220 protein-coding genes, 1 tRNA gene, 1 other RNA gene and 1 pseudogene (1 of these 223 only partly in view) are annotated in these 225,714 nt (G+C 62.6%); 112 read left to right on the forward strand and 111 right to left on the reverse strand.

Annotated features, from left to right (window positions below; all coding sequences use genetic code 11):
• The 3 genes from K3174_RS07630 to K3174_RS07640 form a co-directional block, all read right to left on the reverse strand.
• Positions 1-1,202: TonB-dependent receptor (locus K3174_RS07630; RefSeq protein WP_221557668.1), on the reverse strand; the 1,202-nt coding region annotated here is incomplete at its 3' end.
• Between the two features lie 162 nt (positions 1,203-1,364).
• Positions 1,365-2,498 carry a FecR family protein gene (locus K3174_RS07635; RefSeq protein ID WP_221557670.1) on the reverse strand — a complete coding sequence of 378 codons (1,134 nt, stop codon included), beginning with the start codon at positions 2,496-2,498 and terminating at the stop codon, positions 1,365-1,367.
• Positions 2,488-3,012, reverse strand: a complete 525-nt coding sequence (locus tag K3174_RS07640; RefSeq protein ID WP_221557678.1) for an RNA polymerase sigma factor — start codon at positions 3,010-3,012, stop codon at positions 2,488-2,490. Before K3174_RS07640 ends, K3174_RS07635 begins: the two co-directional genes overlap by 11 nt.
• 104 nt (positions 3,013-3,116) lie before the next feature.
• On the opposite strand from K3174_RS07640, the gene K3174_RS07645 reads away from it, so the two are divergent.
• A complete protein-coding gene (locus K3174_RS07645; protein ID WP_221557679.1) occupies positions 3,117-3,347 on the forward strand; it encodes a hypothetical protein in 231 nt (76 codons plus the stop codon).
• A 24-nt stretch (positions 3,348-3,371) separates the two neighbouring features.
• On the opposite strand, the gene K3174_RS07650 is transcribed toward K3174_RS07645, so the two are convergent.
• Together K3174_RS07650 and K3174_RS17005 are read right to left on the reverse strand one after the other, a co-directional pair.
• The gene (locus K3174_RS07650) at positions 3,372-3,611 is read right to left on the reverse strand and encodes a Rossmann-fold NAD(P)-binding domain-containing protein (RefSeq protein ID WP_221557680.1); all 240 of its coding nucleotides are present in this window, start codon (positions 3,609-3,611) and stop codon (positions 3,372-3,374) included.
• On the reverse strand, positions 3,586-3,711 hold the full coding sequence (locus K3174_RS17005) for a hypothetical protein (protein WP_282099697.1): 126 nt from the start codon (positions 3,709-3,711) through the stop codon (positions 3,586-3,588). Before K3174_RS17005 ends, K3174_RS07650 begins: the two co-directional genes overlap by 26 nt.
• Positions 3,712-3,795: 84 nt before the next feature.
• Between K3174_RS17005 and K3174_RS07655 the strand changes: the two genes are divergently transcribed.
• Positions 3,796-4,943, forward strand: a protein-coding gene (locus tag K3174_RS07655; RefSeq protein WP_425594428.1) for an IS3 family transposase whose coding sequence is annotated in 2 segments (ribosomal slippage) — positions 3,796-4,051 and positions 4,051-4,943 — 1,149 coding nt in all. Because the reading frame shifts where the segments join, the coding sequence is not laid out codon by codon here.
• Positions 4,944-5,160: 217 nt separating this feature from the next.
• Positions 5,161-5,571: pseudogene (tnpA, locus tag K3174_RS07660) on the forward strand (IS200/IS605 family transposase); the annotation flags it as partial.
• 82 nt (positions 5,572-5,653) lie between these two features.
• Here tnpA and K3174_RS07665 read toward each other — a convergent pair.
• From K3174_RS07665 to K3174_RS07680, 4 genes are read right to left on the reverse strand one after another with little or no spacing between them, the layout of a single operon-like run.
• On the reverse strand, positions 5,654-6,052 hold the full coding sequence (locus K3174_RS07665) for a nuclear transport factor 2 family protein (RefSeq protein WP_221557682.1): 399 nt from the start codon (positions 6,050-6,052) through the stop codon (positions 5,654-5,656).
• The gene (locus K3174_RS07670; RefSeq protein WP_221557683.1) at positions 6,052-6,480 is read right to left on the reverse strand and encodes a nuclear transport factor 2 family protein; all 429 of its coding nucleotides are present in this window, start codon (positions 6,478-6,480) and stop codon (positions 6,052-6,054) included. The genes K3174_RS07665 and K3174_RS07670 overlap by 1 nt, the downstream gene beginning before the upstream one ends.
• Positions 6,477-7,226 (reverse strand): aspartate/glutamate racemase family protein, encoded by a 750-nt coding sequence (locus tag K3174_RS07675; RefSeq protein ID WP_221557684.1) that lies wholly within the window; start codon positions 7,224-7,226, stop codon positions 6,477-6,479. Before K3174_RS07675 ends, K3174_RS07670 begins: the two co-directional genes overlap by 4 nt.
• The gene (locus tag K3174_RS07680) at positions 7,226-9,742 is read right to left on the reverse strand and encodes a TonB-dependent receptor (RefSeq protein ID WP_221557685.1); all 2,517 of its coding nucleotides are present in this window, start codon (positions 9,740-9,742) and stop codon (positions 7,226-7,228) included. Before K3174_RS07680 ends, K3174_RS07675 begins: the two co-directional genes overlap by 1 nt.
• A 114-nt stretch (positions 9,743-9,856) precedes the next feature.
• Here K3174_RS07680 and K3174_RS07685 point away from each other — a divergent pair, with 114 nt between their 5' ends.
• From K3174_RS07685 to K3174_RS07710, 6 genes are all read left to right on the forward strand, one after another.
• A complete protein-coding gene (locus K3174_RS07685) occupies positions 9,857-10,537 on the forward strand; it encodes a GntR family transcriptional regulator (protein WP_221557686.1) in 681 nt (226 codons plus the stop codon).
• On the forward strand, positions 10,534-11,478 hold the full coding sequence (locus tag K3174_RS07690; RefSeq protein ID WP_247712006.1) for a hydroxymethylglutaryl-CoA lyase: 945 nt from the start codon (positions 10,534-10,536) through the stop codon (positions 11,476-11,478). Before K3174_RS07685 ends, K3174_RS07690 begins: the two co-directional genes overlap by 4 nt.
• The gene (locus K3174_RS07695; protein ID WP_221557687.1) at positions 11,478-13,526 is read left to right on the forward strand and encodes a hydantoinase/oxoprolinase family protein; all 2,049 of its coding nucleotides are present in this window, start codon (positions 11,478-11,480) and stop codon (positions 13,524-13,526) included. The genes K3174_RS07690 and K3174_RS07695 overlap by 1 nt, the downstream gene beginning before the upstream one ends.
• Before the next feature lie 126 nt (positions 13,527-13,652).
• Complete coding sequence (locus K3174_RS07700) at positions 13,653-15,548, forward strand: hydantoinase B/oxoprolinase family protein (protein WP_221557688.1); 1,896 nt, start codon at positions 13,653-13,655, stop codon at positions 15,546-15,548.
• Positions 15,512-16,741 carry a CaiB/BaiF CoA transferase family protein gene (locus K3174_RS07705; protein WP_221557689.1) on the forward strand — a complete coding sequence of 410 codons (1,230 nt, stop codon included), beginning with the start codon at positions 15,512-15,514 and terminating at the stop codon, positions 16,739-16,741. Before K3174_RS07700 ends, K3174_RS07705 begins: the two co-directional genes overlap by 37 nt.
• Positions 16,741-17,418, forward strand: coding sequence for an isochorismatase family protein (locus K3174_RS07710; protein ID WP_221557690.1), 678 nt, complete (start codon positions 16,741-16,743; stop codon positions 17,416-17,418). The genes K3174_RS07705 and K3174_RS07710 overlap by 1 nt, the downstream gene beginning before the upstream one ends.
• A 166-nt stretch (positions 17,419-17,584) precedes the next feature.
• Here the strand turns inward: K3174_RS07710 and K3174_RS07715 are convergent, their stop codons facing one another.
• Positions 17,585-19,192 (reverse strand): phytoene desaturase family protein, encoded by a 1,608-nt coding sequence (locus tag K3174_RS07715; protein WP_221557691.1) that lies wholly within the window; start codon positions 19,190-19,192, stop codon positions 17,585-17,587.
• A gap of 19 nt (positions 19,193-19,211) precedes the next feature.
• A complete protein-coding gene (queF, locus tag K3174_RS07720; RefSeq protein ID WP_221557692.1) occupies positions 19,212-19,670 on the reverse strand; it encodes a preQ(1) synthase in 459 nt (152 codons plus the stop codon).
• 115 nt (positions 19,671-19,785) lie between these two features.
• Between queF and K3174_RS07725 the strand changes: the two genes are divergently transcribed.
• From K3174_RS07725 to K3174_RS07765, 9 genes are all read left to right on the forward strand, one after another.
• Positions 19,786-20,904: a hypothetical protein gene (locus K3174_RS07725; protein ID WP_221557693.1), complete on the forward strand. Its 1,119-nt coding sequence runs from the start codon at positions 19,786-19,788 to the stop codon at positions 20,902-20,904.
• Positions 20,905-20,914: 10 nt separating this feature from the next.
• The gene (locus tag K3174_RS07730) at positions 20,915-21,748 is read left to right on the forward strand and encodes a sulfurtransferase (protein ID WP_221557694.1); all 834 of its coding nucleotides are present in this window, start codon (positions 20,915-20,917) and stop codon (positions 21,746-21,748) included.
• A 2-nt stretch (positions 21,749-21,750) separates the two neighbouring features.
• Positions 21,751-22,962 carry a cystathionine beta-lyase gene (gene metC, locus K3174_RS07735; RefSeq protein ID WP_221557695.1) on the forward strand — a complete coding sequence of 404 codons (1,212 nt, stop codon included), beginning with the start codon at positions 21,751-21,753 and terminating at the stop codon, positions 22,960-22,962.
• 2 nt (positions 22,963-22,964) lie between these two features.
• Positions 22,965-24,032, forward strand: coding sequence for a mechanosensitive ion channel family protein (locus tag K3174_RS07740; RefSeq protein ID WP_221557696.1), 1,068 nt, complete (start codon positions 22,965-22,967; stop codon positions 24,030-24,032).
• 96 nt (positions 24,033-24,128) lie between these two features.
• Positions 24,129-24,887 (forward strand): uroporphyrinogen-III C-methyltransferase, encoded by a 759-nt coding sequence (gene cobA / locus K3174_RS07745; protein ID WP_221557697.1) that lies wholly within the window; start codon positions 24,129-24,131, stop codon positions 24,885-24,887.
• A complete protein-coding gene (locus K3174_RS07750) occupies positions 24,884-25,180 on the forward strand; it encodes a DUF2849 domain-containing protein (RefSeq protein ID WP_221557698.1) in 297 nt (98 codons plus the stop codon). The genes cobA and K3174_RS07750 overlap by 4 nt, the downstream gene beginning before the upstream one ends.
• Positions 25,180-26,814, forward strand: a complete 1,635-nt coding sequence (locus K3174_RS07755; RefSeq protein WP_221557699.1) for a nitrite/sulfite reductase — start codon at positions 25,180-25,182, stop codon at positions 26,812-26,814. Before K3174_RS07750 ends, K3174_RS07755 begins: the two co-directional genes overlap by 1 nt.
• Positions 26,807-27,232: a DUF934 domain-containing protein gene (locus tag K3174_RS07760; protein ID WP_221557700.1), complete on the forward strand. Its 426-nt coding sequence runs from the start codon at positions 26,807-26,809 to the stop codon at positions 27,230-27,232. Before K3174_RS07755 ends, K3174_RS07760 begins: the two co-directional genes overlap by 8 nt.
• The gene (locus tag K3174_RS07765) at positions 27,229-27,984 is read left to right on the forward strand and encodes a phosphoadenylyl-sulfate reductase (RefSeq protein WP_221557701.1); all 756 of its coding nucleotides are present in this window, start codon (positions 27,229-27,231) and stop codon (positions 27,982-27,984) included. Before K3174_RS07760 ends, K3174_RS07765 begins: the two co-directional genes overlap by 4 nt.
• 54 nt (positions 27,985-28,038) lie before the next feature.
• Here K3174_RS07765 and K3174_RS07770 read toward each other — a convergent pair whose 3' ends face one another.
• The 6 genes from K3174_RS07770 to K3174_RS07795 all read right to left on the reverse strand — a co-directional run bounded on the left by K3174_RS07770 (position 28,039) and on the right by K3174_RS07795 (position 33,165).
• On the reverse strand, positions 28,039-28,464 hold the full coding sequence (locus K3174_RS07770; RefSeq protein WP_221557702.1) for a hypothetical protein: 426 nt from the start codon (positions 28,462-28,464) through the stop codon (positions 28,039-28,041).
• A 100-nt stretch (positions 28,465-28,564) separates the two neighbouring features.
• Positions 28,565-28,640, reverse strand: a tRNA-Thr gene (locus K3174_RS07775).
• A 46-nt stretch (positions 28,641-28,686) separates the two neighbouring features.
• The gene (locus K3174_RS07780; RefSeq protein ID WP_221557703.1) at positions 28,687-29,598 is read right to left on the reverse strand and encodes an NAD-dependent epimerase/dehydratase family protein; all 912 of its coding nucleotides are present in this window, start codon (positions 29,596-29,598) and stop codon (positions 28,687-28,689) included.
• Entirely contained in the window at positions 29,595-30,713 is a 1,119-nt protein-coding gene (gene proB, locus K3174_RS07785) for a glutamate 5-kinase (RefSeq protein WP_221557957.1), read from the reverse strand. Before proB ends, K3174_RS07780 begins: the two co-directional genes overlap by 4 nt.
• Positions 30,714-30,777: 64 nt before the next feature.
• On the reverse strand, positions 30,778-31,839 hold the full coding sequence (gene obgE, locus K3174_RS07790; protein WP_221557704.1) for a GTPase ObgE: 1,062 nt from the start codon (positions 31,837-31,839) through the stop codon (positions 30,778-30,780).
• Between the two features lie 57 nt (positions 31,840-31,896).
• Entirely contained in the window at positions 31,897-33,165 is a 1,269-nt protein-coding gene (locus tag K3174_RS07795) for an acetyl-CoA C-acetyltransferase (RefSeq protein ID WP_221557705.1), read from the reverse strand.
• 116 nt (positions 33,166-33,281) lie between these two features.
• On the opposite strand from K3174_RS07795, the gene K3174_RS07800 reads away from it, so the two are divergent.
• On the forward strand, positions 33,282-34,043 hold the full coding sequence (locus K3174_RS07800; RefSeq protein ID WP_221557706.1) for a crotonase/enoyl-CoA hydratase family protein: 762 nt from the start codon (positions 33,282-33,284) through the stop codon (positions 34,041-34,043).
• A gap of 43 nt (positions 34,044-34,086) precedes the next feature.
• Positions 34,087-35,250 (forward strand): acyl-CoA dehydrogenase family protein, encoded by a 1,164-nt coding sequence (locus K3174_RS07805; protein WP_221557707.1) that lies wholly within the window; start codon positions 34,087-34,089, stop codon positions 35,248-35,250.
• A gap of 222 nt (positions 35,251-35,472) precedes the next feature.
• Here K3174_RS07805 and K3174_RS07810 read toward each other — a convergent pair whose 3' ends face one another.
• A complete protein-coding gene (locus K3174_RS07810) occupies positions 35,473-36,369 on the reverse strand; it encodes a LysR family transcriptional regulator (RefSeq protein ID WP_221557708.1) in 897 nt (298 codons plus the stop codon).
• A 95-nt stretch (positions 36,370-36,464) separates the two neighbouring features.
• Between K3174_RS07810 and K3174_RS07815 the strand changes: the two genes are divergently transcribed.
• Entirely contained in the window at positions 36,465-37,463 is a 999-nt protein-coding gene (locus tag K3174_RS07815; RefSeq protein ID WP_221557709.1) for an alpha/beta hydrolase family protein, read from the forward strand.
• 147 nt (positions 37,464-37,610) lie between these two features.
• Here the strand turns inward: K3174_RS07815 and K3174_RS07820 are convergent, their stop codons facing one another.
• From K3174_RS07820 to tsaD, 10 genes are all read right to left on the reverse strand, one after another.
• The gene (locus K3174_RS07820; protein WP_221557710.1) at positions 37,611-38,621 is read right to left on the reverse strand and encodes a fumarylacetoacetate hydrolase family protein; all 1,011 of its coding nucleotides are present in this window, start codon (positions 38,619-38,621) and stop codon (positions 37,611-37,613) included.
• Positions 38,622-38,626: 5 nt separating this feature from the next.
• Positions 38,627-39,268: a maleylacetoacetate isomerase gene (maiA, locus tag K3174_RS07825; protein ID WP_221557958.1), complete on the reverse strand. Its 642-nt coding sequence runs from the start codon at positions 39,266-39,268 to the stop codon at positions 38,627-38,629.
• Between the two features lie 199 nt (positions 39,269-39,467).
• The gene (locus K3174_RS07830) at positions 39,468-40,652 is read right to left on the reverse strand and encodes an acyl-CoA dehydrogenase (protein WP_221557711.1); all 1,185 of its coding nucleotides are present in this window, start codon (positions 40,650-40,652) and stop codon (positions 39,468-39,470) included.
• Positions 40,653-40,821: 169 nt separating this feature from the next.
• Positions 40,822-41,184 (reverse strand): response regulator, encoded by a 363-nt coding sequence (locus tag K3174_RS07835; protein WP_221557712.1) that lies wholly within the window; start codon positions 41,182-41,184, stop codon positions 40,822-40,824.
• Positions 41,185-41,247: 63 nt separating this feature from the next.
• Complete coding sequence (locus tag K3174_RS07840; RefSeq protein ID WP_221557713.1) at positions 41,248-41,727, reverse strand: hypothetical protein; 480 nt, start codon at positions 41,725-41,727, stop codon at positions 41,248-41,250.
• A gap of 110 nt (positions 41,728-41,837) precedes the next feature.
• Complete coding sequence (locus K3174_RS07845) at positions 41,838-42,581, reverse strand: OmpA family protein (protein ID WP_221557714.1); 744 nt, start codon at positions 42,579-42,581, stop codon at positions 41,838-41,840.
• A gap of 41 nt (positions 42,582-42,622) precedes the next feature.
• Positions 42,623-44,317: a vWA domain-containing protein gene (locus K3174_RS07850; protein ID WP_221557715.1), complete on the reverse strand. Its 1,695-nt coding sequence runs from the start codon at positions 44,315-44,317 to the stop codon at positions 42,623-42,625.
• 87 nt (positions 44,318-44,404) lie between these two features.
• Positions 44,405-45,907 (reverse strand): lipopolysaccharide biosynthesis protein, encoded by a 1,503-nt coding sequence (locus K3174_RS07855; protein ID WP_221557716.1) that lies wholly within the window; start codon positions 45,905-45,907, stop codon positions 44,405-44,407.
• Entirely contained in the window at positions 45,904-46,896 is a 993-nt protein-coding gene (locus K3174_RS07860; protein ID WP_221557717.1) for an NAD(P)H-dependent glycerol-3-phosphate dehydrogenase, read from the reverse strand. Before K3174_RS07860 ends, K3174_RS07855 begins: the two co-directional genes overlap by 4 nt.
• Positions 46,893-47,921: a tRNA (adenosine(37)-N6)-threonylcarbamoyltransferase complex transferase subunit TsaD gene (tsaD, locus tag K3174_RS07865; protein ID WP_221557718.1), complete on the reverse strand. Its 1,029-nt coding sequence runs from the start codon at positions 47,919-47,921 to the stop codon at positions 46,893-46,895. The genes K3174_RS07860 and tsaD overlap by 4 nt, the downstream gene beginning before the upstream one ends.
• A 54-nt stretch (positions 47,922-47,975) precedes the next feature.
• Here tsaD and hemC point away from each other — a divergent pair, with 54 nt between their 5' ends.
• Genes hemC through K3174_RS07880 form a run of 3 tightly spaced genes read left to right on the forward strand, consistent with a single transcriptional unit; the run spans position 47,976 to position 50,518 of the window.
• Positions 47,976-48,896, forward strand: a complete 921-nt coding sequence (hemC, locus tag K3174_RS07870; RefSeq protein WP_247712008.1) for a hydroxymethylbilane synthase — start codon at positions 47,976-47,978, stop codon at positions 48,894-48,896.
• A complete protein-coding gene (locus K3174_RS07875; RefSeq protein WP_247712009.1) occupies positions 48,893-49,579 on the forward strand; it encodes a uroporphyrinogen-III synthase in 687 nt (228 codons plus the stop codon). Before hemC ends, K3174_RS07875 begins: the two co-directional genes overlap by 4 nt.
• Before the next feature lie 51 nt (positions 49,580-49,630).
• Positions 49,631-50,518 (forward strand): hypothetical protein, encoded by an 888-nt coding sequence (locus K3174_RS07880; protein ID WP_221557720.1) that lies wholly within the window; start codon positions 49,631-49,633, stop codon positions 50,516-50,518.
• Here the strand turns inward: K3174_RS07880 and K3174_RS07885 are convergent.
• Positions 50,515-51,729 (reverse strand): FAD-dependent monooxygenase, encoded by a 1,215-nt coding sequence (locus K3174_RS07885; protein ID WP_221557721.1) that lies wholly within the window; start codon positions 51,727-51,729, stop codon positions 50,515-50,517. The genes K3174_RS07880 and K3174_RS07885 overlap by 4 nt on opposite strands.
• 25 nt (positions 51,730-51,754) lie before the next feature.
• Between K3174_RS07885 and K3174_RS07890 the strand changes: the two genes are divergently transcribed.
• Positions 51,755-53,848, forward strand: coding sequence for a protein-disulfide reductase DsbD family protein (locus K3174_RS07890; RefSeq protein WP_345719605.1), 2,094 nt, complete (start codon positions 51,755-51,757; stop codon positions 53,846-53,848).
• Here K3174_RS07890 and K3174_RS07895 read toward each other — a convergent pair.
• From K3174_RS07895 to uvrB, 3 genes are all read right to left on the reverse strand, one after another.
• A complete protein-coding gene (locus tag K3174_RS07895) occupies positions 53,796-54,374 on the reverse strand; it encodes a hypothetical protein (protein WP_221557722.1) in 579 nt (192 codons plus the stop codon). The genes K3174_RS07890 and K3174_RS07895 overlap by 53 nt on opposite strands.
• Positions 54,375-54,428: 54 nt before the next feature.
• On the reverse strand, positions 54,429-55,892 hold the full coding sequence (locus tag K3174_RS07900; RefSeq protein WP_425594429.1) for a S10 family peptidase: 1,464 nt from the start codon (positions 55,890-55,892) through the stop codon (positions 54,429-54,431).
• Positions 55,893-56,011: 119 nt separating this feature from the next.
• Complete coding sequence (uvrB, locus tag K3174_RS07905) at positions 56,012-58,207, reverse strand: excinuclease ABC subunit UvrB (RefSeq protein WP_221557723.1); 2,196 nt, start codon at positions 58,205-58,207, stop codon at positions 56,012-56,014.
• Between the two features lie 97 nt (positions 58,208-58,304).
• On the opposite strand from uvrB, the gene K3174_RS07910 reads away from it, so the two are divergent.
• From K3174_RS07910 to K3174_RS07940, 7 genes are all read left to right on the forward strand, one after another.
• Positions 58,305-58,850, forward strand: coding sequence for a DUF3617 domain-containing protein (locus K3174_RS07910; protein WP_221557724.1), 546 nt, complete (start codon positions 58,305-58,307; stop codon positions 58,848-58,850).
• A gap of 37 nt (positions 58,851-58,887) precedes the next feature.
• A complete protein-coding gene (locus tag K3174_RS07915; RefSeq protein WP_345719606.1) occupies positions 58,888-59,673 on the forward strand; it encodes a lipase family alpha/beta hydrolase in 786 nt (261 codons plus the stop codon).
• 82 nt (positions 59,674-59,755) lie between these two features.
• Positions 59,756-61,183: a circularly permuted type 2 ATP-grasp protein gene (locus K3174_RS07920; protein ID WP_221557725.1), complete on the forward strand. Its 1,428-nt coding sequence runs from the start codon at positions 59,756-59,758 to the stop codon at positions 61,181-61,183.
• Positions 61,184-61,199: 16 nt separating this feature from the next.
• Entirely contained in the window at positions 61,200-62,144 is a 945-nt protein-coding gene (locus K3174_RS07925) for an alpha-E domain-containing protein (protein WP_221557726.1), read from the forward strand.
• Positions 62,144-62,959, forward strand: a complete 816-nt coding sequence (locus tag K3174_RS07930) for a transglutaminase family protein (RefSeq protein WP_221557727.1) — start codon at positions 62,144-62,146, stop codon at positions 62,957-62,959. The genes K3174_RS07925 and K3174_RS07930 overlap by 1 nt, the downstream gene beginning before the upstream one ends.
• A gap of 23 nt (positions 62,960-62,982) precedes the next feature.
• Positions 62,983-63,717 (forward strand): proteasome-type protease, encoded by a 735-nt coding sequence (locus K3174_RS07935; RefSeq protein WP_221557728.1) that lies wholly within the window; start codon positions 62,983-62,985, stop codon positions 63,715-63,717.
• 143 nt (positions 63,718-63,860) lie between these two features.
• The gene (locus K3174_RS07940) at positions 63,861-64,502 is read left to right on the forward strand and encodes a response regulator transcription factor (protein WP_221557729.1); all 642 of its coding nucleotides are present in this window, start codon (positions 63,861-63,863) and stop codon (positions 64,500-64,502) included.
• On the opposite strand, the gene K3174_RS07945 is transcribed toward K3174_RS07940, so the two are convergent.
• Both K3174_RS07945 and K3174_RS07950 read right to left on the reverse strand, forming a co-directional pair.
• Positions 64,499-65,167: an extensin family protein gene (locus tag K3174_RS07945; RefSeq protein ID WP_221557730.1), complete on the reverse strand. Its 669-nt coding sequence runs from the start codon at positions 65,165-65,167 to the stop codon at positions 64,499-64,501. The genes K3174_RS07940 and K3174_RS07945 overlap by 4 nt on opposite strands.
• Positions 65,168-65,243: 76 nt before the next feature.
• Positions 65,244-65,615 carry a VOC family protein gene (locus K3174_RS07950; RefSeq protein WP_221557731.1) on the reverse strand — a complete coding sequence of 124 codons (372 nt, stop codon included), beginning with the start codon at positions 65,613-65,615 and terminating at the stop codon, positions 65,244-65,246.
• Between the two features lie 257 nt (positions 65,616-65,872).
• Here K3174_RS07950 and K3174_RS07955 point away from each other — a divergent pair, with 257 nt between their 5' ends.
• The 3 genes from K3174_RS07955 to K3174_RS07965 are packed head-to-tail and all read left to right on the forward strand — an operon-like array spanning position 65,873 to position 69,425.
• Positions 65,873-67,030 (forward strand): PepSY-associated TM helix domain-containing protein, encoded by a 1,158-nt coding sequence (locus K3174_RS07955; RefSeq protein ID WP_221557732.1) that lies wholly within the window; start codon positions 65,873-65,875, stop codon positions 67,028-67,030.
• A complete protein-coding gene (locus tag K3174_RS07960) occupies positions 67,027-67,215 on the forward strand; it encodes a hypothetical protein (protein ID WP_221557985.1) in 189 nt (62 codons plus the stop codon). Before K3174_RS07955 ends, K3174_RS07960 begins: the two co-directional genes overlap by 4 nt.
• Before the next feature lie 23 nt (positions 67,216-67,238).
• Entirely contained in the window at positions 67,239-69,425 is a 2,187-nt protein-coding gene (locus K3174_RS07965; RefSeq protein ID WP_221557733.1) for a TonB-dependent receptor, read from the forward strand.
• Between the two features lie 26 nt (positions 69,426-69,451).
• Here the strand turns inward: K3174_RS07965 and ggt are convergent, their stop codons facing one another.
• Positions 69,452-71,236 (reverse strand): gamma-glutamyltransferase, encoded by a 1,785-nt coding sequence (gene ggt / locus K3174_RS07970; RefSeq protein ID WP_221557734.1) that lies wholly within the window; start codon positions 71,234-71,236, stop codon positions 69,452-69,454.
• 40 nt (positions 71,237-71,276) lie between these two features.
• On the reverse strand, positions 71,277-72,755 hold the full coding sequence (gene putP / locus K3174_RS07975; RefSeq protein WP_221557735.1) for a sodium/proline symporter PutP: 1,479 nt from the start codon (positions 72,753-72,755) through the stop codon (positions 71,277-71,279).
• Positions 72,756-72,973: 218 nt separating this feature from the next.
• On the opposite strand from putP, the gene K3174_RS07980 reads away from it, so the two are divergent.
• Positions 72,974-73,816 carry an outer membrane protein gene (locus K3174_RS07980; protein WP_221557736.1) on the forward strand — a complete coding sequence of 281 codons (843 nt, stop codon included), beginning with the start codon at positions 72,974-72,976 and terminating at the stop codon, positions 73,814-73,816.
• Positions 73,817-73,948: 132 nt separating this feature from the next.
• On the opposite strand, the gene typA is transcribed toward K3174_RS07980, so the two are convergent.
• Positions 73,949-75,769, reverse strand: coding sequence for a translational GTPase TypA (typA, locus tag K3174_RS07985; protein ID WP_221557737.1), 1,821 nt, complete (start codon positions 75,767-75,769; stop codon positions 73,949-73,951).
• A gap of 260 nt (positions 75,770-76,029) precedes the next feature.
• On the opposite strand from typA, the gene K3174_RS07990 reads away from it, so the two are divergent.
• Positions 76,030-78,789, forward strand: coding sequence for a TonB-dependent receptor (locus K3174_RS07990; RefSeq protein ID WP_221557738.1), 2,760 nt, complete (start codon positions 76,030-76,032; stop codon positions 78,787-78,789).
• A 209-nt stretch (positions 78,790-78,998) separates the two neighbouring features.
• Here the strand turns inward: K3174_RS07990 and K3174_RS07995 are convergent, their stop codons facing one another.
• The gene (locus tag K3174_RS07995; RefSeq protein WP_221557739.1) at positions 78,999-81,506 is read right to left on the reverse strand and encodes an ABC transporter permease; all 2,508 of its coding nucleotides are present in this window, start codon (positions 81,504-81,506) and stop codon (positions 78,999-79,001) included.
• Positions 81,503-82,192: an ABC transporter ATP-binding protein gene (locus tag K3174_RS08000; RefSeq protein WP_221557740.1), complete on the reverse strand. Its 690-nt coding sequence runs from the start codon at positions 82,190-82,192 to the stop codon at positions 81,503-81,505. Before K3174_RS08000 ends, K3174_RS07995 begins: the two co-directional genes overlap by 4 nt.
• Positions 82,193-82,239: 47 nt before the next feature.
• Between K3174_RS08000 and K3174_RS08005 the strand changes: the two genes are divergently transcribed.
• Complete coding sequence (locus K3174_RS08005) at positions 82,240-82,941, forward strand: arylesterase (RefSeq protein WP_221557741.1); 702 nt, start codon at positions 82,240-82,242, stop codon at positions 82,939-82,941.
• On the opposite strand, the gene recF is transcribed toward K3174_RS08005, so the two are convergent.
• Positions 82,938-84,017: a DNA replication/repair protein RecF gene (recF, locus tag K3174_RS08010; protein WP_221557742.1), complete on the reverse strand. Its 1,080-nt coding sequence runs from the start codon at positions 84,015-84,017 to the stop codon at positions 82,938-82,940. The two genes, K3174_RS08005 and recF, sit on opposite strands and share 4 nt — an antisense overlap.
• Before the next feature lie 230 nt (positions 84,018-84,247).
• Here recF and K3174_RS08015 point away from each other — a divergent pair, with 230 nt between their 5' ends.
• Both K3174_RS08015 and K3174_RS08020 read left to right on the forward strand, forming a co-directional pair.
• Entirely contained in the window at positions 84,248-84,367 is a 120-nt protein-coding gene (locus tag K3174_RS08015) for a recombination protein F (RefSeq protein ID WP_221557743.1), read from the forward strand.
• A 144-nt stretch (positions 84,368-84,511) separates the two neighbouring features.
• Positions 84,512-84,733, forward strand: a complete 222-nt coding sequence (locus tag K3174_RS08020; RefSeq protein WP_221557744.1) for a PspC domain-containing protein — start codon at positions 84,512-84,514, stop codon at positions 84,731-84,733.
• Positions 84,734-84,845: 112 nt separating this feature from the next.
• Here the strand turns inward: K3174_RS08020 and K3174_RS08025 are convergent, their stop codons facing one another.
• From K3174_RS08025 to K3174_RS08045, 5 genes are read right to left on the reverse strand one after another with little or no spacing between them, the layout of a single operon-like run.
• Positions 84,846-85,640 carry an SDR family oxidoreductase gene (locus K3174_RS08025; protein WP_221557745.1) on the reverse strand — a complete coding sequence of 265 codons (795 nt, stop codon included), beginning with the start codon at positions 85,638-85,640 and terminating at the stop codon, positions 84,846-84,848.
• Positions 85,641-85,643: 3 nt separating this feature from the next.
• Positions 85,644-86,189: an NUDIX hydrolase gene (locus K3174_RS08030; RefSeq protein WP_221557746.1), complete on the reverse strand. Its 546-nt coding sequence runs from the start codon at positions 86,187-86,189 to the stop codon at positions 85,644-85,646.
• A 2-nt stretch (positions 86,190-86,191) separates the two neighbouring features.
• Positions 86,192-86,866, reverse strand: coding sequence for a TPM domain-containing protein (locus tag K3174_RS08035; RefSeq protein WP_221557747.1), 675 nt, complete (start codon positions 86,864-86,866; stop codon positions 86,192-86,194).
• Positions 86,866-87,687 carry a TPM domain-containing protein gene (locus K3174_RS08040; protein ID WP_221557748.1) on the reverse strand — a complete coding sequence of 274 codons (822 nt, stop codon included), beginning with the start codon at positions 87,685-87,687 and terminating at the stop codon, positions 86,866-86,868. Before K3174_RS08040 ends, K3174_RS08035 begins: the two co-directional genes overlap by 1 nt.
• Positions 87,688-87,699: 12 nt before the next feature.
• Entirely contained in the window at positions 87,700-88,323 is a 624-nt protein-coding gene (locus K3174_RS08045) for a LemA family protein (protein WP_221557749.1), read from the reverse strand.
• Between the two features lie 135 nt (positions 88,324-88,458).
• On the opposite strand from K3174_RS08045, the gene mscL reads away from it, so the two are divergent.
• The 3 genes from mscL to K3174_RS08060 all read left to right on the forward strand — a co-directional run bounded on the left by mscL (position 88,459) and on the right by K3174_RS08060 (position 89,868).
• A complete protein-coding gene (gene mscL, locus K3174_RS08050) occupies positions 88,459-88,887 on the forward strand; it encodes a large conductance mechanosensitive channel protein MscL (RefSeq protein WP_221557750.1) in 429 nt (142 codons plus the stop codon).
• 26 nt (positions 88,888-88,913) lie between these two features.
• Positions 88,914-89,259, forward strand: a transfer-messenger RNA (tmRNA) gene (gene ssrA / locus K3174_RS08055).
• A gap of 129 nt (positions 89,260-89,388) precedes the next feature.
• A complete protein-coding gene (locus K3174_RS08060) occupies positions 89,389-89,868 on the forward strand; it encodes a DM13 domain-containing protein (protein ID WP_221557752.1) in 480 nt (159 codons plus the stop codon).
• Between the two features lie 3 nt (positions 89,869-89,871).
• Here K3174_RS08060 and K3174_RS17010 read toward each other — a convergent pair whose 3' ends face one another.
• The 5 genes from K3174_RS17010 to K3174_RS08085 all read right to left on the reverse strand — a co-directional run bounded on the left by K3174_RS17010 (position 89,872) and on the right by K3174_RS08085 (position 94,233).
• Entirely contained in the window at positions 89,872-90,351 is a 480-nt protein-coding gene (locus tag K3174_RS17010; RefSeq protein ID WP_221557753.1) for a GNAT family N-acetyltransferase, read from the reverse strand.
• 13 nt (positions 90,352-90,364) lie between these two features.
• Positions 90,365-90,616: a hypothetical protein gene (locus K3174_RS08070; RefSeq protein WP_221557754.1), complete on the reverse strand. Its 252-nt coding sequence runs from the start codon at positions 90,614-90,616 to the stop codon at positions 90,365-90,367.
• Positions 90,617-90,761: 145 nt separating this feature from the next.
• Positions 90,762-92,015 carry an N-succinylarginine dihydrolase gene (locus tag K3174_RS08075; protein ID WP_221557755.1) on the reverse strand — a complete coding sequence of 418 codons (1,254 nt, stop codon included), beginning with the start codon at positions 92,013-92,015 and terminating at the stop codon, positions 90,762-90,764.
• Positions 92,012-93,028, reverse strand: coding sequence for an arginine N-succinyltransferase (locus tag K3174_RS08080; protein ID WP_221557756.1), 1,017 nt, complete (start codon positions 93,026-93,028; stop codon positions 92,012-92,014). Before K3174_RS08080 ends, K3174_RS08075 begins: the two co-directional genes overlap by 4 nt.
• Positions 93,025-94,233 (reverse strand): hydrolase, encoded by a 1,209-nt coding sequence (locus K3174_RS08085; RefSeq protein WP_221557757.1) that lies wholly within the window; start codon positions 94,231-94,233, stop codon positions 93,025-93,027. Before K3174_RS08085 ends, K3174_RS08080 begins: the two co-directional genes overlap by 4 nt.
• A gap of 132 nt (positions 94,234-94,365) precedes the next feature.
• Between K3174_RS08085 and K3174_RS08090 the strand changes: the two genes are divergently transcribed.
• Entirely contained in the window at positions 94,366-96,459 is a 2,094-nt protein-coding gene (locus K3174_RS08090; RefSeq protein WP_221557758.1) for a malate synthase G, read from the forward strand.
• 6 nt (positions 96,460-96,465) lie between these two features.
• Here the strand turns inward: K3174_RS08090 and K3174_RS08095 are convergent, their stop codons facing one another.
• From K3174_RS08095 to K3174_RS08115, 5 genes are all read right to left on the reverse strand, one after another.
• On the reverse strand, positions 96,466-98,220 hold the full coding sequence (locus tag K3174_RS08095) for a GGDEF domain-containing protein (protein ID WP_221557759.1): 1,755 nt from the start codon (positions 98,218-98,220) through the stop codon (positions 96,466-96,468).
• A 99-nt stretch (positions 98,221-98,319) separates the two neighbouring features.
• A complete protein-coding gene (gene rsmA / locus K3174_RS08100; protein WP_345719607.1) occupies positions 98,320-99,144 on the reverse strand; it encodes a 16S rRNA (adenine(1518)-N(6)/adenine(1519)-N(6))-dimethyltransferase RsmA in 825 nt (274 codons plus the stop codon).
• Positions 99,145-99,233: 89 nt separating this feature from the next.
• Entirely contained in the window at positions 99,234-100,241 is a 1,008-nt protein-coding gene (gene pdxA, locus K3174_RS08105) for a 4-hydroxythreonine-4-phosphate dehydrogenase PdxA (RefSeq protein WP_221557964.1), read from the reverse strand.
• A gap of 5 nt (positions 100,242-100,246) precedes the next feature.
• Complete coding sequence (locus K3174_RS08110) at positions 100,247-101,593, reverse strand: peptidylprolyl isomerase (protein WP_221557760.1); 1,347 nt, start codon at positions 101,591-101,593, stop codon at positions 100,247-100,249.
• 131 nt (positions 101,594-101,724) lie between these two features.
• Positions 101,725-104,109 carry an LPS-assembly protein LptD gene (locus K3174_RS08115; RefSeq protein ID WP_221557761.1) on the reverse strand — a complete coding sequence of 795 codons (2,385 nt, stop codon included), beginning with the start codon at positions 104,107-104,109 and terminating at the stop codon, positions 101,725-101,727.
• A gap of 100 nt (positions 104,110-104,209) precedes the next feature.
• Between K3174_RS08115 and K3174_RS08120 the strand changes: the two genes are divergently transcribed.
• The 4 genes from K3174_RS08120 to ndk all read left to right on the forward strand — a co-directional run bounded on the left by K3174_RS08120 (position 104,210) and on the right by ndk (position 107,248).
• Complete coding sequence (locus K3174_RS08120) at positions 104,210-105,670, forward strand: leucyl aminopeptidase (protein ID WP_221557762.1); 1,461 nt, start codon at positions 104,210-104,212, stop codon at positions 105,668-105,670.
• A gap of 61 nt (positions 105,671-105,731) precedes the next feature.
• On the forward strand, positions 105,732-106,181 hold the full coding sequence (locus K3174_RS08125; RefSeq protein ID WP_221557763.1) for a DNA polymerase III subunit chi: 450 nt from the start codon (positions 105,732-105,734) through the stop codon (positions 106,179-106,181).
• Positions 106,182-106,215: 34 nt separating this feature from the next.
• Positions 106,216-106,743 carry a hypothetical protein gene (locus K3174_RS08130; RefSeq protein WP_221557764.1) on the forward strand — a complete coding sequence of 176 codons (528 nt, stop codon included), beginning with the start codon at positions 106,216-106,218 and terminating at the stop codon, positions 106,741-106,743.
• Between the two features lie 82 nt (positions 106,744-106,825).
• The gene (gene ndk / locus K3174_RS08135) at positions 106,826-107,248 is read left to right on the forward strand and encodes a nucleoside-diphosphate kinase (protein ID WP_221557765.1); all 423 of its coding nucleotides are present in this window, start codon (positions 106,826-106,828) and stop codon (positions 107,246-107,248) included.
• Between the two features lie 171 nt (positions 107,249-107,419).
• Here the strand turns inward: ndk and K3174_RS08140 are convergent, their stop codons facing one another.
• The 3 genes from K3174_RS08140 to purM are packed head-to-tail and all read right to left on the reverse strand — an operon-like array spanning position 107,420 to position 110,689.
• Positions 107,420-108,568: a sulfotransferase gene (locus K3174_RS08140; RefSeq protein ID WP_221557766.1), complete on the reverse strand. Its 1,149-nt coding sequence runs from the start codon at positions 108,566-108,568 to the stop codon at positions 107,420-107,422.
• A 53-nt stretch (positions 108,569-108,621) separates the two neighbouring features.
• Entirely contained in the window at positions 108,622-109,587 is a 966-nt protein-coding gene (gene purN, locus K3174_RS08145; protein ID WP_221557767.1) for a phosphoribosylglycinamide formyltransferase, read from the reverse strand.
• A complete protein-coding gene (purM, locus tag K3174_RS08150) occupies positions 109,580-110,689 on the reverse strand; it encodes a phosphoribosylformylglycinamidine cyclo-ligase (protein ID WP_221557768.1) in 1,110 nt (369 codons plus the stop codon). Before purM ends, purN begins: the two co-directional genes overlap by 8 nt.
• 69 nt (positions 110,690-110,758) lie before the next feature.
• Between purM and K3174_RS08155 the strand changes: the two genes are divergently transcribed.
• Genes K3174_RS08155 through K3174_RS08170 form a run of 4 tightly spaced genes read left to right on the forward strand, consistent with a single transcriptional unit; the run spans position 110,759 to position 113,730 of the window.
• Positions 110,759-112,027 (forward strand): heavy-metal-associated domain-containing protein, encoded by a 1,269-nt coding sequence (locus tag K3174_RS08155; protein ID WP_221557769.1) that lies wholly within the window; start codon positions 110,759-110,761, stop codon positions 112,025-112,027.
• Positions 112,028-112,036: 9 nt separating this feature from the next.
• Positions 112,037-112,651, forward strand: coding sequence for a P-loop NTPase family protein (locus K3174_RS08160; RefSeq protein ID WP_345719608.1), 615 nt, complete (start codon positions 112,037-112,039; stop codon positions 112,649-112,651).
• A 27-nt stretch (positions 112,652-112,678) separates the two neighbouring features.
• Positions 112,679-113,380: a serine O-acetyltransferase EpsC gene (gene epsC, locus K3174_RS08165; RefSeq protein ID WP_221557770.1), complete on the forward strand. Its 702-nt coding sequence runs from the start codon at positions 112,679-112,681 to the stop codon at positions 113,378-113,380.
• Entirely contained in the window at positions 113,380-113,730 is a 351-nt protein-coding gene (locus K3174_RS08170; RefSeq protein ID WP_221557771.1) for a DUF2794 domain-containing protein, read from the forward strand. The genes epsC and K3174_RS08170 overlap by 1 nt, the downstream gene beginning before the upstream one ends.
• A 63-nt stretch (positions 113,731-113,793) precedes the next feature.
• Here K3174_RS08170 and K3174_RS08175 read toward each other — a convergent pair whose 3' ends face one another.
• Both K3174_RS08175 and K3174_RS08180 read right to left on the reverse strand, forming a co-directional pair.
• Positions 113,794-114,723 carry an SDR family NAD(P)-dependent oxidoreductase gene (locus tag K3174_RS08175; protein ID WP_221557772.1) on the reverse strand — a complete coding sequence of 310 codons (930 nt, stop codon included), beginning with the start codon at positions 114,721-114,723 and terminating at the stop codon, positions 113,794-113,796.
• Between the two features lie 116 nt (positions 114,724-114,839).
• Entirely contained in the window at positions 114,840-115,511 is a 672-nt protein-coding gene (locus tag K3174_RS08180) for an HAD-IA family hydrolase (RefSeq protein ID WP_221557773.1), read from the reverse strand.
• A gap of 63 nt (positions 115,512-115,574) precedes the next feature.
• Between K3174_RS08180 and glmU the strand changes: the two genes are divergently transcribed.
• Entirely contained in the window at positions 115,575-116,939 is a 1,365-nt protein-coding gene (glmU, locus tag K3174_RS08185; RefSeq protein WP_221557774.1) for a bifunctional UDP-N-acetylglucosamine diphosphorylase/glucosamine-1-phosphate N-acetyltransferase GlmU, read from the forward strand.
• Positions 116,940-116,970: 31 nt separating this feature from the next.
• Positions 116,971-117,246: an HNH endonuclease gene (locus K3174_RS08190; protein WP_221557775.1), complete on the forward strand. Its 276-nt coding sequence runs from the start codon at positions 116,971-116,973 to the stop codon at positions 117,244-117,246.
• A gap of 11 nt (positions 117,247-117,257) precedes the next feature.
• On the opposite strand, the gene K3174_RS08195 is transcribed toward K3174_RS08190, so the two are convergent.
• The 11 genes from K3174_RS08195 to K3174_RS08245 all read right to left on the reverse strand — a co-directional run bounded on the left by K3174_RS08195 (position 117,258) and on the right by K3174_RS08245 (position 128,605).
• Positions 117,258-117,497 carry a hypothetical protein gene (locus K3174_RS08195; RefSeq protein ID WP_221557776.1) on the reverse strand — a complete coding sequence of 80 codons (240 nt, stop codon included), beginning with the start codon at positions 117,495-117,497 and terminating at the stop codon, positions 117,258-117,260.
• Between the two features lie 109 nt (positions 117,498-117,606).
• Entirely contained in the window at positions 117,607-119,721 is a 2,115-nt protein-coding gene (locus tag K3174_RS08200; RefSeq protein WP_345719609.1) for a prolyl oligopeptidase family serine peptidase, read from the reverse strand.
• A gap of 69 nt (positions 119,722-119,790) precedes the next feature.
• A complete protein-coding gene (locus tag K3174_RS08205) occupies positions 119,791-121,293 on the reverse strand; it encodes a hypothetical protein (protein ID WP_221557777.1) in 1,503 nt (500 codons plus the stop codon).
• 155 nt (positions 121,294-121,448) lie between these two features.
• Entirely contained in the window at positions 121,449-121,706 is a 258-nt protein-coding gene (locus K3174_RS08210; RefSeq protein WP_221557778.1) for an ATP synthase F1 subunit epsilon, read from the reverse strand.
• 4 nt (positions 121,707-121,710) lie between these two features.
• A complete protein-coding gene (gene atpD / locus K3174_RS08215; RefSeq protein ID WP_221557779.1) occupies positions 121,711-123,168 on the reverse strand; it encodes a F0F1 ATP synthase subunit beta in 1,458 nt (485 codons plus the stop codon).
• A gap of 32 nt (positions 123,169-123,200) precedes the next feature.
• Positions 123,201-123,536, reverse strand: a complete 336-nt coding sequence (locus K3174_RS08220; RefSeq protein ID WP_221557780.1) for a hypothetical protein — start codon at positions 123,534-123,536, stop codon at positions 123,201-123,203.
• An 11-nt stretch (positions 123,537-123,547) separates the two neighbouring features.
• Positions 123,548-124,420 carry a F0F1 ATP synthase subunit gamma gene (locus K3174_RS08225; RefSeq protein ID WP_221557781.1) on the reverse strand — a complete coding sequence of 291 codons (873 nt, stop codon included), beginning with the start codon at positions 124,418-124,420 and terminating at the stop codon, positions 123,548-123,550.
• Between the two features lie 7 nt (positions 124,421-124,427).
• On the reverse strand, positions 124,428-124,721 hold the full coding sequence (locus K3174_RS08230; protein ID WP_221557782.1) for a putative quinol monooxygenase: 294 nt from the start codon (positions 124,719-124,721) through the stop codon (positions 124,428-124,430).
• A gap of 7 nt (positions 124,722-124,728) precedes the next feature.
• Positions 124,729-126,258 (reverse strand): F0F1 ATP synthase subunit alpha, encoded by a 1,530-nt coding sequence (gene atpA / locus K3174_RS08235; protein WP_221557783.1) that lies wholly within the window; start codon positions 126,256-126,258, stop codon positions 124,729-124,731.
• A gap of 12 nt (positions 126,259-126,270) precedes the next feature.
• Positions 126,271-126,825 (reverse strand): F0F1 ATP synthase subunit delta, encoded by a 555-nt coding sequence (locus K3174_RS08240; protein ID WP_221557784.1) that lies wholly within the window; start codon positions 126,823-126,825, stop codon positions 126,271-126,273.
• A gap of 238 nt (positions 126,826-127,063) precedes the next feature.
• Entirely contained in the window at positions 127,064-128,605 is a 1,542-nt protein-coding gene (locus tag K3174_RS08245; RefSeq protein WP_221557785.1) for a S1C family serine protease, read from the reverse strand.
• Positions 128,606-128,696: 91 nt separating this feature from the next.
• Between K3174_RS08245 and K3174_RS08250 the strand changes: the two genes are divergently transcribed.
• From K3174_RS08250 to K3174_RS08260, 3 genes are read left to right on the forward strand one after another with little or no spacing between them, the layout of a single operon-like run.
• Positions 128,697-129,731, forward strand: a complete 1,035-nt coding sequence (locus K3174_RS08250; protein WP_221557786.1) for a bifunctional transcriptional activator/DNA repair enzyme AdaA — start codon at positions 128,697-128,699, stop codon at positions 129,729-129,731.
• Positions 129,732-130,475, forward strand: a complete 744-nt coding sequence (locus tag K3174_RS08255) for an isocitrate lyase/PEP mutase family protein (protein WP_221557787.1) — start codon at positions 129,732-129,734, stop codon at positions 130,473-130,475.
• Positions 130,476-130,522: 47 nt separating this feature from the next.
• Positions 130,523-131,284: a siderophore-interacting protein gene (locus K3174_RS08260; RefSeq protein WP_221557788.1), complete on the forward strand. Its 762-nt coding sequence runs from the start codon at positions 130,523-130,525 to the stop codon at positions 131,282-131,284.
• Between the two features lie 72 nt (positions 131,285-131,356).
• On the opposite strand, the gene K3174_RS08265 is transcribed toward K3174_RS08260, so the two are convergent.
• The 3 genes from K3174_RS08265 to K3174_RS08275 all read right to left on the reverse strand — a co-directional run bounded on the left by K3174_RS08265 (position 131,357) and on the right by K3174_RS08275 (position 134,708).
• Positions 131,357-132,253 (reverse strand): OmpA family protein, encoded by an 897-nt coding sequence (locus tag K3174_RS08265; RefSeq protein ID WP_221557789.1) that lies wholly within the window; start codon positions 132,251-132,253, stop codon positions 131,357-131,359.
• 258 nt (positions 132,254-132,511) lie between these two features.
• Positions 132,512-134,077 carry a cryptochrome/photolyase family protein gene (locus K3174_RS08270; RefSeq protein ID WP_221557790.1) on the reverse strand — a complete coding sequence of 522 codons (1,566 nt, stop codon included), beginning with the start codon at positions 134,075-134,077 and terminating at the stop codon, positions 132,512-132,514.
• A 34-nt stretch (positions 134,078-134,111) separates the two neighbouring features.
• Positions 134,112-134,708 carry an FMN-dependent NADH-azoreductase gene (locus tag K3174_RS08275; protein ID WP_221557791.1) on the reverse strand — a complete coding sequence of 199 codons (597 nt, stop codon included), beginning with the start codon at positions 134,706-134,708 and terminating at the stop codon, positions 134,112-134,114.
• Between the two features lie 41 nt (positions 134,709-134,749).
• On the opposite strand from K3174_RS08275, the gene K3174_RS08280 reads away from it, so the two are divergent.
• Positions 134,750-135,175, forward strand: a complete 426-nt coding sequence (locus K3174_RS08280) for a winged helix-turn-helix transcriptional regulator (protein WP_345719610.1) — start codon at positions 134,750-134,752, stop codon at positions 135,173-135,175.
• Here K3174_RS08280 and K3174_RS08285 read toward each other — a convergent pair.
• The gene (locus tag K3174_RS08285) at positions 135,172-137,337 is read right to left on the reverse strand and encodes a primosomal protein N' (RefSeq protein WP_221557792.1); all 2,166 of its coding nucleotides are present in this window, start codon (positions 137,335-137,337) and stop codon (positions 135,172-135,174) included. The genes K3174_RS08280 and K3174_RS08285 overlap by 4 nt on opposite strands.
• A 64-nt stretch (positions 137,338-137,401) precedes the next feature.
• Between K3174_RS08285 and K3174_RS08290 the strand changes: the two genes are divergently transcribed.
• Complete coding sequence (locus tag K3174_RS08290) at positions 137,402-138,097, forward strand: DUF4197 domain-containing protein (protein ID WP_221557793.1); 696 nt, start codon at positions 137,402-137,404, stop codon at positions 138,095-138,097.
• Here the strand turns inward: K3174_RS08290 and K3174_RS08295 are convergent.
• Positions 138,094-138,744, reverse strand: coding sequence for a DUF2490 domain-containing protein (locus K3174_RS08295; protein WP_221557794.1), 651 nt, complete (start codon positions 138,742-138,744; stop codon positions 138,094-138,096). The genes K3174_RS08290 and K3174_RS08295 overlap by 4 nt on opposite strands.
• 58 nt (positions 138,745-138,802) lie before the next feature.
• On the opposite strand from K3174_RS08295, the gene fsa reads away from it, so the two are divergent.
• The 10 genes from fsa (at position 138,803) to K3174_RS08345 (ending at position 148,907) form a co-directional block, all read left to right on the forward strand.
• Positions 138,803-139,465, forward strand: coding sequence for a fructose-6-phosphate aldolase (gene fsa / locus K3174_RS08300; protein ID WP_221557795.1), 663 nt, complete (start codon positions 138,803-138,805; stop codon positions 139,463-139,465).
• 1 nt (position 139,466) lies between these two features.
• Complete coding sequence (gene cobT / locus K3174_RS08305; protein WP_221557796.1) at positions 139,467-141,290, forward strand: cobaltochelatase subunit CobT; 1,824 nt, start codon at positions 139,467-139,469, stop codon at positions 141,288-141,290.
• Positions 141,291-141,734 carry a DUF2267 domain-containing protein gene (locus K3174_RS08310; protein WP_221557797.1) on the forward strand — a complete coding sequence of 148 codons (444 nt, stop codon included), beginning with the start codon at positions 141,291-141,293 and terminating at the stop codon, positions 141,732-141,734.
• On the forward strand, positions 141,731-142,405 hold the full coding sequence (locus K3174_RS08315; protein WP_221557798.1) for a nitroreductase: 675 nt from the start codon (positions 141,731-141,733) through the stop codon (positions 142,403-142,405). Before K3174_RS08310 ends, K3174_RS08315 begins: the two co-directional genes overlap by 4 nt.
• A gap of 150 nt (positions 142,406-142,555) precedes the next feature.
• The gene (gene cysS / locus K3174_RS08320; protein WP_221557799.1) at positions 142,556-143,992 is read left to right on the forward strand and encodes a cysteine--tRNA ligase; all 1,437 of its coding nucleotides are present in this window, start codon (positions 142,556-142,558) and stop codon (positions 143,990-143,992) included.
• Positions 143,989-144,306 (forward strand): DUF559 domain-containing protein, encoded by a 318-nt coding sequence (locus K3174_RS08325; RefSeq protein WP_221557800.1) that lies wholly within the window; start codon positions 143,989-143,991, stop codon positions 144,304-144,306. The genes cysS and K3174_RS08325 overlap by 4 nt, the downstream gene beginning before the upstream one ends.
• Positions 144,306-144,770 (forward strand): RES family NAD+ phosphorylase, encoded by a 465-nt coding sequence (locus K3174_RS08330; protein WP_221557801.1) that lies wholly within the window; start codon positions 144,306-144,308, stop codon positions 144,768-144,770. The genes K3174_RS08325 and K3174_RS08330 overlap by 1 nt, the downstream gene beginning before the upstream one ends.
• A complete protein-coding gene (locus K3174_RS08335; RefSeq protein WP_221557802.1) occupies positions 144,767-145,705 on the forward strand; it encodes a D-2-hydroxyacid dehydrogenase in 939 nt (312 codons plus the stop codon). The genes K3174_RS08330 and K3174_RS08335 overlap by 4 nt, the downstream gene beginning before the upstream one ends.
• 70 nt (positions 145,706-145,775) lie before the next feature.
• Positions 145,776-147,431, forward strand: coding sequence for an acetolactate synthase large subunit (locus K3174_RS08340; RefSeq protein ID WP_221557968.1), 1,656 nt, complete (start codon positions 145,776-145,778; stop codon positions 147,429-147,431).
• Positions 147,432-147,473: 42 nt separating this feature from the next.
• Positions 147,474-148,907, forward strand: a complete 1,434-nt coding sequence (locus K3174_RS08345) for an aldehyde dehydrogenase family protein (RefSeq protein ID WP_221557803.1) — start codon at positions 147,474-147,476, stop codon at positions 148,905-148,907.
• 24 nt (positions 148,908-148,931) lie between these two features.
• On the opposite strand, the gene K3174_RS08350 is transcribed toward K3174_RS08345, so the two are convergent.
• Both K3174_RS08350 and K3174_RS08355 read right to left on the reverse strand, forming a co-directional pair.
• Positions 148,932-149,294 carry a hypothetical protein gene (locus K3174_RS08350; protein ID WP_247712012.1) on the reverse strand — a complete coding sequence of 121 codons (363 nt, stop codon included), beginning with the start codon at positions 149,292-149,294 and terminating at the stop codon, positions 148,932-148,934.
• Positions 149,284-149,499, reverse strand: coding sequence for a hypothetical protein (locus K3174_RS08355; RefSeq protein ID WP_221557804.1), 216 nt, complete (start codon positions 149,497-149,499; stop codon positions 149,284-149,286). Before K3174_RS08355 ends, K3174_RS08350 begins: the two co-directional genes overlap by 11 nt.
• Before the next feature lie 172 nt (positions 149,500-149,671).
• Here K3174_RS08355 and K3174_RS08360 point away from each other — a divergent pair, with 172 nt between their 5' ends.
• The 3 genes from K3174_RS08360 to K3174_RS08370 are packed head-to-tail and all read left to right on the forward strand — an operon-like array spanning position 149,672 to position 151,491.
• The gene (locus K3174_RS08360) at positions 149,672-150,313 is read left to right on the forward strand and encodes a S24 family peptidase (protein ID WP_221557805.1); all 642 of its coding nucleotides are present in this window, start codon (positions 149,672-149,674) and stop codon (positions 150,311-150,313) included.
• Positions 150,310-150,786, forward strand: a complete 477-nt coding sequence (locus K3174_RS08365) for a hypothetical protein (protein WP_221557806.1) — start codon at positions 150,310-150,312, stop codon at positions 150,784-150,786. The genes K3174_RS08360 and K3174_RS08365 overlap by 4 nt, the downstream gene beginning before the upstream one ends.
• Positions 150,787-150,822: 36 nt before the next feature.
• Positions 150,823-151,491 (forward strand): MBL fold metallo-hydrolase, encoded by a 669-nt coding sequence (locus K3174_RS08370; protein ID WP_282099700.1) that lies wholly within the window; start codon positions 150,823-150,825, stop codon positions 151,489-151,491.
• A 109-nt stretch (positions 151,492-151,600) separates the two neighbouring features.
• Here K3174_RS08370 and K3174_RS08375 read toward each other — a convergent pair whose 3' ends face one another.
• The gene (locus tag K3174_RS08375; RefSeq protein ID WP_221557807.1) at positions 151,601-151,999 is read right to left on the reverse strand and encodes an MAPEG family protein; all 399 of its coding nucleotides are present in this window, start codon (positions 151,997-151,999) and stop codon (positions 151,601-151,603) included.
• A 240-nt stretch (positions 152,000-152,239) separates the two neighbouring features.
• On the opposite strand from K3174_RS08375, the gene rpmF reads away from it, so the two are divergent.
• The 5 genes from rpmF to K3174_RS08400 all read left to right on the forward strand — a co-directional run bounded on the left by rpmF (position 152,240) and on the right by K3174_RS08400 (position 155,252).
• Positions 152,240-152,419 carry a 50S ribosomal protein L32 gene (gene rpmF, locus K3174_RS08380; RefSeq protein WP_067464131.1) on the forward strand — a complete coding sequence of 60 codons (180 nt, stop codon included), beginning with the start codon at positions 152,240-152,242 and terminating at the stop codon, positions 152,417-152,419.
• Positions 152,420-152,446: 27 nt separating this feature from the next.
• Positions 152,447-153,484: a phosphate acyltransferase PlsX gene (plsX, locus tag K3174_RS08385; protein ID WP_221557808.1), complete on the forward strand. Its 1,038-nt coding sequence runs from the start codon at positions 152,447-152,449 to the stop codon at positions 153,482-153,484.
• Complete coding sequence (locus tag K3174_RS08390) at positions 153,481-154,446, forward strand: beta-ketoacyl-ACP synthase III (protein ID WP_345719612.1); 966 nt, start codon at positions 153,481-153,483, stop codon at positions 154,444-154,446. The genes plsX and K3174_RS08390 overlap by 4 nt, the downstream gene beginning before the upstream one ends.
• A gap of 127 nt (positions 154,447-154,573) precedes the next feature.
• Positions 154,574-154,873, forward strand: a complete 300-nt coding sequence (locus K3174_RS08395) for an integration host factor subunit alpha (RefSeq protein WP_221557809.1) — start codon at positions 154,574-154,576, stop codon at positions 154,871-154,873.
• Positions 154,874-154,883: 10 nt separating this feature from the next.
• Positions 154,884-155,252, forward strand: coding sequence for a MerR family transcriptional regulator (locus K3174_RS08400; protein WP_221557810.1), 369 nt, complete (start codon positions 154,884-154,886; stop codon positions 155,250-155,252).
• Between the two features lie 68 nt (positions 155,253-155,320).
• Here the strand turns inward: K3174_RS08400 and K3174_RS08405 are convergent, their stop codons facing one another.
• The 6 genes from K3174_RS08405 to K3174_RS08430 form a co-directional block, all read right to left on the reverse strand.
• A complete protein-coding gene (locus K3174_RS08405) occupies positions 155,321-155,926 on the reverse strand; it encodes a cation diffusion facilitator family transporter (protein ID WP_221557811.1) in 606 nt (201 codons plus the stop codon).
• Positions 155,927-156,145: 219 nt separating this feature from the next.
• A complete protein-coding gene (locus tag K3174_RS08410) occupies positions 156,146-157,519 on the reverse strand; it encodes a M24 family metallopeptidase (RefSeq protein WP_221557812.1) in 1,374 nt (457 codons plus the stop codon).
• A 31-nt stretch (positions 157,520-157,550) separates the two neighbouring features.
• Entirely contained in the window at positions 157,551-160,973 is a 3,423-nt protein-coding gene (locus tag K3174_RS08415) for a chromosome segregation SMC family protein (RefSeq protein WP_221557813.1), read from the reverse strand.
• Positions 160,974-161,001: 28 nt separating this feature from the next.
• Positions 161,002-161,742 carry a thioredoxin domain-containing protein gene (locus tag K3174_RS08420; RefSeq protein WP_221557814.1) on the reverse strand — a complete coding sequence of 247 codons (741 nt, stop codon included), beginning with the start codon at positions 161,740-161,742 and terminating at the stop codon, positions 161,002-161,004.
• Positions 161,743-161,851: 109 nt separating this feature from the next.
• Complete coding sequence (locus K3174_RS08425) at positions 161,852-162,559, reverse strand: thioredoxin domain-containing protein (RefSeq protein WP_221557815.1); 708 nt, start codon at positions 162,557-162,559, stop codon at positions 161,852-161,854.
• A complete protein-coding gene (locus tag K3174_RS08430; RefSeq protein ID WP_221557816.1) occupies positions 162,556-163,101 on the reverse strand; it encodes a DUF721 domain-containing protein in 546 nt (181 codons plus the stop codon). Before K3174_RS08430 ends, K3174_RS08425 begins: the two co-directional genes overlap by 4 nt.
• A 14-nt stretch (positions 163,102-163,115) precedes the next feature.
• On the opposite strand from K3174_RS08430, the gene K3174_RS08435 reads away from it, so the two are divergent.
• Positions 163,116-164,138, forward strand: coding sequence for an A/G-specific adenine glycosylase (locus K3174_RS08435; protein ID WP_221557817.1), 1,023 nt, complete (start codon positions 163,116-163,118; stop codon positions 164,136-164,138).
• Here the strand turns inward: K3174_RS08435 and K3174_RS08440 are convergent.
• The gene (locus tag K3174_RS08440) at positions 164,135-164,356 is read right to left on the reverse strand and encodes a hypothetical protein (RefSeq protein WP_221557818.1); all 222 of its coding nucleotides are present in this window, start codon (positions 164,354-164,356) and stop codon (positions 164,135-164,137) included. The genes K3174_RS08435 and K3174_RS08440 overlap by 4 nt on opposite strands.
• Positions 164,357-164,464: 108 nt before the next feature.
• Between K3174_RS08440 and K3174_RS08445 the strand changes: the two genes are divergently transcribed.
• The 5 genes from K3174_RS08445 (at position 164,465) to K3174_RS08465 (ending at position 169,131) form a co-directional block, all read left to right on the forward strand.
• Positions 164,465-165,775 carry a serine hydrolase domain-containing protein gene (locus K3174_RS08445; RefSeq protein WP_221557819.1) on the forward strand — a complete coding sequence of 437 codons (1,311 nt, stop codon included), beginning with the start codon at positions 164,465-164,467 and terminating at the stop codon, positions 165,773-165,775.
• Between the two features lie 78 nt (positions 165,776-165,853).
• Positions 165,854-166,636 (forward strand): NAD(+) diphosphatase, encoded by a 783-nt coding sequence (nudC, locus tag K3174_RS08450; RefSeq protein ID WP_247712039.1) that lies wholly within the window; start codon positions 165,854-165,856, stop codon positions 166,634-166,636.
• Positions 166,633-167,316, forward strand: a complete 684-nt coding sequence (locus tag K3174_RS08455; RefSeq protein WP_221557821.1) for a DsbA family oxidoreductase — start codon at positions 166,633-166,635, stop codon at positions 167,314-167,316. Before nudC ends, K3174_RS08455 begins: the two co-directional genes overlap by 4 nt.
• On the forward strand, positions 167,313-168,101 hold the full coding sequence (locus K3174_RS08460; RefSeq protein ID WP_221557822.1) for an SDR family NAD(P)-dependent oxidoreductase: 789 nt from the start codon (positions 167,313-167,315) through the stop codon (positions 168,099-168,101). The genes K3174_RS08455 and K3174_RS08460 overlap by 4 nt, the downstream gene beginning before the upstream one ends.
• A 106-nt stretch (positions 168,102-168,207) precedes the next feature.
• Positions 168,208-169,131 carry a hypothetical protein gene (locus K3174_RS08465; RefSeq protein ID WP_221557823.1) on the forward strand — a complete coding sequence of 308 codons (924 nt, stop codon included), beginning with the start codon at positions 168,208-168,210 and terminating at the stop codon, positions 169,129-169,131.
• A 54-nt stretch (positions 169,132-169,185) separates the two neighbouring features.
• On the opposite strand, the gene K3174_RS08470 is transcribed toward K3174_RS08465, so the two are convergent.
• The 3 genes from K3174_RS08470 to mgtE form a co-directional block, all read right to left on the reverse strand.
• Positions 169,186-170,970 (reverse strand): methyl-accepting chemotaxis protein, encoded by a 1,785-nt coding sequence (locus K3174_RS08470; RefSeq protein ID WP_221557824.1) that lies wholly within the window; start codon positions 170,968-170,970, stop codon positions 169,186-169,188.
• Between the two features lie 170 nt (positions 170,971-171,140).
• Complete coding sequence (locus K3174_RS08475; RefSeq protein ID WP_221557825.1) at positions 171,141-171,530, reverse strand: DUF1489 family protein; 390 nt, start codon at positions 171,528-171,530, stop codon at positions 171,141-171,143.
• A gap of 238 nt (positions 171,531-171,768) precedes the next feature.
• Positions 171,769-173,217 carry a magnesium transporter gene (gene mgtE / locus K3174_RS08480; protein ID WP_221557826.1) on the reverse strand — a complete coding sequence of 483 codons (1,449 nt, stop codon included), beginning with the start codon at positions 173,215-173,217 and terminating at the stop codon, positions 171,769-171,771.
• Positions 173,218-173,318: 101 nt separating this feature from the next.
• On the opposite strand from mgtE, the gene K3174_RS08485 reads away from it, so the two are divergent.
• The 7 genes from K3174_RS08485 (at position 173,319) to K3174_RS08520 (ending at position 179,575) form a co-directional block, all read left to right on the forward strand.
• Positions 173,319-173,780, forward strand: coding sequence for a peptidylprolyl isomerase (locus tag K3174_RS08485; RefSeq protein WP_221557827.1), 462 nt, complete (start codon positions 173,319-173,321; stop codon positions 173,778-173,780).
• Between the two features lie 489 nt (positions 173,781-174,269).
• Positions 174,270-174,569, forward strand: a complete 300-nt coding sequence (locus K3174_RS08495) for a hypothetical protein (RefSeq protein WP_221557828.1) — start codon at positions 174,270-174,272, stop codon at positions 174,567-174,569.
• 31 nt (positions 174,570-174,600) lie between these two features.
• Positions 174,601-175,944 carry a tRNA (N6-isopentenyl adenosine(37)-C2)-methylthiotransferase MiaB gene (miaB, locus tag K3174_RS08500; RefSeq protein ID WP_221557829.1) on the forward strand — a complete coding sequence of 448 codons (1,344 nt, stop codon included), beginning with the start codon at positions 174,601-174,603 and terminating at the stop codon, positions 175,942-175,944.
• A 128-nt stretch (positions 175,945-176,072) separates the two neighbouring features.
• Positions 176,073-177,104: a PhoH family protein gene (locus K3174_RS08505; RefSeq protein ID WP_221557830.1), complete on the forward strand. Its 1,032-nt coding sequence runs from the start codon at positions 176,073-176,075 to the stop codon at positions 177,102-177,104.
• Between the two features lie 93 nt (positions 177,105-177,197).
• A complete protein-coding gene (ybeY, locus tag K3174_RS08510) occupies positions 177,198-177,683 on the forward strand; it encodes an rRNA maturation RNase YbeY (protein ID WP_221557831.1) in 486 nt (161 codons plus the stop codon).
• Between the two features lie 72 nt (positions 177,684-177,755).
• Positions 177,756-178,622, forward strand: coding sequence for a hemolysin family protein (locus tag K3174_RS08515; protein WP_247712014.1), 867 nt, complete (start codon positions 177,756-177,758; stop codon positions 178,620-178,622).
• A 68-nt stretch (positions 178,623-178,690) separates the two neighbouring features.
• On the forward strand, positions 178,691-179,575 hold the full coding sequence (locus K3174_RS08520; RefSeq protein WP_221557833.1) for a LysR substrate-binding domain-containing protein: 885 nt from the start codon (positions 178,691-178,693) through the stop codon (positions 179,573-179,575).
• On the opposite strand, the gene K3174_RS08525 is transcribed toward K3174_RS08520, so the two are convergent.
• The 7 genes from K3174_RS08525 to K3174_RS08555 all read right to left on the reverse strand — a co-directional run bounded on the left by K3174_RS08525 (position 179,572) and on the right by K3174_RS08555 (position 183,818).
• Complete coding sequence (locus K3174_RS08525; protein ID WP_221557834.1) at positions 179,572-180,477, reverse strand: lysophospholipid acyltransferase family protein; 906 nt, start codon at positions 180,475-180,477, stop codon at positions 179,572-179,574. The two genes, K3174_RS08520 and K3174_RS08525, sit on opposite strands and share 4 nt — an antisense overlap.
• A complete protein-coding gene (locus K3174_RS08530) occupies positions 180,449-180,871 on the reverse strand; it encodes a Fur family transcriptional regulator (protein ID WP_221557835.1) in 423 nt (140 codons plus the stop codon). The genes K3174_RS08525 and K3174_RS08530 overlap by 29 nt, the downstream gene beginning before the upstream one ends.
• Before the next feature lie 74 nt (positions 180,872-180,945).
• Positions 180,946-181,386, reverse strand: a complete 441-nt coding sequence (locus K3174_RS08535; RefSeq protein ID WP_221557836.1) for a Ros/MucR family transcriptional regulator — start codon at positions 181,384-181,386, stop codon at positions 180,946-180,948.
• Between the two features lie 117 nt (positions 181,387-181,503).
• Complete coding sequence (locus tag K3174_RS08540) at positions 181,504-181,956, reverse strand: GNAT family N-acetyltransferase (RefSeq protein WP_247712015.1); 453 nt, start codon at positions 181,954-181,956, stop codon at positions 181,504-181,506.
• A complete protein-coding gene (tsaB, locus tag K3174_RS08545) occupies positions 181,953-182,564 on the reverse strand; it encodes a tRNA (adenosine(37)-N6)-threonylcarbamoyltransferase complex dimerization subunit type 1 TsaB (protein ID WP_221557837.1) in 612 nt (203 codons plus the stop codon). The genes K3174_RS08540 and tsaB overlap by 4 nt, the downstream gene beginning before the upstream one ends.
• Before the next feature lie 36 nt (positions 182,565-182,600).
• Positions 182,601-183,209: a malonic semialdehyde reductase gene (locus K3174_RS08550; RefSeq protein ID WP_221557838.1), complete on the reverse strand. Its 609-nt coding sequence runs from the start codon at positions 183,207-183,209 to the stop codon at positions 182,601-182,603.
• A gap of 27 nt (positions 183,210-183,236) precedes the next feature.
• A complete protein-coding gene (locus K3174_RS08555) occupies positions 183,237-183,818 on the reverse strand; it encodes a NifU family protein (RefSeq protein ID WP_221557839.1) in 582 nt (193 codons plus the stop codon).
• A 100-nt stretch (positions 183,819-183,918) separates the two neighbouring features.
• On the opposite strand from K3174_RS08555, the gene K3174_RS08560 reads away from it, so the two are divergent.
• The 10 genes from K3174_RS08560 (at position 183,919) to trxB (ending at position 197,409) form a co-directional block, all read left to right on the forward strand.
• Complete coding sequence (locus K3174_RS08560) at positions 183,919-186,858, forward strand: M16 family metallopeptidase (RefSeq protein WP_221557840.1); 2,940 nt, start codon at positions 183,919-183,921, stop codon at positions 186,856-186,858.
• A gap of 122 nt (positions 186,859-186,980) precedes the next feature.
• Complete coding sequence (locus K3174_RS08565; RefSeq protein ID WP_221557841.1) at positions 186,981-188,354, forward strand: class II 3-deoxy-7-phosphoheptulonate synthase; 1,374 nt, start codon at positions 186,981-186,983, stop codon at positions 188,352-188,354.
• 174 nt (positions 188,355-188,528) lie between these two features.
• A complete protein-coding gene (gene egtB / locus K3174_RS08570) occupies positions 188,529-189,782 on the forward strand; it encodes an ergothioneine biosynthesis protein EgtB (protein ID WP_221557842.1) in 1,254 nt (417 codons plus the stop codon).
• The gene (gene egtD / locus K3174_RS08575) at positions 189,782-190,780 is read left to right on the forward strand and encodes an L-histidine N(alpha)-methyltransferase (protein WP_221557843.1); all 999 of its coding nucleotides are present in this window, start codon (positions 189,782-189,784) and stop codon (positions 190,778-190,780) included. Before egtB ends, egtD begins: the two co-directional genes overlap by 1 nt.
• Before the next feature lie 51 nt (positions 190,781-190,831).
• Entirely contained in the window at positions 190,832-191,491 is a 660-nt protein-coding gene (locus K3174_RS08580; RefSeq protein ID WP_221557844.1) for a retropepsin-like aspartic protease family protein, read from the forward strand.
• Positions 191,492-191,537: 46 nt separating this feature from the next.
• Positions 191,538-192,281 carry a trehalose-phosphatase gene (otsB, locus tag K3174_RS08585; protein ID WP_221557845.1) on the forward strand — a complete coding sequence of 248 codons (744 nt, stop codon included), beginning with the start codon at positions 191,538-191,540 and terminating at the stop codon, positions 192,279-192,281.
• Entirely contained in the window at positions 192,278-194,065 is a 1,788-nt protein-coding gene (locus tag K3174_RS08590; protein WP_221557846.1) for a glycoside hydrolase family 15 protein, read from the forward strand. Before otsB ends, K3174_RS08590 begins: the two co-directional genes overlap by 4 nt.
• On the forward strand, positions 194,062-195,456 hold the full coding sequence (locus K3174_RS08595) for an alpha,alpha-trehalose-phosphate synthase (UDP-forming) (RefSeq protein ID WP_247712041.1): 1,395 nt from the start codon (positions 194,062-194,064) through the stop codon (positions 195,454-195,456). The genes K3174_RS08590 and K3174_RS08595 overlap by 4 nt, the downstream gene beginning before the upstream one ends.
• Positions 195,457-195,581: 125 nt before the next feature.
• Entirely contained in the window at positions 195,582-196,361 is a 780-nt protein-coding gene (locus K3174_RS08600; protein WP_221557848.1) for a tyrosine-protein phosphatase, read from the forward strand.
• A gap of 61 nt (positions 196,362-196,422) precedes the next feature.
• A complete protein-coding gene (gene trxB, locus K3174_RS08605) occupies positions 196,423-197,409 on the forward strand; it encodes a thioredoxin-disulfide reductase (protein WP_221557849.1) in 987 nt (328 codons plus the stop codon).
• A gap of 59 nt (positions 197,410-197,468) precedes the next feature.
• On the opposite strand, the gene K3174_RS08610 is transcribed toward trxB, so the two are convergent.
• The 5 genes from K3174_RS08610 to K3174_RS08630 all read right to left on the reverse strand — a co-directional run bounded on the left by K3174_RS08610 (position 197,469) and on the right by K3174_RS08630 (position 201,337).
• Positions 197,469-197,909 (reverse strand): MAPEG family protein, encoded by a 441-nt coding sequence (locus tag K3174_RS08610; RefSeq protein WP_221557850.1) that lies wholly within the window; start codon positions 197,907-197,909, stop codon positions 197,469-197,471.
• A gap of 14 nt (positions 197,910-197,923) precedes the next feature.
• Positions 197,924-198,373 carry an MAPEG family protein gene (locus tag K3174_RS08615; RefSeq protein ID WP_221557851.1) on the reverse strand — a complete coding sequence of 150 codons (450 nt, stop codon included), beginning with the start codon at positions 198,371-198,373 and terminating at the stop codon, positions 197,924-197,926.
• 68 nt (positions 198,374-198,441) lie between these two features.
• The gene (locus K3174_RS08620) at positions 198,442-199,092 is read right to left on the reverse strand and encodes a class I SAM-dependent methyltransferase (protein WP_247712016.1); all 651 of its coding nucleotides are present in this window, start codon (positions 199,090-199,092) and stop codon (positions 198,442-198,444) included.
• A complete protein-coding gene (locus K3174_RS08625) occupies positions 199,089-200,306 on the reverse strand; it encodes a BtaA family protein (RefSeq protein ID WP_221557852.1) in 1,218 nt (405 codons plus the stop codon). The genes K3174_RS08620 and K3174_RS08625 overlap by 4 nt, the downstream gene beginning before the upstream one ends.
• Positions 200,307-200,386: 80 nt before the next feature.
• Entirely contained in the window at positions 200,387-201,337 is a 951-nt protein-coding gene (locus K3174_RS08630) for a threonine ammonia-lyase (protein ID WP_221557853.1), read from the reverse strand.
• Between the two features lie 233 nt (positions 201,338-201,570).
• Here K3174_RS08630 and K3174_RS08635 point away from each other — a divergent pair, with 233 nt between their 5' ends.
• From K3174_RS08635 to K3174_RS08650, 4 genes are read left to right on the forward strand one after another with little or no spacing between them, the layout of a single operon-like run.
• Positions 201,571-202,797 (forward strand): saccharopine dehydrogenase family protein, encoded by a 1,227-nt coding sequence (locus tag K3174_RS08635; protein WP_221557854.1) that lies wholly within the window; start codon positions 201,571-201,573, stop codon positions 202,795-202,797.
• Positions 202,798-202,827: 30 nt separating this feature from the next.
• Positions 202,828-203,238: a GxxExxY protein gene (locus tag K3174_RS08640; RefSeq protein WP_221557855.1), complete on the forward strand. Its 411-nt coding sequence runs from the start codon at positions 202,828-202,830 to the stop codon at positions 203,236-203,238.
• Positions 203,239-203,261: 23 nt separating this feature from the next.
• Positions 203,262-204,233, forward strand: coding sequence for a peptidyl-alpha-hydroxyglycine alpha-amidating lyase family protein (locus K3174_RS08645; RefSeq protein ID WP_221557856.1), 972 nt, complete (start codon positions 203,262-203,264; stop codon positions 204,231-204,233).
• On the forward strand, positions 204,233-205,411 hold the full coding sequence (locus K3174_RS08650; RefSeq protein WP_221557857.1) for a carboxynorspermidine decarboxylase: 1,179 nt from the start codon (positions 204,233-204,235) through the stop codon (positions 205,409-205,411). Before K3174_RS08645 ends, K3174_RS08650 begins: the two co-directional genes overlap by 1 nt.
• On the opposite strand, the gene K3174_RS08655 is transcribed toward K3174_RS08650, so the two are convergent.
• The gene (locus K3174_RS08655; protein ID WP_221557858.1) at positions 205,381-207,105 is read right to left on the reverse strand and encodes a GGDEF domain-containing protein; all 1,725 of its coding nucleotides are present in this window, start codon (positions 207,103-207,105) and stop codon (positions 205,381-205,383) included. The two genes, K3174_RS08650 and K3174_RS08655, sit on opposite strands and share 31 nt — an antisense overlap.
• 261 nt (positions 207,106-207,366) lie before the next feature.
• Here K3174_RS08655 and K3174_RS08660 point away from each other — a divergent pair, with 261 nt between their 5' ends.
• On the forward strand, positions 207,367-208,569 hold the full coding sequence (locus tag K3174_RS08660; protein ID WP_221557859.1) for a type III PLP-dependent enzyme: 1,203 nt from the start codon (positions 207,367-207,369) through the stop codon (positions 208,567-208,569).
• Positions 208,570-209,001: 432 nt separating this feature from the next.
• Here the strand turns inward: K3174_RS08660 and K3174_RS08665 are convergent, their stop codons facing one another.
• From K3174_RS08665 to K3174_RS08690, 6 genes are all read right to left on the reverse strand, one after another.
• Positions 209,002-209,694: a nitroreductase gene (locus K3174_RS08665; RefSeq protein ID WP_221557860.1), complete on the reverse strand. Its 693-nt coding sequence runs from the start codon at positions 209,692-209,694 to the stop codon at positions 209,002-209,004.
• A 183-nt stretch (positions 209,695-209,877) separates the two neighbouring features.
• A complete protein-coding gene (locus K3174_RS08670; RefSeq protein WP_221557861.1) occupies positions 209,878-211,074 on the reverse strand; it encodes a cell wall hydrolase in 1,197 nt (398 codons plus the stop codon).
• 52 nt (positions 211,075-211,126) lie between these two features.
• Entirely contained in the window at positions 211,127-211,405 is a 279-nt protein-coding gene (locus K3174_RS08675) for a YdeI/OmpD-associated family protein (RefSeq protein ID WP_221557862.1), read from the reverse strand.
• An 11-nt stretch (positions 211,406-211,416) separates the two neighbouring features.
• Complete coding sequence (hemA, locus tag K3174_RS08680) at positions 211,417-212,637, reverse strand: 5-aminolevulinate synthase (protein WP_221557863.1); 1,221 nt, start codon at positions 212,635-212,637, stop codon at positions 211,417-211,419.
• Between the two features lie 104 nt (positions 212,638-212,741).
• The gene (murI, locus tag K3174_RS08685) at positions 212,742-213,536 is read right to left on the reverse strand and encodes a glutamate racemase (protein WP_221557864.1); all 795 of its coding nucleotides are present in this window, start codon (positions 213,534-213,536) and stop codon (positions 212,742-212,744) included.
• 33 nt (positions 213,537-213,569) lie between these two features.
• Complete coding sequence (locus tag K3174_RS08690; protein ID WP_221557865.1) at positions 213,570-214,319, reverse strand: LuxR C-terminal-related transcriptional regulator; 750 nt, start codon at positions 214,317-214,319, stop codon at positions 213,570-213,572.
• 127 nt (positions 214,320-214,446) lie between these two features.
• On the opposite strand from K3174_RS08690, the gene plsY reads away from it, so the two are divergent.
• The 5 genes from plsY to K3174_RS08715 all read left to right on the forward strand — a co-directional run bounded on the left by plsY (position 214,447) and on the right by K3174_RS08715 (position 221,215).
• Entirely contained in the window at positions 214,447-215,034 is a 588-nt protein-coding gene (gene plsY, locus K3174_RS08695) for a glycerol-3-phosphate 1-O-acyltransferase PlsY (RefSeq protein ID WP_247712017.1), read from the forward strand.
• Entirely contained in the window at positions 215,031-216,140 is a 1,110-nt protein-coding gene (dprA, locus tag K3174_RS08700) for a DNA-processing protein DprA (protein WP_221557866.1), read from the forward strand. Before plsY ends, dprA begins: the two co-directional genes overlap by 4 nt.
• A gap of 405 nt (positions 216,141-216,545) precedes the next feature.
• Positions 216,546-217,070 carry a hypothetical protein gene (locus tag K3174_RS08705; RefSeq protein ID WP_221557867.1) on the forward strand — a complete coding sequence of 175 codons (525 nt, stop codon included), beginning with the start codon at positions 216,546-216,548 and terminating at the stop codon, positions 217,068-217,070.
• Positions 217,071-217,142: 72 nt separating this feature from the next.
• Entirely contained in the window at positions 217,143-219,707 is a 2,565-nt protein-coding gene (topA, locus tag K3174_RS08710; protein ID WP_221557868.1) for a type I DNA topoisomerase, read from the forward strand.
• A gap of 98 nt (positions 219,708-219,805) precedes the next feature.
• On the forward strand, positions 219,806-221,215 hold the full coding sequence (locus K3174_RS08715) for an MFS transporter (protein ID WP_221557869.1): 1,410 nt from the start codon (positions 219,806-219,808) through the stop codon (positions 221,213-221,215).
• On the opposite strand, the gene era is transcribed toward K3174_RS08715, so the two are convergent.
• From era to lepB, 3 genes are all read right to left on the reverse strand, one after another.
• A complete protein-coding gene (era, locus tag K3174_RS08720; protein WP_221557870.1) occupies positions 221,208-222,104 on the reverse strand; it encodes a GTPase Era in 897 nt (298 codons plus the stop codon). The genes K3174_RS08715 and era overlap by 8 nt on opposite strands.
• Before the next feature lie 97 nt (positions 222,105-222,201).
• Positions 222,202-222,873 carry a ribonuclease III gene (gene rnc / locus K3174_RS08725; protein WP_221557871.1) on the reverse strand — a complete coding sequence of 224 codons (672 nt, stop codon included), beginning with the start codon at positions 222,871-222,873 and terminating at the stop codon, positions 222,202-222,204.
• Entirely contained in the window at positions 222,870-223,766 is an 897-nt protein-coding gene (gene lepB, locus K3174_RS08730; RefSeq protein ID WP_221557872.1) for a signal peptidase I, read from the reverse strand. The genes rnc and lepB overlap by 4 nt, the downstream gene beginning before the upstream one ends.
• A gap of 69 nt (positions 223,767-223,835) precedes the next feature.
• Between lepB and pgi the strand changes: the two genes are divergently transcribed.
• Positions 223,836-225,389 (forward strand): glucose-6-phosphate isomerase, encoded by a 1,554-nt coding sequence (gene pgi / locus K3174_RS08735; RefSeq protein WP_221557873.1) that lies wholly within the window; start codon positions 223,836-223,838, stop codon positions 225,387-225,389.
• A protein-coding gene (locus K3174_RS08740; protein WP_221557874.1) for an SGNH/GDSL hydrolase family protein crosses the window boundary here: on the forward strand, positions 225,386-225,714 show its 5' portion. Its footprint extends 544 nt past the window's final position; the window shows 329 of its 873 coding nt (coding positions 1-329); it begins with the start codon at positions 225,386-225,388; the stop codon falls past the right edge of the window. The genes pgi and K3174_RS08740 overlap by 4 nt, the downstream gene beginning before the upstream one ends.

A 225,714-nucleotide genomic window follows, 5' to 3' on the forward strand; every position in this document is an offset into this window, starting at 1 on the left:
AATATCACCAACCGGACGAGGCCCACACTCCGAAAAATTACGCCCCGAAGTGTGCCAAATGTTTTGACGACGGACAGATTCAGGAACACCCGTCCGCGTGTGTTCAGGTCGACACAGCCATTGTTGGGTGCGTCACGAAAGTCCCCGTAAATCGCCCGATACTCCGCATCGAAGAATATCTCCTCATCGCGGAACGCGCCGCTCTGGGAGCGGCTGATGCGCTTAGTGCACTGATTGATGAACTTGCGGTCGCTGAACAGCACCTCGTCCTGGTGCTCGTAATCCACGCCGACGCCGATATACCCGTTGTCGAAGTTTTTGCCCCACGTTCCCGAGATCGAATAATCTGCGGTGTTGAGACCCGCCGGGCTTTGGCCGGTTGCGTTGAGCTCAAGCCCCTCGAATTCCTTCTTCAGGATCACGTTGACAACGCCGCCAATCGCGTCCGAACCATAGATCGTCGATGCGCCATCGACGAGGATCTCGTAGCGATCGACGAGGCCAGCAGGGATCGAATTGATGGAGGGGGAGGTCGGCGCGCCCTCGACACCCGACGGTGCCATGCGGCGACCATTCAACAGCACCAGCGTGCGCGATGCACCGAAACCGCGAATGTCGATGGTCGAAGAGCCCGGTCCATTCTCAAGCCGCGAACTCTGGAGCGTGGTGTCGATCTGAAAGCCCGCTGCGGATTCGGACTGCTGGAGAATACGGGTGCTGTCGAACAGGCCTTGTTTAAGAGCGTCTTCGGTCCGGATTACTTCAATCGGCGAGATCGAGGTGAACACGTTTCCTTCGCGCTTGATGCGCGAACCTGTGACGACAATATCGTCATCCTCCGATGATGATAGGCGACCGCCCGAGATCGATAGCCGCTCATCTTCCTCGGCCGACAGAAGATATGCGCCTGAGTTGGAAACGCGATAGACAATGCCGGTGCCTGCAAGAAGTCGTGAGAGCGCTTCCTCCGCAGTCGCCGGACCACGGATCGCCCCGGTCGCTTTCCCCCGCACCAGATCGGGCGTGAAGAGAATCTGGATATTGCTCTGGCGGGAAAACTCGATGAGGGCGGAATTGAGATCGCCGGCTTCGATGTTGAACTCGATTTCGGTCGGCTCCTGCTGCTGCGCCAAGGCAACATTGCCCATCACAAGCCCGCTGGTTGCAACTCCGACCATCACAGCTCGACGCATTCGAGCCATTGCCCCCATCTTCACCATCATTCGCCCTCTCCCAATCCGTTTTTCCGGTTCGTGAACCATTGAAGACGGAGGCATGACGGTTTTGCGAACCAAGAAAATGCAGAAAATCCTCAACCCACTGATAAAAAGCCAATTAAATGTTCAATCTAGGCTTTGAGGCGGCTATTCCTGATCGCCGTCCAGCGTTTGTCGGCGCGGACGCAAGATGATCCGGCCGACGCTTTCGTCTGATTGCTCTAGATCGAAATATTCGCTCAATGCCTGGGCAAAATCGGTGCCGTTTCCAGCTTCAAAGGAGCCTGAAATTCTTCGTTGGGCAATGCCGGAACCTTCCAGCACAATGTCCCGCTCCAGATAGCGGTTCATATCCGCAACCGCTTCGTCCATGCGAACGTTGTCGAACACCAGCATACCCCGTTTCCAGCTCGTCAGCCGGGCAGCATCAACCGGCAGAACCTTTGCCTGACGGTCGCGCAGATAGGAGAACTGTTGACCCGGCGACAGATCGGCGAGCTTTGATATGCGGTTCGATGGGCTGACGAGGTCCACCCGTACCTTCCCCTCGACCAAGGTTACAGACAGCCCTTCAGGCTCGAGGCTCACATCAAAAGTGGTGCCAAGGGCTACGACCTGCTTGTCGCCAGCGCGAACGACGAACGGCCGGTCAGGATCATGCGCGACGTCGAACAGGGCGCGTCCTCTGACCAATTCGATCATGCGTTTGCCTTCGCTGTAACTGACAACCACACGGCTGGCCGTGTCGAGCGTTACCAGAGACCCATCGGCCAGCCGCACGTCGGAAACTTCGCCCGTGCGCGTACTGTAAACGTCGCGTGACGGCTGTGCGACCTCAACGGGTGCTGGGGTGTTGACGGGAACTTCGGCTTCGGGTTCTGAAGAATTCTCCGCGATTGTAATGCTTTTTGTCGATTGCGGCTCTGCGATGTTCAGGAAATTGCTGGTCACGAGCAGCAAAACAGCAATCGAGGCAGCGATGGCAGCGCCCAAGCCTGCTCTTGCGTACCACTTGTTGTCGTTTGCAGCGCCCGCGACCCGCTCGCGCGTCGCGGCACGAAGCTCGGCAATTTCCGGCAGTTGCGAATTCTCGCGGAAGGCTGCGACAATGTCTTGCGAGCGATGCACCGGTTCGATCCGATCATCGTCATTCAGCAGCCATTGCCTATATTCCCGAAGTGCCGCAGGATCGCCACCTTCGAGCGCTTCTACGAACCGCGCTGTCGAGGTGGTAATGACCGACGCCTTACCACTTTGGCTCTTGTAATTGCTATCTGCCATCTGAATACCCCAATCTGCTCGACAGGTAGTTGAGCGCTTTGGCCATATGTTTCTCGACCGACCGGGTTGAGATCTTCAGCTTGTCTGCGATCTCGACCGAGCGCATCTCCTCCAGTGCCCGCATCACGAAAATATCCTGCGTCCTTGTCGGCAGCTCTTTAAGCGCCATGAGCATGATCTGTAGCTGCTCCTGACCCAAAATGACGCGCTCAGGCGTGATTTCCGAACCTAAGACTGCCAAAAAATCATCCATCGGGACATGTTTGCCCTCAGAACGGCTCTGCTTTCTTCGGAGGTGGTCGTTGAGAACGGAATGCGCCGTTCGGAAGACATAGCCTTCGATATTCTCGATTGAAGCTGTGTCTCCACGCTTTACGAGTTTCATGAAAACCTCTTGCACGAGATCATCTACATCGACGTGCTTTGGCAGCCGTTTAGCGAAGAAGCTCGCCAACGGTCCTGAAAACTGCTCTTCCAGCGTAGGCAGCTTGTCCCATGCGCCGGTCTCTACCAAATGCTCGTTGCCCTTGTTCTTGGCCCGACGGCAGTATCTCACAAAGTCGAAATACCGGCAACGTTGAGGGGGTGTACGATTACGCCAGTCTATCGTTCGCAACTATGAACGAGTTCAACATGACGAACCCCGATAAGCCCTGCAATCTTGTGTGCGATGGTATCAACATGGTTGTCTGGCAAACCTGCCATATCCAGCCTGATGGCGAGCCCGCCTTTGTCGCGTCGACATTGAAAGTTCTGGGTGACGAAGCCTCTTTGCGCCACCAGCCCCAGCACGCGCATCGGCAATTGCGGGCATTCGTCGCAGCTGACAATCAGGACATTTGTCGCTGACATGACTGGAGCTTTGAGCACGGATCACGCAGCGCGTTTACGCTTCAGCGCCGCATCGATCACGTTGACGGCCATTTGTTCGGCGACAATTTCTGTTCTTTCACCGACCTGCGACGCCTGATCAAGCAGAGCTTCCAGGCGCGAACCAATCGCACTCACTCGGCGATCAACTTCCTCATTTGACCAACCCAGATATTCCCCAGCAACGTTGATAATGCCTCCGGCATTGACAAGATAGTCAGGCGCGTACGCTCGTGCCGACATCCTCGGCTGTCATGTATTCGCCATCGAGCCCCTCGACGATTCGTCCAAAGGCCTCAAACAGCGCTTGCCGATCAAACGGCCGATCGGGTGCCTTGATCACGGCTGCTCTGCCACCTGAATTTTGGACCGTTTCGAGCTAGAGTTTTCCGCCGTAGATATTCCCGGCTGGACGAGGAGTTACGGTATGAAGGCATCGAAGTTTTTGGACGCGCAGAAGGCATTCGTCATCAAGCAGGGCGAAGAAGGGACGCCGGTAGTGGAGATCTGCCGCAAAGCAGGCATCAGCCAGGCGACTTACTTCAACTGGAAGAAGAAATACGCGGGGCTGATGCCATCGGAGATGCGACGGCTGCGTGATCTGGAAGATGAGAACGGCCGGTTGAAGCGGATCGTTGCTGATCTTACGCTGGACCGTGAGATGCTGCAGGATGTCATCAAACGAAAGCTCTGAGGCCGGATCGCAAGCGCGAGATTATCGACGCGGTACGGCAGGACTGGCAGGTGACGATCCGCAGGGCATGTGCGGCTTTGCAGTTTGATCGTTCGACCTATCACTACCAGTCCTGCCGTACCGATCCGGCCTTCCTGAAGAAGCGCATCAAGGAGATCTGCGAGACGCATGTCCGCTACGGCTACCGGCGGGTGTATTACATCCTGCGCCGCGATGGGTGGGTTGTGAACATGAAGAAGGTCTACAGACTTTACAGGGAGTTGGGCCTGCAGCTGCGGAACAAGACGCCCAAGCGGCGGGTGAAAGCGAAGCTGCGTGAGGATCGCGCGCCGGCGATCAGGCCAAACGATGTCTGGGCGATGGACTTTGTGCACGACCAACTGGCGACAGGTCGCAAGCTGCGCATCCTGACGGTGGTGGATACGTTCTCCCGACTATCGCCGGTGATCGATCCCCGGTTCAGCTATCGTGGCGAAGACGTGGTTGCCACGCTGGAGCAGGCCTGCAGGAGGATCGGCTATCCCAAGACAATCAGGGTCGATAATGGGAGTGAATTTATCTCTCGGGACATGGATCTATTGGCTTACCAGCGCGGTGTGATCCTCGACTTCTCCCGACCTGGAAAGCCCACGGACAACGCGTTCATCGAGGCGTTCAACAGCAAGCTGCGCAGCGAATGCCTGAACGCTAATTGGTTCCTGAACCTGCAAGATGCTTGCGAAAAGTTGGAGGCCTGGTGTAGACACTACAACGAAGAGCGACCGCACAGCGCAATCGGGAATATCCCCCCGATCATGCTGGCAAACCCAGCCGGTGAGATCAGCCCACCGGACCTGGGAAAGGCGGAAAACTCGAGACCCGAGTGGTCCAAGGTTGGGTAGCAGTGCAGCTGTCCCTGGCGCGATATGCACGAACGGTATGGCAAGTGGAACTCGGTCTATGTCTGCTTACGTTTAGGCTCCTCTTTTGAGGAGTAACCCCTTCCGACTTCAGTCGGATATTGGCTTCAGCGATAGACTCGCGTGCAAGCCTGTAACCTCGGGAAATACGGAAGCCGCCGAAGGCGTGAAGCTTCCGTATTTCCCGAGGTTACAGGCTATGCGCTACAAGAGCGGTTGTCACACGACATTCCATCATCGCTACCATCTCGTCTGGGCGCCGAAGTACCGGTTCAAGGTGCTGCATGGTGAAGTCCGGCTGCGCGTGCGAGAGATCATCCGGCAGGTCTGCGATGAGATGGGCGTCACCATCGTCAATGGCGCGCTGTCCCGCGATCACGTGCATATGTTCGTCGAAATCCCGCCGCACGTCTCTGTCAGCGACTTCGTGCGCCGCGCCAAGGGGCGATCAGCGCGAAAAATCCAGCAGGAATTCGAGCACATCCGCAAACGCTACTGGGGTCAACGCTTCTGGCAACGTGGCTACTTCTCAACCACATCCGGCAACATCACCGATGACATCATCATGCGTTACCTGGACCGCCATACCCACAAGCACGGCTTCAGCCCCCTCCGCGTGATCCTACCGGCCTTCGCCGGTCAGTTATTCAGGGAATCTGTCTGCCTTTCGTACGGTCGACCACTGTCTCGCTTCAGACCAGCGGGTTCGCGCCGCTCATATAGACATAGACCTCCTGAAACTTGCCGTCGCAGACGCGCCAGAAATTAGTGTTGAGCAGGCGCGTGACCTCGCCATCATGATCGGTCAGGACGGCTTCGAAGCTGGCGGCGATGCGGCCGTTCTTCTCGTCGACCGTGCAGTTGAAGTCTTTGTGCACGATCTCGGCATAGCCGGCGAAGAAATCCTCGAACATGCGGCGGATTTCCGCTTTGCCCGAATGGCGGGTGAAGGCGGTCTGCACGCAGAACAGCGCTTCGTCGTGGAAACAGGCGAGGGTGGCGTCCATGTTCTTGGCATCGACGTTGGCGAAGTATTTCTGCGTCGCGAGATCAATGAGCTGGGATCGCGAAAGGCCGGGTTCGTATTGCATCAGGCGTCCCCTTCCTTGAGCAGATTGTCGCCGCTCATATAGACATAGACCCGGTGGAACTTGTCGCCCTTCAGGTAGAACCGGTTGCAGTTCTCGTAGCGCAGTTCCTCGCCGCCATGTGGGGTGATCAGAACGGTGAACTGGCTGCATATGGCATTGGTGTCCGGGTCGGCAGTGTGGACGAAATTGCCGTGCCAGATGTCGGAGAAGTCGGCGAACAGCTTCTCGAACATCTTGCGGATCGCACCGATCCCGTCATGCACTGTCATCGAAGTCTGTTCGGTGAGGATCGCGTCATCGGTGAAACAATCGAGCACCTGATCGAGCCGCTTGTTGTCGACCCCGTCGAAATAGCGCTTGGTGACGATATCGATGTAATAGGGGTAGGGCAGGGCCTCTTGCCCCGATCCGCCTTCGCTCCAGCTCATGCGAAATTCCTCCTGATATCGGCGTCCTTGCCCACTTCGGGGCTGGGGAAGGCCGTCTTCGAATGAGTCAGGCCGAGCCCGATAAGCAGTTCGAGCTGCTTGTAGGCGACCTGTCCGGGATTGAGGACGGGGATGGGCAACTCGCTCGCCAGATAGGCGGCGGACTGGTGCATGGTGGTCGATCCTAGCACGATAACGTCGGCACCGTCCTCCTCGATCGCCCTCGTCGCCTCGGCCTTCAGCTTGCCGAAGATCACCTCCTCCTTGCCCGCAAGCAGTGCGGTGACGTCGGGTCGCGTGTCGATCGAGCGCAGCGAAGCGACCCGGTCCCAGAAGCCATATTCGGTCAGTGTCTTCTCGTAGAGCGGGAACCATTCGGGCCACATGGTGAGGACGGTAAACTTCTTGCCCAGCATCATAGCGGTGCAGAAGCTCGCCTCGCCGGGACCGACCACAGGGATCGAGAGGCGCGAGCGCAGGGCGCGTAGTCCGCTGTCGGACACGGTGTCGATCAGCACCCCGGCATAGCCTTGGTCTTCGGCGTCTATGCCAGCCTGGAACACGGTCCAGTCCATCAGCAGCATGTCGTGGTAGCTGTCGCCGAGCGCTGCGCCCCAGCCGACCGCGGCGAATTCGGGCTTGAAGCGGGGGGCGACAAACGTGTCCGGCAACTGCTCGGCCCGCGCGGCCACCCCGGCCTCGTCCATCGGGATCGGGACGATCACCTTTATGCGCTTGTCGGTCATCAGAACTTGTATCCCACTTCGACCCCGATTAGTCGCCGTGCGCCGGGCGAGATGAAAGAGCCGCCGAATTCGATCGCGGGGATCACCTCGGCGAGATACTTCTCGTCGAACACGTTCTCTGCGAACACGAAGGCGCTAAGGTTGCCGAATTCCAATCCGGCCCGCGCGTTGAGCACACCATAAGTATCGCGTTGCGCCACGTCGAAACGCCCGTTGCCGACGAAGCCGGGGAGAGCTAGCGCCGAGATAGGCAGCAGGCCTGAGAACAGCGTCGGTCGTTCCTGGTCCTGGACCGTGTGGAACCAGGTTGGGCCCGTCAGTCGGTAATCCCAGCGCATGATGAAATTGATGTCGCTGGCGATCGGCGTATCGATCTCGGTCCCGAGATTGAGCGTCCAGTCGGCGGTATAGGGTGACTTGTTTCCTACCGTATAGGGACGCGACGCATTAGCCTTGATCTCGCTGTCGGTGACGTTGAAGGCACCATAGAACTTCCATCCGTCGACCACTTCGGCGCTGAGGTTGAGTTCCACACCCTTCACCTCAACTTCGTCAATGTTCGAGACTACGCGCAACAAGCCGAAGGGACCGACGAAGAACTCGAAGAACTGCATGTCGTCGATCTCGGTATAATAGCCCGCCAGATCGAATGTCAGTGCGCCATCTAGCAAAGTTCCCTTGATCCCCGCTTCAAAGGCACTTGACCTCTCTTTTCGGTATTGGTCTTCGATGGTGACGCCGGCACCGATGAACTGATTGAAGTTCTGATCGATGATCGTCGCCGAGCCCTGATTGTTGAAGCCGCCGGATTTGAAGCCGATGCCCCAATTGGCATAGATGTTCAGATCGGGAGTAGGCCGCCAGCTCAGGCTGACCTTGGGCTGGAGCTGTTTGAAGGTCGCGTCCTTCGGGCTGAGCGCGCCGAAAGTCTGCCCCGGATTGATCGGGCCTCCGGTAAAGGGATCGGTTGCGGTCGGTACAAGCGAGGTCGTAGATCGGTCTTCGATATCGTAGCGCAACGCCAAGCCGACGTCGAATTGTGGGCTGACCTGGTAATCGATAGAGCCGAAGGCGGCATAGACATTGGTCTTGAAAGCGTCGTTCAGCAATAGTGAGGTTGGGTTGGCGGTGTTCGGTCCGTTGTAGAGGCTCTCGATAACCCCTGTGCCGGTATCTGCGCCAAGACTCACGCCGACTTCTCGGTCGATATTCAGATAATAGGCGCCGATCTGCCAGTTGAAGGGCCCACTGCTGTCGGAGGCCAGTCGGATCTCGGCACTGATATCACTTTGGTTACGCGTCTGGTACTGCGTGCCGTCGCAGGTCGTCGGGCTATATGGTCCGAAGGTCGAACCGTTGGCGGGCGCGAAGATGAAAGGAACGGGAATCTGGCCGATGAAACCGGGTTGATTGACCGGAAAGCCGGTAAGCGCCGCGGTGGAAGCAAAACAGGCACCAACCGCATCCGCACCGGCAGGATCCGCAGCAGCGATATAGCGCGCGAAATCGGCGGATGTGCCGTCGGCTACGAGGCTCTGGTCGACGTCGGAATAAAGCGCCCAGGCGGTGAGTAGGAGATTGTTGCCGAAGCGATGCTCGATCTTGGCCGAGACGTCGAAACTGTCCTGCTCGTTGGTCGGACGGATGTTGCTGTAATAACCGAACGGGTGCGTATTGACGTCTTCATAGAAAGCCGGGTTCACCGCAGCGAAATTGGGCAAGTGAAAAGCCGCGTTGAAATTGATCGAGGCGCCGCGGAGCTGGGCGTAACGTGCCTTGACGTCCAGTTCCGTGTCCGTGCCGAGTTGGGCTACAACGCGACCGTCGACCGACCAGACTTCCTGATCGTCAACAACCTTCTCGTTGTTCAGGAAGGTGTTCCGGTAGAAACCGTCGGTGGTCCGATAATATCCGGAAAGCACGAAGCCGAGGCTTTCGGAGATCGGACCCGCGATATGGGCGGTGCCTTCGAAGGTGTTCTCATTCGCATAGGACGCCTTCATCGCGCCTTCGAACGCGTCACCGGGCTTGAGCGTCTGCAATACGATCGCGCCTGCGGCGGCGTTTCGGCCGTAAAGCGCTCCCTGCGGACCCTTGAGAATCTCAACCTGCCTCAAGGTCCCCTGAGGCTGGTTGAGCTGGGCGGTGTTTGTTTTGAGGATACCGTCGACCACTAACGCGACGGAGCTTTCCGCGTCGCGCGCACCGTTGATGCCCCGTATGTTGACCTGCGTGTCGCCGGCTTCTGCCGTGCCGGTAACTATCGTCACGCCTGGGGTGAGCTGCGCGAAGTCGTCCGCGCTGTCTGCGCCTGTCTTGTCGATGGCATCGGCTGTTAGCACAGATACCGAAGCGGGTACGTCCTGTAAACGTTCGGACTGGCGGCGGGCGGTGACGATGATCACTTCGTCGGTCGGTGCGGCCTCAGCTTCGCCGGTTTCTTGTGCCACGGCGGGCGCGGCGATGAACGGACCTATAGCGATGGTGGCAAGCAGTAGCGTCTTGAACGGGCGCATACGGAACCCTCCCCGGATTGCCGACCCCGTCCCTCACGGGGCTGGAATTGAGACTTGCGACTCGGGTTCCATATTGTATACAATTCGAGTCGGTCAAGTCGTCAGGAGAGAGAAATGTCTCGCGCATCGGATCGCGCATACGGCACCATCCGAGAGATGATCATGTCGGGTGAATTCGCGCCGGGCGACGCGTTGGGCGAAGAGGCGCTCGCGGAGCGGTGCGGCGTGTCGCGTACGCCGGTTCGCGACGCGCTACGGCGGCTCGAGGCGGATATGCTTATCACGCGCACCGGCACGCAACGCAGCTTCGTTGCCGACTGGTCGCTCGACGACATCGCCGACGTGTTCGAACTGCGCGCCATGCTCGAAGGTTATGCTGCGCAGCGTGCCGCTGAGCGTATGGATGACGATACGCTCAAGGCTTTGCGGGCCTGTAATGCAGAGCTGCGCAAGGCGGTTTCGACGAGCCCGCCGAACGTCGACCTGTTTCTTGAGCGCAATCGCGAATTTCACGCTCTGATTCTCGAATCCGCGGCCTCGCGGAAGCTGGTCGCACTGCTCGCTTCAGTGATTGAGCAGCCAGTGGTTTGGCGTACTGCACATCACTACGGAGAAGAGGAGTTGCGTCGTTCCTGCAGCGAGCACGACGAGGTGCTGGCAGCCTTCGCGCGGCGCGATGGCGATTGGGCGGAAGCGATCATGTCGAGCCATATCCGCCGCGCCTTCCATGCCTATGCCGATGCTCACCGCGGCCTTACGGCGATCGATAAGTCCGGTAGGATGCGCATGGCATGAGCATGGAAATGTATACAGATCATATCGAGATGGTCGAAGTGAGCCCCCGCGACGGGCTGCAAAACGAACGCGCAATTGTGTCAACATGGCAAAAGCTGACGCTGATCGAGCGAGCCATCGCGGCCGGCTCGCGGCGGATTGAGGTGACCAGCTTCGTCAATCCGAAAGCCGTCCCGCAAATGGCCGATGCAGAAGAGGTCTGCGCCGGCCTGCCGGAGCGTGACGATGTGACCTTTATCGGCCTTGTGATGAATCTGCGCGGGGCCGAACGGGCTATCGCGACCGGAAGGATCGATCAGCTTGGCGCGGTGGCGGTCAGTACCGACCGTTTCGCAATGGCTAATCAGGGGCAGACCAGCGATGGCTCGGTCGAGGCCTGCCGCGATATCATCGCCCGCGCACGCGAGGCCGGGCTCACAGCACAGGCGACCATCGCCGCCAGTTTCGGCTGCCCCTTCGAAGGCGAAGTGCCAGAGGACCGGGTAATTGCCATGGCCAGCTCCATCGCCGAGGCCGGGCCGGTCGAGATCGCGCTTGCCGACACCATCGGCGTCGGCGATCCGGCGCATGTTGCTCGCCTGGTGGAGAAAGTGGGCTGCGCCGTCGACCCGCTGCCGGTGCGCGTCCATTTTCACAACACCCGCGGGACGGGCCTCGCCAATGTCTGGGCCGCGGTCGAGGCGGGCGCGACAATCGTGGACGCTTCGATCGGCGGGCTCGGCGGGTGCCCCTTCGCACCGTGCGCGGCGGGCAATGTGGCGACGGAGGACGTGGTCTACATGCTCGAACGGGCCGGGATCGCCACCGGGCTCGGCCTCGGTGCGCTGATCGAAGCAAACCGCTGGCTCGCCGGCGTGATGAACAAGCCACTGCCTTCGATGGTAGGCAGAGCGGGCGGCTTTCCGCGGCCCGAACAGGAACGAGAAAAGGAAACGGCCTGATGCGTTACCGGCTTGGAGTCGATGTCGGCGGCACTTTCACCGATCTGCTGCTTTTCGACAATGAAACCGGCAATTTCTGGCGGCACAAGACGCCCTCGACCCCGGCCGACAGTTCGGAAGGCATCCTCACCGGGGTCACCGCGATCACCGGCGAGGCGGAGGTCGATCCGGACGCGATCGAGTTCTTTCTTCACGGCACGACCGTCGCCACCAATGCAGTGCTGGAGGGGAAGGGCGCGCGCGTCGGGCTGATCACCACCGAGGGCTATCGCGACATCATGCAGATCGCGCGCAGTTTCGTGCCGGGCGGGCTCGCCGCCTGGATCGTCTGGCCCAAGCCGCAGCCGCTCGCCGCGCTGGAGGACACGGTGACGGTCAAGGGCCGCATGGACGCCGACGGCAAGGAAGTGCGCCCGCTCGACGAGACGGAGGTGCGCGAGAAGCTCACCCGGCTTCGCGACGCCGGGGTCGAGGCAATCACCGTCAGCCTGATCAACGCCTATGTCGACGGCAGCCACGAGCAGCGCATCGGCGAAATCGCGCATGAGATATTGCAGGACGTGCCCGTGTCGCTCAGCCACGAAGTGCTGCCCGAGATGCAGGAATACGAGCGCACGCTCTCGACTGTCGCCAATGCATCGGTCCGTCCGGTTGTGGGCAAATATGTCTCGAACCTGCGCGCCAAGCTTCACGATGCCGGAGTGAAGGGCAAGCTCTCGCTGCTGCGTTCCGACGGCGGGCTGATGAGCAGCCAGAAGGCCGAAGAGCATCCGGTCAATATCCTCATGTCCGGTCCGGCAGGCGGGGTCACCGGTGCGCTGTGGGTGGCGAAGAATGCCGGGTTCGACAATATCCTCACGCTCGATGTCGGCGGCACCTCGACCGATGTGGCGCTGATCGAGAATTGCGAGCCGCGCCGGGTGCGCACCACGGATGTCGGGCATCTGTCGGTGCGCGCCTCCTCGCTCGACGTGAAGACGGTTGGTGCGGGCGGCGGCTCGATCACCTATGTGCCCGAATTGACCAAGGCGTTGCGCGTCGGTCCGCAATCGGCGGGCGCGGTGCCGGGGCCAGTGGCATACGGGAAAGGCGGGACCGAGCCGACCGTGACCGATGCCAATGTGGTGCTCGGCTATCTGCCAGAAGATTTGCTTGGCGGCTCCTTCAAGCTCGACCGTGAGGGGGCCAAGAAGGCGGTGCAGACCATCGCTGACGCGCTCGGCATTCCGCTGATGGATGCGGCGCGCGGGATCATCGATATCGTCAACGAGAATATGTTCGGGGCCCTACGCATGATCTCGGTCCAGCAGGGCTACGACCCGCGCCACTTCGCGCTGATGGGTTTTGGCGGGGCCGGGCCGCTGCATGTCAACGCGGTGGCGAAGCTGATGGGGAGCTGGCCCGCGATCTCGCCCGTCTCGCCCGGCGTGCTCTGTGCGCTCGGCGATGCGACCACCCGCATGCGCACCGAAACCGCGCGCAGTTTCAGCCGTCTTGCGACCGAGACCGATGTCGAAGAACTGGTCGCGGTGCTCGACGAGATGGCGAAGCAGACCCGCGCCGAGCTGACCAATGACGGCATTCTCGAAAGCCAGGTGACGAGCGAATTCGAAGTCGACGTCCGCTATGCCGGTCAGGCCTTTGAAGTCCCGCTCACCATCGATCAGGCGATTTTGCGCGATCAGGGCATCGCCGGCATCCTCGAACGCTTCGACGAGGAGCACCGGCGGCTGTTCACTTTCAACATGGACACGCCGCACGAGATCGTGAATTTGCGCGCCGTCGCGCTGGGCGAAGCGCCGAGCCTGCCCGCCGCCGAGCTGGAGAAAGGCAACGGCGATCCCTCCGCCGCGAAGATCCGCGATCATACATTGTGGATGGGCGGGAGTGAGCAGGCGGCGGTGATCTACGACCGCTCGCGCTTGAAGCAGGGCGACACCATCCCCGGGCCCGCCATCGTCACCGAAATGGACTCGACCACGCTGATCGAGAGCGGCTGCTTGGCGCGGGTCGATGCGGTGGGCAATATATTGATCGAGCCCGAATGATGACCGACACCCACCCCCTTCTCGTCACCCCCGCGGAGGCGGGGGGGCAGCGCGGCGCCACTGTTGCCGGCACCTGGATTCCCGCCTTCGCGGGAATGACGAATTCGGAATGTCAGGAGTAGACTGATGCCCGCCCAGATCGTCCAGCAGAACACCACCCCCTTCGACACGGTCGCCATCGACCCGGTCACGCTCGACATTATCGAGAATGCGCTGCGCAATGCCCGGATCGAGATGGACGCGACGCTGGTGCGCACCGCCATGTCGCCCGGCATCCGCGAGCAGGGCGATGCCTTCCCCCTGATCGCCGATCCCGATGGCAAGATGATCGTCGGGCAGTTCGGCAGCTTCATCGACGGCTTCCTCAAGGGCTTCGACGGCACGATCGAGGACGGGGACATGATCTTCCTATCCGATCCATACAGCTGCGAAGGCGCGATCAGCCATTCGAACGACTGGCTGGTGCTGCTGCCGGTCTACAAGGACGGGCGCCTGCTCGCCTGGACCGCAATGTTCGGGCACCAGAGCGATATCGGCGGCAAGGTGGTCGGCTCGATGCCGATCGACGCCAAATCGATCTTCGAGGAAGGCGTGCGCATCCCGCCTGTGAAGATCTGGCGCAAGGGCGAATACAACGACGATCTGATGAAGCTGGTGATGCACCAGACGCGCAAGCCCGACTGGTGCCAAGCCGACCTCAACGCGCTGATCGCCTCCTGCCGCGTCGCCGCCAATCGCGTGATCGAAATGGCCGAGCGCTTCGGCGACGATGTCTATGTGTCGGCCACCAAGGAACTGCTCGCCCGCAACCACCGCGCGATGAAGGCGCTGATCGCCATGGCTGTGGCCGAGGAGCCGGTGAGCTTCGAGGATTATGTCTGCGACGACGGGCTCGGCTACGGCCCTTACAAGATCAAATGCACCATGTGGCGCGAGGGCGACAAGGTCGTGCTTGACTTCGACGGCACCGACCCGCAGAGCGCCGCCTCGATCAACTTCTATCTCAACGAGAACATGTTCAAGATGTTCTTCGGCATCTACATGATCATGGTCTTCGACCCGCAGATCCTGTTCAACGACGGGTTCTACGATCTGATCGAAGTGCGCATCCCCGAAGGCTCGCTGCTCAAGCCGCAGTTTCCGGCTGCGCTGTCGGGCCGCACCCATGCGCTGGGACGGATTTTCGATATCCTTGGCGGGCTGCTGGGCCAGAAGACCCCGGAATTTCTCAACGCCGCCGGGTTCAGCTCGTCGCCGCATCTGTTCTATTCCGGGTGGGACAACCGAGAGGGGCGAGAAGGGGAGTGGTTTCAGCTCTTCCAGATCGGCTTCGGCGGCATTCCGGGCCGGCCGCTGGGCGACGGGCCGGACGGGCATTCGCTGTGGCCGGGCTTCACCAACGTCCCCAACGAGTTTCTCGAGCGCTACTTCCCGATGCGGATCGAGCGCTATGAGACCGAACCCGACAGCGGCGGGGCGGGGCTGCATCGTGGCGGCAATGGCATCCACATGACCTATCGCTTCCTTGCCGATGGGCAGATCGGCATCCATGACGACCGCTGGTTCGTGCCGCCCTGGGGGGTCAATGGCGGCCTGCCGGGTAAGCGCGCGCGCAAATTGCTGGAGCGCGCCGATGGCACGACCGAGATTGTCGGCAACAAGGTCGACGATATCGAGGTGAAGGCGGGCGATCAGCTCCACTACATCACCTGGGGCGGAGGCGGTTGGGGCGATCCGTTCGAACGCGATCCGGCGCTCGTCGGCAAGGAGATCCGGCAGGGTCTGGTGACAGCCGAAGGCGCGCGTCACTATGGCGTGGTGGCTGACGAAGCCGGAGCGGTCGACGAGAGTGAGACCGCCAGGCTGCGCGACGAATTGCGCGCCGCGCGCAAGGAGAGCAAGCTGTTCGACTACGGCCCCTCGATCGAGGAGCTGCGCGCCAATTGCGAGGCCGAGACTGGCCTGCCTGCCCCGATCCAGCCCGAATGGCATCACCACCAGACCGCGGAGGCCGCGGAGTGACTTCCGAATCCTTCGGCGCACTGGCGGGCCTCCGGGTGGTCGAGCTGGGCCAACTCCTTGCCGGGCCGTTCTGCGGGCAATTGCTGGGCGATATGGGCGCCGAGGTGATCAAGGTCGAACCGCCGGGTAAGGGCGATCCGATGCGCGTCTGGGGGCAGGGCGAGGAAAAAGTGCAATGGGAAGTGATCGCGCGCAACAAGCGCTCGGTCACCTGCAACCTCCGCGTGTCCGAGGGGCAGGCATTGGCGCGAAAGCTGATTCTCAGCGCCGATGTGATGATCGAGAATTTCAAACCCGGCACGCTGGAAAAATGGGGCCTGGCCCCCGACGATCTGCTGAAAGAGAAGCCTTCGCTGATCATCGCGCGCATGTCCGGCTACGGGCAATACGGCCCCTATTCCGACCGCGCGGGCTTTGGCGGGATCGGCGAGGCTATGGGAGGCTGGCGCTACATCGTCGGCGAGCCCGACCGCCCCCCGGCGCGCATGGGCATCTCGATCGGCGACACGCTGTGCGCGACCTATGGCTGCATGGGCGTGCTCGCCGCGCTGCATCATCGCGAGAAAACCGGGGACGGGCAGGTGATCGACACTGCGCTCTACGAAGCGGTGCTGCAGGTGATGGAGGGGCTGGTTCCCGAATACGATTACAACGGCTTCATCCGCGAACGCTCGGGCTCGATCCTGCCGGGCATCGCGCCGTCCAACGTCTATAGCTGCAAGGACGGGCCGTTCATGATCGGGGCGAATAACGATGCGATCTTCGCTCGTCTGGCGCAGGCGATGGGACGGCCGGAACTGGCCGAGGACGAGCGCTATGCGACGCATCTCGCGCGCGGCGCACATCAGACCGAGCTCGACGATCTCATCAACGACTGGACCGCCGGCCTGACCATGGATGAGGTCGATGCGCTGATGATCGAATATTCGATCCCGGCCGGGCGGGTCTATACGGCGAGGGATATGCTCGCCGACCCGCATTTCGCCGCGCGCGAGGCGATCGTCGAGGTCGAGACGCAAACGCACGGCAAGGTGAAGATGCAGAACGCCTTCCCCAAGTTCTCGAAAACCCCTTCGGCCATCCGCCGTCCCGCACCGGCGACGCCGGGGCAGGACAATGCCGCCGTATATGGCGAGGTGCTGGGGATCGACGGCACCGAACTCGACCGGATGGCCGTGGAGGGTGTGGTCTGATGGCCGGCGAAGATCTGGCGGACAACTACGCCCAGGCCTTCGCCGGCCGTCTCGAACCGGGCGAGGCACCCGCGCTGCTGCTGGTCGACATGGTCGAGGCATATATTCAACCCAATTCGCCGCTCTATTGCGAAACGGCCGCCGCTGCGGTCGAGAGCGCAGCGCAACTCCTCGAAGCGGCGCGCAATGCCGGGCGCCCGGTGATCTTCACCAACGTCGCCTATGAGCCGGGCGGCGCCGATGGCGGCCTGTTCTACAAGAAAGTGCCGGTGCTGCGCCTGTTCGAGCGCGGCTCGCCTCTCGGCGCTTTTCCGCCCGCGCTCACCCCGCGCGAAGGCGAATGGCTGGTCACAAAGCAATACCCGTCTGCCTTCTTCGCCACCGGCCTCGCCGAACGGTTGCACGAGGCGGACATCGATACGCTTGTCATCACCGGGTTCTCGACCTCCGGCTGCGTGCGAGCCTCGGCGCTCGATGCGCTGCAATACGGCTTCGCGCCGTTCGTCGCGCGCGATGCCTGCGCCGACCGGCACGCCGAACCGCACGAGGCGAACCTTTTCGACCTTCAGGCGAAGTACGCCGAAGTGGTCGGATTTGAGGATGCGCGCGATCTGATCAATCGGCCCTTCCAGCGAAGCGCGACCGGCTCAGGAATGAAAAATGCCCGAACACAGTGATCCCGTATACTGGGATCAGGATCCATAATTTGCAGTTGCTCGGCGGTTGTCCCTTGAGGGTGCTCTGCCACCCAAACTTGGACCACGCGGGTCTGGAGTTTTCGGTTGAGCGTCAGCAAAATGTCGAATCCCTCCCTCTCCGCCATGGGTTTCCCCTCCAACCCGCTTAGCTCGTAACGAACCGCCGCCAGTTGCCGCGGTCGAAAATCACCTCTCGTGCGCAGTTGTGACCCGGTGCGCCGGTCACGCCGCCACCCGGATGCGTGCCCGCCCCGCACATATAGAGCCCTTTCACGGGGCCGCGATAGGCGCCATGGCCGAGGACCGGCCTGGCCGACCACAACTGGTCCAGGCTCATCTGTCCGTGCATGATGTCGCCGCCCGCCAGGCCGAACGTCCGGTAGAGCCCCTTGGGGCTGAGCACCTGCCGCCCGAGGATCGATGCGCTGAAGCCCGGTGCGTGGGCCTCGACCGTATCGATGATCGTGTTGGCCGCCTTGTCTTCTTCATCGTCCCAATCGCGACTGTCAGGCAGTTCGGGGGCGAATTGCTGACAGAACAGGCTGGCGACATGCCGACCGGGAGGGGCAAGACTGTCGTCGACCGTGCTCGGGATCAACATTTCGACGATCGGCTTCCTCGACCAGCCATGCGCCTTCGCATCGAGGAAGGCCTTATCCATGTAATCGAGCGTAGGCGCGATGACGATGCCCGATTGATGATGTTCGCCCGGCTCCGGCAGCGCCGTGAAGCGTGGCAGTTCGACTAGCGCTACGTTCATGCGGAAGGTGCCGCCTCCGGCCTTGAAGCCGCGCATCCTGCGACGGAAATTCGCCGGCTGATGTACCTCGTCCAGCATTTTGCCGTAGAGTAATCTAGGGCCAACATTGGCGATCACACGCTTTGCCGCGACTTCTTCGCCGCTTTCGAGCAGCACCCCTGCTACGGTGTCGCCATCGACCATCACCTTCTCAACGGGATATCCAAGGCTGATCTCGACGCCGCATTTGCGGCAAACATCGGCCATGATCTGCGTAATCGTGCCCATGCCGCCGATTACGTGACCCCAGGCGCCTTTCTTGCCGTTCACTTCGCCGAATACGTGATGGAGCAGGACGTAAGCGCTGCCCGGCGTGTCGGGCGAGGCATAATTGCCGACCACCGCATCGAAGCCGAAGGCGGCCTTCACCGCTTCGCTTTCGAACCACTGGCCGAGAAAGCTGGTCGCCGACTTGGTAAAGAGATCGAGGATATTGCGCTTTGCTTCCAGTCCGAGCCGCGAGATGCCCCACCCCTGGGATGCGCCGGCCAGCAGCGTTCGCAGTCCGTCACCGGCATTTGGCGGAGATTTCAATGCAAGGCCGCGCAGCACTTCCGCCACACCTTCCAGCGCATCGTAATAGGCGGGCAGAACTTCGGCGTCCCGATCCGAGAATTTGCGAAATTCCGCCTGCGTGCGTTCGAGCCCGCCGCCGAGTTTCAGATAGCCGCCATCTTCCTGCGGCAGGAAATTCGAAATCGGCCGCTCGATCACGCGATAGCCGTGTTCGTGCAAGCGCATGTCACGAATGACTTTAGGCTGCAGCAGACTGACGGTGTAGCTGGCCACCGAATTGCGGAAGCCCGGATGGAATTCCTCGGTCACAGCTGCGCCGCCGACAATGTCGCGCCGCTCGACGATGCGGACCTTCAGGCCGGCTTGTGCAAGATAGAAAGCGCAGACGAGCCCGTTGTGACCTGCGCCGATAATGACTGCGTCGTATCTGTCGGTCATGCGCCTTCCCGGACCTGGATTATCCTCGTCCCCGGTAGGAGGAAACGCCCTGATCCGGTAGCCATAGCCCTTCCGGCGGCGCACCGCTTTGCCAGAACACGTCGATGGGGATGCCGCCGCGCGGGTACCAATAGCCGCCGATCCGCAGCCATTGCGGATTCATCTCGTCGAACAGACGCTGGCCGATGCCGACCGTTACATCCTCGTGAAAGCCGCAGTGATTGCGGAAGCTGCCGAGGAAAAGTTTGAGGCTCTTCGATTCCACGATGGTCTCGCCCGGGGCGTAGTCGATCACGAGATGGGCAAAATCGGGCTGTCCGGTGACGGGGCAGAGAGAGGTGAACTCAGGCGCCGCGAAGCGCACCATATAGAGCTGACCCTTGCGCGGGTTTGGGACGTAATCGAGCTCGGCCTCTTCGGGAGATGCGGGCAGGGCCGTGTTGGCACCGAGGAACTTGGGGGCAGGTGTGTCGCTCATGCCGCGCTCCTGCCGCGATGCGCGAAATTGCGCAAGCCGGGGCTTGGAAGTATGCGCTTCAGTACCTATTCAGCGCACCTCCGCACAATAGCGGCTTTTTCGCGAAACGAACCGCATGCATCTTCGTACCCGCATTTCCCTGATGGCTCTCGCCGTGACGTTGCCGATGATGGCGCAAGCGCAATCGGTCGACGACTTTACGCTTGAATCGGCACCAAGCCCGACCGCCACGCCGCAGGCTCAGGGCCCTGCCGATACCCGGAGTGGAGTTGAGATCAGGCCCCGCGCTGTGAATACACCTGCGCCGAGGCCGACCGTTGCACCCACGCCTTCTCTTTCGGTTGAATTGCCGGAGCCGCGTCCATCGGCCACCGCGTCCGCTCCGCAATCGAGCCCTCTTCCCCGGGTTACGCCGCGGCCGGTAGAGACCGTTCCTGCACAACCGCAGGTTCGGCCGACATCGGTCCCGTTGGATGGAACCGGATTTCCTCCTCCAAGTGCTGATCCGGCACCCGCCGCGACAGCTCCCCCATCGCCCGTATCGCCCCCGGTACTCGCCGAAGCCGGCGATAGCGGGGATGGGCTGCCCTGGCTGCCGATCGGCGCTGCGGCTGCTCTACTGGCACTGCTCGGCGCGGGCTTTCTCTTCTGGAAGCGGCGGCAGGTGCCGATCGTGCCTGAGATAGAGCGACCCTTGGTTGCGGACGCACAAGGGGGCGAATCCGTCCCTCTCGCCGATGCCCTGTCGGTGCGCGTCGAAAACGAGAAACTGATCCGCAGTGCCGCCTATGCGACCCTCAAGTACCGTTTGATACTGATCAACCGCACCAACGGTCCGCTGTCGAATGTGGCGGTCGGCATCGACCTGGTATCGGCCCATGCCGGTGCGCCGATGGAACAGCAGATTGCGACTGTCGGCACCGCACTCGAGAAGCGTCACGACATCGCGCGAATTTCGCCACGGCAGAATGTGACGCTGGAAGGCCAGGTCCAGCTTCCGCTCGCACAGGCGCATGTCATCCGGCAGGGGCGCTATCCGCTGCTCGTCCCGCTGATGCGCGTTCGCGTAGACGGCCCGGGCGAGGAGGCCCTGTTGAAGACTTTCGTGGTAGGCCAAGGCATTCCGGGCGGTGGCCGCGTGCAGCCGTTCAGGCTCGATGAAGGGCCGCGCAGCTACGCGCCGATTGCCCAGCGAGAACTTGCCAGAGTCGACTTAACCCTTTCTGCCCGCTAACCGGATCGTGATGGACAGTCTCGTTTCGACCCAATGGCTTGCCGGAGAACTCGGTGCCGACGACCTGGTGGTGCTCGATGCGACGATGCATCTGCCCGATAGCCCACGCAAATCGGCCGCCGAGTTTGCCGAGGCGCATATACCGCGCGCACGCTTCCTCGATCTGGCCAGCTTCGTCGACCCGGCTTCGGATATTCCCAAGGCGCTCCCCACGGCAGAACAGTTTGCCAAGCGATTGGGTCAATTGGGTATCGCCCCGTCGAGCCGGGTGGTGCTCTACGATGACAGCCAGATCAGAAGCGCGGCGCGCAGCTGGTTCATCTTCCGGCTTTACGGTTTCGAACAGGTCGCCATTCTGGACGGCGGGCTTGCCAAGTGGAAGCAGGAAGGGTGTCCACTGGAAGCAGGGCGGGCGTCGATCGAGCAGACCGACTTTCCCGTCCCGCTGCGCGTTGGGGAGGTTCGCAGCAAGAAGCAGATGCTTGCCAATTGCGGATCGCGCGCCGAACAGGTCGTCGATGCGCGCGACGCGGCCCGCTATGCCGGGGATGAGGGCAGTGGATCGGAAGGTCATATTCCGGGGGCTGTAAACGTACATTTCCCCAAGCTGTTTGCCGAGGATGGAACCTACCTTTCGCCGGCCAAGATCGCTGCGGAGTTCGCGGATGCGGGCATCGATCTCGATGGTCCGGTCACCACGTCCTGCAACAGCGGAATGACCGCCTGTGTGCTTGCCTTCGGGCTGCATCTGACCGGCAGGAACGACGTGGCAGTGTATGATGGCAGCTGGCTCGAATGGAGCAGCGACGCCGATACTCCAAAGGAAAAGGGAGCGGGGCACTAGGTATGGCTGGAGGAGACGACACTGGATACCAGCCGGCGACGCGTCTGGTCACGAGCGGGCGATCGGGCGATTTTGCCGGCGATGTCGTCAATCCGCCGATCTGGCGCGCGAGCACACATCTCTACGACAATTGCGCCGAACTCAGGGCGCGCAAATTGCATAACGAGGACGGACAGTTCTTCTACGGCCGTCGCGGCGCGCCGACGCAATGGGCGCTGGCAGAAGCTCTCACGGCGCTTGAGCCCGGTGCCGCTGGAACGGTGCTGTACCCCAGCGGACTGGCGGCTTTGGTCGGAGCACTTCTGGCAGTGTTGCGCAGCGGGGACGTGTTGCTCCTGGCGGATAACGCTTACGACCCCACCCGCAACGCTGCGATGGGGCTGCTCAAGACCTTTGGGGTAGCACATCGCTTCTTCGATCCGCTCGACCCGAATGCATATGAGGAATCGTTCTGCGAACGAACCCGGGCCGTCATGCTGGAAGTGCCGGGTAGCCTGACGATGGAAGTCTGCGACATTCCGGCGCTGGCCCGGATCGCGCGAGAGAAAGGCGCTGTGAGCCTTGTCGACAACACCTGGGCCACGGCGCTCGGCTTCCCGGCGCTGAAGCATGGCTGCGATATTGCGATCACTGCGCTGACCAAGCATGTCGGCGGGCATTCCGACCTGATGATGGGCGCCGCAAGTGCAGGTGAACGATGGTATCGCCGCCTGCGCCTCGGCGCGCAGCAATTGGGCCATGTGGTTTCGCCCGACGATGCGGCGCTGGCCCTGCGTGGCCTGCGGACCATGGGTGTCAGGCTCGAAAAGGAAAGCGCCACCGCGCTCGCCGTTGCGGAGTGGCTCCACGCCAGGGACGATGTCGCCCATGTTCTCTCGCCCATGCTCCCCGGCACGCCGGGCCATGAGATATGGCAACGCGATTTCACGGGGGGCTGCGGCCTGTTCAGCTTCGTGATCAAGGGACGCGACGATGCTGCACGCTGCCGACTGGTCGATGCCCTCGAACTGTTCGGCATCGGTTACAGCTGGGGCGGGTTCGAAAGCCTCGCCCTGCCATTCGATGTCGAGCCCATACGCAGCACGATGTCGTGGCCGAAAAAGGATTGGGGGGTTGAGGACCGCAATGCCGTCCGTCTATCGATCGGTCTAGAAGATAAGAACGACCTGATTGCCGACCTCGCCAATGGCTTTGCGGCGATGAACGAAGGATAGACGTGCAGGGCGAGACCCCATCTGGCGACGGCGCAACACCTGGGGCGGTTCCCGTCGAGCAGGCGTGGAGTCTGGCCGAGCCGGCGCAGGAAGAAAGCGCGGTCGCCGCTGCCGAAGGCGCCAAGGAAGCGCTCAGTTCGCAGAGCGCGACCGTCGGTTCGGTGGTCGACACGCTCGACGCTGTGGCGTTGTCATTCGGCGATTTCAGGGTTTCGCTATTCGACGTACTCGTAGTGGGATCGGTCATTATCGGGGTCCTGCTGCTTGCGTGGTTTGTCAGCAGGATGGCGCGACGCCTGGTTCGGCGGATGACGCGCCTCGACGATACGCAGCAATTGCTGGTCGAGAAGATCGCGACGATCATCGTTTGGGCGACCGCCTTTTTCCTCGGCATCGATCTTCTCGGGATAGACCTGACTGCACTTGCGGTCTTTTCGGGTGCGTTCGGGCTTGCGATAGGTTTCGGCCTTCAGAAGACCTTCGGCAATCTGATTGCCGGAATTATCCTGCTGATGGATCGTTCGATCAAGCCGGGCGACGTCATCGCAGTTACCGATATGGCGGGCAATGAAAGCTTCGGCCAGATCCGCAAGATCGGCATCCGCGCGGTGTCGGTGACGACGCGTGACCAGCGCGAGTATCTGATTCCGAACGAAAATCTGATGATAAATCAGGTCGAAAACTGGTCCTATTCGTCCAAGAACGTGCGTATGCAGGTGCCCGTGGGGGTCAGTTACGAAGCGGACATGAAGCTGGCCGAAAGCCTGATGCTCGAAGCGGCAAAGGACTGCGATCGGGTGCTCGCTGCCCCGCCCCCTACCGTGTGGATGACCGAATATGGCGACAGTTCGGTCAATTTTGTGATCCATTGCTGGATCGACGATCCCGAAGAAGGAGTGGGCAATGTGCGCAGCGCCGTGCTGAAGAAGCTGTGGTGGCTGTTCAAGGAAAACGACATCGAAATTCCGTTCCCTCAGCGCGACCTGCATATACGGTCAAGCGATCAGTTCGACCGCCTGATAGAGATCATGGGGCAGGCAAAAGACGGCCCGGTTGCCGCGAAAGATTAGTTTGCCATCCGCACAGCGGCGGTTTCAAATCTCCCCTTCCTTGCCGAACACGCATTCTGATTGGCGCGCGCATGCGTTGGTCCGCATCTTGCGATCATGGCTGAAACCGGAACCATTTATCTTGTCGGCGCAGGACCGGGCGATCCGGATCTGCTTACGGTTCGTGCAGCAAGATTGATCGAACGCGCCCGAGTCATCGTGCATGACGGCCTCGTCGATCCGGCGATCCTGGCGATTGCCCGCAAGGATGCCGAACTTGTTTCGGTCGCCAAGCGTCGTTCGCGCCACACGCTTCCGCAGGAAGAGATCAGCGAACTTCTCGTGCGGATTGCCCGGTCGGGCGAAGACGTGGTGCGGCTGAAGGGCGGCGACCCGTTTATCTTCGGTCGTGGTGGCGAGGAGGTGGAGGTCGCCCGCGCTGCCGGGGTGCCGGTCGAAGTCGTCCCCGGCATCAGCGCCGCGAATGGCGCCGCCGCTGCCGCGCAGATTGCGCTCACGCATCGCGACGCATCGAGCGTCGTCACCTTCGTGGCCGGACAGTGCAAAGGCCTCAAGGACCAGGACTGGGCCGGTCTAGCGGGGAAGGGGCGCACATTGGTGATTTACATGGGCGTGAAAACCGCGCCGCAGATCGCGGAGAAGCTGATGGAAGACGGGCTCGCTCCTGACGTGCCGGTGGCGGTGATCGAGAATGGAACGCGTCCCGAGATGCGTGTGCTGCGCGGAATGCTAGCGGGGCTTCCCGATCTTGTCGAAGGCGAAAAGGTCGTCAGCCCGGCACTGATCGTCATTGGCGAGGTCACTGCACGCGACGATGCGACGCTCGCCGCGACCGCGCGGGAGGCTGCACGATGAGGCTTCTCACGGGAAACGACCTGAAGACCGGCGCGGTGACCTGGTGGACAGGGGCCGAATGGTCGATCCATATCGAGGACGCGGCTGATGTGACCGGCGGCGAAGAAGAAATTGCCCGGCGCGAGGAATCTGCCCGCCGCGTTAACGTGCCCTATGCCGTCGATGCCGATATCCACGATGGCTCGCCCCGGCCTTCGCATATCAAGGAGCGCGTTCGCGCGCTCGGCCCGACCGTTCGCCCCGACCTGACCCTCAAGCCTGCCGATCCAGAAATCGGCAACTGGGTGATCTGATGTACAAATACGACCAATACGATCAGGCGATGGTCGATGCCCGCGTGGAAGAATTCCGCGACCAGGCACGCCGCCGTCTCGAAGGCAGGCTGACCGAAGACCAGTTCAAGCCGCTTCGGCTGATGAACGGCCTCTACCTGCAGCTCCATGCCTATATGCTGCGGGTGGCCATCCCCTATGGCACGCTCGATAGCCGGCAGATGCATGCTCTGGCCGATATCGCGGACAAGTACGATCGCGGTTACGGCCATTTTACGACCCGCCAGAACATCCAGTACAACTGGATCAAGCTGGAAGACGCGGCTGACATCCTTGCCGATCTGGCCAAAGTCGAAATGCATGCCATCCAGACTAGCGGCAATTGCATCCGCAATATCTCGTCGGATCATTTCGCGGGCGCCGCAGCGGACGAAGTGGTCGATCCGCGCCCCTATGCCGAACTCCTTCGCCAGTGGTCGAGCTTCCACCCCGAATTCAGCTATCTGCCGCGCAAGTTCAAGATCGCGGTGATCGCCAGCGAGAAGGATCGTGCAGCCATGCGCTTGCACGATATCGGCATCAACATCGTGACGAACGATGTGGGCGAACCGGGCGCGGCTTTCTATGTCGGCGGCGGCATGGGGCGTACCCCGATGATTGCGCCCTGCATCAACTCTTTCGTCCCGCTCGACCAGCTGGTGACCTATGCCGAAGCGTGCCTCAGGGTCTACAACCGCCATGGTCGCCGCGACAACAAGTACAAGGCACGCATTAAGATCCTCGTCCATGAACTGGGTGCGGAGGAATATACCCGCCAGGTCGAGGCTGAATTTGCGCATCTCCTCGATCAGGGCGTCGAACCGCCATTGGCCGAACTCGAGCGGATCAAGGGCTATTTCGAGGACCCGCTCTTCGAAACAGCAGCCGATTCCCAGATCGACCGTATCGACCCAGATTTCGCCCTGTGGATTGACCGCAACACCGTGGCACACAAGGCCGACGGCTATGTGTCGGCCGTGATAAGCCTCAAGCCGGTCGGCGGTATCCCCGGCGATGCGACGGCCGAGCAAATGCGCCTGATGGCCGATCTGGCCAAGGATTACAGCTTCGACGAACTGCGCGTCATGCATACGCAGAACATCGTGCTGCCGCATGTCCGCAAGGCCGATCTTCACGCGCTTTGGACCGCGCTGGACGCCGCGGGGCTGGGCAGTCCGAACCTCGATACGGTCGAGGACATCATTGCCTGCCCGGGGCTCGATTACTGCAGTCTCGCCAATGCCCGGTCGATCCCCGTCGCGCAGAAGATTTCAGAGCGTTTCGCGCAAACCGGCAAGACTGCCACCCTGGGTGAACTCAAGCTCAAAATCTCGGGCTGCATCAATGCCTGCGGGCACCACCATGCCGGACATATCGGCATCCTCGGCGTGGACCGTAAAGGCGTAGAGAATTACCAGCTCCTGCTCGGCGGAAGCGAGGCCGAGGACGTCAGCCTGGCCAAGATCACCGGACCCGGCTTCGACGAGAACGGCATCGTCGATGCTGTCGAAACCGTCACCACTGTTTACGAACGCGAACGTGCCGACGGCGAACGTTTTCTCGACACATACCGCCGCATCGGCATGAATCCCTTCAAGGAGGCGCTTTATGGCTGATACGCTGCGCTATCGCGACGACGAGCCCGTCGATCACCCGGCGGTCACCGTCGATTCCTTTCTCGATCAGTCGAATGCGTCTGCAGTCCGTATCGAACCCGGCGATGATGCACGCGAACTGTTGCCGCATCTCGACCGCCTCGCGCTGGTCGAAGTCAATTTTCCCGCATTCGGCGATGGCCGGGGCTATTCCTCGGCGCGTATTCTGCGAGAGGCGGGATATGAGGGGGAGTTGCGGGCGGTGGGCGACGTGCTGGTCGATCAGCTGGCCTATATGCGTCGCTGCGGTTTCGATGCATTCGAACCCGACCAGCGGTTCGATATGGAGGATGTAAAGTCCGCCTTCGAGCGTTGGCCGGAAGTCTATCAGAAGGCTGCGGACACCCGCACGTCGATTTGGGCGAAACGTCACCCATGAACGAATTACGCGCCATCGATCGGATCGATACGGGTCCACGCTTCACCGAACAGGATGCCATCCGACTCAACCGCATGTTCCGCGGAACCGAGACGGAGGAATGGCTCCGTGCCGTAATCGAAGGGAGCCTTGCAGGAGATACTGCCGTGGTTTCCAGTTTCGGTGCGGAAAGCGCCGTGCTGCTGCATCTGATCGCGCAAGTCGATCCCGCAGTGCCGGTGATGTTCCTGGAGACGGGCAAGCATTTTCCGGAAACACTTGCCTATCGCGACGAATTGACCGAGCGCCTGGGCCTCAACCGCGTCGATCTCTATCCCGAGATTGCCGATCTGGAAGCGCGCGATGCAAGCGGGCTCAGGTGGTCCTACGATCCCGACGGTTGCTGCGAGCTGCGCAAGGTCAAGCCGCTCGCCAAAGCCTTGGCCGATTTCGATGCGAGTTTCACGGGGCGCAAGGCATTTCAGTCTGCAACCCGTGCCAATTTGCCGCGTTTCGAAATCGACAATTCGGACCAGCAGGGGCGGCTGAAGATCAATCCGCTGATCGACTGGTCGGCAGAGGACATAGCTGCCTATTTCGAAAAGCACGACCTGCCGCGCCACCCGCTGGTCGAACGCGGCTTTCCCAGCATAGGCTGCATGCCATGCACGCGACCCGTGGCCGATGGCGAAGACGCCCGTTCGGGCCGGTGGGCGGGCTGGGACAAGGTCGAATGCGGCATTCACCAGCTTGGCGAGGAGCCGTTCCTCTAAGCGCCAACATGGCGCCGAAGGCAAGCTCCGGTGCCATGTTCTGCAGACTGTCGGTCAGCCTTCGACACGTTCGACCGTAGCGGTCTGGCCCTCCGCATTGGTCGAGGTCCACACACCATCTTCGCCGATACCTTCGGTATTGCATTTCTGCTCGCCGGCATCGCCTTGCTCGCGATACTGCTCGTCGACGATCGTGCAATATTGCTCCGGCGATTTCTGTTCCCACTGACCGGTTTCGATCACATTGCCCTCGGCATCGGTCTGCACATAGGTTCCGTCCGGCTTCACCTCTTCGGTAAAGACTTCCCCTTCGCCGGTCGTAATTCTGTACATGCCCGGTGCGGGCTCGCCGTCTGCCGCCATCACCATAGCCGGTTCAGCCGCAGTGGTCTCGGTCGCCTCGGCCATGGGTTCCTTTTCCGCAGCCTGCGAACAGCCGGCAAGCACGGTAGCAGTGGCGAGCAAAATCAACTTTTTCATGACATCCTCCAATCGCGACCCAATAGATAAGGCGGATGTTTCCGCTCACGACTCGCGACCCGGCGACAGGGCTATAGGCCCAAAGCGATCGACATGGGAATGGTGCCGGCTGCAGGAATCGAACCCGCGACCTGATGATTACAAATCAACTGCTCTACCAACTGAGCTAAGCCGGCGACCGGAACGCGCCTTTCGGGGAAAAGGCCGCGAATGTCCAGAGGTTCAAAGCCATCCTGCGTCGCGATACCAATTTGCGGTCGAGGCAAGGCCTGCAGCACCTTCGATGCGCGGCGACCACACGGCGTCCGGTACCTTCATTGCGGATCGCGCGACCCAGTTGGGATGGGTCATGTAACCTACCCGATCCGCAGTGAGCCTCGCTTTATCACCGCGCACTATCCGATCTATCCGCGCCGCGCTCTGGAGTATTGTGGTTGGGAGGTGAGGCGCAAAAACCGGGCGGCCGACTGCCTTGCCGATTTCCTTCGCCAGTTCCTTATGCGACCAGCCACCCTCACGCCCATCGTCTGGTTCGAAGGTGCGTTTGCGAACCAGCGCGGGGGAGGCATCGACGAGATCGAGCAGCAGACGGGCAAGGTCGTCTACATGGATGATCGAGCTTGCTCCGCCCGGCGGCAGCGGCACGAGCCCGTATTTGGCGCTGCGGAACATTTCGAAGTAATCGACATCGCGGGGGCCATAGACGCCGGGGGGGCGAACGATAGTCCAGTCAAGGCTACTAGCCTCGACCAGCTTTTCAGCCTTCGCCTTGGATGCGCCATACGCCGACAGGTCCGGTTCGCGCGCGGAGAGCGAGGAGACGAAGATGAGGCGTTTCACCTTCTTCTCTTTCGCGGCCGCGAGGAGGCGCTGCGTCCCGCCGACATTCGCATCCTCGAACTCGGTCGGGTCGGGCGTGTTGGTGAGGCCCGCCACATGCAGGATGGCATCGACATCGTGACATAGCGACGCGAGAGCGGCCGAGTTCGACAGATCACCCTCGATCCAGTCGATATGGCGACGGTTGGGCTGCGCGCGCCGCGTGAGTGCGCGGATATGATCCTCGCGCCGCATGGCTTCGTCCAGCACCGCTTGCCCGACAAAGCCAGTCGCGCCCGTCAGCGCGATCCTCATACGTGAACCATGTGATCGCGGTGAACCACTGCGGCGCGGGGCGTGTAGCCCAGCCGGTCGGCCTGTTGCGCTTCTCTGAGACCGATGATCGCGGTGCATTCTACGGAGGTGTATTCGACCAGTCCCTGGCCAAGCCTCTCTCCCAGCGGTCCATGGATCGCGACGAGATCGCCGCGCCCGAACTCCCCTTCCACTGCCGTGACGCCTGCTGCCAGCAGGCTTGCACCGTTCGCCAATGCGGCCATGCAGCCCGCATCGACCGAAAGAACACCCGATGGTGCCAATCGCCCACCCAGCCAGGCCTTGCGGCGGCTCGCATCGGCTTGGGGCAGGAAGAGCGTGCCGGTTTCATCGTCAAGCGCGCGCGTTATGGGAGACAGGTGCGTGCCGTTGATTATGGCGAGGGCGATGCCAGCCCGCTCGGCGATTTTCGCGGCCTGAAGCTTGGCCAGCATTCCTCCCGAGCCGAGGCCCGATGAGGACGCGCTGCTGGCCATCGCCATGATTTCCGGCGTTATGCCATCCACCGTTCCGACCAGCGCCGCGCCTGTCTCGCGCGGATCGCGATCATACAAGCCGTCGACATCGGACAGCAGCATCACCGCATCGGCCCCGGCCGCCTGCGCGACCCGAGCGGCGAGCCGGTCATTGTCGCCAAAGCGGATTTCCTCGGTGGCAACGCTGTCGTTCTCGTTGACCACCGGAACAGCCCCGGCCTCCAGCAATCGGGCAAGCGTTGCCGAGGCATTGAGATAGCGCCTGCGGTCTTCCAGATCGCCGAGAGTCACCAGCATTTGCGCTGCGGTAATGTTATGCGTGCCGAGAGCGTCTGACCAGAGTCGCGCCAGCTCGACCTGTCCGACCGAGGCCGCTGCCTGCGCGTCGGCGAGGCTGCCGCGTCCACCTTTCGCAAAACCGAGCTTCGTCGCACCCAAGGCAATCGCGCCCGAGGAGACGACTATCACCTCGCCCGTTTGCCGCATCTCCGCAATATCGGCGGCGAGTGTCGCCAGCCACTTCGCCCGCGGCTCGCCTCGATCGACGAGCAGGGCCGAACCGACCTTGATCACCAGACGTTGCGCCTGACGGAGGTCTGAAAGTCTGTCGATCGCCATCGAATTGGTCGTCACCCCCGGCCTCCCGGACTGGGTCTGGGGAAGCAGAAGTGCGAAGGCGCCCTCAGATCGGTGACCATTCGCCGGCCCCCTCTTCGGGCGCTTCTTCCACCTCGGCGGCATTGGTTTCGGTCGCGGTGCGATCGGGCAGATAGCCCAGTACCGCGTCGAGCAATCCCTCGATGCCTGCGCCGGTGGCACCCGACACGGTGAAGACCTTGTCCGCGCCCGCAGTCAGCAGCTCTTCCGCGAACCCTTGCCCCAGTTCCTCGTCGGCAAGATCGAGCTTGTTGAGCGCCACCACCTGCGGCTTGTCAGCCAGGCCGCTGCCATAGGCTTCGAGCTCGGCATTTACCGTCCGATAGGCGTCGGCTGGATCGTCGCCCGAAATGTCGATCAGGTGGATCAATACACGGCAGCGCTCGATATGACCGAGGAAACGGTCGCCGATCCCTGCGCCATCGGCAGCACCTTCGATCAGGCCCGGAATGTCAGCCAGCACAAACTCGCGGCCCTTGTGGGTGACGACGCCCAGCTTGGGGACCAGCGTCGTGAAAGCGTAATGGCCGACCTTGGCCTTGGCGTTCGAGACCTGGTTGATGAAGGTGCTCTTGCCCGCATTGGGCAGGCCGAGCAGGCCGACATCGGCAAGCAGTTTGAGCCGCAGCCAGACCCACATCTCCTCGCCCGGTTCGCCCGGCTGGTGCTGGCGCGGGGCGCGGTTGGTGCTGGTCTTGTAACTGGCATTGCCGCGGCCGCCCATACCACCTTCGAGGAAGACGACACGCTGGCCGATTTCGGTAAAGTCGGCGAGGACGTCTTCCTTGTCCTCGCTCAGCACCTGCGTGCCCACCGGCACTTCGATCACCAGATCGGGCGCGCCTGCGCCGGTGCGGTCCTTACCCTGCCCGTGATTGCCGCGACTGGCCTTGAAATGCTGCGCATAGCGGAAATCGATCAGCGTATTGAGGCCCTGCACGGCTTCGAACACGATGTCGCCGCCTTTGCCACCATTGCCGCCGTCGGGGCCGCCATACTCGATATATTTCTCCCGCCGGAAGCTGACGGCACCAGGGCCGCCGGCGCCGGATTTCAGATAGATCTTGGCTTGGTCGAGGAAGTGCATGGCGCGCCCTCTAGCCGCTTTCTTTGCGGTAGGCGAGGGCGCGCATGGATGGCCGCGTCAGTCGACGAAATCGTCGACGCGTTCGACGATGATGGCAGGCGCCATGCCGCCCGCCGCGCACATGGTGACGAGACCGTAGCGTTTGTCTTGCCGCTCTAGCTCGTCGACCATCGTGCCTATTAGGATCGAGCCGGTCGCCCCGATCGGATGACCCAGCGCGATGGACCCGCCGTTCACGTTGACCTTGTCCCAATCGAGATCGAGATCGCGCACGAACTTCGCCGCGACCACGGCAAACGCTTCGTTGATCTCGTAAAGATCGATGTCGTCCTTGCTCAGCCCAGCCTTCTCCAGCACCTTTTTCGCTGCGGGTACCGGGGCATTGAGCATCAGCGTGGGGTCGTCGCCCATATTGGCCGTGGCAACGATCCGTGCACGCGGCTTTAGCCCGTGCTTCTGCGCATAGCCTTTGCTCGCGACCAGTACGGCCGCCGCACCGTCCACTACGCCCGAGCTGTTGCCCGCATGATGGAAGTGCCTGATCTCGACGTCCGGGTATTTGGCATTGACCAGGCCGGCGAATGTCGTTCCGTTCTTGTCCAGCGGCACGTTGGCGATCTTGGTGAAGGCGGGTTCGAGTTCGGCGAGGCCTTCCATCGTGGTCTGCGGACGCGGATATTCTTCCTTGTCGAGCACCACATTGCCATCATCGCCCTTCACCGGCACGACCGACTTGTCGAAGCGGCCTTCGGCAATCGCCTGGGCGGCGCGCTGCTGGCTGCGAAAGCCGACTTCGTCGAGTTCTTCCCGGGTGAACCCCTCGATCGTAGCGATCGCATCGCCGCATACGCCCTGATGGCTTTGCGGATGGAGCCGTTGAAGGCGATCGTTGTAACTGCCCATCATCGGCGGTTTGAGACCGGCGGCCATCTTGTCCTTCGACATCTGGGCAGTGAGGCTCATCATCTCCGTGCCGCCTGCGACAACGCAGTCTTCCATACCGCTCATCACTTGCGCGGCGGCGAGTGCCACGCTGGTAATGCCACCGCCGCAGAAACGATCGAGCGTGGTCCCCGAAGAGGTGATGTCATAGCCTGCATCGAGCGCGGCCATGCGGCCCATGTCGCCCGCTTGCATTCCGTCCTGCGTACTGACCGACCAGATCACATCGTCGACCGTAGTCGTATCGAGCTTGTTCCGGTCCTTGATTGCCTTGAGACAAGTCGCGGCGAGGTGTTGCGGGTGCATGTGCGCGAGCGCGCCCTTGCCTTGTTTGCCGATCCCGCGCGGGGTGCGGACAGCATCGATGATATAGGCTTCGGCCATGGCATGAACTCCTCTCGACTTGTCGTTTTGTGCGGCGAATGCCAGTTGACGTTTGCGTAAACGTCGCGCAGCAAGGGTGCAAGGCAAGTTTCAAATTGCAATTGGAGAGAGAACCTATGTCCGAGGAAGTCCTCACCAGCGAAGAGGACGGCATTCTCGTCGTCACCATCAATCGGCCCGAAGCCAAGAACGCCATGACCAAGGCCGCGGCGGAAGGCATTGCGGCGGCGATGGACCGGCTCGATAGCGATGATGGCCTGCGGGTCGGCATCCTGACAGGCGCGGGTGGCACTTTCTGCTCTGGTATGGATCTCAAAGGCTTTCTGCGCGGCGAATCGCCCAGCATCGAAGGTCGCGGTTTCGGCGGCATCGTGCAGAAGCCACCAATGAAGCCGCTCATCGCCGCGGTCGAGGGCTATGCGCTGGCGGGCGGGCTGGAGCTGATGATCGCTTGCGACCTTGTGGTTGCCAATAGCGGCGCAAAGTTCGGCATTCCCGAAGTGAAGCGCGGCCTCGTGGCGGCGGCGGGCGGCGTGATGATGCTCCCAGACCAGATTCCCGAGCGTGTGGCGATGGAGCTGGCACTTACAGGCGATTTCATCGGGGCCGATCGGGCCTACGAACTTGGCCTCATCAATCGCGTGACCGATGGCCCGGCACTCGACGGCGCGAAGGAACTGGCCGCGTCCATCGTCGCCAATGGCCCGCTCGCGGTACGCGTGTCGAAACAGGTCGTGAAGGAATCGCGCGGCTGGCCGATGGACGAACGTTACACGCGGCAGACCCAGCTGATCGCCCCCGTCTTCGTGTCCGAAGATGCCCGCGAAGGCGCTGCCGCTTTTGCCGAGAAGCGCCCACCGAACTGGAAGGGCAAGTAGGACTTTTGAACACGAGATAAAGATACCCGAGAGGACCAGAGAGATGCCCGCAATCGACATACCCCCGCCCGAATTCATGGAGGACGAGGAAATCTCCATCTTCTCCGACGCCGTCGGCAAGTTTTACCAGCAGCACGCGCCGGAAAAGCGGGTGGCCGGATGGCGCGAAAACGGTCAGGTCGAGCGCGAATTCTGGCGCGAGGCGGGGCAGGCGGGCCTGCTTGGCGTCTCGGTCCCGGAGGAATATGGCGGTCATGGCGGCGACTTCCGGCATGACCTCGTCGTCATCGACCAGCAGGCGAAGCACGGTGTCGACGGGTTTGCCGCATCGCTCCACAACACGGTAATCCTGCCCTACCTCGTGCGCCACGGGACCGAGGAACAGAAGAAGAAATATCTGCCCAAACTCGTCACCGGGGAACTGGTCAGCGCCATCGCCATGACCGAGCCGGGCGTTGGGTCTGACCTCCAGAGCGTGACGACCACGGCGCTCAAGGACGGCAATGGCTACCGCATCAATGGGGCCAAGACCTATATTTCGAACGGCCAGACCGCCGACTTCATCGTCGTCGTCGCCAAGACCGACCCGAACGAGCGCGCCAAGGGTATCTCACTGATGCTGCTCGAGACGGAAGGGGCCGAAGGCTTCCAGCGCGGGAAAAAGCTCGACAAGATCGGGCTCGACGCTGCCGACACCTCGGAATTGTTCTTCGATGACGTATTCGTCCCGGCCGAGAACGTGCTGGGCGGCGAGGAAGGCAAGGGCTTCTACCAGCTCATGGGCGAGCTGCCGCAGGAACGCCTGATCATCGCCATTGGAGCGATGACCGGTATCGAAAAGGCACTCGAAACGACGCTCGATTTCGTCAAGAACCGTAAGGCCTTCGGCCAGACCATCTGGGACTTTCAGAATACGCAGTTCGTGATGGCCGACCTGAAGGCCCGGGCGACCGCGGCAAAGGTATTCGTCAACGACTGCATCGCGAGGCACCTCAGGCGCGAGCTGGATGTCGCCACTGCCTGCATGGCGAAATACTGGGTTACGGAATTGCAGGGAGAAGTCGTCGACAAATGCCTGCAGTTCCACGGCGGGGCGGGGTTCATCAACGACTACCCCATCGCCCGCATGTACCGCGACAGCCGCATTACGCGCATCTTCGGCGGTTCGAACGAGGTGATGAAGATGGTGATTGCCCGGTCGATGTAGTCGCTAACTCGATAGCCGCAAAGATCATCAACTTTGCGCACATGACCGATGATAGTCGCGAGTTTGCCGGGACAATTGTGAGAAAGAGCCGGTAAGAGGCTAGCTGGAGAATGGCGTGTAGGAAACGAGCCACTTTCGTGCATTTTTCCCCGACGGCTCAGTCTCGCGCGAGCGGTGCGAAAGCGGCCTTTCGGATGGCGAGCTAGATTGCGGACGTTCCGTTTACAGGTTCCGCCACCGCAACCCGTCGATCACGAGCCTGAATGCTGCCGAACCGTGGCGCCGGTGCGGATAGTAGAGATAGTAGGGTGGCAAGTCCTCGCTCCAGTCGGCCATGACCCTTTGAAGTTGGCCGGATGCAAGAAACTCATGAACCTGGTCCAATGGTAGATTCGCGATGCCCAGTCCGGCGAGCGCTGCATCTCTGATGGGGCCGAGCGCATTGAAGGCAAGTTGTCCGTCCAGACGGACGTGGACCGCCTTGCCATTCCTCGACAGCCTCCATTCGTAGAACGTGCCCGAGGTCGGCATGCGCAAGTTGAGACACACATGCCGGCTCAGTTCGCGCGGGGTGGATGGTGCCGGATGCCGTTTAAAGTAGTGTGACGAGCCGACAATCGCCATCGGGACCGGCGGCGATATTCGCACGGCGATCATATCTTTCTCGACTTGCTCGCCAAGCCTGACCCCGGCGTCGAAATGAGACGCGACGATATCCTTCAGGCCATAGTCCACTTCGACCTCGACTTTGACGTCGGGATTGTCCGGCAGGATTTTCGCCAAGGCAGGAATGAGAAACTGTCTCGCAGCGTGTTCGACCGTCGTGATGCGGATGGTCCCGGCGGGCTTGTCCTTGGTTTCGCTGAGTGCCCCGATACTCGCGTCGAGATCGCGCAACATCGGTGAGAGGGTCGAGAGCAACTCTTGCCCGATCTGAGTGGGGGCAACGCTCCGGGTCGTCCGGTCAAGCAGACGCAGCCCCAGCCGTTCTTCCAGCCGGCGCACGATCTGGCTCAGCGCCGACTGCGAAAGGCCCAGCCGCTTGGAGGCGCGTGTGAAGCTTTGTTCTTCGGCCACAACCGCGAAAGCGGCGAGGTCTGCCATATCGTCACGGCGCATTTATCACCTCGTTGATAAGGGCAAGAAGAATTCAGTGCCTAATCGAATTGCGGCACTGGGTCTATGTTCGAGCGACCTCATCAAGGAGCAAACCAATGACCGCCATTTCACAGGAAAGAATGCAAACCGCTCTCGAGCAGGAAAAGTCGATTTCCGCCGAGGACCACGAGAAGGTGAAGGGCCTTGCGGCACTGGTGACTTCGCCGCGCAGCTTCATTTTCAAGGACCCCGATTACTACGGTATCGAGGGCTGGGAAGATCTGACGATCCCCTCCGACGACGGGACCCCGCTCGCGGCCTGGTACATGCCTGCCAAGGGCGGCGAAAGCGACAAGCTGATCATCTTCAACCACGCACTGCCAATGTGCCGGGCCGGCTTCCCCGGCCATTTCGGAGAGCCGTGGAGCAATCTCGACGATTCCGAAATCGACTTCGTGATCCAGTACAAGCACCTGACCGACGCTGGTTACAATGTCCTGACCTACGACTTCCGCAACCACGGCCAGAGCGGAGCTGCCAATGGCGGCGTCTGCGGTATCGGCCAGTGGGAATGGCAGGACTGCGTGGGCGTGAAGAAGTTCGTCGATGCGCATCCGCGCCTCGGGAAAATGAAGGTAGCTCTGTTCAGTCAGTGCCTGGGCGGCGTGTCGCAATATGCGGCAATTACCAAGCATCCCGAACTGTTCGAGAATGTGCTCTGCATGGCCAGCCCGCTGGTTCCGAACATGTCAGCGATTTTCCAGGCCTTCGGTGAATTGCAGGGCATCGAGCAGTATCAGGAACTGATCGATCTCGAACTGCTCAAGCTGGGTGGTTTCCCGGCTGCGGACATGTCGGGCGCGCTGTGGGCACCGGCGGTGAAGATGCCTGTCCTCATGTGGCAGGTCCGCGACGACGCATGGACGAAGAATCCGGATGACGCGCAACATACTTTCGACCGCCTCGGCAGCGAGGACAAGGAAATGATCTGGATCGAAGACACCACCCGCCGGTTCAAGGATGGCTATAACTGGTTCGGGCGCAACCCTGAAAAGGTGCTCTCCTTCTTCGCGAGCCACTTTGCCGAAGCGCGAGTTCCCGAACCTGCGGAATGAATGACGGATGGGGCTGCGGATTTTGGCTCACTTCTCTTTGTGTCCGCTCCCCACCCAAGTTCAGCCACAAACCTGTCCAACGGCCTGACCCGTGCGCCGGCGTTGGTCCGGGCGGTTCACCGCCCGGACCAACGCATCGCTCGGTCCTCAGGCTTCCACCACCTTCTGTTCGATCGCGCCGAAGATCGAGTGGCCTTCCGCGTCGCGCATTTCCACGCGCACCGTGTCGCCGGGGGCCATGAAGGGGGTCTTCGCCTCGCCGTCGGCAATGGTTTCGATCATGCGGATTTCGGCGATGCAGCTATAGCCGAGGCCGCCTTCGCTGACCGGCTTGCCCGGATCGCCGTCCGGACCCTGGTTCGATACCGTTCCCGAGCCGATGATCGTCCCGGCACCGAGATTGCGGGTCCTGGCAGCATGCGCGACGAGATCGGCGAGGCTGAAGGTCGCATCGACCCCGGCATTCGCGCGGCCGAAAGGTTCGCCATTGTAATCGACCATCAGGGGCAGGTGGATGACGTTGCCCTGCCACGCATCGCCCAGCTCGTCGGGCGTAACCGCAACGGGGCTGAAGGCGCTGGCGGGCTTGGACTGGAAGAAGCCGAAGCCCTTGGCCAGCTCGCCCGGAATCAACCCCCTCAAGGACACGTCGTTGACCAGCATGACCAGCTTGATGTGGCCGGCCGCACCTTCCTTCGAGACGCCCATGGGCACATCGTCGGTGACGACCGCGATTTCGCCCTCCATGTCGCAGCCCCATTTGGTGTCGCCGAGCGGTATGTCGTCGCGCGGGGCGAGGAAGGCGTCGCTGCCGCCCTGATACATTAGCGGGTCGTGATAGAAGCTCTCCGGCACTTCGGCGCCGCGCGCCTTGCGCACCAGTTCGACGTGGTTGATATAGGCGCTGCCATCGGCCCACTGATAGGCGCGCGGCAAGGGTGAATGCGCCTCCCGCTCGTGGAACCGCTCGCATGGCACGGCTTCGTGCTGGACGTCGGTGTATAGCGCTTCGAGTTTTGGCGCGATCTCGTCCCAATTGTCGAGCGCATATTGCAGCGTTGGCGCGATATTGTCGGCGGCGCAATAGCGGGTCAGGTCCTTGGAGACGACCACGAGCTTGCCGTCGCGGGTGCCGTCCATGATGGTTGCGAGCTTCATTGGGGTCAGGTCCTCTCGGGGTTATCGGATTGATTGTCCGGATGCGCGCGCTGAAATTCCGGCAGGGGAAGGCAGGCGCTTTCGATCCGTGTAATGTGCGGCTTATCCGAAAAGTCGAATCCGAACCGGCGCGCATTGTAGACTTGCGGAAGCAGGCAGACTTCGAAGAAGCCGGGTTCGCCGAACAGGAAGTCCCCCGCACCGAGTTGTGCCAGCCGCGCCTCCAGCGGGTCGAGCGTGCGCGCGAGCCAGTGGCGATACCATACGCCGATATCGTCCTGCGACCTGCCGTACTCGTTCGACAGGTATTTCAATACCGGAAGGTTCAGCGGGGCATGCAATTCGGTGGCGATGGCATAGGCCAGTTCGCGAGCCACATAGCGATCCGCCACGTCCGCAGGCAGCAGCGGATTTTCGGGATAGGCCTCGTCGAGCCATTCGATCTGCGCCATCGACTGGACATAATCCTTGCCATCCACCTCGAGCAGCGGAACCGAACCGAACGGGTTGCGGCTGGTGAAGGCAGCGCCCTTCTGTTCGCTCTCCAGCAGGTTCACCGGGACATAGTCGTAATCCAGCCCCTTGAGGTTCAGCGCGATGCGCAGGCGGTAGCTGGTCGAACTGCGATAATAGCCGTGAAGGCGGATCATGTCGTTCCGTTCCCCATGTTGGACTTGCCGAAGGCGGATTCATGACATGGACCGCCTGTTACACTGTCCAAGGGCAAAAAAACGCCCTTCCGCTCCGAGGGCAAAACTCGCGAGCGGAAAGAGGCAAAATCGAACGACATTCCAAGGCTGTGGCACACCGGCGCGATGTAGGACAGGCTGGCCGATCCACCCGCCATCAGAACGCAGCAATCCCCGTCACGGCGCGACCCAGGATCAGCGCGTGGACGTCATGCGTGCCCTCATAGGTATTGACCGTTTCCAGGTTCACCATGTGGCGGATGACCTGATATTCCTCCGATATGCCGTTGCCGCCATGCATGTCGCGGGACTTGCGGGCGATGTCCAATGCCTTGCCGACATTGTTGCGCTTGACGATGCTGATCATCTCGGGCGCGAACTTGCCTTCGTCCATCAGGCGACCAACCCTCAAGCTCGATTGAAGTCCAAGCGCAATTTCGCTCATCATATCGGCGAGTTTGAGCTGATAGAGCTGCTTGGAGGCCAGCGGTACGCCGAACTGGTGGCGGTCGAGCCCGTATTGCCGCGCGGCATGCATACAGAATTCCGCCGCGCCCATCGCACCCCAGCTGATGCCGTAGCGCGCGCGGTTGAGGCATCCGAACGGACCCTTGAGCCCTTGCACGTCGGGCAGCAGCGCATCCTCGCCAAGTTCGACCTCGTCCATCACGATCATGCCGGTGGTCGAGGCGCGCAAGGACAGCTTGCCATCGATCTTCGGTGCGGAAAGCCCCTTCATGCCCTTTTCGAGAACGAAGCCGCGGATGCCGCCGCCATGCGCCTCGCTCTTGGCCCAGACGACGAAGACATCGGCGAAGGGAGAATTGGAGATCCAGGTCTTGGAGCCCGAGATGACATAGCCGCCATCGACCTTCTTGGCGACGGTCTTCATTCCGGCCGGGTCGCTGCCCGCGTCGGGTTCGGTCAGGCCGAAGCAGCCGATCAGCTTGCCGCTGGCGAGGCCGGGCAGATACTTCTTGCGCTGTTCTTCCGAGCCATAGGCGTGGATCGGATACATCACGAGGCTCGACTGGACCGAGGCCATCGAGCGGTAGCCGCTGTCCACGCGCTCGATCTCACGTGCGATCAGGCCGTAGGCGACGTAGCTCGCGCCTGCACCGCCATATTCTTCCGGCACGGTCGCGCCCAGCAGACCCGCTTCGCCCATCATCGGGAAGAGTTCGGGGTCGTCCACTTCCTTGCTGAAGTTTTCGATGACGCGCGGCTGCAACTCACTCTGCGCAAAGGCGTGGGCGGCATCGCGGATCATCCGCTCTTCCTCGGTCAGCTGTTCATCGAGGTTGAACGGATCGTCCCAGGCGAAGGGTGCCATTCCGGCCATGTGGTCTCCTTTGTTACGAAGCCGCCAGTGGCAGGGTTGAATGCCGGGAGCAAGGGGCGTGGCCGATAGCTGTCACGCGCAGAAGCCCAAGGGTGGATGCTCCGCGATGGCACCCGCGGTCGAACAATCGCAGGCCCGATCGGACCCCGATCGCGCCGCGGAACGACGATCAACTATGCTGCGTAGCGCGCTGGATCGTGTCGATCACTTCTGCGGGAGGGCACGGCTTGGCCAGCGCCTGAGCCTGCGGAAATCGCTGGGCAACTTCCGAGGGGGTCATCTGGCCCGAATGGAAAATGACAGGCACGTCTTCTGCCATCATCTGTTCCGCCAGCGGATAAACGACACCGTCACCGAGCTGGACGTCGAGGATCGCGATGTCGGGCTTGTTCTTCTGATAGGCCAGCATGGTCGAGGACAGATCGACGAAGGGACCTTCGACGATGTAACCGGCTTCCTCGACCGTATGGCACAGATCGCATCCGATAATCAGTTCGTCTTCGGCGACGAGAACGCGCAACCGCTGTCCCATCCTGGTTCTCCTCGTGTGCGACCCACCTAAGAAAATACCACAGGAAGAGATTCGTTCCGAGTCTCAGGACAGCTTTCCGTAGCGATCGGTGAAACCGGTTTCGTCGCCCGCCGCGAGCAGCTTCGCCTGACCGACCCAATCGTCCCGGCGGATGCGCCCCTGGAACCGGCCGAGCGTCGCGTCGATCCGGTCGATTTCGGCATCGTTCCAAGCTGCAATCGCGGCAAAAGTGGTCACGTCCATCGCACGCAGGGTCGCCGCCAGCTTGGGGCCCAGACCCTTGATCCTGGTCAGATCGTCGCCGTCTGCAGGAGAATCGGGGGCCGCGACGCCCGCTGCGGGCTGCGTCGGCGTTGCTGCAGGCGCGCTGTCGATCAACGCCTTGTTGCGTTCCGCCGGGGGAGCACCTTCGTCGAGCACATCGCGACTGGTGCCGGTGACCCGCGTCTTGCGGCCGGTGCTGAACACATACCAGGCGATCACCAGGCCTACGAGCAGCGCGGCGACGAGCAAGGGCCAATAGGTCTGGAGCAGTTCGGTCATTGAGCTATTCCTCGTGTTGGTCGTGGCGGCCCCATAAGGCCCAGCCGATCCCGATTCCCGCTCCATAGGCGGCGATCATCAATGCGGCGAGTTCGAACCACAGCGGCATGTCAGCGTGCTCCCGGAGTGTCGACGGGGGTCGGGCGGAGCGGTTCCGTCCGGATGACGGAGAATTCGATACGGCGATTGGCCGGGTCGCTCGGGGCGAGGCCTTCGACCGGCTGGCTCGAACCCACGCCATCGGCGCGCAGTCCGTCGCGAGGAATGCCGCGGCGGACCAGCGCCTCGCGTACGACGCGTGCACGCTCCATGCTGAGCGACAGGTTGCCCGGCTCGGTGCCTTGCTGGTCGGTATGGCCGGTAATGGCGATGATCGAGCCGAGGCAGGGGCGCAACGCGTCGGCCACTTCGTCCAGCAGCATCCGGCTGGCGGGGAGGAGATCGCTGCTCGCCTCTTCGAACCGGATCGAACGGGTCCGCAGCAGACCTTCCACATCTTCCTGGCAATGGAGCGGCTGATAGGTCTGCTCGCCGCCGCTTTCGGCACGGGTCGAGCCATCGCTCCAGGTCACGCCGCCAACGCCGGGAACGTCGGATACGGTGCGTGCGACGGTTGCGCGTGTCGCTTCGTCGAGCGCCTCGCCCCCGGACAGCAGCGGATGGCGCGAGGACGATCCGAATTCGTTGGCGAAGCGGGCGGTCACCCCCGCTCCGCCGGCATCGGCGATCGCGGTTCGGGACCTTTCTTCCAGCCCTTCGATGAAGCCGGGAGCCATCGGTTCGACCAGCAGATAGGCGCTGGCGCCGGTCAGGACGGCTCCCGCAAGAATGGCCAGGGAAGGGCGGATCGGCATGGCTGGCTATTAGCCATCATCCGCCCTCCCTGCCAAGGAGGCTATTCCAGCCCGTCTGCAGTCTTGACCAGCTGTACGAATTCCTGTCGCCAGAAATTGCGCTGCGCGCCTGCCAGCGCCGCGATCTGCGGATAGGAATAGTCCGACAGCATCGCATCGCCGCGCAGCTTCTGGCCGAACGCCGCGACCGCGCTGGCGAAGGCGAAATCGCCACCCGGCGCCCGAGTCGTGCTGAGTGCGGAAGCGGGCAGGGTGTAGGTCAGCAGCGTCGATTTGTCGCCGTCGGGCAGTTTGTAGCGCAGCTTGATATGCGCAGCTTCCGCAGCCAGCTGGGTCGCCTTGGCATCGGGCTTGTCTTCATAGCGGCGCGCGGAAATCCAGCCTTCGGCACCGACCGGAACGACTTCGTAGATCGCCGTGACCTGATGTCCGGCACCGATATCGCCCGCATCGATCGCATCGTTGTCGAAATCCTCTTCGCGCAAGGCCCGGTTCTCGTAACCGACCAGGCGATACTGACTGACCACGGCGGGGTTGAACTCGACCTGGATCTTCACGTCCTTGGCGATGGTGAAGAGGGTTGCGCCCATCTCGTCACCCAGCACCTTGCGGGCCTCCAACGCGCTGTCGATGTAGGAGTAGTTGCCGTTTCCGTTGTTGGCGACCTGTTCCATCATCGCATCGTTGAGATTTCCGCGACCGAAGCCCAGCACCGACAGGGTGACGCCGGTCTCGCGCTTTTTCTCGATCAGGTCGACCAGCGATTCGCGATCCGATGTACCGACGTTGAAATCTCCGTCGGTGGCGAGGATCACGCGATTGACCCCTCCGTCGATACGGTTGGCTTCGGCGACGCGATAGGCGAGTTCGATTCCTGCGCCGCCCGCGGTCGATCCGCCAGCGTCCAGCTGGTTCAGCGCATCCTTGATCTTGCGCTCGTCACTGGTCGGCTCGAGCACGAGACCCGCCGCACCGGCATAGACGACGATCGAGACGCGGTCCTTGTCGGAGAGCATGCCGGCAAGCTGGCGCATGGCGGTCTTCACGAGTGGCAGCTTGTCCGGGCTCGCCATGGACCCCGAAACGTCGAGCAGGAAGACGAGATTGGCGGGAGGACGCTCCTGCTCGGGCATCTCGTATCCGGCGAGACCGATGCGCACGAGCCGCGAATTGGCGTTCCACGGCGTCACGGCAACGTCGGTATTGACCGTGAAGGGCTGCGCCACGCTGTCGGGCCGGTCGTAATCGTAGCGAAAATAATTGACGAACTCCTCGGTCCGCACCGCGCCCTTGGGCGGCATCTGACCTTCGGAAATGAAGCGACGCGCATTGGTGTAGGCGCCGGTGTCCACATCGACCGAGAAGGTCGACACCGGCTCGTTGGCCACGACCTTGACCGGCGAAACTTCCTCGCCGTCATACTGGTCGCGGCTGGGCTGGGTCGGCACGAAAACCGGCGGGAAATAGCGATAGCTGGTGTCGGCGGCAGGCGCGCTCGACGAATCTTGAACCGTCTCGCGGGCGATACGCGATCCAGAGACCACCATGGCCTGCGGTGCCATCAGCGACGGGGGTGGGGGAGGCGGTGGAGGCGGCGGCGGAGGTGGCGCGCGTCTCCTATCCGACGTCTCGGCCTTCGAACCGGTCAGGACGATCTCGTCGCCCCCTGGCTGCGAAGCGCATCCGGCGATCAGTGCGGCGGCGGCGCAGGCTGTGGCAAGCTTGGCGAAACGCATGTGCAGTCCTCCCGAAATTCGGTGACAGCAAGGTACGTCCCAAGGCCGTTAATGCCGACTGAACGTTCCGCATATGCGACAAACCGGTCAGCTTTGGGCGTCCTCTTCCTTGTCGAGATTGCGCTTGAACAGCACGCGGTCCTCCGGCCCGAAGCCGCGCCGCCAGATGATAACGCCGTAGACGCCGAGTATCGCCGGAATGCCGACAATAAGTTCCGCCCATTCGGGCAATTGCGTTGCCAGCCAGCCGACGAGCACTGCCGGGGCGACCGCCCAGACGAGCGGCCAGCGGAAGGTGTTGATCGTCTGGCCGAGTATCTTCGAGAGGAGCACGGCCTTGACGAGGCTCGCCGTGCCAAGCGCCAGCATCAGGGCGATTGCAGCGGCGGCGGCCTTGAAGGGTTCGCCATAGCCGCCGGCTACCATGACCCTGATCAGCACCACGGTCAGCACCGCTTGCAGAGCGATAGTACCGATCGAGATCCATAGATTGCGGACCCGTGCGACATAGACGAGCACGGCTTCGGAAACGACTGCCGTGGCAGCTACCACCTCCGCCACGAGCAGAAAGGCGAGCGCGCCCGTTCCGCCCACGAATTCCGGCCCGACCAGCCCCATGACCGCTTCGCCCGGGACACCTAGCGCGAGAGCGATCCCCGCCTGCATCGCGACGATCCAGAAGCCGACCTGACAGATCTGGCGGGCGATAGCATCGTAATTCCCGGTCTTGAGGTTCTTGGTGATGACCGGCCCCAAAATCGGCTCAAAGCTGGTTTTCAGCTTCTGCGGCAGGCTCGCGACCTGTTGGGCGATGTAGTAGACGCCGACTGCGGCAGGCGCGGCGAACAGGCCGAGGATGAAAATATCGACACGCCGTGTTCCCCATTCGATGGCGTCGGCGGTTGCCAGCGGTAGTGCGCGTGCGGTCATCTTGCCCATGTAGACCGGGTGCGGACGCCATGCCCTCGGCGGCCCGTAGCTGCGGAAGAAGGACCACAGACCAGTCGCCAGCCCGGCATAGATCGATGCGAGATAGGCCATCGAGAGTCCCGAGTCGCTGACCGACGGCACAAAATAGAACACGCCCGCCATGATCGAGATCGTCCACGGCTCTACCACGGCGCGGGCGCGGACGGTGGTGGCGATATCGTATTTGTAAGCCTGCGCGGCGAGCACGATCTCCGTCAGCGCGTAGGCCGGTATTGCCAGCACGACGAAGCGATCGAGCTCGGTGAACTCTCCACTCGGGAATAGCGGAGCCGGAACCAGCCAGAAAAAGGCCGCGGCGATCCCCGAAAACAATAGCGCCAGCAGCATACCGTCGTAGACGAGGTTTGCCGGATGGCTGTCCTCGCCCTCCGAGAGGCGCTGTGCCAGACCGCGCTTCTCGCCCATGGCGCAGACCAGCGCGACCAGTTCGACCACCACCAGCGCGGAAGCGAAGCGCCCCAGCGCGTCCGGGCCGTAGAGGCGACCCGCGATGAACAGGAACGGCAGTCGCGCGACAAGGCGCAGGAGGAAGCCAAAGAAGTTCTGCCTTCCGCCCTTCGCTAAGGCGGAGAGATCTTCGTCGGGTTTTTCCGCTGTCACTCGGCGCTGCCCTGTTCGGCGCGCAGCGGTCGCGATAGCAGGTCGGAGACGACTTCGCGCGGTCCATTGCCCTTCAGCAGGCCATACACCGCCGTAACGATGGGCATGGCGACACCGTGACGCGCGGCGAGTTCGACCAGCACGGGCGCGGTATGCGCGCCTTCGGCCACGGTGCGACGATCGGCCATCAGTTCTTCGGCTTTCCGCCCTTCGCCGAGCGCCTTGCCGAGCGAGAAATTACGGCTCGAGGTCGAAGAACAGGTGAGGACGAGATCGCCCAGGCCGCACAAGCCGGCCAGCGTCTCGGCCCGCGCGCCCAGCGCCTCGCCGAAACGCAGCATCTCGGCATAGCCGCGCGCAATCAGCGCGGCGCGCGCGTTCTGGCCAAGGCCGAGCCCGTCGACGACCCCGCAGGCAATGGCGAGGACATTCTTGACCGAACCGCCGATCTCGGCACCGGTGACGTCGTCGGAATAATAGGGCCGGAACGTCTGGCGGGCGATGACGGGCGCGATACGATCCCACTGCGCTTCGCCCTGGGCGCAGGCAAGCGTGACGGCGGTGGGCAGGCCGGCCGCAACTTCATGCGCGAAGGTTGGGCCGGACAGGACGGCAATGGCGCTATCCGGCGCGGCCTCTTTCGCCACATCGTTCATCAGCCGCCCGGTGCCCGCTTCGATCCCCTTGGCACACAGCACCAGATCGCGTGGATGGCGCGGCATGGCGCCGAGCACGTTGCCCATATGCTGGGCGGGGGTGACCACCAACAGCGTATCGAGCGCGCCCATTTCGCCAAGATCGCCGGTTGCGCGGATCGATTCGGCCAGCTTCGCCGATGACAGGAACGGCGAATTGGTGTGCTTCGAATTGATCTCGTGCACCAGATCGTCCTCGCGTGCCCAAATCAGGACATTGCGTCCGTCGCTGGCGAGCATCTGGGCCAGCGCGGTACCCCAGGCACCCGCTCCAAGAACCCCAATCCCGGTCATGCTTTCACTCCTGCTCCGCGCACCAGCTCGGCCCTGGGATCGAGCGGCCATCGCGGCCGGGCGGAAATGTCGAGCGGATCGTTCTGGCCCAGCCGTTCAACGCCCGCCCAGGCGATCATTGCGGCATTGTCAGTGCACAGTTTCGGCGGCGGTGCGGCGAAACGCATACCGTGGTCCGCAGCCAATTGCTCGAGCGCTGCGCGCACCGTGGCGTTGGCCGCGACGCCGCCTGCAACCACCAGCGTGTCGACATCGTCCATGCCTGCGAGCGCAATACGCAACCGGTCGGTTACACAATCGACCGCAGCCTGCTGGAAGCTCGCCGCGATATCGGCGATCTCGTATTTTCCGCTCTCGTGCGCGCGCAGAACGGCGCTTTTGAGACCTGCGAAGGAGAAATGAGGTTCGCCGCTACCGACCATGGGGCGGGGCAGGGGAACGGCCTTGGCATTGCCCTCCAGGGCGACCCGCTCGACAGCGGGGCCCCCCGGAAAGCCCAGCCCCAGGATCTTGGCGGTCTTGTCGAAGGCTTCGCCCAGCGCATCGTCGATCGTCGTCGCAAGGCGGCGGTATTCGCCCAGGCCATCGACGCGCAGGATCTGGCAATGCCCACCCGAAACCAGCAGCAGGGCATAGGGGAATGCGATGCTCCCGTCGGCGAGGCGCGGGCTCAGTGCGTGGCCCTCGAGATGGTTGATCGCGATGAGAGGGGTGTCGGTAGCCATGGCCAGCGCCTTGGCACTGACCAGACCGACCATCACCCCGCCGATCAGACCCGGACCTGCCGTGGCCGCGATCGCATCGCAATCGGCAAGTGCGATTCCGGCGTCCGCAAGTACCCCCTCGATCATCGGTGCCAGCCGTTCGGCATGCGCGCGTGCCGCGATTTCCGGCACCACGCCGCCAAAGGGCGCATGCTCCGCATCCTGCGACGCAATTCGTTGCGCGACGATCCGCCGTTCGCTGTCGACCAGCGCGACCGCGGTTTCGTCACAGGAACTTTCTATACCGAGAACCAGTGCCATCCCGCTTCCCCTTAGCGGGATGGCTCGCTAGGGCAAGCGGGCCCTATGCCGGATATGCCCATCCTCCGCCTCGGAACCCGTCGCTCCCCGCTTGCCATGGCGCAGGCGCATGAGGCCCGCGCGCGTCTGTGTGCCGTGCATGGCTGGGACGATTCGGCGGTCGAACTCGTTCCGGTGGTCGCCAGCGGCGACAGGATACTGGACCGCCCATTGGCCGAAATCGGCGGCAAGGCGCTGTGGACACGCGAACTCGACCAGTGGTTGGTCGAAGGGCGTATCGACGCTGCGGTCCATTCGATGAAGGACGTGGAAACGATTCGGCCCGAGGCTATCGCCATCGCGGCTATCCTGCCGCGGGCCGACAAGGCCGATCGGCTGCTGGGCGCGGCATCGATAGCCGATATTCCCGCAGGCGCGCGTGTGGGCACCAGCGCCCCGCGCCGGGCGGCGCAATTGCTCCATTTGCGTCCCGATCTCGAAGTGGTCGGCATCCGGGGCAATGTCGCAACCCGCATGGCGAAACTGGAAGCGGGCGAAGCGGATGCCACTTTCCTTGCCGCCGCAGGGCTCGATCGTCTCGGCGAAGACGGCATCGGCGTTCGCCTCGATCCCGAAGACTGGTTGCCCGCCCCGGCGCAGGCCGCCATCGGCATCGAATGTCGCGGCGACGATGCGCGTGCGCGCGATCTGCTCGGAGCGATCGATCACCGCGAAAGCCATGCCGAGATCGCTGCCGAGCGCCGCCTGCTCGAAGGCCTGGGCGGTTCCTGCAGCAGCCCGATCGCTGCCTTGTCGCGCACCGATGATGGCCGTATTGCATTGACCGCGGCGATTTTCAGTCCCGACGGAAAGATACGCATCGGCGATACAGTGGAATTTTCTGCCGACGACGCCCAGGCGCCGCTCGACCTGGCGCGGGCGCTCCTTGAACGGGCGCCGTCCGAAATCACCGAGCATTTCGGGCACTTGGATTGAAGCCGCTATTCCTTTTTCGCCCGGAACCGGGTTGGTCGGTCACTGCCGAAACGGCGCGCGACATGGGCCTCGACGTGCACGGCGCGCCGCTTTTCACGATCGAACCGGTCGAATGGGAGGCACCCGACCCCACTCGGTTCGATGGCCTGCTGGTGGGCAGCGCAAATGTCTTTCGGCATGGCGGCAAGCAACTGGAGAGGCTCACGAAGCTGCCGGTCCATGCGGTTGGCGAGGCGACCGCCAATGCCGCGCGTCGGGCGGGCTTCCTGCTCGGCCGAACCGGACGGGGAGGGCTGCAGACCCTGCTGGACGAACTGGGCAACCGCGAATTGCGCCTGCTTCGCCTTGCCGGCGAGGATCGCGTGATTCTGCGCCTGCCGGAATCGGTCGAGGTCGAGACGCGGATACTCTACAGAGCGGTTCCGGAGGGCCTGCCGGACGACAGTATCGCGCTGCTGCGCTCTGGCGCCGTCGTCGCATTGCACTCCGGCGCTTCGGCAGAGCGGGTGAAGGTCGAATTCGAACGCCATGAACTCGACCGCTCGCTTGTGGACCTCGCGGTGATCGGAGCGCGCGTTGCAGAAATGGCGGGCGATGGCTGGCGATCCATCCACATCGCAGACGCCCCCGGAGACAGCGAGCTACTGGCCTTGGCGCAAGCTTTGTGCCAAACCGAGCAATAATACGGTTGGGGTCCCCGTTAGCGGGACGACGGGGTCGCGGAACGGAAGTAGATGATCGAATACACCAGCACCCGGCGTAAGGGACCATCGGCGAGGCCGGTCCTGATGGCTGTGCTTGCGAGTTTCCTGCTTGGCGGTGCAGTCGCCGGCTATGCCGTATATTCGATGGCCGACCGGACGCCGGCTCCGCCGGACGAAGCTGAGACGGAGCCGCAAACGCTCGCCAGCCCGACGTCCGCTCCGACACCCACGCCCAGCGCAACCGCCAGCCGGACTGCGCGCGAGGCAGTGGCGCGAGTTGCCGAGCAGCAGGGCGGGATCGATACGCGCCTCGCGGCAGCCGAACAGCGCCTCGCCCGGCTCGATCTGCAGGCGCAGGCGGCGGCGGGCAATACGGCGCGCGCCGAAGGGCTGTTGATTGCCTTCGCGACCCGCCGCGCGCTCGAGAAGGGAGCGGAACTCGGCTACCTGTCCGATCAGCTGCGATTGCGCTTTGGCGATGCGATGCCCAATGCGGTCGACACGATCATCCGCACCAGCCGCGATCCCATCACGCTGGACCAGTTGATTGCACGGCTCGAAGGGCTCTCCCCACGGCTTGCCGCTCCGAGCAGTCAGACCGGTTTCGCGCGGTTCAGCGAGGAGATGTCGCAGTTATTCGTGGTACGTCGCGAAAGTGCGCCGTCGCCGCAACCCCAGCGTCGTCTTGAACGCGCCCGCCTGTTCCTGGAAAGCGGCCGGACCGACTCCGCGATCGCCGAAGTTCGCAACCTGCCCGGCGCGAGCAGCGCCGAAGGCTGGATCCGGGATGCCGAGCGCTATGCCGCCGTCCAGCGGGCGCTCGATCTGATCGAAACCGCCGCCGTACTAGAACCGCGCCGTTTGCGTGACGGGGTGGGTAACCGGATCGAACAGCCAAGCCCGGCGGAAGAAAGCTAGGCTTTCAACAGCTCCGGCAAGTCGCCCGAGATCCCGCGTGCTTCGTCCATGAAGAAGCGCTTCAGCCAGCCGGAACGCTGAATGCCAGCCATGCCCAACCGGCGTACCGCACTTGCCGTTTTGCCGGGGATACCGAAGAGGCGGGTCAGGCTGTCGGTCGCACCCATCACCATCAGCCCATCGAGTGCCCGCCATTTCTCGTATTTCGCGAGTACCTGCGCATCGCCGAGGTCGAGGCCCAGCCGACCCGCTTCGTCCAGCACTTCCACCAATGCACCGACATCGCGCAGACCGAGATTGAGTCCTTGTCCCGCAATCGGATGCATACCATGCGCGCTGTCCCCCACCAGGGCGAGGCGGTGTTCGACGATCTTGGCCGTGTGCTGGAAGCTGAGCGGGTAGGACGATCGCGCGCTGTTCAGCGTCAATTCGCCCAGAAGATCGCCCATGCGCTTGTAGACTTCGGCAAGGAAGGCACGGTCGGACAGTTTGAGGACACCTGCCGCATCCTTCTCGTCCACCGTCCAGACAAGTGCGCTGCGATACTGCCCGTCGGGTCCGTCGAGCATCGGCAGCAGCGCAAAGGGACCGTCGGGATAGAAGATTTCCCAGGCCACATTTTCATGCGGTTTGCTGTGATCGAGCCCCGCGATCATCGCGCGATGGCTGTAGTCCCAGCTGGCCATCTTGAAGCCGGCTTCTTCACGACTGGGCGATCCGCGACCCTCGGCACCGACCATCAGCGCAGCTTCAAGCACGCGACCATCGCCAAGCGTGGCCGAAACACCGAATTCGCCGCGCTCGCGCGCAACAACCTCGACCGGTGCATGCCATTCGATCAGCGGCTCTTCTGCGGCAGCCTGGTGCAATGCAAGACGCAGTTGGCGGTTGGCGAACATGCGGCCCAGCGTGCCTTCATGCGGTTCGGGACGGAAATCGAGCCGACCGCGCTTCATCTGATCGAGCACGGCGATCGCAGCAATGTCGCATCCGTGCGGCTCAAGCACTTTTTCCAGCCCGACATGGCGGAACAGCCGCCAACTTGCTGTCGAAATGGCCGAGGCACGACCATCGAAGCCCTCTGCGGTCAGGTTCGCCGGATCGGCACGGTCGAGGAGGTGGCTCGACAGGCCTTTTTTGGCCGCGGCCAGCGCCAGAGTCATACCCACCAGGCCGCCGCCCAGGATCAGCAGGTCTCGCTTGTCTGTCATAGGGCTAACCCCTAGATCGACCTACGTGATCGAAGCAAGAATATTGGAACGGCTCGCTGCATTGCTGGTGTTGCTGGCAGTGGCGTTTGCCGGGCCGGTTTCTGCGCAGGGGTTGGGCGACGACCGCATTCCTGTCGAACTGGTGGCGGAGAGTGCGCCGCAACCGGGCGAAACCTGGTTGGTAGCGTTGCATTTTACCCCGTCATCGCCGGAATGGCATGGTTATTGGTCCAATCCCGGCGATGCCGGCTTGGGGATGCAACTCGAATGGCAATTGCCCGATGGTTGGCAGCCGGGCGAACCTCTCTATCCGTTGCCGCGCCGCTTGGTCATCGGCGGGCTGATGAATCATATCTATGAAGGGGATTACGCGGTTCTCGTCCCCATATCGGTGCCGGAAGGCGCGGCGGTGGCCAATATCGCACCCATCGGTGTTACGGCCGATTATCTTGCGTGCACCGACAAGATCTGCGTTCCCCAGCAGGCGCGGCTCACGCTCGATCCCTCGCGGGTCGGGAGCAATCCGCAATTCAGTGCATGGCTGGCCGACGCCGTCCCGCAGCTAGACAGCGACGCAAGGTTTGAGCTTACGCGGACGCATCTCCGGGTCGGCATCCCGATACCGGCCGAAACCCCACTGGGCGATGTGCATTTCTTCCTCGGCACACCCGAATTGGGCGGAGGCGACACGCCCAACTACACGGGCGCGCAAACCTTCCGCCGGCAGGGAAACCTGCTTGTCGCCGAAATGCCGATCGACCAGATTGCCGTCCCCCCCGGGGTCGAACTGACTGCCGAACCCCGCCCGGGGACAATCGAGGGCATTCTCGATCTGGGCGAGGGGCGCGGCGTGCGGCTAACGGCGCGGCCGGGCGACGTGCCGCTCGAAGGCGTCGAACCTTTCCGCGGCAATGCCGAGCCGGTGTTGTGGCAATTGCTTCTGGCCGCGCTGGCGGGCGGTTTGCTGCTCAATATCATGCCCTGCGTGTTCCCCATACTCAGCCTCAAGGCGTTGGCGCTGGCCAAGGCGGGTGGCGACGAGCGCACGGCACGGCGCGATGCGCTGGCCTACACCGCGGGCGTCGTCGTCGCCTGTGCTGCGCTGGGGTCGACGATCCTTCTATTGCGGTCCGCAGGCGAGCAGATCGGCTGGGCTTTCCAACTGCAGGAGCCCGCAGTACTCGTCAGCCTGTTCCTGCTGGCGCTCGCAATCACCGCGAATTTTCTCGGTCTCTTTCAGGTTCCCGGAATGGCCGTCGCAGGCGGGGCCCCTTCCCGGAGCGGGTCATTTTCGACCGGACTGCTGGCCGCATTCGTCGCCACACCCTGCACGGGCCCCTTCATGGCGGTCGCTTTGGGCGCGGCGCTGGTGATCGAACCCGTAAGCGGGCTGCTCGTATTCATGGCGCTCGGCGTGGGACTGGCACTACCGTTTCTGCTGGTGGGCTTCATTCCATCAATTCGCCGCCGTCTGCCCAGGCCCGGCGTCTGGATGGAGACTTTTCGTCGCTGGATGGCGCTGCCCATGGGACTGACCGCTCTGGCACTCGCCTGGCTGATCTGGCGGATCGGCGGCGCCGAATATCTGGCGCTGGTGCTTGCGCTCGGCGCATTTGCGCTGGGCGGACTGGCCCTCGTCGGTCTTTTCCAGAGGAGGACGCGCACCGGCACTCTGGTCATCTTCGCCGCATTGGTCGCAGTATTGGGCCTCGGCACCGCTTTGCTTCCGCGGCCCGAGGTGCAGGCAGCGGGCGAGGCCGAAAGCTTGCTAGACCCCATCGATTACAGCGAAGCCGCGCTGGCCGAGGCGCGGCGATCGGGACGTCCGGTGTTCGTCTGGTTTACCGCCGACTGGTGTGTGACCTGCAAGGTCAATGAAGGCGTGGCGATCGAACGCGAAGCGACGCGACAGGCATTCGAGGACGCGAATGTGATCGCCATGCGCGGTGACTGGACGCAGCGCGACGAGGAAATCTCGCGCATGCTCACCCAGCAGGGGGCAGCCGGCGTACCGCTCTATCTGTGGTACGCCCCCGGCGGCGAAGCCGAGCAGTTGCCGCAAGTGCTCACGCCGGATCTGCTGGTGGAGAAGGCTCGGGCATCGGCTCGTCCGGAGTAAGCGGTTCCGCAAGATCGCGGCAGCGCTCGACCAGTTCGCCCGGCAGGGCGCTCGAGTTCAGCACAAGGCTGCCTGCGCCCGGCACGGTCGCCTCCACCTCGCGACTTCCCGTCAACACGTCGAGACGTGAATCGTTCACCTCGACAGCCCCCTCCCAGCGCCAGACGTTGCCGACCTGTGCGGCATCGATCTTGAGCCGCGACACGTGCCCATTGCCGATCAATGCCAGTATCGCCTTGGAATGGGCATCTGCCCTTGCAAACCGGGTATAGCCGAGCATCGGCTCGGAACCGTCGCTGAGGCATTCGATGGCGAAGAGTGGGCGATCGCCGGGCTTGCCATATAGCAGCCGCGCACCTTCCCCGGCAGGAGCCCAGATTGCGTCTTCGGTGTCGGGCGAATCGATGGGTTCGGACGGTCCCCGAGCGGGCTCGTCGATGCGCGCGCGCTCCACATAGTCGTCCGACGCAGGCGGCTTGCAGGCGACCAGGATCGCCAGAGGTAAGAGGGCGAGTGTGCGACTCATCCGTGGGCTATGACACAGGCGTGACGGCATTCAAGCTGCCGACCAAGGCTATCCTCAACGACCGCGGATGAACTCGCGAATATCGCGCGAAAGCTTGGCCCGGTCCTCGTCGCGAACATACATCATGTGACCGGCGTCGTAGTAGTGGAATTCGACGCGGTCCTGGGGGATGCCGGTTCGTTTCAGCGAATACTCCGCGCCGAAGAACGGTGTGGCGAAATCATAATAGCCTTGTGCGTTGAACAGGCGCAGTTGCGAATTCTGCCGCATCGCCTGGCCGATGAAGGGCGCGACGTTGAGATAGGCATTGCGGCCCGATCCGCTGCCGAGGGACCATTGCCAATTGCGACCGGGATCGCTTCCGATGGACTGATATTCGCGCGTGGTTTCGAAGCCCAGCGTCTCGCGCGCCCAGCTATTGATCGCAGCAGTATAGCCCGCATCGATACCGTAAAAGCTGGGATCGTTGTCCGGCGTTTCACCGGCATTGTCGAAATCGCGCCCCGTATAGCGGGAATCGAGCCGGCCGATCGTCAGGCCGCGGTCGCGCAGCAATTCCTTGTAGAATCGCTGATCGGTGACGCGCAGATCGGCATTGTCGAGATATTGTTCGGACAGGCCGGTAAGTCGCGAGAGTTCCGCTCTGACGGCGGCACGCTCCGCATCGGGCAGATCTTGTCCTTTCAGCAGTGCGGTGGCGAAGGGCCCGATGGCAAACCGGCGTGCTTCCTCGGCAATCGCCTCGACCGAAGGGGCCTGAACCTTGCCGTGATAATAGGCCGCGGCGGCCATGTTGGGCAGCGTCACGACATAGGCCATCTCGTTGCCCGGCGTCGGCTCGCGCCCGGCAAAGTCGAGAATGGTCGAGATCAGGATCAGGCCGTTGAGGCCGACATCGTTATAGGTTTCGCCCTCCAGCTTGCGGGCGACCATGGCGGTGCGCGTGGTGCCGTAACTCTCGCCGCCCAGATATTTGGGGCTGTTCCAGCGGCCATTGTCGTTGAGCCACAGGCGGATGACCTTCGCGACCGCCTCCGCATCGGGCTCTAGCCCGTAATACTTCTTCGGATCGGTGCCGTCGGTCAGGTAGCTGAAGCCGGTGCCGGGCGGATCGATGAAGACCAGATCGGCAACGTCGAGCAGGCTGTCAGGGTTGTCCAGCAGCGGGTAGGGCGGCGCGCCGTCATCGCGGGCGTCGGAAGGGATGGCGACCCGCTTGGGCCCGAACGCCCCCATCTGCAGCCAGACCGAGCCGGAACCCGGCCCGCCGTTGAAGAGAAAGAATACCGGGCGCGAGCTATCCCGCGGCTGCTTCACATAGCCGGTGGTGACGATGACCGCTTCGGGTTTGCCGTCATCGGACTTCAACACCGTCTCGCCAATCGTCGCACGATAGGAGATGCGCTGCCCGCCGAACGTGCCTGTCATATCTCGCGTGCGAATTTGCGGTTCGACTGAGACCGGTTTTTCGGCCTTTGTCTCTTCGGCGTTCTGGGCAGTGGCGGAATACGGCACCATCGAAATGGCACCGGCAGCCAACATACTGGCGAGAATGCGGTCGTATTGCACGATGTTCAGTCCCCTTTGCGGCACGTCTATGACCACCGGGACCGATGCAGGTCAAATACGCCCGTCGATCAGGGTTTGCCGCCCATCCGCTTGTACCGCGTCTTGCCGTAGCGCGTCTTGCGTGTGCCCGGCTTTCCGGCGTCGCTGCGACCGACCTTCGGCGCCTTCTTCTCGTCATCCCCCAGACCGAGTTCGTCATTCTCCAGCCGCCGGATTTCGTCGCGCAAGCGGCCGGCTTCCTCGAATTCTAGGTCGGCGGCGGCGGCACGCATGCGTTTTTCCAAGTCCTCGATATAGGCGCGCAGGTTGTGGCCGACGAGGTTGTTACGCTCGTCGTCGCCCGTTTCGACGGTGACGCCGTCCTGTGCGGCGGTATGCGCAACGATATCCGCGATCTGGCGCTTGATCGTCTGCGGCGTGATGCCGTGTGCTTCGTTGTATTCGCGCTGTTTTTCGCGGCGTCGTTCGGTTTCCGCCATGGCCCGTTCCATGCTGCCGGTTATGCGGTCGGCATAGAGGATCACACGCCCGTCGACATTGCGCGCAGCGCGGCCAATTGTTTGAATTAACGAAGTTTCGGAGCGCAGAAAGCCTTCCTTATCCGCATCCAGAATGCAAACTAGACCACATTCGGGAATGTCGAGACCTTCGCGCAAAAGGTTTATACCAACCAAGACGTCGTACACACCAAGGCGCAAATCGCGGATCAGTTCGATACGCTCCAGCGTCTCCACATCGGAGTGCATGTAACGCACCCTGACGCCCGCTTCGTGCATGAATTCGGTGAGGTCTTCCGCCATGCGCTTGGTCAGCGTGGTGACGAGCGTGCGGTAGCCGAGCTTCGCGGTCTTCTTGCATTCTTCGATGCAGTCCTGGACCTGATCCTCGACCGGCTTGATCTCCACCGGCGGGTCGATGAGCCCGGTGGGCCGGATGACCTGTTCGGCGAAGACGCCGCCGGTCTGTTCCATTTCCCAGCCGCCGGGTGTGGCACTGACGGCGAATGTCTGCGGGCGCATCGCGTCCCATTCGTTGAAGCGCAACGGCCGGTTATCGATGCAGCTCGGCAGGCGGAAGCCGTATTCGGCCAGCGTGATCTTGCGGCGGTGGTCCCCACGCGCCATCGCACCGATCTGCGGCACTGTCTGGTGGCTCTCGTCGACGAACAGAAGCGCGTTTTCGGGCAGGTATTCGAACAGCGTCGGCGGTGGCTCGCCCGGCAGGCGGCCGGTCAGGAAGCGGCTGTAGTTCTCGATTCCCGCGCAGCTGCCAGTGGCGGCAATCATCTCTAGGTCAAAATTGGTGCGCTGCTCGAGCCGTTGCGCTTCGAGCAGGCGGCCTTCCTCGTGCAGTTCCTTCAGCCGCTCCTGCAGCTCGAACTTGATCGCCTCGCTGGCCTGTTTCATCGTCGGGCCGGGCGTGACGTAGTGCGAATTGGCGTAGACCCGCACCTTGTCGAGGCTCGCGCCCTTCTTTCCGGTGAGCGGGTCGAACTCGCTAATTTCTTCGATCTCGTCGCCGAAAAAGCCGATCCGCCAGGCCATGTCCTCGTAGTGGCTGGGGAAGATCTCCAGATTGTCGCCCCGCACGCGGAAGTTGCCGCGCGCGAAGGCTGCATCATTGCGCTTGTATTGCAGGGCGACGAGCTTGCGGATCAGCTCGCGCTGGTCGACCTGGGTGTCCTTCTTGATGTCGAAAATCATCGCCGAATAGGTTTCGACCGAGCCGATGCCGTAGAGGCAGGACACCGATGCGACGATGATCACGTCGTCGCGTTCGAGCAGGGCGCGGGTCGCCGAATGGCGCATCCGGTCGATCGCCTCGTTCACCGAGCTTTCCTTCTCGATATAGGTGTCCGACCGGGGCACGTAGGCTTCGGGCTGGTAGTAGTCGTAATAGCTGACGAAATATTCGACGGCATTCTCGGGGAAGAAGCTCTTGAACTCGCCATAAAGCTGCGCGGCGAGGATCTTGTTCGGCGCGAGGATCAGGGCGGGGCGCTGCAATTCCTCGATCACCTTGGCCATGGTGAAGGTCTTGCCCGATCCCGTTACGCCAAGCAGGACCTGAGTTTGTTCGCCGTCCTTCGCCGCACCCGTCAACTCGGCGATGGCAGTCGGCTGGTCGCCGCTTGGCGTGTATTCGCTGACCAGCTTGAAAGCCTTGCCACCCATCGACTTTTCGGGGCGGGCGGGTTTGTGGGGGACGAATTCGCCGGTTGTATCGGGTTCCTCGAGGCCGCGGCGGATGACGAGTTCGCTCATGGGCGCACATATGGAGAACATCGTGCCCGGGTGCAACGGTGCTTGCCACCGGCGCTTCGGCTGCTAGCTTCGCGCCAGCAACCGGGGAGATTGTTTCATGTACCGTATCGCGATTGCCGCTGTCGCCAGCTTCACCCTCGCTGCCTGTGGCGGTAACAGCGCCGATGCCGACGGGGACGGCGAAATCACGATGGAAGAAGCGGCGGCGAAATCGGCGGACATGGTCAGGCCGCAGCCCGGGCAGTATCGTACGACGGTCGAATTCGTGGATGTTTCGATGCCCGACGCACCGCAACAGGTGCAGGACATGATGCGCGGCATGTTCGATCGGGGGCCGCAAACCCACGAATACTGCCTCACCAAGGAAGAAGCCGACAAGGGCTTCGAGGAAATGGCCCGGCAGGCGCAGGATAACAGCTCCGACTGCACCTTCGAGAAGTTCGACGCGGCCGGTGGGCGGATCGATGCGATCATGAATTGCAACGCCGCTGGACAGGGGGCCGCGCGCATGACTATGACCGGCACGGCTTCCGAAACCGCGTCCGAGATGACCATGACCATGGATGCGGAAGGCCCCAACGGTCAGACGATGAAAATGACGATGAAGAGCTCGCAGGAACGCATCGGCGATTGCGACGCTTGAATGACGGAATAAAATTCGGGAGCCGTTAATCTCCCTCGTGCATTATTACGCAGTGATGGCAACGTTACCGTTTAAAGACACTGGATTCGTAAACCGCGAGGAGCTGGCGCGTCGTTGGGCGCTGGCTGCAGAACCGCGCCCCGACGATGCGCGCGGTCCGCGCTGGCAATTGATGCTGCGCGAATTTCTCTGGCCGCTCGAACCGCTGCGCCGTCTGGTCGGTCGTCCGCTCGCGGTTGTCGCTGCGCAATCGCCAAAGACGGTCATGTTGCTGCCCGGCTTCGGCGCGCATCCGATTCGCATGCGCTGGATGGCACGCAAGCTGGAAAAGGCGGGGCACATCACCAAGAAATGGGGGCTCGGCTATAATTTCGGGGCGACCGAAACGCGCTTCCGCAAAGTCGAACGCCGCCTGGTAGACATCTATCGCCGCACGGGCACGCCGATCCATCTGGTCGGCTGGAGCCTCGGTGGGGTGATGGCGCGCGAACTGGCCAAGGCGCATCCGGACAAGGTTGCGAAGGTCGTCACCATGGGCTCGCCATTTTCCGGAAGCCCACGCGCCAATAATGGCTGGCGTGCCTATCAGGCGATCGCCGGTCACCGCGTGGACGAGCCGGAAATCGATACGATCATCCATGAAAAGCCGCCGGTCGAAACGGTTGCTTTCTGGAGCCCGCGCGACGGGATCGTGCATCCCCGTGCCGCATGCGGCAAACCGGGCGAACGCGACCGCACGAGAGCTCTTCGCTGTTCCCATATGGGTTTCGTTCTGACTTACGAGGCGGTCGAAGCGGTATTGGGGGAACTTGACAGCGATTGAAACTTTGTTTCTCTGAAGGAGGACTTCTTGTTCTCGCATTGCCGGTTGTGCAAGGCGGCATACGCAATCAATTCGGGGGACCATGAGCGGCAGCGCCGATTATTTCGACGAAATGCGCGAGCCTGATGGCGGCGTGCGCGAAGCCTACACAGGCTACTGCCATTGGTTCAACGATCAGGAAAATGCGCTGTTGCGGCGCAAGCACGCCGAAGCGGAAACGAATTTCCGCAAAACCGGAATTACCTTCAACGTCTACGGCGAAGACGAGGCCGAAGAGCGGCTGATACCGTTCGACATGGTGCCGCGGGTGATCAGCGCGGCCGAATGGCGCAAACTGACCCGCGGGATCGAGCAGCGGGTTTCGGCGCTCAACGCCTTCATGCACGATCTTTACCACCGGCAGGAGATCATCCGCGCCGGCCGGATTCCGGAGCGGTTGTTCAGCAATAACGATGCGTGGCTGCCGCATATGGTCGGCTTCACCCCACCGGGCGGTGTCTACACGCATATCGTCGGTATCGATCTGGTGCGCACCGGACCCGACGAATTCTATGTGCTGGAGGATAATGCCCGCACGCCCTCCGGCGTCAGTTACATGCTCGAAAACCGCGAAACCATGATGGCGATGTTTCCCGAGCTGTTCATGCGCGTTCCGGTGGAGCAGGTCTCGGATTATCCGCGTCGCCTCGCCAAGAGCCTCGCCGCCTGTGCTCCCGATTGCGCCGGCGGCAAGCCAACGGTCGCAGTGTTGACGCCGGGCATCTACAATTCGGCCTATTTCGAGCATGCTTTCCTGGCCGACCAGATGGGTGCCGAACTGGTCGAGGGGAGCGACCTGCGTGTGGTCGACGGGCGCGTGGCGATGCGCACGACCTGCGGATACCAGCCGGTGGATGTGATCTATCGCCGGGTCGACGACGAATTTCTCGATCCGCTGACCTTCAATGAGGACAGCGTCCTTGGTGTGCCAGGCATCATGGATGTCTACCGCGCCGGACGTATCACCATCGCCAATGCGCCTGGCACCGGCGTCGCGGACGACAAGGCAATCTATTCCTTCATGCCCGAAATCGTCGAGTTCTATACCGGCGAAAAACCGCTGCTGCCCAATGTCGAGACGTATCGCTGTGCGGACGACGATTCGTGCAAATACGTGCTCGACAACCTCGCGGAGCTGGTCGTCAAGGAAGTGCATGGCTCGGGCGGCTACGGCATGCTGATCGGTCCAGCAGCCTCGAAGAAAGAGATCGAGGAATTCCGCCGGAAGATCGTCGACAAGCCGAACAATTATATCGCCCAGCCCACGCTGGCGCTTTCGACATGCCCGATCTTCACCAGGAAGGGCCTGGCCCCCAGGCATGTCGATCTGCGACCCTTCGTGCTGGTTTCGCCCGACAAGATCGATATCACGCCGGGCGGATTGACGCGGGTGGCACTGAAGCAGGGTTCGCTGGTAGTCAATTCGAGCCAGGGCGGCGGTACCAAAGACACCTGGGTACTCAAGGACTGATGGCCGCCAGATCATCATGCTAGGACGGACCGCCAACGGCCTCTTCTGGATGTTTCGCTATCTCGAGCGAGCGGAAAACACGGCCCGCCTGCTGGATGCGGGATTGCGCATGGCGCTGACCCGCGATCTGGTGACCGCCGAAGAAGAATGGCGCTCGGTCATGTCCACCGCCGGCCAGCGGACCGGATACGAGGCCAAGCATGCGACCTATACCGGCATGCAGGCGTGGAACTTCATTCTGCGCGACAAGGACAATGCGTCCTCCATCCTCGCCATGTTCGGGCAGGTCCGCCAGAACGCCCGGCTGGCGCGCAATGCGATCAGCGGCGAATTATGGGAGGCGATCAACGAGAACTGGCTGGCAATCAAGGACCAGCTGGCCAAGCCAGTGGGCGAGAACCGCGTGCTGGAGACGGTCGCCACCATTCGCCGCGCAGGTACGCTGGCGCATGGGGCGCTGGAAGGATCCATGCTGCGCGACGAAAGCTATCACTTCGCGCAGGCCGGCACCTTCATCGAACGGGGCGACAGCATCGCCCGCATTCTCGATATCAAATATTATCTGCTGCTTCCGTCGCTGTCCTATGTCGGCTCCAGCCTCGACACCGGACAATGGGACCAGGTTCTGCGGTCCGTCTCCGGCGATCGGGCCTATCGCTGGCTGAATGCCGGGCAGATCGATGCGCGGGGCATTTGCAAGTTCCTCATTCTCGACGATGCCTTCCCTCGCAGCCTCGCATTCTGCCATTCCGAATTGCGGGCCAATCTTGCCGCTCTCGCCCGGCTTCATGGCCGCGAGGGCGAGAGCAATGCGCTGATGCGCGAGGCAGACACGCGGATTGCCGATCTCACCATCGAAGACGTCTTCGATCAGGGGCTGCACGAGTTCCTGGTCGACTTCATGGCGTCCAACGCGGCTATCGGGAATGCGATCGCCACAGACTACAGGTTCCTTGCCTGATGCGCCTCTTCATCCGCCACACCACTCGCTACCGTTTCGATACTCCGGTAATCCATGCGCTGCAGCGCCTCCGCTTGACGCCCAAGGAAACGCAGGGCCAGGAAATCCTGGAATGGGACATGGAATACGACAATGCCGGCCCCGAACTCAGCTATGAGGATCAGCATCACAACACGGTAACGCTGGTCTCTGTGGAATCCGGCACCCAACAGGTCACCGTCACCTGCCGCGGAAGGGTGGATACGCACGACCACGCCGGCGTCATCGGCCGCCATGCCGGGCATCTGCCGCTGTGGAGTTTCCTCGGCCAGACCGGACAGACCAGGCCGGGGCCGGGTATGCGCAGGCTGGCGACCGAAATCGACAAGCGCGGCGATGACCGGATCGACATGCTTCATCGCCTGTCCGGGGCGATACTCGAGCGGGTCGATTACAAGACCGGGACGACGCATTCGCGAACCATCGCCGAAGAGGCTTTCGCCGCGGCCAATGGCGTGTGTCAGGATCATGCGCATATCTTCATCGGCATCGCCCGATCGCTGGGCATCCCGGCGCGTTATGTCAGCGGCTATCTGATGATGAACGATCGCATCGAGCAGGAGGCAGGCCACGCCTGGGCCGAAGCCTATGTCGAGGAGCTGGGCTGGGTCGGATTCGACATATCCAACGGTATCAGTCCGGACGAACGCTATGTTCGGGTTGCAACGGGCCGCGATTACCGCGATGCCGCGCCGGTAACCGGCATCAGCTTCGGCACGACATCGACCGTGCTCGAAGTCGATGTCGCGGTCGAGCAACAGCAAGTGCAGCAGTAGAACTGCCGAGAGGACGATTTCTGATGACTTATTGCGTGGGCATGGTGCTCGACAAGGGCCTCGTCCTGATGAGCGACACCCGCACGAATTCGGGCGTCGACAATATCTCCGTGTTTCGCAAGATGTTCACCTGGAACGTGCCGGGCGAACGGATCATCACGCTGATGACGGCCGGGAACCTCGCCAGCACGCAGGCGGTGATCAGCCAGCTCGAAGAGCGGATGAAAGAGCCGGACGAACGCGACAATATCATCCTCAAATCGCCCACCATGTTCCAGGTCGCGACCGAGATCGGCAAGCTGCTGCGCAACATCATCGCCGAACGGCAGGATGCGAACGGGCTCAAGGGTAGGGGGCGGTTCACTGCATCCATCATTGTCGCTGGCCAGATCGCGGGGATGGAGCCGCGCCTGTTCATGGTCTATCCGGAAGGCAACTTCATCGAGGCCAGCCGCGATACGCCGTTCTTCCAGATCGGCGAAACCAAATACGGGCGGCCGATCATCATTCGCGGTTACGACCCCGAAATGAGCATGGAGGAAGCCGTCAAGCTGCTGATGGTCAGCTTCGATTCCACGCTGAAGGCGAACCTATCGGTTGGATTGCCGCTCGATCTTCAGGTCATCGAGCGCGATGGCTTCCAGGCCAAGCACGAACATCGGGTGACGCACGAAGACCCTTATTTTCAGGCGATATCTTCGAGCTGGGGAGATGCGCTGAAAAGCGCTTTCCATTCACTGCCGGATTACAGCTTCTAGCCAGGCAAATACGAAAAGAACGTCGGTTGCAGGTGCTACTACTAGGTAAAATTACCTGATACCCATCAATTTCACTGAATAAATACCCGACCCGGTAGTTCTACGGATTACGCGCGACTACGTATCGGCGCATGAAGTCGTGCATGGGGCGAAAGCAGACCATTCACATCGTGGGCGGGACAAGTAGATGCCGTGCGGAACAGTCGCATCTGGTCTTCAGTATCGGGCATCATGGCGAAGTCTACTCCAACATTACCGAATTGATGCAGCATCCACCCCAATCGGGCATTGTTCTTGCCTGTGACGAACCTCCGCAGGCAAGTGCAGTCGACGTTCTTCACCGCCTGTCGGGTAAAGAGCCCTGGGTGCCGGTTATCGCAACGTCGCGGGACCCGCGCCCGTTTCAGGTGGTCGAGGCGATCAAGGCTGGCGTGCTGGACTATATGGGCCTGCCCCTGCGGGCCGAGCGCCTGTCCCAGTCGATCGACCGCATATCTTCGGAATCCGACAATCATGCGGAAGCGCGCCGCAGGATTGCCGAGGCGCGCACCCGCATCGCCAACCTGTCCCCGCGTGAACGCGAAGTGCTCGACTGGTTGACCGAAGGGTGCAGCAACAAGATGATCGCGCGCGAACTGGGCATCAGTCCTCGTACGGTCGAAATTCACCGGGCGAACATGATGGTGAAACTGGACGCCGAACATCTCGCGCATGCCGTCCGGCTGTTTTTCGAAGCGCGCCTGGGCGACGACGGCGACGAGAATATCAGGGCGCGCGCATCCTAGCGGCAGAAACTGCCGCTGCCATGTTCGAGATGGAAATGATCGTGATGAGCCTTGTTGTAATCGGGGCCAAGCACCGTGCCGAAGCGTTTGCAGGCGCTCTTGTGGACGATGCGCAGGAACTCCCGCTCTTCGCGCGAGGCGTTCCAGCCCGATTGCACGGAGATCCGGCGGCCGTCGGCCAGCACGAATGCCCCCACGTCGATTGCCTCGGCGCGCGAATGGGCGCTCAGACGCCCGGTGCCTGCAACATTGCGGCAGGAATAGCTGCCCATGGTCTCGATCCGTTGTAGCGGGCTGCCCAGAATCTGGCGCGCCGCACGATCGACGCCGTAGCGCGCCCAGGCGGCGAAAGTATTGGCCAGCGGGCACGCCACCGCACGTAAATTGGTAACGGCAAACTCGCCGCGATCTCCGGCCACCCGGTCGAGGCTTACGCTGTTGGTGGTCGAACAGCCCGCTCCGTAATACTTGTCGGGCAGCGGTGCGAAGTGCGAACCCGTCCGCCCCAGTTCGGCCTGACACTGGCGAGCCTCGGGCCGCGCGACAGAAACGGGGACGGACCCCGCCTGCCGCGCGACCCGGTCGGCCGGCTTGGAACCAGGTGCTGCGCCGCATGCCGTCAGACCCAGGAGAAGAAGGAGAGAGAAGGCGGATTGCGATCGCATGCCGCGGACTATTTACCAGACATGGTTAATTTCATCCTAACGCCTGGTCGAAAAGCGCCCGCCACATCGCAATTCGTCAATCCGGTGCCTGCACCTGCTGCCACAGCTCGATTTTGACGCCGTCGGGATCGAGGATCCAGGCGAACTTGCCATAACCCTCGTCCACATGGCCGAGTATTTCGACGTCTTTGGCCTGCAATTGCGCGACCATCCCGTCGACATCGTCGACGCGCAGATTGATCATGAATCCGCCCGTGCCGGGTTTGATATACTCGTCGTCGGTGAAGTGGCTGATCAGCGAATAGGGCTGTTCCCCCGTCTCTTCCGACCAGTTCAGCTGCGGACCGTATTCCCCGTCGATCCCCAGCACGTCACGATACCATTGCCGCGTCGTCGCCGGGTCTTTCACCACGTAGAACACGCCGCCGAGTCCGGTTACCTTGGCCATTGCTTCCTCCCACATTGCCGTTCAGCTTCGATAGCCGATTACTGAAACATGGACCACATGGACCACTGTCCAAGGGGCAAAAAGATGCCCTTTCGGCCTCCAGCACAAACAGCGGCAGATCGGACCCGTCGAGCCCTGGCATATAGGGGCTTTAACCCGACATGGCCGATGTAGGAAAATGGCAACTCCGCGCAGGTGGTGTGATATTGCGAGTGATTATCATTGCCATATTTCCAGACAGCACCTAACGGGCTGGCGTGAGCCGAAACACTATCCGCATCTGGTATCTGATTCACAAGTGGAGCAGCCTGATCCCGACTGCATTCCTGCTGATGCTGTGCGTGACCGGCCTGCCGCTGATCTTCCATGACGAGATCGATGCGGCGATGGGGCTGGAAACCGAAAGCTCGCTTTCGGGTGCGCCATCGGCGGACGGCGGACTGCCGCTGGACGTCATGCTCGAACGTGCTTTGGCCGAGCGACCTGGCGAGGTTCCGTTGTTCATGGCCTTCAGCCAGGACAGCCCGCTGCTCACGGTGACGACCGGACCGGCCCCCGACGCTCCCGGCAATACGATGCACCTGCAGTTCCTCGATCGTGCGACCGGCGACCCGCTAGGCCCGGCACCGGCGAACCCTTTGCTCGATTTCCTGCTGCAGCTGCATACCGACATGTTCCTCGGCCTGCCGGGCATGCTGTTTCTCGGCGTGATGGGCATCAGCTTCATCGTCGCGCTGATCTCGGGAACGGTGCTCTACGCCCCGTTCATGCGTCGGTTGCGCTTCGGCACCTTGCGCACCCGGCGGAGCCTGCGCGTCAAACGGCTGGACCGGCACAATTTCATCGGTGTCGTTACGCTGGTCTGGGCGCTGGTAGTCGGCGCGACCGGCGCCATAAATGCCTTCGCCGATCCGCTTACCGATGCCTGGCGCAACGGCGAGATAGCCGAAATGGCGGCCGCCTATTCCAGTGCGGAGCCACTGCCACCAGCGGAATACGGTTCGCTCGATACGGCCATGGCTGCCGCGCAGAAAGCGCTGCCCGGCCGCAGCCCGCAATTCATCGGTTTTCCCGGCGGTGCGTGGAGTTCGGGCCATCATTACGCGATCTTTTTCCAGGGCGATCGTCCCGTAACCCAGCATCTGCTGACCCCGGCACTGGTAGATGCCGAAACGGGCGAACTGACCGATGCGCGCACCATGCCGGCGATCAATCAGGCCCTGATGATGTCGAAGCCCCTCCACTTCGGCGATTACGGCGGCCTGCCGCTCAAGATCCTGTGGTTCCTGCTGACGCTGGCGACGATCTGGGTGCTGTGGACCGGCCTGTTTCTGTGGCTGCGCCGCCGCGGTGGCGAGATCGATCGCCGGGTCGAGGAAATTGCCTTGGGCGCTGCACAGGGAATGCGTGCATGAGCCATCGCGTTCGCCCGCAGAGCGCCATCCGCATTTTCGCCTGGCCGATCGCCATTGGCGTTGCCGCCCTCATCGGGCTGGTACTGGGCCTGACCGGAGACGGGGCCCGCGACCTCGCCGCCTGGATCCTCCTCGGCATCGGTCCCGTCGTTGTAATTGCCGCGCTGCTGGGCCGCACGTCCTGATTTTCTCGAAGAAAGACACCCGCATGAAAGTGAATTGTCTCCAGCTATCTGCCCTGGCCATAGCCGCAGCGCTGGCCACTCCGGCCCATGCACAGGACGATACGTCGGATAACGTCATCGTCGTCACCGCGCAGCGCGAGAACCAGACCGAAGTCATAGCCGGCGGTTCGCTGGGTGTGCTGGGCGACAAGGATGCGCTCGACGTGCCCTTCGTCGTGCGCACCTTCGATGAAAGCCTGATTCTGAATCAGCAACCGCTAACCCTTGGCGAGGTTCTGGAAAACGATCCTTCCATCCGCACCACTTACGCCTTCGGCAATGCGGCGGAGCAGTTCGTCATCCGCGGCTTTCCGCTCTTCGGCGACGATATCGGCATGAACGGCCTGTACGGCATCACTCCGCGCCAACTGGTTGCACCCGAACTGTATTCAGGCGTGCAGGTGCTGAACGGAGCCAACGCCTTCCTCAATGGTGCGGCACCCGGCGGAACGGGGATTGGCGGCAACGTCTCATTGCAGCTGAAGCGTGCCGGGGATCGTCCGCTATCGCGCCTGACCGCAAGCTATCTGTCCAATTCCCATGTCGGCGGAAGCGCGGATTTCGCCCGCCGCTTTGGCGCGGACGGCCAATTTGGCGTGCGGGTGAACGGTGCCTATCGCAGCGGCGACGTAGCGGTGGACGAAGAATTTCGCCGCACCATGGTGGGCGGGGCATCGTTCGACTGGAGCACCGACAATCTGCGTGTCACACTGGACGGCGCCTATCAGCGCTACGAGGTCGACCGGCTGCGCCCGCAGGTGGTGATCCGCAACGGTGTCATTCCCGAGGTGCCAGAGGCCGATCTCAATTACGGACCGTCTTTCGCAAGCACCGAGCTGCGCGACATCTTCGGTTTGGCACGAATAGAATACGACGTGGCGGACAACGCCATGATTTATGTCACCGGCGGTGCCTTGGATGGCAATGAAGAGGGCACTTACGCGGGGATCACGGTATCCGACGCTGCAACGGGGGCTGCTACCATCAGCCCCTCAATTATCCCTGCGCGTATCAACAATGAGGCGGTCGAGGCAGGCCTGCGCGTCAAATTAGGCGAGGCGGTGACGCACGAGTTCAACTTCGGCGGCAATATGAATTGGCAGCAATTCAGGACAGCCTTCGATTTCCGTTCCGCCTATGCGACCAATCTCTATGACCCGATCGACGCGCCGTTGCCCCTAACCAGCACCTTCGCGAGCGGCGATCTGGACAATCCCAATCTGAGTTCGCGATCCGTGCAGCTTAGCGCTTTCGCCTCCGACACGATCGGCTTCTGGGGCGATCGCATCCTGCTGACGGGCGGACTGCGGATGCAGGAAATCACCCAAAAGAGCTACAACGTTGCGAACGGCGATCTCACCAGTCGACTGAGCACCGCGGCGATCACGCCCGTCATCGGGTTGGTAGTGAAGCCGTATAACCTGATCTCGCTGTTCGCCAACCGGATCGAAGGTTTGAAGCCCGGCGCACGCGCGCCCGTCAGCGGTATCGATCCCGATAACCCGGATGCGGGCCAGTTGCCCGTCTCCAACGGTGGCCAGGCGCTGGCCCCGGCACGCTCGGTGCAATACGAGGTCGGCGGCAAGATCGGCTTCGACCGGTTGCAGGCAAGCCTTGCTCTGTACACGATCAAGCAGCCGAGCACATTTCTGGCGCTCGATCCCGACCGTCCGGGTCAGCTTCGCTTCGGGCGCTACGGTGAGCAGCGCAATCGCGGGATCGAACTGTTCGTGACTGCACAGCCGTTCGATGGCCTGCGTCTGATCGGGGGCGGATCGGTGGTCGATGCGAAGCTGAAGCGTACGCCCGGGGGGGTGAACGAGGGGAACGACGCGCTGGGCGTGCCCGATTACACGCTCAACGCCAATGTGGAATGGGATCTGCCCTTTATGCCGGGCCTCACCCTTACCGGTCGGGTGATCCACACCGGGGAGCAGGCGGCGAACGTGACCAACACCAGCTATCTCGATGATTGGACCACGCTCGACCTTGGGGCCCGTTACGTGCTGGCGGCGGGCGGAGCGCCTGTCACCCTGCGCTTCGGCGTCGACAATGTGACCGACGAACGGTTCTGGAGTTCATCCTACAGCGCCTTTGCATCGGGTGATACCGCGCGCCTGCTACAGGGGCGCCCTCGCACCTTCCGCGGGTCGGTCTCGGTCGACTTCTAGGACGGAGGACCGGGCAGGCGGCAGGATCAGTATCCCGCGGCCTGCCCGTCCTTGCGCATCTCGGTCGCGCCGGTCAGCACACCCGTTTCCGGATCGCGCGCGATGGCCTGATAGCCGCCGAACATGATGCCGTTGTCGATTACCTCGACCTTGTGGCCCATCGCGCGAAGACGTTCGATCGTGGCGGTGGGGATGCCCGGCTCCACGAACAGAGTACCGAGCGGATCGGCGAAGGGGCCGTCCAGCGCTTCGGTCGACTGCGGGCCGCCATCATGGTTGAAGCGCGCGGCATCGCCGGCTTCCTGCAGGTTCATGCCATAATCGACGATGTTGACCAGCACCTGCACATGGCCCTGCGGCTGCATGCCGCCACCCATCAGGCCCAGCGTCATATAGGGTTTGCCGTCCTTCTTCACGAAGGCCGGGATGATCGTATGGAAGGGCCGCTTGCCGGGCTCGTAGGCATTGGGATGCTCGGGATCGAGGCTGAACAACTCGCCGCGATCCTGGAACATGAAGCCGGTGCCCGGCGCCACCAGCCCGCCGCCCATGCCGCGATAGTTCGACTGGATCAGGCTGACCATCATGCCGTCGCCATCGACGACGGTGAGATAGGTGGTATCGCCTTCACCCTCGAGCTTGGCTTCGCCTGGCCCGAATTCGGGCGTGGCCTTGGCCGGGTCGATCAGCTTGAAGCGTTCGGCACCATATTGGTCGGACAGCAGTTCCTGTGGGAACTCGGCGAAAGCGGGGTCGGCGTAGAAGCGCGCCACATCGGCATAGGCGATGCGCTTGGCCTCGACCATATAATGCAGCGCCTCCGGACTACCACGCTCCCATTGCGACAGGTCGACATTCTTGAGGATGTTGACCATCTGCAGCGCGGCGAAGCCCTGGCTGTTGGGTGGCAGTTCGCATAATTCGAAGCCGTCCTTGTACGCGGCGCAGGCAGGTTCGACCCATTCGCTGCGATGCAAGGCGAAATCCTCGCGCGTGAAGGCGCTGCCCTGTTCGCGCAGATAACCCACCATCACATCGGTCAGCGCGCCGTCGTAATAGGCATCGCGCCCTTCGCGCCCGATGGTTTCCAGCGTGTCGGCCAGATCCGGATTCCTGAAGATCTCACCCGCCTCTGGTGCAGCACCGTCCGCGAACCAGACCTTGCGCGCATTCGCGAAGTCGAATTCGCTTTCCTTGGCGGAGTAGGCTTTGAAGGCGCGGGCGAGATACATGCCGATGACGGGAGCGATCGGGTGGCCTTCGCGGGCATAGCGCACCGTGGGGGCGAGATTGTCGGCCATGTTGCGTTTGCCGAAACGTTCGTGCATGGCGAACCAGGCATCGACCGTGCCGGGAATAGTGATCGGCAGCGCGCCATAGGGGGGCAGGGCATCGGCGCCCTTCAGCTTCTCCTTAAGCTGGTCCAGCGTTTGCCCCTTGGGGCTGCGGCCCGAACCGTTGATGCCGTGAAGCTGCTGTGTCTTCGGATCGTAGATGATGGCGAACAGATCGCCGCCGATGCCGTTGCCGGTCGGCTCCATCAGCCCGAGCGCGGCATTGGCGGCAATCGCGGCGTCGACCGCGCTGCCACCGTCCTTGAGGATGTCCAGCGCGATCTGCGTGGCGAGCGGGTGTGCCGTCGCGGCCATGCCGTGCTGTGCGATCACCGGACTGCGCGACCAGTTGGCGCCGACCGGGCGGCCACCCGCGCCGATCTGTTCCTCCACCGTGGGCCTTGCCGCCGCGTCCTGCGCAGTCGCAGGGCTGGCAGTCAGGGCAAGGGCGGCGGCGCCGGCCAGTATCGCTCGCATAATCGTCTCCTCGTGTCGGAGACGGTGTGGAGAATGCGTGTCAGGCTGGCAAGGGGCGCTCTTCGCGCGCGCTGGCCTTGCTTACCAGAACGATAGCGAGCCAGGCCGCGATGAAGCCGGGGACGATTTCATAAAGACCCTGATCCATGCCCGGCAGCGCCGAATTCCAGCCCAGAATGATCCACGCCATCACCACTGCGGCGCCCGTGACGAGACCCGCCACCGCACCGGCGCCGGTCATGCGGTCCCAGGTCAGCGACAGGATGATCAGCGGACCGAAAGCGGCGCCGAAACCGGCCCAGGCATTGGAGACGAGGCCGAGCACCTCGCTTTCGGGATCGGCGGCGATAATGATTGCTGCGATGGCGACCAGCGCCACACAGATACGGCCGACATTGACGCTTTCGCGTTCGGAAGCGTTCTTGCGGAAGAACAGTTTGTAGAAGTCCTCGGTAAGCGAGCTGGACGCCACCAGCAGTTGCGAGGAGATGGTCGACATGATCGCCGCCAGCAGCGCCGCCAGCAGGAAGCCGGTCACGAGCGGGTGGAACAGCAGGTTGGCGAGGACGATGAAGATCGTCTCCGGGTCGTCGATCACTATACCGTTGCGATCGGTAAAGGCGCGGCCCGCGATGCCGATGCCGATCGACCCCAGCAGCGCCACGCCCATCCAGGTCATGCCGATATTGCGCGCCGTGCCGACCTTCTCGACCGTATCGATCGCCATGAAACGCACGATGATATGCGGCTGCCCGAAATAGCCGAGACCCCAGGTGATTGCGCTGATGAAGCCCAGCAGGGTCAGGCCGTTGGTGAAACTGAGGAATCCTTCCACCGGAACTTCGGTCAGCGAACCACCAGCGCTTCCGCCTTCGCCGAACATCACGACCAGGGGCATGACGACCAGTGCGACCACCATGATGAGGCCCTGCACGAAGTCGGTCAGGCTAACCGCGAGGAACCCTCCCACCATCGTATAGGCGAGCACGACCAGCGCTGTGATCCAAATGCCGAGCATGTAATCCGACATGCCGACGTCGCCGAACAGGCCCGCAAAGCTGGTTTCGAACAGCTTGCCGCCGCCGACGAGCCCGGCGGCCGTGTAAACCGCGAAGAATATCACCACGATCAGCGCCGAGATCACGCGCAGGGCGACGGCCCTGTCGGGGAAGCGGTTGGCAAGAAATTCGGGGATCGTCAGCGCATTGCCGTAACTTTCCGTCTGCGCGCGCAGACGCGGCGCGACGATAAACCAGTTGGCGAGCGCGCCTACGAACAGGCCGATGCCGATCCATGCTTCGACCAGGCCGCTGGCATAGAGTGCACCGGGCAGCCCCAGCAGGAGCCAACCGCTCATGTCCGAGGCGCCCGCGCTCAGCGCGGCGACGGCCGGAGGCAGGTTGCGCCCGGCAAGGAGATAGCCCTCGCTGGTGTCGGTCGACCGCTTCCAGGCCCATAGCCCGATCGCAATCATCAAAATAAAATACAAGGCGAGTGAAATATATGTTCCCGTTGGCATGGGCGGGCGCTCTAACAGAAGCGCACTCTCATGGCCACCGCGCCGCAGAAATGCGCGCAATCCCGCTGACCTGAGGGCGAGGAACCGCCGTCCTGCCCGGCCGGCGGGTGTCACCGAAATGCTACACTGTTGAATATGTGCGTGAATTACGGGAACGCGCAATCGACTCGGACGTCTGTCAATGCAGCAGGGTCCAAACAAGCTAAACAGGATTTCACATGAAAAAATCGACACTTCTGGCAACCGCCATTCTGGCGGGCGCGGTCGCTCAGCCTGCCGTGGCGCAGGAAAGCAATCCGGATTACTTCAACGGCTTCTATGTCGGCGGCGCGTTGAGCGTGGAATCGATCGAAGACGGCAAGGACGAAGGGCTGGCTTTCGACACCGATCAGGACGGCGAATTCAACGACGTCGTAAGAACAATCACGGGCGCCGATGCCTTTTCGCCCGGCCTGTGCAATGGCCAGCCGAATGCCGGTCCGGCTACGCCAACCTGTAGCGACGACGATCAGGAACTCGGCTATTCGATCAAGGTGGGTATCGACCGTCGCTTGGGCGACATGTTCGTAGCCGGTCTGGTCCTCGAAGGTGCGAAATCGAACGCTGTCGACTACACCACCGGGTTCAGCACGACCCCGGCGAGCTACACCATCGCCCGCGAAATCGATTATTCGGGTGCCCTGCGTGCACGCGTCGGTATTTCGCCCGGCGACGGTCGCGGTCTGATCTACGCCACTGGCGGTGCTGTCTATGGCAAGATCGATCACGATTTCACCACCACCAATACCGCCAACAGCTTCACGCCGGCAAATGGCAATGAATGGCTGTGGGGCGCCCAGTACGGTGCAGGTGCGGAACTTTATCTGACCGACAGTATCAGTCTGAACGTAGAATACCTGCGCACCCACTTCGAAAAGGACGACTACATTGTCACGGTTGGCGCCGGTACGGCACCTCCTACCAATCCTTTCCTGCTGGATTCAGGTAGCACTGACTTGCGTTCGACCGGACGTCAGCTCGAAGTGAACTCGTTCCGTGCGGGACTGAACTTCCGCTTCTGATCCAGGTCAACAGCCAAATACAGAAAGGGCGACCGCGATGCGGTCGCCCTTTTTCGTTCGTCCGACCTGCCGCTGCTTTTTTCGATTTGTTGCCTTGGATGCGGATCGAAGGCGAGCAGCGGTTTCGAGCGGCTAGACTTGTGCCGCGCGCTTGGCGCGTTTGCGATCATGCGGATCGAGGATCGCCTTGCGCAGGCGGATACTTTCCGGCGTCACCTCGACCATCTCATCGTCGTCGATATAGGCGATGGCCTGCTCCAGCGTCATCACCCGCGGTGGGGTCAGGCGAATGGCGTCGTCCTTGCCGGTCGAACGGAAGTTCGTCAGCTGTTTCGACTTCATCGGATTGACTTCGAGATCGTCGGGCTTGGCGTTCTCGCCAATGATCATGCCTTCGTAAATCTTGGCCTGTGGGCGGATGAACAGTTCCCCGCGATCTTCCAGTGCATTGAGCGCGTAGCCGACCGCCTCGCCTGGAACCATCGAGATCAGCACGCCATTCTGGCGCCCTTCGATGGGGCCGCGATAGGAGTCGTACTTCTCGAACAGGCGGTTCATGATGCCCGTGCCGCGCGTGTCGGACAGAAATTCGCCGTGATAGCCAATCAGGCCGCGGCTGGGGGCGGAGAAGGTGATGCGCGTCTTGCCCTGGCCCGAGGGGCGCATTTCGGTCAGCTCTGCCTTGCGGCGCTGCATCTTCTCGACAACCGTGCCGGAATGCTCGTCATCGACGTCGATCACAACTGTTTCGAACGGCTCCATGCGCTGACCGTCTTCGGTGCGGAACAGGACGCGTGGGCGACTGATGCCGAGCTCGAAACCTTCGCGGCGCATGGTTTCGATCAGAACGCCAAGCTGCAATTCGCCGCGCCCGGCGACTTCGAAACTGTCCTTGTCCTCGCTCTCCGTGATGCGGATGGCGACATTGGTTTCGGCTTCGCGATACAGGCGGTCGCGGATCATGCGGCTGGTGACCTTGCTGCCTTCGCGGCCGGCCAGCGGGCTGTCATTGACCGAGAACTGCATGGCGAGCGTCGGCGGATCGATCGGCTGCGCCTCGATTGGCGTCTTCACGCTCGGATCGGCTATCGTATTGGCAACAGTAGCTTTTTCGAGCCCTGCCAGCGCGATAATGTCGCCTGCCTCGGCGTGATCGACCGGGACGCGATCAAGGCCATCGAAGCTCAGCAGCTTGGTCGCGCGGCCGACTTCGATGACATTTCCCTGCGAATCAAGCGCATGAATCGGATCGTTGACGTTCAGTTTGCCCGACTGAACACGCCCGGTCAGCACGCGACCCATGAAATTGTCGCGGTCGAGCAGAGTGGCGAGGAAGCTGAACGGCGCTTCGGTATCGAGCCCAGGGGCGGGGACGTGATCGACGATCAGCTGGAACAGCGGTTCGAGATTGCCTTCGCGGGCGTGTTCGTCGTCGCTGGCATAACCGTCGCGGCCTGAGGCCCACAGGCTCGGGAAGTCGAGCTGGTCGTCATTGGCATCGAGCGATGCGAACAGGTCGAAGACCTCGTCCAGCACGGCCTGCGGGCGAGCATCGCCGCGGTCGATCTTGTTGACCACGACGATCGGACGCAGGCCCAGCGCGAGCGCCTTGCCGGTGACGAACTTGGTCTGCGGCATCGGGCCTTCGGCGGAATCGACCAGCAGGATAACGCCGTCGACCATGCTGAGAATACGCTCAACCTCGGCACCGAAGTCGGCGTGGCCGGGCGTGTCGACGATGTTGATGCGTGTGCCGTTCCATTCGACGCTCGTGCATTTGGCGAGAATCGTGATCCCGCGTTCCTTTTCCAGGTCGTTGGAATCCATCGCGCGTTCTTCCACGCGCTGGTTTTCGCGGAAGGTTCCCGATTGACGGAAAAGCTGGTCGACGAGAGTGGTCTTGCCGTGGTCGACGTGGGCGATGATGGCCACGTTGCGCAGGTCGCGGGACATGGAAATGTGCTTTCGTTTAGGGTGCCGTAGCGTCAACGCATGAAAGGCGCTGCGCGTTTCGGGCGCGCCCCTAGCTTAGATGCTGCAATGCGGCAAGATGCTGCGGTGTAACGCGAAAGTCACAGTCTTCGGATCAGCTGATACGTCCGGCGGCTAAATGCTTGAGAGGCTGGGCAAGTCTGATAGTTGACCGCCCGCATGCGCGAAATTTGGGAACTGCGCAGCGGACCAAGATACGTCTTGAGAGAAGAGGACCTTTCATGAAATTCACCGCTTTCGGCCGCGCCGCGACCGTTCGTACTGCCATGCTTGCGGGCGTGGCTGCAATCGCTCTTCCGGTTTCGGTTTCGGCCCAGGATGCCGATGAGCTCGCAGACACCCAGGAAGAGGTCGAAAGCGATGGGGACAATATTCCCGACGCCGCCGATGCCGGAAGCGGCAATGTCATCGTCGTCACCGCGACCAAACGCGAACAGACGCTGCAGGAAACGCCGGTCGCCGTCAGCGTCACCAGCGCCGAAACGATCGAGCGCGCCCAGATCCGCGACGTCGCCGATCTTGCGACTATCGTTCCCTCGCTTCGCGTCAGTCAGAACCAGAGCGCCTTTGCGACGAGCTATTCGGTTCGCGGCTTCGGTACCGATGGCAACAATATCGGTCTTGAGCCCTCGGTCGCGGTGTTCGTCGACGGCGTTTATCGCAGCCGTGCCATCTCCCAGATTTCCGACCTTCCGGACATTCAGCGCGTGGAAGTGCTGCGCGGGCCTCAGTCGACCCTGTTCGGCAAGAACGCCAGCGCCGGCGTGATCTCGATCGTCACCAAGGAGCCGCAATTCGATTTCGGCGGTATGGTCGAGGCCAGTTACGGCAATTACGACGCCATGGTCGTCAAGGGCTTCGTCACCGGGCCGGTCACCGATTCCATCGCGCTCAGCGCAAGCGGGGGTATCAACAAGCGCGACGGCTTTCTGACCAACGGCTTCAACGGCGAGGACATCAACGACCGCGATCGCTGGTTCACCCGTGGCCAGCTGCTGTTCGACAATGGCGGCCCGCTGCGCGTGCGCGTGATCGGCGATTACGACAAGATCGAGGAACGTTGCTGCGGCGTCGTCAATGTCGCGCCGTCCGCCGAACTTGGCGCAATCCAGCTGTTGGGCGGGCAGGTCAACGATTTCCGCGACAATCCCGATGGCGATGTGGTCTTCACCGATGTGGACCCGATCAACGAGATCGAGAATTACGGCATTTCGGGCCAGATCGATTACGAATTCGGTCCGATCACCATGACCTCGATCACCGCCTATCGCGAGACACACCTGTCGGCCAACCAGGACGTTGACTTCACCAGCGCCCCGCTGGTCTCGGGGGCGAATATCGGCGATGCCAGTATCGACACGTTCACCCAGGAACTGCGTTTCGCCTCGGACTTCGACGGCCCGTTGAACTTTCTGATCGGCGGCTACTATTTCGATGAACGCGTCGACACCTCCGACAGCATCGTCTTCGGTCCGGCTTTCCGCCCCTATGCCAACCTACTGCTGCAGGGCGCGACCGGCGGAACGCAGACGGTCGATTCGCTCGAAGCCACGCTCTCGGCGCTCAATGGCACCGACTATACCGGTCAGTTTTTCGCTGAAGGACAGGGCTTCTTCAACAATATCGTCCAGGACAACGAAGCGTATTCGATCTTCGGCAATGTCGATTTCGAGATTACCGACCGCCTCGTGCTCACTCTTGGGGCTAACTACACCAAGGACAAGAAGCAGATCGTGACCAATTCGACGAGCACCGACGTGTTCTCGAATGTCGATCTCGTGGCATCGGGCAACCGCGCCATCTTCGCGCAAGGTCTTGCCTCGCAAGTCGGTACCCTGCTCGGTCTCGGCCGTCCGGCGACGCAGGCCGAAATCGGTGCCTTTGCCGGCGCCAATCCAGCCGCATTCGGTCAGGTGTCTGCCGGCGTTCAGGCCTTTGCAGATGCAAATGACGGGGTAACCCCGCAACAGGCTGCTGCAGACGGCAACCCTGCTACAACGGTTGGCAACCCACTGCTCGCATTGACGCCGTTCCAGTTCCTGCCGCCGCTGCAGAACTGCCCGAACGCGGTCGAGGATTGTTCCACGAATGACGACGACGTAAGCTACAACGTCCGCCTGGCCTATGAAGTCACGCCGACGCTCAACGTCTATGCAAGCTGGGCGACCGGCTACAAGGCGCCGAGCTTCAACCTGTCTCGCGACAGCCGCCCGCTTCCGGCCGATTTCGCAGCGCTGCAGGCGCAGGGCCTTGCCGTCACAAATCTGCGGCCCGGCACTCGCTTCGCCGACGCCGAAAATTCGGAAGTGTTCGAACTCGGCATCAAGGGCAATTGGAGCCGGGCCGCGGCTAACCTGACCTTCTTCCAGCAGTCGATCGAGGATTTCCAGGCGAACGTCTTCACGGGGACATCCTTCATCCTGGCGAATGCCGGCAAGCAGGAAACCTTCGGTGTCGAGTTCGACGGTCAGTTCTACGCCAGCAACGAACTCACGCTCAGCGTGGCCATGACCTATCTCGATGCGAAGTACGACAGCTTCACCAACTCGCCGGTCGGTGACCTGTCGGGCGAGCCGGTGGCGGGCGTACCCGAACTGTCCGCCGTCTTCGGGGCCCAATACGACAAGGAGATCAATTCCAAGGGCGATCGCGTCATCCTGCGCGGCGACTTCTCCTACCAGTCGCCGGTCCAGGTGGTGGACGGGTTGACCAATTTCATCGTGACCGATCCGGCCACCGGCGAGCGGGATTTCGGTCCGGCCCGGGATGCGGCGCGTGCTTTCCGCCGCGAGGTCAACAATCTCAACGCATCGCTCACCTATGCTTTCGACATGGGTCTGGAACTGAGCGTGTGGGGCCGCAACCTGCTCGACGATCGCTATCTCACGACGGTCTTCCCGGCGGTGGCGCAAGGGCAGGCAGTGTCCGGCTATCCGAACCAGCCGCGCACTTACGGCGTTGCTGCACGCATGCGTTTCTGACCCAGAGGACATTCCAGACGACAGGAAGGGGGGCTTTCGAGTCCCCCTTCTTTGTTCCATTATGGGACAGTGTAGTCATTTGAAGATAGAGCTGTGAACCAGACGTGGTAATTCCAAAATGCGACCCGAAGGGCTCTTGCATCAGAAAGAGACCTTGACTTCACAGCCCCGCAGTTTTGCGGGGCTTTTTTTTGGAATCAGGATCGCGTTCAGAGAGCGCGCAGTGCCTGGGCGGGTTTGGCGCGCAGCAGCGGCAGCGAGGCTCCCAGCGCGAAGGCGAGCACGACAACGATGCCGAGGCCGAGCACGGCCAGCACTTCACCCCAATCGGGTAGCCAATCGAATTCGAACAGCTGGGTGACGACGAGCCATGCAGCCAGACTGCCGATGCCCAGAGCTACGAAGGCGAGAGCGCCCGCGAGCACGACATATTCGATCAGTTGCATGACAAGTATCTGACGACGATCCGCGCCGAGTACGCGCAGGACGACTGTATCATAGGTTCGTGCGGCCCTTGCCGCGGCGATCGCGCCGAGCAGTACGGCAAGACCCGCCAGCACCGCTACGCTGGCGGCGGCGAGCGTGGCGAGCCCGACCTGTTCCAGAATCGTCCGCGCCTGCTCCAGAACTCCGCCGACCTCGATAACCGAAGTCGAGGGCAGGGCGGCGACGAGCGACTGCAGCAACGGTCCAGTAGACGTTCCCGGGCTCAACTCTACCGTCGCCGCGAGATTGTGGGGTGCGTCGCGGATGGCATTGGGGCTGAGCACGAAGACGTAATTGAAGCCCAGGCTCTCCCAGTCGATCCGGCGCGTATTCGCAATCCGGGCCGTGCGCTCCACGCCGAGTATGCCGAATGTCAGCATGTCGCCGATCTCCAGCCCGGCAGCTTCGGCAAATTCCTCGTCGACCGAAACCAGCGGTTCGCCGGCATAGAACGGTCCCCACCATTTGCCCGCCGTCAGTTCGTTGCCTTGGGGCAAATTGTCGGCATAGGTCAGCCCACGCTCGCCGCGCAGGGCCCAGGCGCCATCGGGTATCTCGTCCAGCTCTGCGGTGCGGCTCATGGCTCCTTCGGGACCGAAGGCGAGTACCGAGCCGCGCAGCGCAGGGACCGTACGCCAACTGGCATCGGGATCGGCCTGCCGGACCAGCCCCTCGAAATCGGACACTCGGTCGCGCGGGATATCGAGCACGAAATAGTCGGGTGCGCGATCCGGTACGCGCTTGGCGATATTGCCGTCGATGGCGCTCTGCACCGCCGCCAGCAAAACGAAAGCGGCGAGACCGAAGCCCAGCGCCGTAACCAGCGCTCCGGTCGAAGATCCCGGGCGGTGGAGATTGGCGAGAGCGTTGCGGGCGACCGGACTTTGCGGACGCGGCATCGCTGCGGCCAGTTTGCGGATGCCAAGACCCAGCAGAGCGAGTAGGCCGAGTATGGCGGCGGCGGCGGCGAGGAAGCCGCCGGAAAGCAACGGGTTCTCGGCGGTGAGCAGGGCCAGCGCGATAATCGCGGCCAACCCCCCGCCGACAAGCGCCAACGCCTTCGGGTCGCGCGCCAGCGGAGCGACGCGCGAACGCATCAGCGCCATGGCCGGAAAGTGTCGGGCGCGCAGAAGTGGCGGCGCGGCGAAGACCAACGCAACCAGCATCCCATATGCGAGCGCCAGCACGATGGCCCCAGGATCGATGACCACGCCGCTCGACACGGGTAGCAAGCCCTGCAATGCCGCCGCCAGCAGGGGCACGATAGCGACCCCCGCAGCGATACCGGCGATGCTGCCGACGAGCGAAGCGGCGACGATCTGCAATGCGTAGATGCGCGCTATGTCACCGCTTGTGGCCCCGAGAATCTTGAGCGTTGCGATGCCCTGTCGCCGGGCGTCGAGATAGGAGGTCACACCTCCGCCGATGCCGATCCCGGCAATGACCAGCGCGGCAAGGCCGACCAGGGTCAGAAATTCGCTCATCCGGTCGACGAAGCGGTCGGTGCCGGGTGCTGCCCGGTCGGCAGTGTCGATGTCGAAGCCGGCCTCCGGAAACTGTTGCTCCAGCGCCTCCTCGGCGGCCTCCGTGTCGCGCCCGTCGATGAAGCGGACGCGGGTCTTCGATTGGTACATCGATCCCGGGGCGATCAGCCCGGCCTGCACCGGCAGGTCCTCTGCGACGATCACGGTCGGCCCGAGCTGGAAGCCTTCGCCCAGCCGGTCGGGTTCGTCCGCGATGATGCCGCCCACAGTGAGCGTTTCGGTTCCGATGTCGATCCTGTCTCCCGAAGTCGCGCCAAGGCGATCCGACGCGCCTTTCGAAAGCCATGCTTCGTCCGGGGCGGGCGCGTTGACCGACCGCCCGTCATCGAGCGTCAGTTCGCCGTAAAGCGGATAGGCATCGTCGACGGCCTTCAATTCTATCGGAGCGGCCTGCTCGCCATATCGCGCCATGGCCTGCATCCGCGTTCCGGCAGAGACATCGCCCATGCTTTCGAGCGCGGCGCGTTCCTCTTCGTTGAGACCGCGCTGCCAGAGTTCGATCTGCAGATCGCCCCCCAGATAGGTGCGGCCGTTGGCCTCGATCTCACCCTCGATCGCGGCTGTCAGCGAGCCGATCGCCGCCAGCGCGCCGGTGCCGAGGAACAGGCAGACCAGCAGCAGGCGCAGGCCCCGGAAGCGGGCGTTCAGATCGCGTCGCGCAATCTTCCAGGCGGTGGCCCAGCTCATGCGGCGGTGTCGCTGGCAATGCGCCCATCGGCAAGCTGCAACACGCGTTCGCAATGTTCGGCCAGTTCGGGATCATGGGTGATGACCAGCAACGTCGCTCCGGTCTCGGCGCGCCGTGCGAAAAGCAGTTCCACGATTTCATGCCCGGTAGCGGCATCGAGATTGCCGGTCGGCTCATCCGCGAAGATCAGGTCCGGTCGCGGCGCAATGGCCCGGGCAATGGCGACGCGCTGCTGCTCGCCACCGGAAAGCTGCTGCGGATAATGATTGAGCCGGTGACCCAGGCCAACGGCTTCGAGTTCTGCTCTGGCCCGCGCTTGCGCATCGTTTTCCCCTGCCAGTTCCATCGGTGTGGCGACATTTTCCAGCGCAGTCATGGTCGGCAGCAGGTGAAAGGCCTGCAACACGATGCCGATACGCCCACGGCGGGCATGGGCGAGCGCATCCTCGTTCAGTGCAGCGAAGTCCTCGCCCGCGACATGCAGGCTACCGCCGCTGGCGCGTTCGAGACCTGACAGCACCGCCATCAGCGAGCTTTTGCCCGAACCCGAAGGCCCGAGCAGCGCCACGGTGGAACCGCGTGCGATATCGAGATCGATCCCGCGCAGGATATCGACCGGCGCTTCGCTGGTGCCGAGGGTGAGGGTGAGGTTGCGGGCGGAAATCGCTGCTTGAGAGTTCGTCACGGGGCTGCGATGGCATGGGGCCAAAGGTTGCACAAGGAAACTCGCCGATGCGTTTGCGGCATTTGTCGATATTGGTCCTCGCCCTCGCACTGACCGCCTGCGGCAGTTCGGAAGATGCTGCGCCGCCAAGCGAGGCCGTCACCGGCGAAGCTGCGGCCGCTCCCGACATCGCCGTCGAAGGACCCGAACGGCGCATTCTCGCCTTCGGGGACAGTCTTTTCGCCGGATACGGGCTGGAGGAGCAGGAAGGCTATCCCGAACAGCTCGAAGACGTCCTGCGCGAACGCGGGGTCAATGCGCGGGTGATCGATGCGGGCGTATCGGGCGATACCAGCGCGGCGGGCAGTCAGCGGCTTGCCTTTACGCTCGATGCGCAGGAGACGAAGCCCGATCTCGTTATTCTGGAGCTGGGTGGCAACGACATGCTGCGCGGAATTCAGCCGGATCAGACACGCGCCAATTTCGAGGCAATGCTCCAGGAATTGCGCAGCCGCGAGATACCGGTCTTGCTGATGGGCATGCGCTCGCCACCCAATTACGGCACCGAATACCAGCGGCAGTTCGATGGTCTCTATGGCGAACTCGCGCGTGAATTTGACACAGCGCTCATCCCTTTCTGGCTCGAGAGCATCTATGAGGACCGGAGCCTCTTCCTCGAAGATCGAATCCATCCCACTGCCGAGGGGATTGCAGCGTTGGTCGGCGACACGGTGGACGATGTGCAGAAGGCTCTGCCCCCTGCGTCCTAGGCCAGCTCGACCGATCCGGCGCTGACGCGCCAGATGGTGGCCTCGGTCGCTATGCTGCTGAAGGGTGCGATCTCCGTCCCCGTCATCCAGACCTGAGCCCCGCCGCCGCGCAATTGTTCGAACAATGCGGCGCGGCGCACCGGGTCGAGATGCGCGGCGACCTCGTCGAGTAGCAGCAGACTTGCACGTCCCTGTGCGGCAAGGCTTGCATGGGCCAGTGTCATCGCCACCAGCATGGCCTTTTGTTCGCCGGTCGAACTCTGCGCCGCGGGCACGCGCTTGGCGGCGTGGATGACGTTCAGTTCGTCGCGATGCGGCCCCACCAATGTGCGTTGCGCCGCCCGGTCGCGCCTGCGATTGTCGTAGAGCGCTTGCGACAGGCCGTCCGCATGATCGGGGGCGCTGGGCGCATAGGTGAGGGCGGGGCGAGCAAAAGGCTCGGCAGGCATTTCCGCCAGACGCACCGCCAGCGTTTCGACCAGCCGGGCGCGTCCCTGCATCAGCGCCGAGCCATGCTGGACCATCTGCGCTTCGATCGCATCAAGCCAGGCGCTTTCGGGCTCACGCATGTCGGACAGCAGGCGGTTGCGTTCGCGCAGGGCCGCCTCGTACCGCGCGGCATGGCTGGCATGCGCGGGCTCGAGTGCCAGTGCGAGGCGGTCCATATAGCGCCGCCGATCGCCCGCAGGGCCGGTGAACAGCCCATCCATCGCCGGGGTCAGCCACGTGACCGCCAGCCACTCGCCGAGACTGGCGGCGCTGCTCTCCGCGCCATTGATGCGCACGCGGCGACGCCCCGGACTGGCGCTTTCCGAATAGGTGCCGAGGCGGACGGGTTCGGCGTGTTGTGCGAGATTGGCCCCGACGCCGAAGCCCTGTCGGCTGCCGCTGCGCACCATGTCGGCGAGCGCCGCCCGCCGCAGTCCTCTACCCGGTGCAAGCAACGAGAGCGCCTCGAGTATGTTGGTCTTGCCAGCCCCGTTTTCGCCGACGAGCAGATTGAACCGTGCAGTCGTATCCAGTTCGGTCGCCGCATGATTGCGGAAGTCGGTAAGGGAGATGCGGTCGAGCGCCATTTGGAGAATCGCCGATAGCGCGACCGCGACCGCCTCGCCATACGAAACAGAGCTATTCCAACAGTTGGGAAAATTTCCCAACCTTTCGGATTGGTGAACGGATGTGCGGTCGAGCATTCAGTTAAGAATGGCTGAATTCCGCGATTCTCGGAGTTTGGCACACCCGTTGCAAAGTATTGGGCATCCCGGATGATCAGGGGAAAACGAACCAAGGATCAAGGAGTAACACAATGTCCGTCTTCGAATATGCCAGCAACCGCGCTCTCGCCGCCATCTTCGCTCTCAGCGTTTCGGCAGTGTTCATGGCCGTCGCCATCGTCCCCGGCAGCCCCGCTGGTCTCGTCGCCTAAACCTCATCAATCCAACGAGAGGAAAGAAACAATGTTCAATTCCGACAATGGCAACAAGCTTTTCGCAGCTGCCTTCTCGCTGGCCATCTCGGCGCTCTTTTTCGCCACGGCCATCGTCCCCGCCTCGCCCAACGGACTGATCGCATGAGCAATCTGAAATTTCGCGAAGACGACCACGCCGTGCGGCCTGCCAAAGGGTTCGCCTTGGATCGCACCGACGGCAAGCTGATGGGGGTCTGCTCCGGCATCGCCCGCTACTTCGGCATCAACGCCACCTGGGTCCGCTTGGGCTTCGTTGCAGGGACGCTGCTCGGTTTCGGCAGCTTCATCCTGATCTACCTGGCGATCGCGCTGATCGCAGACTGACCACGGCCCCGCGCCAACCGTCCCGGTTTTCGTGCCGGCCGTGGCTCAGACATGAAGAGAACCGGGAGGGGCCGTTTGGCCCCTCGCTTGATTCCGGCGCCCATTGTTTTCCCTACATTGCCGAGATACCGCCATCGAGCTTGAGCTCGGCTCCGGTCATGAAGCGGCTCTCGTCGCTGGCGAGATAGACCACCGCATTGGCGATATCGTTCGGCTCGCCGACGAATTTGAGCGGGATCTGTCGCGCCAGCTTGTCCATCAGCACGTCCTTGTCGAGATTATGGTTGCGCGCGGTCCCGTCGAGGATCGGCGTGTCGACGAAGGTCGGATGCACCGAATTGCAGCGGATCTGCATGTTCTTCTTCGCGCAATGGAGCGCGATCGACTTGGACAGCATCCATACCGCCGCCTTGGACGAGTTATAGGCCGGCATGGTATCGCTGGCGATCAGTCCGGCGATGCTGGAGATGTTCACGATCGAACCCGGCGCGTGTTCGCGCATCAGCGGCAGCGCCTTCTGGCAGCCGTGGAAGATGGAATCGACATTGACCGCAAAACAGCGCTTCCAATCGTCGAAATCGCAAGTCTCGATATTTCCGCCAACGCCGATGCCGGCATTGTTCACCAGCACGTTGAGCCCGCCGATATGCTCGCGTGCGCCATCGACTGCGGCTTCCCACGACTGCGGGTCGGTCACGTCGTGCCGGATCGAAAAGGCGGTACCGCCGCCCAGCTCGTCGTTGATCAGCGAGGCTGTCTCTGCCGCGCCGTCACCATTGATGTCGGTGCACAGGACTCGCGCACCTTCTTCGGCGAGGCGGGTCGCATGGGCGCGCCCCAGTCCCTGAGCTGCGCCTGTCACCAGCGCCAGCTTGCCTGCGCATCTGGGTTTGCGGTCTTTCGCCATATCTCACTCTCCTGCCAGCAATTCCTGTCCCAGCAGCAAGAGCATGCGCACATCGATCCCGCAACCGGCGGCGCGCTTGGCAGCGACAAAGTTGCCGATGTCGGCCAGCGCCACGCGGTGGACCGTAATATTCTCGCCCCCGACGCCGCCGCCCTCGCTCACCTTGGTGAGATTGCGCGCACGGACAAGCGTGAAGCTTTCGCTGACCATCCCGGGCGATGACCAGAAACAGCCCAAGTCCTCGAGCATTTCGGCGCGGTAGCCGGTCTCCTCCTCCAGCTCGCGCCCGGCCGCGGCAAGCGGACCTTCGCCGTCGAACTCGTCCTCGTCGCCGATCAGCCCGGCGGGCATTTCGATACAGTGCCTGCCCAGCGGCACGCGGTACTGCTCCACCAGCAGCACATGTCCATCATCGTCCAAGGCGAGGATAACCGCCGCGCGGATGTTGCGCGGGCGGCCGACATATTCCCACCGACCGCGCTTCTTGGCAGTGATGTACTTGCCTTGCCAGACGATCTGCTCGTCGGCATCGTGATCGGGAACGGGCATTCTCAGACCTCGATCAGCCGGTCGGGGATCTCGTTCTCGTCGTCATCCGAGCGCGGGAAATGCTCGGACAGCACCTTGCCGACATCGCGTATGCCCGCCGCCAGACCCTCGGCGATGTGACCCTGCTTTATCTCGATCAGCATATCCGCCATCGCCTCGCCCCAGACTTCGGCGGGGACGATCTCGGCGATCGGCTGATCGGCGACGATCTCGGCACGGTGTTCGCGCATGGAGAGGTAGAGAAGCACTCCGGTCCGGCCGTGCGTGCGCCGTTCGGCACCTACCTTGAAGTGTTTGATTGCCCGTTCGTGCGCGCGTGCCGTCTTGACCGGGCCGGGGGTAAGCGCGAAACGTAGCGGATCCCAGCTAAGCAGTAACCAGCCGAGGGCGAATGCACCGAGACCGAGCGCGATGGTCATGCTGGCGAGTTCGCCCGTAGTCCACTCGTGCGTCCACCCGCCGACCAGCGAATCCCAGAAATCCATGAAGGGCTGTGGAAGGACTGCAAAGACACTCATTGCAGTGAAAGCGAGCGCAACGGCCCAGACCAGCACGACGTCCGAATAGCCGTCGCTGCGATCAGCCAGAACCGTGACGATCTCGCCACTCGTCGTCAATTCCGCCTCCGCCACGGCATCGGATACGATCTTGTGATCGGCCTGCGAAAGATAGCCCATTACCACCCCCCGGAGGCGCCGCCGCCTCCGAAACTGCCGCCACCGCCGGAGAAGCCGCCGCCGCCGAAACCGCCGCCTCCACCCCAGCCACCGCCACCGCCCCAATCGTCATCGCTGAGGCCGCGGGCGATTGCCTTGCCGGCTTCCCACAGCATGATGTCGCCCACGGCGCCTCCGATCCCGCTGCGCCGATAGCGCCGCCGTCGGCCACGGCCGAACATGGGCAGAATGAAGAAGAAAAACACGAAAGCCAGCCAGATCAGCGCGCCAATTGGAAATCCGCCTTCACTTTCGCGCGCCTCCGTCCGCTCCTGCGCGACACGCGCGGCTTCTTCGGGCGGCAGTTCGAGCTGGGTGATGATCTGATCTGCCCCCCAACTGATCCCGCCTGAATAATCGCCGTCGCGGAAATAGGGCTTCATCCCCTCGACATATTCGAAAGCGAGGCCATCGGGGATCACGGCTTCCAGCCCATAGCCGACCTCGACCCGCATCTTGCGCTCGTTCGGGGCAACGATGAGGATGATGCCGTCATTGCGTTCCGCATCTCCGAGCGCCCATTCCCGGCCTAGGCGATAGCCGTAGTCGGCGATGTCGTAACCTTCGAGATCGGGAATGGTCGCGATGACGAACTGCCGCTGGTTGCGCTCTTCGAAAGCGTCGAGTTTTTCAGTGAGCGCGGCCTCTGTCGCGTCGTCGATGATGTTGGCCGCGTCGACCACCGGAGCGGTGCCACGCTCGGGAAAGGTCTGCGCGGCGGCGGGCAGGGTGAGGCCCAGCACCGCCGCAAGCGGCATGAATATACGGGCAAGAACGCGCATCGTCTGCGCCGATCAGTTCGCGGGCGCGCTGTCCGAACGCATGTTGAGTTCGGGGGCGACTTCCGCACCCTCTGTCACGGCTTCGTAGGGGATCATCGGTTCCGCACCGTGGATGATGTTTGCGCCGATCGTGTCCGGGAAGGTGCGGATGGTGGTGTTGTATTGGCGGACAGCCTCGTTGTAGTCGCGAATGGCGACGCGGATGCGGTTCTCCTGCCCCTCGATCTGGGTCATGAAGCGGCCGAAATTATCCTGGCTGCGCAGTTCCGGATAGGCCTCCACATTGGCCATCAGGCGCGAGAGTGCGCCGCCGAAAGTGTTCTGCGCCTCCTGATATTGCGCCATCTTGTCCGCGTCGCCCAGATCCTCGCCATCGAGCTGGATTTCGGGCCGCGTGGCCGAAGCACGGGCCTGAATTACCGACTCAAGCGTCGCACGTTCCTGTTCGGCGGAGCTCATCACGATCTGTTCGAGATTGGGGACAAGATTCGCACGCTCCTGAAAGGCCGCTTCGACATCGGCCCACTTGGCCTTGGCGCTCTCCTCTGCGGCGGGGACGGAGTTGATCCCGCAAGCCGACAGTGCGAGGGCAGCAGCGGCGATTGCGGAAGTGCGGAAAGCAGCCAAGCGGTTCATGGAAAGTCCTCTCTGGGTCAATGTGTCTTGCGTAGATAGCACACCGGTTCGGCCATTCAAGATTAACGCGCACTTGTGACAGGATTTCGGTCGTGGCAGTAGAGCGGCGGTTCGTAAGGGTTAAGGGGAAACAGCGTGTTCAAGGATTTCAAGGAATTCGTAGCCAAGGGCAATGTGATCGATCTGGCAGTGGCCGTGATCATAGCCGGCGCGTTCGGTACGATTGTGGCTTCGCTGACGGACGATATCATCATGCCGATCGTCGGCGCGATTTTCGGCGGTGCGGACTTTTCCAGCTATTTCATCCTCTTGAGCACGCCAGCAGACTATGAAGGGTCGCTCTCCGACTATGCAGCGCTCAAGGAAGCCGGCGCCGCGATGATCGGGTATGGCGCCTTCATCACCACCATCATCAATTTTCTGATCCTCTCCTTTATCATCTTCCTGCTCGTGCGCTACGCCAAGAAGGTGATGGCGGAATTCGAAGAGAAGAAGGAAGATGCGCTCGCCGGTCCAACGGAGATCGAGCTGCTGACCGAGATTCGCGACGCGCTGAAGAAATAGGCCGAAAGGGCGCTCGCCCTTCGCATACACTTCACATTAAGCGGGCAGGGCCTATATGGGACCTGCCCGTTTTTGCGGGATATGGCGATAAACTGCGCTGTGTAATAGGTACAACGGACCCGGGGGCAGTACCCGGCGGCTCCACCACATGTCCCGGCAAAAGCCGGGATCTCTGACGGGGCCGAACCAGGATCGACGTGTGCTGAAAGACAGTGTTTTCGCCCGGGCTGAGTACCCCGTAAAACTGTTCACAACACACAAGTGCCAACGATAACGAAGCACTCGCTCTCGCTGCGTAATGTGATGGGCTAACGCCCTGAAGTTACAAAGCTAAAGCGCGGTTGGACCCACCGGGCAACAGAAGCGGATTCCGGGGCTCCGGGGGTAGCTAGCAACAGAAACCCCCACCTGATTCCATACACTGTAACCATACGGACATTCGGACCGAATGGTGCCGTAAACACGCCTACCGCAGGGTTACGGGCATTTGGGGAATTCGGGATGAAACGGAATATCATACTCGTGGCCACGCATGGCGCCGCGCTCGTCCTCGGTTTCGGCCTCGGGGTCTATTTCCTTCCTATCCTCACTGCCGAGAAAGCTCCCGAAGCGGCGGTTCTCCAGCAGGCCGCGGCCGAAGCAAGCTATAGCGCCGAGCTTTCGCGGGACCTGCCAGGCAGTGACGGACTGCATTGGGGCGAGGGTACGATTAGCGTCAGCGCCGATACCATCTCGCATATCGGAGCACTGGCGCCGGGGCCGGACTACAAGGTCTATCTCACCCGGGAATTCGTTGACGACGAGGCCGGGTTCGAGGCAGTCCGTGCCGAAGCCGTACGGATCGGCGATGTAAAAAGCTATGATGGCTTCGCGCTGGACGTACCGGCAGGCGTAAATATCGAGGATTTCACAACCGTGGTCGTGTGGTGCGAAAGCTTCGACGAGTTCATCACCGCCGGGCAGTATCGCGTAGCAGGCTGACGTTCATCCCATGTCAAAAACGAGGCGCGGCAGGGTCCTGCCCGGGATCGATCCGGAGGGGACACTGCCAGCCCTTTTGCATCCCATTTTCAAATAAAAGGTAACGGCGCCGGGATCGGCTTCCACGATCAATTCGGCGACACCCTTTTCGCGAGCTGTGGTAACTGCCCATTCGAACAGTTTGCGTCCGGTTCCCACGCCCATCGCTTCAGGGTCGACGAAGAGCTTCTCGAGAAAGCATTTCTCTCCATCGTATCCAATCTGTGCAATGCCCAAGAGCAAGTCACCGCCTGTCGCCGCAATGACATCCCCACGCCTCAGATCATTGCGGGTCAGTATCAGTTCGGCCTCGCACCGCGACAGGAACTGCGCGTCATGTCCCCAATATGCCTTTGAACGCAGGCACAGCCGAGATGCTTGGTCCAGCTCCTCCTCGCGCAGTGGACGCAGCGCCAGATTTTCGGTGTTCGTGGAAGGTGCCACGGACAAACCCGCGCTACTCGCTATCGGTATCTTCCCGGCCGACCGCTTTCGCCTCGCGCTCGTAGCGCAGCGCGTCGAGAATCTTGGCGCCTCCGAGGAACACGGCGCCTGCCGTTGCAGCGAACAGCAGGTAACCTCCCACACCCGGATATTCGATCGTGTAGTTGGCGCCGCGCGTCATTGCACCCAGAGCGAGGGCGAAAATGATCAGATACGCTTCGAAGCGCGTCTTGATGACGAACAGCCTCTTCACCTTTCTAAGCATGCTTGCGCCGGTCTCCATCATTAACCTATCTGATTGCAATTCCCGTGCCAGCGGCGGAAATTCGCAGGCTCGAGTGGTTAATGCATGACGAAGTGTAAAAGTGCCCGACGATCCGGTCCAGCGCGTTAACCGTGCACGGGTCGGGTTATGCGAGGGCGTCCAGAGATAGGACGGAAAGTAAGGCTTCCCGCGCTTCGACGACTTTTCTGGCAAGTGTCTCCGTCCCGACTTCGTGCGGCTCGATCGTTTCGGGCCACATTTGGGCGATCACCGACTCGATCCGATCCGCCTTAGTTTCGTCGAGCAGGAATCGGGCATCCACCGTCGCCGGATCGGCTACGACACGCAGCCGCAGGCATGCCGGGCCGCCGCCATTGGCCATCGACTGGCGCACATCGACGGGAATGACTTGCCGGATCGGGCCGTTGGTCGCGAGCATGCGTTCGCACCAGGCCTGCACCCGGGCGCTTTCCTGGCACTCGCTCGGGACAATCAGTGCCATTTCTCCCGTCGGCAAAGTCAGCAACTGGGCGTTGAACAGATAGGTCCTTATCGCCTCATCGAGCGAGACCGCGCTTTCGGGCACCTCGATAACATGCAGTCTAGGAAAGACTGCGCGAATTGCTTCATAGGCGTCTTTCTGATCGGCGAATGCCCGTTCGTGCGTGAACAGCACTGTCTCATTCGCGACAGCGACGACATCGTTATGGAATGCGCCTGCTGCAATTGCTGCAGGGTTTTGCTCGATGAAGACACAGCGTTTCGGATCGAGGCCGTGCAGGCGGGCAACCGCGCGGCTCGCCTGCTCGTGTTGCCTTGCTGGAAAACGGCCGCCGGGCCGGCCATAGACGAATACCTCGACGCCCGGTGCCCCGTGCTGTTCGCAGAAACGCATGTGGTTGGCGGCGCCTTCGTCGCCAAAGCTGGGCGGGACGGCATCGTGCACGGCGAAGTACCGCTCGTCACCGAAGGCAATCTTCAACTGCGCCTGAGTGTCGCGCCATTCCTGCGCGCGATGCAGCATGGTGACGAGGTTGGCCGGCGTCAGGTGGCAGCGTCCGTCTGCGGTGTCGGGTGCGGGGCTGACCGTGGCCGCATTGGCGGTCCACATCGAACTGGCCGACCAGGCCGCTGCCAGCAGCGCGCGATCGGTATCCTCGCCCACGGCGAGTTCGTGCAAGAGACGGTTGTTCGGGCGCGGAAGCGGCAGCAAAAAACCTTGCGTCAGACCGCGCTCCATGTTCCCGCGCATCTTGGCAATGCCCTGCAGAGCCGCTGCGCGCGGGAAAGATGCGTCGCCCTTGTGGCTCGCGCTGGCCATATTGCCGAGGCTGAGACCGGCATAGTTGTGACTGGGGCCGACAATCCCGTCGAAGTTGATCTCGACCAGATCGCTCATCGCGCCACGCTCCAGACTTCATCTCCCTCGCTTACCTCCAGCGTCGCGGCGCAAGCTGCATCGACGGCTATCGAACCGTCTTCGCCGATCTCGCGCATGCCATAGGCACAGCGAAATGTTGCCAGCGTTCCGGTTGCGACCAAGGCGCGCTCGCCGATATCGAGATCGGTCGCGAAAACCCGACTCGGAGCCGATTTGCGGACGCTCCGGACCTGGTCGGTGCGCGCGGTCATGGTCGGCCCGCCATCGAAGATATCGACATAGCCTTCGGCAGCGAAACCTTCGTCCTCGAGCATGCGCATCGCCGCCCGTCCCGTGGGGTGTGGTATACCGATGACCTTCTTCGCCTCGTCGTCGAGCATGGCGACGTAGACCGGGTGCTTCGGCATCAGGTCGGCGATGAACTGGTTGCCGTTGATGGCATTGAAGTAATCGGCTTCCTGGAACGTCATGCCGAAGAACCGGCCCGCGACCCCGTCCCAGAACGGCGAGCCGCCGCGATCGTCGATCACGCCGCGCAGTTCGGCGAGGATACGGTCTGCGAAGCGCGAGCGGTGCATGGCGATGAACAGATAACGGCTGCGCGCAAGCAGCAGGCCCAGCCCGCCTGCGCGCTCTCCGGGATGAAGAAACAGGCCCCCGACCTCGGACGAGCCCTCCAGATCGGTCACAAGGCTCAGCAGCTCAGCACGCACCGTGCGGTCGAGCTCCTGGCTGTGCTGGGTGAGCGTGTTGAGCCGGTAGCTGTAGAACGGCCATTGCTGGCCGACCTGGCTGAATAGCTGGCAGGTCCCACGAACTTGGCCGGTCTCGGCGTTCTCGAGCACCAGCGTGAACAGATCGTCGCCAAGTTCGTCATCGGTGCGCGAAAAGGCTTCGTCCGCCCGCTCAAGTTTCTTGGTCAGGGCATTGCGATCGGCGGGCAGGTTGGTGAATCCTCCGCCGGTAAGCTTGGCCATTTCGTAAAGGTGCTCGAGGTCCTCGATATGCGCAGCACGCAGGCGAAAGGTCACAAATGGTCTCCGGTGGATAGCTTCGAGAGGACCAGCGCGGACAGGGCCGCGCGTTCCTTGAGCGAAGGTACGATCATGAATTCGTCGGGCGAATGGATCGCGCCGCCGCGCACGCCCATCGTGTCGACCACCGGCACGCCGGTCGCCGCAATATTGTTGCCGTCGCACACGCCGCCCGTGGGCTTCCAGCCTATCGTTTGACCGAGCTCCGTGCCGCAGGCCTTGACCAGATCGAACAGGCGCTGCGCTCTCTCGTCGACCGGCTTGGGTGGGCGCGTTACGCCGCCATGTCGGTGGATGCTCACGCCATGATCGGCCCGTATCGCCGCAAGGATCGCGTCGAGTTCACCATCGAAACGGTTCATCGCGTCGGTCGACTTGGGACGGATGTTGAAACGCAGCACGGCAAGGTCCGGCACGACATTGTTTGCGCTGCCGCCTTCGATCCTGGCTGGATTGACCGTGATGTCATCGGCTTCGAGCGCCTTGATCCGCAACACGAGGTCCGAGGCTGCAACGATGGCATTGCGCCCGTCCTGCGGATTGCGGCCGGCATGAGCGGATCGACCGGTGAAAGTGATCGAGTAATTGCCCGTGCCGCCGCGCGCATGAGCCAGCGTGCCGTCGGGCAGTGAGCTGGGTTCGTAGGTGAGTGCGGCATATTTCCCGCGCGCCAATTCCTCGATCAAATCGCGGCTGGCAAGGCTGCCGGTTTCCTCGTCCGAATTGATCATCACATCGTAGCCAACGCGCTGCGAGCCTTGGATGGCTTCGAAGGCCCTCAGCGCATGGAGGATGACATTGAGCCCGCCTTTCATATCGGCGGTGCCGGGACCGTTGATGGTCTCGTCATCCAGCCAACTGATATCCTGGAACGGGTGGTCGACTGGGAAAACGGTGTCCATATGGCCGGTGAGAACGAACCGCCGCTCCGCCGCGGGGCGTACCCGCAGCACCATGTGTCTGCCGTGCGGTTTCTCGAACTCTCGGCCCTCGCAGGAAATCGCCGTAACGGCGGCAGGTTCGACCAATTCGATCTCACCCGGCAAAATGCTGAAAGCCTCGGCGAGAATGTTTGCCATGCGTTCGAGCCCGGCAATGTTTCCGGTGCCGGTATTGATCGCCGCCCAGTCCTGCACCTGGCGGAGCATCGTATCGGCGTCGATGGCGTCGAGCAGCGCTTGTGGGGCGTTATCCGGTTTCATATGCAACGTCCTTAATCCTGCACAGGCCCAAGTCCACCCCACGCCTTGCATTGATCAACGGCTGGCGGCATAGACCGACCCGCTCCTCCCCGGGTTCGACATTGCCAGCTTTGCATTAGCCTGAGGAGTTCCATGACCGAATATGTGACGCGCGCCGGGATCGAGACCGACCCCGAACTTGCCGCTTTCATCGAGACCGAAGTGCTCGCGCCCCTGGGCCGCGATGTCGATGTATTCTGGCAGGGCTTTGCCGCGCTGCTTGGCGAGTTCGCTCCGCGCAATGTTGCGCTGCTGGGCAAGCGCGAGCGGCTGCAGGCCAGGATCGACGCCTGGCACCTGGAGCGCGCCGGCCAGCCACACGATGCGGGCGATTATCGCGCCTTTCTCGAGGAAATCGGCTATCTCGTCCCCGAACCGGGGGAATTCACGATCGGCACCGAAAACGTCGATCCCGAGATTGCCACAATGGCTGGGCCGCAGCTCGTCGTGCCGATCCTCAATGCACGATTCCTGCTCAATGCCGCGAATGCGCGCTGGGGCAGCCTTTACGATGCGTTTTACGGCACCGATGCGCTCGATGCGCCGCCAGCCAAGCCGGGAGGGTATGACAAAGACCGCGGCGCTGCGGTGATCGCGGAAGGGCGCAAGTTCCTCGATGAGACTCTGCCGCTTGTGGACCAGAGCTGGGCCGATATCGCCGACGAGCATGACGGCAAGTTGCAGGACGAGAGCAAGTGGGTCGGCCACACCGACAAGGGTCTGCTGTTCCGGAACAACGGCCTTCACATCGAAGTGCAGTTCGATCGCGAAAGCGCGATCGGGAAGTCCGACAAAGCAGGGATTTCCGACATCGTCCTCGAGGCGGCACTTACCACCATCGCCGATTGCGAGGATTCGGTGGCTGCGGTCGATGCAGAGGACAAGCTGCTGGCCTATCGCAACTGGCTCGGCATCGTTCGCGGCGATTTGTCGGAAAGCTTCGAAAAGGGCGGCAAGACACTTACCCGCGAACTTGCGCCCGACGTTACCTATCGATCGGGCGATGGTACGGAGCACAGACTTCCCGGCCGCAGCCTGATGTTCGTGCGCAATGTCGGCCATCTGATGACCAATCCCGCCATGCTTTGGGCCGGGAACGAGATACCCGAGGGAATTCTCGACGCGGTGATGACCAGCGCGATTTCGGCTCAGGACGTTGCGGGGCTGGGCAAGTACGGCAACAGCCGCAAGGGCAGCATCTACATCGTGAAGCCCAAGATGCACGGGCCGGAGGAATGCGCCTTCACCAATGACCTTTTCGACGCGGTTGAGGACCTGCTCGACCTGCCGCGCCACACGATCAAGGTTGGGGTGATGGACGAGGAGCGGCGCACCAGCGCGAACCTGGCGGCCTGCATCTACGCTGTGAAAGACCGGATCGTGTTCATCAACACCGGCTTCCTCGACCGGACGGGTGACGAAATTCACACCTCGATGCGGGCGGGGCCGATGATGCGCAAGGGCGAGATGAAGAATTCGGCCTGGCTCAAGGCCTACGAGGCGCGCAATGTCGGCATCGGGTTGGCGCATGGCCTGTCGGGCCGCGCCCAGATCGGCAAAGGCATGTGGGCGGCTCCGGATCTGATGGGGCAGATGATGGTCGAGAAGATCGGCCATCTGCGTGCGGGCGCCAACACCGCCTGGGTGCCGAGCCCGACCGCCGCGACGCTCCACGCGATCCACTATCACCGCGAGGATGTGTTCGAGATCCAGAAGGGTTTGCCCGACGCGGCGAAGCTCGACGAACTTCTCAGGATTCCGCTGGCGGATGGCGTGAACTGGTCGGCCGAGGAAATCGCTGAGGAACTCGATAACAACTGTCAGGGACTGTTGGGCTACGTTGTGCGCTGGATCGATCAGGGTGTCGGCTGTTCGAAGGTGCCGGACATCAACGATGTCGGCTTAATGGAAGACCGAGCGACCTTGCGCATTTCCAGCCAGCATATAGCCAACTGGCTGCTCCATGGCGTGATCTCCGAAGCGCAGGTGATGGACAGCCTGCGTCGCATGGCCGCCAAGGTGGACGAGCAGAATGCGGGCGATCCGATCTACGAACCTCTGCTCGAGAACGAGGGCGGTGCGGCATTCAGTGCCGCCAAGGACTTGATCTTCAAAGGTGTCGAACAGCCCAGTGGTTACACAGAGCCGCTGCTTCACGCATGGCGGCGGAAGAAAAAGAAGGACTAGCTTGCTCTAGCCGTTCGATTTTCGCCGTCGTGCTCGGAACGAGGTGACGATCGAGTCGAATTTTTCCTGTGCATCCTCTGCCGATATGTCGGGATCGAAGAAGGCCAGTTTTGCGACAACGCTTCTATCGCGGCCTTGGTCCTTGGCGCGGTAGAGCAGCCCGTCCATCCGCGAATACAATGTCTGGAAATCGGGAATCTGATCTCGTTCCTTCGGACCCAGAAGTATGACGCCCATGCTGGCCGTGACGGGCCAATCGAGTTCGGGCACGGCGCGACCGACGGAAAGCGGGATAGCTCGGCGAAATGCCTCGGCGCGCGCGCCTGGCCTGCTACAGCGCAATTGAATAAGAAACTCCTCTCCGCCCATCCGCACGATCCGCGCGTCTTCTTCTCCTTTGAGCACGTCTGCCACCGCCTTCAGCACCCGATCGCCAACGACGTGGCCGTAGGTATCGTTGATCGACTTGAAATGATCGATATCCATGATCGCCATGGCCGTGAATTCGATCTGATCTTGCGGATCACTTTCGAGCGCATGCCGGTTCATCAAGCCGGTTAGCGGGTCGTGGCGGCTGAGATTCTGCAGTACGGCGTTCTCGATACGTGCGCGATCGCGTTCTTTGCGGAGCTGAACCAATCGTGCCGTGACGCCGAGCATAGCAGTGATCTCCTCGAATACACAGCCAACATAGAACAGCAGCATGGAGTCGTTTTCGGGCAGCCAGGGAGTCAGTTGACCGACGAGCCGCAACAGACACACAGCAATGAGAGGCGAAAGGCCCACGATCAGGTAGCGGGAGTAGCGGCTGCCGCGCCGTAACGCTCCGACTACAAACCAGATATAGGCGATCAGCACCGGAACATATGCCGTGAAATAAGCCTGCACGTGCCATGTACGTCCCGAGTGAAGATCGAGGCTGCCGAGAACGCCTACTAGAAAGCCCCACGCTGCGAGCCAGGGAAGCGTCTTGCGCAGCGCGGCGTTGGCGCGACTGCGTTCGATAAAGTGATAGGCGAACATCACATTTCCCGCCACGGAGAGCCCCAGCGCCAGAATGGCCAGGCGGACGATCATCTCCACCCCTAGCGGCACGAAGCTCGTGATGAGCGCCGAATTTACCAATACGGTCATGAGCAACGCCGCTGCGGTGACGGCATGCCACAGCACAAAACTGTGCCGCAAGACCCGATAGATCATCAGCCCGAATATGAGCGGCATCAGCAACATGCCAGCAAGCATTGAGATAACGAGCAGCAACAGGAAGAGTCGCGGCGCGGCGCTCGGGTCGTCGATCGTAAGCTGCATCGATCGCACGACGCGCAGATCGGTGGGCAAATCGACCGCGACTATGATCTCGCGGGGTGGGCTATCCGTGCGGGCTAGCGGGATCTTCAATAGGTCAGTACCCGCGACGACTTGTAGATCACTCATCCGGTGGTGCGTCACTTTGACGCGCCCGGCTGCATCGATTGCGGCCACGGAAATGCTAGAGAGAGGTCCGCGCTGCGCAGCCAGGAAGCGGGGAGAAGGTGAGCCTTCCGGTACTTGGAAACGAAGGTAGGTTCGCTCGGGCAACAGAGAGAGTTCGTAAGTCGCGCAGTTCCATCGTGTGGGCAACGTATCGACTGTGACTGGCGCCCAGGCCACCGCCTCGGTTGCGACGCAGGGAAGCGGCGAAGCGGTGTCCTGGGCGAAGGCCGCAGTATTGCTTACGGCGAGAACCGCGAAGAGCGTCAGAATGAAGCGCAGCAGTCGCATGATCTCCGAACGTACATGTGCACATTCTTTTTAATACTAAACAAGGGCGTTAACTCTGACTTACTTGGCCACCCGGGCTTTCTACGTGAGCGTTCTTCGTCAGCCGAGTTCTCTGGAGATTTGCGTGAATTCCCGGATGCTTACGGTCTCCGCCCGCCTTTGCGGATCGATGCCGAGCTTCTCCAGCACCTCGACCGCGCCGGGCACTCCCTTGAGGCTTTGGCGGAGCATCTTGCGGCGTTGGCCGAAGGCGGCTTCGGTGAGGCGTTCGAGGGTGCGGGCCGAGACGCCCTCGGGTATGGCGCAGGGTGTAACATGGACCACTGCGCTCATAACCTTTGGCGGCGGGGTGAACGCACTTCTGTGGACCTTCATGGCCAGCTTCGCTTCCGCGCGCCACTGGGCCAGAACGGCGAGGCGGCCATAGGTCGAGCCGCCCGGCTGCGCGACGATGCGCTGGGCGACCTCCTGCTGGAACATCAGCGTCAGGCTGGTCCAGAGCGGCGGCCAGTTCTGTCCGCCGAGCCAGCGCACGAACAGCGCGGTGCCGACATTATAGGGCAGGTTGGACAGCACGGCGAAAGGTTCGCCGCCCATCAGCTCGGCATGATCGAGCTTCAGCGCATCGCCTTCGACCACGCGGAGCTGGCCGGGAAACGCCTCGCCCAGTTCGGCGAGCGCGGGGAGGCAGCGCCGGTCCATCTCGATCGCCGTGACGCGGGCTCCGGCACGCAGCAGGGCGCGGGTCAGCCCGCCCGGGCCGGGGCCGACTTCGAGCACCTGCCTGCCCGACAGATCGCCGGGAATGGCTGCGATCCGGTCGAGCAATTGTTCGTCGAACAGAAAGTTCTGGCCCAGCGCCTTCGACGCGCTGAGGCCGTGGCGGGCGATAACTTCGCGCAGGGGAGGGAGGGTTGTACTCACCCGACCCCTATACAGTCATTGCGAGTGAAGCGAAGCAATCCAAGGTATTCACCCAGGGATCGCCATGTCGCTTCGCTGCTCGCGATGGTCTAGGAAGCAGAAGGCGTCCGGCGCACGGCGATCTCGCCCGCCATTCGCAGCGCCGCGATCATGGCGCCGGGATCGGCCAGCCCTTTGCCCGCGATATCGAATGCCGTGCCGTGATCGGGGCTGGTCCGGACTATCGGCAGGCCGAGTGTCACATTCACGCCCTCGTCGAAATCGAGCGCCTTGAGCGGCACCAATGCCTGATCGTGATACATCGCTATGGCGGCGTCGTAGTTCTGCCGCGCGCGCGGGGTGAAGAGCGCATCGGCGGGGTGCGGGCCAGAGACGGTCATTCCCGCCTGACGCATAAGGTCGATCGCCGGTTCGATGATGTCACGTTCTTCGGAGCCGAATTTGCCGCCTTCGCCGGCATGGGGGTTGAGGCCGCAGATCGCGAGCCGCGGCGTGGCAATCCCGAAATCCCTTTCCAGTGCCTCGGCGACAATCCGCGCCCTGCTGTAGATCATGTCCGCGGTAAGAAGGCCGGGCACGTCGGCCAGCGCGCAATGCACGGTTACCGGGACGGTCCGCAGACTGGGGCCGGCGAGCATCATGACCGAGGCTTCGGCGGGCAGGCCGCAGGCGACGGCGAGGAATTCGGTCTGGCCGGGAAACTCGAAACCGATCCTTGCCAACTGCGCCTTGGCAACGGGTGCGGTCACCACTGCGCCGGCCTTTCCCAGCAGCGCCATTCGCGTTGCCTCGGCGAGAGATCCCAGTGCCAGGGCGGCCCCTTCGTCGTCGGGCACGCCGGGCTTGTAGCCGCAGTCGTCCGCCCCGAGGACCGGGAGGCCGTGCGCAAAGGCGTCCGCCGCCTCCGCTGCATCGTCGATGCGCACTACCGGACAGTCGGTTTCGCGCAATTCCGCTGCGGCTTGGAGCACGCTTGCGCCGCCCGCTGCGAAAAAGGGCGCGAGACCGGATTCCCGGCGTCGCGCCCAGCTTTCCACGATGATTTCGGCGCCGATCCCCGCCGGATCGCCAATCGATACGGCGAGCGGAGCCACGATCCGCGTCAGTTGTATTCGATGAAGGCGTCGTTGCGCAGATCGCGCAGGTAACGCTGGGCACGCTTTTCGATACGGTCTTCTTCGAGCTGGCCCATGATCTGGTTGAAGTCCGGCCCGGCGGCGACCTGCGGATCGTCGCGACCGCACAGCATCAATACCCGAACGCCTTCCTCGAACGAACCGAAGGGCGGCGTGGACTGGCCGACCTGGAGATCGAGAATAATGCTCTGCAACTGCTCGGGAAGTGCACGCACGCGGATCTGGTCGTTGGTCACGACATTCGCACCGAGCTGCGCGGCGGCGTTCTCGGCATCGCCGCAGCCGCGGATGTTCTTGACGCCTTCGGTGAAGCTGGCGACGCGTTGCTGGGCGGCTTCCTGACTGGTGCCGGGATCGAACGCGATCTGGATCTGCTTGAGGCTCAGAACCGCATCGCGCGGATCGGCCATCAGCACCTGCCGCTTGTCGATCAGGTACAGAATGGAATAGCCGCCGGGAATGGCGATCGGGCCGACCAGCTGGCCGGGGCTCATTTCGCCGGCAACCGTCTCGAGCTGGTCGTTTTTCAGCTGGGGAAGCTGAATCCATCCGAGATCGCCGCCCACTGCGGCCGTCGACGCTTCGGAGAATTGCCGGGCATAGGCGACGAAGCTGCCGCCCTGGCGCAGCTGTTCGACGATCTTGTTGGCATTGCTTTCGACCGCCGCGGAGGTTTCGGGCGTCGCCGAAAGGAAAATTTCGCCCAGACGGTATTCCTCGGTCCCGCGCGAAGCTTCCATCCGCGCGATCATTTCGTTCACTTCTTCGGACGAGACATTGACGAATGGCGCGACGTTGCGACGAAGCAGGTTGTTCCACGCGATTTCACCGGTGATCTGGCGCTTGAGCGCGGCCGGCGACGAGCCGATCGAACGAAGATGTTCGTCCATCTTCTCGGGTTCCTGACCGAAGTTCTGCGCCGCGACGCGCGCATAGGTCTGATCGACCTCTGCCTGGGCAACGTCGATTTCCTGCGCGAGTGCGGCCTGAATCTGCAGGGTTTCGTCGATCAGGTTGCGCAGAACCTGCATCCTGACACGGATCATTTCCTGATCGCTCACGGGCCGCTGATTGGCCGCCAGAAGCAGCGCGACACGCTGGTCGATATCGGTCTGGGTAATGACGAACCCGTTCACGACCGCCGTGGCCACGCGCTTGTTCGGATCGGTGTCCTGCAGCATGCTGAGATCGCTCGGCAGCCCGAGGAGATCGCCTTGCGCGATCGTATCCTGGGCCTGTCCCACTATCGGTGCGGCGACCAGGCCGGTCGCAGCGGCAACGGAAAGCAGACGGGAAAATATTTGTGCAGTCACGTGTCGAACCTATCTAGCGGCAAACCCAGGATGCCCGGTTATGCCGGTCGTCATGAAGGGATGCGGCTTAACCAAAGCTGATAATCGCCCGCCGGATAGCGCGTTTGGCCCGAGGTGCCAACAAGTGCGACCTAACGGAAACCCAGATTTCTGAGGCTGAAATAAAGCTGGAAAGTGTCGCCGCGTTCGGCATCGCCAGACGTGATGTAATCGCGTCGCCAGGTAATGCCGAGTTCGAGGCAATCGTCCTGATAGGCGATGCCAAGGCGGGTGCGGATCGGATCGAACCCGTCCGAAGCGGATGTGGGATCCTCGTCGCGGTTGGTCAGGTTGAAGACGCCCGAACCGAATACCGACCAGTAATTGGCGAAAGCCACGCGCACCGCGCCGCGCAATTCTTCGCGATCCTGAAGGTCTTCGACGTCGGTGATGTCACGATTGAGCCGGACATAGCCGAGTTCGGCATAGGTCTTGCTCGATCCCACCGTCGCATCGATTTCGTTCCGGCGGATCCCGAAATTGTCCTTGTCGAGTCGGAAACGGTGGGTGAACTTGACGAAATCCTTGTAACGCACTTCGGTGCGGCCGACGAAATCGGAGAATCTCTCGGACAGGCCGGTACCTTCGGGGAAAATGTCGCGGTCGTTGTCCAGCCGGTAGGACTGGCCAACGGTCGTCTTGAGCTCCCAGTCCGGGACACGCAGCGACCAGTCGAAGCCATAGGTGACCCGCGCGCCGTCCTCGACCCGGTCATAGCCGGGAAAACGGTTGAGCGCGAAAAGGTTGGAGTCCTCGAGGTCGATCGCGCGCGCATCTTCATTGGGGATGGCGAGGTTCTTGATCGGCGGAGTTGCCACGAACTGCACGCGCGGCGTGAACACCTGCGTGCCGCCGAAAGCTTCGCCGACAAAGGGCCATTGCACGTCCACCGCACCGAGAGCTACGCCGCGATATTCCCAACCGGGGCTACCACGATAGCTGGCGGTGTCAGTGAGGTCGTTCTCGTCCGAATGGTACACGTCGCCGCGCAGCATGCCGGTAAGTGTCACCACTTGCCCCATCGCGGTCACACGGCGCAAATCCCATTGCGCGCGCGCGAAGGCACGTTGCGTATCCTGTCCGATATCGCGGGTGATGGCCAGCGTATTGGCCTGAAGTTCGACTTGCCCGCCGAGGATCGACGTATCCGGCCGCCATCGCGCATCGAACACCGGAAGCGCGATCGGCACTTCGCCCTGCGGCTGGTCGAGCCGTAGCGTCTGCGTGGCCCAGCCGGCGAGCGAGATATATGTGTTCTTGCCGATCCGTTCCAGTTCGATCGTGGAGCGCAGGCGGTCGTCGCGGCTGATGTCGTAGCGGCGCAGGAAGGTCCGATCGGTCGCACGCCTGATCGAGCCGGAGATGCTCCAGTCGGGTGTAAGCTGGAACTTGCCATTGGCGAAGACGTAGCCGCGGAATTCCTCTTCGCTGGTGGCAGCGCCGGTGAGCGTGGAAATGCGCCGGCTGTGCGTCGCATAACCGGTGATCTGGTAGGCGCCTCTCTCCGTCAGGTGCCGCCATTGGCCGGCGACCATGGGTGCGGCCTCGGTATAGACATGCGTGGTGAGCGTGAGGTCGCGGTTCTCGGCAAAGCGGATGTAGTAACTGCCCGATACCTCCACGCCGTTGCTTTGCGAAACGCGCAGATCCGGGACGAGAAAGCCGGACACGGCACCGCCATCGGTTCGTAAAGCAAGCCCGGGCAGGGGCAGTATCCGCGCGCCGAACAGTTCCAGATAGGCCCCGGTGAAGCTGATTCTCTGCTCGGTGGGATCGTAGGTCACACGCTCGGCAGTGATCCGCCAGCTAGGGTCCTTGGGGCATCCTTCGGAGTTGACGACATCGCACCCGCTATAGGCGGCTTCTTCCAGCGCCACCGTGCCGTCGGTTTCGCGAATGCCGCGATTGGCCGCGAGGCGGCCGCCCTGGCGAAGCGCGAGCAGCAGGTTGTTCATCGCCCCCGCTTCGAATTCGTCGGTCAGTTCGACGCTTTCGGTGAACAACTGGTTGCCGTTCTCGTCGACGAAGCGGACCCGACCGGTGGCGAGGATCTCGCCGGTGCTCTCGTTCCATGTCACGGAATCGGCTCGCAACGAACGGTCGCCGCTGCGCAGGACGACGTTGCCGGTGGCGGTAACAACGTCGCTTTCGGAGCTGTATTCGAGCACGTCCGCTTCGAAATCGATCTCGCGGTCGCCGGCGGTGTTGACGCCGTCATCGCCGGTCGCCGGCGGCGGAGCGTCGAGACCGGCATTGGGGTCGGGCACCGTCAGCAGCTCGTCGACATCGCTCGCCGTGTCGACCGACGGCTGGTCGCTTTGCGGCTCTTCCTGCCGATCGCCAACGGTCCCGTCATCGCGGGACGTTTGCGCGGCAAGCGGGGTTGCGACGAACAGGCTCAGCGCGGTTACGGCAAGCGTCGCGGGACAAAGGGCCTCCCGGCTGGCTCGTAAAGCTGTCTCGGCAGGCGGGAGCATTACTTGCCTATCGCACCAGCCGCGCCTAATCGCAATCGCCATCCTTTCGGGACGGCTGCCGATGGCGCCGGCTCGACCAGAAATTGTTTCCGGAGATCCCATGGAAATTCAGTTCACCCAGTCCCGTCCGCCCAGCGCACGCCTTGTTGCCCAAGTCATTGAGAAGGGCAAGGTTCCCGCCGATCTCGACAAGGCGATGGTGGAAGGCATGGAGGCTGCGCGCTTCAAGGGCAATAGCGGGCAGGTGTTCGATGGCTTTGCGGAGCGCGATGGACAGGTCATCCGCATTGCGCTGGCGGGTGCCGGCGACAGGAACAGCGAGGCGCGCCTCGCCAATCTGGAAAAAGCCGGTGCGGCGCTGGCGACGAAATATCAGTCGAGCGGGGTCGAGGATCTGGTGCTCGATCTGACGGATAGCGCACTTTCGGGCGAAGAGGCGGCGTGCGTGCTGCTGGGCCTGCGCCTGCGCAACTGGCGGTACGACATCTACCGCACAAAGATGAAGGACGATCAGAAGATCACGCTCGTCCGGACTATCGTGGTCGGCGCTCCGGAAGGTACGGAAGCCGCGTGGGACGATATGGCCCATGTCGCCGCGGGCGTCGAATTCACCCGCGAACTCATCACCGAACCGGCCAATATCCTCTATCCCGAAAGTTTCGTGGAACGCTGCCGGACGCGTTTCGAAGGGACGGGCGCGGAACTGATCGTGCTGGACGAGGCGGAGATGGAAAAGCTCGGCATGGGCTCCCTGCTCGGTGTCGGGCTCGGCTCCGACCGGGAATCGCGCATCCTCGCCATCCGCTGGAATGGCGGGACGCCGGGCGAAGCGCCGACCGCTTTTGTCGGCAAGGGCGTTACCTTCGACACTGGCGGTATTTCGATCAAGCCGGGCCCCGGCATGGAAGACATGAAATGGGATATGGGCGGTGCCGGTGCGGTTGCGGGTGCAATGCTCGCCCTCGTCGGGCGCAAGGCCAGGGCCAACCTCGTCGGGGTAATGGGTCTTGTCGAGAACATGCCCGATGGCAAGGCACAACGCCCGGGCGACGTGGTCACGTCGATGAGCGGCCAGACGATCGAGGTGCTCAACACCGACGCGGAGGGACGTCTTGTGCTGGCAGACGCCTTGCACTGGACGCAGGAAGAGTTCCAGCCGGCCAGGATCGTCGATTTCGCCACGCTTACCGGCGCGATGATCATCGCGCTGGGGCACGAATTCGCCGGCGTCTTCTCGAACGACGACCAGCTGGCAAAGGACCTGTACGAGGCAGGCGAGGTCTCCGGTGATCGCAACTGGCGCATGCCGATCGACCCGGCCTACGACAAGCTGATCAATTCGCCCATTGCGGACATGAAGAATATCGGCGGCAGGGCGGCCGGATCGATCACCGCCGCGCAGTTCCTGCAGCGGTTCATCGCCGACGATACGCCGTGGGCGCATGTCGACGTGGCGGGGATGGTCTGGTCGGACAAGCCGGGACGAACCTGGGGCAAGGGCGCGACAGGCTACGGCGTCCGGCTCCTCGACCGCTTCGTTCGCGACACGCTGGAGAAGTAGGCCCGGCCGTCCTCACCGAGCGGATGCGGAGCGCGACGGTGACCGAACCGATAGGATAGAGATGAGCCAGACTCGCGTCGATTTCTATCAACTCAGCCGGGACCCGGTGGATGTTACCGTGGCGAAGCTTGCACGCAAGGTATTGCAGGCGGGCGAACGGTTGCTGGTCGTCAGCGGCGACGAGATGCAGCGTGCGCATCTCTCGCAAGTTCTCTGGCAGCAGGGCGGCGGCGCGTTCCTTGCCAATGGCATGGCCGGCGGCGCATATGAGGCGCGCCAGCCGATCCTCCTTTCCGATGTCTGCAGCGCGCCCAACGAAGCGCGCATGGCATTGATCGCCGATGGCCAATGGCGGGACGAAGCGCTCGGTTTCGACCGGGTGTTGCTGTTGTTCGATGCGGATCAGCGCGATGCGGCGGCCGATCTCTGGCGACGTTTCGCCCGCGATGAGGCGGTCGATAACCGGATTCACAAGCAGGATGGGAATGGCGCCTGGCGCGAGGGTGGATGACGGAACCCATCGGCAAGTCGTGCATCCTTTTGGCATGACACGAGGTCCGCGCAAACACCTTGCCACCATCCCCGCCGCGGTCCTTGCGATTGGCGCCTGCAGTGGCGACACGCCCGATTCCCGTAATATCGATGCGCCTCAGCGGATAGACCCGCCGGATTCCTACGATATCGACAGCGCTACCGGAGAGACCCGGGCGCGCCATACCGATGGCGATGGCACGACCACGATCATGCGTTCGGGCGCAAAAGTGCCGGTTCGGTTGCCTGCGGGTTTTGCGCTCTATCCGGACGTGAAGGTAACCGACAATACGTGGGTAGAGCAGTCCGACGGACTGCTTGTCCTGCTCGATTTCGAAAGCGACGCGTCGGTCGAGGATCTGGTGGCCTATTATCGCGAACAGGCCGATACCGCGGGGATCGAAGTGGCGACATCGCTCCAGACCGGGCCGATGACGATGATCGGCGGGGAGAACGGGGACGGCACCAGCTTTTCGCTCACCGCCACGCGCGGCGGCGAACTGACCAAGGCCCAGTTGTCGATAAGTCACGGTCTCGAATGATTCTTGCCCGTTCGCCTGGGTGGCGCTAGGGGCGCGCCCGAGAAACCTCTCCCCGATAAAATCCCACGCAAGGAACATTCCCATGGCGGTCACCCGCACCTTTTCGATCATCAAGCCCGACGCCACGCGTCGCAACCTGACCGGCGCCGTCACCAAGATGCTGGAAGAAGCCGGCCTGCGCGTCGTCGCTGCGAAGCGCATCCACATGACCCGCGAACAGGCGGAAGGCTTCTACGCGGTCCACAAGGAACGCCCCTTCTTCGGCGAACTGGTCGATTTCATGATTTCCGGTCCGGTGGTCGTGCAGGTTCTGGAAGGCGAAGACGCCGTGAAGCGCAACCGTGACGTAATGGGCGCCACCAATCCCGCCGATGCGGCCGATGGCACGATCCGCAAGACCTATGCCGAATCGATCGAAGCCAACTCGGTCCACGGATCGGACAGCGACGAGAACGCCAAGATCGAGATCGAGTTCTTCTTCGACGAGAACGAAATCGTCGGCTGACCCGGTGCGGGCGGATTGCCCGCCGGAACAAGTCGGAAATCACGGCCCGCCGCGTGCTCTATGCCCGCGGCGGGCCTTTGCTTTCGGGTCCGGTTTTTGCCCGTCGGGCACGGATGTGGTAATTCGTAATCTTCTCAGGGTCGCATTCATCCCCGGCATCGGCAAGAAGGCCTAGGACGTCGCGAATTGCGCGATCTGCAGGCGGTGCTGCAGGTGGGCGCTGTTTGCCGATAGCGCCTGCTCCGCCTCCATCGCCTCCAGCGCTTCGGCGGTCAGTTGTATTCCGATCGCGTCGTATGTCTGCGCGATTTCGCGGCGCCAGTTTGCGCCCAGTGCGTCGAAGTCGATCCGTGCGACCGGCCCGTCGAAACCGGCGAGCGTCGCTTCGATCCGTTCGTCGCGCAAAGCGAGTTTACGCCGCCATTCGGCCTCTATGGCGACCAGGTCGGCATAATCGGTCTGGAACGCCATCTGGCTGGCGACCAGCGATACGGAACTGTCGAGCAGCGCGCGTCCTTCCCGATGCGTCACGACCAGCCTCGCATCGGGAAATTGCCTCAGCAGGGCCGGCAGGTCTTCCGAGAACTGGGGACATTTGAGAATTCGTGGCCGTGCCGCGTCGCCCATCACCGACGCGTCGGTCCGCAGGATACGGGCGAATTCGGCATAGACCGGGTCGGCACCATGGGCCTCGTTCCATCCGACGAAGGATGGAATGCGCCATTGCGCTTCGAAAGTGGCCGGTGACAAGGCACCCGCCAGCCAGCCGATTTCCTCGTCCGTTCGCGTCGCGCCGAACGGATGCAAGGTGTCGAGCCAGGGATTGATCTGCCGGGCGACGGCCAGCGCGGCCCCGGCCTTGAACCGGCGCAGATCGGGTTTGGCCGGCACCGGATAGTGACTGTTGCAGAACCGGGTGCCCGTGTGGCGCGGATCGGCGGCCAGCAGCCGGTGCATACGGGTCGTGCCCGCACGCATCTGGCCGACCACGATGATCGGCGGGGCGATTTCGGTGGTTGCGAGGCTGGGCGTCTCGCGCCAGACGCGGCCCAGCGCGTGCCGCGTGCGGATGGCGGACGACAGCTGGCCATACGCCATGGTGTGGCCGAGCGCGTTCAGCCGGGCTTCTTCGCTCAGACTGACGCAGAGTTTCGCCAGGCGCTCGCGGAAATCCTCGACCTCGATCTCGTCGCGACCCGACCGCTCGTCTTCCGTTTCGAAGCCCCTGCTGCCGATCTTCCAGAGGTATTCGGGATCGACCGGCGGTTTGGGCGTCAGACCGGTTTCCCATAGCGCACGCACTGCGCGGTCGGCCCACATGGCGGCTTTCGCGCGGGCAAGCGGGTGCGGGCGGGGCGGTCCGGCCACTGCGATCAGAACTCGTCCGCCGCGTCGAGCAGCCTTGTGACGCTCTTGGGTGCGACCAGGCGCCAGCTACGCTGGAGCCAGTCCGCGACGCTCTCCCAATCGACCCCCGGCCGGTTGAGGATCACCCCGATCCATCCGCTCGCGCCGTAATAGGCGGGTTTATGATAGGCCTGCGGCTGTGCTTCGACGAGGCCATCCAGCTCGTCCATGCTCGAGCATTTCACCAGCAGCGAAATATGCGGCGTGCCGTGATGCTGATCGGAGAAATAGGCGAAGAATTTGCCGGACTTTTCGGTCCCGACGCGGAAGCCGGGCGAGCCGTGGCTTTCGCGCTCATGCGTTTCGGGCAGGGCCAGCGCCAGCTCGCGAACCCGGTCCAGCAGCCATTGCGGATCGCTGCCGCGCGAGACGTAATCGGCAAGGACTTGGGGATACAATTGGTGTTCGGCATGTCTGACGCGTTCGGCAAGCGAATCAGACGTCTGATCCGCACATATTTTGACACGAATCTGCCCCAGAACCTCGCCCGCATCGAGCTCTTCGGTGACCAGATGGACGCTCGCCCCACCATACGAATCGCCCGCGGCGATGGCGCGGGCATGCGTGTCGAGACCTGGATATTTGGGCAGCAAAGAGGGGTGGATGTTGAGCATTCGACCTTCCCAGCGCTGCACGAAATCGGCGGTCAGAATACGCATATATCCAGCAAGAACAATATATTGTGCACCGGCATCGCGCGCGGCTTTCTCCATCGCCCCATCGTGGTCGCCGCGTGTCATCCCCTTGTGCGACACGGCATGGGTGGCGACACCCTCCGCCTCGGCAAGCATGAGCGCCCCGGCATCCGGATCGCTGGACGCCACCAGGCAGATTTCATACGGGCAATCGGGCAAGCGGCTCGCGTAAAGCAGCGCTGCCATGTTCGTGCCCCTGCCCGACACAAAGACCGCGACCCTCGCCTTGTCAGGCATTGTGTGTCGCCGACCAGCCTTCGCGCGCAGACCATGTTCCGGCCGATCCCTTCACCGTGCAGCCCTTGTCGCCCTCCACGATCCGGCCGACTGCGACCACGGTTTCGCCGACATCCTCGAGCCGGGTGCGCACGATCTCGGCATTTGCCGATTCGACCGCCAGCACCATGCCCACACCGCAATTGAACGTCCGCGCCATCTCCGCAGGTTCGATATTGCCCTGCGCCTGCAGGAACGCCATCAGTCCGGGTTGCTCCCAGCCATCGGCATCGACCTCCGCATGCGCGCCGGCGGGCAGGACGCGTGGGATATTCTCGAGCAGGCCGCCGCCGGTAATATGCGCCATCGCGTCGATCAGCCCGTCGCGCACGAGCGGAAGCAGGCTTTTCACATAGATTCGGGTCGGCTCGATCAGCGTGTCGATCAGCAACCGGTCCCGGTCGAACAGGGCGGGGCGGTCGAGCTTCCAGTATTTGTCTGCCGCCAGCCTGCGGACCAGCGAATAGCCGTTCGAGTGCACGCCCGAACTCGCCAGGCCCAGAAGGACGTGACCCGGCGCCACACGTTCGCCGGTCAGTTGTTCTCCGCGCTCGACAGCTCCGACGCAGAAACCGGCGAGATCGTAATCCCCAGCCGCATACATGCCGGGCATTTCCGCCGTTTCGCCACCGATCAGCGCGCAACCGGCCTGCTTGCAGCCATCCGCGATTCCGGCGATCACGCGCTCCGCCACGCCATTCTCGAGCTTGCCGGTCGCGAAATAGTCGAGGAAAAACAGCGGCTCTGCGCCTTGCACGATCAGATCGTTCACACACATGGCGACAAGATCCACGCCTACCGTGTCATGCCTGTCGCTATCGATAGCGAGCTTCAGCTTGGTGCCTACGCCGTCATTCCCGGCAACCAGCAGCGGATCCTTGTAGCCGGCCGCCTTGGGATCGAAAAACCCGCCGAATCCGCCGATTTCGCCATCCGCGCCAGGCCGCATGGTCGCTTTCACGAGCGGGCCGATCGCCTTCACGAGCGCATTTCCGGCTTCGATCGAGACGCCTGCCTGTTCGTAGGTATAGGAGGGCGTATTCTCTTGCGGTTTGTCACTCATGACACCCGCCTTACGCATTCGCGCTTGGATTTCCAGAATCCTTTCGGCAAAAGGCGCTCTGTTTTCCCCATGAGCCACGCCATCTCCCTTCAACCCGCCCTTCGTCGTCCCGCAATCGTGGCGTTTGCGATAGCAGCGCTGTGCGCGCTCGGCGTGGCGGTATGGGCACAGGTCGGCGGCGAACGCGGGATCGCGCCTGTCGCGTCCACTCGCGACATTCACGTTACCGGCGTCGAAGTTGATGTCCGCGCCGATAGCGGCACCGAAGCGCGGGCGAAGGGCTGGGTCGACGCGCAGCGCCAGGCGTGGGAGCGGATAAACGGTCCCGAACTCAGCGATTCGCAGATCGAAGGGCTCGTATCGGCCATCGTGATCGAGCGCGAACGGCTCGGGCCCAAGCGCTATATCGCGACGCTCGGGGTCGTTTTCGACCGTCAGCGGGCTTCGCGGTATCTCGGCGCCGGGGGCGAGGCGACGCGCTCTGCGCCCATGCTGCTGTTGCCCGTGACGGTTTCGGCAGGCACGCAGATGATCTTCGAACAGCGGAATCCATGGCAGCGTGCCTGGGCCGAATACCAGACAGGGCAAAGCCGGATCGACTATGTCAGGCCATCCGGTGCAGGTGGCGATTCGCTGCTGCTGACCTATGGGCAGACCGGCCGCAGGAGTCGTACCTGGTGGCGCAACACGCTCGATCAGTTCGGTGCGGACGATGTCCTCGTTCCCATCGCCAATCTGCGTTACGCCTATCCGGGCGGGCCGATCGAGGGCACGTTTACCGCACGGATGGGCCCCGATAACGAGTATCTGGGCAGCTTCGAGATGACGGCTGCTTCGTCGGCCGAACTGCCCGCCATGCTCGACCGCGCAGTGGTCCGGTTCAACCGCATCTTCGAGATCGCGCTGGCCAATGGCCGGCTCCGGCCCGATCCGACGCTCAATATCGGCACTCCCGAACTAAGCCCGGAACTGCAGCGCCTGCTCGAACTGGGCCGGGCCATGCGCGCGCAGGATCAGGCGGCGGCAGCGGCCGAGCCGACGGCCGAAAGCGGCGATTCCATCACTGCTGCACCGATCCGCACGCCCCCTCCGGAAGGCTCCGTCGCGCTGTATACCGTGCAGGTCGCCACGCCCGATGCAGCGGCATTCGACGGTGCGGTGAGCGCAGTCCGGGGAACCCCCGGTGTCCGCGGCACGGGTATCCGCAGTACGGCGATCGGTGGCACCTCGGTCATGACCGTCAGCTATTCGGGCTCCATCGCCCAATTGGCCGACGCGTTGCGAGCCCGCGGCTTCACCGTCAACCAGGGCAGCAACGCGCTCGCCATCAGCCGCTGAGACCGGGCGGTGACGTCGCAGATCGCGCTCCCGCTGATTCCGGCAGGCGGTGGAGTGCCCGCATCCATTGTGATCGGACCAGGCAATCGCGCCGTAGCGGACGCACTGGGCAGGCCCGAGAATTGGCCGTTTCGCACGGCGATCCTCCATGGGCCGCCGCGATCGGGCAAGTCGCTCTTCGCCCGCTGGTTTGCCAATCGACACCTCGGCGGTGTCATAGATGCGGTCGATGCCATGGACGAAACCGAGGTGTTCCATCGCTGGAACCGGGCGCAGGAGGACGGTTTTCCGCTGCTTTTGGTGGCCGATGGGGAAAGCTGGGACATCGTTCTGCCCGATCTGCGCAGCCGCATGGGCGCGGCATTGCAACTTGAGATCGGCCCGCTCGACGATGCGCTGGCGGCCGACCTGTTGCTCAGCCATGCGGTGCAGAGAGGGCTCGCGCTGGGCGAGGGCGCGCCCGCCTATCTCGTTCCGCGCATTGAGCGCAGCTACGCCGCGATAGAGAAAATCGTGTCGGAAATAGATCGCATCAGCCTTGAACGGCAGGTTCCCGCCACCCTATCTATATGGCGAGATGCGTTGGAGGCGGTGCAGGGGCCCGAGCAGAGCCGCTTGCTTTAGCGGCCTTCCGGTGGGAGAATAGTGCCAATGTTGGAGCGACTTGTCGCCTATCTCGACAGCGTGAAGGCACGCGATCCGGCCCCCCGCAGCCGCTGGGAAGTGCTGACCTATCCCGGTGTCTGGGCGATCTTCTATCACCGGATCGCTCATTGGCTGTTCGAGGCGGAGCTGTTCTTTCTGGCCCGGTTGATCAATCACTGGAGCCGCTGGCTGACCGCCATCGACATCCATCCCGGCGCGAAGATCGGCAAGAACCTGTTCATCGATCATGGCTTCTCGGTCATCGGAGAAACAGCCGAAATCGGCGACAATGTCACCATCTATCAATGCGTGACATTGGGCGGAACGAACCCGACCAATGGCAAAGGCGGCAAACGCCATCCGACCATTTCGGACGATGTCATCATCGGTTCGGGCGCGCAGGTGATCGGGCCCATCACGGTTGGCCGGCGCGCACGGATAGGAGCGAACGCCGTGGTGACCGACGAAGTGCCGGAGGGCGCCACCATGATCGGCCTCAAGGCGCGCAGCACGCTGGTCCCGGCCGAGGAGTGGGTGAAGGAATTCATCCCCTATGGCACGCCTTGCGACGATCCGTGCGAAGGCGCGCGCGAGATGGGCCGCGACTGCATCGAGAAGCTTGAAAACGAGTTGAAGGTCCTGCGTGCCGAAGTTGCCGCATTGAAAGTCGAGCGCGAGCCCGCGCGACGTAGCGGGACGGAGGATTGATGAATTTCCTTGGCGACACGGTCGTCGCCTTTCCCGGGCGCCAGCCGCTTCAGGTCGGTTTCAGCCGCGAGGAGCTTACCCGGATACTCGATCTCTACGGGCGCATGGTCGCTGCCGGGCAATGGCGCGATTACGCGATGGACTTCACGAAGGACATTGCCGTCTTCGCCGCCTTCCGCCGTGCGGCGGAGCGCCCGCAGGCGCGGATCGAGAAGCGGCCTTCGCTGCGCAACAAACAGGGCATGTGGACCCTGTTCGGCGAGCACGGCCAGGTGCTCAAGCGCGGACATGAACTGCCCGGCGTCATCGCCCCGGTCGAGCGGCGCCTGCTCAAGGCAATCGACGACTAGCTAGCCACGAAAAAGGGGCCCGCACCGCAGCGCGAGCCCCTCCTTGATCGTGTCTTGGCCGGTTTAGCCGCGCGCGCTGCTCGGGCCGGTGCCGGTGAGCTTCTGCATCGCGGTCAGGATCGCGCCCGACTGCTCGCTGCCCGACTGCGGGGCCTTGAGATTCGAGAACTCGCTGATCTTGTCCCAATTGGCAGCGAAACCTTCGACGGTGCGGTCTTCGTCCTTGAGCCAGACAGCGTCGTTCATGACGGTCCAAGCCGAGTGGAAACCACCGGCGCCGGCGCCGACGATGGCATTGGTCGGTGCGTCTTCGCTGACGAGGAAAAGTGCGGCCGGGACCACATTCACCGGATCGAACAGCTTGAAGGCTTCTTCGGGGAAGAGGTCTTCGGTCATCCGCGTGCCTGCCACCGGCGAGATCGTGTTGACTTTGATGTTGTATTTCGCGCCTTCGAGCTGGAGCGTCTTCGTGAGACCGGCAAGACCGAGCTTGGCAGCGCCGTAATTCGCCTGGCCGAAATTGCCGAACAGACCGGTCGAAGATGCCGTCATGAGAATACGGCCATAGGCTTGCTCGCGCATGGTTTCCCACACCGCCTTGCTGACATTGGCCGAACCGTTGAGATGCACGTCGACCACGAATTCGAAGTCGTCCATCGTCATCTTGGCGAAAGTCTTGTCGCGCAGCACCCCGGCATTGTTGATGACGATGTGCACGCCGCCCCATTTCTGTTTGGCGTCGGCGACCATCTTTTCCATCTGCTCGAACTCGGTGACCGAGCCGCCGTTGGAGACGGCTTCGCCGCCGGCCTTCTCGATTTCCTCGACCACCTGCAGGGCCATATCCGAATGGCCGGTGCCGTCGCGCGAACCGCCGAGATCGTTGACTACGACCTTGGCGCCACGGCGTGCGAGTTCGAGCGCGTATTCGCGGCCCAGACCGCCGCCGGCGCCCGTGACGATGGCTACCTTGTCCTTGAAATCGATGCTCATGGGGCTGCTCCTGCTTTGTCGTTTACGTAAAGGTCAATTGCGCGGCTGGGTGGCACGTTCGCTTCGCGCTTGCAACAGCGGGTATGGCGCACCGCCATTCCGTAGCGGCGGAGCGTTCAGCCGAGGCGGCTCAGAGCCGGGATCAGCTCGGCCAGCGAATCGATTTCCATGTCCGCGCCCAATTCGCCGCGTGGTTTGTCGCAATATCCGTAACGCGCGCCGATCACCGGCACCTTCGCTGCACGTGCCGCGAGGACGTCGTAGGAGCTGTCGCCGACGAAAGCGAAACGGCCGCCGCCACAGCGCTGGATTGCTTCCAGGATCGGGTCCGGCGCGGGCTTGGCGCGACCCTTGCCCATCGTATCGCCGCCGATGATCGCCACGAAATGCTGCGCGAGGTCCAGAGTCCGAAGGATCTGGCGGGCGAAGCTCTCGAACTTGTTGGTCACTACGGCCATCGCGATCTTTCGCTCGGTCAAGCTGACCAATACTTCGCGCGCATGCGGATAAGGCTGGGTGTGGACCGCGTTGTTTTCCGAGTAATATGCGAGCATCTCTTTGTAGAGGTTGCGGAATTCGTCCTCGGGAAGGCCGCCTTGTTCGTCGACGGCCTGTTTCAGCATGATCTTGGCCCCGCCACCGATAAGGTCGCTGGCATGGTCGGCAGGCACGGGATCGAAGCCGCCGATATCGAGCGCGTGATTTACTGCTGCGCCAAGGTCACGGTGTGTTTCGAGCAGCGTGCCGTCGAGGTCGAAGCCGATGGCGGCGAAGGGCAGGTCGGTCATATGCCAGTTGCGGTGAAGGATGGTTCTTCAAACTGCAAGCGATTGATGGCAAGGCACTGCGCCATGAGCACAAATCGCGAATTCGCCGCCGTCATCCTTGCTGCGGGCAAGGGCTCCCGCCTCAAGAGCAACCTGCACAAGGTTCTGCACAATATTGCCGGACGCCCCATCATCGAGCACCTGATGTCCTCGGTCGAGGGACTGGCACCGGCGCGTACCATAGTGATCGTGGGCGACGCGCGCCAACAGGTCGTGGACCAGGTTGGCGACCGCGTCGAATGCGTTGTTCAGGAGCCGCAGCTAGGCACGGGTCATGCGGTGGCGCAGGCGAAGGATGCGCTGTCGGGTTTTACCGGCGATGTCCTGATGCTCCTGGGCGATGCGCCCTTTATCAAGACCGAAACCATGCAGACCATGCTCGACAGGCTACGCTCCCCCGATGCGCCCGCAGTGGTTGTCCTTGGTTTCGAGCCCGCCGATCCATTGCAGTATGGCCGCGTCATCACGCACGCCGACAACACGATCGAAAAGATGGTCGAGTTCAAGGACGCCAACGAGGCCGAGCGTGCCTGCCGCCTGTGCAATTCAGGTTTGATGGCAGCGCGCGCCGAAGACCTGTTCGATCTGCTGGACCGGCTCGACAACGACAATGCGCAAGGGGAATACTACCTGCCCGACATCGTCAACGTTGCAGTCGGTGACGGACGGGTTTGTGCCGCGGTTACTACGGAAAAGCCTGATGAAGTTGCCGGGATCAACAGTCGTAGCGAACTCGCCCAGGCAGAAGCGCAGTGGCAGGAGCTAAAACGCACCGAGGCGATGGAAAACGGGGTGACGCTGAAAGCGCCTGAAACGGTTTTCTTCAGCTGGGATACCGAACTCGCGCCCGATGTCACCATCGAACCCAACGTCGTCTTCGGCCCCGGTGTCAGGGTGGCGCGCGGCGCTCGTATCCGCGCGTTCAGCCACCTCGAAGGCGCAGCAGTGGGCGAAGACTGCTCGGTTGGCCCCTATGCCCGCCTGCGCCCCGGCGCGGTGATGGAAAAGGGAGCCTTCGTGGGGAACTTTGTCGAAATGAAACAAGCGGTGCTGGGCGAAGGCGCGAAGGCCAGCCACCTGACTTATCTCGGCGATGCCGAAGTGGGTGCGGGGGCAAATATCGGCGCCGGCACGATAACCTGCAATTACGATGGCTATTTCAAATACAAGACCGTGATCGGCGAACGCGCCTTTATCGGCTCCAACAGCGCGTTGATCGCCCCGGTAACGATCGGTCCTGACGCGATCGTCGGGGCAGGCAGCGCGGTCAGCCGCGATGTCGGCGCCGGTGACTTGCGCATGGTGCGTGGCGAGCAGATCGTGAAGCCCGGCTGGGCCGACCGCTTCCACGACACGATGAAAAAGAAGAAGGCCGCGGAGAAAAAGTGATCGCGAAGGCGTTATTCCGGCGAATACCGGGATGACCGATGTCGAGGCCTGCTGGCTTTGCGAGCGACCGTTAGGCAACAAGGTGCAACAGCATCACCTTGTTCCCAAAGCGAAAAAGGGGCGGGAGACGGTTCCCGTTCACCCGATCTGTCACCGTGCAATTCATGCGAATTTCACCAACGCGGAACTGGCCCGTATGGGTGGTGACCGCACAGCCATCTTCGCCAATCCGGCAGTGACGAAGTTTGTTCAGTGGGTGGCCGACAAGCCGCCCGATTTTCACGCACCGACCCGAAGGGCGCGTTAGGTTCCAGGCTTTTAGTCGAGAAACTCGCCGCCCACTTCGTCCAGCGACGCCCAGCGAATGGCGACCCGATGTCGTTCGCTGGCGAAACTCAATGTGTAACTGCTGCCGCACGGCACACCGTGCGGAACGACGAGACGAAACCCTTCCCTCGACACGTCGACGAACCTGCAGGCAATCTCGGTTCCGTCCGCGCGACGCAGGATGGCTGGATCGCTGGCCGCGATCCGTGGCTTGTGAGAAACTTGTGACACTCCGCATCTCCGCTTTCGGATGATGCAACCCGTTTTATCTCGGCGATCCTACGAAATCTTGCTTACCAAAGCGTAAAGGGGGGCACATCAATTGCCCCCGTTTCCATTGTCAGTCCGCGAGGCGCTGGAGCAGATAGATCATCTGCAGCGCCTGAATCTTGGCGCGCTGTTCATTGTCGACGCCGCCGGAATGGCCGCCTGTCGTGTCCTCGAAATAGAAATAGTCCTGGCCGAGTTCCTTCACCCTTGCAGCTCCCTTGCGCGCATGCGCCGGGTGGGTGCGGTCATCCGCGGTCGAGGCCCAGAAGAACGGGGCGGGGTAGTCCTTGGCTTCGAGCAGCTTCTGGTAGGGCGAATAGGGTTCGATCCATGCACGTTGTTCGGGAACGCGCGGATCGCCGTATTCTCCAACCCAGGACGCGCCGCGGCCGATGAGGTGATAGCGCAGCATGTCGAACAGCGGAATCTGGACGATTGCCGCGTTGAACAATTCGGGTCGCTGGGTAAAGGCCGTCCCGACCAGCAAACCGCCCTGGGAACCGCCCTGGATGCCAAGGTGCTCGGGCGAAGTGATGTCGCGGGCGATGGCATCTTCCGCGATGGCAATGAAATCGTCCCAGGTACGCTGCTTGTTTTCGCGGATCGCGCTCTGGTGCCAGCCGGGGCCGAATTCGCCGCCGCCGCGCATATTCCCGAGGATATAGGCTCCGCCGCGCTCGAGCCAGATTTTTCCGATCGAGCCCAGATAGGAGGGCAGGCGTGGAACCTGGAAGCCGCCATATCCGGTAAGCAGCGTCGGGTTGGTACCGTCCATTGCCATGCCCTTCGGCTTGACCAGGAAATAGGGAATTTTCGTTCCATCGGCGCTGGTCGCCTCGAACTGTTCGACCTCCATACCGGTTGCATCGAAGTAGCTCGGCGAGGTCTTGATAACTTCCGGCGCACCGCTGCCGTCGGAATAATAGAGCGTCGAGGGTGTCAGGAAATCGGTGACCGAATACATGATCTCATCCGATCCGTCCGAAGCGGCTGCGACGTCCAGCGTCGAATTGTCCGGCAGTTCTATCTCGCTCGAAACCCAAGATCCGTCGACGTGATCGAATTTGAGCACCCTGCCACGCACATTGTCGAGCAGGCTGACATAGAGACTTTCGGACGTGTTCGCCGCCCCTTGCTTGGTCTGCCTGTCTTCCGGAGCCCAGACGAGCGTCTTCGCTGCACCGTTGGGATCGGCTTTGAACTGTTCCAGATCGACCGAAACGAGGGCATCGGCCGGGAATGTTGTACCCTGCGTTTCCCAATCGACATCGGTCGAAAACAGCAACTGACCGTCGATCAACCCGTAAGGCGCAGCCTTGAGCGGCATGTCCAACCGGACCCACTCGCCGTCCTTCTGCCAGTAATATTCGGTCTCGTGAAAGCTGGTCGCACGGAAGGCATACGTGCCGTGAACGGTTCCGGTGTGATCGCGCAGCAAAGTCGCGCCCGACCATACGTCGGACTCCTCGCCGCGCCAGATTTCCTCCGCTTCCGCGATCGGCGTTCCGCGCTTCCAACGGCGCGTGGTACGCGGATACTGGCTCTCGGTTAGCGTGCCTTCACCGAAATCGCGGCTAACGAGCAATGTGTCCTTGTCGAGCCATTGGATGCCGCCCTGACTTTTCTGATCGAGCACGAAACCATTCTCGACGAAGCTCTTGGTCGCCATGTCGAATTCGCGAAGCACCGTGGCGTCCTCTCCGCCATCGGATAGCGCGATCATGCACAGGCGTTCTTCGGGCGGCAGGCAGGTATAGCCCTTGTAGACCCATTCGCGGCCCTCGGCCGTGGCAAGAGCGTCGACATCGAGCACGGTTTCCCATTCCGGATTGTCGGTGCGATAGCTTGCCAGCGTGGTCCGGCGGACGAGGCCGCGCGGGTTCTGCTTGTCCTGCCAGAAATTGTACAGTCCATCCGGACGGATCGATACGTAGGGAATGCGATCTTCACTATCGTAAATCGCCAGCGCTTCCGCCTTGACCTCCTCAAAGCGGGGATCGCCGGCGATCAATTCCATGGTGCGTTCGTTTTCGGCGCGAACCCAGTCGAGCGCCTTGTCGCTGCGGGCTTCTTCGAGCCAGATGTAACTATCTTCTGCAGGGCCGGGGATGTCATCCTGAGCAACTGCCGTATGGGTTGTAAGCGTCATGGCAGCGGCAATGGCCAGCGCAGATACGAGTTTCAAGTGCGTCCCTCCGGAATTTGCAGAAACGTCTTGTGCCGTCCCAGCAAAGCCCTGACAAGACTCACTTGGTCAGTAGCCTGGCGTTGACAGATCCCGTCGCAGCCAGATGGAAAGGTTGCGATGCTGAATGCGCTCCTTGGCGATGACTACATATTTTTCAGCCAGCGTCGACTGCACGTGCGCGAGTACTTCTTCGTTCTGCAGCGTGAATGGGCGGTCGGCGGTCACGACGACGGGCGGTTGGGTGGCGAAGATGCGGCGAACCTCGTCGATCTGCCTGACTTCGAGCGAGTTGCGTTCAAGCGCGTTGTTGAGATGGTCGGGATAGATCAGCCGCGTCGGCAAGCAGCTATCCGTGGTGGAGTACAACGCCGTCGGGCCATCGAAAACCCACAGACAGGCCTTGTCGCCGTCGACATGCGGTTCGATGGCTGCAGCCAGTTTGTCCATTGCCGCACGATTTGCCTGCGATGCTTCGATGCGTGACGGGTAGTAGAGCAGGCCGAACAAAAGCACGCTGGTAACGACGAGAAAGATAACCCTGAACGGTCCCTCGCGATCGAAGAACGGTATAGCGACTAGCAATGCGCCGGGAACCAGCGCGGCAAAATAGTAGGCATAGACGGTCGAAGGCAGGTAGACGGTCGCGAGCGATGCACCGAACATGGCCCAGAAGAAGCGGTAGCTTGCAAGATCGCGCGGCGGGCGAATGCGGAATCGCGCATATGTGCCCGCAATTGCCAAGATGATCAGTGGCGCAAGGAAGAGCGTCTGCAATGCCACGAAACGTCCGCCCGGGTAGGGTGCACGGAGGAAAAAGCTGACGAAATTGGCAAACCAGAACTCGTCCCATCCGCCTACCGCGAGGTAGAATAGCCCAACAATCGCGCTGGGCAATATGCCGATTGCGGCGAAGCCTGATGTTATTGTTGCGAGTTCGGCCGTACTACGGCCTGCACGATATTGCCCCCAAAGCGCCCATAGACCAAAGAAGAGGCACTGCGGCAGAACGGTGTATTTCACCTGCAACGCCAGCCCCCCGATGAGCATGGCGAGAAGCGCCCGCCGAATGGCCTGTGGATGACCGGTATCGCGTACAAGCAGTGCCATGCCGAGAATTGCCGGTACATGGAAGACCTCCGCCTGCGCCGATTGCGAGCCGTAGATCGTCATCAGAACGATATAGAGCATCGCCAACACCGTAGCGATGCCACCGTCGACCAGCAGGAGGGCAAGGCGGCGCAGCAGGACGGCACCAAGCACGATGAAACCGGTCGCGAGGAGCTGATAGGACCACGGCGCGGGCAGTCCGCTCGCGTCGGCGAGACCGAAGAGCAGGAACAGGCCAAAAGGCTTGCGATCCCACAGGTCGACGAAAGGCAGTTGCCCCTGCCAAATCTGGCTGCCGATCAGCGCATAGAGCTGTTCGTCCACATCGGCGTTATGGTCGCCCATGTAGGGCATGCGCACAATAAGCGCGCAGAGTGTGAGCAGCGGCACGAGCCACAGCCACTCGCGCGAGGTGTTCGTGGCCTGCCCGCTTGTCGGAATCTCCAGGCTAAGTGCAGTCATCGAAACAATTCTTCCCCGGTGCAGGTGCGCGCGAGTTTCTTGCACAGCGTAGTTAATATTCGATTGCCGCTTCGCTGTTTGCCTGACAGCACCGGCAAGCAAAAAAGGGCGACCCAATGGGCCGCCCTTCGCTTGTCCGGTTTGTCGTGAGGCAGTCAGCCGTCGACGTGTTCCGCCAGCACCGTCAGCCCATTCTCGCCCACTTCGGCAAAGCCGCCGCGGACCTCGATGGTTTCGGGTGCTGCGCCTTCGGTCTTGTAGACCTGTACTGCTCCATCGCGGATCGTCGACATGAATGGCGCATGGCCTTCGAGCACGCCGAATTCGCCTTCCGTACCGGGCACGACGACCATGTGGACGTCTTCCGAACGGACCAGCTTGGCCGGTGTGACAAGTTCGAAGTGAAGGGCCATGAGCTTAGGAGTCCTCGGCCAGTTTCTTGGCCTTCTCGACCGCCTGGTCGATGCCGCCGACCATGTAGAAGGCGGCCTCGGGCAGGTGATCGTATTCGCCTTCGACGACGGCTTTGAACGACTTGATGGTGTCTTCGAGCTGGACGAACACGCCGGGAATGTTGGTGAACACCTCTGCCACGTGGAACGGCTGCGACAAGAAGCGCTGGATCTTGCGCGCGCGGGCCACGGTCAGCTTATCTTCTTCGCTGAGTTCGTCCATACCGAGAATGGCGATGATGTCCTGCAGGCTCTTGTATTTCTGCAGTGTTTCCTGAACCTTACGGGCTGTTTCGTAGTGCTCTTGGCCGACGACGCGCGGTTCGAGGACGCGGCTGGTGGAGTCGAGCGGGTCGACCGCCGGGTAGATGCCCAGCTCCGAGATTGCACGGCTCAGGGTGGTCGTTGCGTCCAGGTGGGCGAACGAAGTCGCCGGGGCCGGGTCGGTAAGGTCGTCGGCGGGAACGTAGATGGCCTGAACCGAGGTGATCGAGCCCTTGGTGGTCGAGGTGATGCGTTCCTGCAGGTTACCCATGTCGGTCGACAGGGTCGGCTGGTAGCCCACCGCGGAAGGAATACGGCCGAGCAGCGCCGACACTTCCGAGCCCGCCTGGGTGAAGCGGAAGATGTTGTCGACGAAGAACAGCACGTCCTGGCCTTCCTGATCGCGGAAATATTCCGCCATGGTCAGGCCCGACAGAGCGACGCGTGCCCGGGCGCCCGGAGGTTCGTTCATCTGGCCGAAGACCAGCGCCACTTTGGAGCCCTCGGAGATCGCTTCGCCATTGTCGTTCTTGGCGATGACGCCTGCGTCGAGGAATTCGTGGTAGAGGTCGTTGCCCTCGCGGGTACGCTCGCCGACGCCCGCGAAGACGGAAACGCCGCCGTGGCCCTTCGCGATGTTGTTGATGAGTTCCTGGATCAGCACGGTTTTGCCGACGCCGGCACCGCCGAACAGGCCGATCTTGCCGCCCTTCGCATAGGGGGCGAGAAGATCGATGACCTTGATCCCGGTCACAAGGATGGCCGCTTCGGTCGACTGGTCGACGAACAGCGGGGCCTCGGCGTGGATCGGGGCGGTCTGTTCGGCGCCGATCGGGCCGCGCTCGTCGATCGGCTCGCCGACAACGTTCATGATGCGGCCGAGCGTTTTCGGGCCGACCGGCACGGAAATCTGCTTGCCGGTGTTGATCACTTCGCTGCCGCGCGTCAGGCCGTCGGTACCGTCCATCGCGATGGTGCGGACGGTGTTTTCACCGAGGTGCTGCGCGACTTCGAGGACCAGCGTGTTGTCGCCGTTCTTCGTTTCGAGTGCGGTCAGGATGGCGGGCAGTTCGCCTTCGAACTGCACGTCGACGACAGCGCCGATGACCTGGCTGATGGTGCCGTTGGGCGATTGGTTGAGTACGGGAGCGGTGGCCATGATCTATGTCCTGACTTGGGGTTTATTGCGCCTTAGCCGACGCAAACATTTTCCGGATCGGCAAAGGTCCATTCGCCGTCGCCGGCGGTAAGGGTTGCCTTGTTGCGGAGATACTCGTCTTCGCCGAGACCGAATTCGCACAAAACATCGGGCGAGCCCATGCCGGCGCGTTTGCAAACGGCGGTGTTGACTGCCTCATCCTCCGGGCATGTCTCGGCGTACTTCGCGGTGAAGAAGGCCTGGTCCGGTGCCGCGAGAGTTTCGATCGGCTCGGGCGTGACCACCTGTTCAGGGGTCGGCTGAGCCGCGGGCTCCTCGCCGCAGGCGGCGAGCAGGGCAAGGGGAAGGAGGAGGGCGAAGTTCTTCACGTAATGTATCCTTAGAGTGCTTCTGCACCGGCGATGATTTCGATCAGCTCGGTGGTAATCGCCGCCTGACGGCTTCGGTTGTATTGGATGGTAAGCTTGTTGATGAGGTCGCCCGCGTTGCGCGTCGCGTTGTCCATCGCCGTCATCGAGGCGCCCTGTTCGGACGCTTCGCGTTCCAGCAGGGCACCGAATAGCTGCGTCTTGACGTAGCGGGGCAGGAGTTCCTCGAGGATCTCTTCTTCGCCCGGCTCGTATTCGACAACCGCGTCACCGCCGGTCGCGCCACCTTCGGGCGATGGCACGGGGATCAGCTGATCGACCGTCGGATCCTGCGCGAGAGCCGACTGAAAGATCGGGTATACGAGGTGGGCGACATCGAATTCACCCTTTTCGAAACGTTCGATCAGATCGTCGGCGATCGCTTCGGCTTCTTCGAAGCCCGGATTGCGCACAGTCGACGTGTCGAAATGTTTTTCGATATTGTTGGCAAAGTCGCGCTTGATCGGGGCGCGGCCTTTTTTGCCGACAAGATAGAACTTCACGTCCTTACCTTCGGCAATCAAGGCCCTTGCCTTGACCTTGGCAGCCTTGACGATGTTGGAGTTGAGACCGCCGCACAAACCCTTGTCGGTGTTGACGACCACCAGCAGGTGGCGCTTGTCCGATCCGGTGCCGGCGAGCAGTTTCGGCGCACTGTCTCCGCTGACCATGCCGGCAAGCGAGGCCATCACGCCCGACAGCCGCTCGGCATAGGGTCGCGCGGCTTCGGCCGCCGCCTGCGCACGGCGCAGCTTGGCCGCCGCGACCATCTGCTTGGCCTTGGTGATCTTCTGGGTCGATTTGACCGAGTTGATCCGGCCCTTGAGTTCTTTGAGGCTAGCCATATCCTGTTCAGCCTTCCAGCGACTTCACTTCGACGAGTTGCGGTTCCGACTGGAGCCAGTTCTCGTATCTGGCGAAGACGTCTTTGGTATATTCCTGAGCATGGTGGAAATCGAACGCGTCGCGATCCGCCCACTCTTCGAAAATCATGATCGTGCTCGAACCGTCCGCTGCGCGGTGCGGTTCGAAAGAGATGCATCCGTCTTCGGCACGCGTTGCAGGCACGATAGCGGCCAATGCCTGAGCGGCGGCCTCCATATGCTCTGGCTTGACCGGGATGGTGGCGAAAACGGTATAACTCATCGGTCGATCAGGCGAACTGCTTGGCGAAGGTCTTGAGCGCGTCGACGACCTTGTTCTTCGTATCGTCCTCGAACTTACCAGTGGTGCGGATTTCTTCCAGCACGCTAGCATGTTCGGACCGCATGAAGCTCAGCATCTGGGCTTCGTAATCGGTTACGCGGTCGACAGCGACACCGTCGAGATAGCCATTCGTCCCGGCGAAGATCGACACGACCTGTTCTTCAACCGGCATCGGCGAAAACTGCGGCTGCTTGAGCAGCTCGGTCAGGCGCGCGCCGCGGTTGAGGAGCTTCTGCGTGGCAGCATCGAGGTCCGAACCGAACTGCGCAAAAGCGGCCATTTCGCGATACTGTGCCAGGTCAAGCTTCATCGAACCGGCGACCTTCTTCATCGCCTTGGTCTGGGCGGCCCCGCCTACGCGGCTGACCGACAGGCCGACGTTGATGGCCGGGCGAATGCCCTGATAGAACAGGTCGGTTTCGAGGAAGATCTGACCGTCGGTGATCGAGATCACGTTGGTCGGGATATAGGCCGACACGTCGCCCGCCTGCGTTTCGATGATCGGCAGCGCGGTGAGCGAGCCCGAACCGTTATTGCCATTCATCTTGGCCGCACGCTCGAGCAAGCGGCTGTGGAGATAGAACACGTCGCCCGGATAGGCTTCGCGGCCCGGCGGGCGGCGCAGCAGCAGCGACATCTGGCGGTATGCAACGGCCTGCTTGGACAGGTCGTCGTAGACGATCACGGCGTGCATGCCGTTGTCGCGGAAGAATTCGCCCATCGTGCAGCCGGTGTAGGGAGCGAGATACTGCAGCGGAGCCGGTTCCGAAGCGGTCGCGGCAACGACGATGGAGTATTCCATCGCGCCGTTCTCTTCGAGCTGCTTGACGATCTGCGCAACGGTCGAGCGCTTCTGACCGACGGCGACGTAGATGCAGTACAGCTTCTTGCCTTCATCGCCCGAGGCGTTGACTTCCTTCTGGTTGATGAAGGTGTCGATTGCCACGGCCGACTTACCGGTCTGACGGTCGCCGATGATGAGTTCGCGCTGGCCGCGGCCAACGGGCACGAGCGCGTCGATAGCCTTGAGGCCCGACTGCACGGGCTCCGAAACCGATTCACGCGGGATGATGCCCGGAGCCTTCACTTCGACGCGGCGGCGTTCGGTGGATTCGATCGGGCCCTTGCCGTCGATCGGGTTGCCAAGGGCATCGACCACGCGACCGAGCAGACCCTTGCCGACGGGCACGTCGACGATGGTTTGGGTCCGCTTGACGCTGTCGCCTTCCTTGATCTCCGCGTCCGAACCGAAGATCACGGCACCGACATTGTCGTTTTCAAGGTTGAGCGCCATGCCCTGAACGCCATTGGCGAATTCGATCATCTCACCGGCCTGAACCTTGTCGAGGCCGTGGATGCGGGCGATGCCGTCACCAACGCTCAGCACGGTGCCCACTTCGCTGACTTCGGCTTCGGTGCCGAAATTGGCGATCTGGTCCTTGATGACCTTCGAGATTTCTGCGGCGCGGATATCCATGATGTGTGTCCTTTAAGCCTTCATGGCCTGGGAAAGCGAATTGAGACGGGTGCGGATCGAGGCGTCGATGCGCTTCGATCCGATGGTGACGACGAGGCCGCCGAGCAGATCGGGATCGACCTTCGTGGAAAGTTTGACCGTGCGGCCTTCGCGGGCCGTCAGCTTGGTCTTGAGTTCGGCAAGTTGTGCATCGGTAAGGGCATGCGCGCTCGTGACCTCGGCGGTCACTTCGCCGCGTTGTGCGGCGGCGATTGCGCGGAAGGCGCGGATCACGGCAGGCAATTGTGCCAAGCGGCGGTTCTGCGCCAGCACGCCAAGGAAATTCTGCGTCAGTTCCGAAACGCCAAGCACGGTCGAGACGCCCCCAAGCGCTTTCTGTGCATCGGCACGCGAAACCTTGGGATTGGTCGTGACGGCGGCAAGCTCGACCGATTCGGCGAGTGCAGTCTCGAGCTTCTCGAGGTCCGATTCGACCGAGGTCACGGTTCCGTTTTCGCTGGCGAGATCGAATAGGGCCGAAGCGTAACGCCCTGCCAGGCTAGCCTGAATACCGGCGGAAATATCCACGCGCTTGAGGTCCTCTCGGGTCCGGAAGAAAAGTCTGTGCGAGCCAAGCCGTTTGCGGGCAGACGAGAGTCGCCCCGGCAAGGTCGGCGCGCGCCTAGCAAAGCCCCCCGTCAATGGCAAGCCGACTCCGGATGGCTAATCTGCACTCCGTTCGAAAAGCCGTTGTTCGCACGGCACGGGCTTATCGGTCGTCGCCTTGCCTTGCGTCGGCCAAAGTCTCGGGAAAGCCGCTTTCCCGCTAGTTGCGGGCGTTGCACTCGTAGACAAGCCTCTCATTGGCCTGCTGGGGCATCCGACCGAGCACCTCGCTCTGCAATTCGCCAAGCTGCGCGGCGGCGTTCTCGCTCCCGCACTTGGGTGCTTCGAATTTGCCGCGCGCCTCGCGGGCTTCGTTCATCTCGGTGCGAGGCAGCAGATAGCGTTCGGTCCGGAAGATACGGCGGTCGGGATCGAAACTGTTCACCGAAACCGCGTCTTCATCGTCCGGCACGAAGACGCGCGACCATGTGCCACCGGAAAAGCCATACTGCGTCCGCGTGTTGACGCAGCCATCGGCCGTCCAGTCGAATTCGACGTCCTTCACATCGGCACTCGTAATGCGGCTGCGTTCGGGGACTAACCTGCAAAGCAAGGCCAGATCGCCGGGTTCGCCCGCTTCGCCTCCGCCCGCATCGTCGTCGCCATCCTGCATTGCGGCGGCAACCCGGCGATCGATTTCGTCGAGTCCTGGGCGCGTGAGGTAAGCCGCAAGTGCAACAAGGACGACCACCGCCGTTGCCCCTCCTACGATCCGAAGCTTCTTGTCGTCGCGCGGGTCCTTGTTCCACAATGCGAGTGCCCACTGACCGAGCCCGAATGCCACGAGCAGCAGGACGAAGGAAAGGAATACGCGATCCTCGCGGTCGGTAATGACTGCCTGTTCCGCTTCAAGCAGCGCGCGATCGCGTCTGGCCCGCTGTGCTTCCGATCGTTCGGCAAGGTCTTCCCGCGCGGCGATCTGTTCGCGCTGCATTCGCTCGCGTTCGGCCTGATCGAGATCCGCCATCGAGCGGCAGGTTGTGTTGTTGATGCGCGGCTCGATCTCGTTGGCACGCAGGAAGGGGATCAGTTCGCGATTCGACACGGCAAAGAAAAACTCGGCATCGCCGCCGTCATTGTCTGCACCGAAACTGTTGACGCCCACGACGCGGCCGCAACTGTCGACCAGCGGACCACCCGAGTTTCCTCGCGCGATCGGTGCCGTATGCAGAATGGTATCGAACTGACGGCTGGGCCGCGCGCCGGATACGAAGCCGCGGCTCTTCACCGGCGGCTGACTGCGAAAGATATCGCTGATCGACAACCCCTGCGCACGGTCCACATTCATGGGGTAGCCAACGCTGGTTACCTCGCCGCTGTCAGGCGGCATCCCCCCGGCGATTGCCAGCGGGGGGAGCCGCAGATCGCCAGTAATGCGGATCAGCGCAAGATCGTTCCTCCCCGAGACCGCGATAAGCTGGCCATAAACCGCCTCACCGCCACCGGATGAAACGATGCCGATATCCATGTCCTTGTCGTGCATGGCATCGCGCACGACGTGGGCATTAGTCACCACGGTATCGCCGGAAACCGCAAAACCTGTGCCGTGGCTGACGGGAAACAGTTCATCATCCTCTTCACCGATGATCACCACGCGCACAACTCCGCGCGCCGCGGCGTCGATATCGGCGGGGTCGGCTCGTATGGATCCCGGTGCGAGCAGAACGAGAAAAGCGGCGAAAAGGCTGAGCAGATGTCTCATCTGACAGGGGCTTGTGACGGCCATCCGCTTTGATCGCAAGCTTCGGGATGCACATGTCACGAGACTTGCGCACAATGGCCTGCATTGAGCTATGGAGAAACTTGCTATGATCGATGCGGAGACTGCCTGGAGCGCTGTCAAGCGCCGCGACCGCTCATTCGATGGTCGCTTCGTCACCGGTGTATTGACCACTGGCATCTATTGTCGGCCGTCCTGCGCAGCGCGCCATCCGGACCGGGGCAATGTTCGTTTTTTCGCGGATGGGGCTGCGGCTCGGGCAGCGGGGTTGCGCGCCTGCAAGCGCTGTCTGCCCGACAATGTAGGGCGCGACGAGGCGGCGGTCCTGGCGGCGATCGATGAAATCCGCAGCGCCGAGGATGCGCCTTCGCTGACCGCACTTGCACAGCTTACCGGCTATTCGCGGGCGCATTTCCAACGCGTTTTCAAACGTGCCATTGGGCTGTCGCCCGCTGCCTATGCCCGGGCCCTGCGCGAACAGCGCGCGCGGGACGCATTGTCGGGTAGCGCAAGCGTGACCGATGCGATCTATGAAGCGGGCTACGGTTCGGCCTCCCGCTTTTACGAGAATACCAAAGGGCGATTGGGGATGGCGGCAAGTGCGTGGGCGAATGGCGGAGCAGGAGTGACGATCCATTGGGCGGTAGTCGATACCAGCATGGGACCGATGCTGGTGGCCGCAACGGCCAAGGGCGTATGTCGCCTTTCGTTCAACGAGGACGTGAGCGAACTTGCCCGCCGCTTCCCGAAAGCCGATCTGGTTGAAGGCGGGGACGAGTTCGAGGCGTTGCTCGCCGATGTCGTCGCCGGCGTGGAGGCGCCGGGCGACTTCTCCCATATCCCGATCGACGTGAAGGGGACCGCTTTTCAGGAGGCGTGCTGGGAGGCGCTTCGTGCCATCCCGCCGGGCGAAACACGCACCTACGCCGAAATCGCCGCGGCGGCGGGGAATCCGAAGGCGGTGCGCGCGGCGGGCAGCGCGAATGCGCGCAACAATGTCGCGGTGCTGATCCCGTGCCATCGCGTGATCCGCACAGGCGGCGATCTCGGCGGCTATGCGTATGGCCTCGATATCAAACGTGAATTGCTGAGGCGCGAGGAGCAGTAAGTGACGACAATCGCAGAATTCGCAGCGTTGCATCGCAGCGCAGAACCACTGGTGCTGTTCAACATCTGGGATGCCGGCAGCGCGATCGCGGTGGAGCAAGCCGGTGCCCGCGCGATCGCGACGGGCAGTCTATCGCTCGCCGGTGCGCAGGGATACGGGGATGGCGAGGACATACCGTTCGAGGTGCTGCTGGCGATCGTGCGTCGGATCGCAGCTTCCGTAAACGCGCCCCTTACGGTCGATTTCGAGACTGGTTTCGGGATCGACGAGGCGGCGCTGGCCAGGAATGCGACGGCGCTGCGCGAGGCGGGGGCGATAGGCTGCAATCTGGAGGATCGCCTGCTCGATGGCGCTGGACTGCGTCCGGTTGCCGAGCAGGCGCGGCGCATTGCCACGGTTGCTGCGCAGGGATTGTTCATAAACGCGCGTACCGATGTTTTCCTTGCGGCACTGATGACGGGCGACAACCCAAATCGGCGGGAACTGGTCGATCAGGCGATAGAGCGAGCAGCTTCTTACAGCGAAGCGGGGGCGGGTTGCTTCTTTGCACCCGGGCTGGGCGACCTAGACCTGATCGGCGCGCTTTGTGAGGCCGTGAGCCTGCCGGTCAACATCATGCACCTCGACGGGATGGATAACGCCGAACTGGCTCGATGCGGCGTCGCCCGGATCAGCTATGGTCCGGCGCCTTGGCGACAGGCGATGGCGGCGCTCGCTGAGCAGGCGCGAGCAGCAATGCAATAATTTCGAAGCCACCTTGTATTGCGAACGGTTCGCATTAGTTGTGGTAGATGAGTACAAGACCAGCACCTAGAAACCTCACCGTTCTTTCCAGTCGGCGTCTCTCGCCATCCATGATCCGCGTTTCGCTGGGTGGTGACGGAATCCGCGATTTTCCGGCCGATTTCGCGGGCGGCTACGTCAAGCTGATGCTCGAACCGCCTAGCGCGACGACGAAGGCGGTGATCCGCACCTATACGATCCGCCACCAGCGCCCCGGTGCCATCGACGTCGATTTCGCGCTACACGGCGGGGAGGCTGCGGGTCCGGCGACGCAATGGGCATTGTCGGCACAGCCCGGAGATACGATTGCGGTGGGCGGACCGGGCCTGCCCAAGCCGCTGCCGCCGGGGCGCGATTTCTATTTGATCGCAGGCGATATGACCGCGCTACCGGCCATTTCGGTCAATCTTGCCGCACTGCCGGCGGATGCGCGCGGGTGTGTCGCCATCGAAATACAAGACGAGGCAGACCGCCCGGACATCGTCGCGCCCGCAGGGATGCAGATCGAATGGCTGATCAATCCCGAACCCGGCAGGCGCCCGGACCTGCTCGCCGACACATTGCGGTCGATAGGACGGCCCGAAGGCTCGGTTGCCGGTTGGGCGGCTTGCGAGTTTTCATCCATGCGCAAGCTGCGCGACTATCTGCGCGGTGAACTCGGGCTCGGTGGGAGCGATCTCTATATCTCGAGCTATTGGAAGCACGGGCTGATCGAGGATGAGCACAAGCTGGTGAAGCGCGCCGACGCCGAGGCTCAGCCGGCCGGCTGAACGAACCGAAAGCGCAAATGAAAAGGGCGGACCCGAAGGACCGCCCCGATATTCGTGTTTGGCTATCCCGGATCAGAGACCGGTTTCCATTCCGTCGACGCTCTTGCTGACGAGAATGTTGACGGCAACACGGCGGTTCTGCGCCTTGCCCGCTTCGGTGGTGTTGTCCGCAGCCGGGTCGGCTTCGGCCATGCCGGTCGGGGTCATCATGCGATAGGGCGCCCACTTGCATTCCTGCTGGAGGAAGTTGACCACGCGGGCCGCGCGTTTTTCGCTGAGTTCCTGGTTGATCTCGTAACCGCCGGTCGAATCGGTATAACCGACGACGAGAAGCAGCGCATTGTCGGTAGCGCCCGCCTGGCTGGCAGCCTGGCAAAGCTCGGTCCGCGCCGTATCCGACAGATTGTACTTGCCAGTATCGAAATAGACGTTGGTAACGCCCTTGATGTTGTACTCGTCGATATTGGCGACGCGTCCGCGCAGAGCTTCGGTGGCCGCTTCGTTTTCGGTAAAGCGCTGGTCGGTGCCGTTGTGGATCATCCGCGCCGTCTTGAGGTCCTTGGTCTTGAGCGCGACCTTGGTGGCAATCAGGCCCCTGTCTGCCCACTCGACAGTCTGCACTTCGACCGGCAGGCCGTTGAGCAGGTCTGCGGCAGGAAGCGTATCCTTGCTGAGGCCCAGGAAGCCGCCGCTGCTGCGGATTTCGGTGGCAGGACTGATCGCGACGACGGTGCGCGAACCATCGGCGGTCGTCACCTGCATTCTTTCGTCTTTGCGCGCCGAAATAACGCCATCGATGGTCGGGCCTGCCGGCATGCCGGTAAGATCGCTGGGCATGTTGCCCATGACGGTGGCCAGCACTTCACCATCCTGCGGCTCAAGCTCCTGCGCATATACGCCGCCCGTTGCGGGCAGAGCGAGCGCGGCAAGTACCGCAAGGGCTTTCGAATTTCTTGAAATGGCAGTCATAGTCTACTCCTCAAAATCGACACCGGCACACGCGGTGTGTCCGGACCTCGATGTCCGGTCCACTCCCTCCATTGTGCGTATGCGGGCAATCCAACCCCCTCTAGTTGTCCATATTGGTCCAGATGTAGCACGGGGCTACGGATCGGCCTGATGTTCAGATCGATCTGCGGTGCCAATGAATGTGAGCCGATTTGTCTCCTGATGAGTCGGTGACCGGAGCCCAATCTGCGGTAAAGCGACACCACGCGATCGAAATGATTAACCATCCGCAGGCCGGGCCCAGCCCTTCGCGGCGGGTTCCAGACGATCGAGGAATGCCCGTGCGCTCTGGAGATACTCCCGCTGGCGGTCTCCCCCCATGCGATCCCAGGTGGAATAGATCCGGCCGATGCGGTGGTTCTTCTCCAGCCGCTCGCGGTGATGGTGCATGAAGTGCCAGTAGAGCGGGTTGAACGGACACGCGCCGTCGCCGGTCTTCTTGCCAGGCGAATAGGTGCAGCCCACGCAGTAATTGCTCATCTTGTTGATGTAGTTGCCACTTGCCGCATAGGGCTTGGAGGCCAGTTTGCCACCATCGGCATATAGGATCATGGCCGCGACATTGGGCAGTTCGACCCACTCATAGGCATCGGCATAGACGACAAGATACCAGTCCTGAACTTCGCGTGGGGCAATACCCGCGAGGAGAGCGAAATTGCCCAGTACCATCAGCCGCTGAATATGGTGCGCATGGGCATTGTCGCGCGTCGAACGGATGCAGTCGGCCAGACACGCCATGTCCGTTTGCCCGGTCCAGTAGAATTCCGGCAGGCCGCGCTGGGCATTGAGCGCATTCGCGTTCTGCAAATGCGGCATCTGGTGCCAGTAGAAGCCGCGCACATATTCGCGCCAGCCGATGATTTGCCGGATGAAGCCTTCGACCGAATTCAACGGCGCTTTGCCGTCCTTATAGACCTGTTCTGCGCGCTGGCAGAGTTCGAGAGGGTCGAGCAGGCCGAGGTTGATGCTGGTTGAAAGCATCGAGTGGAACAGATCGTCCTCTCCTACGACCATGGCATCTTGATAGGGCCCGAAGCACTCGATCCGTTCGGCGAAGAAGGCGTCGGCGGCTTCTTGCGCTTCTTCCCGGGTGACCGGCCATTCGAACGTATCGAGATTGCCGAAATGATCGCCGAAGCGGGCTTCGACCAGTTCGATCACGTCTCGCGTGATCGCGTCCGGTTCGAATTTCGGGCGTTCGGGTGCGGACAGGCCGTCTTTGGGTGGCTTGCGGTTCTCGCTGTCGTAGTTCCATTCGCCGCCCTCGGGCTTGTCACCATCCATCAGCAGCCCGGTCTTGCGGCGCATTTCGCGATAGAAGAACTCCATGCGAAGTTCCTTGCGATCCGCTGCCCATTCGTCGAACTCGCTTTGGCTGCAGATGAAACGACCGTCGCGCAGTATTTCCACGTCGCACGCGAACTTGTCCGCCCATTGCTCCATGTCTTGCCGCACGCGCCATTCGCCCGCTTCGACCACGCTGACGAGGCGCGGTGAATGCTTTTCTACCGCTCGCGCGACTTCTCCGGCAAAGCTGCCCGCATTGCCTTCGTCATCGAGCTGCACGTAGTCGACGGTCCAGCCGGCATCGCGCAGTTCCTCGGCGAAATGGCGCATGGCGGAGAAGATCAGCGTAATCTTCTGCTTGTGGTGCTTGACGTAGGTTGCCTCGTCCCAAACCTCCATCATCAGGATGATGGTATCGTCCTTGGTCCGCCCGCGCAGGCTCGCGAGCGTCCGGGTCAGTTGGTCTCCGAGGATGGGAACGAGTACGGGGCCGGGCATCGCGTATTCAATGCCCGGCGCCCGCCATGGTGCCTTACAGCTTGGCGATTTCCTGTTTAGCCGCTTGGAAGCCGGCGGCGATGGCATCCGGGCCGAAGCCCGCTTTCTCGACCCGCACGAAATGCAGATCGTCCACGCCGATAAAGCCGAAGAAAGTTGTCAGCAGGCTTTCCTGGTTTTCCGCGATCTGGTCATTCGAGTATTCGCCGCCGCGCGCGGACGCGATGACGACCTTGCGCCCTCCCGCGAGACCTTCGGGTCCTGCCTCGGAATATGTGAAAGTCACGCCGGGCACACCGAGCCGATCCAGCCACGCCTTCAACTGGCTGGGGATGGTGAAATTATACATTGGTGCGCCGACAATCACGATGTCGCTGGCGAGAAATTCGTCCAGTACCGCGCGCTGATCGGGATAGGCCGCGGCGACCGCCTCCTCATGCGTCTCGGGAGCGGTGCGGATCGCCTTTGTGGTGATCGGGTCGATATGCGCCAGCGGTTCGGCGACCAGATCACGGGTGACGACCGTCGCATCGGGATGTTTGGCAGTGAAGTGAGCCACAAGCTCGTCGGTCAGCCTGCGGCTGATGGATTGGTCGCCGGTGGTCGAACTGTCGATACGAAGGATTTGCACGAGATGGACTCCATAGTTACTATCGATAACCTGGAGGCTATATGGCAACCGTAACTCGGCCCGCGCAAGAAGGCACTTTCCTGTCCGATAGGGACACCGGTGTTACCCTCGAGGTTCACGATGCACCGCAATGCATGGCAGTGAACGATATTCTCGCACGCGTCGGCGATAAATGGTCGGTGCGCGTGGTGCTGGCACTGACCGATGGCTCGCAGCGGTTCAATCAACTGCGGCGCGATATTCCCGGCGTGTCGCAGCGTATGCTCACCCGCACCCTGCGCGGTCTCGAACGCGACGGGCTGGTCAGCCGGACCGTAACCCCGAGTGTCCCGCCGCGCGTAGACTATGCGCTGACCGCGCTCGGCCGGTCATTGTGCGATCCGGTGGCGCGTCTGGGCAATTGGGCGATCGAGAACATCGGCAAGGTCGAAGCGGCTCGCGCGGTGTTCGATGGCGAGCAGGACTAGACGAAACTGTAGGGATCGATGTCCACCGCCACGCGCACGCCAGGCGGATGGTCGACCTGCGCCAGCCAGCGACGGATCTCGTCCTGCAGTTGCACGCTGCGGCGCGCATTGATGAGAAAGCGGTAGCGGTACCGCCCGCGGAGCAGTGCCATGGGCGCAGGCGCGGGGCCGAGGATCAGGCAGTCCTCGACCTGCGGTCGGAAAGCGCCGAGACGATTTGCTGCCTCGCGCGCCTCCGCATCGTCTTCGCTCGAGACGGTGATCGCGGCCCAGCGGCCGAAGGGCGGGGCGCCCGCCTCGCGGCGCATTTCGGTTTCGGCGGAATAGAAGGCGTCGCGGTCGCCAGCCGCCAGCGCCGCGATCACGGGCGCCTCGGGATGACGGGTCTGGATCAGCACTTCGCCGGGCTTCGACCCACGCCCGGCACGTCCCGCGACCTGCGCCACCTGCTGATAGGTACGTTCCCCTGCACGCAGGTCTCCGCCTTCGAGACCGAGATCGGCATCTACCACGCCCACCAAAGTCAGGTCGGGGAAATGGAACCCCTTGGTTACCAGTTGCGTGCCGACGATGACATCGACCTCGCATGCCTCGACTGCGGCGATAAACTCGGCGGCGCGTCCCGGCGAATTGAGCGTGTCCGAGGTGGCGACGAAGACACGTGCCTGCGGCAGCCTTTCGGCCACCTCGTCGGCGATGCGTTCGACGCCCGGACCGCAGGCGACGAGGCAATCGGGCTCCCCGCATTCGGTGCAGGCTTGGGGGGCGGGGGCCTCATGCCCGCAATGGTGGCAGGCGAGCCGCCGGGTAAAGCGATGTTCGACCAGCCAGGCGCTGCAATTGGGGCATTGATAGCGAAAGCCACAATTGCGGCACAGCGTCAGCGGGGCATAGCCGCGGCGATTGAGGAACAATAGCGATTGCTCGCCACGTTCCAGACGGTCCTCGATCCCGTCCACCAGCCGCTGGGCAAGCCACATGCCATGGGGCGGTTTCTCCTGCGTGAGGTCGATCGTGTCGATCGCAGGAAGTTCGGCGCCGCCGAAGCGGCTTGGCAGATCGATTTTCCGATAGATACCGCTTTCCGCCATCTGCAAGCTTTCGAGGGCAGGCGTCGCGCTGGCGAGCACCACTGGCACTTTCTCGAAGTGTCCGCGCATCACCGCTACATCGCGGGCATTGTAGCGAACTCCATCCTCCTGCTTGAAACTCGTCTCGTGCGCTTCATCGACCACAATGAGTCCAAGCTTGGCGAAAGGCAGAAAGAGGGCCGAGCGTGCGCCGACCACGACCTGCCCCGTTCCTTCCGAGACTGCCCGATAGGCACGCCTGCGCTCTGTCGATTTCAGCGAGGAATGCCACAGTACCGGTGCCGCACCGAAGCGTTCTTCGAACCGGTGCAGGAAGTTCTCGGTCAGGGCGATCTCGGGCAGCAGAACGAGTACCTGCCACCCCATGCGCAGCGCTTCTGCGATGGGTTCGAAATAGGTCTCCGTCTTGCCCGACCCGGTGACACCATCGAGCAGGAAAGGGGCGAATTCCGCCTTCCGCACGGCAGCGGCAAAAATGTCCGAGGCCTCGCGCTGTTCGGCGTTCAGCGCAATCTCCGCAAAATCGGGCCGAGCCGCGTCGTATGGGCGATCGCAATCGACCTCGACCGGTTCGAGAACACCCTGGTTCACCAGCCCCCGCAAGACGCCTTCGGAAACGCCGGCAATCCCGGATAGCTCGCGGATATTGGCCTGTTCGCCTTCCAGCGCCTCGATTGCCGCATGGCGCTGCGGAGTCATGCGCTCGGGCAGGCCCCCGGTGAGGCGGTACTCCGTCATCGTCGCCGGCCCCTTGAGCGCGCCGCCCGACGAAAGTGCCATACGGGCCACGCTGGCCAGTGAGGCCACGTAATAATCCGCAGCCCATTCGATCAATCGCCGGAGCGGTGCCGAAAGCGGAGGGACCGGCAGCACCCCCCTGAGATTGCGCAGTTTCTCAACCGGAACGTCCGTTCCCGGCAGCCGTTCAGCCTCCCAGACGATTCCGATCACGGTGCGTGGGCCGAGCGGACATTCGACCACCGAACCGGGGCCGATATCCATACCGTCCGGCACTCTGTAGTCGAGCGGCCCGAGAGCGGCATTAAGGACGAGGCAACGGACACGGTTCATGGCCTGGCCATATGGGCGGCGCGAGGCAGATGAAACAAGGGTGGGGAACAAGAGGACCGACGATATGACCGATATTCTCGCGAAACCTACTGGTCGCCGCGCCATGCTTGGCGGCATGGTCGCTTCGGGTGGTCTGCTGCTTCTTCCGGCCTGCTCTTCCATTCCCGGTCTCAGTCTCGTCGACGCCGTGCAGCGTCTGCTGTTTCTTTCCAGCGAGCGCGCATTCGCTCGCATGCTGCAAGGTGGCGGGTTCTGGGATCAGCAGGTCGCGCAGGCCGGGCTGAACAATCTGCTCGGTGCGCGCGGCGATGTGCTGGCGGGTATTCTCACCTCGTCGCTATTCAAGAGCCGGCTCGAGGGCGCTTTCGGCGATATTGCTTACGAAGGTGCGGAACGCGCCGCGCCGCTGGTGACCGATGCCGTGCGCGTGATCGGGATCGGCAACGCGATGGAGCTGGTGCGGGGCGGCCCAAATGCAGCGACCACCTTCCTGCGCGGATCGATGGGCACGACACTGGTCGAAGCGATGGTCCCCGAACTGGGGCAAGCGATGCGCGTGGCGCAAGAACCGCTGGTGGGGGAACTGGTTCGCGGGCTGACCGGCGTCGACCTTGCGGGCGTTACCAACCGGTTCGCCACCAGCATCGACAATACCATCTGGCGTGAAATCGGCGTCGAGGAGGCCGCGATCCGTCGTGATCCGGCGGCAACGCGGGATCCGTTGATCATCGGCGTCTTCGGAACCGGCTCCGCGCTTTAGAAGCGCGTGACGACGCCTATGGAGGGGACGTGGCTGATGCGATCGGGCGCTCCGGGAAGAGGGTTGTAGAACAGACCGTAGCTTCCCGTGACACGGACGGTTTTCGTTACCGATTGTTCGATCCCGGCGATAAACCGCAGCTGTTCGGTTCGCGGATCGGTGCCACGCGTGGCCTGCTGCAGGTTATAGAGCCACTCGGTCGAAAACACCGCACGGGTTCTATCGGCAATCTGCGGCGCAAACTGAACGCGGGCCCGCCCCCGCAGTGCTACCCGATCCGCACCTTCGAGGAAGCGCTGTTCGAACCGCCCACGAAAGACCACTTGCCCGAAGGTGACATTGACCTGTTGGTGCGGGCGATGTTCTTGCCCGGTTCCGGCGCTGACCCAGGCATAGCCCGTGCCGATCGTGATTGCATCGGACACCTTGTGATCGAGCGAGATTCGCGCGAGGAACTGGTCGTCTCCTTCGCGCAGCCGCTCGGAAATGTCGAAGGTCAGCGAGGTCGCATCATCGAACAGAGCCGTGGCGGCGGCGGCGTTGAGCCATAGTTGTGTGTCTTCCTCCGCGGCGCGGGCCGGCGACGGTTGCAATGCCGCACCGGCGGCGGCAAGGAAGGCGCAGACCGCGCGGAGGTGAATCGTCATGCCGCGCTTAATACTGGCGGCGAACCTTCTCGCCCATCCGAATTCGGAGCTTCCGCGCATGAAATTCTTCGTCGACACTGCCGACATCGCCGACATCAGGGAACTGGCCGATACCGGCCTGCTCGATGGCGTCACCACCAATCCTTCGCTGATCGCCAAGTCGGGGCGGGACTTCATGGAGGTGACCAAGGAAATCTGCGATATCGTCGATGGTCCGGTAAGCGCCGAAGTTGTCGCGCTCGATCACGATACGATGATGAAAGAAGCCGAAACCTTGCGCAAGATCGCAGACAATGTCTGCATCAAGGTTCCGCTGACGATCGACGGGCTCAAGACCTGCAAGAAGCTCACCTCCGACGGTACGATGGTGAATGTCACGCTGTGCTTCAGCGCCAACCAGGCGCTGCTCGCGGCCAAGGCAGGCGCCACCTTCGTGTCACCCTTCGTCGGACGGCACGACGATAACGGCTTCGACGGCATGGCACTGATCCGCGACATCCGCCTGATCTACGACAACTATCCGAATTTCGGCACGGAGATCCTCGTCGCCAGCGTCCGCAATCCCGTCCATGTGCTCGAAAGCGCGCGCATCGGCGCAGATGTCGCGACCATGCCACCATCGGTCATCAAGGGGCTGTTCAGGCACGTGCTGACGGACAAGGGTATCGAGGGTTTCCTCAAGGATTGGGAAACCACCGGGCAGAGCATCCCGACCGCGTAACTTGACCGAACAGACCCCTCTCGATCGCTTCAAGCAGGCACTGACCGGTGCCAGCCGCGCGCTCGCGCACGAGCCGGAGGTCGAGGTTGCGTGGAGTGCGGACAGCCCGACCCAATCGGGCAAAAACTTCCGCGTGCCGTTGCCGGGTCGAAACCTGCCGCGCGAGCAGGCGATCGAGGCGCGCGGCTTTGCCGACAGTTTCGCGCTGCGGCTGCGCCATCACGACGAGGCGCTTCATGGCAAGGGCGCCCCGCCCGAGCCCATTGCGCGCGCCTGCTACGACGCGATCGAGCAGGTGCGTTACGAGGCGATCGGCTCGACCCGGTATGCCGGCATTCGCGGCAATCTCAATTCGGCGGTCGAAATGCGGACCGCTGCGGACCCGATCGTGCGTGCGGATGAGGCCAAGAACGTGCCGTTGCCGAGCGCGCTGTCGCTGATGCTACGGGAGGCGCTGACCGGCGAAGCCGTTCCCGAGCGGGCGCGCAAGGCGGTCGATCTGGTGCGCGAGGACATTCTCGCCAGGATCGGCACGGATATGGACGGGCTGGCCGATGTGCTGGACGACCAGCGCGCGTTTCAGAACCTGACGCTCGACATCTTGCGCGATCTCGATCTGACCTTGCCCGACAGCCCCGAACCGACCGATGCCGAGGATGGCGAGGACGAGGAAGGCGAGAATCCGGAGGATCAGGACGAGACCGACGAGGAAGACGAGGGCGGCGCAGAGCCGCAGGCGACCGATGCCCGTAGCGACGTCACCGATGGCGAGGCCGACGGCGACGCCGATCAGGAAATCGATGGCGAGCAGGAAATGTCCGACGGCGATCCGTCCGACGATGGCGAGGAGGGCATGCAGCCCGTCCGACCCAATCGGCCCTGGACCGATTTCCCCGAAACCTTCGAGTACAAGGCATACACGGCGAAATTCGACGAAGAGATCGACGCGGGCGAGCTGTGCGATCTCGAAGAGCTGGAGCGGCTGCGTACCTATCTCGACAGCCAGCTTGCCGGTCTGCAGGGCGTGGTCACACGGCTTGCGAACCGTCTCCAGCGCCGCCTCATGGCGCAGCAGAACCGCAGCTGGGATTTCGATCAGGAAGAAGGACTGCTGGATGCCGCGCGCCTGACCCGCGTGGTGGTCAGCCCCGGCCATGCACTCAGCTACAAGGTCGAACGCGACACCGAGTTCAAGGATACGGTCGTCACGCTGCTGATCGACAACTCAGGCTCCATGCGCGGGCGACCGATTTCGATCGCTGCGATCAGCGCCGATATCCTGGCACGCACGCTCGAACGTTGCGGCGTGAAGACCGAGATTCTCGGCTTCACCACCCGCGCATGGAAGGGCGGGCAGAGCCGCGAGGCATGGCTCGCCGATGGCCGTCCCGCCAATCCGGGCCGCCTCAACGATCTGCGCCACATCCTCTACAAGAAGGCCGACGAACCCTGGCGCCGCGCGCGCCGCAATCTCGGCCTGATGATGCGCGAAGGGCTGCTAAAGGAAAATATCGATGGCGAGGCGCTGCTCTGGGCGCACGACCGCCTGCTGCGCCGCCCGGAGGACCGCCGTATTCTGATGGTCATCAGCGACGGGGCGCCGGTCGACGACAGTACGCTGAGCGTCAACCAGGCGGGCTTCCTCGAAAGCCATTTGCGCAAGGTGATCGACTGGATCGAGAAACAATCGCCGGTGCAATTGGCGGCCATCGGGATCGGCCACGATGTCACGCGCTACTACAAGCGCTCGGTGACGATCATGGACGTCGAACAACTGGGCGGGACGATTATCGAACAATTGGCCGATCTGTTCGAGGTTGAGTGAATGACCGTCCCTTCCGATTACCTCTATGCCGATCGCGATTTTCGATCCTTTATGGAGCGCGCGAAGGAGAAGACCGACCTGCCGACCACCAATATGGCCTGGGGCGTGGTGCTGGGAGTTTTCGAGGTATTTCGTCGACGCCTCGATGCAGTGCAGAGGCTGGCATTCGCTTCCGCGCTGCCTCCGACTCTACGCGCAATATTCTGTGAAGCTGGAGCGCCAACCAAACAGCCGGTTCCGTTTGCGAACAAGGACGCCCTTACTTGCGAGGTACAGGAGTTCCACCGCGATCATCAGTTTGCGAGCGACACAGCGATCGACGATGTCGCAAGCGCCTTGGCTGAATTCGTCGATCTTCGCCGGTTCCGGTCTGTGTTGGACGACATCGGACCGGGTGCGGTGGACTACTGGTCGGCGGTCTTCTCGGACGAGTTGATAGGATGAACGTTTCAGAAGCCGTCCAGTCCCGTCGCTCTGTCCGCGCCTTCACCGACCAGCCGGTCGATCGCGAGGTGCTTACCCGTATCCTCGAAAAGGCGCAGCGCTCCCCCTCCGGCGGCAATACCCAGCCGTGGCACGGCATCGTCCTCACCGGTGAGCCGATGCGTAAGCTCTTCGACCGCATCGCCCTCGAATTTCCCAAGGGGCGCGCAGCACACGCCCCGGAATACCACGTCTATCCGCCCGAACTCGACGGCGCCTATGAACAGCGCCGCCGCGGGGTTGGGGAGGACATGTATGGAGCGCTCGCAATCTCCCGCGAGGAGAAGGGCAAGCGGCTGATGTGGTTCGCCAACAATTTCCGCGCCTTCGGGGCACCGGTGCTGATGCTGGTCCATACGCCCAAATATATGGGGTCGCCGCAGTGGAGCGATATCGGCATGTGGCTGCAGACCATCGGCCTGCTCGCCCGCGAGGAAGGGCTCGACACCTGCTTCCAGGAAGCCTGGGCGGTCTACAGCCCGCAGATCCGCGAGGTGGTCGATATTCCCGAGGACCACATCTTCTTCTGCGGCGTCGCCATCGGGTATCGCGATACCGATGCGCCGGTGAACAATTTCGAGGTGAAGCGTGCCGGGATCGATGAAAGCGTGCGCTGGGAGGGGTGGGGCTGAACCTCCTGCCTCGTCATTGCGAGGAGCCTAAGGCGACGCGGCAATCCATTCCCTATCGCTCCTTGTCGAGACTCGGTTGATGGATTGCTTCGCTATGCTCGCAATGACTGATTGTTGACCAGCCTGCGCGCTCGCGCCATTGCGCCTCACATGACCGACACGCCGCTCAAGCTGTTCAATTCGCTGACCCGCCAGCTGGAGGAATTCCAGCCTGTCCATCCGGGCGAGGCACGCGTCTATAGCTGCGGACCGACGGTCTACAACTACCCCCATATCGGCAATATGCGCGCCTATGTTTTTGCCGATGTGCTCGGCCGCACGCTGAGCTGGAAGGGTTACGACCTTACCCACGTCATCAACATCACCGATGTCGGGCACCTGACCGACGATGCCGATGCGGGCGAGGACAAGATGGAGAAGATGGCGGCGCAAAAGGCGCAGTCGATCTGGGACATCGCGAAGCATTATACCGAGGCGTATTGGGCCGACGTGAAAGCGCTCAATATTCGCGAGCCTGCGAAATGGTCGGTTGCTACCGATTACATCGACGAGATGCTGGCATTCGCGAAGTCGATTGCCGACAGGCATTGTTACGAACTCGACGGCGGGCTTTACTTCGACGTCTCCACGGTTGCGGATTACGGTCGCCTAGCGCGTGCAGTGACCGAAGAAGGCGAGGGCCGGATCGAGACTGTCGAGGGCAAGCGCAACGCTGCCGATTTCGCCATCTGGCGCAAAACCCCGGCGGGCGAGACGCGGCAGATGGAATGGGATTCGCCTTGGGGCAGGGGAGCGCCGGGCTGGCATCTCGAATGCTCGGTGATGGGCGAAAAACTGCTCGGCTTTCCATTCGATATCCACACCGGCGGGATCGATCACCGCGAAATCCATCACCCCAACGAGATTGCCCAGAATCAGGCTTTCTGCGGCTGCGGGTCGCTCGACGTCGCGACCCATTCGGGCGCAAAGATCTGGATGCACAACAACTTCCTCGTCGAACGGTCGGGGAAGATGAGCAAGAGCGCGGGCGAGTTCCTGCGGCTGCAATTGCTGGTCGACAAGGGCTACCACCCGCTTGCCTACCGTATGATGTGTCTGCAGGCGCATTATCGCAGCGAACTGGAGTTTTCGTGGGAAGGGCTGGGAGCCGCGCTAACGCGGTTGAAGCGGATTGTGATGGCGGTGGAAAATATACGGAATGTCGCAAAGTTGCCCGAGGACAACGGGCCAAATCTAGGCGAACTCGATGCTTCGATCTCGAACGATTTGAATACTCCAGAGATTTTGACGCTGCTAGAGACTTGGTTGAAGTTGGATTTCATTCATGAGGGCCATCGCTGGCCAGCAATTCAAGCTGCAGATTCAATTCTAGGTTTGAACTTGGGGGGATTGACCCGAGCCGACCTCCGCATCCGTCCCAACGACGCGCGAATCAGCGAAGATGAAATCGAAGCCGAACTCCTCCGCCGCAAGGAAGCGCGCGCCGCAAAGGACTTTGCTACCTCCGACGCCATCCGCGATGGTCTTGCGGAAAAAGGTGTCGAGGTTATGGATGGTGATCCATTAGGATGGGAGTGGAAGCTTTGACCAAAGCCGATCCGCAAACGCTGTTGTGGCAGCACCTCAAGGATGAGCCGCAGGGCCTGTTTTTCGTCCGCGATCATCCGACCGAGGATTTCGTTCTGCCTTTCTATTGCGAGGAAGCGCATCTCGCGATCGAAGTGGAAGACGATCCTTTCAGGCCCGAGGATGATGGCACGCGCGAACGCTGGCAGGAGCGGAACAAGGTCGACATCATGCAGGTCCCGCCCAGCCACGTGCTGCGCAATGCCGGCGAAGTGGCCGAGGCGATCCTCGACATCGCGACGAGGCGCAAGGAGCGCTTCGCCAGCGGGAGCTGATGAAGCTCTGGCGTCTTGTCCGGGCACCCTTCGTCGCGCTCGACGGATCGGGCCCCGAACGCCACGGTGCACGCTATTCCCCGCCCGGTGTTCCGGTCGTCAATTTCGCGTCCGAAGCCGGTCTCGCGGTGCTGGTGGCACTGCGCTACCTGCCTGAAAATGCCGCCGAGCGACCCGATGATTTCGTGCTCGGCTGGACCGCGGTGGATGCCGTCCCCGAACGCGTGCCGGACACGGGGGAGGACGAAGCATCGATCCGCGCCTGGGTTGCCGATTGGCTCGCAACCCGCCGCTCGCTTCTCGCCGCCATCGCCTCGCGCGTGCTTCCCGAAGGCGATATCGTCATGATGAATCCCCACCATCCCGATGCGGCTAGAATTCCTCCTTTGACCATTCGTCTCTTCGACTTCGAAACATGTCTGCATCGGCCGCCGATGCTGGATACCTACCGGAGTAATTTATGACCAGAGCCCTCCTGTCCTCCCTGATCCGCCCGCTAGTCGAACCGCGTTTGCCGGGATGGGTGGAGCCGCTGTGGTTCGCCAGCAAGGAACAGGCGCTGGAACTTGCGCCGCTGGCGGAAATCGGCTGGTTCGACCTCAACGAGAGGGAGCCGATGATCGAGATCGCGCGCGCCGCGACGAACCTGAAATGGATGAACTCGATCTATGCCGGGCTCGATTTCTTGCCGCTAGATCTGCTGCAGGAGCGCGGCGTAGTCGTGACCAACGGCGTCGGCATCAATGCCATCACCATCGCCGAATATGTTGTCATGCTGATGCTTGCGCACGCCAAGGGGTATCGCGAGGTAGTGCGTGCGCAGGACCGGCATGAATGGCTGCTCGACAGTCCGGGCAAGCGCGAACTTGGGGGAGAGCGGGTGTTGCTGCTTGGCATGGGCGCCATCGGATCGCTCATCAAGACGCGGCTCGAGGCGTTCGATATGAAGGTCGTGTCCGTACGGCGATCGGGTGCCGACGGCGCACTGCGCCCCGGCGAGTGGCGCGAGAAGCTGGGCGAGTTCGACTGGGTCGTGCTGGCCGTGCCTTCGACGCCGGAAACCAGGCACATGATCGGCGCGATGGAACTTGCGGCCATGCGGCCCAACGGTGTGCTGGTGAACATTGCGCGCGGCGATGTGGTCGAGCAGGAAGCGCTGGTCGAAGCATTGCGCGAAAGGAAGATCGAGGCGGCGCTGCTCGATGTGACCGATCCCGAGCCGTTGCCCGAAGACCATCCGCTGTGGGATTTCGACAATGCGCAGATCACCATGCACCTGTCGGGCCGCGCGCAGGCGAAGATGTTCCAGCGCAGCGCGGATCGCTTCGTGGAGAATCTGGAACGCTGGCACAAGGGCGAGCCGGTCGAGCCGCAGTTCGATCTTGCGCTTGGCTATTGATGCGCGGGTTGCCTAGACGGGCATACGAAATCGCGTCCGATCGGACGACAATCGCCAAGGAGCATGGATGATGAGTGGCACGCGCAAGGCATCGGATCTGTTCGTCGAATGTCTTGAGGCCGAAGGCTGCGAGTATATCTTCGGCGTTCCGGGCGAGGAAAATCTCGATTTTCTCGACAGCCTCAGCCGGTCGCAACAGATCGAGCTGATCCTGACCCGGCACGAACAGGGCGCGGGGTTCATGGCTGCAACCTATGGCCGCCATACCGGCAAGACGGGTGTGTGCATCGCCACCCTTGGGCCTGGAGCCACCAATCTCGTAACCGCGGCCGCTTATGCCCAGTTGGGCGGGATGCCGATGATGATGATCACCGGCCAGAAGCCGATCAAGAAATCCAAGCAGGGGCAGTTCCAGATTCTCGACGTCGTCGCGATGATGGAGCCCATCACCAAATATACGCGCCAGCTTCACGCGGGCGACAATATTCCCAGCCGCGTGCGTGAAGCCTACCGGCTGGCTGAGGAGGAAAAGCCCGGCGCAGTCCATCTCGAGCTGCCCGAAGACATTGCAGAGGAACCGACCGGATCCACCCCGATCAGGCGGAGTATGGCGCGCCGCCCCAGCGCGGAGGCCAAGGCGGTGCGACAGGCCGTGAAAGCGCTGGAAAAGGCCAGCAAGCCGATCCTCGTTATCGGCGCGGGCGCCAACCGCAAGATGACCGGGCGAATGCTCAACCAGTTTATCGAGAAGACCGGCATTCCCTTCGTCACGACGCAAATGGGCAAGGGCGTGATCGACGAACGTCACCCGCTTTTTCTTGGGTGCGCCGCATTGTCTTCCGGCGATTTCTGTCATCGGGCGATCGAAGAAGCCGACGTCATCGTCAATGTCGGACACGACGTGATCGAGAAGCCGCCGTTCTTCATGCATGACGATGGCCATACCGTGATCCATGTCAGCTATCGCAGCGCGGAAGTCGATCCGGTGTATTTCCCGCAGATCGAAGTGATCGGCGATATCGCCAACGCCATCTGGCAGATAAAGGAAGATATCGTGAAGCAGGGCCATTGGTCCAGCGGCGCGCTCAAGCGATATCGCGAAGCGGAGCACGAACACACGCAGGGCTTGGCCGCCGACACGCGTTTCCCGATCTTTCCTCCGCACCTTGTCGAGCAGGTGCGCGAATGCCAGCCAGAGGACGGGATCATCTGCCTCGACAACGGCGTATACAAGCTCTGGTTTGCCCGCGGCTATACCGCGTATCTGCCCAATACCGTTTTGCTGGACAACGCTCTGGCCTCGATGGGGGCGGGGCTGCCCAGCGCGATGATGAGCGCCATGCTCTATCCCGACCGCAAGGTCATGGCGATTTGCGGCGATGGCGGTTTCATGATGAACGGCCAGGAGATGGAAACCGCCGTCCGGCTCGGATTGAACCTCACGGTGCTGATCCTGCGCGACGACGCCTATGGCATGATCCGCTGGAAGCAGGCGAATATGGGGTTCGAGGATTTCGGCCTCACCTACGGAAATCCAGATTTCGTCAAGTTCGCAGAAAGCTTCGGGGCAAGCGGCCATCGCGTCGAGTCGAGCAAACACCTGCGCGAACTGCTCGCGCATTGCCGCGATACGCCGGGTGTCCATTTGATCGATTGCCCGGTCGATTACACGGAGAACGACCGGATCCTGAACCACGATATCAAGGAACTGAGCGCGCGGCTCTGAGGTTGCACGGGTACCCCCGTTTGCGGGAGGATGGAGAACCACATGCCTCGCTTGAAAGACACCTACCCGCTTTACCTGAACAACAAGGCCGCCCAGCCCAATACCGATCTCGAGGTGACCGACAAGTTCACCGGCGAAGTGGCTTTCCGCACTGCGCTCGCCACGCCGGAGATCATCGACAGGGCGATTGCGGGCGCCGTCCATGCCACGGAACCCATGGCGAAGCTTGCCGGCTATGAACGGCAGGCCGTGCTGCAACACTGCGTCGACCGCTTCAAGGAACGCTTCGACGAGCTCGCCTATGCGCTCTGTGTCGAGGCCGGCAAGCCGATCAAGGACAGCGAAGGCGAGGTTACGCGGCTGATCGACACGTTCCGCATCGCCGCCGAAGAATCGGTGCGCATGTATGGCGAAGTCATGCCGCTCGACATATCGGCGCGGGCGAAGGGCTATCAGTCGATCTGGAAGCGTGTGCCGGTGGGGCCGTGCAGTTTCATCTCGCCGTTCAATTTCCCGCTCAACCTCGCCGCGCACAAGGTGGCCCCGGCCATCGCGGTCGGCTGCCCCTTCGTGATGAAACCCGCGAGCAAAACGCCGCTGGGCGCGATCATCATGGGCGAGGTCCTGGCCGAAACCGATCTGCCCGAAGGTGCCTTCAGCATCCTGCCTGCCACCCGCGACGGCGCCGACCTCTTCACCGTCGATGAGCGGCTCAAACTGCTCAGCTTTACCGGTTCGCCCGTGGTCGGTTGGGATCTCAAGGCGCGCTGCGGCAAGAAGAAGGTGGTGCTCGAACTCGGCGGCAATGCCGCGGTCATCGTCGACAGGGATGCGGATCTCGAAGACGCCATCGAACGGATCATCTTCGGGGCCTTCTACCAAAGCGGCCAGAGCTGCATCGGCGTGCAGCGCATCGTCATCCACGAGAATGTCTACGACCGCTTCAGGGATATGCTGGTCGAAAAGACCGGCAGCCTGATCGCCGGTGACCCGAAAGACCGCGATACCTTCATCGGCCCGATGATTTCGGAAGGCGAGGCGCAGCGGCTGAAAGGCTGGATCGACGAGGCGGTGGATGGCGGGGCGAAGCTGCTCACCGGCGGCGGCTGCAAGGGTAACATGCTCGAAGCGACGCTGCTGGAAGGCGTGCACAAGGACGCAAAAGCGCTCAACGAGGAAGCCTTCGGCCCGCTCGCCATCCTGCAGCCGTTTTCCGACTTCGACGAGGCGCTGGCGGAAGTGAACCGCAGCACTTTCGGCCTGCAGGCCGGCGTCTTCACGCGTGACCTGTTCAAGATGTTCGATGCCTGGGATCGGCTGGAAGTCGGCGGTGTGGTGATCAACGACGTCCCCAGCTACCGGGTCGACAATATGCCCTATGGTGGCGTGAAGGACTCCGGTCTCGGCCGCGAAGGAATCAAGTTCGCGATGGAGGACATGACCGAGATCAGGAACCTTGTGATCCGGCGGAACTAGTATCCTCCTGGCGCTGGGGAGAAACTAGCTTTCTTCCAACAGCAACAACTCGCATTGCACCACCAGGCGCGGTGCCGGCGTCATACGATGCTCGACCTCGATCACTCCGGCATCGGCGACGAGCTGACCCGGGATCGCGAATTCGTGGTCGGGCAGGTCGGCCACGAATTGCTCGCCTGCGTCCACGGCGTCCGCACCCGCGAACAGGATCGCCAGCGAATGGCGAGTGCCGGCAAAGGTGATGCTCGCCCAGGCTTTCTCGGTATGGTTCAGGACCTGCCCGCGATGTCCGTGCAGGTCGGCGAGCGCGGCGCGCACGCGATCGGTCGCGGTGCGGCGGGTGCGGCGGGTGCGGGGCGGCTTGGGACTGTTCGCTTCAGCCGACATGGGCGATCTCCTGGTTGATGACGGTGTCGCGTGCGGCTTCGAAGCCGTCCATGAAGCCGCGAATGCGCTGCTCGGTGCGGTCGCGCGGCTCGCGGCCCATGCGCAGGTCGAGGACGAATCGCGGATCGTGCGCGGCGAGGCGCCCGAATTTGGTGGCCGCCATCTCGTGCTGGCGCAGGAATTTCTCGACGGAACGGATCAACATGACAGGCTCCCGAATTGTCCGATTGGAAGGGCGAATCGCTGGTTTTGTTCCTGATTCGTTCCATCCCAAATCCTACTTGTCTAGGAAAAATCCTATGCTATAGGAATTTTCTCTCACGCACCGTTGTTTGTCGTGGATTTTTGATGTTTCGACATGACAGGAGTGGAACCCGATGGCTGACGTCATGACGCCCGAACGCGCACGGCTGGTCGAACTGGCAGAAGCCGGACGCACGAGCCTTGCCTCGCTATCTGCGATGTTAGGTCGTAATCCCAGCTACTTGCAGCAGTTCGTACGCAAAGGATCGCCGCGCAAGCTGGAAGAAGCCGACCGGCGCAGGCTGGCCGAATTCTTCGGCGTGAGCGAAGTCGAACTCGGCGCCGATCCGGATCATGCCACCTCGCGCGAATCGGATGATTTCGTCATCGTCCCACGCCTGCCTCTCGATGCATCTGCAGGGCCGGGTACCTTTTCGGCAGAGGAAATTTCCTTCGACTCGTTCCGCTTCTCACGCCGCTGGTTGCGCGAGATGGGGTTGGATGGTGCGGACCTTTCCGCCATCCGCGTCGAAGGCGACAGTATGGAGCCGCTGTTACGCTCGGGCGACGAGATATTCGTGGACCGCAACAAACGGGGCGGTGAAGGCGTGTTCGTGGTTCGGATCGGCGATGCGCTCCACGTCAAGCAGGTCCATGCCAGCGCTCCGGGTCGGATCAAGCTGGTAAGCGAGAACGACGCTTACGCCCCGATCGAACTCGCGCGCGAGGATGTGGAGGTGATCGGCCGGGTGGTGTGGAAAGGGGGGCGGGTGTGATCGATGACGGAAATATGTGCGATCGTAACTTCGTGGCTTACCTGCCTGATCGCTTTGCGAAGGTGAGCCAGAGTTCGATTGCGGAACTGGCGCAAGAACCGCTCGGACGTCCGTGTTCACTTAGGTCGTACGTAGTGGAGACTTCCGAAAGGGCGTGGATCACGCCAATAGACCAATTGACTTGTGAAGAGGCCAGAATGCTGGTGTCGCAAAAGCTTGGACTGGCTCATATTTGCGAGCATGTCGCCGAATTCGTCTACCTGTATCCGCGCGCTGAGGTTTCTTTCTATCGCGGCGACTTCACCTTGTGCGTGCTTAGAGCGTTTGCTGAAATCAAACGGGCGTCTCTGTTGTCCGTACAGCGCATTTGCGATGCGAATCTGGATTCTATGGTAGAGGCCCTTTCGTGGTCTCGACCGCTGCTAAAGGAGGCTGTTGAGCTCGTCGCTCATGCGAGGGAGTCGGCAAAATAGGTTGCCTCGTTGGGACACACTTGCCATCTCCCGGACATGACCGACACCCCTGCCACGCCTCCGATGAAAGCCGGCATCGTGCCGGTCACGCCGTTGCAGCAGAACTGCTCGCTGATCTGGTGCACGAAGACCAACAAAGGCGCTTTGATCGATCCGGGTGGCGATCTCGACAAGCTCAAGGAAGCGGTCGCCAAGACCGGGATCGAGCTTGAAAAGATCCTCATCACCCACGGCCATATCGACCATTGCGGGGAAGCCGGCGTGCTCGCCAAGGAACTCGGCCTGCCGATCGAAGGGCCGCACGAGGCCGATCGCTTTTGGATCAGCCGTCTCGACGATGACGGGCGCAAATACGGCATTAACGGCCAGGTTTTCGAGCCTGATCGCTGGCTCGACGATGGCGATACGGTGACCGTCGGCGAACTTACGCTAGAGGTGATCCACTGCCCCGGGCACACGCCTGGTCACGTCGTGTTCTTCCACCGGCCCAGCAAGTTCGCCATCGTCGGCGATGTGCTGTTCCAGGGGAGCATCGGGCGCACCGATTTTCCGATGGGCAACCATCAGGATCTGATCGATGCGATCACACAGAAGCTCTGGCCGCTGGGTGACGATGTGACCTTCATTCCCGGCCACGGACCGACCAGCACTTTCGGCCGCGAGCGCCAGACCAACGCGTTCGTGAGCGATTACGCGCTGAGTTGATAGTCCGGTCATTGCGAGGAGCCGCAGGCGACGCGGCAATCCACGGCGCAGAGCGATCAGTCCGCTTCAAGCTATGGATTATCGCTCGCAATGATCCGGAACAGCGGCGCTACATCACCCGTAGGACTACCAGTACCGCAACTATGGCGAGGCCGAGTTGCGTCAGCATGGTGATGATGACGCCGATGGAGCGTCCCTGGGCCAGCGCCCCGCCATCCATGCCGAAGCCATGCGCCACGCGCCCGAGCATGTAGACCGCGACGACCCAGGCCAGCCACACGCCCCCCTTGGCGGCCAGTTCGATGGCCGCGACCAGCACCAGCACGAAAGCGGTGTTCTCGACGAAGTTGAGCTGCGCGCGCATGCGGGCGGTCAGCGGGCCGCCCGCATCGTCGCCGATGGAGATCTTCTGTGCCATGCGCATCTGCCCGACACGGATGCCCAGCCATATATTGATGATTGCCGCTGCGGCGGCAGCGGTAAGCGTGACCGGCAGGATAATGCCCATACTCGTCCTCCCTTGCGATCGCCCCTGCGGCGACCCATCTGACTGCTAGGGAGATGCCTCGGGCCGTGCAATGCCGTGGGGCCGTACAGACGGGTTGCATCCCCCGCGAAATTCGCTATAGCGCGCGCCTTCACCGCCACGGTCGGGATATTCGGGTTCGCGCGCTCTTGTGCGGTGCCGGACCTTCCCCTAGGGCGGCCACCGAAATTGATTGTAATTGTTTGAGGAACAGGTGCCGCCATGGCCGTCCCCAAGAGGAAAGTATCGCCCCACCGTCGCGGCAACCGCCGTGCGCATGATTCGCTCAAGGTCGAAGCTCATCACGAGTGCTCGAACTGCGGCGAACTCAAGCGGCCGCACAATCTGTGCCCGCATTGCGGCTATTATAACGGTCGCGAAATCATCGCCGTCGGTCTCTAAGACCGTCAGCAAAGCCGGAGAATCCGCATGAGCCTGCCGCGTATCGCCGTTGATGCGATGGGCGGCGATGAAGGCGTGCAGGTGATGATCGAAGGCGCCGCGCTTGCGCGCCGGCGCCATGACAAGTTCAAGTTCCTGCTGGTTGGCGACGAAGCGCGGATCAAGACTGCGCTCGAAGGCCATCCCGGCATGGCGGGGGCGTCCGAAATCCTGCACTGCGACGATGTGGTCGGCGGCGACGAGTTGCCGAGCCGCGCCCTGCGCCGTGCGAAAACGACCAGCATGGGCCTCGCCGTCAACGCCGTGAAACAGGGCGATGCCGGGGCCGCCGTGTCCGCCGGCAATACCGGGGCCCTGATGGCGATGAGCAAGCTCTCGCTACGCACCATGCCCGGGCTCGACCGCCCGGCGCTCGCCGCGCTGCTGCCCACGCTGACCGATGACGATGTGGTCATGCTCGATCTCGGCGCGAATCGCGAATGCGACGCGCGCAATCTCGTCCAGTTCGCCATCATGGGCGCCGCTTACTCGCGCATCGTTACCGGTCGCGAACGCCCGCGCACGCGGTTGCTCAACATCGGCACGGAAGAAACCAAGGGTACCGAGGACATTCAGGCCGCCGCCGAAGCGCTGCGCGCCGCGACCGGACTGGCGATGGATTTCGAAGGCTATCTCGAAGCCGACAAGATCAATCGCGGCGAATGCGACGTGGTGGTGTGCGATGGCTTTTCGGGCAATATCGCGCTCAAGGCGATCGAAGGCGCGGCGCGTTTTGTTACCGACCTCTTGCGCACAGCCTTCACCTCCAGCTTCCGCTCGAAGGTGGGCTTCCTCGTTTCGCGCCCGGCGACCGAGTTGCTGCGCCACCATCTCGACCCGAACAATCACAACGGCGCGGTTTTCCTCGGGCTCAACGGCGTCGTCGTGAAGAGCCATGGCAGCGCCAATGCCAAGGGCGTCGCCAATGCGGTCGAGGTCGCCGCACGCCTGCTGGAAGACGATATCACCAACCGCATCAAGCGCGATCTCGCGGCAGTCGGCACCGACGGACTGGCGGCCAAGTGATCCGTGCGGTCATCACGGGCACGGGCTCCGCGCTACCCGCGACTTGCGTCAGCAATGCCGAGATGGCCGAGCGTGTCGATACCAGCGACGAATGGATCGTCGAGCGCACCGGCATCCGCCAGCGCTATATCGCCACCCCGGAAGAAACGACGTCCAGCCTCGCGATCGAGGCTTCGCGCAAGGCGCTCGAAGCCGCTGGCGTGGAGGCCGGCGAAATCGGCCTGATAATCCTGGCGACGGCCACGCCCGATCACACATTTCCCGCCACCGCCACGCAGGTGCAGGCTGCGCTCGGCTGCGGCGGCGGGGTCGCCTTCGACGTGCAGGCGGTGTGTTCCGGCTTCCTTTACGCGCTCGCCACCGCCGATTCGCTGCTGCGGACGGGCATGGCGACCAAGGCGCTGGTGATCGGTGCCGAAACCTTCAGCCGCATCCTCGACTGGGAAGACCGCACCACCTGCGTCCTGTTCGGCGACGGTGCGGGCGCGGTTGTGCTCGAAGCGCAGGATGTCGCCAAAAACGGGCCCGGCATCCTCGCCAGCCGTCTCCATGCCGAAGGCGCGCACAAGGACATGCTCTATGTCGATGGCGGCCCTTCGACGACAGGCACCGTCGGCAAGCTGCGGATGAAGGGGCGCGAGGTTTTCCGCCATGCCGTGGTGAACCTCGCCGATGTGCTCAAGGAAGTGCTCGAGGAAACGGGCAAGGCTGCCGCCGATATCGATTGGGTCGTGCCGCATCAGGCCAATGCCCGCATCCTCGATGCCACCGCGCGCAAGCTCGATCTGCCGCCGGAAAAGGTGGTCGTGACGGTCGATCGGCATGCCAATACGTCGGCTGCCTCGGTCCCGCTGGCGCTGGACACGGCGGTGCAGGATGGGCGGATCCGGCCGGGCCATCTCGTCATGTTCGAAGCGATGGGCGGCGGCTTTACCTGGGGTGCCTCGCTCGTTCGTATGTGAACGCAGGCAGAAACGGGTCAGGCCGATTTGCCAGAATCGCGCCAACCCTCTATATTTGCTTGGCGAAGTTGGAATTGGGGCCGCATTCTCGCTCAGGGTCGCATCTGGGGAGAAGGAAAGAATGGATATGATGCGCTCCGTGGGGACGTTGACGCGGGCCGATCTGGCCGAGACCATCAACCGCAAGATGGGGCTTAGTCGCGCCGAATCGCTGGATATCGTGGAAGCGATCCTGGCGAAGATGTGCGATGCCCTGTCCGATGGCGAAAACGTGAAGATTTCGGGCTTCGGCAGCTTCGTGCTGCGCGACAAGAAGGAACGTATCGGCCGCAATCCCAAGACCGGGATCGAAGTGCCGATCACGCCGCGCCGCGTGATGACCTTCCGCGCCAGCCAGTTGCTGAAAGAGCGTATCGCGAACGGCTGAGGATATCTGGATGGCGAATTTCGACGACGGCAAGGAAGACGGCGCGCTGCGCACCATCGGCGAAGTCGCGAAGGCCACCGGCATCAAGGCCCATGTCCTGCGCTATTGGGAACAGCAGTTCCCCACGCTCAAGCCGCTGACCCGCAGCGGCGGGCGGCGCTATTACCGGCCCGAAGACGTGGCACTGGTCGAACGGATCGACCGGCTGGTGAACCGCGAAGGCTACACGCTGAAAGGCGCCAAGGCGGCGCTGAAAGGCGCGCCCGACCCGCAACCCGCGGCGCAACAGAGCGCGCCGGTTACGCACGATAGCGCGGCGGATATCCTTCCCCGTCTCAAGACCATCCGCGACGATTTGAAGGCAGCGCTGGCGGCGTAATTTCATGTCTGCAAGCGACCCCATTGCGGACATCCGAAGCGCCGATGACGTCGTTCAAAACCGGACGCTCAGCCCGCTCGCTGGGCCCGGCGGGCGTTCGAGATGATTTCGAACGCCTCGCGCATGACGTAAAGCCCGATGGCCGCACCAACGATAAGGTCGAAGTAGCGCGACCCGGTCGCCAATACGGCAAGACCGGAGAGGATGACCGCAGCATTTGCGACAACATCCGCCCTCGTGAATATCCAAGCCGCCCGCAGATGAACTTCATCGTTTCTTTGCCGCGAGAGAAGGCGGAGGACGATGATGTTGGCAATCAGAGCCACCGTGGCAACGGCGATCATCCCCGCACCCTCTGGCGCTCCGCCATCGAAACTGCGTCTCACGACCTCGACGAACAGTCCGAACCCGAGAACCAGCAGCGCCACTCCGCTGACCATTGCCGCATTCGCCTTGAAGCGTGGCGACCTGCCGATGGCGATCAGCGCGAGCGCATAGACTGCGGCATCGGATAGCATGTCCAGTCCATCGGCGATCAGGCCGGTCGAACTAAAAAGCACGCCCGTGGTCGTCTCGATGAAGCACATCACGGCATTCACGCCGAGCGCGATCCAGAGCGCGCGTTTTTGCGCATCGGTTTCGAGCGACGGAGGAGAGCAGCCGCAATCGGTCACGAAGATTTCCTTACAACCAAGGCCTGAACAACGAGACAAATTGTCATGTGTGTCATGGGTGGTCTAACAAAAAGTCCTCTCAAAGCCTCGTGTTAATCATTTCATTCAAGCTGATGCCATAGCAGACCTTCCGCTTCCCACCCAGTTGCGGTCGTTCCATCCGTCTCCCACATCGGAACACCATCGGATCATCAGGGACAAATCTCGCTGATCCCATAGTCACCCCGCCGGAATCAACGTCAGTTCGGTTTGCCTGCCATCCAGAAACCGCACGGTTTCGCCGTCGAACCAGGCGTCTTCCTCGCTGCGGAAATCGACCTTCTGGCCACCCCATTCGGGCACCGCGTTGTAGCTGGTCAGCTCGATCGACCAGGCGGTATTCGCGCGCACACGATACTCGCCGCGCGGATCGCCGTTCTGGTTGTCCCAGAAACCGATGGGCGTGCCGGCACCGTGTCCATGCAGCCCGATGGGGTGCGAATAGATCGACGGGTCGAGCCCATCTGCAATGGCCGCCGCGCGGGCGCGGGCGAGGATTTCGTTGCCCGACAGGCCCGTTGCGAAGGCTTGCAGCAGGTGATCCTGCACCCGGTTGGTCGCGGCCAGTCCTGCCCGCAACCCCCCGGGAGCCTCCGTCTCGCCAGGCTTCAGGACATAGGCCAGATGCTGCGTATCCGTGTTGAGCCGCAGATAGGTTATGCCGAAATCGGTCCATAGCAGGTCGCCCGGCTGGATGACCGTTTTGCCCTCGAGCATTCCCTCAGCGCCGGCGCGCTGGATGCCGATTGAGGGATGGAACCATGGCGTCAGCCCCAGCGAGGCCAACTGGTCGCGATACCACCACTGCACGTCTTCGGCGGTCGTCTCGCCCGGCGTGATGACCTCGCGCGAGAAGGCGCGGGCGATCAGCGAATGCGCGATGCGGACGATACCGGGATAGATGGCGATCTCTTCCGGAGTGCGGCTTTCCAGCCAGCGTATGGCGAGGTCTTCGCCGGAAACGATCCGTTCGCGATAGCTCTCCGGCAGCGCGGCGTTCATCAGCCGATACTGGCTCAGCGTCATGCCGTCGCCGAAGGCGCTGAGGTCGGAGAAATTGATGGCTATCTTCTGCGGATCGCGCGCGGCGACGATATCCGCGACCGCCTGCCACTGGTCGGGCTGCTCGTCCGGGTTCCAGGCTGGTTCGAACAGGCCGCCCATGCCGTAGCGGCTGACGGTGAGCCGCTCGACCGGCCGCCCTTCGCCGGGGTCGTGGAAGATCAGGATCGTGCGCCGGCGCGCGCTCATGCTCTCAGCATCGAGCATGGTGGCGATGACCGGCTCCTCGAAATACTCACGCGCCATCAGCACCCACATATCGATGCCCTGCTCGCGCATGATCTGCGGGATGACGGTTTCGAGGCGCTCGGCGAGGATGCGGTCGATCACCTCCGCACGCTCGCGCATCGGCAGCAGGCGCGGCATTTCGGGCTGGGCCTGCTCGGCGTCGCTCATGGCGATGATCGGCGGCGCGGTGGTTTGCGCCAGAGCGGATGGCGCGGCAAATGCGGCACAGAGCAGCGCGGCGGCGGTCGACAGGCGCAGGGTCATTTCCGGCAATCTCCGATGGGTGTGCGGCAGATCATTCCGCCGCCAGCAATTCCTCTGCGCCGCCCAGATCCACGCTGACGAGGCGGCTGACGCCGCGCTCGATCATGGTCACGCCGAAGAGGCGGTGCATGCGGCTCATGGTCACGGCATTGTGGGTGACGATCAGATAGCGGGTCTGCGTTTCGCGAACCATCGCGTCGAGCAGGTCGCAGAAGCGATCGATATTCGCATCGTCCAGCGGCGCATCGACTTCGTCGAGCACGCAGATCGGGGCGGGATTGGTCAGGAACAGGGCGAAGATCAGCGCGGTGGCGGTCAGTGCCTGCTCGCCGCCCGACAGCAGGGTGAGCGATTGCAGCTTCTTGCCCGGCGGCTGGGCGAAGATTTCGAGCCCGGCTTCGAGGGGATCGTCGCTGTCGATCAGGGCCAGATGCGCCTCGCCGCCCTCGAACAGGCGGGTGAAAAGGCGCTTGAAATGGCCGTTGACCTGCTCGAACGCGGCGCGCAGCCGTTCGCGGCCTTCGCGGTTGAGATTGCCGATCGAACCACGCAACCGGCTGACCGCTTCGCGCAGTTCTTCCTGCTCGACCGCGTTGGAGCCATGCACGCTCTCGATCCGCTCGAGTTCCTCGGCGGCGACGAGGTTGACCGGGCCGATGCGTTCGCGGCTGGCGGTGAGGCGGTCCATTTCCTCGCTCTCGGCCTCGGCGGATTTGATCGCGTCCTCGTCGAATTCGAAACGCTGCGGCAGGAGCGGGGGCGGGCACTGGAAGCGCTCGCCCGAAATGCGCGCCATCTCGATCCGGCGGCCGTCCTGGTTCTCGGCCCGGGCGGCCAGGCCGGCGCGGCTTTCGCGTGCTTCGGCCAGCGCTTCGTTGGCGGCGGCGAAAGCGCGGTCGGCTGCCTGCGCCCCGGCATTGGCCTCGGCGACTGCCGTTTCGGCCTCCGCCAGTTCGCGGGTCAGGCGCTCGCGCACCTGATCGCCCTGTTCGATCTCGCGCATCAGCCCTTCGGGTCTGGCCGCGGTGACGGCGCGTTCTTCGGCGATCTCCTCGGCGCGGATTTCCATTTCCGACAGGCGGCGCGCCGCATCGCCGCTGCGCGCCTGCCAGTTCGCCATGTCGCTGCGCTGGGCGGAAGCCCGTTCGCGTGCCACGGCGAGCGCCTGGTCGTGGGCCGCGAGTTCCGCCGCGCGCGCCTGCAGGGTCGAACGCGCGGCCTCGTTCTTCGCGCGCGCCGCTTCGAGCGTGGCGCGACCCGCCTCGGGATCGGGCAGGGCGTTGCGCTTGTCCTGCGCGGTGGCGAGATCGGCCTGCGCCGCGGCGATCGTCTCGCCATGTTCGGCTTCGTTGCGGTCCAGTTCCTCGAGCCGCGCGGCCAATCGCTCGCGCGCGGCTTCGGCCTGATCGAGCGCGCGCAGGGCCTGCCGTTCGGCGTCGGCGGCACCCGCCAGCTCGCGTTCGACGGCGATCAGATCGCGCTGGAGCTGCGCCAGTTCATCGCCTGCCGTATCCAGCGACGCCTGTGCTGTCGCGGCAGCTTCGCGCAGCGCAGGCAGGCGCGCATCGAGCTCGGCAAAGCGGTTTTCGGCCTCGAGCCGTGCCGCCTCCGCCGAACCTTCGCCGCGCACGACGAGGCCGTCCCACCGGCGCAGCTGCCCGCTCATGGTCACGAGCGAATGGCCGGGCGCAAGGGCACGCCCGTCATCGGTCTCCGCGACATGCACTAGCGCCAGCAAGGCGCGCAGCTCGTCGGGGCAGGTTTCGACATGGTCGGAGAGGCTATCGGTCACGGCCGAGGGTGCCTCGGCCCCGGTCCAGTAGCGGCCTTCCGCATCGCCTTCGGGCAGGCCCAGCAGCGCCTTGCCGTCGCGGCCCAGCGCCGCTGCGACGGCGCGCTCGTAGCCCTTGGCCGCGCGCACGCCGTCGATCGCCTGCTGGCGGCCGCTGCGCTTCGCGGCCGCCCGCTCGCGCGCCTCGCGGTCGCGCTTCAGCGCTTCCCATTCGCGCTGGACGCCGGAGAGCTCGGCCTTGGCCTCCGCCAGTGCGGACGAAGCCTCATCGCGCACGGCCTGCAGCTCGGCCTTGCGCGCCTGCATTTCTTCGAGCCGTGCGCGCAGGTCCGCCAATGCACTGGCGGCGTCTTCCGCGGCGCCCCTGGCTGCATCGACATCGGCGTCGGGATCTTCGCTCGCCAGCGCGGCGCGCTGATCGGCCATGCGCCGCCCCTCGGCCGCCGCACGGTCGAGCCGCGATTGCGCCTGCGCGATCTCGGCCTCGGCCACGCGCCATTCGGCCTCCACCCCGGCATTGTCCGCGGTCGCCTTGGCCAGCGCGAGTTCGGCGGCGCGGCTGTCACGCTCGGCCTGCTCCTGCGCGCGTTCGAGGGCCGGGCGCCTCTCCTCGTCCCCGGCCAGCGCCTTCTCGCTGTCCGCCAGCTCGCGCTCCAGCCGGGAGAGCGCTTCGGCAGCATCTCTGGTCAGCCGGTCGGCATCGCCCTTGTCCGCCTCCAGCCGCGCTTTCTGCCGGTCGAGATCGGCGAGGCGTTCCTCCGCAGCCTCGAGCTGGCTGGTGAGCGCCGCCATCCGGTGCCCGTGCGCGCTGGCATCGTCACGACGGTCGGCTTGCTCCTCGCGCGCGTCGGCAAGTGTTTGGGCCGCCGAACGCTGCATATCAGACGCTTGATTCGCAGCTTTTTGCGCATCCGCGACGCGAGCTTCGGCAGCGGCGGCAGCCTTCTTGGCCTCTTCCGCCGCGGTGGCCGCATCGCGCCAGCGGGCAAAGACTAGTCGCGCTTCGGCGGTCTTTATCTCGTCGGACAGCTTCTTGTACCGCTCGGCCTGCTTGGCCTGCCGCCGCAGCGAGGCGATCTGGCTGTCGAGCCCGGCCATGATGTCCTCGAGCCGTTCGAGATTGGTCTCGGTCTGGCGCAGCTTGCTTTCGGCATCGCGGCGCCGGACGTGAAGGCCCGCAATGCCCGCAGCTTCTTCCAGCATCATCCGCCGTTCCTGCGGCTTGGCAGCGATGACCTGTGCGATCTTGCCCTGGCTGACGAGCGCGGGGCTGTGCGCGCCGGTGGCCGCATCGGCGAAGATCAGCGCCACATCCTTCGCCCGCACATCGCGGCCGTTCAAACGATAGGCGCTGCCGGCACCCCGCTCGATCCGGCGCACGACTTCCATTTCGTCGCCATCGTCATCCGCGCCGTGCAGCACCACTTCGGCGAAATCGCGCTGCGGGCGGCTTTGCGTACCGGCGAAGATCACGTCTTCCATCCCGCCCGAGCGCATCGACTTGGGCGAATTTTCGCCCATTACCCAGCGGATCGCTTCGAGCAGGTTGGACTTGCCGCAGCCATTGGGGCCGACGACGCCCGTCAGCCCCGGTTCGATATGCAGGGTGGCGGGCTCGACGAAGCTCTTGAAGCCACTCAATTTGAGCTTCGAGATCTCCATCCTTGCCCTGTCCCCCCCCAGGCCGGCCTTACCTGGCGCCGGCGCGCTGGAGAATGGGCTCCAGAGCTGCCCAGGTATTGGCATCGACATCGCGGTCGTTGAGCTTGAAAGTCGGTGTGCCCGAAATATCGAATTCACTGCCGTAGCGCTGCGTGTAATCGGCCATTGCCTCCAGCTTGCCGACATCGGCGAGGCACTGCCGACCTTGGTCTTCGCTGATCCCGCGCGCAGCGAAGAAATCGAGATAGCCCATCTGTTCGGCGGCGACTACGAAGCGCTCTTCCATCGGGCGTTGCATGGCCGCTTCGAATGCGGCCTGGTTGGTCTGGATCGGCTGCATGATCGTTTCGTAATTGGCCCAGACCTGATCCGACAGGGGCACCGCGGCTTCGACCGGACCGCATTGGGTCATCTGCTGGAGCAGCAGGTCGAGCGGACCGTGGATCGCGAATTGGCGCAGTTCGAAGCTCACGACGCCTGTATCCACGTACTCCATCAGCGGCTCGCCGCCCTCCATCGAGAAACGCGCGCAAGTGGGGCAGGTGAGCGAACCGTATTCGATGAGCTTCAATGGGGCATCGGGATTGCCGACGAGGACACCGCCAGCTTCGGTCATGACTGCCGTACTGCGCCATTCGGTACCTTCAGGCGCGGCGATAGCGGCGATGGCCTCGCCTTCGATCTCACCGCTTTCCTCCGTAGCCGAACCGCAGGCGGCCAGCGCCAGTGCGAGCGGGGCGGCAAGGGCGAAACGCAAGGTCTTGGTCATGAAATTCCTCGTATGTGGGCTGGAAAGGCTAGGCCGGGGAAGGCGCAGAAGGGAAGGCGTGCATATGCGTATCCACAGGGCTTTCCCCGAAAAACAGGCGTGCGACGCGTTAAGTGGCGTCCTTCAGGCGCTTCTCGAGCGAAGGCCAGTCATGCGTGCCTTCGAGCAGTTCGCCGTCGAGCACGAAGCTGGGTGTGCCCTTGAGACCATATCTCTGTACATCGGCAGCCGACGTATCGGCCAGGACCTTGGCCTTTGCCTCGTCGGACAGACAGCGGTCGAGGTCGGCGCGCCGGTACCCGCGCGTTTCCATGATCTCGTAGAAATCCAGGTCATTGGCGATCGCCTGAAGCCGCGCCGAAAGCGTGCCGAACTGCCAGCGCGAACGCTGCGCCTGTGTGGCGGTGCGCGCCTTTTCGATCCACTCGTCGTAGCGATACATGATCGCCTCGTGATTGCCTCCGAACTTCTTCGCCTCGCCGCAATGGGTCAGCAGCGTGGCGGTCAGGTCCACCGGATCGCGGATCAAATGGCGGATTTCGTAGCTGACCTTGCCCGTCGGGACATGGGAGAGCTTGATGGCCGCATCTCCCTTGCGCGCAAACGTGGCGCAGTGCGAGCACGTATAGCTCATGAACTCGACCAGCTTCGTTTCCGCGTCCGGATTGCCGAACAGGTGGCCGCCATCGGTCTCGTCGAGCATGCCTGCCCAGTTCCCGCCGGGCTTGATCAGCCGCCCCTGGGCATGGGCGCCAAGAGCCAGGGTACTGGCCCCGACGAGCGCCAATGCCGCCATGGTCACCGATTTGATCTTCACGTGTTCTCGTCCCCGTTGTCTTGCGATCCAAGGCTGCGTGCGAGCGATTCCAGCACGGTGCGTAGCTCCGGATCACCGATATCGCGCAAGCTGTCGCCCAATTCCATTGGAATCGGCTTCAGCGAAGGTGGCGCTTTGGGCTTGGTCCTGCCCGGCGGTGGCTTAACGTCGCCTTGCCGCAGCTTGATGCGTGCGACGGCGCGATAACCGAAAAAGCGGTTCACCCGCTCGATGATTTCCGGGATGACCTGCTGAACCAGGGGCGCATGTGCGGGCTTCACCACCAGATGCATGATGCCTTCCGACTTCTCGCCCGGCGGGAAGCGGATCATTTCCGGTGTGCAGGTTCTGGCATGCACTTCCCCGACGATCTCCGGCCAGCGGCTCACCACGGAGCTCTGTACGAAGCCGAAGCGGCGAAAGGCACTGCGGCCGATCTGAGGCATGAGATCGCTGATCGGCTTGGCGCCGCCACCGCGCGGACGGCTGTAGTGTTTCGATCCCGATTTCGTCTTGTCGCTTCCCATGTCGTCGAACCTCATGCCATAGGCGGGCCGTGGCCGCCACTGTCTCCGAAACTTTGCTCGACTGGTACGACACGCATGCCCGCGATCTGCCCTGGCGCGCGCGTCCGGGTACACCAGCGCCCGATCCCTATCGCGTGTGGCTGTCGGAAGTCATGCTGCAGCAGACCACGGTGGCGGCGGTTAAGCCGTATTTCGAGGCGTTCACGACTCGCTGGCCGGATGTGTCATCGCTTGCCGCCGCGCCCGAAGAGGACATCATGGCGGCATGGGCAGGGCTCGGATATTATTCGCGGGCCCGCAATCTGGTCAAATGCGCGGCAGCGGTGGCCCAGCGTGGTGGCTTCCCGGAAACGGAGGAAGGCTTGCGCGATCTTCCCGGGCTCGGCCCTTACACGGCCGCCGCGATCGCTGCGATTGCCTTCGGCGAACGCGCCGTGGTCGTCGATGCCAATGTCGAGAGAGTTGTGGCGCGTCTGTTCGCGATCGAGGATCCGTTGCCTGGCGCACGCAAGGCTATCCGCGTCGCCGCCGATGCGATCACTCCGGACCGGCGCGCTGGCGACTTCGCGCAGGCGATGATGGATTTGGGCGCGACGATCTGCACCTCGCGCGATCCGAAATGCCTGCTCTGTCCGTTGACGCAAAGCTGCGAGGCGCGGGCCGCGGGCGACCCGGCGCGCCTGCCGCTCAAGGCTCGGAAGAAGGACAAACCTGTGCGTCAGGGCCGTGCCTACTGGATCGAGCGCAATGGCACGGTCTGGCTGGTCCGGCGCGCGGGCAAGGGCATGCTTGGCGGTATGCGGGCACTTCCCGACGATGGCTGGAATTCACGCTCCGATGGCTCGGATGAAGCCCCCTTGGCCGGAATATGGGAAAGCGCCGGCCTGGTGCGTCACGCATTCACGCATTTCGCACTCGAGCTGTCGGTGCTCGTCAATCGAGGATCGGAACAACCGAAGGGCGAGGGCGAATGGTGGCCGCTCGACCGGCTGGAAGAAGCGGGTCTGCCGACCCTGTTCGCCAAAGCCGCGCGGCTGGTACTGGCGAGCTAGATGATTCCGCCGCCGATGCTCAGGCGCACGGCCGCGATCAGCAGCACGACCAGGCAGAAATTGCGCCCGCCATTGCTCGATGAAAGCTGGCCGAGGATGACCCCGATCACGATCAGCGGCAGCGCGAACCAGTTGGCCCAGCCCAGCAGGGGAATGGTCGCCGGAATGACGACGACCAGAGAGACGAGTCCGAGCAGGATCGAAAGCAGGTTCAGCATGTGTCCTATATGGGTAGAACACTGGGTAAATGCAACAGTTTCAATTCGCAATTGACGCTCCTGCGCCACTCCCGCACAAACCTTGCAACAAATTCCGGAGAGACACGAATGGCCTATCGCGAATTCGACACCCCCAACTTGTCACGCCGTGCGCTTCTGCGCGGCGGCGCCTGGCTTACCGCGGGAGCGGCATTGGCAGGGGTGCCGATGGGCCGGATGGCCTTCGCTCGTGAGGCCGGGGCCGAATGGCAGAGTGTCGGTGCCATGGTCCAGAAATACGTGTCCGAGCGCAAGGTCGCCAATATGATCGCGACGCTTGGCTGGGGCGACAAGGATCCGCTCTATATCGCGCGCGGCACTCTGGCGCTGGGCGGGCAGGTCAAGGCCGACGCGGACAGCCTCTATCGGATCTATTCGATGACCAAACCGATCACGGGCATGGCGGCCATGATGCTGGTGGAAGACGGCAAGCTGGGGCTCGACCAGCCGATCGCCGAACTGCTGCCCGCCTATTCCAGGATGCAGGTGCAGAAGACCTATGACGGATCGATCACCGATCTCGTCCCTGCCGAACGCCCGATCACGGTGCGCCACCTGCTCACCCATACTGCGGGCCTTGGCTACAATATCGTCCAGAAAGGACCGATTAGCGCCGCCTATACCGGGCAAGGCCTGGTTCCCGGACAGGTCAGCCGTATCCCGATCCCCGGCCTCGGTCGGTCCGTGGCGGTCGCCGGTCTGGACGTTTTCGCCGATCGTCTGGCCAAGATGCCGCTGGTGCTTCAGCCGGGTAGCAAGTGGAGCTATTCGGTCGGGCTCGACCTGATGGGCCGGGTGATCGAAGTGGCATCGGGCATGAAGTTCGACGAGTTTCTGCGCACGCAGATATTTGAGCCTACCGGAATGACCAGCACATGGTTTACCGTGCCGGAGAGTGAAGTCGGGCGCTTCACCACGAACTACGGCATCATGAACGGAACGCCGCTGCCGATGGACCCGGCCAGGGCCTCCATCTATCTCGACAAGCCGCCATTCCCGTTCGGCGGGGCGGGGTTGGTATCCACCGCGCGCGACTATGACCGCTTCCTCAAGATGCTGCTCGGCTATGGTATGATCGACGGCAAGCGGGTGATGGGCGAAGAGGCGGTAAGGCTCGGCACATCGAACCTGTTGCCGGAAACCGCAACCACGGCGGGCACGTGGATCGAAGGCCAGGGCTTCGGCGCTGGCGGGCGTGTCTCCAACGACGCCTATGGTTGGGGCGGTGCGGCCGGGACGGTCGCGTTTGTCAGCCATAAGGCCGGCCTGCGCGCCAATCTGATGACGCAATACATGCCGTCGGAAGCTTACCCGATCCACGAAGGGTTCCCCAAGGCCGTCATGGCGGATCTTGCCGCAATGCAGGGGGCGAAGAGCTAGCACGTGCTGTCCTTTACCGGCTCGCGCCTCGATCGCGCCGACCATGTCCGCGCCGATCCGGATCGGCTGGCGGGTTACATGAACTGGAAAGCGCGGCTGCTGGCGCTCGATGGGCTGATGCCGTCGCTCGACGATGGCGGCCGGCTGGCTTGGGGTACGCTGGCCGATGCCCTCGAGGATGCCGAGCTGTGCTTCCTCGGCCTCGACGAAGGCAAGGCCTGTTTCGCCGCCGTTCCGCCCCGCGGGGACGCCAGCCCGCGCATGGCCAATCCGCAGCTCTGGTCGCTGATGGCGACACTCCAGCCAGACGATCTTGCGCTCTATGGCGGGGCGCGTAGCCTGATCGATTGGCATGCGCGGCATCGGTTCTGCGCGCAATGCGGGGGCGACACGAAGCTCGCCAAGGGCGGCTGGCAGCGCGATTGCACCCAATGCGGGGCGAGCCATTTTCCGCGCACCGATCCGGTCACGATCATGCTGGTCGAACATGAGGGCCGGTTGATGCTGGGCCGCGGCCTCGGCTGGCCCGAGGGCCGCTTTTCCGCGCTCGCGGGTTTCGTCGAACCCGGCGAGAGCATCGAGGAGGCGGTGGCGCGCGAAGTGCTGGAAGAATCGGGCGTGCGGGTGCGTGACGTCACCTATGTCGCAAGCCAGCCCTGGCCCTTTCCGAGCCAGCTCATGATCGGCTGCCACAGCCACGCCGACAGCGACGAGCTGACCATCGACGAAACCGAAATGGCCGAGGTCAATTTCTACAGCAGGGACGACGTGCTGGCAGCGCTCGACGGGAAGGGCCCCTTCGTGGCGCCGCCGCCGCATGCTATAGCGCATCACCTGATGCATTGGTGGGTGAAACGATGAGCGAACCGAGAAAGCTGAGGATCGATATCTGGTCCGACGTCATGTGCCCCTGGTGCCTGGTGGGGTGGGGCGCCCTGCAAAAGGGGCTCGGCCTGCTCGACGGGGAAATCGAGGCGGAGGTGCATTGGCACGCCTTCGAACTCAATCCCGACATGCCGCCCGAAGGCGAGGAAAGCACGGCGCATATCGCGCGCAAATACGGGTCCACGCCCGCACAGTCGAAAGCCGTACAGGGCCGCATGCGCGAGGCGGCGCAGGGCGCGGGCGTGTCGCTTGACTATGACGGCCCCGAGCCCGAACCCCAGCGCTGGATGTGGAACACGTTCGACGCGCACAAGCTGCTCACCTGGGCGGGTGAGGAATACGGACCGGTCAAGCAGACCGAACTCAAGCTTGCGCTGTTCCGCGCGCATTTCAACCTCCGCCGCAAGATCGCCGATAGCGAGGTATTGCTCGACATTGCCGAAAGCGTCGGCTTGGACCGCGCGCGCGCCGAAGCGGCACTGGCGAGCGAGGAAGTCGCTCAAAAGGTCCGGGCCGAGGAACGCGCCGCGTGGGACCTCAACATCACCGGAGTTCCGGCGATGATCGTCGAGAACAAATTCATGATCCCCGGCGCGCAGCCGCCCGAAGCCTATGCCGATGCGTTGCGCCGCGTGGCGGACAAAATTCCCGCATGAGCGAATGGCTGCCGGCAAGCGCGGTCATCACCGGTGGGGCTTCGGGAATCGGTCTGGCTGTCGCACACAGGCTCGCGCAGCGCGGCGTGCGGATCATGCTCGCAGACTTGCCGGGCACGGCGCTGGAAGATGCGGTAGCCGCGATCGATGGCGCGCTGGCGCAGCCATGCGACGTGTCCGATCCGAAACAGGTCGATAGTCTGGCCGATGCGGCGTTCGATGCCTTCGGCACAGTCGAGCTGCTGATGAACAATGCCGGTGCCGGCGGGCCGCGCGGCAAGTTGTGGGATATCGACCCGGAACAGGCGCGCCGTCATTTCGATGTCAATGTCTGGGGCGTCTGGCACGGCTGCCGCGCCTTCGCCCCGCGCATGATCGAACAAGACGTGCCGAGCGCGATCTACAACACCGGCAGCGAGAACAGCTTCTTCTGCGCCGTGCCGCAGACCGCCGCCTATATCGCCGGCAAACACGCCGTCCTTGGCCTGACGGAAAGCCTGCGCGAAGACCTTCCCGCCCATGTGCATGCCGGCACGATCGTTCCTGGCTGGGTGTTCACCGGCTTCGGCGATGCGCGGGTCATGCAATACGGAATGGACCTCGACGACTATGCCGATCTCATCGTCCCGCAACTGCTGGCGCGGCGGCGCTTCGTGGTCAGTCACCGCTCGAATCTCAGGCGCGTCGACGAGCGTATGGAAGCTCTGCGCATCAGCTATGCCGATTTCGGCACCGATGACGAGAACGATGTGCGCGACGTCATCGCCCATCTGACGAGCCCCTAGCTCGGGCGGCCTGCACCGGATCGACGAATTCGCGCGAGCGCGCACAAAGATCGCGCAGAGTTGCCATGTATTTTGCGTCTCACCCGTTTTTCCATGGAGATTTTCGATGAACCGCAGGGAAGGTATGTTCGGCATGTTGGCCGGTCTGCTGGGCGCGACTGCGCGAGCAAACCCCAACCCTGTTCCCGCTGCGCCGGGCACACCGGCAACTTTGCGCGAGGCAATACCGGCCGATTATCTGGCCGCATTCAGCGATCGGCCGCATGGTTCAGGCCCGCCCGGGCTTTATCTGTCATCCTATCTCGACTGGCACAGGTTGCTCCTGCTGCGCCCTGATGGCCGGTATCACTTGCTGTTCTGGAAGATCGACCGTTTCAGTTTCGAGCGGGTCGACATGCGCGATTACTCCGGCCGCTATCGGGTGGTTTCGACCAGGGATGGCGATGAGCGGGTGGTCTTGGATATCGGATCGAAAGAATTGAAGAACGGGGCAGATGCGCGGGACGAGCTTTTGCTGTTCATGCGTTCCGGCAACACAAAATATCTCCTGAGAGAAACGGATCTGCAGCACATGGCATACAGTATTCGGGAGAATGGGAGACTCGATCAGAGCGATAACTATCTGTTCGAAGCGGCCTTGTCCGATCCGTTCGTCGAGGAGCCGTATGAAGGTCGCACGGCTCCACCGGTCGAGGATTTGCCGCATGCCCTCCGCAAACTGGTCACAGCGCCGCCTCTCCGGATGACCATCACCGAAGTCGACGACATTGAAGAGGAAGACATTGGAGAGGTCGATGACTACGACACAACGGTCATGTGCACGTTGAGTCTCGGCGAGGAAAACGGCCTCTACATGAACATGCCCCTGTTCTCGCCCAAAGAAAGCGATCGCCAGCTCCGCGGATGGGTCTGGCGGATGCATCCGACCAATTGCCGCGCCGGGATCAAGTGTACCACCGATGCCGACGGCCGCATTATAGACGGACCGGTCGTGGGCGATGTGCTCACGACGGCAGCGCCGAACGACTGAGCCTGATTCACCTTCCGGCGTAACCGGAGCAAACGAAGCCCCGAATTCGGCAATCTAGGCCGCCCGCACCGAATCCACGAATTCGCGCGAACGGGCGTCCAGATCGTGGGCCGTGCCGTCCAGCGTGTCGGCCGATGCCAGCACCTGTTCGGCAGCGGCTCCGGTACAACGCGCCATCTGGCCGATCTGCGCGATGCTGCTGCCGATATTGTCGACGCCACTGGCGGCAAGATCGAGATTGCGCGCCAGTTCGCGGCTCGAAACCGATTGCTCGTCGACCGCCTGGGCGATGGCCGTCGCGGTCAATTCGACCTCGCGAATACGCTCGCCGATCTGCGCCAGCGCGTCGACGCTTTCGCGGCTCATTGCCTGCATGCCGACGATGCGCGAGGCCACATTGCCCGTTGCCTCGCGGGTCTGGCGGGCCAGTTCCTTCACTTCGGAGGCGACCACGGCGAAACCTCGTCCCGCCTCTCCGCCGCGCGCCGCTTCGATCGAGGCGTTGAGTGCGAGCAAGTTGGTCCGGTCGGCAATCGCCCCGATCAGGTCGACCACTTCGCCGATTTCTTCCGCCACGGCGGCCAGTTCGGCCATCTTGCCGTCGGCCAGTTCGGCTGAATGGCGGGCATCCTGCACGACCCGGGCGGAATTTCCGGCCTGGCGGCCGATCTCCGCGATCGACATGGCGAACTGATCGCTCGCCGCAGCGGCCGCGGTAACGCCGATCTGCGTTTCCGACATGTCCTGCGATACCTGCTCGACGAAGCCGATGGTCTGCGTCGCGGCACCGGCCATGTCGCTCGACGTCGATTGCAGTTCGCGCGAGGCCTGCGACACGCTGCCGGCGACTTCGCCGACACCGCCGCGGAAGTTGTCGACCAGGCGACGCAGGATCGCATTCTGTTCGTCGCGTGCTTTGCGCTGCAGATCCGCCAGCGCATCGGCGCTTTCGCGGAACACCACCAGCGCGCGGGCCATTTCGCCGATCTCGTCCTCGCGACCGGTGCCGGGGATGGCGATCGACCGGTCGCCGCCTGCAAGCCGGGTCATTGCGCCGGTAATCTCGGCCAGCGTACCGGAGACCTGCCGCGACAGCGCCTGGGCTCCGAAATGGGCAAGCAGGATACAGCCCGCGATCAGCGCCAGGGCGACGATCATTGTCCAGGCTTGCAGCTTTTGAAGCGATTTCTGTGCCGCATCGGACTGCGCAATCAGCTCTGCTTCGATCCCGGCCGCCTGCTGTGCAAGCTGGTTGCCGCTGATGTCGATCGCATCGGCCAGCGCATCGCCGGTGGTCGATGGACCATGCGCGCCGATCGAGGATTGCAGCGCGCGCAACTCGGGTTCGAAACCTTCGACCTGCGTCACCAGCCATTCCATCTTGGCCTGCGATTCGGTGTCGCCGCCCTCCATGGCGATGGTATCGTTGATTTCGCCGTGAGCGCGCTCGAGCGTCGCAAAAGCCGAAGCGATCGTGTCGGCATCCCCGCCGGCGGCATAGCGCGACGCGAAATAGCGGCTTTCGGCAATGGAGGTCGCCAGTTGCGATGCGGCCATGGCACGTGATGCGGTGACGCCGGCCTGATTGGACCGTGCGGTGAGGGTGGCCTGCGCGCCGCCGAGTATCGCGCCGAGAAGGACGAGCATCAGCGTGAAAGAGATGGCGAAGGCGCGGACCTTGCCCGAGATGCTGGCGCGCCTGAGGCCGAAATGGCCGAACAGGCTATTGGCCGGTCCTGCGGAAGAATCGGCGTCGATCGATTTGTCCACGCTTTCGGTTTCGGGTTCCGGATCGACCTCGCGGACGAAGGCATCGGCGAAAATCGGCTGGGCGGTCATGGGGGTCGCTGCGCTGTTGAAGTCAACCGCGCACTACGCTGGCCGACTTACCAATGCGTAAACCATATCATCAAAAGATACACAAAAGCAGATACTTAATACTGAAACCTCAAAGTCGCGCCATTGTCACAATCGTTTGAAAACAGCTATTTGTGCAATGCGGTACGAAATCAGATCAGTCCGAGCCGTTCCAGCTTTCCGGCAAGCTTTCCCGGCAGGGCATCGCCGATGTCTTCGCCCTCGGCCAGATCGCGCGGGGGATCGCCCTTGAGATAGCGCCAGCCCTGATGCGCGCGCTTGGGGCGGGGGTGAACGCGGACAAGCTCGGGCTTGAGGTCGATCGACCAGCGTCCATCCGCCGTCTCGCTGAAACCGATGATTTCGCTGCGCGCCACGATGCTGTGCTGGTGGATCCAGTAGAGCGATCCGCCGATGCACTGCTCCCACTTGGTCGGGCGATAGCGCGTGGTCAGGTTGGGGCTGCGCCGCTGCGCGTACCAGCTTTCGATATCGCCATAGCTCTGGGCGCCGAAAGCGATCTTGGTGAGGTTGAGCGGCATAGGGAGGATGTAACCACTCTGGCCCAAACCTCAACCGTCGCCCCGGACTTGATCCGGGGTGACGTAGCCAATGTATTTGGAATTGCCCTTTCCTACATGGACCGCCCGGTTGCACACTGCCGCGATGCCGTTTGCCCAAGCCTCTCCAGCCCCGCAACTCCGCCACTTCCGCCAGCTTGCGCACCCCGAACTTTTTCCCGCCCTGGACAGTGTAACAGGCGGTCCATGTCTCGCCGGATCAGCCCACGATGCCGCTCGCCACGGCCAGGCCGAGGAAGGCGAAGAAGCCCATCGAATCGGTGATCATCGTCACGAACACGCTGCTCGCCACCGCCGGGTCCTGGTCGAGCCGGTCGAAGGCGACCGGCACCAGCACGCCCGCCAGCCCTGCCGTAACCACGTTGATGACCATGGCCAGCGCGATCACGCCGCCGAGCATGGGGGTGAAGATTGCGCCCGTGGCCAAGCCGATCAGCACCGCGATGGTCACGCCGTTGAGCAGTGCCACGCGCATCTCGCGCAGCAGGATGCGCCGCGTATTGCTGCGCGTCAGCTGGTTGGTGGCGATGGCGCGTACCGTCACCGCCATGGTCTGGGTGCCTGCATTGCCGCCGATGCTGGCGACGATCGGCATCAGCACGGCGAGGGCGACCAGTTGTTCGATCGCCGCCCCGAACAGTGCGATGATGAGCGACGCCACCAGCGCCGTGCCGAGATTGGCGATCAGCCAGCGCACGCGCGCTGAGTAAGCCTCGCGAATCGGTTCGTTGATGTCGCCATCGCCCGCGCCGCTCATCAGCAGAGCGTCTTCGCCCGCTTCTTCGGAGATGATGTGGACCACGTCGTCCACCGTCATCTGGCCCACCAGCCGCTCGTTCTCGTCGACCACGGCGGCGCTGATGAGGTTGTACTTCTGGAACATCAGTCCGACCTCTTCCTGGTCGAGCGTGACCGGAATCAGCGTCTGGTCGCGCTTCATCACATCGGCCAGGGCGATGTTGCGCGGCGCACGCAGCACCCAGGACAGCGCGCAGGTGCCGACCGGGTGGTGCTTCTCGTCCACAACGAAGACTTCGAAGAACTCGTCCGGCAGGTCGCGCCCGTCGCGCAGGTAATCGATCAGGTCGCCGACCGTCAGATGTTCGGGCACCGCCACGAACTCGCGGCTCATCAGGCGCCCGGCGGTCTCTTCGGGATAGGACAGGGCGGACTGGATCGCGATCCGGTCTTCCAGCTCCACCTCGGCCAGGATGGCGCGCTGGTCTTCCTCGTCCAGATCCTCGATCAGCTGGACCGCATCGTCGGTTTCGAGCTGGTCGACGATCTGCGCTACCGCTTCGGGCGGCAGCGCTTCCATCATCCCCTCGCGGACATAGTCGTTGAGTTCGGCGACCACGTCCGACGTCATCAGATCGGTGATCGCCGCGGCCAGCTGGTGGCGTTCCCGCGGCTCCATCAGCTCGAGCAGGTCGGCGATATCGGCGGGGTGGAGCGGTTCGACCAGCTCGTAGACCGCCTTGGTATCGCCTTCCTCGAGCGCATCTTCGACCGACCGGACGAATTCGGGCTTGAGGATGTTCTCCTCGTCCATCCGGTCGTCGTCGATACGGTCGTCCGGGCGCCCCTCGGCAGCCGGCGGATCGGCCAGCATCACGTCGTCTTCGGGAGGGCGCGTCTCGTCGGCCATGGCTTGCGGTCTAGGCGGGCAGGGCGGGATTGCAAGCAGAGGGTGACAGGCTCTGCACAATCCCTATGTAGGCGCCAACCGAATTACAGGAGACACTACTCATGGCCGACAAGCTGACCTTCACTCTCGACACCGGCGACGGCGACAACAAGGACGTGGTCATCAAGCTGCGCCCCGACCTTGCGCCCGGCCATGTCGAGCGGATCACCGAACTGGCCGGCGAAGGCTTCTATAACGGCGTCGTGTTCCACCGCGTGATCCCCGGCTTCATGGCGCAGGGCGGCGATCCGACCGGCACCGGCATGGGCGGCAGCGAAAAGCCCGACCTCAAGGCCGAATTCAACAGCGAACCGCACACTCGCGGCACCTGCTCGATGGCCCGCACCCAGGTGCCCGACAGCGCCAACAGCCAGTTCTTCATCTGCTTTGACGACGCTGAATTCCTCGATGGTCAGTACACCGTCTGGGGCCAGGTCGAGAGCGGCATGGAGCACATCGACGCACTGCCCAAGGGCGAGCCGCCGCGCGAACCGGGCAAGATCGTGAAGGCTGTTGTTGGCTGATGCAAATTGCGTAATTAGCAATAGCGAGCGAAACGATTATTCTCTAAGAATAATGGCGAAGAGGGAAGTGGCGCCTCGATCCCTTTCGGAAGGGGACCGAACTTGCTGACCGGCTGCTCCGACTTCCCTCTTCTATCCCACGCTAGGATTCGTGAGATTGTTAGCATTGTGCGTCCGTTACAGGATGAGTAGCAAGGGAAAACGTGGCACAAAAAGTGAACTGTGCCTGTGGATAGTGGGGGCAAAACCTGTTTACGGTCAAATAGCGTGGCATACTTCTCCATGTTGAAGTCGGTCGGCCACCAGCGTAAAGCGCCCCCTCCCATGAAACCGACCACCGACCTCAAGACACCTAAAGGGTCAAGAACTTCGGCTGCCAGATGAACGTCTGTGACGGCGAGCGCATGGCCAACATGCTGGACAAGCGCGGTATCGTGCCTCCGGTGAAGGCGACGGCTGTTGGCTGATACCGATTAGGGGGCACGCGCGATGGGTGACTTGCTGATCTTTGGTGCGGTGCTGTTCCTGGGCTATTCCGCGGGCTATTTCGGGAAACGACCGACGGTCCTTCCCGGTTGGTTGCGACATCTGGTTGCCTTGCCATTGCCGATATGGCTGTTGCTCGCGGTCTACCTGCTTGACGCGCAAGAGCGGGACGCCGGCCAGCAGGGAGACGAGCTGATTTGGTTTTTCGTTCTGCTGCTGATGGTATCGCCGGGGATCATCTGCTGGGTCGTCGGCTATTTGGTCGGCGCCACAAGAGACAATCAAGTGGAACCCGTTGTCTGACTTCTCTGTATGAGGTAGGGCGCACCCTCCCATGAAACCGACCAATTCCCCCAAGACCTACCGGGTCAAGAGCTTCGGCTGCCAGATGAACGTCTATGATGGCGAGCGTATGGCCGACATGCTGGACAAGCGCGGCATCGTGCCTGCGCCCGAGGGAGAAGAGGCCGACCTCGTCGTGCTCAACACTTGCCATATTCGCGAAAAGGCGGCGGAGAAGGTCTATTCGGATATCGGCCGGCTGACCAAGGCGGGGCGCAAGGCTGGCAAGGAGCCGCTGATCGCCGTCGCAGGCTGCATTGCGCAGGCCGAAGGCGAGGAGATCATGTCGCGCAGCCCCGCGGTCAGCGTGGTTGTCGGCCCGCAGGCCTATCACCGCCTGCCCGAAATGCTCGACAAGGCGGTGCAGGGCGAACGGGCGACCGATACCGACATGCCGGCAATCGCCAAGTTCGCCGCTCTGCCCGAGCGGACAAAACGCTTTCCTACTGCCTTCCTGACGGTGCAGGAGGGGTGCGACAAGTTCTGCACCTATTGCGTGGTGCCCTATACCAGGGGTGCCGAAATTTCCCGCCCCTTCGCCGATCTGGTGGACGAAGCGCATCGTCTGGCAGAGCGCGGGGCGCGCGAAATCACGCTATTGGGGCAGAACGTCAATGCGTGGAGCGGCGCGGATGCGAAAGGTGACAGTTGCGGGCTGGACGGGTTGATAAGAGAGCTAGCCAAGATACCGGAATTGCAGCGAATTCGCTACACGACCAGCCATCCGAACGATTTTTATAAAGGGCTGGTTCGGTGTCACGCGGAAGTGGACAAACTGATGCCCTATCTGCACCTTCCGGTGCAGAGCGGATCGGACCGCGTGCTGAAGGCGATGAACCGCAGCCACACGGCCGACAGCTACCTGCGCCTGCTGGAAGAGATGCGCGCCGCGCGGCCCGATATCGCACTGTCGGGCGATTTCATCGTCGGCTTCCCCGGCGAAACCGATGCCGAGTTCGAGGAAACCCTCGCGCTGGTCGATGAGGTCGGATACGCGCAGGCCTTCAGCTTCAAATACTCGCCGCGCCCCGGCACGCCCGCCGCGACGATGGACGGACAGGTGCCGAAAGAGGTGATGGACGAACGCCTCCAGCGCCTGCAGGCCGCGCTCAATCGCGACCAACTGGCCTTCAACGAAGCGAGCGTGGGCAAGACCTGCGAAGTCCTCGTCGAACGCAAAGGCAAGCTCGCGGGCCAGTGGCTCGGCAAGACCCCTTGGCTGCAAAGCGCCTGGTTCGAAGGCGAGGTCGCGATCGGCGATCTGGTAGAGGTGGAACTGGTCGAGGCGGGACCGAATTCGCTCGCCGGCAAGCTGCGCGAGACTGTGGTGGCTTAGCCGCACTCGCCGGGTGACGGTGATATGTCAGCATGTCGGGCCGGTGACTTTCCACCGCCATCGCAAGGGTGCCAGCTTGCCTACCGGCCGATCGGGCTTACATTCCGAATCGGATACGAAAGGAGCCTATGGCCCGCAAACCCGCACAGAGGGACCCTGCGTCCTTCACCCCGCCGCCTTCCCCGCAGCGCGAAGTACGCCGTGCACAGGTCGATCTCAGCTTCGACAATCAGAGCCTGCTTGGCGCGCTGTTCGGGCAGTTCGATGCCAATCTCGTACAGGTCGAAAACCGGCTGGGCGTCTTCATCTCGGCCCGCGGCAATCAGCTTCATATCGAAGGCCCGGAAGACAGCGTGGCGCGCGCCCGCGACGTGTTGAAATCGATGTATGACAAGCTTTCGATAGGCCAGGATCTCGATCAGGGTGCGATCGAAGCGCTGATCTCGATGTCGGACGAACCGACTTTCGACGGGATCGTCGATGCCGAGCCCAAGGGCCCGCCGATTATGATTCGCACGCGGCGCAAGACGATCGTGCCGCGCAGCGCCATGCAGGCCACTTACATGCGCAGCCTGGTGCGGGACGATATCATCTTCGCGCTCGGCCCGGCGGGGACGGGCAAGACCTACCTTGCCGTTGCGCAGGCGGTGGCGCAGTTGATCACCGGCAGCGTGCAGCGCTTGATCCTCTCCCGCCCGGCGGTCGAGGCGGGCGAGAAGCTGGGCTTCCTGCCAGGCGACATGAAGGACAAGGTCGATCCCTATCTGCGGCCGCTCTACGACGCACTCTATGACTGCATGCCGCCCGAACAGGTCGAGCGGCGGCTGGCCTCTGGCGAGATCGAAATCGCGCCGATCGCCTTCATGCGCGGGCGGACCCTGGCCGATGCCTTCGTCATTCTCGACGAAGCGCAGAATACGACGCGGGAGCAGATGAAGATGTTCCTCACCCGCTTCGGCCAGAACAGCCGCATGGTCGTGTGCGGAGACCCGCGCCAGGTCGACATCCCCGGCGGCGATCGCATGAGCGGACTGGCCGACGCGGTCGAGAAGCTGGAGGGCGTCGAGGGCTTCGGCACGATCCGCTTCACCGCCGCCGACGTGGTCCGCCACCCGATCGTGGGGCGGATCGTCGAGGCGTATGAGGGGCCGAGCGCGTAGCATCGAGTTATTGCGAGAAGCCGCTGGCTGCGGCAATCCATGGCCCGGTTCCATGGATTGCTTCGGTGCGCTCGCAATGACAGGGGTGGATGGGTGGAACTGAACATCGACATCGACGGCTGGCCGGAGGGCGATTGGGATACCCTGGCGGAACGCGCCTGTGCGGCGGCTGCCGGGGTCGAACCTGTACTGGCCAACGAACGCCTGAGCGCTTCGCTGCTCTTCACCAGCGACGAGGAAGTCCATGCGCTGAACAGGGAGTGGCGCAGCAAGGACAGGCCGACCAATGTGCTGTCCTTCCCGATGCTGGAGCGCGATCGGTTGCTGGAACTGGCAGCAGCGGGACCGCCGGAAATGCTGGGCGATCTTGCCTTGGCTTTTGGAACCTGTGACCGGGAAGCAACGGAAAAGCGTATCGCGCTCGAACACCACGCCGCACATCTGATCGTCCATGGCCTGCTCCACCTTGCAGGTCACGACCACGTCGACTCCGACGTTCAGGCCGAGGCGATGGAGGCGCTGGAAATCGCAGCGCTTGCAAAACTGGGCATCGCCGACCCATATGGGGACCGCAACTGACTGGAGTGCATTGTTAGGGCCATGCCCGATTCGTCATCACCCGCGGGAGACGCGGAGAGTAGCAGCGGGCTGATGCTCGCAATCCGGAAATTCTTCGACCCCGATTACGGCGAACGCTCGCTGCGCGCGCAGCTGGAAGAAGCGATCGACGAGCACGAGGGCGAGAACGGGTCCGAGATGCCAGACCACAGCGGTACCGGCGATCTGTCGCCGGTCGAGCGGCAGATGCTGCGCAATCTGCTGCACTTCTCCGAACACGATGCCGACGATGTGGCTGTGCCGCGCGGCGAGATCATTGCGATCGATGCCGGCGCCAGTTGGGAAGATCTGGTCGAGACCTTCGCCGAGCATGGCCATTCGCGCATGCCGGTCTATCGCGACCAGCTCGACGACGTGATCGGCATGATCCACATCAAGGACATCTTCACGATCCTCGCACGGAAGGAGAAACCACCCAGGGACTGGACGGTGCTGATGCGCCAGCCGCTCTACGTCCCGCAGACGCGCAATGCGCTAGACGTGCTGGCCGATATGCGGGCCCAGCGCATGCACCTGGCTGTGGTGGTCGACGAGTTTTCCGGCACCGATGGCCTTATAACGATCGAGGATCTGGTCGAGGAGATCGTCGGCGAGATCGAGGATGAGCACGACGATGCGCCCGAGGAGTGGATCGTGGATATCGGCGAGGGCATGTGGGATTGCGACGCCCGCGCCGAACTCGACGATGTCGCCGAACATGTTTCGCCCGCGCTGGCCGAGGTCGAGGAATCGGTCGATACGCTGGGGGGGCTTGCCTTCGTGCTGGCCGAGCAAGTGCCTGAGGTAGGCCGCGTGCTGGAACACCCCAGCGGCTGGCGCATAGAGGTTACCGATGGAGATGAGACCCATGTGAAGCGGCTTCGTCTTCATGCTCCGGAAGAGAATGTGGCCGCCATCTGACGATAGTTGCAGATTTTGGCACATTCTTGCTCGACAGGTGCGATTCACGTCAATAGCGTGCAACCATCATGGCAATACGGCGACTTCCCCCACTTCGGGCCCTGGAGGCTTTTGTGCGTACCGTACGGCTCGGCTCCGCGCGCGCCGCGGCCGACGAGCTTGGCTTGAGCCCCTCGGCGCTATCGCGCCGGATCGGCAATCTCGAAGAATTCGTCGGCAAGAAACTGTTTACGCGCGCCAGGCAGGCGATGAAACTGACCGATGACGGTCACGCCTTTTTCGAGGCGGTGAATCCGCAACTCGAAGCGCTTACCCGTGCGGTCGAGAGCCAGTCGGAGAATTTCTCCCTGCTGCGCCTCCATCTTGGCGTATTGCCCTTGTTCGGAACGCAGCGGCTGTTCCCGCGACTGGGCGAACTGCGCGAGCGGCATCCGCTGCTGCATATCGATATCGATACCGGCGCGCACCTGGAGGATCGGGTGGGCGACGTGTTGGACGCGGCGATCATTCTGTCGCGCGGCCCCTCACGCGGATTGCATGCCGTCCGCCTCGATTACAACAAGGTCCATGCGATCTGCAGCCGCGAACTTGCGGACAGGCTGGGGGCGGAGCCGGATCCGGACAAGCTGCGGAAGCAGACATTCCTGATCCATAATGAATTGCCCGAAAGCTTTACTGCATGGCGGAACGAGATCGGCATGGCCGATATGGAACCGGCAGCGATCGATCATTTCGATTCCGGTCAGATCATGCTCGAAGCGGCGGCGCAGGGTCTCGGCATTGCGATCATGCACGATGACCATATGCGCCGCGCCGCCGACAACCGGCTGGCCACCCTCTTCAACGTCGAGGTGGAGAGCCCGTACAGCTACTGGTTCGTGTGCAAGCCGACCGCGCTCGAAGAACGCCCGGTACGGCTGTTCCACGATTGGCTGGTCAAGGCCGGACTCTAATCGATCGGCTCGTTGGTCGCCTTCGGTCGGTAGCGGACCGCCTCCACGACGTGCTGGAAATTACGTAGCGGCTTGCCGAGATTGGCTATCAGCCGCCGTTCGATCTCATCTCTTGCCTTGGCGGCGATCGCCTTACGCCCGCGATATTCGATCGGGCTGAACGGTTCGAGATAATGCAGCGCCAGAGGGAAGCTGCCCTTGCGCGCCATCACGCGCATTGCGTTATGGAGTCCGCTTTCCTCGCCCACCCACGCGATTTCCTCCGAATTCTCGCCGTAATCGAGAACGACCGGCTGGACCATCACACCCGGTGGCGGGGGCTCGAGCACCGAAATCATGCTCGACTTGAACGGCAATAGCGAATGACCGTCGGTCACCGTGCCCTCGGGAAAGACGGTTACCGACCAATTGTCCGCCAGAGCTTCTTTGAGCAGGTTGATCTGTTCGGCCACATCCATGCGGTTTTCGCGCTTCACGAAAACCGTGCGGTTGAGCTGACACAGCCAGCCGATGACCGGAACTTCCGAGAGTTCTTGTTTGGCGACGAATGCGGTCCCGCTGGCCCCGGCCGTGCTGAGGATATCTACCCAGCTTATGTGATTGGAGATAAAGAAGACATCGCGCCGGAGCGGCGTGCCGACGATCGTGACCCGCGCGCCAACGATCCACGCGGTATAGCGCAGGAAAAACATCGGGAAGGGTGAGCCGTAGGCGAAAATCCGATAGAGGTAGTGCAGTGGCACAAACACTAGCAGAAGTACCAGGATGCCGAGGGTCCGCAGGATTACGCGAACCCAACCGATCACGGTCAGCGGAACTTTCTCTCCCCTCGCGGCCGCCAGCCGCTTGGCCGTGGATCTGGCAAGCTTGCGCTCAGCCTTCGCGGTCGAGGCGGACGCCATAGAGTTCCAGCCTGTGATCGACCAGGCGATAGCCCAGCTTGGCCGCAATCTGTTTCTGCAGAGCTTCGATTTCAGGATCTACGAATTCGACGACCTTGCCGGTTTCTACATCGATCAGGTGATCGTGATGGGCCTCCGGAGCTGCTTCGTAACGGGCGCGACCATCGCCAAAATCATGGCGGTCGAGAATGCCTGCTTCTTCGAATAGCCGTACGGTACGATAGACCGTGGCGATCGAGATTCCGGAGTCCAGTTTGTTGGCTCGCTCGTGGAGCAGTTCCACATCTGGGTGATCGTCACTCTCGGACAGGACCCGCGCGATGATCCTACGCTGTTCGGTAATGCGCAGACCCTTGTCGGCACACAATTGTTCAAGATCGATTTTCTGATGCAAAGTGGCTTCCCGAATGAAAAACGCCCCGTACCCATATCGGGCCGGGACGTTTTCCTCAAGGCGAACCGAAGGGCTTAAGCAGCCTTCTTTTTACGACCGCGTTTCTGGCCAGGCTTGCGGCCCAGCCCGATCTTTACCGCCAGTTCGCGGCGCTTTTCGGCATAGCTGGGGGCAACCATCGGGTAATCCGACGGCAAGTTCCAGCGTGCCCGATATTCATCGGGCGTCATGTCATAGGCAGTCTTCAGGTGACGCTTTAGCATTTTCATCTTTTTGCCGTCTTCCAGGCAAACGATGTAGTCCCTCTTCACCGACGAACGAATTGGCACTGCAGGTTCGGGCGGCGCTTCATTAGCGGCGGCTTCACCACCAAGGCCGGACAACGCCGAATAGACGTTAGATATAAGCGTGGGGACTTCGTCTACTGAAACACTATTGTTGCTGACATGCGCTGCGACAATGTCCGAGGTGAGGGTGATAAGCGTCTCGTTCATGTCGGTTTCGAATTCTTCCATTACTTTCCCTTTTTACGGTTAGGGAGATCATTCACGTTTTTTGTGCCCTGAACAGCATTGTATAAAATCGACAAGAATATGCAACAATTGTTGTACACTGTTATTTTTGTCGCGTTCCTACAACTTTCGCGCAAAGGTGATGGCATCGATGGCGGTGCCGTCCAGCGTGCGATAATAGTTCGCGCGCCGACCGATCGGCTCGAAGCCGCATCCGCGGTAAAGGCGTTCGGCGGGGTTGTTGGCGCGCATTTCGAGAAAAATTCGCTCCGCTCCGGCATCCCGCGCCATGGCTGAGAAGCGATCGATGAGGATACGCCCAAGACCTCTGTGGCGCATCTCCGGTCTGACGGCGATGAGAAGAAGTTCCTCTTCCCCGGGAGCACGCCGCGCGAGAACGAAGCCACCCGCAGCAGCCCCGTCGTCAAGTGCCCGGCCATGCTCGTCGATCAGAATTGCATAGGTATGGGGCGTGGCGAGCGAGTTCTCCACCTGCCGACGTGTCCATGCTTCTCGCCAGTGAGGGTCGAAGGCTGCTTCCATCACCGCCATCAACTGGTCCAGTTCGGTCATTGTCCGGGCAATTTCGCATCGGGTGGGCGACCGTAGAGCGGAGCTAGCCTACCAGTCAGCAATTCATCCGGTACGTCCGGAACGTAGCGTGCATCCGGCAACCGAATATCGGCTGGTATGGTGTGTGTCATCGTTCCGAGTTCTTCTGCCCTGGAGCCGACGAGGATTTCGCGCGAGCCGCGCTTCGCAGCGAGATCGGGTGGCAGAGTGGTCAACGCGCTTGCTGGCATACCGTCCGGCCCGAAATCCTGCAGAAACCATTCGCCGTGGCCGCCCGTCATGCAAACGGTTATCGCCTGTTTGCTTGTTCTTCCCGCCATTGCGGCCACGAGCGCCAGGGTTGGGTAACCGAGTACCCGCCCGTGCCAGGCTATGCCCAGTGCCCGTGCCACCGCGAGACCAATTCGTACCCCGGTAAAACTTCCGGGTCCGAGCGAGACGCGGATTTCGTCTGCGCGGCCTTTGTCGGGCAGTTCGGCGATCATCGGCACCAGCCGTTCTGCGTGACCACGCCCGAGCACTTCGTGCCTAGCGTCGCGCAGGCCGCCATCGTCGAACAGGGCGACCGAACAGGCCTCGGTTGCCGTCTCTATGGCCAGTATGCGCATCAGTGCCCACTGCCCCAGCAAGGGCGGGGCCGCAAGTCAGGCGATATGGTTGAACTTGTCGAAATCGGGCCGCGGGCTGCGATCGAAGATGCTCGCAGGATCGCCGTAACCGATAGAGCAGATAAAATTGCTGCGATGACGTGGCTCGTTGGCGAAGAATGCCTTGTCGACCGCAGCGTTGTCGAAACCGGACATCGGGCCGCAATCGAGCCCCACCGCGCGAACGGCCATCATCAGATAGGCGCCTTGCAGCGAGGAATTGCGAAAGGCGCCTTCCTTGCGCCCGTCCTCGTCTCCATCGAACCAGCTCTTCGCGTCGGTGTGCGGGAACAGCCAGGGTAATTCTTCGTGGAAATCGATGTCATAGCCGATGATGGCCGTGACCGGTGCCGCCTTGATTTTGGCCCGGTTGCCCTCCGAGGCGAGCGAGGCGAGCTTGTCCTTGGCGTCTTCCGATTTGACCCAGACTATCCGCGCAGGCTGCATATTGGCGGAGGTCGGCCCCATCTTCATGAGTTCGTAGATCGCGTGAATTTGATCGTCGCTGACCGGTTTGTCCAGCCAGCCATTATAGCTGCGTGCCTCGCGAAATATCTGGTCGAGCGTATCGTCGGACAGCACGGTGTTATGGAACTGCTTGGTCATGGAAACTCCCGGTGATGGGCTGGAAAGTCAGGCTGCGCGGACTTCGACAACCTCGGGCACGTAATGTTTCAGCAAGCCTTCGATACCGTGCTTGAGCGTGGCCGTTGAAGACGGGCAGCCCGAACACGCGCCTTGCATCTGCAGATGCACCACACCATCGCGATAACCGCGATACTGGATGTCGCCGCCATCGCCGGCCACTGCCGGACGCACGCGAGTTTCGAGCAGTTCGTTGATTTGCGCGATGATGTCGGCATCTTCGTCCCGCTCCTCGACCAGCATGCCATCCTCTTCGGGCGGAACGGCAATGCCGCCGGCACTGCCGGGTACGAAAAGCGGAGCCTGCGCCACGAAATGATCGAGCAGAATGGCCAGAACCTGCGGCTTCAAGTCGGTCCAGTTGACGCCCGGTGCGGCAGTGACGGTCACGAAGTCGCCGCCGAAGAACACGTTCACCACTTCGCCGGTGTCGAAGATCGTCTGCGCCAGCGGACTGGCCTCTGCCGCTTCCGGCGTAGCGAATTCGCGCGTGCCCTGTCCCATGACTTCTTGGCCGGGAAGGAATTTCAGGCTCGCCGGGTTCGGCGTGGTTTCGGTCTCAATGAACATGCCCGCGATGTAGGAACCGCGGGAACCTAGAGCAAGGAAGGAACGCTTGTCCTTCGAACATTCACCTAGCCTTCACGAGCCGCCCCCCTATATGCGAGCCATGACTCATTTCCCGCGCGCCGTCCGGCGTCTCGCGTTTTTCCTTCCCGCCGCGCTGCTTGTCCCGCAGCCTATCCTCGCGCAGGAGCCGACCGCCCCCGCGCCGCAATACGTGACTCCTGCCGAAGGCACGCCGTGGATTTACGAGGGCAGCGATGTCCCGCGCGACGAGGAATGGACCTTCGGCGAACTGCCCAACGGGCTACGATATGCGGTGCGCAACAATGGGGTCCCGCCCGATCAGGTTTCGGTTCGCGTCCGCATCGACGCCGGATCGCTGCATGAAGAGGATTCCGAGCGCGGCTACGCCCACTTGCTGGAACACCTGCTGTTCCGCGAAAGCCAGTATCTGAAGGTTGGCGAGGCTATTCCGACATGGCAACGGCTCGGCGCAACCTTCGGCAGCGATACCAATGCGCATACGAGCCCGACAGAAACGGTCTTCAAGCTAGACCTGCCAAATACCGACGAGACCAAGCTGACCGAAAGCATGAAGCTCTTGTCCGGTATGGTACGTAGCCCCGTTCTTTCGGACGCCAATGTGAAGGCCGAACTGCCGATCGTACTCGCCGAAAAGCGGGAGCGTAGCGGCGCTGCCGAGCGAGCCGGCAATACCAGTCGCGAAATCCTGTTCTCCGGACAGCGCCTGGCCGACCGCGTGCCGATCGGAACGGAAGAGTCACTCCGCGCCGCAACGGGAAAGAGTGTAAGCGCCTTCTACAATCGCTGGTATCGTCCCGAGAACGTGGTCGTCGTGGCGGCCGGCGATATGGACCCGATGCGGCTGGCAGCCGAGATCGAGAAATGGTTCGGCGACTGGCAGGGCGCAGGCCCGCTGGTGCCCGCGCCCGATTTCGGTGATCCAGTGGCGCCCGCCGGAACCGACGCGGACAATCCCGTCGGAGAGATCGGCGTCATTGTCGAACCCGACCTGCCACGGTCGTTCACCTACGCCATCATGCGTCCCTGGCGTCCGGTGCAGGACACGATCGCCTATAATGAAGGTCTGTTGCGCGATGCGCTGGCCCAAGCGCTGATCAACAGACGGCTCGAAGCGCGGGCACGTGCTGGCGGCAGCTATCTCTATGCGCAGGTTTCGCAGGACGATGTCAGCCGTTCTGCCGATATGACCTTCGTCAATTTCGCGCCGTTGACCGGTGATTGGCAGGCGGCGCTCGACGATATTCGCGGCGTGATTGCCGACGCTCTGGCAACGCCCCCGTCGCAGGAGGAAATCGATCGCGAGCTTGCCGAGTTCGAAATCGTCTTCACCAGCCAGGTGGAACAGCGTCGAGTGCTGCCCGGGCCGAAACTGGCCGACGATATCGTCAATGCCGTCGATATTCGCGAGGCAGTGGCTGCCCCGGAAACCGTTCTTACCGTCTTCAACTCGATGAAGGAGACGATCACTCCAGAGCTTGTATTGGAGCATACGCGCGCGCTGTTTTCCGGGGATGTGATCCGTTCCGCCTACGTCACTCCTGCCCAGGATGAAGCGAGCGAGCAGGCCATTCGCTCGGCGCTCCGGGAAACCGTGGACGCCAATGCCGATGCCCGGATCGCCGCCAAGGCCATATCGTTCGACGAGCTTCCGCCCGTCGGCGAGCCGGGCGAGATTGCCGCGCAGGGTCCCATCGGAGTGCTCGATATAGAAAAGGTCGAGTTCGCCAATGGAGTGAAAGCGATCCTCTGGGCCAACGATGCCGAGCCCGGTCGTGTTTCTGTCAAGGTGCGGTTTGGCGCGGGCTATCGTGCGCTTAAGCCTGACGATGCGGTCTATGCCAATCTCGGCTATGCGGCTTTGATTGGTTCCGGAATCGGCGAACTTGGGCAAGAAGAGCTCGATCGATTGTCGACCGGCCGCAAGTTCGGGTTCGACTTCGAAACCGGCGATGGTGCCTTCACCTTCTACGCGCAGACCCGAGAAGCTGATCTCGATGAACAGCTCTATCTGTTCGCTGCCAAGCTTGCGATGCCGGGTTGGGACCCCAATCCCGTAATCCGGGCCAAAGCAGCAAGCAAGCTGGCGTATGAAAGCTATGCGGCGAACCCGGGCGGCATCCTGCAGCGCGATCTGGAGTTTTTGCTCCGCGATAGCGATCCGCGGTTCCGGACGCCGACGCCCGAAATGCTGGATGAAGCTACACCAGAAGAGTTCCGTGACGTTTGGGAGCCCCTGCTGAAACAGGGTCCGGTCGAGGTGCTGGTATTCGGCGAATTCGACAAGGCGGCAACGATCGAAACGCTGCGCAAGACTTTCGGTGCTTTGCCGCAGCGCGACGCTGCTCCGGCCGATGTGCTCGACCGCGGAGTGGATTTCCCGGAAGCAGGCGAAACCGTAGTGAGCTATCACCGGGGCGATACCAATCAGGCTGCAGCAGTAGTTGCTTGGCCGAGTGGCGCTGGGGTCGAGAATCTGCGTGAATCACGCCATCTCGAAGTGCTCGCATCCGTGTTCAACAACCGCCTGATGGATGCGATGCGGGAGCATGCCGGCGCCAGCTATTCACCCGTAGTGCGGTCCGACTGGCCGAGCGACGTCAACAGCGGCGGCCGGATTGCCGCACTTGCCCAGTTGCGCCCGGAAGACGTGCCGGTGTTCTTCGCGGAAGCCGAACGGATCGCCAAGGAACTGGCAACCGAGCCGGTGGGTGAAGACGAGTACAACCGGGTGGTCGAACCGCTGCGGCAATATGTCAGCCGGGCCTCGACCGGGAACCTGTTCTGGCTCTACCAGCTAGAAGGATCGACGGTCGACGCTCGCCGGATCGAAATGCTACGCTACCTGCTGGCCGATTACACGCAGGTTCCGCCTGCCGAGTTGCAGGCGTTGGCACAGAAATATTTCGGCTCGCGCGAAGGGTGGCGGCTGGCGGTGATCCCGCAGGGTCAGGAAGTGGCGACAGCGACCAGTGCGGGAGAAGCCGCCGCGGGAAGCTGATCCGGCCACTGCAATCGGCTTTTTAAGCTGGCCAAGCAAATGCTGCTTGCGACATGATGTCCACTCGTCTGCTACAGACTGGTATAGAGGCGCCTATTCCCGCGTCGTAAACGGAAGAGACAATGGCTACCAATTGGGCACCCGATAGCTGGCAAGGGTTCAAGGCACGGCATTTGCCGACCTATCCCGATGCAGCAGCTCTCGCGGATGCGACCACCACGCTCGCAACGCATCCACCGCTTGTTTTCGCGGGCGAAGCGCGCGCGCTGAAGGCCGATCTTGCCGAGGTTGCGGAAGGCCGCGCTTTCCTGCTGCAGGGCGGCGACTGCGCCGAAAGTTTCGCCGAATTCCACCCGAACAATATCCGCGACACATTCCGGGTGCTGCTGCAGATGGCGGTCGTCATGACCTTCGCCAGCAAGAAGCCGGTGGTCAAGGTGGGGCGCATGGCGGGCCAGTTCGCCAAGCCGCGCAGTTCCGACACGGAGACGCAAGGGTCGGTGACCCTGCCGAGCTATTTCGGCGACAACATCAACGGTATCGAGTTCGAAGAGGCCGCCCGGACGAACGATCCCCAGCGGATGGTTCGCGCTTATTCGCAGGCTGCCGCGACGCTGAACCTGCTGCGCGCTTTCGCGACGGGCGGCTATGCCAATCTGCGCCAGGTCCATCAGTGGACGTTGGACTTCATGGGGCGCAGCCCTTGGGCGGACAAGTTCTCCGACATTGCCGACCGGATCGGCGAGGCGCTCGACTTCATGGAGGCCTGCGGGGTCGATCCGCAAGTGCTGCCGCAATTGCAGCGCACCAGTTTCTACACCAGCCACGAGGCGCTGCTGTTGCCTTACGAACAGGCGCTGACGCGGCGCGACAGCCTGACGGGCGATTGGTACGATTGTTCGGCGCATATGGTCTGGATCGGCGACCGGACTCGGTTCGAGAACAGTGCACATGTCGAATTCTGCCGCGGCATCGGCAATCCGCTGGGCATGAAATGCGGGCCGAGCCTTGAAACCGATGCGCTGCTCAAGCTGCTCGAGACGCTCAATCCCGCGCGCGAGCCGGGGCGGATCGTCCTGATCAGCCGGTTCGGTCACGACAAGGTGGAAGATGGCCTGCCGCGCCTCGTCCGCGCGGTGAAAGCCGAAGGGCACCCCGTGGTGTGGAGCTGCGACCCGATGCATGGCAATGTCGTCAAGTCGGATAGTGGCTACAAGACGCGGCCGTTCGACCGCATCCTGACCGAAGTGAAGGGCTTCTTCGCCGTACATCGCGCCGAAGGCACGCATCCCGGCGGCATCCATGTGGAAATGACCGGGCAGGATGTGACCGAATGTGTCGGCGGCGCGGTCGCGATCACCGACGACGCTTTGGGCGATCGCTATCACACGCATTGCGACCCGCGCCTGAACGCTGCGCAATCGCTCGAGCTGGCGTTCCTGATTGCCGAGATGCTCAACGAGGAGCAGGCCGTTCGCCGCGCCGACGCGGCCTAAGCCGCGCTTGCCGGCCGGAACTGTTCGGCACGCGCCGGATTGTGCAAGCGATATGCTTTACTCGATTGTTCGGGCAGGGTTTTTCGCCCCGGGCCTTTAAACGGTCATCGATATGCGCCATTATTGGAGGTGGTTGCCATTTCCTGGCCGCCGCAACGTAAGGGGGGACAGACGATGCCCCATGCCCAGCCGAAATCGCTCCGGACGCTCGGGGAAGCTCTCGCGGCGCGCTATGCCGCCGTCAGGGGGTTGAGCGAAGCCCTTGTCGCGCCTCTTTCCGATGCCGACGCGACGATCCAGTCTATGGAAGATGCGAGCCCGGCCAAATGGCACCTCGCGCATACCACGTGGTTCTGGGAAACCTTTTTGCTGCGCGACAATGCGCAGGACTATGCGCTTTACGATGCTGATTGGCCCTTCATATTCAATTCCTACTACGAAACCGAGGGCGAAAGGATAGCGCGGTTCGCGCGCGGAATGCTCTCGCGTCCGAAGCTCGGCGATATTCTGGAATGGCGCGCGCATGTCGACGCAGCGATGGGTCCGCTGCTCGATCGCGAAGATCTCACCCCGTTGATCGAATTGGGATTGAGCCACGAACAGCAACACCAGGAACTGCTCCTCACCGACATCAAGCATGCGCTGTTCCAGAATCCGCTGGGTGTGGCCATGTGGGACGGACCGGGTAGCAAGAGCCAGTGTAGCGATGGCGATTGGTATGCACATCCGGGGGGGGTGGCTCGGATCGGCCATCAATCGGATGGGTTCTCCTTCGACAATGAAGGGCCGGTGCACCGCGTCCTGCTTGAGCCTTTCGCTCTGTCGTCGCGGCTCGTCACCAATCGCGAGTGGGACGAGTTCATTGCCGACGGAGGTTACGACACTGCGACGCTGTGGCTATCCGATGGTTGGGCCTGGGCTCGCGAAAATGGCGTTCGTGCGCCGCTTTATTGGCGCGACGGCGAACAATTCACGCATTCCGGCTGGCAGGGCCGCGATCCAGATGCACCGGTGACGCACATCTCCTATTTCGAGGCAGACGCCTTCGCTAGCTGGGCTGGCATGCGCCTGCCGACCGAGTTCGAATGGGAAGCCATCGCACGCGGCCAGGAAGGCACGTTGCCGGCCCATGATGCGCACGACGGAAATCAGTTGGACGAAGCCGCGCCGCCCTTGCCTGTCGGAAGCGAAGGGCTGTTTGGCGATTGCTGGCAGTTTACCCGGTCGGCCTATTTGCCCTATCCGCGCTTCCAGCCCGCCGCCGGCGCGGTGGGCGAGTATAATGGCAAGTTCATGAGCGGTCAGTTCGTCCTCAAGGGCGCCAGCTGCGCGACGGCGCGCGGTCATTCGCGGGCAAGCTACCGCAACTTCTTCTACCCGCACCAGCGCTGGCAATTTACCGGCATCAGGCTGGCAAAGGATATCTGATGAATACGAATAGCGGCATTGCACTTGTCGATCTGGACGAGGATGGCGTCGACCGCGCTTTCCGCGCCGACGTCCTCAAGGGATTGCGCCAGCGGCAGAAGGCCGTTCCCGCGCGCTGGTTTTATGACGAAGAAGGTTCGCGCCTGTTCGAGCGGATCACGCAGCTCGACGAGTACTATCCCACCCGTGCCGAAACCGAGATCCTGGAAGCGAGGAGCGACGCGTTTGCGGAACTGGTCGGGCCGGGAAGGGCGGTGGTCGAATTCGGCTCGGGCAGTTCGGTCAAGACTCCGCTGCTGCTTAAAGCGATCGACCCGGCCGCTTACGTTCCACTCGACATATCGGGCGATTTCCTCCGCATGAGCGCGGCCGCGCTAGCCAAGAATTTTCCCGATCTTCCGGTATATCCGGTAGAGGCCGATTTCATGCGCCGGGTCGGCCTGCCTCAAGAAGTCGAACCATTGAAGAAGCTGGGCTTTTTCCCTGGGTCGACAATCGGCAACATGGTTCCGCGTACTGCCGTAGACCTGCTGCGCTCGATGCGCGCGACGCTTGGCGCGGATGACGGCGAGAGCCCGCTGCTGCTGATCGGCATGGATATGGTCAAGGATCACCGGGTGCTGCAGGCTGCCTACGCCGATGCCGAAGGTGTGACGGGGGCGTTCAACATGAACCTCGTGGCGCGGATCAATCGTGAACTTGGCGGAACGATTCCGGCTGAATCGCTGGAACACAAGGCAATCTGGAACGACAAACTCGCCCGGGTAGAGATGCATCTTGTCGCCACGCGCGACATTGCCTTTGCCGTGTCCGGAGAAGAATTCTCAATGCGGTCGGGCGAGACTATCCATACCGAAAACAGCCACAAATTCACTCGTCGAAGCGCCAACCTGCTATTGCTTGCCGGCGGCTGGACACCTGTGAAGAGATGGCTCGATCATGAGAAACGGTTCTCGGTTATTCTTGCCCGCGCTACGGAGCAGCGTGACGCGCCGTGATTGGCCGCTCTATTCATGGACGCGTCACGGCCGTGTTCCTATATGGATGACATGGAATTAGAGCCCGTCTTCAGCGCCATAGCCGATACATTGCGTGCCATTCCGCGCTCCGAGCTGCTGATCGCGGCCGTTGCGGCAATGGTCCTTGGATGGTTCGGTGCGATGATCGCCAAACGTTCCATGCTCGGTGGTTGGTTGCGCATGGTGAGTTCGCTGGCGCTCGGGTTGATTCTGCTGACCGTCGTGCTGCAGCTCTCCCGTTTCGATCCTCGCTTCGATGTGGCAGTCCCGCAGATCGGCTTGCCCGAACAGGTCGTGGCGGGTGGTGAGACGCGCATTCCGCTCTCGGCCGATGGCCATTTCTGGGTTCGCGCCGAAGTCAACGGCGCGCCCGGAAACTTCATGATCGATACCGGCGCCACTCTGACCGCGATTTCAGCCCCGCTGGCGCAGCGGGCCGGGCTCGAGCCGCGGCGGGGCGGAATCCCGATCATGCTGGGTACCGCCAACGGCACCGTACAAGCCCATGTCGCGACTATCGACAGCCTCACCTTCGGAAATGTCAGTGCCAGCGGCACGGATGCTGCGATCGCTGAGAATTTTGGCGACTTCAACGTCATCGGCATGAACGTGCTTGCTCGCCTTGGTTCGTGGCGGGTTGAGGACAACACTTTGATCCTCGTTCCCCGCGCCGAGGATATGATTTCGTAAAATCCGGCGTTTGACCAAGCGCGCCTAGCCGCTAGGGCTGGATGTGATGGACGGTACGACCCTGCTCCCCGCCCCGCTGCCGCTTGGCGATCTGCTTGCGCAGAAACCCATCGCGCTGTTTCTCGACTTCGACGGCACATTGATAGAAATCGCGCCACGTCCGGGCGATATCCACGTTCCGGACGGACTGCCGGAACACCTGCAAATATTGGGCGACCGGCTCGGCGGCAGACTTGCACTGGTCAGCGGCCGAGCGCTGGACGACCTGGCGGCGCATTTGGGAGAGGTCGGGATTTGCCGTGCAGGATCGCACGGTGCCTCGCGCTTGCTCGGCGATGGAACGCGTCTTGGCGAAGAACCGCGTGGGCTGGCCGACGGGGCGATCGCCGAACTCCGGGCATACGCCGAAGAGAATGGTCTTTTTTACGAGGCCAAGGCCCATGGCGGCGCGTTGCATTTTCGGGGGCAGCCTGAAAAGCAGGAAGCTGCGCTGGCCTTTGCCAGTGATTTCGCCGGGTCGCGTGGCCTCAGCGTCACCAAAGGCAAAGGGGTGGTCGAACTTGTCCAGCCGGGTGCGACCAAAGCTGGCGCGGTCGAAGCCTTCATGAAAATGTCGCCATTTGCCGGTGCCATGCCCGTTTTCGTGGGCGACGACGTAACCGATGAGGATGGCTTTGCCGGCGCCGAAAAATACGGCGGTTTCGGCATTGCCGTGGGCGAGCGCCCCAGCCAGCGGGCACGATACCACCTCGACAACGTTGCTGCAGTGCACCATTGGTTGGAGATATGATGCAGGCCGATCTCGAGCTTTCACCCATAGGCAATTGCCAGGTCAGCGCCCTGGTCGATCGCGAAGGCGCTATCGTCTGGGGCTGCGTTCCGCGCGTCGATGGCGATCCGATTTTCTGCTCGCTGCTCAACGGCGACGTGCGCGATCGAGGTATCTGGCGCTTCGAATTGGAGGGCCAGACGAAGGCGACCCAACGCTACGAACGCAACACGGCGATCGTGATCACCCGGCTCGAAAGCGAGGATGGCAGCGCCGTCGAGATTAACGATTTCGCGCCGCGTTTCGAAAGCTCGGGCCGGATGTACCGACCTGTCGCCTACGGCCGGATCGTCCGGCCCGTTGCCGGAGCGCCGCGTATGCGCGTCGTCCTCGCACCGACGAAAGAGTACGGTGCTAAGTTCGCCGAAACGACCAATGGTACAAACCACATTCGCTATCTGATCGGCCCGCAGGCGCTGCGCCTGTCGACCGATGCGCCGGTGGGCTATGTGCTCGAAGGGCGCAGCTACCGTGTCGAGAGCGATCAGCATTTCTTCCTTGGTCCGGACGAACCCTTCGTCGGTAATATCCGCAGCGAAGTGCGACGTATGGAAGCCATGACGGCACGGTACTGGCAGCACTGGGTGCGGGGGCTGCATATCCCGCTCGAATGGCAGGAAGAGGTGATCCGCGCGGCGATCGCACTCAAGCTGTGCCAGCACGAGGAAACCGGGGCGATCGTCGCTGCGCTCACCACCTCGATCCCGGAAGCGGCGAATAGCGAGCGCAACTGGGACTATCGCTACTGCTGGATCCGCGACAGTTACTACACGGTTCAGGCGCTAAACCGCCTCGGTGCGCTGGATGTGCTGGAGAAATATCTCGCCTATCTGCGCAACATCGTCGATCAGGCGCGCGGTGGGCAGATCCAGCCGCTCTATTCGGTCATGGGCGCGGACGAACTGCACGAATTCGAGGCGGGACATCTCGCCGGCTATCGCGGCATGGGCCCGGTGCGCGTCGGCAATGCCGCCTACAAGCAGGTACAGTACGATTGCTATGGCCAGATCGTTATGCCGACGGCGCAGGCGTTCTTCGACACCCGCCTGCTCCGCATGGCCGACGAACGCGATTTCGCACATTTGGAAGAGGTGGGCGAGGCGGCGTGGGCCAAGCATGACAAGCCTGATGCGGGCCTGTGGGAATTCCGCACGCGGCAGGAAGTGCACACCTATTCCGCGGTGATGTGCTGGGCCGCCTGCGACCGCCTTGCCAATGTCGCCGCCCGGCTCGGCAAGGGCGATCGGGTCTCCCTATGGCAGGAAAGGGCCTCCGCGATACGAACCAAAATAGAAAAAATGGCCTGGAAGGAAGAAGGACAGCACTACGGCGCCAGCTTCGAAAACGGCTATCTCGATGCGAGTCTGCTGCAGATGGTCGAACTGCGGTATCTCAAGCCGGAAGACGAGCGCTTCCTGAAGACCTTTGCCGCTGTCGAGCGCGACCTTCGCCGTGGCAATCACATGCTCCGCTACGCTGCCGAAGACGATTTCGGCGCGCCTGAAACCGCGTTCAATGTCTGTACTTTCTGGCTGATCGAAGCGTTGGGACTTGTTGGGCGGCGAGAAGAGGCGCGCGAGATTTTCTGTTCGATGCTTAGTCACACGACCATGTCCGGCATGCTGAGCGAGGATCTGGATTACGAAACCGGCGAATTATGGGGGAACTTCCCCCAGACCTACTCGCTAGTTGGTATAATCAACTGTGCAGGCCTGTTGAGCAAACCCTGGAGCCAAGTTCGCTGAGCGGAGACCCTCGCCTTATCGTCATATCGAACCGCGTTGCGGTGCCAAAGGCGCGCGGGGCTGCGGGGGCGCAGGGTGGGTTGGCAGGTGCACTCCATGCGGCGCTGAAGGACCGAAAGGGTTTGTGGTTTGGCTGGTCCGGTCAGGAAAGCGAAAGCGGGCGTACCGGTCACATCGATACCCAGACCAATGACGGCGTGACCACGGCGACGATCGATCTTTCGCAGCGCGATATCGACGAGTATTACACCGGTTACGCCAATTCGACGCTGTGGCCGTTGTTTCACTATCGCCTCGATCTTGCCGAGTACGAGCGCGAGACGGGCAAGGGCTACGAGCGGGTCAACGAACGCTTTGCCGAACTGTCCGCGCCACTCATCGAACCCGACGATGTTGTTTGGATCCACGATTATCACTTGATACCGTTGGGCGAACGGCTGCGGTCCAGAGGAATCAAGAACCGCATCGGCTTCTTCCTCCACATACCATGGCCGCCAACGCGACTGTTCGTTTCGTTGCCCTATCACGAAAGGCTGGTGCGCACGCTGCTCTATTACGACGTCGTCGGCTTCCAGACGCAGGAGTGGCTCGACAGCTTTCTGCACTACTGTGAGAACGAATTGCGTGCCGAAGTGGACGAGACAACCGGCCAGGTCAGCTTCGAGGGCCGCACTACTTTCGCCCGCGCCTATCCTATCGGGATCGATTGGGACCAATTCTCCAAGTTGGGACAAACAGGCCAGGCACGGCAGGCGCAGCAACGGTTGATGAGTTCGACCCGGCGGCGGCTGGCCATGATCGGAGTCGACCGCCTCGACTATTCCAAGGGCATTCCCGAGCGGATCGATGGGATCGGGCGCTTTTTCGACAGGAACCCCGAAAGCATCAAGGATCTGGTTTTTATCCAGATCGCGCCGCCCAGCCGTGAAGATGTCGAAAGTTATCAGGCGATCCGCGAGGAACTGGAGCGTAAATGCGGCCAGATCAACGGCGCGCGTAGCGAAGTGGACCTGGTTCCGATCCGCTACGTCAACCGCGGCTACAGCCACGCGGAACTGTTCGGCTTTTTTCGAGGCTCGAAGATCGGGCTGGTCACGCCGCTCCGCGATGGGATGAACCTCGTCGCCAAGGAATATGTCGCTGCACAGGATCCCGAAGATCCGGGCGTGCTGATCCTGTCGCGCTTCGCGGGGGCTGCTGCGCAATTGCAGGATGCCGTTCTGGTCAACCCGCACAGCCCGGATGATATCGCCCACGCCATAAAGACTGCGCTCGACATGTCACTTGCCGAGCGAAAGCGCCGGTATGAGCAAATGGTCGTTACGGTGCGCGACGACAACGTCCAGAACTGGACAGCGGATTTCCTGCGCGACCTGTCGCAGCCGGCTTAGGGTGTTGTATCTGCGCCGGTACGGGGCAGAAAGCATGGATAGATTGGCGCCCGACTTTCTTTGGTCCGTAGCATTCGGATAGGGTGGAATTGCGCAAGTCATCCTGCGCTGCCACGGTCGGTGACATGATTCGCGACGCATTCCTCGGCACTCAGGGCATTCACAATTTCCGCGATTACGGTGGCTGGAGCACGCAAGACGGCGGCAGCGTGCGGACTGGAGTGCTCTTTCGCTCAGGGCATCATGTCGATGCGACCGACGCTGATCTGGCTGCCATCGCGCCGCTGGGTATCCGCACGGTGATCGACTTGCGCGGCGAAAGCGAGCGTGCGGCCAATCCTTGCCGCCGGGTACAGGGCTTCGACGGGACGGTGGTTTTCTACGAGGGTGAGACGACCTCCAGCCCTCCGCATATGGACATCCGGCCGGACAGCAGCTTCTCCGACTTCGCGCGTGGGCGCATGTTGGCCGTTTATACGCGCATGGCAGACAACCCGGCGATGATCGAGATGTTCGGGCGCTATCTCAATATTCTGGCCCAACGCGATGGGGCTAGCCTGGTCCATTGTTATGCAGGCAAGGATCGCACGGGGGTGGCAGCGACCATGCTGCTTCATATCCTGGGCGTGTCTGTCGAGAACCAGCGACGCGAATTTCTGCGCACCAATGACAGCCCGACCTACGCGGTCCTCGCACGTCAGTCGCTCCCGGGCATCGAGGCGCGGCTTGGGCGTAGAATCGATGAAATTGCCGCCCGCGACCTGCTCGGTGTGCGCGAAGAATATCTCGACCGCTATCTTGAGATAGCCACTGCGCGCCATGGCAGCTTGGACGGTTACCTCGAAAAAGCGATAGGTGTGGATGATGCACTGCGCGATGCGTTGATTGCACGGTTCTTGGCGTGACTCTGACGCCGGCCGTTCCCATATAGCCGTTTCACCTGTTCAGACTGACGGATTTGACGATATGGCTACCCATCGCACCAAGATGCTCATCATCGGCTCCGGCCCGGCCGGCTATTCTGCGGCCATTTACGGCGCGCGCGCGATGATGGAGCCGATCGTGGTGCAGGGCCTGCAACCGGGCGGCCAGCTGACCATTACCACCGATGTCGAGAACTACCCCGGCTTTGCCGATGTCATCCAGGGGCCCTGGTTGATGGAGCAGATGCAGAAGCAGGCCGAACATGTCGGCACACGGATGATGTGGGACACGATCGTCGATGTCGATGTATCGAACGGCTCGCCCTTCAGGGCAGTAGGGGATAGCGGCGACGAATACATTGCCGATGCGCTGGTGATCGCGACCGGGGCGCAGGCCAAGTGGCTCGGTGTTCCGGGGGAGCAGGCGCTGGGCGGCAAGGGCGTATCGGCCTGTGCCACTTGCGACGGGTTCTTCTATCGCGGCAAGAAGGTCGCGGTAATCGGGGGCGGCAATACGGCGGTCGAGGAGGCGCTCTACCTCACCAATCATTCGGACGATGTGACGCTTATTCACCGCCGCGATGAGCTCAGGGCCGAGAAGATCCTGCAGGAACGCCTGCTCAACCACCCAAAGATCAGTGTGATCTGGAACAAGACGGTCGAGAGTTTCGAGGCAGGCCCGACCGGAGCGCTCGGCCATCTGAAGCTGCGTGATACGGTGACGGGCGAGATGAGCGAATTCGCCACCGAGGGCGCCTTTGTGGCGATCGGCCACGCGCCTGCTACCGAACTGTTCAAGGGCAAGCTGCCGATGGACGCGGGCGGTTATTTGTTGACCGAAGCGGGTTCGCCCAAAACCGAGGTTCCCGGCGTGTTTGCCGCGGGAGATGTGACCGATCAGGTCTATCGCCAGGCGGTCACGGCTGCAGGCATGGGCTGCATGGCCGCGCTCGATGCCGAGCGCTTCCTTGCCAATCTCGAGATCGACGCGGACGGCCATGCACATGCAGCCAAGGAAGCTGCGGAATAGGCCAAGCTGCCCGGTTATCGCCGGGAGCCGGTTGGGCCTGCCGATTACCGGCGGGCCAGCTACATATGGATGTCGAAGACTGCGATTGCCGCGTGGAATATCAGAGCGATCAATGCGAAGCTCGACAAGGCAAACAGCACGAACCGCACCAGCACGACATTCGCAGTTGCCTGAACGAGCGAGTGAGTGATCCGCAAGCCGACATAGATCCACGCGATCAGCGCGTTCATTCCATCGCCCCAGCCGATCATCGCCAGCAATAGCGCGACAGCGTAGAACAGTGTCGGCGCTTCATGCAGGTGATTATAGTTGTCGGCCTTCCAGTTGGCCGAGTCCGGCAGCTTATCGCGCAGGCTGGCACCCGTCGATCCGACCATCCTGGTGCCTTCTATCCCGGCTTTCGACATAGCCGGGATGCGGGTGGCGTACATCCATATCCACATGATCATCGTCCATGCCATGAGCACGATGACGGGTTGGAGGATTTGCGATTCGATCATCGAGTTCATCTCCGTCAGGCCGGCGCAAGGGCGGGGTCGTGAAACAGCGCCAATACCAGCGCGCGATAGGCGAGGTAGATCAGCGCAAATGTAGATACGAGGAACAGCAGGAACCGTATGCGAACGATATTGACCGTCGCCTGCCAGATCGAATGAACGATGCGCAGGGCGACATAGGCCCAGGCGAACACGATATCGAGCGCAGTCGCACCGAGCAGCGCGATGATAACGCTGGCGGCATAGAACAGCGTCGGCTGTTCCATAAGATGCGCATAATTATGCGCCTTCCAGTTAATCCGGTCGTCGATCACGCCTTCGAGATCCTGTCCGCGACCGCCGGGCTTGGCATTGGCGAGCCCGCCCGCCTTGTTCAAGGCCGGCAGACGGGTGAATGCCATCCAGAACAATACGATCAGCGACCATGCGACAAGCACCGCCGCCGGCGCGAGCATTTGGGCTAGCATCTGTGAATTCTCCCCTTCGACCCGTGGTTTCGAGACTGCGGATGTCGCGGAAGATTGTCAATTGCAACCTAGCCGGGCGGGCGTCGCAAGGTGGCGCGCTGGAAGTAGTCCCACGGGCCGGTCTCGAATTCGCAATCGAGCGCGTTGATGGCGCAGGCGCGCAGCGTAGCCTCATGGAGTTCGACACGCGGGCTGACGTGGAACCGCGCGAGCCAGCTACGCAGTGCTTCGGCAAAAGGTACCGGCATGGTAGCAAGCGGACCGAAATCGACGACGTGCAACGATCCACCCGGAGCGAGGAGGCGGGCGGCGTGCTGAAGGGCGCCTTCCCAATCGGGGATCATCGACAGCGAATAGGATAGCACCACGCGATCGAACGATCCGCGTCCGAAGGTCGCGACTGGATCGAAACTGCACGCGTCGCCCTGAGCCAGTCGCGCGCCGGGCCCCAGCGTATCGCGCGCGCTCTTGAGCATCTCTTCGCTGATATCGAGGCCGTGTGCGACCGTTCCCGGCCAGCGCCGGCGGATCGCCGCGAGATTGCGCCCCGTTCCGCACGCGATTTCCAGAACCGTCGCCCCGCTTGGCGCGTCCAAATGCTCGATCAGACCATCGCGGCCGAACAGGTAGTACTTGCGGGTAATGTCGTAGATGTGCCGCTGGCCGCGGTAGATCCCGTCCATCAGCGCGGCGTGGCTCGCCGCCTGTACCTCGCTCATCCAGCGAACTCGTAGAGGTGCACGCCGCCATAGATGGACGACCGGTCACGCGCCGTCAGCTCGGCGGATCGGGCCGCGTGATAGGTCCAGCGTTCGAGCAGGCCGTCGTTTAGCCGGCCCGGCAGCAGGCTCGGTTCGGCGGCAGTGCGGAACAGTACGCGAGCGCCGGGGCGGGCGGTGCGGATGATCTGCGCCCACAGCTCGTTGAGCTGGCGGTCGTCCATCCAGTCCTGCGCGTCGAGCAGCACGTAGCGATCTTGGCTGCGCGCATCGCTGCTGCGCAGATAGTCGACCATGTTGGCGTTGCGCACGTCGAGCCGGTCGATCCGCGCCTGCATGGCGCCCCAGTTACGGCGTTCCAGATAGGGCGGCAGCGGGGCAGCGGCGCAGCGGTCGTAACCGCGCCCGAAGGCCTGCCAGGCGAAGTAGTTGTCCTGCACCGAGAAGTCGCAGGCGAGCTTTTCGAGCCGGCGCTTGAGCACCACCGCCATCTTCTCGTCCCCGGCCAGCGCCTTGTACTGCGCCGGCGGGATGCCGAGGCCGAAGAGCGAGGCCGGGTGGTCGGTCAGCCAGCGGACGAACTTCTTGTCGAACACCGGTGCCAGCTCGGCTTCGAACACGGCGCGCTGGTCTTCCAGCGATCCGGCTTCGAGCACGCGCGCTAGGTCGATGCGATAGAGCTTGGCGGCGAGGTGTGCGATGCCGATGAACCCGCCCAGGAGCCCCTGGCGATAGATGCCGCGCGTAAAGTGGCCGATGCGTTTGCGCCCCGTGAGATCGCGGCTTTCCCAGTATTTGCGGCTTTCCCGATCGAGATGCGGAGCGATCATTGTCTTGTAGACGGCGCCGTTTTCCTTGTGATCGGCTTCGGCGAAGAAGCGGCGGAAGCGTTCGTAATTGGGCAGGTTGCGGATCGCCGCGATCTTGAGCTTGCCCAGCGCGACATGGGCGCGGTTGAGATCGACCGCCACCACTTCCGCCGGGTCGGCAGTGAGGTAGGAGAGGGCATTGCAACTGCCGCTGGCGATGCACATCACGCGCATGCCGGGGCCGATTTCCAGCCCTTCCATATCGACGACCGGATCTTCCCAGATTTGCGCGTAGACCAGCCCCTTGAAGGCCAGCGCGAATGCCCTGTCGAGCAGCTTCTCGCCCGGTTTCGCATCCTTGCGGACCACCGCGTCGTCGATGATCCGTTTTGCCACTACCGCCATGAACACAAGCCTTCGGAAAGTTACGATCTGCCTTCGTCCCTAGGTCGCGCGCATGTCGCTCGTATGACGGTTTCCACAGCCTAGCCGCGCAGCGTTCCGGCATAGCTTCCGGCATCGGTGTTGCCGCCGGTCAGCATGATGACGGTGTCCTCGTCCACCGGCACCTTGCCGGCCAGCACGGCCGCCAGCGCCGCCGCCCCGCCGGGTTCGGCGACGAGGTTGAGCCGGGCGAAGGCGAAGCGCTGCGCCGCGCGTACTTCCTCGTCGGTCACGGCAACGCCCGGCTCGGCACGGCCCTGCAGCACGCTCATATTGATCGGCTTGGTGGCATCGGGCTGGAGCGCATCGCAGATGGTGGTTGGCGGGTTTTCGCCCACTCGCACGATCTCCCCCGCCGCAAGCGACTGGCCAACCATGTCCCAGCCGGCGGGTTCGACTATATGGATGGCGCTGTCCGGGCAGGCGAGGGCCAATCCCGCCGCGAGCCCGCCGCCACCGCAGCAGGCGACGAGGCGCGATGGCGCGCGCGCCAGCTGCGCTGCTGCTTCGATCCCTGCGCTGCCCTGTCCTTCGATCACCCAAGGATCGCCGAAAGCATGGACGAGCACAGCGCCGCGTTCCTCGATCAGCCTGGCGGCAACCTCGTCGCGGTCTTCGCCGGGCCGGTCGTACGGCACGATTTCCGCGCCCAGTGCTTGTGTAGCCTCCAGCTTCACGCGCGGCGCATTGCGCGGCATGACAATGGTTGCGGCGATACCGAGGCGTCGCGCCGCCCATGCGACGCCCTGTGCGTGATTACCCGAAGATACGGCGACGACCCCGCGCGATCTTTCTTCCTCGCTGAGATTGGACAGCCGCCACCAGCCGCCGCGAATCTTGAACGCGCCGACGGGTTGCAGGCTCTCCGCCTTCACATGGCACCCGATGCCGCCGATCTCGATTGGCAGGAGCGGAGTGGGCGGCAGGATCGCGGCGATCGAGCGGGCGGCCGCCAGCACGCCATCGCGAGTCGGTATGCGCGGATCGTTCATCGGTTCGTCGCTCCAGCGGAACACATGGACCGCATGTTACACTGTACAAGGGAGAAAAAGTCCGGGGCCCTCGATGAGCGGCAAAGGCAGCGGGCGAGGGAGGAGAAGAGCGTGGTCATACGCTGCCCTATGCCGAATTTCGCCGGAGTAGGAAACGAGAGTGGCGGATCGATTGGCGCGGCTGGTGCATTTCGCTAGGGGACCGCCAAGATTCGAATTCGGAGAATATACACATGTCGACAGTCCTCGTGATCGGTGCCGGCGGCGTCAGCTCGGTCTGCGTCCACAAGATGGCGATGAACCCCGATATCTTTTCGGAAATCCATCTTGCGAGCCGGACGAAGAGCAAGTGCGATGCGATCGCCGCTTCGGTGAAAGAACGCACGGGCGTGGATGTGAGCACCTACGGGATCGACGCCGAGGAAGTCCCGGCGATGGTCAATCTGATCCGCAAGCTGGGTCCGGAACTGGTCGTCAATCTGGCCCTGCCCTATCAGGACCTGCCGATCATGGATGCCTGTCTCGAAGCGGGTGTCGCCTATCTCGACACCGCGAATTACGAGCCCAAGGACGAAGCCAAGTTCGAATATCACTGGCAATGGGCGTATCATGATCGCTTCAAGGAAGCCGGCCTGATGGCGCTGCTGGGGTCGGGCTTCGATCCGGGCGTGACCAGCGTATTCACCATGTGGCTCAAGAAGCACAAGCTCAAGACCATCCGCCAGCTCGACATTCTCGATTGCAATGGCGGCTATCACGGCCAGGCCTTCGCCACGAATTTCAACCCGGAAATCAACATCCGCGAAGTGACCGCGCCCGCGCGTCACTGGGAAAACGGCCAGTTCGTCGAGACCCCGGCAATGGCCAAGCGTGTCGAATTCGACTTCGAGGAAGTCGGGCCGAAGAACATGTACATGATGTATCACGAGGAACTGGAAAGCCTCGCCAAGTTCAACCCGGAAATGGAGCGCGCGCGCTTCTGGATGACCTTCGGCGACGAGTACATCAAGCACCTGACCGTGCTACAGAATGTCGGCATGACGCGGATCGATCCGATCAAGTACAAGGGTCAGGAAATCATTCCGCTGCAGTTCCTCGCCGCCGTGCTGCCCAAGCCCGAAACGCTGGGCGAAACGACCAAGGGCAACACCAATATCGGCGTGATCGCGACCGGCGAAGCGCTCGACGGCCCAAATGGTGAAAAGGGGGGCGAGAAGACGTTCTACATCAACAACATCTGCTCGCACGAGGCGGCATACGAGGAGACCGGCAACCAGGCGGTTTCCTATACCACCGGCGTTCCCGCGATGATCGGTTCCGCCATGATGGTGACCGGCAAGTGGAGCGGAGACGGTGTGTTCAACATGGAAGAGATGGACCCCGATCCCTTCATGGACATGTTGAACGGACATGGCCTGCCGTGGCAGGTGAAGGAACTGGACGGGCCGGTGGATTTCTGATCGCTCTTTGATTCACACGAAGACAAGAAGATGCCCCGCGAAGACGATCTTGAGCACCTAGCCAGCCGCGTGATCGACTGCGGATACCATCTTCATCGTGATCTTGGACCTGGACTTCTCGAGACCGCTTACGAGGCATTGATGGCGGAAATGCTTCGTCGAGCTGGGTTCGGCGTCGAACGGCAAGTAGCAGTTCCCCTCCGCTATCAGGATGTGGTTGTAGACAACGCGTTCAAGATCGAACTGCTCGTGGAGGGGCGCCTTGTCGTCGAGTTGAAATCGGTCGAAAAACTGATCCCGGTACATGGAAAACAGGTTCTCACCTATCTGCGGTTGATGAACCTGCCGCTGGGGCTTCTCATGAATTTCGGACAGGGCACTTTCAAGGAGGGCCTGCGGCGCATCGCCAACAATTATCGCGGCGAGATCCCGAAGCGATGACATCTTCGTGTCTTCGTGTGAGGATGAAACATGCTCTGACCGGCTATCTTGCAGCGGCGCTCGTCCTATCAGGCTGCTCTTCTGCGCCGGCGCCCGAAGATGCGCCGCGCGCCGAGGTGAATGGCGACTGGGCTCAGGTTCCCGACGGCACTGCTTGGGGCGAAGTGAGTGCGGTCGATACCGACAGTCATGGCCACATCTTCGTGCTTCAGCGTGCTGGCCGTGTGTGGGAAGAACCGTTTCCGTCCGACCCGATCGCCGAGCCAGTGGTGTTCATGTTTGCCCGCGACGGCAAGCTGCTTGCCAGCTGGGGTGCGGGCGAAACGGTCATGCCACACGGACTCTCGGTCGACGAGGCGGACAAGGTCTGGATTACCGACGTACAACGCGAACAAGTGCTGCGCTTCTCGCATGACGGCGAACGCGAGATGGCTATCGGGAAACGTGGCGGATCGGACGATCTTCCCGGCCATTTCGGCAGGCCAGCCGACATCGCATTCTCGGGCGACAAGGTATTCGTTGCCGATGGCTATGCGAACTCGCGCATCGCCGTGTTCGACAGGCAGGGAAATTTCGTCCGCCAATGGGGCCGCGAAGGCTCCGGTGCTGAAGGGCTTGCCATTCCGCACTCGGTGGCGGTGAACAACGGCAAGGTGTATGTCGCCGACCGCGAAAACGCGCGGATCAAGATATTCGGCGAGGATGGCGAACTTATCGACACCTTCGATACGCCCGGCCATCCCTATGCCGTCAAGCCGCTGCGAAATGGCTATTTCCTCTCGGTCGAGGGTCGCGATAGGGCCGACCGGGCGGGGGCGATCATTCGCGTGTGGCGTCCCGGCGGGACGATCGAACGCGTGCTCGACGCGCGTGGCGAAGGTCCGACCAAGGGGCATGACCTTGCGATCGGCGCGGACGGCACAATCTATCTTGCCGACCCCGAAGGTAGCCGCGTGCTGACCTTCGAACTGGCCCAGAATACGGAAGACGAATAATGGAAACCAAAGCCGGCGATCCCGGAGCCTTTGCGCAGTTCGGCCTCGACCGCGTATCCTCGCCCGCCTTTGTGGTGGATGCGGCGAAGCTGCGCGCCAATTGCCAGGTGCTGGCGGATATCCGCGACGAGGCGGACATCAAGGTGCTCGCCGCGCTCAAGGCCTTCTCCATGTGGTCGACGGCGCCGATCATCGGCGAGTATCTCGACGGGGTATGCACCTCCGGCCTGTGGGAAGCGCGGCTCGCGAGCGAATTCTACGATGGCGAGATCGCGACCTACTCCGCGGCGTACAAGCCGGAAGAACTGGAAGAGGTTTGCCGCCTGTCCGACCACGTGATCTTCAACTCGCCCGGCCAGTTGGAACGCGCCACGTTGATCCTCGAACAGGCGAGGGCGGCGGGGCAGGATTTCGACGTCGGGCTGCGTATCAATCCGATGCATGCCACGGGCGAGGTGCCGCGTTACGATCCGTCGAGCCCCGGCAGCCGGCTCGGCTTTCCGCTCGATCAGCTGACGCCCGAGATCATGGCGCAGGTCGACGGAATCCATTTCCACAATCTGTGCGAACAGGATTTCGAGCCGCTCCATGCGACATGGGACAAGGTGTTCGACGCGATCGAGCCGTGGTTCGGGCAGCTCAAATGGATCAATATGGGCGGCGGCCACCACATCACCCGCGCCGATTATCAGCGCGAGGAGCTGGTCGAGTTCCTGCGCGATGCCAAGGAAGATACGGGCGCGGAAATCTATCTCGAGCCGGGCGAGGCGGTGGCACTCGATGCGGGCATTCTCGTCGGGACGATACTCGATACGGGCTTCAACGAACTGCCCGTGGCGGTGGCGGACATTTCGGCGACCTGCCACATGCCCGACGTGATCGAAGCGCCCTATCGCCCCGCCATGCTCGGCGAGAGTGTCGACCACGAGACGCCGGAAGTGCGCATCGGCGGCCCGTCCTGCCTCGCCGGCGACGTGATCGGCGATTATCGGATTCCCGGCGGCGCGGAGGTCGGCAAGCGTTTCGCCTTTCTCGACCAGGCGCATTATTCGATGGTCAAGACGAACACCTTCAACGGCGTCCAGCTTCCCGCGATCTACCTCTGGGACAGCGAAACCGACCAGCTCGAGCTGGTGAAGGAGTTCGGTTACGAGACCTTCCGCGACCGGTTGAGCTGAAGCGGCAGGAGCGGGGCGGCGTCCGGATGTTCCGGCGCGGGAGTCCGCCGATCGAAGCACAGCCGGTCACGGCCGCCGCGCTTGGCGCTGTAGAGCAGCAGGTCGGCCTCGCGATAGCTCGTGGCGGGGTCTGCCGGATCGACCTGCGCCAGGCCCACACTCGCCGTTACCGGGTCGTCGAGCCCGGGAACCTGCGCGTCGATCACATAGGGAATTTCGCGACGTACCCGGTCGAGGTCCAGCGCCGCGCGTTCGACGTGGTCTGTCTGCAGAACGACCGCGAATTCCTCCCCGCCCAGGCGCCAGGCGCCTACGAACGTACCGTCGGCCATTTCGCGCCGCAGCAAATCGCCGATCGCTTCGAGCACGCAGTCGCCCGTCGCATGGCCATAAGTGTCGTTGACCGATTTGAAGCGATCGATGTCGATCAGGCCGAGCATTTCGCCGTCCTGCCATTCGCGCGCATCGTAGTCGCGCCGATTGCCGAGTTCGGTCAACGCGTCGTAGCGCGCCTCGCGCGCGAGATCGGTGCTGGCGGCCAGAGCTGCATCGCGCTCGCGGCGCAGCATATTCACGCGCCATCCGACCGCGGCCATCAGCGCCGCCGCCTCGAATGCGAGAGCAAGATAGAAACCGAAATCGGCGATGGGCGGAAGCGAATACAAGCCAAGATTGCGAGCCAGGCGTTCGATCGCGAACAGGAACGGCACGCTCCACGCCAGCGCGAAAACGCGCGCGGCCTCGCTGCCTCGATGCCAGGCCAGACCCGTCGCCACCAGTGTGACGACCGCGCCGGGGATGAAGGACAGATTGTAGGCGGTTCGCAGGCTGACGTCGAACAGGGCCCCCAATGGCAGGAAGAAGCCCGCGGCGAATGCCAGCAAGCCGCAGGCGATGGTCAGGCGGCGCATGCGCGGCCCCAGCATCTCGGGTTCGAAAAAGGCGAGCGCAAAGGGGGCCAGCAGGGCGATGGCCCAGGCGACGGCGGCATAGGATACGACCGACCGCGCCCACAGCGAAAGGTCCGGGGCAACCAGAAAGACCAGCGATCCCGAAGTTGCGACATAGACCGCCAGCAGCAGCGAAAAGGCGAAGTGGAGGGCTGCGAACCGGCGGCGCAGCGCCAGCGTCATGAAGCCGCTCACCACGGCGGTGAGCAGCAGCATGCCAATGACGATGCCGAGGAGTACCAGCGAGCCCGTCCGGTCGAGCGCGGCCGCCTTGGCGGGAACCACCCTGAGACTGTCTGCGACATCCGGCCCCAGAGGCCGGTCCACGCGCACATAGAGCGGCCCTTTGCCGTCGAATTCGGAGAGTGGCAGCGCGAACCGCGTCCCCGTGGTCCAGTTTTGCGCCAGAGTCGCGGGATCGATGACCCGCGTCATCATGCTGTCATCGGCCAGTGTCCGCGCCAATAGCAGGCCATCGGATGCCATGGCATCGCCGATAAGAACGGGATCGTCGGCAGAGACTGCCTCCGCAGGGATGCGCACCCAGCTATGCTTGCCGCGCGCATCGGCCTTGACCGTATTGCAGCGCCAGTCCGGTGCGGAAGCAGCTTCTTCTGCGGTCAGAACCTTGTCCGAGGGGAGGATGCATTTACCCGCTCCCTCGGCGGCGCGCGTCGCCCCGGCCGATATGGCAAAGCCGGCGACCGCCAGCAGAATCAGCAGATGATGAAACACGCGTCCCATTGCAGCGGCGCTAGCAGCAGATGTTTGCCTGTCGGTTAACCTTTGATCGAATTGGAGATAGTCGTATTTATCGCCTCTCGCTCCATCGCAGCTCAGGCCCGCCGCGCCCCGACGGCGGTTGCAATCCTGTCGTAACATTTCACTTGCGATTCATGAGCCACGATTTATATGCGCCGCTCCCGCTGCCCCAAGGGGACTTCCTAACCGCAAGGCAGCTTGTCGTTTCATGGTCCGCAAGGGCCGTTTAGGGGGTCCCTTGAGTTGCAGCATTTCCCTGAAGCCCGGTCCGTAGTTCGCGCTCTCGCGCCCGACGAACCCGTCATTCTGAACCGCCCGCACGCCGCTGCGCGCGCCGCCCGCTTCTTCGTCGAGAAGTTTCCGGGCAAGTCGCTCTATGCGGTGAAGGCCAATCCCTCGCCCGATCTGTTGCAGATCCTGTGGGACAACGGCGTGACGCATTACGATGTCGCGTCGATCGCCGAAGTGCGGCTGGTCCGCGCGACGCTACCCGACGCGACGCTGTGCTTCATGCACCCAGTGAAGGCTCCGAGCGCGATCCGCGAGGCCTATCATCAGCACGGCGTGCGCACTTTCAGCCTCGACAGCGTGGAAGAGCTAGAGAAGATCGTCGGCGCTTGCCGTGGCGAGGATGGCGAACCGGCGCAGGATTTGCGCCTGTGCATCCGCCTGCGCGTCTCTTCCGAATATTCCGAGCTGAGCCTGGCATCGAAGTTCGGCTGCGACCTCACCGAAGCGCCTGCGCTCTTGCAGGAAGCGCGCCAGCATGCCGACTGGCTCGGCGTGTGCTTCCATGTGGGCAGCCAGGCGATGACGCCTTTCGCTTATGTCCAGGCGCTCGAGCGGGTGCGTATCGCCATCGGCGAAGCATCGGTGGTCATCGACATGATCGATGTCGGCGGCGGCTTTCCCTCGGTCTATCCGGGAATGGAGCCCCCGCCGCTGGAAGACTATTTCCAGATCATCCACCAGAACTTCTACAACCTGCCGATCGCCTACAACGCGGAGCTGTGGTGCGAACCCGGCCGTGCGCTGTGCGCGGAATACAGTTCGCTGATCGTGAAGGTGGAGAAGCGCCGCGGTGACGAGCTCTACATCAATGACGGCGCGTATGGCGCGCTGTTCGATGCGGCACATGTCGACTGGAAGTTCCCCGTGCGTGCGCTGGAAGACGACCTGATCAAGCCCGAGATGGATTTCGCCTTCTACGGCCCGACCTGCGACGATGCGGATTACATGCAGGGGCCCTTCGCGCTGCCCGAGGACATTCAGGCCGGCGACTACATCGAGATCGGCATGCTCGGCGCATATGGCGCGGCGATGAAGACCGATTTCAACGGCTTCGGCGCGGCAGAGCGGATCGTGGTCGAGGATGAGCCGATGGCGAGCCTTTACGACGGTAGCCGCGCACGCCCGGCGGCCGACAATGTGGTGAGCCTGCGCTAAATCGTAGATAGCTGAGGATGAGAAAGGGCCGACAGGACGGCTTTCCGTCCTGCTGACCCTTCCTTCAGTGCAACCCGAGACAAGCTACGGGCAATCCGGCTCTCCGGCCGTTTTCGCGATCTGGTCGTAACTCAGACATTGGGAGTTGTCGGACGTGGCGTTCGGGGGCCATCCTGGCGCGTCTTCTTGGGGCCTTGCTCCGGCGCGGCGGCACCAAGCAATCCCGTAAACGACCCGGTCGGGACCTGAAGAATACTCTTTTTCATGTCTCACATCTTTGCAGGGGCTGGATCGATGCGCGAGATCAAGCCTTTTCGGGCCCGATTGCCGTCTAAACCTTGCTGTCAGATGAACGGATTACGGCTCGTCGCAGCTTGTGAACGGCGAGCCGATGAAGTGTTTCAACAATGCGGGCAAAGCGTGGGCCGGTCCTCAGGGGAAGCCCACGAATCTCGCGGCCTCGTGCACACTCTTGCGTTCGCTGACCACTGCATTTGCAGGAAAATTCTCGTCGGGCCAGCCCATGGCCACGGCCTTCATAATGACCTGGTCGTCCGGTATCCCGGCATGTTCGCGCACCACCGGGCTTTGCATGATGCCCTGCGAGTTGATCACGCAGCCGAGGCCGCGCGACCATGCGGCGTTCACCAGCGCAGTGGTGACCGCCCCACAATCGAAAGGTGTGTCGTCACTGTCCGACAATTCGCGATCATAGGTCACAATCACGCAGACCGGGGCATCGAACTGACGAAAACCGCGCAAGACCCAGTCCTGCCGCTTCTCCTTGTCGTCGCGCGCGATGCCCATGGCGCCGAATAGTTGCTTGGCCACGCCGACCTGACGTTCACGGTGTACGCCCGCAAAGGGCTCTCCACGGCGAAATTCACGGCTGTCGGGTTCGCCGGCCAGAATACGTTCGGTATTGCCCTTGCGTATCCGATCGAGCGGCTCGCCCGTGATGATATGGAAATGCCAGGGCTGCGTGTTCATCGAAGTCGGCGAACGCATGGCGAGGGTGAGAACTTCCTCGATCACCGCGCGCGGCACCGGCTTGTCGAGATAGCCCCGGATGGATCGACGGCCCATCACCACCTCTTCATAGGTCATGTCCGGGTTGCCGCTCATCCTCATTCTCCGTCGCTTTGCTGCGCCGGATTAGCGCGGCATCGCACAAGCGCAAAATACGCTACGGCATGGCTCGAAAGGGCCATGTCCAGCCTCGACAATCCCGGCAAACGTTCCGGGACGAGCCCTACAGTTCAAACTCGTCATGCTGCCATATGGCGTGGTGGGACACTGCGCGCAGGCTCAGGGAATGCGTGGCAGGCACCGGGCGGTGACTGGCTGTGCAATAAATCCGCAGTCGACATAGATTGTTTCTGCATTCCCCGCCCGCTCTGGCAGGAAGCTGAAGCGCAGCGTGCGGCGCGCCTCGCCCGATAGTGGAAGCTCGCCTGGGATATTCGCCGCGTCGTCCCACCCGTAAACCTGGCAATAGCGATCCCCCGGGCACAGCGCGCGGGCGCGCTCGACGAGAGCGTCGGGGGAATCGCTGCGTGCAACGAGAACGAAATGCACGCCGGGTCCGGGTGAGGCGGGCGGCGTTCCGGCGGTCGCGGGGCCGGGGGACGACGTGGATTGGCCGGTAATGCTGCGCACTGCCTCGCCGCCCTGCAACAGCGTGGGCAGCGGGTTGGCCGCGGCGACGGCCTGTGCCGTTGTGCGCAGCGCCGTCCAGTCCGGCTCGTCCCCACGGTAGCGGGCCGAGAGGGCATTTCCGCTGCCCCAGAACCCGCGCCACCGGAAGAAAATATGCGGGCCGACCTTGGCCACCTTGTCGAGCTTGTCGCTCCACCAGGGATAGACGTAGTCGGCGTGGAAATGGGTCGCATTGCCGATAGTCGCGTCGGTTGCGCCATCCAGCATGGCATCGGCCCGGGCCCGCGCCATGCGCCATGCTGCATCGGAATAGCGCCGCGCCAGCGAACCGTCGCAGGTGAAGCTGAACTGGCAGCCAGTGGGCCGCTGCGAACCTTCGAACACTACGCCGCAGATCGTTTTGGCGAAAGCCGGATGGCGAGCGCGGTTGAGAACGACCTGCATCACTGCGCGCTGGTCTTCATTGCCGCCGCCGGCCTCGGCCATACCGGCCAGCGCCAGGCAATCGCGGGCCCGGATGCGGTCCGCGGAACTGCCCACGAACCTGAATGGCCGTGCAGAGCCGGGACCGATGGAAGCGAAGTCGACCGCCGCATTGCGCGACTTTGCATCCGCCGCATCCAGTTCGCTGGTTACCACTGTGTCTTCGGCAGTGGCGGGAAGGGCGGCAACCTCTGCTGCCGAAGTGCCGGCAACGGTCTTTGCGGGGCCGGAATTCTGGGGACTTGACGGTAAATTGCCGAACAGGCCCAGGCCAAGAAACGGCACGAGGACGAGTGCGCCAAACGCCAGCATGGGCACGACCTGTCGCGGCCTGCGCGAAGGATCCTGCGGGTCGTCGTCCATCACGCCGGTCCAGCGGCAGTTGCGGGGATAGCCACGAGGGCCGGACGCGAGATTATGCCTCGACCCATTTCCGCGCACTTTCGCGGCGATGCGGACAACCCGGCCAGCAGCATGGGCGCTTCTTGCCGCCGAGAATGTCCTCCTGCAGCCGCGCACGCCGCTTTTCGCGGGTGGCCTCCTGCTTTGCGGAAATGGTCCAGCAGATCCATTCGTTGCGCGCGAGCGGAGTGAGCATCCGCCATTTTTCCGCGAGTGCCGTGTTCCCTTCGAGCATGGCTTTCAGCTCGGAAGGGGTTTCGTGCCGGAAATCGGGGTTAGCGGCTGCCGCCATCGGCCGTCGGCCTATGCCGCCTTGCGCAGTTCCAGTTCCAGCCGATCCCATATCTCGACCAGCGCGTTGACGAGCTCGTCCATCATCGCTTCGGTATGGGCAGGCCCGGGCGTGAAGCGCAGGCGTTCGGTTCCGCGCGGAACGGTCGGGAAATTGATCGGCTGAACGTAGACGCCGTATTCGGCGAGCAGGATGTCGCTGATCTTCTTGGCGCGGACGGGATCGCCGACCATCAGCGGGACGATGTGGGTCACGCTGGGCATCACCGGCAGGCCGGCATCGCGCATCTTCTGCTTGAGCAGTTCCGCGGCTGCCTGCTGACCTTCACGCTCGACGCTGGAACCCTTAAGATGACGCACCGCTGCCAGCACGCCGGCTACCAGCGCCGGACTGAGCGAGGTGGTGAAGATGAAGCCGGGCGCGTAGCTGCGGATGCAGTCGACGATCTTCCTGTCGGCAGCGATATAGCCGCCCATCACGCCGAACGCCTTGCCCAGCGTCCCTTCGATGATGTCGATCCGGTGCGCGGCCTCGTCACGCTCCGAAATGCCGCCGCCGCGCGCGCCGTACATGCCGACGGCATGAACCTCGTCGATATAGGTCAGGGCGTTGTACTTCTCGGCAAGATCGCAGATCGCGTGAATCGGCGCGATATCGCCATCCATCGAATAGACGCTCTCGAAAGCGATCAGCTTGGGCGTCGCTTCGTCTTCTGCGGCGAGGAGTTCCTCGAGATGTTCGAGGTCGTTGTGGCGGAAGACACGCTTCTCGCAGCCGGAGTTGCGGATGCCGGCGATCATGCTGGCATGGTTCAGCTCGTCGGAAAAGATCACGCAGCCGGGCAGCAGCTTGGCCACGGTCGACAGCGTTGCATCGTTGGACACGTAACCGCTGGTGAACAGCAGCGCCGCATTCTTGCCGTGCAGGTCCGAAAGTTCCGCTTCGAGCTGGACGTGGTAATGGGTGTTGCCGCCGATATTCCGCGTGCCGCCCGATCCCGCGCCGACATCGTGCAGCGCCTCTTCCATCGCCTCGATCACCTTGGGATGCTGACCCATGGCGAGATAGTCGTTCGAACACCATACGGTGACCGGCTTGGGGCCGTTATGCCCGGCAAAGCAGCGCGCATTGGGAAAGGCGCCCTTGTTGCGCAGGATGTCGATGAAGACGCGATATCGCCCTTCCTCGTGCAGCCGGGCAATCGCTTCGTCGAAAATCTGGTCGTAGTTCACTCGGGATGGGCCCCGTCACGGCACCGCTCAAGCGGCTGGATCGTCGGGCGACATAGGCAGAAAACCGGCGAAATTCCACCGCGATCTTTGCGAATCATTCGCGATTAAAACCGCTCAAGACGATCGATCCCATAGGTGGAGAAGGCATCTGTCAGGCGTTCGAAATCGGCCAGGTCCCCGGTAGTCACCGCGCGGTCGGGTGCCGTGCGCGCGAAGCTTTGCCCATCGGTCAGGTAAGCGATCCGCCGGGCAATACCTTTTGCGCCATCGACGAAAGTGACGGGGCGATCGAACACTTCGCCCAGCTCCTGTTCGAGCAGGGGGAAGTGCGTGCAGGCCTGCACAACCGTATCGATCCGATCCGCCCCCGCTTGCGCAAGAAGCCCGGCCAGTGCCCCGCGCACTTCCTCCGCCGCCACCGTTCCACCGCGCAGCTTGCGCTCGGCCAGAGCGACGAGTTCCGGGGTGCCGTGGCGCAGCATCCGCTTGCCTCCGGCGAACCTGGCCTCGAGATCGTCGACATAAGGCTGGCGCACCGTCGCCGCCGTGCCGAGGACGGCAAACGTCCCGGTCCTGGTAGTCGCGGCGGCCGGTTTGATCGCCGGCACCGTTCCCACGATCGGCGTTTCGAGCACGTCGCGCACCATGCCGAGCGCGATCGTGCTGGCCGTGTTGCAGGCGATGCAGATCAGCCGCGGCTGCCAGCGTTCCGCCATGCGGCCCAGCAGCCCGGCGACGCGCGCCGCGACCTCCGCTTCGCTTTTCTCGCCATAGGGCAGCCCCGCCATGTCGGCGGCGTAGATGACCGGCGCTTGCGGCAGGAGCCGGCGCAATTCGCCCAGCACGGTCAGCCCGCCGACGCCGGAATCGAACAGGAGTATGGGAGCGGCGGGGCTCATGCCGGCAGCGCATGGCCCCGCGCGAGCCGGTCGTCAATTGCTGTGCGGCGCCTTGGCGAACGGGTTCGGACCATTGATCGACTTGCGCAGACCATCGAACCAGATCTCGTATTCGGCGAAGTCGATCTTGCCGTCGGAATTGCTGTCGGCCTGCGAAAGCGGGGCCATCTTCGCCATTCCCGGCACGCTTCCGTCGGCTTCGGGGCGCTCCTGAACCATAACGTGGCGGTCCGGCCCGATCTCATCGCGTTCGATTGCACCGGAACTGTTCTTGTCGAGCATCGCGAAGGCTTTGGCGATGGCCTCATTGGGGTTGGCGCCATCGTTCAGGGTGGACGCTGTGATCCGCATTCCGGGCTTGATCGTCGGCGCGTCTGCTGCCGGCGCGCTGGTCAGTGCGAGGGAAATGGCAGTGGCAAGAAGAAGGCTCATCAGAATTACTCCGGGAACCGTGAGAAGGCCTTGCCGCAGCCCGGGGGTTCCCATCGCAGGGGCGGCATAGGCTCCTGACTGACCTCCCGGCCTCATCGCGGATAGGTCCGGCGCGCCGGATACGGTTCGACCGTAGTCGCTCGCGCCTGCCAGAAGCCGGGCCGCTTCGAGCGAACTCGCCACACCGAGTTTCTGCCGTGCCGACTTGAGCCGCTTCTCCACCGCGTGATGGGTTATGCCGAGGTCGAGCGCGATCTCCTTCGCCGTCGCGTGGGACAGCCATCTGTCCAGGCACTCGCGCTCCTTCTCGGTCAGGCGCGCGATGGCATCGTCTCTCTCGGCATCGGTCATCGCGGCGAAATTCTAGCCGCCTGGTCCGGTACCGCAAGGTACGGTCGGCTGGTACCGTTACGCTTTGCTCGAAAATGGCGGCAGCCAGAGCTTCGCGATCACCGATCGTCGCGCTATGTGCCGCGGTATGGATTCGCTTTTCCCTGCCCTGCTGGGCTATCTCATCGGATCGATCCCTTTCGGCCTGCTGCTGACCAAGGCCGCGGGGATGGGTGACGTCCGCAAGATCGGTTCGGGCAATATCGGGGCGACCAATGTTCTGCGGACGGGCAATAAGGGCCTCGCCGCGGCGACCTTGCTGCTCGATCTTGCCAAGGGTTTGGCCCCGGTGGTCATCGCGGGCCAGATCTGGGGCGAAGTTGCGATGGCCTTTGCCGCCGGGGCTGCCGTGCTGGGGCATTGCTTCCCCGTCTGGCTCGGCTTCAAGGGGGGGAAGGGCGTGGCGACCAATGCCGGCGTTTCCTTCGGCCTCGCCTGGCCGGTAGGCCTCGCCTACGCATTCGTCTGGCTCAGCATTCTGGCGATCTTCCGCATTTCCTCGCTCGCAGGGATGGCGGCCGTGGTCGCCGCCGCCGCCGCGGCGCCATTGTTCGGCTACCCACAATTCTTTCCCGTCCTCGCGGCGATAGCCTTGCTGATCGTCTACCTGCACCGGAGCAATATTACGCGGCTGATGAAGGGCGAGGAGCCCCGGGTCGGCGGCTCCAAGGGGTGAACGCGCCTGCACATCCGGCGCTTTCGCAGGAGGAAGCGTTCGCCCGCATCCGGTTGCTGCGCTCGCCCAATATCGGGCCGGTCAGCTATGCCATGCTGCTCCGGCGCTTCGGCACCGCTGCCGAGGCGCTGGGAGCGCTGCCCGATCTCGGCAAACGGGGCGGGCGGCAATATCGTGCGATCGCGGCGGACAAGGTCGAACGCGAGGTCGAGGCGGTGCGCAGGGCGGGAGCGAAATACCTCTTCCACGATCAACCCGATTATCCCGCATTGCTCGGCGAAATCGAAGGTGCGCCGCCCATCCTGACGTGGCGCGGCGATCTGTCGCTGGCGAGCAAGCCGTGCGTCGCGATGGTCGGTGCCCGCAATGCCAGCGCGGCGGCGGTCAAGCTGGCGCGCGATTTCGCCAAGGGATTGGCGGAAGCGGGCTTCACCGTCGTCTCGGGGCTTGCCCGCGGTATCGACGGCGCGGCGCATGAAGGCGCTTTTCCGGCCACGATCGGCGTGATCGCCAGCGGGATCGACATCGTCTATCCGCCGCAGCATGAAGCCTTGCAAGAGCGCATCGCCAGCGAATGCCTGCTGCTCGCCGAACAGCCGCCGGGTACGGAGCCGCGCGGCAGCCACTTCCCCAGCCGCAACCGCATCATCGCCGGATTGGCGGGCGGCACGCTGGTGGTGGAGGCGGCGGTGAAATCCGGCAGCTTGATCACCGCGCGGCTGGCGGGCGAGGCGGGGCGGGAGGTCATGGCGATACCCGGCAGCCCGCTGGAGCCGCGCAGCCACGGCTGCAACCACCTGATCCGCGAAGGCGCCGTGCTGGTGCAGTCGCCGGAGGACGTGGTGGAACTGCTTTCGACATTCACTGGCGAGCCGCGCTCGACCTTCCGCGAACCTGCCACCGGTTTCGACTTCGAGCCCGGTGAACTGGCCGAGGCCGAACCCGCCGACATCGCCAGCTTGCTTACCAACGCCCCGGTGGGTGTCGACGAGCTGATCCGCCAGTCGGGCGACAGCTCGGCGGCAGTGCAACTGGCGCTGTTGGAACTGGAGATCGCTGGGCGACTTGAGCGACATGCGGGTGGGCGGGTGAGTTTGGCAGGTTAGGATTCGCGCAGAGATCGCGGAGGAGCGGAAATCGCCGAGAACGAAAGAGAAAGGTTGATTCACACAAAGACACGAAGATGTTTTGCGCTGAGCGGCGAAGACGCTCACACAGCTTACGTCGTTTCCACATAAGGCGCGGCTGTGCCGCGAGAGCAATATCTTCGTGTCTTTGTGTGAGACAATCCCCTCCGCGATTTTCGCCTTTCCGCGGCCTCTGCGCGAAACAATTGTGTCGCTCTAAATAATAAAGGTTTATCGCTCCATTATATCTGGGTCGAAATTAGACCTGAATCAGGCAAACTTCTGCTTGACGCAAATTGCGCCGTGATACCATCCTTATAAATATCCAAAGGAAAGACGCATTGTGACAAATGGGTATTACAGGGGACACCATTGATCCGTTCCATGACATTCAATCAACGCATGGCCGCTGTGATCTTCCTGATCTTCGCCGTCGGCTATCTGCTGGCCGCTGAAGTTACAGGTCATGGTCGGGCGGGCGAGACCATCGTCGCACTGCTGGCATGGCAAGTCATTTGGGCGGTTTTGGCGCTCATAGGTCTGGCAGTCGCAGTCGCGCAGATTTTCTTTCGGCCGGGTGATGTGAGCGGGCGCCGGGCGTGGCTGGACCGGTTTTTGCCGATCCTGGCGCTCGCAATCGCTGTGCCGCTTGGCGGGTGGCTGGTCGGCGAGCGCTATCGCCTGATGCAACTCGATTTCGCCCGTGATTATAGGACGGAGCTATCCGGCGCTGCGCCAAGTGCGGTGACTTATTGGGAAGGCATGCCAGACGGCGGCATCGCCATCGTTCGCTCGCCGGGCCGCGATCCCGCGACTCTTCCGCAAACAAAGATGCTTGACCTTACGGGCGAGCGGATCAAATCCTGCCGTGCGCTTGATGCCCAACTATGGTCGTGCCATTTCGATTAGCCGCTTGACGCCCTCTCAACCCCACCCCCATCTTCGCGCGTGCACATACGCGTAGGGAATGCCTCACTTCACATGCAACTCGTCATCGTAGAATCGCCGGCCAAGGCGAAAACCATCGAGAAATATCTGGGCAAGGACTTCAAGGTTCTGGCCAGCTACGGCCATGTCCGCGACCTGCCGCCCAAGGATGGCAGCGTGCGACCGGACGAGGGTTTCGAGATGGACTGGGAACTCTACCGGGACAAGCAGAAGCGCTTCAAGGAGATCGCCGACAACGCCAAGAAGGCCGACCGCCTGATCCTCGCCACCGACCCCGACCGCGAGGGCGAGGCGATTTCTTGGCATGTCCGCGAGCTGTTGCAGAAGCGCAAGGCGCTGCCTGCCGATGTCGAACGCGTCACCTTCAACGCGATCACCAAACAGGCCGTGACCGACGCGATGAAGGCGCCGCGCGATCTCGATCAGGATCTGATCGACGCCTATCTCGCCCGCCGCGCGCTCGATTATCTCTACGGTTTCACGCTCAGCCCGGTGCTGTGGCGCCGCCTGCCGGGGGCCAAGAGCGCGGGCCGCGTCCAGTCGGTCGCGCTGCGGCTGATCGTCGACCGCGAGATCGAGATCGAACATTTCCGCGCCGACGAATACTGGTCGGTCATCGCCAAGCTGCAGCATGACGGGACCGAGTTCGACGCGCGGCTGGTCAAGTTCGACGGCGAGAAGCTCGACAAGCTGACGCTCGGCAATGAAGGCAGCGCCATGGCCGCGAAAAAGGCGGTCGAAGCGGCGAATTTCACCGTCGAGGAGGTCGAAACCAAGCCGTTCAAGCGCAATCCCGCGCCCCCGTTCACCACGTCGACCTTGCAACAGGAGGCCGCGCGCAAGCTGGGCTTCTCGGCCAGCCACACCATGCGGCTGGCGCAGTCGCTCTACGAAGCGGGCGCGATCACCTATATGCGGACCGACGGCGTGAGCATGGATGGCAGCGCGATTGCCGCCTGCCGCAAGGCGGTATCCGATCGCTATGGCGGTCACGCGCTTCCCGACAGCCCGCGCATGTACAAGACGAAGGCCAAGAACGCGCAGGAAGCGCACGAGGCGATCCGCCCGACCGACTTCAACCGCGACCGTGCGGGATCGGGCGACGAAGGCAAGCTCTACGATCTGATCTTCAAGCGCGCCATGGCCAGCCAGATGGCCGCCGCCAGCCTCGAACGCACCAGCGTCACTTTGCGCGACGTGACCGGGCAGCACGAACTGCGCGCCACCGGCCAGGTGGTGAAATATCCCGGCTTCCTCGCCGTCTATCAGGAAGGCCGCGACGATGCCGACGATGATGAGGACGGCCTGCTGCCGACCATCTCGAAGGGCGACAGCCCGCTCAAGAAGGGTGTCGACGCCAATCAGCACTTCACCCAGCCGCCGCCGCGCTTTTCCGAGGCCAGCCTGGTCAAGCGGCTCGAGGAACTCGGCATCGGCCGCCCATCGACCTATGCCAGCACCATCCAGACGCTGCGCGATCGCAACTATGTGCGGATGGAGAAAAACCGTTTCTTTGCCGAGGAATCGGGCCGCCTGCTGACGGCTTTTCTCGAGCGTTTCTTCCCGCAATATGTCGCCTTCGACTATACTGCAGGGCTCGAGGACGAACTCGATATCGTGTCCGACGGCAAGGAGGACTGGAAGAAGCTGCTCGAAGCCTTCTGGCGCGACTTCAAGCCCAAGACCGAAGAGGTGATGGACAGGAAGCCCTCGGAAGTGACCGAGGTGCTCGACGATTTCCTCGCCGATTATCTTTTCCCCGAACGCGCCGACGGCAAGGACCGGCGTCATTGCCCGCTCTGCGAGACCGAAGGTCGCGACGGCGGACGGCTGGCGCTGCGGGGAGGGCGCTATGGTGCCTTCGTCGCCTGCGCCAACTATCCCGAATGCACATACACCCGCCAGTTCGCCAAGCCGGGCGGCGCCGATGGCGACGATGGCGCGGATGACGGCGTCATGGGCGAAGACCCCGAGACCGGCCTGCCGGTCGAGCGCAAAAGCGGCCGCTTCGGCCCCTATGTCCAGTTGGGCGAGGGCAAGGACGCCAAGCGCGCGAGCATTCCCAAGGATCTCGACGATTTCGATCTCGAATGGGCATTGAAGCTGCTCGGCCTGCCGCGCATCGTGGGGGCACATCCCGAAACCGGCAAGGAAATCGAAGCAGCGATAGGACGTTACGGGCCCTATCTCCGTCATGACGGCAAGTACGGCAAGCTCTCCTCGACACAGGAGGTATTCGATGTCGGCATGAACCGCGCGGTCGATATCCTGGCGCAGGCAGCCAACCGCAAGGGCGGCGGGCGCGGCAAGGCGGAACCGATCAAGACCCTGGGCGAACACCCGACGAGCGGCGGCGAGATGAAGGTCATGCCGGGCCGCTACGGTCCCTATGTCACCGATGGCACGACCAATGCGACGATCCCGAAGGACATGAAACCCGAAGACGTCACCGACGCGCAGGCCATCGAACTGATCGACGCCCGCGCGGCGAAAGGGCCGGCGAAGAAGAAGACAACGCGCAAGAAAGCGGCTCCGAAGAAGAAGGCCCCGGCCAAGAAGAAGGCGGCCCCGAAGAAGGAGGGGGCAGCGAAGAAGTAGTCTTCCGGCTTCGGCGATGCGCTTGACGGAAAGGGGGGGGGCAGCCGATTTCCCTCCTGCCGTCGGGCACCGAGCCGGTCGCTCGCCGTTTCCTCTCCATGCTGCGCCAGCCCAACGCCGATCCAACCCGCTCTCATCGCCAGCCGGGCGAGGAGGACGGTCTCCCCATGCCCCGCCGGATCTGGGCGGTTGTGGCGATCAGTTTTGGCACAGCGCTATTCGTGCTCGATGGGAGCGTAGCCAATGTAGCGCTGCCGACCATCGGCCGCGAACTTGGCGTTTCGAACGGCGTGGTGACCAATGTAGTGACCGTTTACCAACTCGTGCTGGTGATGGCGCTGTTGCCCTTTTCCAGCATGGGCGACCGCATCGGGCATCGCACGCTTTACCAGATCGGGCAGCTGATCTTCCTTGTTGCGTCGGCACTGACTTTTTTCGTCGAGGATTTTGCCATGCTGCTCGGCGTGCGCGCCTTTCAGGCGCTTGGGGCGGGAATGGCTCTGAGCGTTTCGGCGGCAATGCTGCGCGATATCTATCCTTCGAAGAGCCTGGGTAGTGGAATGGGGATCAACAGCGTGGTCGTTGCAAGCGCCGGGGCCATCGCGCCGACGCTGGGCGGGTTTCTGGTCGAGCATCTCGACTGGCGCTGGGTGTTCATCGTCGGCGCGCCGGCCGCTGCGCTGTCGTTGCTGGTCGGGCGCAGCCTACCAGATCCGGTGCGCCATCACGATCGCAAGCCCGAGCGGATCGGCGGGGCCTGGAATGCGCTGACCGTGCTGCTGCTGATCGGTGGGGTGCAATGGGCGACGCATGCCGAGAACTGGTGGCCGGGCACGGTGGCGACGGCGATGGGCGTTCTATCGCTCATTTTCCTTGTGCGTTACGAGCGGGCGCGCGCCAACCCGGTGCTGCCGATCGACCTGCTGGCGAGACCGGTACTCGGGCTCTCTGCGCTGGCGGCGGTAGCAGCATTCATGGCCAGCGGATCGCTGCTGATCGCGCTGCCCTTCCTGTTCGAGCAATCCTTCGGTTACCCGCCCGATCAGGTCGGCTTGCTGCTATTGCCGTTTCCGCTGACACTGCTGTTCGTCGCTCCGGCGGCGGGCTGGCTGTCGGACCGCGTGGATGCCACCAAGCTGGGGGTCGTGGGGATGACGCTGGCCATTGCCGGCCTCGTGCTGCTGATGCTGATGCCGGACAACCCAGGTGCTTTTCCGATCGCCTGGCGGCTGGCGCTGACCGCGCTGGGCTTCGGCCTCTTCATCGCTCCCAATTCGCGGCTGTTGATCGGTCAGGCTCCACGCGCTCGCTCGGCCGCCGCCGGAGGCATGCTCTCGACCTCGCGTTTGCTCGGCCAGACGCTGGGTGCGGCGCTGGTCGGCGTGTTGCTCGCTCAGGGGCTGGGACAAGGCCCGGCACCGATGATCGCCGCAATCGTGCTATGTGTCGTCGCTGTGGCCTGCGGCCTCGCGCGGTTCAATGCGGTGCGGCAAGAGCCTGCTACCTGACCCAATCCAGCCCCATTTCCTCGAACATTTCCTTGTCCTCGCTCCACCTCTCGTCGGTCTTGACGTGCAGGAACAGGTGGACCTTCTGGCCCAGCAGTTCGCTCAATTCCTTGCGCGCGGCTTCGCCGATGGCCTTGATCTTCGACCCGCCCTTGCCGAGCACGATGGCGCGCTGGTTGTCGCGCATCACCACGATCTGCTGGTGGATCTCAACGCTGCCATCGGGGCGCTGGATGTATTTTTCGGGCCGCACCGCGCTGTCATAGGGCAGTTCCTCGTGCAATTGGCGGTAGAGCTGCTCGCGGGTGATTTCGGTGGCCAGCAGACGCTCGCTCGCGTCGCTCACCTGATCCTCGGGATACATCCACGGACCTTCGGGCATCATGCCCGCCAGCGCGGCTTTCATTTCCGGCACGCCATCGCCGGTCAGGGCAGAGACGAAATAGATTTCGGCGAAATCGACCTTGCTGCCGAGCTCCTGAGCAAGCGCAAGCAGCGGTTCCTTTTTCGCCACATCGACCTTGTTCAGCACCAGAATCTTGCGTTCGGGGCGCTGATCGAGCGCTTGAATGACAGGTTCCAGTTCGTGCCGACGCTGCTTGACCGGGTCGACCAGCAGCAACACCGCGTCGGCGGCCTCCGCGCCTTCCCACGCGGCGCTGACCATGGCGCGGTCGAGCCGACGCTTGGGCGCAAAGATGCCGGGGGTGTCGACCAGGATCATCTGGGTAGGGCCCTCCAGCGCGATACCCATCATGCGCGCACGGGTTGTCTGCGCCTTCGCGGAGGTGATCGCCACCTTCTGCCCGACGAGCTGGTTCACTAGGGTACTCTTGCCTGAATTGGGCGCGCCGAGGACGGCGACGACGCCGCATCTGGTATCCGTCATAGTCTCACCTGTTTGCGCACAGCCTTCGAAAGGCTCAGGCTGGGCGGATTCTGCCTAGCTTGGGACGGATACCGCTCACCCTGAGCTCGTCGAAGGGTCACCCGTATTTCTCCATGAATTCCCGTGCCGCCTGCTTTTCGGCTTCCTGCTTGCTACCCGCGGTGCCTTCTGCCTCGCCGACCTTGTGAACTTTCACCCGTACCGTGAACTTCGCTGCATGGTCGGGCCCGGAACGGTCGACCAGTTCATATTCGGGCGGGCGTCGCTGATTGCCGGCCGCCCATTCCTGAAGCGCGCTCTTGGGATGTTTGGACCTGCCGGCGCCGCCTTCGAGAGCAGGGCGCCACAGCTTAAGCACCAGCGTGCGCGCCGCTTCGAAACCATTGTCGAGGAATTGCGCGCCAAGCAGGGCTTCGATCACGTCGCCGAGGATATTGTCGCTGTCGCGCCCGCCATCGGCATTGGCCTGTTTGGAAATGCGCATATGCGGTGCCAGACCGATGCCGCGCGCGACCTGCGCGCATGTCTCGCGACTGACCATGGCGTTGAGGCGCTGTGCCAGCTTGCCCTCGGGCGCACTGTCGTGAGCATAGAGCCAGTCGGCAATCGACAGGCCCAGCACCCGATCGCCGAGAAATTCCAGTCGTTCGTAATCCTGCTTCTCACCCATGCTGCCATGCGTGATCGCGGCGAACCACAGTGCCTCGTCCTTTATCGTAAAGCCCGTACCGGTCAGCCAGTCCCGCGCTTCGGGTTTGAGCGCGCTCATATATCGCTTCCGATACGGTTCCAGCGTGCCGCGGTGAACCAGGTCCAGGGCAACAGCCATTCGGCGCTGCCATCGGTCGACCACAGCACCCGGCTGGCCCTGCCGACCAGCAGGTCCGCATCGACGAGACCTACGCCGCCATCGGGCACTGCCGGAAAACGGCTGTCGAGCGAATTGTCGCGATTGTCGCCCATCATGAACAGCTTGCCTTCGGGTACGACGACAGGATCGGTATTGTCTGGATCGATGCGGATCGGAACGCCGCTGCTATCCCGCGCGATCCCGCCGGCACCATCGGTCAGGAAGCGCGGGCCGACATTGCCGAAGTCGATCGTCATGTAGCTTTTGCCCGAGGGCAGCGTTTCGCGGAATTGGCGATAGCGGCAGATCGTACCGTCCACGTCCTCGCCCCCGTCGCTGCGGCAACCGGTATTCGCGCTCATCGGGATGTCGGCATAGCCCGCTTCCTGCTTTGCAAGCGGCTCGCCATTGAGGATAACGACTCCGTCCCGCACCGCCACGGTATCGCCCGGCAGGCCGATCACGCGCTTCACGTAATCGACGCCGGTCGCGGGGTGCTTGAAGATGGCGACATCGCCGCGCTCGGGCATATGCGCGAAGATACGCCCTTCGAATAGCGGCACCTCAGCCGGGAGCGAATATTTGGAGAAACCGTAAGGCCATTTCGCCGCGACCAGATAGTCGCCGTTGCGCAAATTGGGCAGCATGCTTTCGCTGGGAATGGTGAAGGGCGAGAAGATGAAGCTGCGGAAGATCAGCACCGCAATCACTAGTTTGGCGACGAACCACAGGAAGCTGCCGAGCGATTCCTTTTCTGCCGGTTCGGCGGCAGCGGTCTCCGGCGAATTCGTATCCAGCGTACGATCTGTCATGCGGGGTTCTCAATCATCGTCGAAGTCCCTAGTCGCAGGAGCGCAGCCATTAAAGGATTTTTGCCCGCCATGACCACAGCAGCCGAGCTCTGGACCCGCCTCGAAAACCTGCCGCGCCCGACGCTGGGCGAGCTGTTCAGCGCGGACCGCGACGGTGGCGAGGGTGCGGACGAGCCCGGCGGTGCCGATCGCGTGGCGATGCTTTCCGGTCGGATCGAGCTGGATGACGGCGGTATCCTGTTCGACTGGTCGAAAACGCATCTCGACCGCGCGGCAATCGCGGCGTTCGAGGAACTTGCCGTGGCGATGGATTTTGCCGGTATGCGCGCCAAGCTATTCGGCGGCGAGGTGGTCAATCCGACCGAAGGTCGTGCCGCCGATCATGCCACGCTGCGCGGCACCGGCGATGAAGCCAAGGTGGAAGAGGCGATGGCGCTGATCGAACGTATGGGCATGCTGGTCGAGGCGATCCACCAGGGCGCTCTGGGCGAGGTCGAGCACCTGATCCATATCGGCATCGGCGGCAGCGCGCTGGGCCCGGCGCTCGGTGTCGATGCGCTGAGCCGCGACCTTTCCTATTGCGACGTCCACGTCGTCTCGAACATCGACGGCGTCGCACTCGAACAGGCCTTTGCCGCCTGCGATCCGGCCAAGACGCTGATCGCGGTCGCGAGCAAGACTTTTACCACCATCGAGACGATGACCAATGCCGAAAGCGCGCTGAAGTGGCTGCACGACAATGGTGTATCCGACCCGGGAGGGCGCGTGATCGCATTGACCGCCAACCCGGAAGGCGCGGTCGAGTGGGGCGTCGACGAAACGCGCATCCTGCCATTTCAGGAAAGCGTCGGCGGGCGCTATTCCATCTGGTCCTCGATCGGCTTTCCCATCGCCATGGCAGTGGGAATGGAAGACTTCCGCGCGTTCCTGGCGGGCGCGCGCGCCGTCGATGCGCATTTCCGCGATACCGACGGTGCAGCCAACCTCGTCCTGCGCGCGGCCTTCGCCGATCTCTACTACACGCGTGTGCGCGGTTGCCAGACGCGCGCCGTGTTCGCTTATGACGAGCGGCTCGGCCTGTTCCCCGACTATCTCCAACAGCTGGAGATGGAATCGAACGGCAAACGCGTCACCGCCGACATGCGACCGGTCGACGGACCGACAGCGCCGATCACCTGGGGCGGGGTCGGGACCGATGCGCAGCACGCTGTGTTCCAGCTGCTCCACCAGGGCACGCATCTCGTGCCGGTCGATTTCATCGCCAGCATCGCGCCGGGCGACGATCTCGACCCCGCGCATCATCGCATTCTGCTGATGAACTGCTTCGCACAGGGAGCTGCACTGATGGCCGGCAAGGCGGGCGAGGATCCCGCGCGCAACTATCCCGGCGACCGTCCGAGCGCGACGATCCTGTGCGACGATCTCGACGCCGGGGCACTCGGTGCCCTCATCGCCTTCCACGAACATCGTACCTTCGCCAATGCCGTGTTGATGGGTATCAACCCCTTCGACCAGTTCGGCGTGGAACTCGGCAAGGCCATGGCCAAGGCAATCGAGAAAGGCGGCGAGGAATTCGACGCCAGTACGGATGCGTTGCTCAAGACGGCGGGTTTGGCGGGTTGATCCATCTGCTCCGCGTCATACTCGCACTGCTGTTCTTGGGGACCGCGCCTCTCGCGGCGCAAGAGGAACAGCGAATTCTGTTCATCGGCAACAGCTTCACGCAGGGTGCGAATTCCGCGGTGTTGCGCTATCGGCCCGACAGTGTGGCTGACCTGAACGACGAAGGGGTGGGCGGCATCCCCGCTCTGTTTGCGGAGTTTGGCAGGCAGGCCGGTTTCGATTGGGATGTGAGCCACGAATTGCAGGGCGGGACCACGCTAGGTTTCCATCGTCGCGAAAAAGGCCAGCTCATAGACCGGCTGTGGGACGTGGTGGTCATGCAGCA

Origin of the sequence: Qipengyuania qiaonensis, assembly GCF_019711515.1 — a bacterium.
GTDB classification, from domain to species: domain Bacteria; phylum Pseudomonadota; class Alphaproteobacteria; order Sphingomonadales; family Sphingomonadaceae; genus Qipengyuania; species Qipengyuania qiaonensis.

Excerpts from the sequence above, each read along its gene's own strand:
- K3174_RS08265 (WP_221557789.1), bottom strand. The coding sequence starts at position 132,253 with ATGACTGCCATTTCAAGAAATTCGAAAGCCCTTGCGGTACTTGCCGCG.
- K3174_RS08225 (WP_221557781.1), bottom strand. The coding sequence starts at position 124,420 with ATGGCTAGCCTCAAAGAACTCAAGGGCCGGATCAACTCGGTCAAATCG.
- K3174_RS08125 (WP_221557763.1), top strand. The coding sequence starts at position 105,732 with ATGAGCCAGACTCGCGTCGATTTCTATCAACTCAGCCGGGACCCGGTG.
- nudC (WP_247712039.1), top strand. The coding sequence starts at position 165,854 with ATGAACTGGAAAGCGCGGCTGCTGGCGCTCGATGGGCTGATGCCGTCG.
- K3174_RS07885 (WP_221557721.1), bottom strand. The coding sequence starts at position 51,729 with ATGACAGACAAGCGAGACCTGCTGATCCTGGGCGGCGGCCTGGTGGGT.
- K3174_RS08615 (WP_221557851.1), bottom strand. The coding sequence starts at position 198,373 with ATGCTAGCCCAAATGCTCGCGCCGGCGGCGGTGCTTGTCGCATGGTCG.
- trxB (WP_221557849.1), top strand. The coding sequence starts at position 196,423 with ATGGCTACCCATCGCACCAAGATGCTCATCATCGGCTCCGGCCCGGCC.
- K3174_RS08280 (WP_345719610.1), top strand. The coding sequence starts at position 134,750 with ATGGCAACCGTAACTCGGCCCGCGCAAGAAGGCACTTTCCTGTCCGAT.
- K3174_RS08270 (WP_221557790.1), bottom strand. The coding sequence starts at position 134,077 with ATGCCCGGCCCCGTACTCGTTCCCATCCTCGGAGACCAACTGACCCGG.
- K3174_RS08475 (WP_221557825.1), bottom strand. The coding sequence starts at position 171,530 with ATGCCGCTCAACCTCACCAAGATCGCTTTCGGCGCCCAGAGCTATGGC.
- K3174_RS07715 (WP_221557691.1), bottom strand. The coding sequence starts at position 19,192 with ATGACCGACAGATACGACGCAGTCATTATCGGCGCAGGTCACAACGGG.
- K3174_RS08635 (WP_221557854.1), top strand. The coding sequence starts at position 201,571 with ATGTCGACAGTCCTCGTGATCGGTGCCGGCGGCGTCAGCTCGGTCTGC.
- K3174_RS08310 (WP_221557797.1), top strand. The coding sequence starts at position 141,291 with ATGACCGTCCCTTCCGATTACCTCTATGCCGATCGCGATTTTCGATCC.
- K3174_RS08040 (WP_221557748.1), bottom strand. The coding sequence starts at position 87,687 with ATGCGCGTTCTTGCCCGTATATTCATGCCGCTTGCGGCGGTGCTGGGC.
- K3174_RS08705 (WP_221557867.1), top strand. The coding sequence starts at position 216,546 with ATGACATTCAATCAACGCATGGCCGCTGTGATCTTCCTGATCTTCGCC.
- K3174_RS07965 (WP_221557733.1), top strand. The coding sequence starts at position 67,239 with ATGAAAGTGAATTGTCTCCAGCTATCTGCCCTGGCCATAGCCGCAGCG.
- K3174_RS08070 (WP_221557754.1), bottom strand. The coding sequence starts at position 90,616 with ATGCTTAGAAAGGTGAAGAGGCTGTTCGTCATCAAGACGCGCTTCGAA.
- K3174_RS08565 (WP_221557841.1), top strand. The coding sequence starts at position 186,981 with ATGGCTACCAATTGGGCACCCGATAGCTGGCAAGGGTTCAAGGCACGG.
- K3174_RS08290 (WP_221557793.1), top strand. The coding sequence starts at position 137,402 with ATGACCGATATTCTCGCGAAACCTACTGGTCGCCGCGCCATGCTTGGC.
- K3174_RS08620 (WP_247712016.1), bottom strand. The coding sequence starts at position 199,092 with ATGAGCGAGGTACAGGCGGCGAGCCACGCCGCGCTGATGGACGGGATC.
- K3174_RS08075 (WP_221557755.1), bottom strand. The coding sequence starts at position 92,015 with ATGAGCGATCTGGTCGAGATCAACTTCGACGGGATTGTCGGCCCCAGT.
- K3174_RS08715 (WP_221557869.1), top strand. The coding sequence starts at position 219,806 with ATGCTGCGCCAGCCCAACGCCGATCCAACCCGCTCTCATCGCCAGCCG.
- tsaD (WP_221557718.1), bottom strand. The coding sequence starts at position 47,921 with ATGGCACTGGTTCTCGGTATAGAAAGTTCCTGTGACGAAACCGCGGTC.
- K3174_RS07795 (WP_221557705.1), bottom strand. The coding sequence starts at position 33,165 with ATGGCCGAAGCCTATATCATCGATGCTGTCCGCACCCCGCGCGGGATC.
- K3174_RS08580 (WP_221557844.1), top strand. The coding sequence starts at position 190,832 with ATGGAATTAGAGCCCGTCTTCAGCGCCATAGCCGATACATTGCGTGCC.
- plsY (WP_247712017.1), top strand. The coding sequence starts at position 214,447 with ATGGATTCGCTTTTCCCTGCCCTGCTGGGCTATCTCATCGGATCGATC.
- lepB (WP_221557872.1), bottom strand. The coding sequence starts at position 223,766 with ATGACAGATCGTACGCTGGATACGAATTCGCCGGAGACCGCTGCCGCC.
- K3174_RS08230 (WP_221557782.1), bottom strand. The coding sequence starts at position 124,721 with ATGAGTTATACCGTTTTCGCCACCATCCCGGTCAAGCCAGAGCATATG.
- K3174_RS08020 (WP_221557744.1), top strand. The coding sequence starts at position 84,512 with ATGAGCAATCTGAAATTTCGCGAAGACGACCACGCCGTGCGGCCTGCC.
- atpA (WP_221557783.1), bottom strand. The coding sequence starts at position 126,258 with ATGGATATCCGCGCCGCAGAAATCTCGAAGGTCATCAAGGACCAGATC.
- K3174_RS07960 (WP_221557985.1), top strand. The coding sequence starts at position 67,027 with ATGAGCCATCGCGTTCGCCCGCAGAGCGCCATCCGCATTTTCGCCTGG.
- K3174_RS08420 (WP_221557814.1), bottom strand. The coding sequence starts at position 161,742 with ATGACCAAGACCTTGCGTTTCGCCCTTGCCGCCCCGCTCGCACTGGCG.
- K3174_RS07810 (WP_221557708.1), bottom strand. The coding sequence starts at position 36,369 with ATGCGCCGTGACGATATGGCAGACCTCGCCGCTTTCGCGGTTGTGGCC.
- otsB (WP_221557845.1), top strand. The coding sequence starts at position 191,538 with ATGGACGGTACGACCCTGCTCCCCGCCCCGCTGCCGCTTGGCGATCTG.
- K3174_RS08315 (WP_221557798.1), top strand. The coding sequence starts at position 141,731 with ATGAACGTTTCAGAAGCCGTCCAGTCCCGTCGCTCTGTCCGCGCCTTC.
- plsX (WP_221557808.1), top strand. The coding sequence starts at position 152,447 with ATGAGCCTGCCGCGTATCGCCGTTGATGCGATGGGCGGCGATGAAGGC.
- K3174_RS08030 (WP_221557746.1), bottom strand. The coding sequence starts at position 86,189 with ATGCCCGTTCCCGATCACGATGCCGACGAGCAGATCGTCTGGCAAGGC.
- K3174_RS08295 (WP_221557794.1), bottom strand. The coding sequence starts at position 138,744 with ATGACGATTCACCTCCGCGCGGTCTGCGCCTTCCTTGCCGCCGCCGGT.
- K3174_RS08540 (WP_247712015.1), bottom strand. The coding sequence starts at position 181,956 with ATGACCGAACTGGACCAGTTGATGGCGGTGATGGAAGCAGCCTTCGAC.
- K3174_RS07895 (WP_221557722.1), bottom strand. The coding sequence starts at position 54,374 with ATGAGTCGCACACTCGCCCTCTTACCTCTGGCGATCCTGGTCGCCTGC.
- K3174_RS07670 (WP_221557683.1), bottom strand. The coding sequence starts at position 6,480 with ATGAGCTGGAGCGAAGGCGGATCGGGGCAAGAGGCCCTGCCCTACCCC.
- K3174_RS07950 (WP_221557731.1), bottom strand. The coding sequence starts at position 65,615 with ATGGCCAAGGTAACCGGACTCGGCGGCGTGTTCTACGTGGTGAAAGAC.
- K3174_RS08515 (WP_247712014.1), top strand. The coding sequence starts at position 177,756 with ATGCTCGCAATCCGGAAATTCTTCGACCCCGATTACGGCGAACGCTCG.
- K3174_RS08350 (WP_247712012.1), bottom strand. The coding sequence starts at position 149,294 with ATGTCGGCTGAAGCGAACAGTCCCAAGCCGCCCCGCACCCGCCGCACC.
- epsC (WP_221557770.1), top strand. The coding sequence starts at position 112,679 with ATGTTGGAGCGACTTGTCGCCTATCTCGACAGCGTGAAGGCACGCGAT.
- metC (WP_221557695.1), top strand. The coding sequence starts at position 21,751 with ATGGCTGGAGGAGACGACACTGGATACCAGCCGGCGACGCGTCTGGTC.
- K3174_RS08330 (WP_221557801.1), top strand. The coding sequence starts at position 144,306 with ATGAAGCTCTGGCGTCTTGTCCGGGCACCCTTCGTCGCGCTCGACGGA.
- ggt (WP_221557734.1), bottom strand. The coding sequence starts at position 71,236 with ATGCGAGCGATACTGGCCGGCGCCGCCGCCCTTGCCCTGACTGCCAGC.
- K3174_RS08095 (WP_221557759.1), bottom strand. The coding sequence starts at position 98,220 with ATGCGACTGCTGCGCTTCATTCTGACGCTCTTCGCGGTTCTCGCCGTA.
- K3174_RS07770 (WP_221557702.1), bottom strand. The coding sequence starts at position 28,464 with ATGAAAAAGTTGATTTTGCTCGCCACTGCTACCGTGCTTGCCGGCTGT.
- proB (WP_221557957.1), bottom strand. The coding sequence starts at position 30,713 with ATGGCGATCGACAGACTTTCAGACCTCCGTCAGGCGCAACGTCTGGTG.
- K3174_RS07990 (WP_221557738.1), top strand. The coding sequence starts at position 76,030 with ATGAAATTCACCGCTTTCGGCCGCGCCGCGACCGTTCGTACTGCCATG.
- K3174_RS08690 (WP_221557865.1), bottom strand. The coding sequence starts at position 214,319 with ATGACCGATGCCGAGAGAGACGATGCCATCGCGCGCCTGACCGAGAAG.
- K3174_RS08260 (WP_221557788.1), top strand. The coding sequence starts at position 130,523 with ATGAGTACAAGACCAGCACCTAGAAACCTCACCGTTCTTTCCAGTCGG.
- K3174_RS08335 (WP_221557802.1), top strand. The coding sequence starts at position 144,767 with ATGACCAGAGCCCTCCTGTCCTCCCTGATCCGCCCGCTAGTCGAACCG.
- pgi (WP_221557873.1), top strand. The coding sequence starts at position 223,836 with ATGACCACAGCAGCCGAGCTCTGGACCCGCCTCGAAAACCTGCCGCGC.
- K3174_RS07835 (WP_221557712.1), bottom strand. The coding sequence starts at position 41,184 with ATGGGACAGCGGTTGCGCGTTCTCGTCGCCGAAGACGAACTGATTATC.
- K3174_RS07845 (WP_221557714.1), bottom strand. The coding sequence starts at position 42,581 with ATGCCGATCCGCCCTTCCCTGGCCATTCTTGCGGGAGCCGTCCTGACC.
- K3174_RS08600 (WP_221557848.1), top strand. The coding sequence starts at position 195,582 with ATGATTCGCGACGCATTCCTCGGCACTCAGGGCATTCACAATTTCCGC.
- K3174_RS07805 (WP_221557707.1), top strand. The coding sequence starts at position 34,087 with ATGCCCGCAATCGACATACCCCCGCCCGAATTCATGGAGGACGAGGAA.
- K3174_RS08175 (WP_221557772.1), bottom strand. The coding sequence starts at position 114,723 with ATGAGCATCGATTTCAAGGACAAGGTAGCCATCGTCACGGGCGCCGGC.
- egtB (WP_221557842.1), top strand. The coding sequence starts at position 188,529 with ATGCCCCATGCCCAGCCGAAATCGCTCCGGACGCTCGGGGAAGCTCTC.
- queF (WP_221557692.1), bottom strand. The coding sequence starts at position 19,670 with ATGAGCGACACACCTGCCCCCAAGTTCCTCGGTGCCAACACGGCCCTG.
- K3174_RS07945 (WP_221557730.1), bottom strand. The coding sequence starts at position 65,167 with ATGCGATCGCAATCCGCCTTCTCTCTCCTTCTTCTCCTGGGTCTGACG.
- K3174_RS08655 (WP_221557858.1), bottom strand. The coding sequence starts at position 207,105 with ATGGGACGCGTGTTTCATCATCTGCTGATTCTGCTGGCGGTCGCCGGC.
- K3174_RS07690 (WP_247712006.1), top strand. The coding sequence starts at position 10,534 with ATGAGCATGGAAATGTATACAGATCATATCGAGATGGTCGAAGTGAGC.
- K3174_RS08525 (WP_221557834.1), bottom strand. The coding sequence starts at position 180,477 with ATGGCGTCCGCCTCGACCGCGAAGGCTGAGCGCAAGCTTGCCAGATCC.
- cysS (WP_221557799.1), top strand. The coding sequence starts at position 142,556 with ATGACCGACACGCCGCTCAAGCTGTTCAATTCGCTGACCCGCCAGCTG.
- K3174_RS07995 (WP_221557739.1), bottom strand. The coding sequence starts at position 81,506 with ATGAGCTGGGCCACCGCCTGGAAGATTGCGCGACGCGATCTGAACGCC.
- K3174_RS08395 (WP_221557809.1), top strand. The coding sequence starts at position 154,574 with ATGATGCGCTCCGTGGGGACGTTGACGCGGGCCGATCTGGCCGAGACC.
- K3174_RS08205 (WP_221557777.1), bottom strand. The coding sequence starts at position 121,293 with ATGACTGCACTTAGCCTGGAGATTCCGACAAGCGGGCAGGCCACGAAC.
- rnc (WP_221557871.1), bottom strand. The coding sequence starts at position 222,873 with ATGAGCGCGCTCAAACCCGAAGCGCGGGACTGGCTGACCGGTACGGGC.
- purM (WP_221557768.1), bottom strand. The coding sequence starts at position 110,689 with ATGAGTGACAAACCGCAAGAGAATACGCCCTCCTATACCTACGAACAG.
- cobA (WP_221557697.1), top strand. The coding sequence starts at position 24,129 with ATGGCTGAAACCGGAACCATTTATCTTGTCGGCGCAGGACCGGGCGAT.
- K3174_RS08045 (WP_221557749.1), bottom strand. The coding sequence starts at position 88,323 with ATGAACCGCTTGGCTGCTTTCCGCACTTCCGCAATCGCCGCTGCTGCC.
- hemC (WP_247712008.1), top strand. The coding sequence starts at position 47,976 with ATGCCCATCCTCCGCCTCGGAACCCGTCGCTCCCCGCTTGCCATGGCG.
- K3174_RS08445 (WP_221557819.1), top strand. The coding sequence starts at position 164,465 with ATGGCCTATCGCGAATTCGACACCCCCAACTTGTCACGCCGTGCGCTT.
- K3174_RS07880 (WP_221557720.1), top strand. The coding sequence starts at position 49,631 with ATGATCGAATACACCAGCACCCGGCGTAAGGGACCATCGGCGAGGCCG.
- K3174_RS07750 (WP_221557698.1), top strand. The coding sequence starts at position 24,884 with ATGAGGCTTCTCACGGGAAACGACCTGAAGACCGGCGCGGTGACCTGG.
- K3174_RS08495 (WP_221557828.1), top strand. The coding sequence starts at position 174,270 with ATGGGTGACTTGCTGATCTTTGGTGCGGTGCTGTTCCTGGGCTATTCC.
- glmU (WP_221557774.1), top strand. The coding sequence starts at position 115,575 with ATGAGCACAAATCGCGAATTCGCCGCCGTCATCCTTGCTGCGGGCAAG.
- K3174_RS08370 (WP_282099700.1), top strand. The coding sequence starts at position 150,823 with ATGACCGACACCCCTGCCACGCCTCCGATGAAAGCCGGCATCGTGCCG.
- tsaB (WP_221557837.1), bottom strand. The coding sequence starts at position 182,564 with ATGCGCATACTGGCCATAGAGACGGCAACCGAGGCCTGTTCGGTCGCC.
- K3174_RS07920 (WP_221557725.1), top strand. The coding sequence starts at position 59,756 with ATGAGCGGCAGCGCCGATTATTTCGACGAAATGCGCGAGCCTGATGGC.
- K3174_RS07675 (WP_221557684.1), bottom strand. The coding sequence starts at position 7,226 with ATGACCGACAAGCGCATAAAGGTGATCGTCCCGATCCCGATGGACGAG.
- topA (WP_221557868.1), top strand. The coding sequence starts at position 217,143 with ATGCAACTCGTCATCGTAGAATCGCCGGCCAAGGCGAAAACCATCGAG.
- K3174_RS08650 (WP_221557857.1), top strand. The coding sequence starts at position 204,233 with ATGGAAACCAAAGCCGGCGATCCCGGAGCCTTTGCGCAGTTCGGCCTC.
- K3174_RS08535 (WP_221557836.1), bottom strand. The coding sequence starts at position 181,386 with ATGGAAGAATTCGAAACCGACATGAACGAGACGCTTATCACCCTCACC.
- K3174_RS08590 (WP_221557846.1), top strand. The coding sequence starts at position 192,278 with ATGATGCAGGCCGATCTCGAGCTTTCACCCATAGGCAATTGCCAGGTC.
- K3174_RS08155 (WP_221557769.1), top strand. The coding sequence starts at position 110,759 with ATGAGCCACGCCATCTCCCTTCAACCCGCCCTTCGTCGTCCCGCAATC.
- K3174_RS07780 (WP_221557703.1), bottom strand. The coding sequence starts at position 29,598 with ATGAGGATCGCGCTGACGGGCGCGACTGGCTTTGTCGGGCAAGCGGTG.
- K3174_RS07830 (WP_221557711.1), bottom strand. The coding sequence starts at position 40,652 with ATGGCCGGAATGGCACCCTTCGCCTGGGACGATCCGTTCAACCTCGAT.
- purN (WP_221557767.1), bottom strand. The coding sequence starts at position 109,587 with ATGCCTGACAAGGCGAGGGTCGCGGTCTTTGTGTCGGGCAGGGGCACG.
- K3174_RS08555 (WP_221557839.1), bottom strand. The coding sequence starts at position 183,818 with ATGTTCATTGAGACCGAAACCACGCCGAACCCGGCGAGCCTGAAATTC.
- rpmF (WP_067464131.1), top strand. The coding sequence starts at position 152,240 with ATGGCCGTCCCCAAGAGGAAAGTATCGCCCCACCGTCGCGGCAACCGC.
- K3174_RS08340 (WP_221557968.1), top strand. The coding sequence starts at position 145,776 with ATGAGTGGCACGCGCAAGGCATCGGATCTGTTCGTCGAATGTCTTGAG.
- K3174_RS08085 (WP_221557757.1), bottom strand. The coding sequence starts at position 94,233 with ATGAAACCGGATAACGCCCCACAAGCGCTGCTCGACGCCATCGACGCC.
- K3174_RS08090 (WP_221557758.1), top strand. The coding sequence starts at position 94,366 with ATGACCGAATATGTGACGCGCGCCGGGATCGAGACCGACCCCGAACTT.
- K3174_RS07900 (WP_425594429.1), bottom strand. The coding sequence starts at position 55,892 with ATGGTGCCGTATTCCGCCACTGCCCAGAACGCCGAAGAGACAAAGGCC.
- K3174_RS08560 (WP_221557840.1), top strand. The coding sequence starts at position 183,919 with ATGACTCATTTCCCGCGCGCCGTCCGGCGTCTCGCGTTTTTCCTTCCC.
- K3174_RS08485 (WP_221557827.1), top strand. The coding sequence starts at position 173,319 with ATGGCCGACAAGCTGACCTTCACTCTCGACACCGGCGACGGCGACAAC.
- K3174_RS08465 (WP_221557823.1), top strand. The coding sequence starts at position 168,208 with ATGAACCGCAGGGAAGGTATGTTCGGCATGTTGGCCGGTCTGCTGGGC.
- K3174_RS08025 (WP_221557745.1), bottom strand. The coding sequence starts at position 85,640 with ATGGCGAAAGACCGCAAACCCAGATGCGCAGGCAAGCTGGCGCTGGTG.
- K3174_RS08015 (WP_221557743.1), top strand. The coding sequence starts at position 84,248 with ATGTCCGTCTTCGAATATGCCAGCAACCGCGCTCTCGCCGCCATCTTC.
- K3174_RS08415 (WP_221557813.1), bottom strand. The coding sequence starts at position 160,973 with ATGGAGATCTCGAAGCTCAAATTGAGTGGCTTCAAGAGCTTCGTCGAG.
- K3174_RS08665 (WP_221557860.1), bottom strand. The coding sequence starts at position 209,694 with ATGAGCGGCAACCCGGACATGACCTATGAAGAGGTGGTGATGGGCCGT.
- era (WP_221557870.1), bottom strand. The coding sequence starts at position 222,104 with ATGACGGATACCAGATGCGGCGTCGTCGCCGTCCTCGGCGCGCCCAAT.
- K3174_RS08360 (WP_221557805.1), top strand. The coding sequence starts at position 149,672 with ATGGCTGACGTCATGACGCCCGAACGCGCACGGCTGGTCGAACTGGCA.
- K3174_RS08470 (WP_221557824.1), bottom strand. The coding sequence starts at position 170,970 with ATGACCGCCCAGCCGATTTTCGCCGATGCCTTCGTCCGCGAGGTCGAT.
- K3174_RS08670 (WP_221557861.1), bottom strand. The coding sequence starts at position 211,074 with ATGGACGACGACCCGCAGGATCCTTCGCGCAGGCCGCGACAGGTCGTG.
- K3174_RS07650 (WP_221557680.1), bottom strand. The coding sequence starts at position 3,611 with ATGTCGGCACGAGCGTACGCGCCTGACTATCTTGTCAATGCCGGAGGC.
- K3174_RS08455 (WP_221557821.1), top strand. The coding sequence starts at position 166,633 with ATGAGCGAACCGAGAAAGCTGAGGATCGATATCTGGTCCGACGTCATG.
- egtD (WP_221557843.1), top strand. The coding sequence starts at position 189,782 with ATGAATACGAATAGCGGCATTGCACTTGTCGATCTGGACGAGGATGGC.
- K3174_RS07765 (WP_221557701.1), top strand. The coding sequence starts at position 27,229 with ATGAACGAATTACGCGCCATCGATCGGATCGATACGGGTCCACGCTTC.
- K3174_RS08640 (WP_221557855.1), top strand. The coding sequence starts at position 202,828 with ATGCCCCGCGAAGACGATCTTGAGCACCTAGCCAGCCGCGTGATCGAC.
- K3174_RS08460 (WP_221557822.1), top strand. The coding sequence starts at position 167,313 with ATGAGCGAATGGCTGCCGGCAAGCGCGGTCATCACCGGTGGGGCTTCG.
- K3174_RS08120 (WP_221557762.1), top strand. The coding sequence starts at position 104,210 with ATGGAAATTCAGTTCACCCAGTCCCGTCCGCCCAGCGCACGCCTTGTT.
- K3174_RS07850 (WP_221557715.1), bottom strand. The coding sequence starts at position 44,317 with ATGCGTTTCGCCAAGCTTGCCACAGCCTGCGCCGCCGCCGCACTGATC.
- K3174_RS08505 (WP_221557830.1), top strand. The coding sequence starts at position 176,073 with ATGGCCCGCAAACCCGCACAGAGGGACCCTGCGTCCTTCACCCCGCCG.
- putP (WP_221557735.1), bottom strand. The coding sequence starts at position 72,755 with ATGCCAACGGGAACATATATTTCACTCGCCTTGTATTTTATTTTGATG.
- K3174_RS08400 (WP_221557810.1), top strand. The coding sequence starts at position 154,884 with ATGGCGAATTTCGACGACGGCAAGGAAGACGGCGCGCTGCGCACCATC.
- K3174_RS08005 (WP_221557741.1), top strand. The coding sequence starts at position 82,240 with ATGCGTTTGCGGCATTTGTCGATATTGGTCCTCGCCCTCGCACTGACC.
- K3174_RS08410 (WP_221557812.1), bottom strand. The coding sequence starts at position 157,519 with ATGACCCTGCGCCTGTCGACCGCCGCCGCGCTGCTCTGTGCCGCATTT.
- K3174_RS07800 (WP_221557706.1), top strand. The coding sequence starts at position 33,282 with ATGTCCGAGGAAGTCCTCACCAGCGAAGAGGACGGCATTCTCGTCGTC.
- K3174_RS08355 (WP_221557804.1), bottom strand. The coding sequence starts at position 149,499 with ATGTTGATCCGTTCCGTCGAGAAATTCCTGCGCCAGCACGAGATGGCG.
- K3174_RS07695 (WP_221557687.1), top strand. The coding sequence starts at position 11,478 with ATGCGTTACCGGCTTGGAGTCGATGTCGGCGGCACTTTCACCGATCTG.
- K3174_RS08375 (WP_221557807.1), bottom strand. The coding sequence starts at position 151,999 with ATGGGCATTATCCTGCCGGTCACGCTTACCGCTGCCGCCGCAGCGGCA.
- obgE (WP_221557704.1), bottom strand. The coding sequence starts at position 31,839 with ATGCACTTCCTCGACCAAGCCAAGATCTATCTGAAATCCGGCGCCGGC.
- K3174_RS08060 (WP_221557752.1), top strand. The coding sequence starts at position 89,389 with ATGAAACGGAATATCATACTCGTGGCCACGCATGGCGCCGCGCTCGTC.
- K3174_RS08190 (WP_221557775.1), top strand. The coding sequence starts at position 116,971 with ATGACCGATGTCGAGGCCTGCTGGCTTTGCGAGCGACCGTTAGGCAAC.
- K3174_RS07665 (WP_221557682.1), bottom strand. The coding sequence starts at position 6,052 with ATGCAATACGAACCCGGCCTTTCGCGATCCCAGCTCATTGATCTCGCG.
- K3174_RS07940 (WP_221557729.1), top strand. The coding sequence starts at position 63,861 with ATGGGGCGAAAGCAGACCATTCACATCGTGGGCGGGACAAGTAGATGC.
- K3174_RS08035 (WP_221557747.1), bottom strand. The coding sequence starts at position 86,866 with ATGGGCTATCTTTCGCAGGCCGATCACAAGATCGTATCCGATGCCGTG.
- K3174_RS07760 (WP_221557700.1), top strand. The coding sequence starts at position 26,807 with ATGGCTGATACGCTGCGCTATCGCGACGACGAGCCCGTCGATCACCCG.
- K3174_RS07980 (WP_221557736.1), top strand. The coding sequence starts at position 72,974 with ATGAAAAAATCGACACTTCTGGCAACCGCCATTCTGGCGGGCGCGGTC.
- K3174_RS08130 (WP_221557764.1), top strand. The coding sequence starts at position 106,216 with ATGACACGAGGTCCGCGCAAACACCTTGCCACCATCCCCGCCGCGGTC.
- K3174_RS08645 (WP_221557856.1), top strand. The coding sequence starts at position 203,262 with ATGAAACATGCTCTGACCGGCTATCTTGCAGCGGCGCTCGTCCTATCA.
- K3174_RS08550 (WP_221557838.1), bottom strand. The coding sequence starts at position 183,209 with ATGACCAAGCAGTTCCATAACACCGTGCTGTCCGACGATACGCTCGAC.
- K3174_RS08250 (WP_221557786.1), top strand. The coding sequence starts at position 128,697 with ATGGAGAAACTTGCTATGATCGATGCGGAGACTGCCTGGAGCGCTGTC.
- K3174_RS08630 (WP_221557853.1), bottom strand. The coding sequence starts at position 201,337 with ATGAACGATCCGCGCATACCGACTCGCGATGGCGTGCTGGCGGCCGCC.
- K3174_RS07910 (WP_221557724.1), top strand. The coding sequence starts at position 58,305 with ATGTACCGTATCGCGATTGCCGCTGTCGCCAGCTTCACCCTCGCTGCC.
- mgtE (WP_221557826.1), bottom strand. The coding sequence starts at position 173,217 with ATGGCCGACGAGACGCGCCCTCCCGAAGACGACGTGATGCTGGCCGAT.
- murI (WP_221557864.1), bottom strand. The coding sequence starts at position 213,536 with ATGAGCCCCGCCGCTCCCATACTCCTGTTCGATTCCGGCGTCGGCGGG.
- K3174_RS08675 (WP_221557862.1), bottom strand. The coding sequence starts at position 211,405 with ATGGCGGCAGCCGCTAACCCCGATTTCCGGCACGAAACCCCTTCCGAG.
- K3174_RS07710 (WP_221557690.1), top strand. The coding sequence starts at position 16,741 with ATGGCCGGCGAAGATCTGGCGGACAACTACGCCCAGGCCTTCGCCGGC.
- K3174_RS08625 (WP_221557852.1), bottom strand. The coding sequence starts at position 200,306 with ATGGCGGTAGTGGCAAAACGGATCATCGACGACGCGGTGGTCCGCAAG.
- uvrB (WP_221557723.1), bottom strand. The coding sequence starts at position 58,207 with ATGAGCGAACTCGTCATCCGCCGCGGCCTCGAGGAACCCGATACAACC.
- K3174_RS07860 (WP_221557717.1), bottom strand. The coding sequence starts at position 46,896 with ATGACCGGGATTGGGGTTCTTGGAGCGGGTGCCTGGGGTACCGCGCTG.
- K3174_RS07700 (WP_221557688.1), top strand. The coding sequence starts at position 13,653 with ATGCCCGCCCAGATCGTCCAGCAGAACACCACCCCCTTCGACACGGTC.
- K3174_RS07935 (WP_221557728.1), top strand. The coding sequence starts at position 62,983 with ATGACTTATTGCGTGGGCATGGTGCTCGACAAGGGCCTCGTCCTGATG.
- K3174_RS08140 (WP_221557766.1), bottom strand. The coding sequence starts at position 108,568 with ATGTGGGCCGACCGCGCAGTGCGTGCGCTATGGGAAACCGGTCTGACG.
- K3174_RS07725 (WP_221557693.1), top strand. The coding sequence starts at position 19,786 with ATGCATCTTCGTACCCGCATTTCCCTGATGGCTCTCGCCGTGACGTTG.
- K3174_RS08115 (WP_221557761.1), bottom strand. The coding sequence starts at position 104,109 with ATGCTCCCGCCTGCCGAGACAGCTTTACGAGCCAGCCGGGAGGCCCTT.
- K3174_RS08180 (WP_221557773.1), bottom strand. The coding sequence starts at position 115,511 with ATGACCGACCTGCCCTTCGCCGCCATCGGCTTCGACCTCGACGGCACG.
- K3174_RS08610 (WP_221557850.1), bottom strand. The coding sequence starts at position 197,909 with ATGATCGAATCGCAAATCCTCCAACCCGTCATCGTGCTCATGGCATGG.
- K3174_RS07925 (WP_221557726.1), top strand. The coding sequence starts at position 61,200 with ATGCTAGGACGGACCGCCAACGGCCTCTTCTGGATGTTTCGCTATCTC.
- K3174_RS08210 (WP_221557778.1), bottom strand. The coding sequence starts at position 121,706 with ATGGCCCTTCACTTCGAACTTGTCACACCGGCCAAGCTGGTCCGTTCG.
- K3174_RS07730 (WP_221557694.1), top strand. The coding sequence starts at position 20,915 with ATGGACAGTCTCGTTTCGACCCAATGGCTTGCCGGAGAACTCGGTGCC.
- K3174_RS07705 (WP_221557689.1), top strand. The coding sequence starts at position 15,512 with ATGGCATCACCACCAGACCGCGGAGGCCGCGGAGTGACTTCCGAATCC.
- K3174_RS08245 (WP_221557785.1), bottom strand. The coding sequence starts at position 128,605 with ATGAGACATCTGCTCAGCCTTTTCGCCGCTTTTCTCGTTCTGCTCGCA.
- miaB (WP_221557829.1), top strand. The coding sequence starts at position 174,601 with ATGAAACCGACCAATTCCCCCAAGACCTACCGGGTCAAGAGCTTCGGC.
- K3174_RS07645 (WP_221557679.1), top strand. The coding sequence starts at position 3,117 with ATGAACGAGTTCAACATGACGAACCCCGATAAGCCCTGCAATCTTGTG.
- K3174_RS08520 (WP_221557833.1), top strand. The coding sequence starts at position 178,691 with ATGGCAATACGGCGACTTCCCCCACTTCGGGCCCTGGAGGCTTTTGTG.
- K3174_RS07840 (WP_221557713.1), bottom strand. The coding sequence starts at position 41,727 with ATGACCGAACTGCTCCAGACCTATTGGCCCTTGCTCGTCGCCGCGCTG.
- K3174_RS08440 (WP_221557818.1), bottom strand. The coding sequence starts at position 164,356 with ATGCTGAACCTGCTTTCGATCCTGCTCGGACTCGTCTCTCTGGTCGTC.
- typA (WP_221557737.1), bottom strand. The coding sequence starts at position 75,769 with ATGTCCCGCGACCTGCGCAACGTGGCCATCATCGCCCACGTCGACCAC.
- ndk (WP_221557765.1), top strand. The coding sequence starts at position 106,826 with ATGGCGGTCACCCGCACCTTTTCGATCATCAAGCCCGACGCCACGCGT.
- K3174_RS08285 (WP_221557792.1), bottom strand. The coding sequence starts at position 137,337 with ATGAACCGTGTCCGTTGCCTCGTCCTTAATGCCGCTCTCGGGCCGCTC.
- K3174_RS07820 (WP_221557710.1), bottom strand. The coding sequence starts at position 38,621 with ATGAAGCTCGCAACCATCATGGACGGCACCCGCGACGGCAAGCTCGTG.
- K3174_RS07755 (WP_221557699.1), top strand. The coding sequence starts at position 25,180 with ATGTACAAATACGACCAATACGATCAGGCGATGGTCGATGCCCGCGTG.
- K3174_RS07635 (WP_221557670.1), bottom strand. The coding sequence starts at position 2,498 with ATGGCAGATAGCAATTACAAGAGCCAAAGTGGTAAGGCGTCGGTCATT.
- fsa (WP_221557795.1), top strand. The coding sequence starts at position 138,803 with ATGAAATTCTTCGTCGACACTGCCGACATCGCCGACATCAGGGAACTG.
- K3174_RS07815 (WP_221557709.1), top strand. The coding sequence starts at position 36,465 with ATGACCGCCATTTCACAGGAAAGAATGCAAACCGCTCTCGAGCAGGAA.
- K3174_RS08170 (WP_221557771.1), top strand. The coding sequence starts at position 113,380 with ATGAATTTCCTTGGCGACACGGTCGTCGCCTTTCCCGGGCGCCAGCCG.
- K3174_RS07685 (WP_221557686.1), top strand. The coding sequence starts at position 9,857 with ATGTCTCGCGCATCGGATCGCGCATACGGCACCATCCGAGAGATGATC.
- atpD (WP_221557779.1), bottom strand. The coding sequence starts at position 123,168 with ATGGCCACCGCTCCCGTACTCAACCAATCGCCCAACGGCACCATCAGC.
- K3174_RS07930 (WP_221557727.1), top strand. The coding sequence starts at position 62,144 with ATGCGCCTCTTCATCCGCCACACCACTCGCTACCGTTTCGATACTCCG.
- K3174_RS07680 (WP_221557685.1), bottom strand. The coding sequence starts at position 9,742 with ATGCGCCCGTTCAAGACGCTACTGCTTGCCACCATCGCTATAGGTCCG.
- K3174_RS08345 (WP_221557803.1), top strand. The coding sequence starts at position 147,474 with ATGCCTCGCTTGAAAGACACCTACCCGCTTTACCTGAACAACAAGGCC.
- K3174_RS08430 (WP_221557816.1), bottom strand. The coding sequence starts at position 163,101 with ATGAGGTTCGACGACATGGGAAGCGACAAGACGAAATCGGGATCGAAA.
- recF (WP_221557742.1), bottom strand. The coding sequence starts at position 84,017 with ATGGCGCTCGACCGCATCTCCCTTACCGACTTCCGCAATCATGCGGCG.